The organism is Methylophilus sp. DMC14 (genome assembly GCF_056314085.1).
In genome coordinates this window covers 1-229,221 of sequence record NZ_JBQUZA010000003.1, presented here as the reverse complement: position 1 = coordinate 229,221, position 229,221 = coordinate 1, and the positions used below count along the sequence as shown (strand labels likewise).

At 52.5% G+C, this 229,221-nt stretch carries 228 protein-coding genes and 4 tRNA genes (1 of these 232 only partly in view); 102 read left to right on the top strand and 130 right to left on the bottom strand.

Features of this window, described 5'->3' with window-relative positions; translation table 11 throughout:
* The 6 genes in view from ribBA to ACT53C_RS08025 are tightly spaced (at most 25 nt apart) and all read left to right on the top strand, a layout consistent with a single transcriptional unit that may run on beyond the window.
* Positions 1-157, top strand: partial view of a bifunctional 3,4-dihydroxy-2-butanone-4-phosphate synthase/GTP cyclohydrolase II gene (gene ribBA / locus ACT53C_RS08050; protein WP_476145499.1) — the 3' portion only. It extends 950 nt beyond the left edge of the window; only the last 157 of its 1,107 coding nucleotides appear in the window; its start codon lies beyond the left edge, outside the window; its stop codon occupies positions 155-157.
* 25 nt (positions 158-182) lie between these two features.
* The gene (locus ACT53C_RS08045; protein WP_194748241.1) at positions 183-788 is read left to right on the top strand and encodes a YqgE/AlgH family protein; all 606 of its coding nucleotides are present in this window, start codon (positions 183-185) and stop codon (positions 786-788) included.
* Positions 781-1,284 carry a Holliday junction resolvase RuvX gene (gene ruvX / locus ACT53C_RS08040; RefSeq protein WP_194748242.1) on the top strand — a complete coding sequence of 168 codons (504 nt, stop codon included), beginning with the start codon at positions 781-783 and terminating at the stop codon, positions 1,282-1,284. The genes ACT53C_RS08045 and ruvX overlap by 8 nt, the downstream gene beginning before the upstream one ends.
* Before the next feature lie 12 nt (positions 1,285-1,296).
* Positions 1,297-1,830, top strand: a complete 534-nt coding sequence (gene pyrR, locus ACT53C_RS08035; protein WP_194748243.1) for a bifunctional pyr operon transcriptional regulator/uracil phosphoribosyltransferase PyrR — start codon at positions 1,297-1,299, stop codon at positions 1,828-1,830.
* Positions 1,823-2,779 carry an aspartate carbamoyltransferase catalytic subunit gene (locus tag ACT53C_RS08030; RefSeq protein ID WP_194748244.1) on the top strand — a complete coding sequence of 319 codons (957 nt, stop codon included), beginning with the start codon at positions 1,823-1,825 and terminating at the stop codon, positions 2,777-2,779. Before pyrR ends, ACT53C_RS08030 begins: the two co-directional genes overlap by 8 nt.
* Entirely contained in the window at positions 2,776-4,071 is a 1,296-nt protein-coding gene (locus ACT53C_RS08025) for a dihydroorotase (protein ID WP_476145498.1), read from the top strand. Before ACT53C_RS08030 ends, ACT53C_RS08025 begins: the two co-directional genes overlap by 4 nt.
* Positions 4,072-4,120: 49 nt before the next feature.
* On the opposite strand, the gene ACT53C_RS08020 is transcribed toward ACT53C_RS08025, so the two are convergent.
* Together ACT53C_RS08020 and ACT53C_RS08015 are read right to left on the bottom strand one after the other, a co-directional pair.
* Positions 4,121-5,284, bottom strand: a complete 1,164-nt coding sequence (locus ACT53C_RS08020) for a PilT/PilU family type 4a pilus ATPase (protein ID WP_476145497.1) — start codon at positions 5,282-5,284, stop codon at positions 4,121-4,123.
* A 9-nt stretch (positions 5,285-5,293) separates the two neighbouring features.
* A complete protein-coding gene (locus ACT53C_RS08015) occupies positions 5,294-6,337 on the bottom strand; it encodes a type IV pilus twitching motility protein PilT (protein WP_194748247.1) in 1,044 nt (347 codons plus the stop codon).
* Positions 6,338-6,403: 66 nt separating this feature from the next.
* Between ACT53C_RS08015 and ACT53C_RS08010 the strand changes: the two genes are divergently transcribed.
* The 3 genes from ACT53C_RS08010 to ACT53C_RS08000 are packed head-to-tail and all read left to right on the top strand — an operon-like array spanning position 6,404 to position 8,505.
* Positions 6,404-7,108 carry a YggS family pyridoxal phosphate-dependent enzyme gene (locus tag ACT53C_RS08010; RefSeq protein ID WP_476145496.1) on the top strand — a complete coding sequence of 235 codons (705 nt, stop codon included), beginning with the start codon at positions 6,404-6,406 and terminating at the stop codon, positions 7,106-7,108.
* Positions 7,109-7,126: 18 nt separating this feature from the next.
* On the top strand, positions 7,127-7,957 hold the full coding sequence (proC, locus tag ACT53C_RS08005) for a pyrroline-5-carboxylate reductase (protein ID WP_476145495.1): 831 nt from the start codon (positions 7,127-7,129) through the stop codon (positions 7,955-7,957).
* A gap of 11 nt (positions 7,958-7,968) precedes the next feature.
* The gene (locus tag ACT53C_RS08000) at positions 7,969-8,505 is read left to right on the top strand and encodes a YggT family protein (RefSeq protein ID WP_476145494.1); all 537 of its coding nucleotides are present in this window, start codon (positions 7,969-7,971) and stop codon (positions 8,503-8,505) included.
* Positions 8,506-8,576: 71 nt separating this feature from the next.
* Here ACT53C_RS08000 and rng read toward each other — a convergent pair whose 3' ends face one another.
* Both rng and ACT53C_RS07990 read right to left on the bottom strand, forming a co-directional pair.
* Positions 8,577-10,049, bottom strand: a complete 1,473-nt coding sequence (gene rng / locus ACT53C_RS07995; RefSeq protein WP_476145493.1) for a ribonuclease G — start codon at positions 10,047-10,049, stop codon at positions 8,577-8,579.
* A 40-nt stretch (positions 10,050-10,089) separates the two neighbouring features.
* On the bottom strand, positions 10,090-10,656 hold the full coding sequence (locus ACT53C_RS07990; RefSeq protein ID WP_476145623.1) for a Maf family protein: 567 nt from the start codon (positions 10,654-10,656) through the stop codon (positions 10,090-10,092).
* Between the two features lie 176 nt (positions 10,657-10,832).
* On the opposite strand from ACT53C_RS07990, the gene ACT53C_RS07985 reads away from it, so the two are divergent.
* Both ACT53C_RS07985 and ACT53C_RS07980 read left to right on the top strand, forming a co-directional pair.
* Positions 10,833-11,690: an ATP-binding protein gene (locus ACT53C_RS07985; RefSeq protein WP_476145492.1), complete on the top strand. Its 858-nt coding sequence runs from the start codon at positions 10,833-10,835 to the stop codon at positions 11,688-11,690.
* 3 nt (positions 11,691-11,693) lie between these two features.
* On the top strand, positions 11,694-12,653 hold the full coding sequence (locus ACT53C_RS07980; protein WP_476145491.1) for a Nudix family hydrolase: 960 nt from the start codon (positions 11,694-11,696) through the stop codon (positions 12,651-12,653).
* 68 nt (positions 12,654-12,721) lie between these two features.
* Here the strand turns inward: ACT53C_RS07980 and ACT53C_RS07975 are convergent, their stop codons facing one another.
* Positions 12,722-12,961 carry a phage integrase N-terminal SAM-like domain-containing protein gene (locus tag ACT53C_RS07975; protein ID WP_476145490.1) on the bottom strand — a complete coding sequence of 80 codons (240 nt, stop codon included), beginning with the start codon at positions 12,959-12,961 and terminating at the stop codon, positions 12,722-12,724.
* Positions 12,962-13,526: 565 nt separating this feature from the next.
* Here ACT53C_RS07975 and ACT53C_RS07970 point away from each other — a divergent pair.
* From ACT53C_RS07970 to ACT53C_RS07960, 3 genes are all read left to right on the top strand, one after another.
* Complete coding sequence (locus tag ACT53C_RS07970) at positions 13,527-14,153, top strand: hypothetical protein (RefSeq protein WP_476145489.1); 627 nt, start codon at positions 13,527-13,529, stop codon at positions 14,151-14,153.
* Between the two features lie 97 nt (positions 14,154-14,250).
* Positions 14,251-14,754: a hypothetical protein gene (locus ACT53C_RS07965; protein ID WP_476145488.1), complete on the top strand. Its 504-nt coding sequence runs from the start codon at positions 14,251-14,253 to the stop codon at positions 14,752-14,754.
* Between the two features lie 436 nt (positions 14,755-15,190).
* Positions 15,191-15,412, top strand: a complete 222-nt coding sequence (locus ACT53C_RS07960; protein ID WP_476145487.1) for a VF530 family protein — start codon at positions 15,191-15,193, stop codon at positions 15,410-15,412.
* A gap of 117 nt (positions 15,413-15,529) precedes the next feature.
* Here ACT53C_RS07960 and ACT53C_RS07955 read toward each other — a convergent pair whose 3' ends face one another.
* The 5 genes from ACT53C_RS07955 to ACT53C_RS07935 all read right to left on the bottom strand — a co-directional run bounded on the left by ACT53C_RS07955 (position 15,530) and on the right by ACT53C_RS07935 (position 18,511).
* A complete protein-coding gene (locus ACT53C_RS07955; protein WP_476145486.1) occupies positions 15,530-15,973 on the bottom strand; it encodes a copper chaperone PCu(A)C in 444 nt (147 codons plus the stop codon).
* Positions 15,974-15,992: 19 nt separating this feature from the next.
* Entirely contained in the window at positions 15,993-16,184 is a 192-nt protein-coding gene (locus tag ACT53C_RS07950) for a DNA gyrase inhibitor YacG (protein WP_194748258.1), read from the bottom strand.
* The gene (zapD, locus tag ACT53C_RS07945) at positions 16,181-16,954 is read right to left on the bottom strand and encodes a cell division protein ZapD (protein WP_275355925.1); all 774 of its coding nucleotides are present in this window, start codon (positions 16,952-16,954) and stop codon (positions 16,181-16,183) included. The genes ACT53C_RS07950 and zapD overlap by 4 nt, the downstream gene beginning before the upstream one ends.
* A 69-nt stretch (positions 16,955-17,023) precedes the next feature.
* Positions 17,024-17,626, bottom strand: coding sequence for a dephospho-CoA kinase (gene coaE / locus ACT53C_RS07940; protein WP_476145485.1), 603 nt, complete (start codon positions 17,624-17,626; stop codon positions 17,024-17,026).
* A gap of 12 nt (positions 17,627-17,638) precedes the next feature.
* Positions 17,639-18,511 (bottom strand): prepilin peptidase, encoded by an 873-nt coding sequence (locus ACT53C_RS07935; protein ID WP_476145484.1) that lies wholly within the window; start codon positions 18,509-18,511, stop codon positions 17,639-17,641.
* A 214-nt stretch (positions 18,512-18,725) separates the two neighbouring features.
* Between ACT53C_RS07935 and ACT53C_RS07930 the strand changes: the two genes are divergently transcribed.
* Positions 18,726-19,124, top strand: coding sequence for a hypothetical protein (locus ACT53C_RS07930; protein WP_194748262.1), 399 nt, complete (start codon positions 18,726-18,728; stop codon positions 19,122-19,124).
* Positions 19,125-19,187: 63 nt separating this feature from the next.
* On the opposite strand, the gene ACT53C_RS07925 is transcribed toward ACT53C_RS07930, so the two are convergent.
* The 7 genes from ACT53C_RS07925 to recA form a co-directional block, all read right to left on the bottom strand.
* Positions 19,188-20,117, bottom strand: a complete 930-nt coding sequence (locus ACT53C_RS07925) for a polyprenyl synthetase family protein (RefSeq protein ID WP_476145622.1) — start codon at positions 20,115-20,117, stop codon at positions 19,188-19,190.
* A gap of 215 nt (positions 20,118-20,332) precedes the next feature.
* Positions 20,333-20,409 (bottom strand) — tRNA-Arg (locus tag ACT53C_RS07920).
* A gap of 120 nt (positions 20,410-20,529) precedes the next feature.
* Positions 20,530-20,623: transfer RNA gene (locus ACT53C_RS07915), tRNA-Ser, on the bottom strand.
* A 157-nt stretch (positions 20,624-20,780) separates the two neighbouring features.
* On the bottom strand, positions 20,781-22,010 hold the full coding sequence (locus tag ACT53C_RS07910) for an aspartate kinase (RefSeq protein ID WP_194748263.1): 1,230 nt from the start codon (positions 22,008-22,010) through the stop codon (positions 20,781-20,783).
* Positions 22,011-22,035: 25 nt separating this feature from the next.
* Positions 22,036-24,672 carry an alanine--tRNA ligase gene (gene alaS, locus ACT53C_RS07905; protein WP_476145483.1) on the bottom strand — a complete coding sequence of 879 codons (2,637 nt, stop codon included), beginning with the start codon at positions 24,670-24,672 and terminating at the stop codon, positions 22,036-22,038.
* Positions 24,662-25,117 carry a recombination regulator RecX gene (gene recX / locus ACT53C_RS07900; RefSeq protein WP_476145482.1) on the bottom strand — a complete coding sequence of 152 codons (456 nt, stop codon included), beginning with the start codon at positions 25,115-25,117 and terminating at the stop codon, positions 24,662-24,664. The genes alaS and recX overlap by 11 nt, the downstream gene beginning before the upstream one ends.
* Positions 25,118-25,201: 84 nt before the next feature.
* Positions 25,202-26,230 carry a recombinase RecA gene (gene recA / locus ACT53C_RS07895; protein ID WP_275355935.1) on the bottom strand — a complete coding sequence of 343 codons (1,029 nt, stop codon included), beginning with the start codon at positions 26,228-26,230 and terminating at the stop codon, positions 25,202-25,204.
* Positions 26,231-26,476: 246 nt separating this feature from the next.
* On the opposite strand from recA, the gene ACT53C_RS07890 reads away from it, so the two are divergent.
* Complete coding sequence (locus tag ACT53C_RS07890) at positions 26,477-26,839, top strand: hypothetical protein (protein WP_194748267.1); 363 nt, start codon at positions 26,477-26,479, stop codon at positions 26,837-26,839.
* Positions 26,840-26,843: 4 nt separating this feature from the next.
* On the opposite strand, the gene ACT53C_RS07885 is transcribed toward ACT53C_RS07890, so the two are convergent.
* Genes ACT53C_RS07885 through mog form a run of 5 tightly spaced genes read right to left on the bottom strand, consistent with a single transcriptional unit; the run spans position 26,844 to position 29,756 of the window.
* Positions 26,844-27,344 (bottom strand): CinA family protein, encoded by a 501-nt coding sequence (locus ACT53C_RS07885; protein ID WP_379075343.1) that lies wholly within the window; start codon positions 27,342-27,344, stop codon positions 26,844-26,846.
* Positions 27,344-27,847, bottom strand: a complete 504-nt coding sequence (locus ACT53C_RS07880) for a phosphatidylglycerophosphatase A family protein (RefSeq protein ID WP_379076887.1) — start codon at positions 27,845-27,847, stop codon at positions 27,344-27,346. Before ACT53C_RS07880 ends, ACT53C_RS07885 begins: the two co-directional genes overlap by 1 nt.
* Complete coding sequence (thiL, locus tag ACT53C_RS07875) at positions 27,831-28,775, bottom strand: thiamine-phosphate kinase (protein WP_476145481.1); 945 nt, start codon at positions 28,773-28,775, stop codon at positions 27,831-27,833. The genes ACT53C_RS07880 and thiL overlap by 17 nt, the downstream gene beginning before the upstream one ends.
* Positions 28,768-29,124, bottom strand: a complete 357-nt coding sequence (locus ACT53C_RS07870) for a VanZ family protein (protein ID WP_379075337.1) — start codon at positions 29,122-29,124, stop codon at positions 28,768-28,770. Before ACT53C_RS07870 ends, thiL begins: the two co-directional genes overlap by 8 nt.
* Positions 29,125-29,150: 26 nt before the next feature.
* Entirely contained in the window at positions 29,151-29,756 is a 606-nt protein-coding gene (gene mog, locus ACT53C_RS07865) for a molybdopterin adenylyltransferase (RefSeq protein WP_379075334.1), read from the bottom strand.
* 150 nt (positions 29,757-29,906) lie between these two features.
* On the opposite strand from mog, the gene ACT53C_RS07860 reads away from it, so the two are divergent.
* Both ACT53C_RS07860 and ACT53C_RS07855 read left to right on the top strand, forming a co-directional pair.
* The gene (locus tag ACT53C_RS07860) at positions 29,907-30,632 is read left to right on the top strand and encodes a PDZ domain-containing protein (protein WP_379075331.1); all 726 of its coding nucleotides are present in this window, start codon (positions 29,907-29,909) and stop codon (positions 30,630-30,632) included.
* A gap of 51 nt (positions 30,633-30,683) precedes the next feature.
* On the top strand, positions 30,684-32,663 hold the full coding sequence (locus ACT53C_RS07855; protein WP_476145480.1) for a site-specific recombinase: 1,980 nt from the start codon (positions 30,684-30,686) through the stop codon (positions 32,661-32,663).
* 72 nt (positions 32,664-32,735) lie between these two features.
* Here the strand turns inward: ACT53C_RS07855 and ACT53C_RS07850 are convergent, their stop codons facing one another.
* Positions 32,736-32,990, bottom strand: a complete 255-nt coding sequence (locus ACT53C_RS07850) for a sulfurtransferase TusA family protein (protein ID WP_194748274.1) — start codon at positions 32,988-32,990, stop codon at positions 32,736-32,738.
* A gap of 70 nt (positions 32,991-33,060) precedes the next feature.
* Complete coding sequence (gene yjgA, locus ACT53C_RS07845) at positions 33,061-33,621, bottom strand: ribosome biogenesis factor YjgA (protein ID WP_275355949.1); 561 nt, start codon at positions 33,619-33,621, stop codon at positions 33,061-33,063.
* Between the two features lie 73 nt (positions 33,622-33,694).
* On the opposite strand from yjgA, the gene pmbA reads away from it, so the two are divergent.
* Positions 33,695-35,017: a metalloprotease PmbA gene (gene pmbA / locus ACT53C_RS07840; RefSeq protein WP_476145621.1), complete on the top strand. Its 1,323-nt coding sequence runs from the start codon at positions 33,695-33,697 to the stop codon at positions 35,015-35,017.
* Between the two features lie 96 nt (positions 35,018-35,113).
* Here the strand turns inward: pmbA and ACT53C_RS07835 are convergent, their stop codons facing one another.
* The 6 genes from ACT53C_RS07835 to panC all read right to left on the bottom strand — a co-directional run bounded on the left by ACT53C_RS07835 (position 35,114) and on the right by panC (position 40,084).
* Positions 35,114-36,175, bottom strand: a complete 1,062-nt coding sequence (locus ACT53C_RS07835; protein WP_476145479.1) for an MlaA family lipoprotein — start codon at positions 36,173-36,175, stop codon at positions 35,114-35,116.
* 245 nt (positions 36,176-36,420) lie between these two features.
* On the bottom strand, positions 36,421-37,854 hold the full coding sequence (locus tag ACT53C_RS07830) for a cryptochrome/photolyase family protein (RefSeq protein WP_476145478.1): 1,434 nt from the start codon (positions 37,852-37,854) through the stop codon (positions 36,421-36,423).
* A 2-nt stretch (positions 37,855-37,856) separates the two neighbouring features.
* Positions 37,857-38,324 carry a 23S rRNA (pseudouridine(1915)-N(3))-methyltransferase RlmH gene (gene rlmH, locus ACT53C_RS07825; RefSeq protein ID WP_476145477.1) on the bottom strand — a complete coding sequence of 156 codons (468 nt, stop codon included), beginning with the start codon at positions 38,322-38,324 and terminating at the stop codon, positions 37,857-37,859.
* A 32-nt stretch (positions 38,325-38,356) separates the two neighbouring features.
* Positions 38,357-38,728: a ribosome silencing factor gene (gene rsfS, locus ACT53C_RS07820; protein WP_275355952.1), complete on the bottom strand. Its 372-nt coding sequence runs from the start codon at positions 38,726-38,728 to the stop codon at positions 38,357-38,359.
* A gap of 14 nt (positions 38,729-38,742) precedes the next feature.
* Positions 38,743-39,123, bottom strand: coding sequence for an aspartate 1-decarboxylase (gene panD, locus ACT53C_RS07815; RefSeq protein WP_194748281.1), 381 nt, complete (start codon positions 39,121-39,123; stop codon positions 38,743-38,745).
* Positions 39,124-39,229: 106 nt separating this feature from the next.
* Entirely contained in the window at positions 39,230-40,084 is an 855-nt protein-coding gene (panC, locus tag ACT53C_RS07810) for a pantoate--beta-alanine ligase (RefSeq protein ID WP_476145476.1), read from the bottom strand.
* A 346-nt stretch (positions 40,085-40,430) separates the two neighbouring features.
* On the opposite strand from panC, the gene mscL reads away from it, so the two are divergent.
* Positions 40,431-40,850, top strand: a complete 420-nt coding sequence (mscL, locus tag ACT53C_RS07805) for a large conductance mechanosensitive channel protein MscL (protein ID WP_194748283.1) — start codon at positions 40,431-40,433, stop codon at positions 40,848-40,850.
* A gap of 79 nt (positions 40,851-40,929) precedes the next feature.
* On the opposite strand, the gene ACT53C_RS07800 is transcribed toward mscL, so the two are convergent.
* Both ACT53C_RS07800 and ACT53C_RS07795 read right to left on the bottom strand, forming a co-directional pair.
* A complete protein-coding gene (locus tag ACT53C_RS07800; protein WP_275355956.1) occupies positions 40,930-41,343 on the bottom strand; it encodes a hypothetical protein in 414 nt (137 codons plus the stop codon).
* An 87-nt stretch (positions 41,344-41,430) separates the two neighbouring features.
* Positions 41,431-42,291 (bottom strand): HlyC/CorC family transporter, encoded by an 861-nt coding sequence (locus tag ACT53C_RS07795; RefSeq protein ID WP_379075305.1) that lies wholly within the window; start codon positions 42,289-42,291, stop codon positions 41,431-41,433.
* A 165-nt stretch (positions 42,292-42,456) separates the two neighbouring features.
* Between ACT53C_RS07795 and ACT53C_RS07790 the strand changes: the two genes are divergently transcribed.
* Positions 42,457-46,125 (top strand): DUF748 domain-containing protein, encoded by a 3,669-nt coding sequence (locus ACT53C_RS07790; protein ID WP_476145475.1) that lies wholly within the window; start codon positions 42,457-42,459, stop codon positions 46,123-46,125.
* Between the two features lie 192 nt (positions 46,126-46,317).
* Here ACT53C_RS07790 and ACT53C_RS07785 read toward each other — a convergent pair whose 3' ends face one another.
* Genes ACT53C_RS07785 through ACT53C_RS07775 form a run of 3 tightly spaced genes read right to left on the bottom strand, consistent with a single transcriptional unit; the run spans position 46,318 to position 48,450 of the window.
* On the bottom strand, positions 46,318-46,959 hold the full coding sequence (locus ACT53C_RS07785) for a site-2 protease family protein (RefSeq protein WP_194748286.1): 642 nt from the start codon (positions 46,957-46,959) through the stop codon (positions 46,318-46,320).
* 21 nt (positions 46,960-46,980) lie between these two features.
* Positions 46,981-47,592: an L-threonylcarbamoyladenylate synthase gene (locus tag ACT53C_RS07780; protein WP_194748287.1), complete on the bottom strand. Its 612-nt coding sequence runs from the start codon at positions 47,590-47,592 to the stop codon at positions 46,981-46,983.
* Between the two features lie 6 nt (positions 47,593-47,598).
* Complete coding sequence (locus tag ACT53C_RS07775; RefSeq protein WP_338654893.1) at positions 47,599-48,450, bottom strand: 3',5'-nucleoside bisphosphate phosphatase; 852 nt, start codon at positions 48,448-48,450, stop codon at positions 47,599-47,601.
* 129 nt (positions 48,451-48,579) lie between these two features.
* Between ACT53C_RS07775 and ACT53C_RS07770 the strand changes: the two genes are divergently transcribed.
* The 14 genes from ACT53C_RS07770 to ACT53C_RS07705 all read left to right on the top strand — a co-directional run bounded on the left by ACT53C_RS07770 (position 48,580) and on the right by ACT53C_RS07705 (position 62,597).
* Positions 48,580-49,125 (top strand): septation protein A, encoded by a 546-nt coding sequence (locus tag ACT53C_RS07770; RefSeq protein WP_275355966.1) that lies wholly within the window; start codon positions 48,580-48,582, stop codon positions 49,123-49,125.
* Positions 49,126-49,175: 50 nt separating this feature from the next.
* Entirely contained in the window at positions 49,176-49,475 is a 300-nt protein-coding gene (locus ACT53C_RS07765; RefSeq protein WP_476145474.1) for a YciI family protein, read from the top strand.
* Positions 49,475-49,738: a BolA family protein gene (locus tag ACT53C_RS07760; protein ID WP_194748291.1), complete on the top strand. Its 264-nt coding sequence runs from the start codon at positions 49,475-49,477 to the stop codon at positions 49,736-49,738. Before ACT53C_RS07765 ends, ACT53C_RS07760 begins: the two co-directional genes overlap by 1 nt.
* Positions 49,739-49,795: 57 nt before the next feature.
* Positions 49,796-50,605 carry a peptidylprolyl isomerase gene (locus ACT53C_RS07755; RefSeq protein ID WP_194748292.1) on the top strand — a complete coding sequence of 270 codons (810 nt, stop codon included), beginning with the start codon at positions 49,796-49,798 and terminating at the stop codon, positions 50,603-50,605.
* Positions 50,606-50,770: 165 nt separating this feature from the next.
* Positions 50,771-51,019 (top strand): FeoA family protein, encoded by a 249-nt coding sequence (locus ACT53C_RS07750; RefSeq protein WP_194748293.1) that lies wholly within the window; start codon positions 50,771-50,773, stop codon positions 51,017-51,019.
* Positions 51,016-52,806: a ferrous iron transport protein B gene (feoB, locus tag ACT53C_RS07745; protein ID WP_476145473.1), complete on the top strand. Its 1,791-nt coding sequence runs from the start codon at positions 51,016-51,018 to the stop codon at positions 52,804-52,806. The genes ACT53C_RS07750 and feoB overlap by 4 nt, the downstream gene beginning before the upstream one ends.
* Positions 52,807-52,889: 83 nt before the next feature.
* On the top strand, positions 52,890-53,399 hold the full coding sequence (locus ACT53C_RS07740) for a PepSY domain-containing protein (protein ID WP_275355973.1): 510 nt from the start codon (positions 52,890-52,892) through the stop codon (positions 53,397-53,399).
* 143 nt (positions 53,400-53,542) lie between these two features.
* The gene (purL, locus tag ACT53C_RS07735) at positions 53,543-57,454 is read left to right on the top strand and encodes a phosphoribosylformylglycinamidine synthase (protein ID WP_476145472.1); all 3,912 of its coding nucleotides are present in this window, start codon (positions 53,543-53,545) and stop codon (positions 57,452-57,454) included.
* Between the two features lie 88 nt (positions 57,455-57,542).
* Positions 57,543-58,028 carry an ankyrin repeat domain-containing protein gene (locus ACT53C_RS07730; RefSeq protein WP_194748297.1) on the top strand — a complete coding sequence of 162 codons (486 nt, stop codon included), beginning with the start codon at positions 57,543-57,545 and terminating at the stop codon, positions 58,026-58,028.
* A 181-nt stretch (positions 58,029-58,209) separates the two neighbouring features.
* Entirely contained in the window at positions 58,210-58,560 is a 351-nt protein-coding gene (locus ACT53C_RS07725) for a c-type cytochrome (protein WP_476145471.1), read from the top strand.
* Entirely contained in the window at positions 58,560-59,852 is a 1,293-nt protein-coding gene (locus tag ACT53C_RS07720) for an FCSD flavin-binding domain-containing protein (RefSeq protein WP_476145470.1), read from the top strand. Before ACT53C_RS07725 ends, ACT53C_RS07720 begins: the two co-directional genes overlap by 1 nt.
* Complete coding sequence (locus tag ACT53C_RS07715; protein WP_476145469.1) at positions 59,849-61,063, top strand: PQQ-dependent sugar dehydrogenase; 1,215 nt, start codon at positions 59,849-59,851, stop codon at positions 61,061-61,063. The genes ACT53C_RS07720 and ACT53C_RS07715 overlap by 4 nt, the downstream gene beginning before the upstream one ends.
* A 55-nt stretch (positions 61,064-61,118) precedes the next feature.
* Positions 61,119-61,703: a hypothetical protein gene (locus ACT53C_RS07710; protein ID WP_476145468.1), complete on the top strand. Its 585-nt coding sequence runs from the start codon at positions 61,119-61,121 to the stop codon at positions 61,701-61,703.
* A gap of 9 nt (positions 61,704-61,712) precedes the next feature.
* Positions 61,713-62,597, top strand: coding sequence for an SMP-30/gluconolactonase/LRE family protein (locus tag ACT53C_RS07705; RefSeq protein WP_476145467.1), 885 nt, complete (start codon positions 61,713-61,715; stop codon positions 62,595-62,597).
* A 157-nt stretch (positions 62,598-62,754) separates the two neighbouring features.
* On the opposite strand, the gene ACT53C_RS07700 is transcribed toward ACT53C_RS07705, so the two are convergent.
* Positions 62,755-62,949, bottom strand: a complete 195-nt coding sequence (locus tag ACT53C_RS07700; protein WP_476145466.1) for a hypothetical protein — start codon at positions 62,947-62,949, stop codon at positions 62,755-62,757.
* Between the two features lie 199 nt (positions 62,950-63,148).
* On the opposite strand from ACT53C_RS07700, the gene ACT53C_RS07695 reads away from it, so the two are divergent.
* From ACT53C_RS07695 to ACT53C_RS07680, 4 genes are all read left to right on the top strand, one after another.
* Complete coding sequence (locus ACT53C_RS07695; RefSeq protein WP_476145465.1) at positions 63,149-63,829, top strand: response regulator; 681 nt, start codon at positions 63,149-63,151, stop codon at positions 63,827-63,829.
* 14 nt (positions 63,830-63,843) lie between these two features.
* Positions 63,844-65,310 (top strand): sensor histidine kinase, encoded by a 1,467-nt coding sequence (locus ACT53C_RS07690; protein WP_313986525.1) that lies wholly within the window; start codon positions 63,844-63,846, stop codon positions 65,308-65,310.
* On the top strand, positions 65,237-66,052 hold the full coding sequence (locus ACT53C_RS07685; RefSeq protein WP_476145464.1) for a ferritin-like domain-containing protein: 816 nt from the start codon (positions 65,237-65,239) through the stop codon (positions 66,050-66,052). Before ACT53C_RS07690 ends, ACT53C_RS07685 begins: the two co-directional genes overlap by 74 nt.
* Before the next feature lie 262 nt (positions 66,053-66,314).
* The gene (locus ACT53C_RS07680) at positions 66,315-67,028 is read left to right on the top strand and encodes an EAL domain-containing protein (protein WP_275355990.1); all 714 of its coding nucleotides are present in this window, start codon (positions 66,315-66,317) and stop codon (positions 67,026-67,028) included.
* An 89-nt stretch (positions 67,029-67,117) separates the two neighbouring features.
* On the opposite strand, the gene ACT53C_RS07675 is transcribed toward ACT53C_RS07680, so the two are convergent.
* From ACT53C_RS07675 to ACT53C_RS07665, 3 genes are all read right to left on the bottom strand, one after another.
* A complete protein-coding gene (locus ACT53C_RS07675) occupies positions 67,118-69,670 on the bottom strand; it encodes a YbcC family protein (RefSeq protein ID WP_476145463.1) in 2,553 nt (850 codons plus the stop codon).
* A gap of 36 nt (positions 69,671-69,706) precedes the next feature.
* Positions 69,707-71,242: an NADH-quinone oxidoreductase subunit L gene (locus tag ACT53C_RS07670; RefSeq protein ID WP_275355993.1), complete on the bottom strand. Its 1,536-nt coding sequence runs from the start codon at positions 71,240-71,242 to the stop codon at positions 69,707-69,709.
* 74 nt (positions 71,243-71,316) lie between these two features.
* Entirely contained in the window at positions 71,317-71,532 is a 216-nt protein-coding gene (locus tag ACT53C_RS07665; protein WP_275355995.1) for a hypothetical protein, read from the bottom strand.
* Between the two features lie 120 nt (positions 71,533-71,652).
* Between ACT53C_RS07665 and ACT53C_RS07660 the strand changes: the two genes are divergently transcribed.
* From ACT53C_RS07660 to groL, 3 genes are all read left to right on the top strand, one after another.
* Positions 71,653-72,546 (top strand): LysR family transcriptional regulator, encoded by an 894-nt coding sequence (locus ACT53C_RS07660; protein WP_194748309.1) that lies wholly within the window; start codon positions 71,653-71,655, stop codon positions 72,544-72,546.
* 151 nt (positions 72,547-72,697) lie between these two features.
* On the top strand, positions 72,698-73,015 hold the full coding sequence (locus ACT53C_RS07655) for a co-chaperone GroES (RefSeq protein WP_313986538.1): 318 nt from the start codon (positions 72,698-72,700) through the stop codon (positions 73,013-73,015).
* Positions 73,016-73,051: 36 nt separating this feature from the next.
* On the top strand, positions 73,052-74,671 hold the full coding sequence (groL, locus tag ACT53C_RS07650) for a chaperonin GroEL (protein WP_275355999.1): 1,620 nt from the start codon (positions 73,052-73,054) through the stop codon (positions 74,669-74,671).
* A 100-nt stretch (positions 74,672-74,771) separates the two neighbouring features.
* Here the strand turns inward: groL and infA are convergent, their stop codons facing one another.
* From infA to serB, 3 genes are all read right to left on the bottom strand, one after another.
* The gene (infA, locus tag ACT53C_RS07645; RefSeq protein WP_018985872.1) at positions 74,772-75,008 is read right to left on the bottom strand and encodes a translation initiation factor IF-1; all 237 of its coding nucleotides are present in this window, start codon (positions 75,006-75,008) and stop codon (positions 74,772-74,774) included.
* Between the two features lie 70 nt (positions 75,009-75,078).
* Positions 75,079-75,285 carry a cold-shock protein gene (locus tag ACT53C_RS07640; protein ID WP_194748312.1) on the bottom strand — a complete coding sequence of 69 codons (207 nt, stop codon included), beginning with the start codon at positions 75,283-75,285 and terminating at the stop codon, positions 75,079-75,081.
* Positions 75,286-75,674: 389 nt separating this feature from the next.
* On the bottom strand, positions 75,675-76,514 hold the full coding sequence (serB, locus tag ACT53C_RS07635; RefSeq protein ID WP_194748313.1) for a phosphoserine phosphatase SerB: 840 nt from the start codon (positions 76,512-76,514) through the stop codon (positions 75,675-75,677).
* Between the two features lie 160 nt (positions 76,515-76,674).
* On the opposite strand from serB, the gene ACT53C_RS07630 reads away from it, so the two are divergent.
* The 8 genes from ACT53C_RS07630 to ACT53C_RS07595 all read left to right on the top strand — a co-directional run bounded on the left by ACT53C_RS07630 (position 76,675) and on the right by ACT53C_RS07595 (position 83,763).
* Positions 76,675-77,445 (top strand): elongation factor-1 alpha, encoded by a 771-nt coding sequence (locus tag ACT53C_RS07630; protein WP_194748314.1) that lies wholly within the window; start codon positions 76,675-76,677, stop codon positions 77,443-77,445.
* A 140-nt stretch (positions 77,446-77,585) separates the two neighbouring features.
* On the top strand, positions 77,586-78,755 hold the full coding sequence (gene sucC, locus ACT53C_RS07625; RefSeq protein ID WP_194748315.1) for an ADP-forming succinate--CoA ligase subunit beta: 1,170 nt from the start codon (positions 77,586-77,588) through the stop codon (positions 78,753-78,755).
* Positions 78,756-78,757: 2 nt separating this feature from the next.
* Entirely contained in the window at positions 78,758-79,639 is an 882-nt protein-coding gene (sucD, locus tag ACT53C_RS07620; RefSeq protein ID WP_194748316.1) for a succinate--CoA ligase subunit alpha, read from the top strand.
* A 10-nt stretch (positions 79,640-79,649) separates the two neighbouring features.
* Entirely contained in the window at positions 79,650-80,672 is a 1,023-nt protein-coding gene (locus ACT53C_RS07615) for an ankyrin repeat domain-containing protein (RefSeq protein ID WP_476145462.1), read from the top strand.
* 30 nt (positions 80,673-80,702) lie between these two features.
* Positions 80,703-82,304 (top strand): NAD+ synthase, encoded by a 1,602-nt coding sequence (locus tag ACT53C_RS07610; RefSeq protein WP_476145461.1) that lies wholly within the window; start codon positions 80,703-80,705, stop codon positions 82,302-82,304.
* Between the two features lie 100 nt (positions 82,305-82,404).
* A complete protein-coding gene (locus ACT53C_RS07605; RefSeq protein ID WP_194748319.1) occupies positions 82,405-82,743 on the top strand; it encodes a P-II family nitrogen regulator in 339 nt (112 codons plus the stop codon).
* A gap of 56 nt (positions 82,744-82,799) precedes the next feature.
* Complete coding sequence (locus tag ACT53C_RS07600; protein WP_313986548.1) at positions 82,800-83,144, top strand: DMT family protein; 345 nt, start codon at positions 82,800-82,802, stop codon at positions 83,142-83,144.
* Positions 83,145-83,259: 115 nt separating this feature from the next.
* Positions 83,260-83,763 (top strand): FxDxF family PEP-CTERM protein, encoded by a 504-nt coding sequence (locus ACT53C_RS07595; RefSeq protein WP_476145460.1) that lies wholly within the window; start codon positions 83,260-83,262, stop codon positions 83,761-83,763.
* Between the two features lie 52 nt (positions 83,764-83,815).
* On the opposite strand, the gene kdsB is transcribed toward ACT53C_RS07595, so the two are convergent.
* The 9 genes from kdsB to ACT53C_RS07550 form a co-directional block, all read right to left on the bottom strand.
* Positions 83,816-84,562 carry a 3-deoxy-manno-octulosonate cytidylyltransferase gene (kdsB, locus tag ACT53C_RS07590; protein ID WP_476145459.1) on the bottom strand — a complete coding sequence of 249 codons (747 nt, stop codon included), beginning with the start codon at positions 84,560-84,562 and terminating at the stop codon, positions 83,816-83,818.
* A gap of 2 nt (positions 84,563-84,564) precedes the next feature.
* Positions 84,565-84,747, bottom strand: coding sequence for a Trm112 family protein (locus tag ACT53C_RS07585; protein WP_194748322.1), 183 nt, complete (start codon positions 84,745-84,747; stop codon positions 84,565-84,567).
* Positions 84,737-85,762, bottom strand: a complete 1,026-nt coding sequence (lpxK, locus tag ACT53C_RS07580) for a tetraacyldisaccharide 4'-kinase (protein ID WP_476145458.1) — start codon at positions 85,760-85,762, stop codon at positions 84,737-84,739. Before lpxK ends, ACT53C_RS07585 begins: the two co-directional genes overlap by 11 nt.
* On the bottom strand, positions 85,762-87,516 hold the full coding sequence (gene msbA / locus ACT53C_RS07575) for a lipid A export permease/ATP-binding protein MsbA (protein ID WP_476145457.1): 1,755 nt from the start codon (positions 87,514-87,516) through the stop codon (positions 85,762-85,764). Before msbA ends, lpxK begins: the two co-directional genes overlap by 1 nt.
* 95 nt (positions 87,517-87,611) lie before the next feature.
* On the bottom strand, positions 87,612-88,040 hold the full coding sequence (locus tag ACT53C_RS07570) for an ExbD/TolR family protein (RefSeq protein ID WP_194748325.1): 429 nt from the start codon (positions 88,038-88,040) through the stop codon (positions 87,612-87,614).
* A gap of 33 nt (positions 88,041-88,073) precedes the next feature.
* Entirely contained in the window at positions 88,074-88,679 is a 606-nt protein-coding gene (locus tag ACT53C_RS07565; RefSeq protein WP_194748326.1) for a MotA/TolQ/ExbB proton channel family protein, read from the bottom strand.
* A 129-nt stretch (positions 88,680-88,808) separates the two neighbouring features.
* Positions 88,809-91,217, bottom strand: coding sequence for a DNA internalization-related competence protein ComEC/Rec2 (locus ACT53C_RS07560; protein WP_476145456.1), 2,409 nt, complete (start codon positions 91,215-91,217; stop codon positions 88,809-88,811).
* A gap of 5 nt (positions 91,218-91,222) precedes the next feature.
* Positions 91,223-91,927: a lipoprotein-releasing ABC transporter ATP-binding protein LolD gene (gene lolD, locus ACT53C_RS07555; protein ID WP_194748328.1), complete on the bottom strand. Its 705-nt coding sequence runs from the start codon at positions 91,925-91,927 to the stop codon at positions 91,223-91,225.
* Positions 91,920-93,218 carry a lipoprotein-releasing ABC transporter permease subunit gene (locus ACT53C_RS07550; RefSeq protein ID WP_194748329.1) on the bottom strand — a complete coding sequence of 433 codons (1,299 nt, stop codon included), beginning with the start codon at positions 93,216-93,218 and terminating at the stop codon, positions 91,920-91,922. The genes lolD and ACT53C_RS07550 overlap by 8 nt, the downstream gene beginning before the upstream one ends.
* A gap of 226 nt (positions 93,219-93,444) precedes the next feature.
* On the opposite strand from ACT53C_RS07550, the gene ACT53C_RS07545 reads away from it, so the two are divergent.
* On the top strand, positions 93,445-93,648 hold the full coding sequence (locus ACT53C_RS07545; RefSeq protein WP_194748330.1) for a CsbD family protein: 204 nt from the start codon (positions 93,445-93,447) through the stop codon (positions 93,646-93,648).
* Positions 93,649-93,767: 119 nt separating this feature from the next.
* Here ACT53C_RS07545 and ppc read toward each other — a convergent pair whose 3' ends face one another.
* A complete protein-coding gene (gene ppc / locus ACT53C_RS07540; protein ID WP_476145455.1) occupies positions 93,768-96,548 on the bottom strand; it encodes a phosphoenolpyruvate carboxylase in 2,781 nt (926 codons plus the stop codon).
* Positions 96,549-96,871: 323 nt separating this feature from the next.
* Between ppc and ACT53C_RS07535 the strand changes: the two genes are divergently transcribed.
* Entirely contained in the window at positions 96,872-97,093 is a 222-nt protein-coding gene (locus ACT53C_RS07535) for a hypothetical protein (RefSeq protein ID WP_476145454.1), read from the top strand.
* 8 nt (positions 97,094-97,101) lie between these two features.
* Here the strand turns inward: ACT53C_RS07535 and ACT53C_RS07530 are convergent, their stop codons facing one another.
* Genes ACT53C_RS07530 through rsmD form a run of 5 tightly spaced genes read right to left on the bottom strand, consistent with a single transcriptional unit; the run spans position 97,102 to position 99,211 of the window.
* The gene (locus ACT53C_RS07530; RefSeq protein ID WP_476145453.1) at positions 97,102-97,356 is read right to left on the bottom strand and encodes a hypothetical protein; all 255 of its coding nucleotides are present in this window, start codon (positions 97,354-97,356) and stop codon (positions 97,102-97,104) included.
* A complete protein-coding gene (gene gloA / locus ACT53C_RS07525) occupies positions 97,349-97,756 on the bottom strand; it encodes a lactoylglutathione lyase (RefSeq protein WP_194748334.1) in 408 nt (135 codons plus the stop codon). The genes ACT53C_RS07530 and gloA overlap by 8 nt, the downstream gene beginning before the upstream one ends.
* 60 nt (positions 97,757-97,816) lie before the next feature.
* The gene (locus tag ACT53C_RS07520; protein ID WP_275356035.1) at positions 97,817-98,071 is read right to left on the bottom strand and encodes a YfhL family 4Fe-4S dicluster ferredoxin; all 255 of its coding nucleotides are present in this window, start codon (positions 98,069-98,071) and stop codon (positions 97,817-97,819) included.
* A gap of 34 nt (positions 98,072-98,105) precedes the next feature.
* Positions 98,106-98,594: a pantetheine-phosphate adenylyltransferase gene (gene coaD / locus ACT53C_RS07515; RefSeq protein ID WP_313986576.1), complete on the bottom strand. Its 489-nt coding sequence runs from the start codon at positions 98,592-98,594 to the stop codon at positions 98,106-98,108.
* Positions 98,595-98,650: 56 nt separating this feature from the next.
* Positions 98,651-99,211, bottom strand: a complete 561-nt coding sequence (rsmD, locus tag ACT53C_RS07510; protein ID WP_313986578.1) for a 16S rRNA (guanine(966)-N(2))-methyltransferase RsmD — start codon at positions 99,209-99,211, stop codon at positions 98,651-98,653.
* 136 nt (positions 99,212-99,347) lie between these two features.
* Here rsmD and ACT53C_RS07505 point away from each other — a divergent pair, with 136 nt between their 5' ends.
* On the top strand, positions 99,348-99,545 hold the full coding sequence (locus tag ACT53C_RS07505; RefSeq protein ID WP_194748338.1) for a PLDc N-terminal domain-containing protein: 198 nt from the start codon (positions 99,348-99,350) through the stop codon (positions 99,543-99,545).
* Between the two features lie 60 nt (positions 99,546-99,605).
* Here ACT53C_RS07505 and ACT53C_RS07500 read toward each other — a convergent pair whose 3' ends face one another.
* Both ACT53C_RS07500 and ACT53C_RS07495 read right to left on the bottom strand, forming a co-directional pair.
* Positions 99,606-100,931: a M16 family metallopeptidase gene (locus ACT53C_RS07500; RefSeq protein WP_476145452.1), complete on the bottom strand. Its 1,326-nt coding sequence runs from the start codon at positions 100,929-100,931 to the stop codon at positions 99,606-99,608.
* 32 nt (positions 100,932-100,963) lie between these two features.
* Positions 100,964-102,364, bottom strand: a complete 1,401-nt coding sequence (locus ACT53C_RS07495) for a M16 family metallopeptidase (RefSeq protein ID WP_476145451.1) — start codon at positions 102,362-102,364, stop codon at positions 100,964-100,966.
* Positions 102,365-102,538: 174 nt separating this feature from the next.
* On the opposite strand from ACT53C_RS07495, the gene ftsY reads away from it, so the two are divergent.
* Genes ftsY through ftsX form a run of 3 tightly spaced genes read left to right on the top strand, consistent with a single transcriptional unit; the run spans position 102,539 to position 105,106 of the window.
* On the top strand, positions 102,539-103,525 hold the full coding sequence (gene ftsY / locus ACT53C_RS07490; RefSeq protein ID WP_194748341.1) for a signal recognition particle-docking protein FtsY: 987 nt from the start codon (positions 102,539-102,541) through the stop codon (positions 103,523-103,525).
* 2 nt (positions 103,526-103,527) lie between these two features.
* On the top strand, positions 103,528-104,205 hold the full coding sequence (gene ftsE, locus ACT53C_RS07485; protein ID WP_194748342.1) for a cell division ATP-binding protein FtsE: 678 nt from the start codon (positions 103,528-103,530) through the stop codon (positions 104,203-104,205).
* Between the two features lie 10 nt (positions 104,206-104,215).
* Positions 104,216-105,106, top strand: a complete 891-nt coding sequence (gene ftsX, locus ACT53C_RS07480) for a permease-like cell division protein FtsX (protein ID WP_476145450.1) — start codon at positions 104,216-104,218, stop codon at positions 105,104-105,106.
* An 835-nt stretch (positions 105,107-105,941) separates the two neighbouring features.
* Here ftsX and ACT53C_RS07475 read toward each other — a convergent pair.
* Positions 105,942-107,588: an electron transfer flavoprotein-ubiquinone oxidoreductase gene (locus tag ACT53C_RS07475; protein WP_476145449.1), complete on the bottom strand. Its 1,647-nt coding sequence runs from the start codon at positions 107,586-107,588 to the stop codon at positions 105,942-105,944.
* A gap of 13 nt (positions 107,589-107,601) precedes the next feature.
* Complete coding sequence (locus tag ACT53C_RS07470) at positions 107,602-108,540, bottom strand: LysR family transcriptional regulator (protein WP_194748345.1); 939 nt, start codon at positions 108,538-108,540, stop codon at positions 107,602-107,604.
* A gap of 150 nt (positions 108,541-108,690) precedes the next feature.
* Here ACT53C_RS07470 and ACT53C_RS07465 point away from each other — a divergent pair, with 150 nt between their 5' ends.
* Genes ACT53C_RS07465 through ACT53C_RS07450 form a run of 4 tightly spaced genes read left to right on the top strand, consistent with a single transcriptional unit; the run spans position 108,691 to position 111,705 of the window.
* The gene (locus ACT53C_RS07465) at positions 108,691-109,443 is read left to right on the top strand and encodes an electron transfer flavoprotein subunit beta/FixA family protein (protein ID WP_194748346.1); all 753 of its coding nucleotides are present in this window, start codon (positions 108,691-108,693) and stop codon (positions 109,441-109,443) included.
* Positions 109,440-110,369, top strand: a complete 930-nt coding sequence (locus tag ACT53C_RS07460; protein ID WP_476145448.1) for an FAD-binding protein — start codon at positions 109,440-109,442, stop codon at positions 110,367-110,369. Before ACT53C_RS07465 ends, ACT53C_RS07460 begins: the two co-directional genes overlap by 4 nt.
* Positions 110,370-110,417: 48 nt before the next feature.
* Positions 110,418-111,197 (top strand): ferredoxin--NADP reductase, encoded by a 780-nt coding sequence (locus ACT53C_RS07455; RefSeq protein ID WP_194748348.1) that lies wholly within the window; start codon positions 110,418-110,420, stop codon positions 111,195-111,197.
* Positions 111,198-111,243: 46 nt separating this feature from the next.
* Complete coding sequence (locus tag ACT53C_RS07450; protein WP_476145447.1) at positions 111,244-111,705, top strand: GNAT family N-acetyltransferase; 462 nt, start codon at positions 111,244-111,246, stop codon at positions 111,703-111,705.
* Positions 111,706-111,717: 12 nt separating this feature from the next.
* Here ACT53C_RS07450 and ACT53C_RS07445 read toward each other — a convergent pair whose 3' ends face one another.
* The gene (locus ACT53C_RS07445; RefSeq protein ID WP_476145446.1) at positions 111,718-113,136 is read right to left on the bottom strand and encodes a DHA2 family efflux MFS transporter permease subunit; all 1,419 of its coding nucleotides are present in this window, start codon (positions 113,134-113,136) and stop codon (positions 111,718-111,720) included.
* Positions 113,137-113,399: 263 nt separating this feature from the next.
* On the opposite strand from ACT53C_RS07445, the gene ACT53C_RS07440 reads away from it, so the two are divergent.
* Together ACT53C_RS07440 and ACT53C_RS07435 are read left to right on the top strand one after the other, a co-directional pair.
* On the top strand, positions 113,400-114,050 hold the full coding sequence (locus ACT53C_RS07440; RefSeq protein ID WP_409934485.1) for a tetratricopeptide repeat protein: 651 nt from the start codon (positions 113,400-113,402) through the stop codon (positions 114,048-114,050).
* 35 nt (positions 114,051-114,085) lie between these two features.
* Positions 114,086-114,640 (top strand): outer membrane protein, encoded by a 555-nt coding sequence (locus ACT53C_RS07435; protein ID WP_476145445.1) that lies wholly within the window; start codon positions 114,086-114,088, stop codon positions 114,638-114,640.
* A gap of 47 nt (positions 114,641-114,687) precedes the next feature.
* Here ACT53C_RS07435 and ACT53C_RS07430 read toward each other — a convergent pair whose 3' ends face one another.
* Both ACT53C_RS07430 and ACT53C_RS07425 read right to left on the bottom strand, forming a co-directional pair.
* Positions 114,688-115,620, bottom strand: a complete 933-nt coding sequence (locus ACT53C_RS07430) for a response regulator (protein ID WP_476145444.1) — start codon at positions 115,618-115,620, stop codon at positions 114,688-114,690.
* Complete coding sequence (locus ACT53C_RS07425; protein ID WP_476145443.1) at positions 115,617-119,084, bottom strand: hybrid sensor histidine kinase/response regulator; 3,468 nt, start codon at positions 119,082-119,084, stop codon at positions 115,617-115,619. Before ACT53C_RS07425 ends, ACT53C_RS07430 begins: the two co-directional genes overlap by 4 nt.
* A gap of 349 nt (positions 119,085-119,433) precedes the next feature.
* On the opposite strand from ACT53C_RS07425, the gene ACT53C_RS07420 reads away from it, so the two are divergent.
* Positions 119,434-120,915 carry a type I restriction-modification system subunit M gene (locus ACT53C_RS07420; protein ID WP_476145442.1) on the top strand — a complete coding sequence of 494 codons (1,482 nt, stop codon included), beginning with the start codon at positions 119,434-119,436 and terminating at the stop codon, positions 120,913-120,915.
* Positions 120,912-122,105 (top strand): restriction endonuclease subunit S, encoded by a 1,194-nt coding sequence (locus ACT53C_RS07415; protein ID WP_476145441.1) that lies wholly within the window; start codon positions 120,912-120,914, stop codon positions 122,103-122,105. Before ACT53C_RS07420 ends, ACT53C_RS07415 begins: the two co-directional genes overlap by 4 nt.
* Positions 122,106-122,150: 45 nt before the next feature.
* Here ACT53C_RS07415 and ACT53C_RS07410 read toward each other — a convergent pair whose 3' ends face one another.
* Positions 122,151-122,441, bottom strand: coding sequence for a type II toxin-antitoxin system RelE/ParE family toxin (locus tag ACT53C_RS07410; protein ID WP_476145440.1), 291 nt, complete (start codon positions 122,439-122,441; stop codon positions 122,151-122,153).
* Between the two features lie 2 nt (positions 122,442-122,443).
* Complete coding sequence (locus tag ACT53C_RS07405; protein WP_476145439.1) at positions 122,444-122,686, bottom strand: type II toxin-antitoxin system ParD family antitoxin; 243 nt, start codon at positions 122,684-122,686, stop codon at positions 122,444-122,446.
* Positions 122,687-122,852: 166 nt separating this feature from the next.
* Between ACT53C_RS07405 and ACT53C_RS07400 the strand changes: the two genes are divergently transcribed.
* Positions 122,853-126,299, top strand: coding sequence for a DEAD/DEAH box helicase family protein (locus tag ACT53C_RS07400; RefSeq protein WP_476145438.1), 3,447 nt, complete (start codon positions 122,853-122,855; stop codon positions 126,297-126,299).
* Positions 126,300-126,318: 19 nt separating this feature from the next.
* Here the strand turns inward: ACT53C_RS07400 and ACT53C_RS07395 are convergent, their stop codons facing one another.
* Positions 126,319-127,566: a leucine-rich repeat-containing protein kinase family protein gene (locus ACT53C_RS07395; RefSeq protein WP_476145437.1), complete on the bottom strand. Its 1,248-nt coding sequence runs from the start codon at positions 127,564-127,566 to the stop codon at positions 126,319-126,321.
* Between the two features lie 190 nt (positions 127,567-127,756).
* On the opposite strand from ACT53C_RS07395, the gene ACT53C_RS07390 reads away from it, so the two are divergent.
* A complete protein-coding gene (locus tag ACT53C_RS07390; RefSeq protein ID WP_275356071.1) occupies positions 127,757-127,978 on the top strand; it encodes an antitoxin in 222 nt (73 codons plus the stop codon).
* Positions 127,979-127,988: 10 nt separating this feature from the next.
* On the opposite strand, the gene ACT53C_RS07385 is transcribed toward ACT53C_RS07390, so the two are convergent.
* The 16 genes from ACT53C_RS07385 to ACT53C_RS07310 form a co-directional block, all read right to left on the bottom strand.
* Positions 127,989-128,552, bottom strand: a complete 564-nt coding sequence (locus ACT53C_RS07385; protein ID WP_476145436.1) for a HupE/UreJ family protein — start codon at positions 128,550-128,552, stop codon at positions 127,989-127,991.
* A gap of 176 nt (positions 128,553-128,728) precedes the next feature.
* Positions 128,729-129,382, bottom strand: coding sequence for an urease accessory protein UreG (gene ureG / locus ACT53C_RS07380; RefSeq protein WP_194748484.1), 654 nt, complete (start codon positions 129,380-129,382; stop codon positions 128,729-128,731).
* A 29-nt stretch (positions 129,383-129,411) separates the two neighbouring features.
* On the bottom strand, positions 129,412-130,110 hold the full coding sequence (locus tag ACT53C_RS07375) for an urease accessory protein UreF (RefSeq protein WP_476145435.1): 699 nt from the start codon (positions 130,108-130,110) through the stop codon (positions 129,412-129,414).
* The gene (gene ureE / locus ACT53C_RS07370; protein ID WP_275356076.1) at positions 130,107-130,607 is read right to left on the bottom strand and encodes an urease accessory protein UreE; all 501 of its coding nucleotides are present in this window, start codon (positions 130,605-130,607) and stop codon (positions 130,107-130,109) included. The genes ACT53C_RS07375 and ureE overlap by 4 nt, the downstream gene beginning before the upstream one ends.
* A 174-nt stretch (positions 130,608-130,781) precedes the next feature.
* Complete coding sequence (gene ureC / locus ACT53C_RS07365) at positions 130,782-132,485, bottom strand: urease subunit alpha (RefSeq protein ID WP_476145434.1); 1,704 nt, start codon at positions 132,483-132,485, stop codon at positions 130,782-130,784.
* A gap of 9 nt (positions 132,486-132,494) precedes the next feature.
* A complete protein-coding gene (locus ACT53C_RS07360; RefSeq protein WP_275356077.1) occupies positions 132,495-132,803 on the bottom strand; it encodes an urease subunit beta in 309 nt (102 codons plus the stop codon).
* Positions 132,804-133,005: 202 nt separating this feature from the next.
* Positions 133,006-133,308 (bottom strand): urease subunit gamma, encoded by a 303-nt coding sequence (gene ureA, locus ACT53C_RS07355; protein WP_018985924.1) that lies wholly within the window; start codon positions 133,306-133,308, stop codon positions 133,006-133,008.
* A gap of 36 nt (positions 133,309-133,344) precedes the next feature.
* On the bottom strand, positions 133,345-134,211 hold the full coding sequence (locus tag ACT53C_RS07350) for an urease accessory protein UreD (protein ID WP_476145433.1): 867 nt from the start codon (positions 134,209-134,211) through the stop codon (positions 133,345-133,347).
* 130 nt (positions 134,212-134,341) lie between these two features.
* Positions 134,342-135,031, bottom strand: a complete 690-nt coding sequence (gene urtE / locus ACT53C_RS07345; protein WP_194748366.1) for an urea ABC transporter ATP-binding subunit UrtE — start codon at positions 135,029-135,031, stop codon at positions 134,342-134,344.
* 28 nt (positions 135,032-135,059) lie between these two features.
* Positions 135,060-135,803: an urea ABC transporter ATP-binding protein UrtD gene (gene urtD, locus ACT53C_RS07340; protein WP_194748367.1), complete on the bottom strand. Its 744-nt coding sequence runs from the start codon at positions 135,801-135,803 to the stop codon at positions 135,060-135,062.
* On the bottom strand, positions 135,800-137,089 hold the full coding sequence (gene urtC, locus ACT53C_RS07335; protein WP_476145432.1) for an urea ABC transporter permease subunit UrtC: 1,290 nt from the start codon (positions 137,087-137,089) through the stop codon (positions 135,800-135,802). Before urtC ends, urtD begins: the two co-directional genes overlap by 4 nt.
* Positions 137,090-137,201: 112 nt before the next feature.
* Positions 137,202-138,119 (bottom strand): urea ABC transporter permease subunit UrtB, encoded by a 918-nt coding sequence (gene urtB, locus ACT53C_RS07330; RefSeq protein ID WP_476145431.1) that lies wholly within the window; start codon positions 138,117-138,119, stop codon positions 137,202-137,204.
* Positions 138,120-138,249: 130 nt separating this feature from the next.
* Entirely contained in the window at positions 138,250-139,488 is a 1,239-nt protein-coding gene (urtA, locus tag ACT53C_RS07325; RefSeq protein WP_476145430.1) for an urea ABC transporter substrate-binding protein, read from the bottom strand.
* Between the two features lie 61 nt (positions 139,489-139,549).
* Complete coding sequence (locus ACT53C_RS07320; RefSeq protein WP_476145429.1) at positions 139,550-139,888, bottom strand: FmdB family zinc ribbon protein; 339 nt, start codon at positions 139,886-139,888, stop codon at positions 139,550-139,552.
* Between the two features lie 54 nt (positions 139,889-139,942).
* A complete protein-coding gene (fmdA, locus tag ACT53C_RS07315; protein WP_194748372.1) occupies positions 139,943-141,166 on the bottom strand; it encodes a formamidase in 1,224 nt (407 codons plus the stop codon).
* 41 nt (positions 141,167-141,207) lie between these two features.
* Positions 141,208-142,416: a porin gene (locus ACT53C_RS07310; RefSeq protein ID WP_476145428.1), complete on the bottom strand. Its 1,209-nt coding sequence runs from the start codon at positions 142,414-142,416 to the stop codon at positions 141,208-141,210.
* Positions 142,417-142,574: 158 nt separating this feature from the next.
* On the opposite strand from ACT53C_RS07310, the gene ACT53C_RS07305 reads away from it, so the two are divergent.
* From ACT53C_RS07305 to rpoH, 3 genes are all read left to right on the top strand, one after another.
* The gene (locus ACT53C_RS07305; RefSeq protein ID WP_476145427.1) at positions 142,575-143,201 is read left to right on the top strand and encodes a hypothetical protein; all 627 of its coding nucleotides are present in this window, start codon (positions 142,575-142,577) and stop codon (positions 143,199-143,201) included.
* A 317-nt stretch (positions 143,202-143,518) separates the two neighbouring features.
* A complete protein-coding gene (locus tag ACT53C_RS07300; protein ID WP_194748375.1) occupies positions 143,519-143,968 on the top strand; it encodes a hypothetical protein in 450 nt (149 codons plus the stop codon).
* A gap of 546 nt (positions 143,969-144,514) precedes the next feature.
* Entirely contained in the window at positions 144,515-145,369 is an 855-nt protein-coding gene (gene rpoH / locus ACT53C_RS07295) for an RNA polymerase sigma factor RpoH (protein ID WP_194748485.1), read from the top strand.
* Between the two features lie 88 nt (positions 145,370-145,457).
* On the opposite strand, the gene ACT53C_RS07290 is transcribed toward rpoH, so the two are convergent.
* Entirely contained in the window at positions 145,458-147,413 is a 1,956-nt protein-coding gene (locus tag ACT53C_RS07290; protein WP_476145426.1) for a dynamin family protein, read from the bottom strand.
* A 230-nt stretch (positions 147,414-147,643) separates the two neighbouring features.
* On the opposite strand from ACT53C_RS07290, the gene ACT53C_RS07285 reads away from it, so the two are divergent.
* The 7 genes from ACT53C_RS07285 (at position 147,644) to ACT53C_RS07255 (ending at position 154,604) form a co-directional block, all read left to right on the top strand.
* Positions 147,644-148,039, top strand: coding sequence for a gamma-butyrobetaine hydroxylase family protein (locus tag ACT53C_RS07285; RefSeq protein ID WP_194748377.1), 396 nt, complete (start codon positions 147,644-147,646; stop codon positions 148,037-148,039).
* Positions 148,023-148,790 (top strand): bifunctional demethylmenaquinone methyltransferase/2-methoxy-6-polyprenyl-1,4-benzoquinol methylase UbiE, encoded by a 768-nt coding sequence (gene ubiE / locus ACT53C_RS07280; RefSeq protein WP_476145425.1) that lies wholly within the window; start codon positions 148,023-148,025, stop codon positions 148,788-148,790. The genes ACT53C_RS07285 and ubiE overlap by 17 nt, the downstream gene beginning before the upstream one ends.
* Before the next feature lie 4 nt (positions 148,791-148,794).
* The gene (locus tag ACT53C_RS07275; protein WP_476145424.1) at positions 148,795-149,391 is read left to right on the top strand and encodes a ubiquinone biosynthesis accessory factor UbiJ; all 597 of its coding nucleotides are present in this window, start codon (positions 148,795-148,797) and stop codon (positions 149,389-149,391) included.
* Positions 149,391-150,938: a ubiquinone biosynthesis regulatory protein kinase UbiB gene (ubiB, locus tag ACT53C_RS07270; protein WP_194748380.1), complete on the top strand. Its 1,548-nt coding sequence runs from the start codon at positions 149,391-149,393 to the stop codon at positions 150,936-150,938. The genes ACT53C_RS07275 and ubiB overlap by 1 nt, the downstream gene beginning before the upstream one ends.
* A gap of 11 nt (positions 150,939-150,949) precedes the next feature.
* Positions 150,950-151,393 (top strand): DUF2147 domain-containing protein, encoded by a 444-nt coding sequence (locus ACT53C_RS07265; RefSeq protein WP_194748381.1) that lies wholly within the window; start codon positions 150,950-150,952, stop codon positions 151,391-151,393.
* Positions 151,394-151,530: 137 nt separating this feature from the next.
* Positions 151,531-152,997, top strand: coding sequence for a high affinity choline transporter 1 (locus ACT53C_RS07260; RefSeq protein ID WP_476145423.1), 1,467 nt, complete (start codon positions 151,531-151,533; stop codon positions 152,995-152,997).
* A 155-nt stretch (positions 152,998-153,152) separates the two neighbouring features.
* Positions 153,153-154,604, top strand: coding sequence for a sensor domain-containing diguanylate cyclase (locus tag ACT53C_RS07255; protein WP_476145422.1), 1,452 nt, complete (start codon positions 153,153-153,155; stop codon positions 154,602-154,604).
* Positions 154,605-154,614: 10 nt separating this feature from the next.
* Here the strand turns inward: ACT53C_RS07255 and mutM are convergent, their stop codons facing one another.
* From mutM to ACT53C_RS07230, 5 genes are read right to left on the bottom strand one after another with little or no spacing between them, the layout of a single operon-like run.
* Positions 154,615-155,469, bottom strand: coding sequence for a bifunctional DNA-formamidopyrimidine glycosylase/DNA-(apurinic or apyrimidinic site) lyase (gene mutM / locus ACT53C_RS07250; protein ID WP_476145421.1), 855 nt, complete (start codon positions 155,467-155,469; stop codon positions 154,615-154,617).
* A 1-nt stretch (position 155,470) separates the two neighbouring features.
* Positions 155,471-156,367, bottom strand: a complete 897-nt coding sequence (locus ACT53C_RS07245) for a DUF4340 domain-containing protein (RefSeq protein ID WP_476145420.1) — start codon at positions 156,365-156,367, stop codon at positions 155,471-155,473.
* A gap of 33 nt (positions 156,368-156,400) precedes the next feature.
* Positions 156,401-157,795: a GldG family protein gene (locus ACT53C_RS07240; protein ID WP_476145419.1), complete on the bottom strand. Its 1,395-nt coding sequence runs from the start codon at positions 157,793-157,795 to the stop codon at positions 156,401-156,403.
* Between the two features lie 30 nt (positions 157,796-157,825).
* Positions 157,826-158,569, bottom strand: coding sequence for an ABC transporter permease (locus tag ACT53C_RS07235; protein WP_194748387.1), 744 nt, complete (start codon positions 158,567-158,569; stop codon positions 157,826-157,828).
* A gap of 22 nt (positions 158,570-158,591) precedes the next feature.
* Positions 158,592-159,533 (bottom strand): ABC transporter ATP-binding protein, encoded by a 942-nt coding sequence (locus ACT53C_RS07230; protein WP_313986673.1) that lies wholly within the window; start codon positions 159,531-159,533, stop codon positions 158,592-158,594.
* Between the two features lie 284 nt (positions 159,534-159,817).
* On the opposite strand from ACT53C_RS07230, the gene ACT53C_RS07225 reads away from it, so the two are divergent.
* The 8 genes from ACT53C_RS07225 to pth all read left to right on the top strand — a co-directional run bounded on the left by ACT53C_RS07225 (position 159,818) and on the right by pth (position 167,187).
* Positions 159,818-161,524, top strand: a complete 1,707-nt coding sequence (locus tag ACT53C_RS07225) for a tetratricopeptide repeat protein (protein WP_476145418.1) — start codon at positions 159,818-159,820, stop codon at positions 161,522-161,524.
* 7 nt (positions 161,525-161,531) lie between these two features.
* Positions 161,532-162,158, top strand: a complete 627-nt coding sequence (gene lolB, locus ACT53C_RS07220) for a lipoprotein insertase outer membrane protein LolB (RefSeq protein WP_476145417.1) — start codon at positions 161,532-161,534, stop codon at positions 162,156-162,158.
* A gap of 115 nt (positions 162,159-162,273) precedes the next feature.
* Positions 162,274-163,707, top strand: coding sequence for a carbonic anhydrase (locus ACT53C_RS07215; RefSeq protein ID WP_476145416.1), 1,434 nt, complete (start codon positions 162,274-162,276; stop codon positions 163,705-163,707).
* A 38-nt stretch (positions 163,708-163,745) separates the two neighbouring features.
* Positions 163,746-164,648, top strand: a complete 903-nt coding sequence (gene ispE, locus ACT53C_RS07210) for a 4-(cytidine 5'-diphospho)-2-C-methyl-D-erythritol kinase (protein ID WP_476145415.1) — start codon at positions 163,746-163,748, stop codon at positions 164,646-164,648.
* Between the two features lie 12 nt (positions 164,649-164,660).
* Positions 164,661-164,737 (top strand) — tRNA-Gln (locus tag ACT53C_RS07205).
* A 124-nt stretch (positions 164,738-164,861) separates the two neighbouring features.
* Positions 164,862-165,797, top strand: a complete 936-nt coding sequence (locus ACT53C_RS07200; RefSeq protein WP_194748486.1) for a ribose-phosphate pyrophosphokinase — start codon at positions 164,862-164,864, stop codon at positions 165,795-165,797.
* Between the two features lie 112 nt (positions 165,798-165,909).
* Complete coding sequence (locus tag ACT53C_RS07195; protein ID WP_476145414.1) at positions 165,910-166,518, top strand: 50S ribosomal protein L25/general stress protein Ctc; 609 nt, start codon at positions 165,910-165,912, stop codon at positions 166,516-166,518.
* 96 nt (positions 166,519-166,614) lie between these two features.
* Entirely contained in the window at positions 166,615-167,187 is a 573-nt protein-coding gene (gene pth, locus ACT53C_RS07190) for an aminoacyl-tRNA hydrolase (RefSeq protein WP_476145413.1), read from the top strand.
* A 13-nt stretch (positions 167,188-167,200) separates the two neighbouring features.
* Here pth and ACT53C_RS07185 read toward each other — a convergent pair whose 3' ends face one another.
* Positions 167,201-169,975 carry a bifunctional diguanylate cyclase/phosphodiesterase gene (locus ACT53C_RS07185; protein ID WP_476145412.1) on the bottom strand — a complete coding sequence of 925 codons (2,775 nt, stop codon included), beginning with the start codon at positions 169,973-169,975 and terminating at the stop codon, positions 167,201-167,203.
* Positions 169,976-170,192: 217 nt separating this feature from the next.
* On the opposite strand from ACT53C_RS07185, the gene ychF reads away from it, so the two are divergent.
* Positions 170,193-171,278 carry a redox-regulated ATPase YchF gene (gene ychF / locus ACT53C_RS07180; protein ID WP_194748399.1) on the top strand — a complete coding sequence of 362 codons (1,086 nt, stop codon included), beginning with the start codon at positions 170,193-170,195 and terminating at the stop codon, positions 171,276-171,278.
* A gap of 53 nt (positions 171,279-171,331) precedes the next feature.
* Here the strand turns inward: ychF and ACT53C_RS07175 are convergent, their stop codons facing one another.
* Positions 171,332-171,943 (bottom strand): HD-GYP domain-containing protein, encoded by a 612-nt coding sequence (locus ACT53C_RS07175; RefSeq protein WP_476145411.1) that lies wholly within the window; start codon positions 171,941-171,943, stop codon positions 171,332-171,334.
* 164 nt (positions 171,944-172,107) lie between these two features.
* Here ACT53C_RS07175 and ACT53C_RS07170 point away from each other — a divergent pair.
* The 6 genes from ACT53C_RS07170 (at position 172,108) to ACT53C_RS07145 (ending at position 177,094) form a co-directional block, all read left to right on the top strand.
* Positions 172,108-172,184, top strand: a tRNA-Met gene (locus ACT53C_RS07170).
* Positions 172,185-172,468: 284 nt separating this feature from the next.
* Positions 172,469-172,795: a helix-turn-helix domain-containing protein gene (locus ACT53C_RS07165; RefSeq protein WP_476145410.1), complete on the top strand. Its 327-nt coding sequence runs from the start codon at positions 172,469-172,471 to the stop codon at positions 172,793-172,795.
* Complete coding sequence (locus tag ACT53C_RS07160; RefSeq protein ID WP_476145409.1) at positions 172,795-174,120, top strand: type II toxin-antitoxin system HipA family toxin; 1,326 nt, start codon at positions 172,795-172,797, stop codon at positions 174,118-174,120. Before ACT53C_RS07165 ends, ACT53C_RS07160 begins: the two co-directional genes overlap by 1 nt.
* 513 nt (positions 174,121-174,633) lie before the next feature.
* Positions 174,634-175,068 carry a GlcG/HbpS family heme-binding protein gene (locus ACT53C_RS07155; protein WP_476145408.1) on the top strand — a complete coding sequence of 145 codons (435 nt, stop codon included), beginning with the start codon at positions 174,634-174,636 and terminating at the stop codon, positions 175,066-175,068.
* Between the two features lie 205 nt (positions 175,069-175,273).
* Positions 175,274-175,960, top strand: coding sequence for a hypothetical protein (locus ACT53C_RS07150; RefSeq protein ID WP_476145407.1), 687 nt, complete (start codon positions 175,274-175,276; stop codon positions 175,958-175,960).
* 309 nt (positions 175,961-176,269) lie between these two features.
* Positions 176,270-177,094 carry a hypothetical protein gene (locus tag ACT53C_RS07145; protein WP_476145406.1) on the top strand — a complete coding sequence of 275 codons (825 nt, stop codon included), beginning with the start codon at positions 176,270-176,272 and terminating at the stop codon, positions 177,092-177,094.
* Positions 177,095-177,161: 67 nt separating this feature from the next.
* On the opposite strand, the gene ACT53C_RS07140 is transcribed toward ACT53C_RS07145, so the two are convergent.
* Positions 177,162-178,058, bottom strand: coding sequence for a LysR family transcriptional regulator (locus tag ACT53C_RS07140; RefSeq protein ID WP_476145405.1), 897 nt, complete (start codon positions 178,056-178,058; stop codon positions 177,162-177,164).
* A gap of 119 nt (positions 178,059-178,177) precedes the next feature.
* Here ACT53C_RS07140 and ACT53C_RS07135 point away from each other — a divergent pair, with 119 nt between their 5' ends.
* Positions 178,178-179,164, top strand: coding sequence for an MBL fold metallo-hydrolase (locus ACT53C_RS07135; RefSeq protein WP_476145404.1), 987 nt, complete (start codon positions 178,178-178,180; stop codon positions 179,162-179,164).
* A 220-nt stretch (positions 179,165-179,384) separates the two neighbouring features.
* Here the strand turns inward: ACT53C_RS07135 and ACT53C_RS07130 are convergent, their stop codons facing one another.
* Both ACT53C_RS07130 and ACT53C_RS07125 read right to left on the bottom strand, forming a co-directional pair.
* A complete protein-coding gene (locus ACT53C_RS07130) occupies positions 179,385-179,891 on the bottom strand; it encodes a hypothetical protein (RefSeq protein WP_476145403.1) in 507 nt (168 codons plus the stop codon).
* A gap of 196 nt (positions 179,892-180,087) precedes the next feature.
* Positions 180,088-180,897: an AraC family transcriptional regulator gene (locus ACT53C_RS07125; RefSeq protein ID WP_476145402.1), complete on the bottom strand. Its 810-nt coding sequence runs from the start codon at positions 180,895-180,897 to the stop codon at positions 180,088-180,090.
* Between the two features lie 104 nt (positions 180,898-181,001).
* Here ACT53C_RS07125 and ACT53C_RS07120 point away from each other — a divergent pair, with 104 nt between their 5' ends.
* Positions 181,002-181,535: a carboxymuconolactone decarboxylase family protein gene (locus ACT53C_RS07120; RefSeq protein ID WP_476145401.1), complete on the top strand. Its 534-nt coding sequence runs from the start codon at positions 181,002-181,004 to the stop codon at positions 181,533-181,535.
* Positions 181,536-181,601: 66 nt separating this feature from the next.
* Here ACT53C_RS07120 and pqqA (ACT53C_RS07115) read toward each other — a convergent pair whose 3' ends face one another.
* A complete protein-coding gene (gene pqqA, locus ACT53C_RS07115; protein ID WP_081624291.1) occupies positions 181,602-181,673 on the bottom strand; it encodes a pyrroloquinoline quinone precursor peptide PqqA in 72 nt (23 codons plus the stop codon).
* A gap of 257 nt (positions 181,674-181,930) precedes the next feature.
* Between pqqA (ACT53C_RS07115) and ACT53C_RS07110 the strand changes: the two genes are divergently transcribed.
* Positions 181,931-184,066, top strand: coding sequence for a TonB-dependent receptor (locus ACT53C_RS07110; protein ID WP_476145400.1), 2,136 nt, complete (start codon positions 181,931-181,933; stop codon positions 184,064-184,066).
* Positions 184,067-184,131: 65 nt separating this feature from the next.
* Here the strand turns inward: ACT53C_RS07110 and pqqA (ACT53C_RS07105) are convergent, their stop codons facing one another.
* The 3 genes from pqqA (ACT53C_RS07105) to ACT53C_RS07095 form a co-directional block, all read right to left on the bottom strand.
* A complete protein-coding gene (gene pqqA, locus ACT53C_RS07105) occupies positions 184,132-184,203 on the bottom strand; it encodes a pyrroloquinoline quinone precursor peptide PqqA (protein WP_081624291.1) in 72 nt (23 codons plus the stop codon).
* A gap of 133 nt (positions 184,204-184,336) precedes the next feature.
* Positions 184,337-185,203 (bottom strand): mechanosensitive ion channel family protein, encoded by an 867-nt coding sequence (locus tag ACT53C_RS07100; RefSeq protein ID WP_379075098.1) that lies wholly within the window; start codon positions 185,201-185,203, stop codon positions 184,337-184,339.
* 418 nt (positions 185,204-185,621) lie between these two features.
* Entirely contained in the window at positions 185,622-186,413 is a 792-nt protein-coding gene (locus ACT53C_RS07095; RefSeq protein ID WP_476145399.1) for an alpha/beta fold hydrolase, read from the bottom strand.
* Between the two features lie 161 nt (positions 186,414-186,574).
* On the opposite strand from ACT53C_RS07095, the gene ACT53C_RS07090 reads away from it, so the two are divergent.
* Positions 186,575-186,883: a BON domain-containing protein gene (locus ACT53C_RS07090; protein WP_194748498.1), complete on the top strand. Its 309-nt coding sequence runs from the start codon at positions 186,575-186,577 to the stop codon at positions 186,881-186,883.
* Between the two features lie 158 nt (positions 186,884-187,041).
* Here ACT53C_RS07090 and ACT53C_RS07085 read toward each other — a convergent pair whose 3' ends face one another.
* Both ACT53C_RS07085 and ACT53C_RS07080 read right to left on the bottom strand, forming a co-directional pair.
* A complete protein-coding gene (locus tag ACT53C_RS07085) occupies positions 187,042-187,344 on the bottom strand; it encodes a hypothetical protein (protein ID WP_313986739.1) in 303 nt (100 codons plus the stop codon).
* A gap of 125 nt (positions 187,345-187,469) precedes the next feature.
* The gene (locus tag ACT53C_RS07080; protein ID WP_194749081.1) at positions 187,470-188,054 is read right to left on the bottom strand and encodes a c-type cytochrome; all 585 of its coding nucleotides are present in this window, start codon (positions 188,052-188,054) and stop codon (positions 187,470-187,472) included.
* 456 nt (positions 188,055-188,510) lie between these two features.
* Here ACT53C_RS07080 and ACT53C_RS07075 point away from each other — a divergent pair, with 456 nt between their 5' ends.
* From ACT53C_RS07075 to ACT53C_RS07065, 3 genes are all read left to right on the top strand, one after another.
* The gene (locus tag ACT53C_RS07075) at positions 188,511-189,788 is read left to right on the top strand and encodes a class I SAM-dependent methyltransferase (protein WP_476145398.1); all 1,278 of its coding nucleotides are present in this window, start codon (positions 188,511-188,513) and stop codon (positions 189,786-189,788) included.
* 74 nt (positions 189,789-189,862) lie between these two features.
* Complete coding sequence (locus ACT53C_RS07070) at positions 189,863-191,269, top strand: PQQ-dependent sugar dehydrogenase (RefSeq protein WP_476145397.1); 1,407 nt, start codon at positions 189,863-189,865, stop codon at positions 191,267-191,269.
* Positions 191,270-191,504: 235 nt separating this feature from the next.
* Positions 191,505-192,212, top strand: a complete 708-nt coding sequence (locus ACT53C_RS07065; protein ID WP_476145396.1) for a LuxR C-terminal-related transcriptional regulator — start codon at positions 191,505-191,507, stop codon at positions 192,210-192,212.
* On the opposite strand, the gene ACT53C_RS07060 is transcribed toward ACT53C_RS07065, so the two are convergent.
* Positions 192,199-192,804: a Yip1 family protein gene (locus tag ACT53C_RS07060; RefSeq protein WP_476145395.1), complete on the bottom strand. Its 606-nt coding sequence runs from the start codon at positions 192,802-192,804 to the stop codon at positions 192,199-192,201. The two genes, ACT53C_RS07065 and ACT53C_RS07060, sit on opposite strands and share 14 nt — an antisense overlap.
* Positions 192,805-193,087: 283 nt before the next feature.
* Here ACT53C_RS07060 and ACT53C_RS07055 point away from each other — a divergent pair, with 283 nt between their 5' ends.
* A complete protein-coding gene (locus ACT53C_RS07055; RefSeq protein ID WP_476145394.1) occupies positions 193,088-193,555 on the top strand; it encodes a PA2169 family four-helix-bundle protein in 468 nt (155 codons plus the stop codon).
* A gap of 205 nt (positions 193,556-193,760) precedes the next feature.
* Here the strand turns inward: ACT53C_RS07055 and ACT53C_RS07050 are convergent, their stop codons facing one another.
* The gene (locus ACT53C_RS07050) at positions 193,761-193,997 is read right to left on the bottom strand and encodes a DUF2171 domain-containing protein (RefSeq protein ID WP_194748505.1); all 237 of its coding nucleotides are present in this window, start codon (positions 193,995-193,997) and stop codon (positions 193,761-193,763) included.
* 297 nt (positions 193,998-194,294) lie between these two features.
* On the opposite strand from ACT53C_RS07050, the gene ACT53C_RS07045 reads away from it, so the two are divergent.
* Positions 194,295-194,498, top strand: a complete 204-nt coding sequence (locus ACT53C_RS07045) for a hypothetical protein (RefSeq protein ID WP_476145393.1) — start codon at positions 194,295-194,297, stop codon at positions 194,496-194,498.
* A gap of 117 nt (positions 194,499-194,615) precedes the next feature.
* Here ACT53C_RS07045 and pqqA (ACT53C_RS07040) read toward each other — a convergent pair whose 3' ends face one another.
* From pqqA (ACT53C_RS07040) to ACT53C_RS07020, 5 genes are all read right to left on the bottom strand, one after another.
* Entirely contained in the window at positions 194,616-194,687 is a 72-nt protein-coding gene (pqqA, locus tag ACT53C_RS07040; RefSeq protein ID WP_081624291.1) for a pyrroloquinoline quinone precursor peptide PqqA, read from the bottom strand.
* A 138-nt stretch (positions 194,688-194,825) separates the two neighbouring features.
* The gene (gene nhaA, locus ACT53C_RS07035) at positions 194,826-195,983 is read right to left on the bottom strand and encodes a Na+/H+ antiporter NhaA (protein WP_476145392.1); all 1,158 of its coding nucleotides are present in this window, start codon (positions 195,981-195,983) and stop codon (positions 194,826-194,828) included.
* Positions 195,984-196,026: 43 nt separating this feature from the next.
* Positions 196,027-197,142 carry a phospholipase A gene (locus tag ACT53C_RS07030; RefSeq protein WP_194748508.1) on the bottom strand — a complete coding sequence of 372 codons (1,116 nt, stop codon included), beginning with the start codon at positions 197,140-197,142 and terminating at the stop codon, positions 196,027-196,029.
* A gap of 26 nt (positions 197,143-197,168) precedes the next feature.
* The gene (locus ACT53C_RS07025) at positions 197,169-198,209 is read right to left on the bottom strand and encodes an aldo/keto reductase (protein ID WP_476145391.1); all 1,041 of its coding nucleotides are present in this window, start codon (positions 198,207-198,209) and stop codon (positions 197,169-197,171) included.
* A complete protein-coding gene (locus tag ACT53C_RS07020; protein WP_476145390.1) occupies positions 198,209-198,766 on the bottom strand; it encodes a hypothetical protein in 558 nt (185 codons plus the stop codon). The genes ACT53C_RS07025 and ACT53C_RS07020 overlap by 1 nt, the downstream gene beginning before the upstream one ends.
* A 296-nt stretch (positions 198,767-199,062) precedes the next feature.
* Between ACT53C_RS07020 and ACT53C_RS07015 the strand changes: the two genes are divergently transcribed.
* Entirely contained in the window at positions 199,063-200,499 is a 1,437-nt protein-coding gene (locus ACT53C_RS07015) for a sensor domain-containing diguanylate cyclase (protein ID WP_476145389.1), read from the top strand.
* A gap of 394 nt (positions 200,500-200,893) precedes the next feature.
* Positions 200,894-201,751, top strand: a complete 858-nt coding sequence (locus ACT53C_RS07010; RefSeq protein ID WP_476145388.1) for a DUF6279 family lipoprotein — start codon at positions 200,894-200,896, stop codon at positions 201,749-201,751.
* A 470-nt stretch (positions 201,752-202,221) separates the two neighbouring features.
* Here the strand turns inward: ACT53C_RS07010 and ACT53C_RS07005 are convergent, their stop codons facing one another.
* From ACT53C_RS07005 to ACT53C_RS06895, 23 genes are all read right to left on the bottom strand, one after another.
* Complete coding sequence (locus tag ACT53C_RS07005) at positions 202,222-203,040, bottom strand: energy transducer TonB (RefSeq protein WP_476145387.1); 819 nt, start codon at positions 203,038-203,040, stop codon at positions 202,222-202,224.
* Between the two features lie 6 nt (positions 203,041-203,046).
* On the bottom strand, positions 203,047-203,460 hold the full coding sequence (locus ACT53C_RS07000; protein WP_194748521.1) for an ExbD/TolR family protein: 414 nt from the start codon (positions 203,458-203,460) through the stop codon (positions 203,047-203,049).
* A 4-nt stretch (positions 203,461-203,464) separates the two neighbouring features.
* Complete coding sequence (locus tag ACT53C_RS06995) at positions 203,465-204,103, bottom strand: MotA/TolQ/ExbB proton channel family protein (protein ID WP_476145386.1); 639 nt, start codon at positions 204,101-204,103, stop codon at positions 203,465-203,467.
* A 235-nt stretch (positions 204,104-204,338) separates the two neighbouring features.
* Positions 204,339-208,106, bottom strand: coding sequence for a TonB-dependent receptor domain-containing protein (locus ACT53C_RS06990; protein ID WP_476145385.1), 3,768 nt, complete (start codon positions 208,104-208,106; stop codon positions 204,339-204,341).
* Positions 208,107-208,265: 159 nt separating this feature from the next.
* A complete protein-coding gene (locus ACT53C_RS06985; RefSeq protein ID WP_476145384.1) occupies positions 208,266-209,243 on the bottom strand; it encodes a FecR domain-containing protein in 978 nt (325 codons plus the stop codon).
* Positions 209,233-209,757, bottom strand: coding sequence for a sigma-70 family RNA polymerase sigma factor (locus ACT53C_RS06980; protein WP_275356135.1), 525 nt, complete (start codon positions 209,755-209,757; stop codon positions 209,233-209,235). The genes ACT53C_RS06985 and ACT53C_RS06980 overlap by 11 nt, the downstream gene beginning before the upstream one ends.
* 169 nt (positions 209,758-209,926) lie before the next feature.
* Positions 209,927-210,415, bottom strand: coding sequence for a type II secretion system protein (locus tag ACT53C_RS06975; protein ID WP_476145383.1), 489 nt, complete (start codon positions 210,413-210,415; stop codon positions 209,927-209,929).
* The gene (locus tag ACT53C_RS06970) at positions 210,402-210,773 is read right to left on the bottom strand and encodes a type II secretion system protein (protein WP_194748526.1); all 372 of its coding nucleotides are present in this window, start codon (positions 210,771-210,773) and stop codon (positions 210,402-210,404) included. Before ACT53C_RS06970 ends, ACT53C_RS06975 begins: the two co-directional genes overlap by 14 nt.
* 3 nt (positions 210,774-210,776) lie before the next feature.
* Positions 210,777-211,283 (bottom strand): prepilin-type N-terminal cleavage/methylation domain-containing protein, encoded by a 507-nt coding sequence (locus ACT53C_RS06965; RefSeq protein WP_476145382.1) that lies wholly within the window; start codon positions 211,281-211,283, stop codon positions 210,777-210,779.
* A gap of 21 nt (positions 211,284-211,304) precedes the next feature.
* Positions 211,305-213,257, bottom strand: a complete 1,953-nt coding sequence (locus ACT53C_RS06960; RefSeq protein ID WP_476145381.1) for a type II and III secretion system protein — start codon at positions 213,255-213,257, stop codon at positions 211,305-211,307.
* Positions 213,258-213,265: 8 nt separating this feature from the next.
* Positions 213,266-213,835, bottom strand: a complete 570-nt coding sequence (locus tag ACT53C_RS06955; RefSeq protein WP_476145380.1) for a hypothetical protein — start codon at positions 213,833-213,835, stop codon at positions 213,266-213,268.
* Complete coding sequence (locus ACT53C_RS06950) at positions 213,832-214,434, bottom strand: hypothetical protein (RefSeq protein ID WP_476145379.1); 603 nt, start codon at positions 214,432-214,434, stop codon at positions 213,832-213,834. The genes ACT53C_RS06955 and ACT53C_RS06950 overlap by 4 nt, the downstream gene beginning before the upstream one ends.
* Complete coding sequence (locus ACT53C_RS06945; RefSeq protein ID WP_476145378.1) at positions 214,422-214,934, bottom strand: hypothetical protein; 513 nt, start codon at positions 214,932-214,934, stop codon at positions 214,422-214,424. The genes ACT53C_RS06950 and ACT53C_RS06945 overlap by 13 nt, the downstream gene beginning before the upstream one ends.
* A gap of 11 nt (positions 214,935-214,945) precedes the next feature.
* Positions 214,946-215,854 carry a hypothetical protein gene (locus ACT53C_RS06940; protein ID WP_476145377.1) on the bottom strand — a complete coding sequence of 303 codons (909 nt, stop codon included), beginning with the start codon at positions 215,852-215,854 and terminating at the stop codon, positions 214,946-214,948.
* Positions 215,835-217,544 carry a GspE/PulE family protein gene (locus ACT53C_RS06935; RefSeq protein WP_194748532.1) on the bottom strand — a complete coding sequence of 570 codons (1,710 nt, stop codon included), beginning with the start codon at positions 217,542-217,544 and terminating at the stop codon, positions 215,835-215,837. The genes ACT53C_RS06940 and ACT53C_RS06935 overlap by 20 nt, the downstream gene beginning before the upstream one ends.
* Before the next feature lie 143 nt (positions 217,545-217,687).
* Positions 217,688-218,881 (bottom strand): type II secretion system F family protein, encoded by a 1,194-nt coding sequence (locus tag ACT53C_RS06930; protein WP_275356143.1) that lies wholly within the window; start codon positions 218,879-218,881, stop codon positions 217,688-217,690.
* Positions 218,882-218,912: 31 nt separating this feature from the next.
* Positions 218,913-219,368 (bottom strand): type II secretion system major pseudopilin GspG, encoded by a 456-nt coding sequence (gene gspG / locus ACT53C_RS06925; protein ID WP_476145376.1) that lies wholly within the window; start codon positions 219,366-219,368, stop codon positions 218,913-218,915.
* A gap of 13 nt (positions 219,369-219,381) precedes the next feature.
* Entirely contained in the window at positions 219,382-220,674 is a 1,293-nt protein-coding gene (locus ACT53C_RS06920) for a TolC family outer membrane protein (RefSeq protein ID WP_379075007.1), read from the bottom strand.
* A gap of 233 nt (positions 220,675-220,907) precedes the next feature.
* Complete coding sequence (locus ACT53C_RS06915; protein ID WP_476145375.1) at positions 220,908-222,257, bottom strand: HlyD family type I secretion periplasmic adaptor subunit; 1,350 nt, start codon at positions 222,255-222,257, stop codon at positions 220,908-220,910.
* 2 nt (positions 222,258-222,259) lie between these two features.
* A complete protein-coding gene (locus ACT53C_RS06910) occupies positions 222,260-223,996 on the bottom strand; it encodes a type I secretion system permease/ATPase (protein WP_476145374.1) in 1,737 nt (578 codons plus the stop codon).
* On the bottom strand, positions 223,993-225,708 hold the full coding sequence (locus ACT53C_RS06905) for a type I secretion system permease/ATPase (protein WP_476145373.1): 1,716 nt from the start codon (positions 225,706-225,708) through the stop codon (positions 223,993-223,995). The genes ACT53C_RS06910 and ACT53C_RS06905 overlap by 4 nt, the downstream gene beginning before the upstream one ends.
* 66 nt (positions 225,709-225,774) lie before the next feature.
* Positions 225,775-227,940 carry a calcium-binding protein gene (locus tag ACT53C_RS06900; RefSeq protein ID WP_476145372.1) on the bottom strand — a complete coding sequence of 722 codons (2,166 nt, stop codon included), beginning with the start codon at positions 227,938-227,940 and terminating at the stop codon, positions 225,775-225,777.
* Between the two features lie 73 nt (positions 227,941-228,013).
* Entirely contained in the window at positions 228,014-228,964 is a 951-nt protein-coding gene (locus ACT53C_RS06895) for a hypothetical protein (protein ID WP_476145371.1), read from the bottom strand.
* Positions 228,965-229,221 lie beyond the last annotated feature (257 nt).

Sequence of the window (229,221 nt, the reverse complement as noted above, 5' to 3'; positions counted from 1 at the left end):
TCAGGAGTTGCGTAATTACGGTATCGGCTCACAAATCTTGCTCGACCTTGGCGTGAAAAAAATGCGCCTGATGGCTGCCCCGCGCAAAATGCCGAGCATGGATGGCTTTGGTTTTGAAATTACCGGATATTTGAGCGCTGAGGAAGCACATGCATGAAACGCAGCCATAAAGCCTATCCCCAATGAGTGAGCAACTGACTTTGAATGACCAGACAAGCCGTCTGGACCTGACCGGCCAAATCCTGATTGCCATGCCAGCCATGCAGGACCCCTACTTCAGCAAAAGCGTGATCCTGATCTGCAATCACGACGAAGATGGCGCCATGGGCATGATCCTCAACCATCCCTTGCAACTGAATGTGGGCGACCTGTTTGAACAGCTGGAGATGGAGTGCCATGTTGCGCAACAACAGGCGCGCCCGGTGCATTTTGGCGGGCCGGTTCAGGTAGAACGTGGCTTTGTCCTGCATGCGCCAGCCACTGAATTTAATACCACCATGGGCTTATCGGATAGGCTGGCCATGACCTCATCCAAGGATATCCTCGAAGCCGCCGCCCGTGATGAAGCGCCACAAGACATGTTTATTGCGCTCGGCTACACCGGCTGGGCAGCCGGTCAGCTGGAACAGGAAATCCAGGCCAACGCCTGGCTAACCTTGCCATTGGCAGATCACCACCAGCTGCACAAGTTGATTTTTAAATTACCCAGCGATGACAAGCTGTTCTGGGCCATGCAGCAATTAGGGGTGGACTTTGCCACCTTGTCCGAGGTTGCCGGGCATGCCTGATGCAACCAGGCTTGGCAAACAGCCACTGAACCAAAGCCATTTACCGATCACCCAGCGTCGCTATCCCGATATCACCGGCACCCTGCTGGCGTTTGATTTTGGTGAAAAACGCATCGGGGTGGCCGTCGGCGACACCCTGCTCAAACTGGCACACCCACTGCTGACCATAGAGGCTGAAGAAAACGCCGCCAAGTTCGCGCAAATTGAATCCTTGCTAAAAGAATGGCAACCGGCGCTGCTGGTGGTTGGGCTACCCATGTCCCTGGATGGCGAGGCCCATGCCATGACGGCCTTGGCGCAAAAGTTTGCCCAGCGTCTCGAGGGCCGCTTTAACTTGCCGGTGGTGATGGTGGATGAACGCCTGTCGTCGGCGGAGGCCTCACAATCCCTGCGCGAAGCAGGCATTCGTGGCCGTGCGCAAAAGCAGATGCTGGATCAAGTTGCCGCCCAAACTATATTACAATCTTATTTTGATGCTTATCATGCACGTAAGTAGCACAGGATACTCATGACTTTACCTGATCCCGAACAATTACTTGATCATCTGTACGCTCAACTCAAACCGCGTATTCAGGCGGAAACGGCTCTGGTTGGCATTTATACGGGCGGCGTCTGGCTCATGCAAAAACTGTTGCAGCGCTTGCAGGCCGAGCTGGGGCAAGACATTGTGCATGGCAAGCTGGATGCAGCCATGTATCGCGATGATTATGCGCAACGTGGCCTCAAAACCGCTGCGCAGCCCGCGCAAATTCCGTTTGATGTAAATGGCAAACACATCATCCTGATTGATGACATTTTTTATACTGGCCGCACCACACGTGCCGTCATGAATGAATTATTTGATTACGGCCGTCCGGCTTCGGTGCAATTGGCGGTACTGATTAACCGTGGTGGCGCCCAACTACCGATCCGCCCCGATATGACTGGCGCCGATCTGCCATTGCAGGCCAATCAATCGTTTGAACTGGCAATCAATACTCAGGGCAAACTGCACCTGAGCATTGCCACCTCGGCAGCGAATGGAGTGGATGCCAATGTATAACCCGCAACTAAACGCCCAGGGCCAGCTGCAACACTTGCTAAGCATCGAAGGTCTGCCCAAGCGCATCCTGACCGATATTCTGGACACCGCCGAAAACTTTGTCGGCGTTGCCGAACGCGAAGTGAAAAAAGTGCCGCTGCTGCGTGGCAAAACCGTCTGCAATATCTTTTTTGAAAACAGTACGCGTACACGTACCACGTTTGAAATTGCTGCCAAACGCCTGTCGGCCGATGTGCTCAACCTCAATGTCAGCACCTCGTCACAATCCAAAGGCGAGACCATCCTCGATACGGTGAACAACCTGATTGCAATGCATGCGGATATGTTTGTGGTCCGTCACCAGCAAAGCGGTGCCGCGCATTTTATTGCGCAACACGTGCCACCGCACATCAGCGTGATCAATGCCGGTGATGGCCGCCATGCGCACCCGACCCAAGGCTTGCTGGATGTATTCACTATCCGCAAATACAAGCCAGAGATGCACAACCTGCGCGTGGCGATTGTGGGCGACGTCTTGCATTCGCGCGTCGCCCGCAGTGAAATCCATGCGCTCACCACGCTGGGCGTCCCAGAAATCCGCGTCATCGCACCGCGCACCCTGTTGCCTGCCGATGTGGAAAAGCTGGGCGTGCAAGTGTTCCACAATATGGAGCAAGGCCTCAAAGACGTAGACGTCGTCATGATGTTACGCCTGCAAAACGAGCGCATGTCCGGCGCCTTGTTGCCCAGTTCACAGGAGTTTTTCCAGACCTTTGGTTTGACCCCTGAGCGCCTGGCACTGGCCAAGCCGGATGCCATTGTCATGCACCCAGGCCCGATGAACCGGGGCGTAGAAATTGATTCGGCAGTGGCGGACGGCAAACAGTCCGTGATCCTGCCACAGGTCACGTATGGGATTGCAGTACGCATGGCGGTGATGGCAATTCTTGGAGGAGGCAACGCCGCATGAATATCCTGATTACACAGGGCCGCTTGATGGATGCCAGCCAGCAGCTGGATCAGGTGCAAGATCTTTATATCAGCGCAGGCAAGATTGTTGGCATGGGTGCAGCGCCCCAAGGTTTCCAACCAGACCAGACATTGAATGCCGAAGGCAAATGGGTGTTACCTGGCCTGGTGGATTTGTGTGCGCGCCTGCGGGAACCGGGCAGCGAATACAAAGCAACCTTACTAAGTGAGTTACGCGCCGCCATGGCGGGTGGCGTCACCAGTCTGGCCTGCCCGCCAGACACTGACCCGGTACTGGACGAGCCTGGCCTGGTCGAGATGCTCAAGCACCGAGCAAAATCCCACGCCCTCGCCCATGTCTATCCACTGGGCGCAGTCACACGGCAGCTTGAAGGCCATTTACTCACAGAAATGTTCGCCCTGACCGCCGCCGGTTGTGTGGGCTTTTCACAGGCGGATACAGCGATTGTTGATACCCAGGTCTTGTGGCGGGCGTTTGAATATGCCGCAACCTTCGGCTATACGCTGTTCATGCGTGCCGAAGATCCGTACCTGGCAAAAAACGGGGTCGCCCATGATGGCGAAGTCGCCTCCAGACTGGGGCTCAAAGGCATCCCAGCGGCGGCAGAAAGCATTGCGCTGCAAACCATGTTGCGGATCGCCCAGGCCACAGGCGCCAAATTGCATATCGCCCGCGTATCCACGGCTGAATCGGTTGAGTTGATCAGGCAGGCCAAACAGACTGGCATGACGGTCACGGCGGATGTCAGCATCCAGCACCTGCACCTGACCGATATGGATATCGGCTTTTTTGACAGCATGGTACATCTGAAACCGCCTGCACGCACCCAACGCGACCGTGACGCGCTACGTGCTGGCTTGCTGGACGGTACGCTAGATGCAATTTGTTCAGATCATACGCCAGTAGATGATGACGCCAAAGCATTACCGTTTGCCGAGTCGCACCCTGGTGCCTCCGCGCTTGAGCTCTTGCTGCCACTGACCTTGAAATGGTCTGCGCAGGCCAAACTGGCCCCCTTGCAAGCCCTGACCAAAGTCACGCAAATCCCCGCGCGGATTCTGGGTGTTAATGCAGGCACTTTGCAAACGGGTGCCACGGCCGACGTGGTGATTTACGACCCGGAAATGGAATGGCGCGTAGATGGCCGCGCCCTGCTCAGCCAGGGCAAGAATACGCCATTTGTGAATCACAGCCTGACCGGCAAGGTCACTGCCACCATTACGCAAGGCAATCTGGTGTTTCAACAGGAAACCGTGCAGCTTGCAAGATGAATCTTGCAAGCATGCCGGATGGCTGCCCGGCATGCCTGTTGAATAACGTTTACAAAATATCCAGATCAGAAATTTTGCCGCGTTCCTGGTTTTCCGGATTAACGACTTTGCTGTTGAGTTTAAACTTGAGTCGCAAGTCGTTGACCGAGTCGGCATTACGCAAGGCGTCTTCGTAACTGATCTGGCTGGTTTCAAACAGGTCAAACAAGGCCTGATCAAAGGTCTGCATGCCCAGCTCTCGGGATTTGGCCATGACTTCTTTAATGCCGTGTACATCACCTTTATAAATCAGATCTGAAATCAGCGGTGAATGCAGCAGGACTTCGACGGCAGCCACCCGGCCCGAGCCATCCACTTTAGGAATCAACCGTTGTGAGGCAATACAGCGCAGGTTGAGCGACAAGTCCATCAGCAATTGCTGTCGGCGCTCTTCGGGGAAAAAATTGATAATGCGGTCCAGCGCCTGGTTGGTGCTGTTGGCGTGCAAGGTGGCCAGACACAAGTGACCGGTTTCAGAAAAGGCGATCGCGTAGTCCATGGTTTCACGGTCGCGGATTTCGCCGATCATGATCACATCCGGCGCCTGGCGTAGCGTATTTTTGAGGGCGGCGTGCCAGTTGTCCGTATCCACGCCCACTTCACGCTGAGTGACAATGCAGTTGCGGTGGCTATGCACAAACTCTACCGGGTCTTCAATGGTGATAATGTGCCCATAACTGCTTTCATTGCGGTGCCCCAGCATGGCGGCCATTGAGGTCGACTTACCTGATCCCGTGCCGCCAACAAAAATAATCAGGCCGCGCTTTGCCATCACCACATCCTTGAGTACGGGCGGCAAATTCAAGTCATCAAATTTGGGGATATTGGTATTGATCACCCGAATCACCAGACCTACGGCACTGCGCTGCACAAAGGCATTGACACGGAAACGGCCCACCGATGGCATGCTGATCGCAAAATTGCACTCCATGGTTTCTTTAAACTCTTGCGCTTGCTTGTCATTCATGACAGTACGCGCAATTTCGGCCGTTTGCTGGGTACTCAAAGTTTGTGAGGTAATGGGTGTGAGCTTGCCATCAATCTTCATGGCCGGCGGAAAGCCTGCGGTAATAAACAAATCCGAGGCTTTACGCGTGACCATGAGCTTCAACAGGTCATTAATAAATTTCTCGGTTTGCGCGTGATCGGCACCGGTCTGCATGCTGCTATCCATCTTTAATATTTATCCGATAATGCCATCACGGTTAGCCGCTTTGGTACGCGCCTCATCGGCGCTGATGACGTTGCGTCGCACCAGATCTTGCAGATTCTGGTCCAGCGTTTGCATGCCCACACTTTGGCCCGTCTGAATTGCCGAATACATCTGCGCGATCTTGTTTTCGCGGATCAGGTTACGGATGGCGGGGGTTCCGATCATGATTTCATGGGCAGCCACCCGGCCCTGCTCGTCTTTGGTTTTACACAGGGTTTGCGAGATCACAGCGCGCAAAGACTCTGAGAGCATGGAGCGCACCATTTCTTTTTCTGCCGCCGGGAACACATCGACCACCCGGTCTATGGTCTTGGCCGCAGAGCTGGTATGCAGGGTCCCAAATACCAGATGACCGGTTTCGGCCGCAGTCAGCGCCAGGCGGATCGTTTCCAGGTCACGCATTTCACCCACCAGAATCACATCCGGGTCTTCACGCAAGGCTGAACGCAGCGCATTTTCAAACGACATGGTATGCGGCCCGACTTCACGCTGGTTAATCAATGACTTTTTCGAGGTATGCACAAATTCGATCGGGTCTTCCACGGTCAGGATATGCGACATCTGGGATTCATTAATGTAATCAATCATCGCCGCCAGTGTGGTCGATTTACCGGAACCGGTCGGCCCGGTCACCAGCACAATGCCACGCGGCGTATCGGCCAGGTCCTTGAACACGCGTGGGGCGTTAAGCTCTTCCAGCGTCAACACCTTGCTAGGAATGGTACGGAATACCGCACCGGCGCCGCGCTGGTGGTTAAATGCATTGACCCGGAAACGCGCCAGGTCAGGGATCTCGAATGAAAAATCGCATTCCAGCTTTTCTTCATACACTTTGCGCTGGCTGTCATTCATGATGTCGTACAACATGCTATGTACTTCAGCATGATCCATGGCGGGCAAGTTGATTTTACGCACATCGCCATGCACGCGTATCATCGGTGGCAACCCGGCTGACAAATGCAAGTCTGAGGCTTTGTTTTTAACTGAAAACGCCAATAAATCTGAAATATCCACAATCCACTCCAGTGATTATTTATATAATGTTATTTTTTACCGCTACCCGGCACCGTGTTGCTTCCAATGACTGATATTGCTGACAATCTGGCACTCATCCGCCAACAACTGGCCCAGGCACGTGCAAGCTACCAAGCCACACAAACGGTCACCTTATGTGCGGTGAGTAAAGCACAACCTGCCTCAGCTCTCAGGGAGGCCTATCAGGCCGGTCAAACGGTGTTTGGTGAAAACTACCTGCAAGAAGCGCTCGCCAAACAACAGCAACTGCAGGACTGTGCGATAGCATGGCATTTTATTGGCCCGATTCAAAGCAACAAAACACAGCCAATTGCCTGTCATTTCGATTGGGTGCATTCGGTGGACCGCCTTAAAATTGCACAACGCTTGTCTGACGCGCGCCCTGCAGACATGGCGCCTTTGAATATTTGCGTGCAAGTCAATATTAGCCAGGAATCAAGCAAAAGTGGTGCCAGCGCTCAAGAGGTGCTGGATCTGGCTTTAAATATCAGGCAGTTACCGCGCTTGCATTTGCGTGGCCTGATGGCGATTCCGGCCCCCGTGGAAGATTTCGACCAGCAACGTGACCAATTTCGGCAGGTACGGGCCCTGTTTGATCACCTGAATGCGCATGACTTGCAGCTGGATACCCTCTCCATTGGCATGAGTGGTGACTTTGCCGCAGCCATTGCCGAAGGCGCGACGCTGGTGCGCATCGGCACGGCCATTTTTGGTGCCCGCCCGCGCAAATCCGATAACGACTCAGTTTAAAGAAGGAACTTGAATACCATGCAATCACTGTCAGCCACCCGCATCGCCTTTATTGGCGGCGGCAATATGGCACAAGCCCTGATGATAGGCCTGCAACAACGAGGCTTTGCCATGTCACACATTACCGTGATTGACCCAGACACCAGCAAGCATGCTTCGCTACAAGCCAAATTAGGCGTGCAAACCAGCGAGACGCTGTCGGCAGCCTCGCTGGCGGCTGAAGTTGTGGTGCTGGCGGTCAAACCACAGCAATTGCAGGCGGTGGCACACTCGCTGGCTCCCTACTTACAATCACAATTGGTGATCTCAGTTGCCGCCGGTATACGCACTGGCGACTTGTGCCGCTGGTTAGGCGGCTACCAAACGCTGATTCGCACCATGCCCAATACGCCTGCGCAAATTCAGGCGGGCATCACTGGCGCTTATGCCCTGCCAGCCGTCTCAGCGGGCCAGCGTGATATTGCCGACCAGTTGTTGCAAGCGGCGGGTGAAGTAGTTTGGCTAGAAGCTGAAGACCAGCTGGATGCGGTGACCGCGATTTCAGGCAGTGGTCCGGCTTATGTCTTTTTGATGATAGAAGCACTCACCGCGGCAGGGGTCGCTTTAGGACTCAGCGAAGCCCAGTCACAACAACTCAGCCTGGCCACATTCAAAGGCGCCAGCTTGCTCGCGGCCTCGAGCGCTACCCCCGTGGCGACGCTGCGTGAGCAAGTGACCTCCAAGGGCGGCACCACCGAACAAGGTCTGCTCAGTATGCGTGAGCACGATATTCATGGCATGATGCAACATGCCGCGGCACAAGCAGCGCGCCGCGCCAAAGAACTCGGCGATCAATTGGGAGCACAATAATGTTGCAAAACATGACAACTTTTTTACTGAATGCGGTATTTGGCATTCTGACTTTTTTACTGGTATTGCGTTTTTTAATGCAGTGGACCCGGACCTCGTTCCAGAATCCGCTGGGACAAATGGCCATGGCGCTGACTGACTTTATGGTGAAGCCGGCCCGCAAACTGATTCCCCCTGCCCGCCAGCTGGATTTATCAACCCTGTTGCTGGCCTGGCTGGTACAAGTAATTCTGTTCGCCTTGCTGACCTTGCTTGCAGCCGCCCCAGTGTCCCCGGTGTTTTGGTTCTGGCAGGCCTTTGTCGCCGTCCTGGGGCAAATGCTGGATGTGTTTTTTTACGCCATTTTGCTCATGGCCATTTTAAGCTGGATCAATCCATACAGCCCGATTTATGGCGTGCTGAACCAGTTATCAGCGCCTATCCTCAATCCGTTGCGTAATGTTTTGCCTTCGATTCAGGGATTCGATTTTTCCGCGCTGGTCGCCTTGCTGTTGTTGCAAATGATCAGCCGTATCGTGCTGCCGGGGTTGGCTGGCGGCATGCTGTGATACGCATACGCAGTGCTGCGCATCGCGGGGACGGCCTTACCTCTGGCCGTCCTCTCCAGAACAACAATTTTCTAGACCCAAACGATATCAAACTCTTCGCGGCCGTATTGCGTATCCGGGTGCAGCGACACCGGCCGTTTGATAAAGTCTGACAAATTGGCCAGGCTTTGTGACTCTTCATCGCCCAGCATATTGATCACCTCGGGCGAGGCCAGAATCTTGAACTCTTTGGCATTTTTAAACTGCTTGGACTCACGCAATAACTCACGCATGATTTCATAGCAAATGGTCTGGGCGGTCTTGAGCTCACCACGCCCCTGGCAAACCTGACACGATTCACACAGCAAATGCGCCAGGCTCTCGCGCGTCCGTTTGCGCGTGAGCTCCACCAGCCCAAGGGCAGAAAACCCGTTCACATTAATCCGCGCACGGTCCAGCGTCACAGCATTGCGCAGTTCTTCGAGCACTGCCGCACGCTGCGCATCTTCATCCATATCAATAAAGTCGATGATAATGATGCCGCCCAGATTACGCAGGCGTAGTTGACGGGCAATCGCTTGCGCCGCCTCCAGATTGGTTTTAAAAATGGTATCGGACAGGTTTTTACCACTGACAAAACTGCCCGTATTCACATCCACCGTGGTCAGTGCCTCGGTCTGGTCAAAGATCAGGTAGCCGCCCGATTTGAGCTCCACCTTACGTGCCAGCGCTTTCTCAATCTCGTTTTCAATGTCGTAAAACTCAAACAGCGAGCGTTCGCCTTTGTAGTGCGTCAGCGGTTTTACCGCATGCGAGACGTAGAGTTCGGCAAACTCTTTCAGCCGCTCAAACATCTCGCGCGAATCGACACGGATGCTGGTGGTTTCGGTACACACCACATCGCGCAAAATGCGTCGCGGCAAACTCAGGTCATAAAAAATCAGCGAGCGTTCACCGACCTTGGTGCTCTCGGTCTGGATTTTTTGCCACACTTTGCGCAAATACTCGATGTCGGCCAACAACTCCTGATCGGTGGCGTTTTCTGACATGGTGCGGATGATATAGCCACCTTCACGCGCTTCAGGCAACAAGCCAAGCAAACGATTGCGCAAAAACTCGCGTTCTTCTTCGTGATCAATACGCTGCGATACGCCGATATGTTTCTGGTAAGGCAGATAGACCAAAAAACGGCCGGCAATGCTGATTTCAGTGGTCAGGCGTGCGCCTTTGGTGCCTATCGCCTCTTTAATCACCTGGACGATAATCGACTGGCCTTCATGCAACACTTCCTGAATCGGGCGGTCGGTTTTCACCGCGCCCTCCTCGGTATGACATTCCATGATATCGGCCGCATGCAAAAAGGCCGCACGCGGCAGGCCGATCTCGACAAAGGCAGATTGCATGCCAGGCAACACGCGCACAACAGTGCCACGATAAATATTACCGACAATCCCCAGCGAAGAGGCGCGTTCAATGTGCAACTCCTGGACGATGCCCTGCTCCAGAATCGCCACGCGCGTTTCCTGCGGCGTGACGTTAATCAATACTTCCTGTGCCAACGACATAGTGCTTATCCAATCCCGAATCTGTTTTTTTGATAGCAGTTTACCATGCGTTCAGCAGCTGCGCCGTTTCATGCAGCGGCAAACCCATCACCCCGCTATAACTGCCCTCAATGCGCGCAATCCAAGCCCCGGCACGGCCCTGAATGCCATACGCCCCGGCCTTGTCCATGGGCTCCCCCGAAGCCACATAGTCTTGTAGCACCGCCAATGGCACAGGCATCATATGCACCCGCGTAGTATTCAACAAGCACTGCGCTTTACCCTCGTGCATCACCGCCACTGCCGTGTGTACCTCATGCAAGCTGCCACTTAGCCGCGTCAGCATGGCCAGCGCTTCCGCCGCATGCGCCGGCTTGCCCAATATTTCGTTGCCCAGCGCGACCGTGGTATCTGCCGCCAGAATCGGCAACCCGCGGTGACCATACTCTGCATGGATCGCTTGTGCCTTGGCTAGCGCCAGGCGCTGCACATAACGGGCAGGATCTTCACCCGGCCAACATGACTCATCAATATCCGCGGGCATGATGTCGCAGCTTATGCCCAATTGCGCCAGTAACTCGACGCGGCGTGGGCTACGCGAGGCCAAAATAATCTTGCGATTGTTCATCATTCTCTGTCTTTATCAAATGCAAGGCATGCAGCGCTGAGCACCAGCATGGGCAGCCAATCATTAAAACGCTATTATGGCTTATTCCAACCGCGGTTTAGCGAGACTTTGCAAGTTTCGCTAGCCCCGGCCGCTTTGTGTACAATACCCCCTCGTTTCACACTTGCAGCCTCGCCATGAATGCCATCGAACAGCTGATACAGCGCGCCGACCAACTGATTACAAGACTTGAGCACCTGTTGCCCACCCCACCTGCTGAGCCAGACTGGCAAGCCGTGGCCTGGCGCTGGGTCAAGCACAACGGACAAGGCCAGTTGCAGGCCGTCGGGCATCCACACCAGATTCTGCTGGACGATATCCGCTTTATTGACCGGCAAAAAAATGAGGTGGTACGCAATACACGCCAGTTTTTACAAGGCCTGCCCGCTAACCACGTGTTGCTGACAGGCGCACGCGGCACGGGTAAATCCTCGCTGGTAAAGGCCGTGCTCAACGCCTATGCCAGCGAAGGCTTGCGTCTGATCGAAGTCGAAAAGCAAGACCTCACAGACCTGCCGCAAATCACTCAATTGATCCGCCAACGCCCGGAAAAGTTTATTATTTTTTGCGATGACCTCACCTTTGAAGCGCATGATCTGGGTTACAAAGCCCTCAAAGTCATCCTAGATGGCTCGATTGAAAATGCCTCCTCCAACCTGCTGGTCTACGCCACCTCCAACCGCAAAAACCTGATGCCGGAATACATGGCGGACAACCAGCCTATTCTTGATCAAGGTGAAATCCGCCAAAACGACACCATCGATGAAAAAACCTCGTTGGCAGAGCGCTTTGGCCTATGGCTATCGTTTTACAGTTTTGATCAGGATGAATACCTGAATATTGCCGCCCACTGGCTACAAACTTTCGGCATTAAGATGGATGATGCCGCCCGTCACGCTGCCCTGCAGTTTTACCATACGCGCGGCGCCCGCAGCGGCCGTGTCGCCTATCAGTTTGCCAAAGACTACGCAGGCCAACTGCAACTGAAGTCCTGAGCCATGACAAAACTCGTCCAAGTCGCCGTCGCTATCCTGATCCGCCCCAATGGCGAATACCTGCTCGCCAGCCGTCCCAACGGCAAAGGCTGGGCAGGCTGGTGGGAATTCCCCGGCGGCAAAATCGAATCTGGCGAAACACCAGAAAATGCCTTGATCCGAGAATCGCAAGAGGAACTTGGCATTACCCCCACGCAAATACAACCGTGGATCAAACGCCGCTACGACTACCCGGCCACGCATGACGCCGAAGCCAAAACCGTGCTGCTGCACTTTTTCTTTGTGCATGCCTGGCAAGGCGAATTACAAGCGCGCGAAGGCCAGCAGTTTGCCTGGCAGCACCCACGCACACTCAACGTCAGCCCCGTGCTGCCTGCCAATGCGCCGATTATGCAAGCCCTCAGCCTGCCGTCTGTATATGCCATCAGCAATGTCCAGGAAATGGGTGAACACGCATTCTTGCAAGCGTTAAAGCAGCAGCTCGACCAAGGCCTGCAATTGCTGCAAATCCGCGAATCCCAGCTTGATGACGCAGCACTCGCCAAATTGAGCGAGGAAGTATTGCAGCTATGTGCGCCATACGACTGCCGCTGCCTGCTCAACGGCAACCCAGAACAAGCATTGCAAATCGGCTACCAAGGTGTGCATTTAAATAGCCAGCGCCTGATGGCCCTCGCACAAAAACCGGATAACTTATTAGTAGCTGCCTCTTGCCACAATCGAAGAGAGTTAGCGCAAGCACAATCACTACAACTAGACTTTGCACTGCTCTCCCCTGTGCTACCGACAAAAAGTCACCCTGAAGCAACTGGACTAGGCTGGGGGCAATTTGGTGAAATGTTAAATGGGCTTGAAATTCCAGTGTATGCACTGGGTGGGATGCACTTTGAACATGTATCGCAGGCGCTATCCTTTGGTGCGCGCGGCATTGCCATGCAACGTGAGATTTGGCAAAAAAGATAGATATTTAACAAGGCATGGCATCCAAAGTGCTAGAACACCCCGATACAAAACAACAAAGCAGACAAGACCTAACTTTGTGTACTGGCAGAAACATTACCCACAACCGCCAGGTGAGATAAAAAAGCTTCAACTTCTTTGCCACCTATCTCTTTGGGATGCCGCTTGTGATGAAACAAAATGTACCGCTTTGCCCATTGTAAATATTGCGTTTCCGTACGAATACTGTAATGATTAAGACGTATCTTTTCACGCATTAACGCTAGTAACTTTGGCGGGTGTGTTTCCTGTTGCAGTTCTGAACCAGTCATGTAAATTGACCAAGAAAAAACTAAGATAAACAATAATTTATTTGAGCAATCAACAAAAGTAAGCAAATGTTAATATTAAGTTATACACCGATTTCGGTGTCTACATTACGTTAGCAGTCAAGCATGCGAAAAACACCGAACCCTCGTGAACTATTGATAGCATTGTTATGCGGTTTGCCCGCGAGTTTTATGGTTGCTTGCGGCCTCCCATGGATGTTAGTAGCATCTCTTGCTATGTTGATTAGTTCGCCCACAATCTCTGCATTTTACGGCGTAGCATTTGTCGCAGCTTGCCTTCTCGCAATCGTTACGTATTGGCGCCTAGCACTGGTAACTGCACTTCAACGACCATACACCTTTGGTCCAATCTTTTGGCTAGCTACTCTGTGTGCGTTCTACGTTGTTGTTGAAGTTAGTGGCTGGTTCAGTGGTATCCAATCACTGTTGTTGCTAATCGGTCCTCCGGTAGGTTCCGCTATCTACTTTTCTATATTGCAGTGCAGAGGGTTCACCGGAGAAGAACATGCCTGCTAATAATTCATTATTCAAGCGTTAGAGCTACCCAATGGCAGATATTCCAATCCTCAGCGAAACGATCACGGCCGCAGGTGGAGTAGCTGCCGTCATCTCTGGTTTAGTGGCGGTGCTTGGAAAAATTTGGGTGGGACGTATCCTCGAACGAGAACGCGCAGATACAGACTCTGAGCTACAAAAGCTCACCTCATCACTTGAGGCGACAAACCGCGCATTTCAACTCGAATTGGATAAGGGGCTTCACGTCCACAAGATACAGTTTGAAAAAGAATTTGCTGTATACGAACTGATCTGGTCAAAGCTCGATGACGTCAAATCGGCTGCACTAGCCTTGCGACCGACGCTTGATTACGTTGATCCTAAGGAAAGTGACGAAGATCGTAAAAAACGCAGGCTTGAGAAATTTTCAAGTGCTGTCGCTGCATTCGGCGATCAAGTTAATAAAAGCCGACCTTTCTATGCCCAATCGGTGTATGTGATCATCGAGGAAATATGGAAGCTGGCGCATAAAGAAGCCAGTGAATACAAAAACCGAGATCCCTATTCTGATGGCTATTGGGAGCGTGCAACGAAAAACCAGGACACAATCCTTGCCGCAATTGATAAGTGCTGCAACACCATCCGGGAGCGAATACGCGATGTTCGAGTCGCTGATTAACTCTAACTTTACAGTCGAGAGGGAGCCACAAGCTGCGCTTGTGGCTCCCTCCGCTTCGCTCCGGCTGCCCCTCACTTCCACGTTAGCCCAGTACTGAATGACACAAAGAACAACCTCTAAGAACGAGCGCTTTAACAACCGCATGCACAGGTATGCAAGTCTTGAACGTTTAATGCTCATGCGCAATCTGAGCTATGGAGGTGCCGCAGCTAGCCTTGTTATTCTGTTAGGGTTAATTCAAATTGGCGCAAAAAACATTTTCCTTCAGGCTAGTACAGCATCCATTTCCGCATCACTTCCACTCTGGTTATTACTTGGTGTCATTTACGAGTTTTATATTTTCTTGGGTAAAGAGAGCTACCCCCATTACAGAAAGAAATCCACACTGAACTTCTTAGGCGTTATTCTGCTTTTCGCTGGGTTAGGGATGGTTGTCAGTATTGGTTTCATCCTTTGGTTTCTGCTACCCGAGGCCACGTACATTTTTGGCGCAGCTTCCTTAATAAGTCTAGTATTAGGTGGGCTGTTTCATTTTCTTTTGCAACGCTGGTGGTTTGGTCCAGACGGCCCAGAACCAGAAGAAAAGAACCACAGTGGCTAACCTATTCATCAAGCGGGACGCTGCGCCGACGCGCATCGCCCCTTATGTCAAACGCTACAAGGGCTTTCCCATTCTAAGCAATAGTCATCTGCAAGATTTTTGTGTGTTTTAAGTTTTTCAGCGCATAAATATCCTTTGCTGTAGCCAGTGTTAAGCGAGAAGGTGAAGGACTGCGGTACTACAACCGGTCATATTGGGCATGATTGGCCCGGACCCTGATGAAAGACGCACGCCGGGGCCTCATTCGTTAGTCGGGATTACCTTGCTCCCCCTAGAATTAATCAGGTACGCCCGGTGCGGGTCCAACCCGCTGCTTATCAACGCTGGCAGTTAAGCTGTGATGCAACCATTGCATTCAAAATAAGGATATTGAGGCTTTAAACATATAAAGTGCTACCATCGTACTATCGAATGACCTTGATATGGCTTTTATCAAATGAACACAGAACAACCGAACAATCCATTGCACGGCATCACGCTTGCAGAAGTGGTTGAGCAATTAGTGGCGCATTACGGTTGGGAGGCGCTGGCGACAAGGGTTAATATCAACTGTTTTAAAAATGAGCCTTCAGTTAAATCTAGCCTGAAGTTTTTGCGCAGAACGCCTTGGGCAAGGGCTGAGGTGGAGGCGTTGTTTTTGCGGACGTTTTCAAACTAAACGATTCTTACACCTGCCCGAGTTGGCAGTTTGTTACTGCCGATGTTCCCATGATAAAAAAGCCAGCAAACGCTGGCTTTTTTGCTGGTGATTCTGCCATATCGCAGATAAGTATGTTTAGGGCGCTGCCTTCACGGGCATGGTGACAAACTGATCGGTGATGTTGCCTTGTTTATCTTTAAAGCACAGCCTGAACTTGACCTGCTCACCGGCTTTAAACGGGGTGGGCAATTCAAACAGCATCAAATGCAATCCACCTGGCGCCAGCTTGACGGGCTTGCCCGCAGGGACAGGCAACGCTTCCATGCTGCGCATTTTCATGACACCGTTTTGCATGGTCATGCTGTGCATTTCTACGCTCTCTGCACGCTCGGTTTCAATGTAGACCAGAGTGACATCTTGCGGACTGGAGAGCGTGAGGTAGGCGGCGCCGACGGACTGGCCGGGATTGGAGGCGCGCACCCAGGCATCGGTGAGTTTGACTTCTGCATGTGCAAAGGCCGTGGAGGCTAACAGGCACAAGCTCGCGAGCAATTTCAGGCAGAGGTGTTTTGTTTGCATACTTAAATCCAGTCTCAGATTATTCTGGCTCGTATAAGTCTGGCGGCGTGCTATCGGGGATGCGAAATTTTTCCGAAGCCCAATCGCCCAGGTCCATCAGTTTGCAGCGTTCGCTACAAAAAGGCCGGAATGGATTTTTAGGGGAATACTCGGTGGTTTCTCCGCAGGCGGGACAGGCCACCTTGCGCGGTTTGACTACTGCTTGCGTCAATTGTGACTGGCTCCGGTAAAGTTGCAGACGATCATCTTGAACGGGATATCCTGTTCACAGCCTTTGGGGCGTTGCACGAAGTCCAGCTTTTGAAAGCGGATGTTGATCGCATATTTGTTGGCACTGACTTCCGGGAAGCATTCTTCATGGTCAATTTCAATGCGCAATAACTGGGCAGGTTTGTGTCCGGAAAGCTGTTGCTGATAGGCGCCATGGTGGGCAACCAGGGATAACACCTGACCACTGCCACGCAATAACTGCATAATCAGGCTGATGGCTTCATACATCGGCATCAAGCGGGATAACCACTGTGTAAAATCTTGCTTGCGGCGCTCTACACTCAGGTAGAGCCAGTGGCGGTATGAGGGCAAGTCAAACTCGCAGACGCCGCCTGGAATACTGGTCCGCTGCTTGACGCTCATGAGCCAGTCATTGTCGCGCAAGGTTTGGCCTAGCTTTTGATGATCGGCTCTCAAGGTAGTTGCGCAACGGTCCAGATTGTTTACGGTGCTTTCGAGCGCCTCTTGGTCGATATTGGGATTATGTTGCAGCAGGGAAAGCTGGACTTTATGACGGTCCAGCTCTTGCAGCAAATCTACCTTGAGATCACCACGATCAATGACATCCAACACTTGCAGCATGGAAATCAGCGCCACATGATGACTGACCTCGTGACCAATGGCAATGTGATGCAGCATCTTGTTGAACAGGTCTTCAAGACGAAGATAGGTTCTGATGCGCTCGTTAAATGGAAATTCGTAGCTCGACACGGCAGCCTTTTCTGTCAGCTGATACTTGAAAAGTATGCAATAAAAGTTTGATTATGAAACCCTTTTAACTCAGAGGCAAGTTTTAGAGAAATTTTTGTGAAATTGAAGCACTTTTTGCTGTAAATCGGCGAGTGTCAGCTGGTTTTCAATCACGGTATCCGCAATCGCCAGCCGCGCCTCTCGCGGACTTTGCGACGCCATGATGGCTTGTGCCATTTCGGCAGAGAGCTGACTGCGTTGCATGACCCGCTGCAATTGCGTCTCCTCATCGCAATCGATCACCAGTACATGATCTATCATGGACCAATCCTCGCGGCTCTCGACCAGTAATGGGATCGCCAGAATCACATACGGATGACTGGCATACTGGGCAATTTGCTGTACGGCCTCAGCACGGATCGCCGGGTGCATGATCTGATTCAGTTGTTCGAGGGCCTCTGGGTGCTCAAACACGTGCGCGCGCAGTGTTGCCCGGCTGAGACGTCCATCTGCCTCAAACATGTGGTCGCCAAAAGCCACCCTCACCGCTTGCATGGCCGGACTGCCGGGCTCACTCATTGCGTGCGCAATGTGGTCCAGATCCACCACAGGCACGCCTAAGGCAGAAAATGCTGCACACGCCTCGCTTTTACCACTGCCGATACCGCCGGTCACGGCCACCACTTTTGCCATGTGCTGCTCCCGTTAAGGCACTAAATAATAAGCGGCCAGAGTTTGCCCATAAAACAGGGCTGCGATGCCGCCCAGGGCTAAAAAAGGACCAAAAGGAATCGCAGTTTGTCGGGTTTTGCCTTTGAGCAGAATCAAGCCAATGCCGATCACACTGCCAACCACCGAGCTCAATAAAATGACCGCTGGCAACAGTTGCCAGCCGAACCAGGCACCGATCGCAGCCAGCAGCTTGAAATCACCGTACCCCATGCCCTCTTTACCAGTCACGAGTTTAAACAGCCAGTAGACCGCCCACAAGACCAGATAACCCGCCATGGCACCGATCACGGCTGACGAGAGATCGATAAACCCATCTTTAAGGTTAAGCAACAGCCCCAGCCACAACAGCGGCAGTGTAATGTCATCGGGCAACAGTTGCGTATCAAAATCAATAAAGGTCAATGCGACCAGCGCAAACACAAATGCCAGTGCAAACAAGGTCAAATGGCTATAGCCATATTGCACAGCCACCGCAACCGACAGACCGCCGGTCAGCAATTCAACAAATGGATAACGCATTGAAATCGGCGCATGACAGGCTTTACACCGTCCGCGTAAGAATAGATAGCTGATCACAGGAATATTCTCGAGTGCCGTAATCTGGTGTCCGCAATGCGGGCAGGCCGAACGCGGCACCACAAGATTGTATTTGGGTTGATCAGGCACCTCTTGCCCCTGTAAATCCAGGCAACTGGCCTGCCATTCACGCTCCATCATTTTGGGCAGACGATGAATCACTACATTGAGAAAGCTGCCAACCAGCAAACCAAAGACCAGACAGGTGGCTTGCAGGGCATGAGGCTGCGTGCGCAGCAGACTTAAAACAGGTTCAAGGATTTCGTGCATGATGCCGATAACAAAGATAAGGTTGCTGCATCATCTCATCGTTGATGCCCATAGGCAAGGCTGACAAAGTGCAAAACTGCTTTAAAAGCGCATTCTTCTGGCTTGAAAACTGTTTGCAAGTCACCATTTATGTGTAAGATGGTCATGACACAGCAACTTTAGTGGTTTGCGTCTGTGTGAAGTGGCATCTGTTATCTAGAGAAGGAAGTTGCCTATGTCTGATCAAATCAAATTTACATCGCCAACCGAAGTTGAGTTGAACGAGGTTGAGCATCCTGCCTGGGATGAGCCAGTGATTTGTCGAGTAGAAGTCGATTTACCTGGATGGCTCACCAAACTGACCGGACAATCACACTGGGAAGTCTACAGTGAAGAAGAAGAGGAAAACTGCGTAAGCTTTGCGATGCGCTCTTCGAATCATCATCGTTTGCAAAAAGCGATGGCGTCAGCAGAGAGCGACCTGCAGGCAGAGGTGACCTTGTATCACAACGGCTATGCCGTCGTCGATGTCAATGGAAAATCCTTGTTTGATGGCGCATTGACCCATGCGACCAACGACTGCGCGCGACTCAGCTACTACCACATGAGTGGCGAGCCTATCGCCCTGAATTAACCCGGTGTTTGGTTCAGCCGGTATTTTTTAAGTGTTGTCGCCTGCGTACAAGCAGGAAACACCTTAATGTTGCCGGTTGACCGAAAACTGGGCCAAATCCAGCAAAGCCTGTTTGGCGGGCGTCAGTGCAAAAACGGCCAGTGCTTCACAGGCCTGTTCTGCTTCTTTTTGCGCCACGGCCCGCACATAATCAAATGCCTTCACGGCATGCAAAATCTCCAGCACGGCATCTAGCTGGGTGACCTGCCCTTCTAACAAGGCCTGCTTGACCAAGTCCGCTTGCGCGGTTGGCGCTTGCTGGATGGCATACAACATCGGCAAGGTTACCTTTCCCTCGGCCAGGTCATTGCCCAGGGTTTTGCCAATTTTTTCGCTGTCACCAGTCAAATCCAGCACATCATCTATAAGCTGAAAGGCCGTGCCCAAGTGCATGCCATACTTGGCCAGTCCCTCTTCTTGCGCGACGCTGGCCTGACACTGCACCGCTCCCAGGCGGGTCGCCGCTTCAAACAGCTTGGCGGTTTTAAAATGAATGACCTGCAAGTAATCCTGCTCGCTAACACCAATATTGCGCACATTGAGCAACTGTAGCACTTCGCCTTCGGAAATCACATTGGTGGCATCGGCCAGGATTTCCATCACACGCATGTTTTGCAGCCTGACCATCATCTGAAAGGAACGTGAATACAGAAAATCGCCGACCAGCACGCTGGCAGGATTGCCATACACATGATTGGCGGTAGATTTGCCTCGACGCAGTTCAGAAGCATCAACCACATCATCATGCAATAAAGTGGCTGTATGAATAAATTCGACAATGGCTGCCAGAGCATGGTGGTCCGGTGTTACACGCCCGGCCAGATCAGCTGCCATCAACACCAATGTCGGACGCAAGCGTTTGCCACCACTATGAATGATGTATTCCGAAATTTGATTAATCAGCGGAACTTGGGATGACAAAGACTGGCGAATAACGGCATCCACCTGCTGCATATCGCCTGTAATCCGCGCCAAACAAGCCTGAAGAGACACTGAAACACCAATTAAATGAAAAGCTGAAGCATATCATACCGCCAACATCATCGCTATGTTCAGCGCGTATCAGCGATGTATCAACGCACTGATGAGCTTTAAGAAATGTAATGTTGGACGGGGATCACTAAAAGAAAAAAGCCCTGTTTCTCGGAAAGAAACAAGGCTTTTATTTTTGGCGCGCCCGGAGCGATTCGAACGCCCGACCCTTTGGTTCGTAGCCAAATACTCTATCCAACTGAGCTACGGGCGCCAAGGTTTGTTGCTTTGCAACAAAAACAGCATTATAACATAAGTTTCAGCTTTGTGGAGGGGTCCAAGTAACGATGACACCCTAATTTACCAAACCCTTGAATCGTTAAACCCAGGTATTTGGCGGTGAGCGAGGGATTCGAACCCTCGATACAGGTTTAAGCCCGTATGCTTCCTTAGCAGGGAAGTGCCTTCGACCACTCGGCCAGCTCACCTTATTAAAACAAAGACGCCTTAATAATACCAACACAGCTGATGCTGTTTTCTTTGCAGTATTGCTACTGCATTGAAGGGCGCCATACTACGTGAAAACCCTTCAAAAATCAACGCAAAAAAGAAGAATGTTTTATTTCTTTATTCGTGCGTTTGCGATTATGCGTTTTCCAGGCCAAACGCCTTATGTAACACGCGCACAGCCAGTTCCATATACTTCTCTTCGATCACCACTGCGATCTTGATTTCACTGGTAGAGATCATTTGAATATTGATGCCCTCTTCGGCCAATGTGCGGAACATCTGGCTGGCGATACCCACATGCGAACGCATGCCCACACCGACTACAGACACTTTTGCAATCTTGTCATCGCCAGTCACTTCACGTGCCTGGATATGGCCTTGAACCTTGTCGCGCAGAATTGTCAGCGCCTTGTTCATTTCGTTTTTGTGTACGGTGAACGTGAAGTCTGTCGTGCCGTCCGCGCCCACGTTCTGGATAATCATATCCACATCAATGTTGGCATCGGCGACAGGACCAAGAATCTGATAAGCAATCCCTGGCTTGTCAGGCACGCCTGCTACGGTAATTTTCGCCTCATCGCGGTTAAAAGCGATGCCGGAGATAATTGGATCTTCCATGTTTTCCTCATTTTCTTCGAATGTAATCAGCGTGCCGTCACCCTCTTCTTCAAAGCTGGAGAGCACACGTAACTTAACCTTGTATTTGCCAGCAAACTCAACCGAGCGGATTTGCAGTACTTTGGAGCCTTGCGAGGCCAGTTCAAGCATTTCTTCAAAGGTGATTTTTTCCAGCCGGCGCGCTTCTGGCACCACACGCGGGTCAGTGGTATACACACCATCCACATCGGTATAAATCTGGCATTCATCGGCCTTGAGCGCTGCTGCCAACGCTACACCTGTCGTATCGGAGCCGCCACGGCCCAGCGTGGTGATATTGCCATGGGCATCCACGCCCTGAAAACCGGCGACCACACAGACATAGCCGTCATCGAGGTCTTGTTTCAGGTTATGCTGGTCAATGTCCAGAATACGCGCTTTGGTAAACGCATCATCCGTGAGGATTTTCACCTGGGTGCCGGTATAGCTCTTGGCCTTGATGCCAAGCTCCATCAGCGCCAATGCGGTCATGCCTATGGTGACCTGCTCACCGGTAGACACCATCACATCCAGCTCGCGCGGGTCTGGATCCGGCATGATTTCCTTGGCCAGTGAAATCAGGCGATTGGTTTCACCTGACATGGCTGACACCACGACCACCACTTGATGGCCCATGGCCTTGTAACGTGCCACACGACGCGCCACATTGCGGATACGCTCGGGATTGGCGACTGAGGTGCCACCATATTTTTGTACGATTAATGCCATTATTTTGCTCTGTTAATCAATTGAGTTAATTTAGTTTAGCTTCTGCCCAGGCTTTGACGCTCGCCAGTGCCTGCGGCAGATTTGCGGGTTCAGTGCCGCCGGCCATGGCCATGTCTGGCTTGCCACCACCCTTACCACCCACCTGGCCTGCAACATGATTCACCAGTTCGCCCGCCTTGACTTTGCCAGTCAAGTCAGCAGTCACGCCCGCAGCCAGACTGACCTTGCCCTCTGCCACGCTCGCCAAAACAATGACGGCAGATTTGAGTTTATCCTTGAGTTTATCCATGGTCTCGCGCAAGGCATTAGCATCTGCACCGTCCAAGGCAGCAGCCAATACTTTAACGCCATTGACTTCCAGGGCTTGCGTCGCCAGATCGTCGCCTTGTGAAGAGGCGAGTTTGGACTTCAAGCGCGCCAACTCTTTTTCGAGCGACTTGACGTGATCCATCACTTGCGCAATTTTGGCTGGGACTTCATGCGCAGGGGCTTTGAGCTCACCTGCCACCTGATTAATCAGCGCTTGCTGGGATTGCACCAGCTTCAACGCGCCCTCGCCCGTGGTGGCTTCGACACGGCGTACGCCTGCCGCCACGCCACTCTCGGAGGTAATTTTAAACAGTCCAATATCGCCAGTGCGGCTGACATGGGTACCGCCACACAACTCGCGCGAAGATCCGATATCCAGCACGCGTACTTCATCGCCATATTTCTCGCCAAACAGCATCATGGCGCCCGTTTTTTGCGCAGACTCAATATCCATCAAGCGCGCTTGTGTCGCCGCATTGGCCAAAATCTCGGCATTGACCAACGCTTCTACCCTGTCAATCTCGGCATCAGTCATCGGCGCATTATGCACAAAGTCAAAACGGGTTTTTTCCGTATCGACCAGGCTGCCTTTTTGCTGCACATGCTCACCCAGCACTTCACGCAAGGCCTTATGCATCAGATGCGTTGCCGAGTGATTACGCATGGTGCTGGCGCGCGCCTGCAGATTGACTTTAGCCGCCAACGCATCTCCCACAGACAAAGACCCGGTTTTGAGTACGCCATGATGGCCGAACACGGCTGCCTGAATTTTTTGTGTATCTTCTACGGCAAAAATACCGTTGGCAGACTTGAGCTCTCCGCTATCGCCAATCTGGCCACCGGATTCAGCATAGAACGGTGTATGGTCCAGCACGACCACACCCAAATCGCCTTCATTCAGCGTTTGTACAGCACTGCCGTCTTTATATAACGCCAGGACTTTGGCAGCGGTTTCCAGCTTGTCATAACCGTGGAATGTGGTCGCAGCGCCATCATATTCAAGATTGAGCGCCATTTTGAACTTGCCCGCCGCGCGCGCTTGTTCTTTTTGGCGCGCCATGGCCGCATCAAAGCCAGCGGTATCCACCGTCACGCCACGTTCGCGGCAGATGTCGGCGGTGAGGTCCAGCGGGAAACCAAAGGTATCGTGCAGTTTGAAGGCGAGATCGCCGTTGAACACGGCAGGCTTGGTCGCCAGTTCGGCTTCCAGAATCTGCATGCCGTTCTCTATCGTTTCGAAGAAACGGTCTTCCTCCTGCTTGAGCACCTCGGCCACTCGCGCCTGGTTGCTGGTCAACTCCGGGTAAGCCTCACCCATTTCAGCCACCAAATCTGGCACCAGCCTATGGAAGAAAGCAGCACGACAACCCAGTTTGTATCCATGACGAATCGCACGGCGAATAATGCGGCGCAACACATAGCCACGGCCTTCATTGCCTGGGATCACGCCATCGGCAATCAGGAAGCTACAGGCGCGGATATGGTCAGCCAGCACGTTGAGAGAAGGACTGTCCAAGTCAGCGGTGTTGGTTTCGCGCGCTGCGGCTTTGATTAATGCTTGGAACAAATCAATTTCGTAGTTGGCATGCACGCCTTGCAACACGGCAGAAATACGCTCCAAGCCCATGCCGGTATCGACCGATGGCTTAGGCAACGGATGCATCACCCCCGCTTCATCGCGGTTGAACTGCATGAAGACGTTATTCCAAATTTCGATAAAGCGGTCTCCATCTTCATCGGGCGAGCCTGGAGGGCCGCCTGGAATATGCGCACCGTGGTCATAAAAAATTTCGGTACAGGGGCCGCAAGGACCGGTGTCGCCCATCATCCAAAAGTTATCTGAGGCATAACGCGCACCTTTGTTGTCCCCAATACGGACAATCTTGTCAGCAGGGACGCCCACCTCTTTGTTCCAGATATCGTAGGCTTCATCATCCTCCGCATACACGGTGACCATCAGGCGTTCTTTGGGTAAAGCGTAGACTTCAGTCAACAGCTCCCAGGCAAAGGTAATGGCATCGCGCTTGAAGTAATCCCCAAAACTGAAGTTACCCAGCATCTCGAAGAAGGTATGGTGACGCGCGGTATAGCCCACATTCTCAAGATCGTTGTGCTTACCACCGGCGCGTACACATTTTTGTGCGGTCGCCGCACGCGTATAGGCACGCTTGTCAAAGCCGAGGAACACGTCTTTAAACTGGTTCATACCTGCGTTGGTAAACAGCAAGGTGGGGTCACCATGCGGCACCAGTGAACTGGAAGCTACCACTTGGTGGCCTTTGGAAGCAAAGAAATCCAGGAAGGCCTGGCGGATTTGTTTGCTGGAAGGTTTTTGCCCGTACTTAACTGTCATCTTCTGCGTGTCTATTCAAAATGTGTTTAATTACATCAAACGTAAAACCCCGACTCTGTAAGAAGCGGGCCTGTTTTGCCCATTCCTCGCGTGTTGTCGGGGCCGCTTTAAATTTTTTGCGCCAGACTTCGCTGGCACGTGCAACTTCATTGTCCTGCAGGCCTGCAACCGCTTCTGCAATCAACGTATCGTCTACCCCTTTTTCACGTAACTCGTTGGCGACACGCGCACTGCCAAATTTGGCTTTACGGGCATGGACCAATTGCTCGGTGAATCTGGCATCACTCAACCAGCCGCGCTGTTTAAAATCTTCCAACAAAGCCGGGAGGTCATCTGCTTCTTCGGCATAGGCCTTGAGCTTTTGCCCCAACTCCGCGTATGAATACTCGCGCTTGGCCAAGTATTCTAAAGCGCGTTGGCGTAAGGTTTTTTCCAGATTAGCCATTGAGTTTTTACGCGACAGTGCGTACAGCGCTCACAGAGAAAAACCAAACGTCAAAAGCACGCCTCACTCGGGCTCGCAAAAACCTTAATCATCCTCGCCGCGCGCTGAAGGCAGAATATCTGCCAGCACTTTGGCATTGGCGCGAATTTTCGCTTCAATTTCCGCTGCGATTTCTGGATGCTCACGCAAGAACTCTTTGGCATTTTCTTTGCCTTGGCCGATTTTTTCGCCGTTATAGCTAAACCATGCACCAGCTTTTTCCACCATTTTCAGATTGACGCCCAACTCAATAATCTCACCCAACCGCGAGATGCCTTCGCCATACATAATGTCAAACTCGGCTTGTTTAAATGGTGGCGCGACTTTGTTTTTAATTACTTTGACTTTGGTTTCGGAGCCAATGACTTCGTCACCTTTCTTGATCGCGCCTGTGCGGCGGATATCCAGTCGCACAGAGGCGTAGAATTTAAGCGCGTTACCGCCGGTGGTCGTTTCCGGGTTGCCAAACATGACACCAATTTTCATCCGAATCTGGTTAATGAAGATGACCAGCGTATTGGTACGTTTGATATTGCCGGTGAGTTTACGCAAGGCTTGTGACATCAAGCGCGCCTGCAAACCCATGTGGCTGTCGCCCATTTCCCCTTCAATCTCAGCGCGTGGCGTCAACGCTGCAACCGAGTCGACCACCACAATATCCACTGAGCCGGAACGCACCAGCATGTCGGCAATTTCCAAGGCTTGTTCGCCAGTATCGGGTTGCGAAATCAACAAATCAGGGACATTCACGCCTAATTTAGAGGCGTATTGCGGGTCTAGCGCATGCTCCGCATCAATAAAAGCAGCGGTGCCGCCTAATTTTTGCATTTCGGCAATCACTTGCAGGGTCAAGGTGGTTTTACCGGAAGACTCCGGGCCATAAATCTCCACAATTCGGCCGCGTGGCAATCCACCTACGCCAAGTGCGATATCCAGACCCAGTGAACCGGTGGAAACGACTTGCAGGTCTTCGCCGATATCAGCATCGCCCATGCGCATAATGGAACCTTTGCCGAACTGCTTTTCAATTTGAGAGAGTGCGGCGGCGAGCGCTTTGCTTTTGTTGTCATCCATGCTGATTACCTTCTTTTAGCGATAAAATGCGTTGCTTGCACAAACGCGATATAATCCAAACAATAACCTCTAATTATTTCATAAATCGACCATCAGTGAAATGGCGTTGCCATGAATAAATGCCCAGCCATTCTGGCCTGAGGCAATTGCGTAGCTGCATGCGTGAATGGTGCTGTCAACCGCGGCCCGGCAACTGCGTTAAATAGATCAGGGAGCATGCATTTGTTTTCCGCTAGAGGAGCATTTATGAAAGTCTTTAAACTGATTCTGACGTTGGCGCTGGCGAGTATCGCGGCAGTCAGCGCGCAAGCACAAGATAACTGGTCGGTGGGCGTGGTGGTAGGCAACCCTTACCCACCCGCTTACTACGCGCCGCCTGCCGTGGTTTATGCACCGCCGCCAGTGGTCATTTACCCACATCCACAAAGCCGTTACTACTATAGCCCCCCTGCAGTGACCTATTCCGCACCAGTACCGCCACCAGGTCCTGGGTTTATTCAGTTCTCTTATGGCAATGGTGGCTACGGCGGTTACAACTATGGCCCGCGCAACTACTATGGTGGCGGATGGGGACGTGGTCACCACCACCATCACCACCACGACGATTAATTGATCACACTTCTGACGTCACACTACGTAACAGGGCCGTCAATAAATAACTGGCGGCCTGTTCACGTATCTGCTGGCGATCGCCGGTAAAATATTGGGTGTGCACCAGCACATGAGGCGGCCCCGGCTGCCGGATAGCCCAGGCAAAACACACCATCCCCACCGGCTTGTAAGCAGACCCACCGCCCGGCCCGGCAATGCCAGTTACCGCACCACTGATATTGGCCAAACTGTGTTCTAACGCGCCGACGGCCATGGCCTGTGCCACCGCTTCGCTGACAGCACCATGTTCGTCTATCAATTCAGCCGGGACGCCCAACATGTCGGTTTTGGCAGCGTTGCTGTAGGTAACAAAACCGCGGTCAAACCAGGCTGAGCTTCCGGCAATTGCCGTTATCGATTGTGCAATCAGGCCACCAGTACAAGACTCGGCCAGCGCCAATTGCCACCCTCTGGCCTGCAAGGCAGGCCCCAGGCTTGCGCTGAGTTCCAGCAGGGATGGCATTACATTATCCCTTTTAACCATTGCAGTACCACTATTGCCATGAACGCGGCCAGCACATCATCCAGCATGACCCCCAGGCCGCCTTTCACGCGCTGATCCACCCAGCTGATCGGAAACGGCTTCCAGATATCAAACAGTCGAAACAGTGCAAATGCAGCCGCTCCCCAGCCGAACCCCGAGGGGACTGTGACCAAAACCGCAGCCATGGCCACAACTTCATCCCAGACAATCGCACCGTGGTCACTGACCCCGAGCGCACGTCCGGTAAACGCGCAGCACCAGACGCCCAGCAAGAAAAGTGCGGCCAAAGCAAGCCATTGCTGGGTTAAAGGTAAATGCATCAACAGCCAGTACAAGGGAAAGCCCAGCAGCGTGCCCACGGTACCCGGTGCTTTGGGTGACAAACCCGTGCCCAGACCCAAACTCAGACAATGCAGCGGGTGTGACCACAGCAGCCGCCAACTCGGTAACGATGACTGACTATGCTTAGCCAAAATGCTGATATCCTTTCTTTGCAATATCCAGAGCCACGTTGCCGTTCAGCACGGTTAAACCGGGGCTGGCAGTGGTTTTACCAATGCGACTCAGCGGCAGATTCAATTGCTGCGACAGGGCCAGCAGCGCCTCCCGGTGCTGGGGAGCGGCAGTAAAACATAATTCATAATCATCCCCGCCTGCCAGCACGGCTTGCTGAAGTACCTCTTCACCCACTGGCGTTTGCAGTCGTGGCAGCGGCAACGCGCGCCAATCCAGTTCAGCGCCAACTCTGGACGCCTGCAAAATATGCCCAAAATCGGCCAGCAAACCATCCGAAATATCGAGTGCAGCGCTTGCCATGCCACGCAAGGCCAAGCCCAGACGCACTCTTGGCTGCGGATGATGCATGGCAGTGGCGAGCATCGCAATATCATCGGCATGCAGAGGCAGATGCCCTAAACGGTTTTGTAGCCATAGTGCCGCCTGCCCTAAACAACCACTGACCCAGATATCCTCCCCCGCCCTGGCGCCATTACGTTGCAAGGCCTGGCCACGAGGCACTTCACCCAGGATGTTAATGGCGATATTGAGTGGGCCGCGGGTGGTATCGCCGCCGATCAAGGCAACCTCAAAGGCATCCGCACAGGCAAACAGGCCGTCACTGAATTGGCGTAACCACGGATGATCCACCCCGGGCAATGCGATGGACAGCGTGGCCCATTTAGGCTCAGCCCCCATCGCCGCCATATCACTGATATTCACTGCCATCGACTTCCAGCCAATGGCAAAGGGCTGTGCCTCGGCAAAAAAATGTGTGCCTGAAACCGACATATCGGCAGAAACCGCCAATTGATAGCCTGGACGCACGCTAACCAGCGCAGCGTCATCCCCTACTCCCAGATCAACCGCTGCTTGCCTGGTGAAATATTGGGCAATCAGATCAAATTCAGCCACGGCGATGCTGCCACCAGCGCAGACACAAGATGACAACGCCCCATGCCAGCAAGATACCCACGCTATCAGCCAGCCAGTCATAGACGCTGGGCTGACGGGTCACGGTGAGCAGACCCTGTAGCACCTCCATGAGACCGCCATAAATCAACAAGCCGAGCATCAGCCATTGTTGCCGGGCGGGATAGGCCAATCCTGCCCAAAAAGTGACACCGCCAAACGCGACGATGTGCTGTAACTTGTCCAGATAAGGAAAGCGCTGCTCGGCAGGCGCCATTTCTATCAGCAACAGGTAAGTCAGTAGTGCCAAGCAGGCAATAAAGATAATTTTGGCAATCAGAGAAAAACGCATGAGTATCCTGAATGAAGATGAAGAGATCAAGCCTGGGGCTTGAGCGCCGACTTGGGCCGGAACGCCTGAACCACGCGTGCATCTGTTTCCAGATAAGGCATGGGCGCATCAGGGGTCGCCAGCAAGTCCAGGCAATATGGCACCGCCGCAAAGATGCCTGGCACTATTGTTTTACCTTCGCCATCCTTGAGGCCTTCCAGCGTTTCCTGAATAGACTTTGGTTGCCCGGGCAAATTGATAATCAGGCATTGCTTACGGATCACTGCCACTTGCCGCGACAAAATCGCCGTAGGCACAAACCTCAGACTGATCTGGCGCATTTGTTCGCCAAAGCCCGGCATCTCACGATCAGCGACCGATAAGGTCGCTTCAGGTGTGACATCTCGCATGGCCGGACCCGTGCCACCGGTAGTCAAAATCAGGTGGCAGGCTTCTTCATCCACCAATTGCCTGAGCGTCTCGACAATGGTGGCCTGCTCATCGGCAATCAGCCTGGGGATGACGTGGTAAGGCGAAGTGAGCGCCTGTTGCAACCACGCGGTCAGCGATGGAATGCCCTTATCCTCATAAATGCCCTGTGAAGCGCGATCACTGATGGAAACAAGTCCAACACGCGTGAATTGTTGTTGCATAACGTGGTCTATCAGAAGTTGGTCTGTGTTAATGTACCAATACATCATAACATTACAATGTGACAATCGATCATGGAGAACGAGATGAACCAAGCGCATGCAAGCAGGCATTCCCCCCCCTTAAAACGTCCGCTCATCCTAGGCGGACTCATGTGGTTGTCCATGTGTTTGGCCCTCGCCTGTATGCTCACGAGTCAACGCGTCTCTGCCGAAGAAAACCCCTACGTCACACATTACCAGGCACAAAACCAGGGGAACCTGCACTCCTTGCAAGCCAATCCTGAGCCGCAGTTGCTCAGTGGCGTGCGCCGGGATGACGACAACATCAGAATGCTCGAAGATGGTTATGACTTGATGGGCTTTAGCAGTTTTGAAGCTGGGGAAGTCCCGCCAGAACTGGCACTAGACCATGGCCGCAGCCTCCAAGCCGATAGCATTCTGGTCTATGTGAAAAAAGCGGGCAACACTTCGCCAGCCTCCAAGATGGAGATGATCAAGGAAGCCGTGAAAAAAGGTCAGTCGCTGACTGAAAAAGACATGGCTGCCAGCCCGGGCAAATATCGTTATTACGCAAGTTTCTGGGCAAAACTGCCGCCTCCTTTACTAGGCATCCATGTGATCAAACTGGTGCAAAAACAATCTGGTGGTGAGAGTGAACGCATGCCTACCCCCGGCGTGCGCGTGATTGCCGTAATTCATGGCTCGTCTGCCGAAAAAGCAGGCCTGCAACGCGGCGATCAGCTACTCAGCATCAACCAGGAAAAAGTAGAAGATGCAGCCACGCTCTCCACCCTCGTGCGCAAATACCGCGGCAAAGCGGTTAAGTTAGAGATGGAACGTCAAAGTGAACCCCTCTCGCTAGAGGCGCAGCTCTAAACGTTTGGCGTGTTATCCTTGCCAAATCAAGCATCCAAGAAAGCGCTTTACATGTTTCAACCGATTTTTGACCACCAGGCCGCACGCGAAGCGGCCGGTGATATTGACGATATTCAGTTTATTCGAGCGTTGTTCGACAATATCCGGCCCAAGGACTCTTCGGATATTGAAAGTGCGAGCAATGCCTTGCAGGCCTTGTGCTTCCTGCTGCAACAGCATCCACAGTTTGCCTTGTTATTGCGCAACAGCGTACTGAGACTGCTCAACGAAAAGAGCGTGATATCGCTGTATTCAGACCACGGCATTCAATCAGACCTCGGCTTTTTTACCGAAATTTATCGTCGGCTTTCGCATAAAATCCTGCCAGACGTACCGGACCCTAAATATCTCAAGGATATCTTTGGCCAGATCTTTCATCAAAACGATGATGCTGACTGGGTCACCGGCATGCCCGACCAGGTCTGGCGAGACTTTATGCAGACATTGGACATCAGCCGAGGCGACTGGCAATTGCAGCAAAACTGCATCCAGGAGCTCAAGGATGCCCTGCAAGTGCTGTCTTTCAGGCTCTCGGCGTCTGGCTTGGACCCCGAGCTGATTTTGCAGCATGAGGATCTCGAATCAAACAGCTCGCCCTTTATCACGCAAAATATTGAAATTCAAAAGTTTTTGGCGCTGGGCAGCATCCAGGCTGAAGATGTGCAACATCTCTACAGTGTGCTCAAGCGTTGCGAGCAACTGACCTATGAAATCCGCAAGGCGAATGCCAAAACCGGCACCAGCATCTCGCTCACGGCGCTGATGCAAAGAATTTTGCAACAGATTCAGCGCATGCAACTGGTGGTAGACATTCTGCATGGGCTCATTCTCAAGCATGATGTGAGCCAGGCAATCACCAGCTTGCTGAAACAGCTGGTGGATGCCGAATGCAAGAAAAATAACCTGTCGGATTACTGGCGCCAAAATACGGAATTGCTGGCCTTGCGCGTCACTGAAAATGCCAGCCATACCGGCGAGCATTACATTGCGCAACATCGCGGTGAATATTTCAAGCTCATGGGCTCAGCCATGGGCGCGGGCCTCATCATTGCCTTTATGGCGATGTTTAAAATCATGATTGCCAGCTATCACCTGCCACCGCTGACCGAGGCCATTTTGTTTAGCCTCAATTATGGCCTGGGCTTTGTCCTCATTCACCTGTTGCACTTCACGGTGGCCACCAAGCAGCCTGCGATGACCGCTGCGACCATTGCTTCAACCATAGATGACCATGGCCATGACAGCAAAAACATCCACAATCTGATCAATATTGTGGCACAAACCACGAGCAGCCAGACGATTGCGATTTTAGGCAACGTGGTGGTGGTGATTCCGGTGGCCATACTGATTGACTGGCTGTTTATGCAAAGCACTGGCCATCACTTTATTGGCAGCGAAAAAGCACATAGCCTGCTGGACAACAACAACCCGCTGATCAGCCTGACCGCACTTTATGCGGCAGTCGCCGGGGTATGTTTGTTTTTGTCAGGCCTGATTGCCGGCTACCACGACAACCTGGCCGCCTACAACCGGATTCCAGAACGCCTGCAACATTTGGGCTGGTTGCAGTCCTTGCTGGGCAAAGAACGTCTGGGGCGCATTACCGACTATATTCGTCATAACCTGGGCGCACTGGCGGGGAATTTTTACTTTGGTTGCCTGTTGGGATTTGCCTCAGGGCTGGGGGTCATGCTGGGATTGCCGCTCGATATCCGTCACGTGACCTTTGTTGCGGCTTTTGCCGGTTACTCGTTCCCGGCGCTTGATTTTCAGGTCAGCCAATACATTGTGGGCACCACCATTCTGGGGATTGCCCTGGTCGGCACCATCAACCTCATTACCAGTTTCGGCCTGGCAATCTACGTTGCAATGAAGTCACGAAAAGTGCGCTATCGCCACTGGAAGGCTTTTTGGCTGGAATTGTTAAGTGCACTGTATCGCCAGCCAGGCAAGTTCTTGTTACCCCCTAAGAAAACCAATACAGATCATTAAACGCACGGCTCGCGCCGTGTGTTGGAGCGGGTCAGACGAAGCCCGGAGCCCAAGGCCACACCCGCTCAGTGACTAGTCAGCCGCCAGAGTGGTTTCTTTCTGGATCAAAAAGTGAAAGACACCGCCTTCTTTGTGCACAGACAACAACTTGACCGGGTGATGATTAATCACGTTGCGGATATTCTGTTCGCTGCCTGCAGAGGTCGTTTTCACGGACAACACCTGACCGGGCAACAACTCCTCCAGTTTTTCGATGGTTTTCAGCATGGGCAACGGACTGTCCAGGCCCATCAGGTCGAGTTCGATATCTATTGGTGTGGTGTGCATACTTGTCCCCCCTTTTCAAAAGCTGCTGATGTCAGCATGATCAAGCTGTGTTGGCGACCGCCAATCACGTTCAATCTTCATCCAACTCGTCTTCCTCAGTACCCGCTATCGCCTGCAAGTCATCCTCTACCGCTACACCTTCCATCAATTCGCGGATTATTTTAAATAATTCGCGGCTGCTTTTAGGCGGCTTGCCGGCAGCATGCTCCTTATTCGCATTACGGATCAAGGTACGCATTTGCTGCACAGGGGTCTGCGGATATTCAGCAATAAATAATTCGATGGCCTTGCTGTCTTCGAGCAAGCGTGACCGCCACCGTTCCATTTGGTGAAAGCGGGCATTTTCCTCCTGATGCTTGCCTTCCCACTTTTGCAATTGTTCAACAATCGGGGCCAAATCTGTTTCACGCATCAGGCGCCCAATATATTGCATTTGACGACGGATGGCACCATTCGAGGTAATGCGCTTGGCTTCGGCAATCGCATCCATCAGGGATTCTTCCAGCGCCAGTTTTTTCAATTTATCCTTGGGGAGCGCCACCAGTTGTCGGCCAATGTCCTGCGCGGCATCCGCCTCAGCCTTGAGGCGGGTTTTACTGGGTTGGGAATCATCAAAGGTTTCAGATGTCATGTTAAAAGCAATCTCTGCCAAATCACGGTATGATAACAGCTTTAACCGCCAAGCTAAAAACAAGCCAGCCAGCATGCAAGCAGACCAACTACAACAAATCGCCCAAGACATTATTCGTTTGACACAAACAGCCGGTGCCAGCAGTGCCGAAACCGAAGTCAGTTTTGGCATGGGTCAGAGTGTGTCTGTGCGCCAGGGCGAGACTGAGAATATTGAGTACAACCGCGATAAGGGCTGCTCGGTCACGGTCTATTTTGGTCAGCAAAAAGGCTATGCCAGCACCTCAGACCTGAGTCCGCAAGCCTTGCGTGATACGGTCGAAGCGGCCTGCAATATCGCCAAGTATACGGCGCAGGACCCCTTCTGTGGTCTGGCTGACGCTGACTTGATGGCAACCTCGTTTCCTGACCTGTCTCTGCATCATCCCTGGCAAGTCGATGTCGATGCAGCGCTGGCGCTGGCCAAACGTTGCGAAAGCGCGGCACTGGCAGTAGATCACAGAATCAGTAACAGTGAGGGAGCCAGTGTCTACACGCAAAGCGGCGCCTTCGCCTATGCCAACAGTCACGGGTTTATCGGGGGCTATGCCAGTTCACGTCATAGTATCAGTTGCTCGGTGATTGCCGAGGCCGATGGCCTGATGCAACGCGACTACTGGTATAGCAGTGCCCGCGATGCACTAGACCTGGCCAGCCCTGAACAGGTGGGCCAGATCGCTGGTGAACGCACCGCCAGGCGACTGGGTGCGCGCCCGATCAAAACCGGGCAATACCCGGTACTGTTTGAAGCACCGCTGGCCAGTGGCCTGATTGGTACCCTCATGAGTGCCATTTCTGGTGGCAACCTGTATCGAAAATCCTCTTTCCTGCTTGATAGCCTGGGCCAAACCATCGCCAGCCCGTTGTTACAGATTGAAGATCATCCATTTCTGCTCAAAGGGGCGGCCAGCAGTGCCTTTGATAGCGAAGGCGTCGCTTGTCAAACCAGAACAGTGGTCGAGAATGGCGTCCTGCAAGGCTATTTATTGGGCAGCTACTCCGCCCGCAAACTGGGGCTCAAAACGACAGGCAATGCCGGTGGCGCGCACAATATTCTGATCAGATCCACTGGTCAGTCCTTTGAACAGCTGCTGCAAACACTGGGCACGGGGCTGCTGGTGACGGAGTTACTGGGGCATGGCCTGAATATGGTGACTGGCGACTACTCACGCGGTGCGTCTGGCTATTGGGTTGAGAACGGCGTCATTGTGCACCCGGTCGAAGAAATCACCATCGCCAGCAACATGAAAGACATGCTAAAAAGTATCGTCGCCATTGGTAACGACGTGATTCCCAACAGTTCCAAACTGACGGGCTCGATCTTGATAGAGCGCATGACCGTCGCCTCATCCGAATAAACTTGTTCGCTCAACCCAATTCCCATCAGTAAACAAGTTGTCACCAATAAAAAAGGCTTTGCAAATGCAAAGCCTTTTTTATATTTCCAGACAGGATTACTGTGGTGCAGTCTCAGCCGGTAATGCCATCAGCGTTTCATCTATGGCAGCCACGACCTCTGCCGCCTCTTTTTCAACCACAGGCATTTCGTCGCCAGTTTCGCTCGTTTGCTCGAGTAATGGCGGCAAAACTTCTTCAGTTTGCGCAGTCGCCTCAAAAGCTAAGGCATCCACCTCATCCAATGTCGTTGCAGCGATCGATTCTACGGCTTGATTCTCAGACACGACAACCGCGGCCATATTGCCGGGTTCAGACTGATCCACAGAGGTAACTGACTGCAGCAATACGGTTTCGCCATTGTTAGAGGAAGACGCCGCCGGTTTGGCAGGCACATCTTCGTCCGCGGGCTCAAAGCCGTCCTGCAGCAACTCCTGAGGCACCAAGCCATCCTGAATCAAGCTGGCACGGCGCTGTAAATAAGCGTCGCGCATAAAGGCGTAAGGATCAATCGACGCATTATCGACCAGGTCAGTCGCATCAAGCAATTGTGTACGCTTGTCCAGCAACTGTACCGCACGCACCTGATAGTAAGTACGCGTCTGGCCAATGTTGTGCAAATATTGAATCGGATCAGAAGTCACGGTATCAATTGCCAACCCGCTGGCATCCCGCACCGTACTGGGGCCCAAAATTGGCAGCACCAGATAGGCGCCCGACCCCATACCCCAATAGCCCAGGGTTTGACCAAAATCTTCCTGATGTTTGGGAATATTGTCCATACTGGCCACATCAATCAACCCAGCCACGCCAAAGGTTGTATTGATCACAAAGCGGCCGGCATCGTTAAAGGCCTGGGCAAACTTCAATTGCAACAGATCATTGACCACAGTGGTCAAGGTGCCCAGGTTACTAAAGAAGTTGCTGATGCCGGTACGTACCGGCGAAGGGGCGATGGCTTTGTAGGCTTTTGCCACTGGCTTCATCGCATAGCGGTCCGCAACATCATTAAATTTGTAGATGCCGCGGTTAAATCCCTCCAGCGGATCTTTATTGGTTGTTGCACAGCCGGACACACTTGCCAGTGTTGCAATCAGTACTATCGCTCTTAATTTTTTCATATTCGTCATTATTTCAGAAGCTGTTCAGGCGTATTAAATTTTTTGTATCCCCAACACTGCATGTTTTTTATCTTGCAATAGCATTTAATCACCAAGCAATGCTTATTCTTAACGGAATCACTTTTTAAAAACTAAAGCGCGTTTGACAAAGATATCTGAGATACAGCCACCAACTGGCTGTGTTTTGCCTTGATCCAGACTCTGCCCCAATCCCGATTAAAATGTTCTTCATTCTACCTCAAATGTCATTCGGGCTTCACATTATTTTTGTATAGGCGCAACGCCAGTTCCCGCTGTATTGCGTGATCTACAACAGGGTGAGGATAAGTCAATGCAACACCTTGATTAAACAAGCTTTGCTTGTGATATTTCGCTGTCCATGGCGCATGAATTTGGTCATCATTCAGGGAGGCCAATTCTGGTACATATTTGCGGATAAATTTGCCTTGTGGATCAAACTTTTCAGATTGCGACTGCGGGTTGAATATCCTGAAATACGGCTGCGCATCGCAACCGGTAGAAGCCGCCCACTGCCAGCCACCGTTGTTGGCCGCGAAATCAAAATCGATCAGCTTTTGTGCGAAATATTGCTCACCCCATCGCCAGTCGATGAGCAAATCCTTGACCAGAAAACTGGCGACAATCATGCGTAACCGGTTATGCATATAGCCGGTCTGGTTCAACTGCCGCATGGCCGCATCCACGATCGGGAAACCGGTCTGGCCGGCACACCAGGCCTCAAACCAGGGCTGGTGATTGGGGAAAGCCAACCCCTCATATTCAGCCTTAAAAGCCGCGCCCTGCTGCAAGTCTGGCCGATGATACAAAACCTGGAAATAAAAATCGCGCCAGATGAGCTCATTGAGCCAGATGGCCGCGCCTTCATTGCCGGTCTGCGTCAATTGCCAGGCCGCATGCGCCAATTGGCGGATTGAAATGGTGCCGAAACGCAAATGTACAGACAGGTAAGACACGCCCTTGATGGCAGGATAATTACGCGCATCGTGATATTGGCTGATCCGCTGCAGAAAGTCATCAAACAGCTGCTGCGCACCAGCCATTCCGGTCGGCAAACGCATGGCTTTCAGATTAGTCTCCTCAAACCCCAGTGAGGTCAAAGTGGGCATCGCTTGCGGCGGCAGTGGTGCCAGTTGACCGAGATACTTGTCAGTTGGATACGCTTGCAGATAAAAAGGGCTGAGTTTTGCCAGGTGGGCATTCTTGTAGGGCGTAAAAACACCATACGGCTTACCAGCCTGTGTCATGATCTCGTCTTGTTCAAACAAGACCTGATCTTTAAACAAAAACAGTGACTGACCTAAAGCCGCCAGGGATTGTCTGACGGCCTCATCACGCGCAATCGCGGTGGGCTCATAATCACGATTTGCATAGACGGCAGAGACTTTCAGGCGTGCTGCCAAGGCAGGAATCTCTTCTCTGGCAGCGCCATGCAACACAATCAGATCCGCACCTCTTGCTTGCAGCGCCTGCTTAAGTTCACGTACGCTCTCCCAGATAAACTCGACCCGGCGATCGACTTTATCGGTCAGGGCATCCAGGATTTCAGTATCAAAAACAAATGCGAGATAGACTTGCGCATGTTGTTTGAGTGCGTGGTAGAGGGCAGCATGATCATGGTCGCGCAAATCGCGACGCAGCCAGACCAGGGCATTGGACATTCTTATTCTCGGTGGTAAGGATGATTGCTTAGAACCGTATGCGCACGATAAAGTTGCTCGGTCAGCATCACTCTGACCATGCCATGCGGCATCGTGAGCTTGGATAGGCTGAATAACCATTGCGCCTGACTTTTCAATTGCGGATGCAAGCCGTCAGCGCCGCCTATGACCAAAGCCACATCACGCCCCATTTCCTGCCAGGATTTGAGTTTATCGGCCAGTTGCAAGGTGGTGACAGCCTGCCCGCGCTCATCCAGTGCCACCAGATAGTCTTTACCGACCACGTCGAGAATGCGCTTGGCTTCCGCTTCTTGGACCACTTCACTGTTTTTGCCCGAAGCGCGCTTGTCAGGTTTGATTTCAATGATGCGCGTCTCAAGTTCGCGCGGCATGCGCTTAAGGTATTCCGCGCAGGCAGACTCCACCCAGTCGGGCATTTTGTGGCCGACCGAGATGATATTGAGTTTCATGCGGGATAATAAAGAATGACCTTGCGTCAGAATCAGGCGGCCGAGGCGGCGCGGCGCGACTGTGATTCGCTCCACAGCTGCTCGATATTGTAATAGGCACGTGTAGCAGGCACCATCACATGCACGACAATGTCGCCCAAGTCGACCAGCACCCATTCGCCTTCTTTTTCGCCTTCAATACCACGCGCATCCATGCCTTTTTCTTTGAGCTTTTCGCGCACATTGTCTGCAATGGCTTTGCATTGGCGGGTGGAATTGCCGCTGGCGACGATCATGTAACTGGTCATGGCGGTCATGTCGCGCACGTCCATCACCGTGATATCAAAGGCTTTGATGTCTTCCAGCGCGTCAACAACGGCCAGTTTCATGTCTTCAAGAGACATTAATGAAGTATTTGGTTGCATAGAGGGTTTCAAATTCAGGCAGCTTGCGCTGGAATATGGTTTTTCTGTTGGACGATGCGGTTCTGCGCATCGACATAAACCAGTTGTGGATGGTAATTTGCCAATTCAGCTTCTGTATATTGCGAGTAGCTGGCAATAATAATCAAGTCGTCAGGATCGGCTTTGTGGGCCGCCGCGCCATTGACAGAGATCACGCCGGAATGGCGCTCAGCACGAATCGCATAGGTGGTAAAACGCTCACCATTGTTGATGTTGTAAATCTGGATTTGCTCATACTCATGAATATTGGCCGCTTCCAGCAAGGCCTCATCAATCGCACAGCTGCCTTCATAGTGCAACTCGCTATGCGTCACACGTACCCGATGCAGCTTTGATTTCAACATGGTTCTTTGCATTGCGTTCCTTAACTCGAACACCCGCTCGCGCGGAAAAGGACGTAATTATAAAGTTATCAAGGGCTTAGCGCAAAATAAATTTATGGTTAGAAGTGGCGCATTTGGTCTACAGACTCACTTCGCAATTATCAATCAGGCGCGTACCACCAAGCCTGGCAGCCGCCAGAATCACCCAGGCCTGGTCATTCGCATCGGGCAAGGTCAGGTCTATTTGCCTGCGAATGTCTACATAATCGACCTGCCAGCCTTGCTGGTTTAACCCAGCCACCGCCTGTGCACACAAGCTTGCATAATCCCGCTGGCCTGCCAGCAACGCCTGTTTAATGTGCTGCAGTTGCTGATAAAGTTGCGCTGCCTGTGTTTTTTCTGTGGCAGAAAGATAGCCATTGCGAGAACTCATGGCCAGGCCAGAAGGCTCGCGCACAGTCTCGCCCGCCAAAATCTCGACGTTAAAATTGAGTTGCCGCACCAGCGCGCGGATCACCATCAATTGCTGGTAATCTTTTTTGCCGAACACGGCCACCTGCGGCTGCACCATATTAAACAGCTTGGCGACCACCGTTGCCACGCCGACAAAATGCCCGGGCCGGCTGGCCCCGCATAATTCATTGGCCAGTGCGGGCGGTTGTATCACAACGGCTTGCCGCAAATCCTGCCCATCAAAATCCGGGTACATTTCAGTGACGGTAGGCGCAAATACCACGTCCGCCCCTACCGCTTCCAACTGTTCACAGTCGGCCGCCAAGGTACGTGGATAGCTGCCAAAATCTTCGTTCACCCCAAACTGCAAGGGATTGACAAAGATACTCACCACCACAATCTCCGCGAGCTGCTTGGCCTGCGTCACTAATTGGCAATGTCCTGCATGCAAATTGCCCATTGTCGGGACAAAGCCCACCTTTGCTTGCGGATGACGGGCTAAAAAGGCGCGCAACTCGCGCACACTGTGACACACTTGCATCAATCATTCATCCAACAAAAACACAATTCCGGCAATATATCACAGGCCTCTCGCACCAGCGGCCCATCACCTGGCGTTTAACCCAAGCATTGACAAGCACATCCCTCATTGCCTATAGTCGCTTTAGGGCACTTCTATAAATTCAATTTGCGAGCCTGCGTTTCACGCAGGGCCTCTTGAAACCACTAACATCGTCATACGGTGTTGTTTATAAAAAAAATTTCCTGCCCTCGCAACCAGAGACTGCATCTCCTTTTTTTAATCGCACCTCGTCTTGCTTTGCGACTTGAATTTATAAAAGTGCCCTTTACAATCTTAATCTTTAATAACAATGGTGGGAGAAGTCATGAGCGTCATTTCAGAATTCAAGCAGTTCGCCCTTAAAGGCAATGTCATGGACCTGGCAGTCGGTGTCATTATTGGTGGGGCCTTTGGCAAAATTGTGGCCTCGCTGGTAGATGATGTCATCATGCCCGTGGTCGGCAAGATTTTTGGCGGCTTTGATTTTAGCAATTTATATGTGCCCCTTAACGGCCAATCGGCTGACCTGGCATTGGCAGAAGCCAAAAAACTGGGTGCAGTGCTGGCCTACGGCAACTTTCTGACCATCGTGCTCAACTTTATTATCCTGGCATTTATTATTTTCCAGATGGTGAAATTCATGAACCGCCTGAAAACCGCGGATGAACCGGCCCCTGCCGCACCTGCGCCGACCCCGGAAGATATTGTGCTACTGCGCGAAATCCGTGATAGCCTGAAAAAATAATCAATTAAATCAGGGTTATCGGGGTTAAAAACACAAAGGGCGCCTGAGCGCCCTTTGTGTTTGATACCGCAATAAAGAATTAAATGCCTGCCGGATTGGGATTGGGCACTTCGTAGGTTTGACCACTGCTGGCGTCAGACCCATCATTATTCAAAAACACCACCACGCTGACCTGGTCTTCCACAATATCCAGCTCGGTCGTTGGGTAGTAAGCCCCCTTCGCATCCTTGTTGATGTTGTGATAATGCCAGATGGAGGCAACCACCCGTCCACTGTCCTTGAGTTTCACATCTTCTGCGCGGGCAGGTTCGCCCAGCAATGCAATCAATTCGGCCCGGCTCATCTTGCCGACTTTATCCACAAAGGCCTGCTCGTCTTCTGGAATCGCTCCCGTCGTAGCGGTCCCCGGCGTCGCCCCTGCCCATAATGCACTGCTCACTGATAACAATCCAACTGCCAACACCCCGTGCAACCAAGTTTGTGCTCTCATCATCACTCTCCTTATGTTCAAACACTCAGGCAATCAAAACGATCATTAGGTTCCATTTGCAGCCGCATAGGCTGGCGGCGGCGCTGTGGCCTAGACCGACTCAATAGGATAGGCTTCTTCTGGCAATAGCTCTACCAATAACACATGTACACGACGGCTGTCAGCATGCACCACGGTCACACTCAGATTTTGAATGCGGATATGCTCGCCGCGCTTGGGCAAATGACCAAAATGGTTGACCACCAGCCCACCCACAGTTGAAAACTCTTCGTCACTAAAGGTGGTGCCAATGGCTTCATTAAACTCTGGGATTTCAGTCAAGGCTTTGACACGGTATTTACCCGGCGCTTGCTGGATAATATTGCCCTCACCTTCGTCATCATCATATTCGTCTTCAATATCCCCAACAATCTGCTCCAGCACGTCTTCAATGGTCACCATGCCCGCCACACCGCCGTACTCATCCACCACAATGGCAATATGATTGCGGTTGCTGCGAAACTCCTTGAGCAATACATTCAGGCGCTTGGATTCGGGGATAAACACGGCCGGACGCAACATGTCGCGCAGTTCAAAAGACTCATTTGCATAGTAACGAAGCAGGTCTTTGGCCAGCAGGATGCCGATCACATCATTCTTGTTGTCTTCAATCACGGGGAAGCGGGAGTGTGCCGTTTCAATCACAAACGGCAGGAAACTGTCTGGCGGTTGAGCGATATCAATCACATCCATTTGCGAACGCGGAATCATGATGTCGCGCACTTGCATTTCACTGACTTGCAAAACACCTTCGATCATGGCCAGTGAATCGCCATCCATCAGGTGGTTTTCATAAGCGCCATGCAGCAATTCAACAAGCTGCTCTCGATCTTCTGGCTCACGCAGCAGAAAATGACTTAATCGTTCTAAAAGAGAGGGTTTATGAGATAACTTATCCGGCTCCGAAGCCATATTTACTGCTGAAAACAGCATCCTGTATAACGAGATGACTTAAGCATACATGAAAACAGATGACCATGTCACCTTCACCTCACCAGCCCTCTGATTTGGCGCAAGATTTGCCCAGGCCAGTCGCGATCACGCTATAAACATTTAAATTCTGCTAAATTATCGCCTATGCTCAATCGCTTGCGTTCCTATTCTTCTCGTTTTCGCCTGTCTCATTCGGGCCGACTGGCGCAAATCGCATTATCAGTACCGTTGAGGATCGTCGCCGGACTGGTGGTTTTTTACCTGCTGTTTGCCTGGCTGGCTGTGAACCCGCTGGCCAAATGGCTGTTGCCCTGGGTTGCCGAAACACAGCTGGCCAGCAAAGCTAGCGTCGACAAGGTCACGTTTGACCCCTTCAGCCTGACCACCACCATCGAAAAACTCTCACTGACTGATCAGCAAGGCGCGCCCCTGGCTGCGTTTGACCGACTGGTAGTCGATCTTGACGCCAGCGGGCTGTTTAAATGGGCATGGAAGCTCAAGCAGATCCAGTTGACAGGCCCGCATGTGAATGTGATGGTCTCCAAACAAGGTAAACTCAACTGGGCAGACCTGATCGCCAAACTCAATGAAAATCCCTCGCCGCCAGATCAGGACCTGCCCCGAGTCATCATTGAAAAAATCATCCTGAGCCAGGGCAATATTGAATACCTGGATGCACAGCACGACCAGCCTTTGCGCGCCTCCCTCAAGCCGCTGGATTTTGAACTGGAAGGCTTTTCTACCCTGCCCCAAGACCGCGGCGACTACCTGATCGCGGCAAAACTGCCCTATCAGGGCGGCACCGTGAAGTGGAAAGGTAATTTCGGCGTCAATCCCCTCGCATCGCAAGGGCAACTGGCGATTGAGGCGTTACAAATTGCCAAGGTGATGCAGTGGGTCAACACAGCGGCGCTGCCCGTTAAAGTTGAGACCGGCGCTTTTTCTGGTCAGTTGAACTATGCATTTTCCATGCATCAGCAACAACCAAAACTGCAGCTCAGTGATGTCCAGCTACGGATTGAGGACTTGGGGGCGACAATGGCGCCAGCGGACAAACTTACCTGGGCCTCATTCACGGTTACCACCAAACAGCTGACGCTACTCCCTGCTGCGCAACTCAGCCTGCAGGGTCATGGTATCGACATGACCCTGAATCAGCTCAAGCTACAAAAGCCGCAAGCGGTCGTCTCAATGGCCAGCAGCCAGCTGTCACTGCCCAGTCTCAGTTTCACGCTGGATAAACAAGCACAGCTTCAGTTTGAAAATCTGGATGTTCATCTGCAACAGGCGCAGGTACAGCATGGCCAGCAAACCTTGCTCAGCCTGCCCGAACTGGCACTGGAACACGCCAGTTTCAACCTGGCTGACCGTCATGCGAAGATCGGGCTCATCCATCTCAATCAGGGACAATTATCCGCCACGCAGCTGGCCTCTGGTTTGCTGGATTGGCAACAGAGCTTCGAACCAATCGTCGCAAAAAATACGTCAACCACCCAACCCACAGCCGAGCAAACAGCTCAAACAACTGAAAGCAAGCCGTTCCATTTGAGCATTGACGAAATAGCCCTCGCGCACTGGCACCTGACCTATACCAGCCACCAGTTTGCCAAACCGCTGCAGGCAACGGTAGGCGACATGAATCTGCAATTGGCCTTGGATCATGCTGAAGACCTGACGCTCAGCAACATGCAACTGGATGCCAGCCAACTCGCGCTGCAATCGGATAAACAAACGCTGGCACAACTCGGCAAGCTATCGGTAGGCAAAGTACATCTGGCGCTGGCGCAACAAAAAGCCGAGGTCGCGGCGATCCAGTTAAGTGGTCTGAAAACCTCGGTGATTCGCCAGACCGACCAGCGCTTGAACTGGCAAACCCTGCTCGCAACACCCCCGGCAGAAGCCCCCAAGAATACGGCGACTTCACCCACCGCGACAACGCAGAAAACTGCATGGACCTATAGTCTCAAACAGCTAACCCTGCAGCAGGCTGAGGTGCATATTGAGGATCAATCGACCTCAAGCCCCATGATCCTGGATGTGACCGATGGTCAACTCTCGCTGACTGACTTGACCCAGAATCTGACACGCTGGCTTCCGGTCAAGGCTGGCTTCAAGGTCAAACAAGGCGGTCAATGGAATCTGCAAGGCAAGATCGCGGCGGCCCCGTTTAAAGCAGACCTGCAAACACAGCTCAGTCAGTTATCTTTAAAACCCTTTGCGCCCTACCTAGCACAAGTCGCCTTACTCAAACTGGAAGATGGCGCAGTCGGTTTAGAAGGCAGGTTACAACAATCCACGCAAGGCTCAACCCGCTTTGATGGCGGCTTCACCGTCAACCAGCTCTCAATTATTGAGGAAGAAAGCCAGCAACCATTCTTGCGCTGGCAAACCTTACAGGCAGACGGCGTGTCGCTATCGCTGGCACCGAACAAATTGCAAATCGACACCTTGAGTGTGAGCCAACCGCAGACCAAGTTTATGATTGCTGCCGATCGCAGCCTGAACGTAAGCAAGCTCATGCGTACTGCGCCCGCTTCTGACCATCCGCCTGCAAGCAATCCAACAACATCGACCAGTACAAGCGCAGCCCCCACGGTGGCAAACGCAAGTAAACAGAGTGATTTTCCGGTCAATATAGACAGTGTGCGAATCAACAATGCCGAACTGGACTTTGCCGACTTGTCATTGCCACAACCGTTTGGCACGCATATTAACAATCTGGGCGGGGTGATTAACGGCATCTCGAGCAATCCTGCCTCCACAGCCCAGGTGGAGATGGATGGCAAGGTGGATGACTATGGCGCTGCCCGCATCCGTGGCAGCTTGCAGCCATTTAACACCGGCGAATTTACCGACCTTAAACTGGCGTTCACCAATCTGGAAATGAACCGGCTAACCCCCTATTCCGGCAAATTTGCCGGGCGCAAGATCACCTCAGGCAAGCTGTCTGTCGATCTCGAATACAAGATCAAGCAGCGCAAGCTGGCCGGAGAAAACAAATTCGTTATTCACAAACTGACCTTGGGCGAGCGCGTAGACAGTAAGGATGCCACCAACCTGCCCCTGGATCTGGCGATTGCCATTCTTGAAGACAGCAATGGCGTCATTGACCTCGACCTGCCAGTCAGTGGCAGCCTGGATGACCCCAAGTTCAGCATAGGCGGGATTGTCTGGAAAGCCTTTACCAACATTCTGACCAAAATCGTGACAGCGCCATTTAGCGCCTTGGGTAAGCTGTTTGGCAGCAGTGAAAAGCTGGAGGCCATTGTGTTTGATCCCGGTACGGCGGCTTTATCCCCGCCTGAGCAGGAAAAACTGCAAGCAGTGAGCAGCGCACTTAACAAACGCCAGCAATTAAAGCTGGGGGTGGTGCCGGCTTACGATATCGCTGCAGATACACGCGCCCTGCAGGAAAGCAGCCTGCGTAAGCAAGTGGCTGCGGAAATGGGCATCGTCCTGAAGGCAGACCAGACACCGGGACCGATAGACCTCAACAACCCCAAGGTGCAATCTGCGCTCAAGGCCTTGCATGACCGCTTAACCAACAAAGGCCTGCTAAAGCGGCTTGCTTCAAAGCTGGAAAAAACACCGACCGGATTTTACGAACAGGCACAAGAGACCTTGACGACCAGTATCCCGGTTTCAGAAGCGGACTTACAGGCCTTAGCCAAATCAAGGGCAAACGCAATTCAGCAGCAATTGCTGGCCGCGGGCCTGAGCCAGGATCGCATCGCCCTCACGCCGCCAGTGGCCGCAAAAGCAGAGCGCGCTTTGGTACCAACCAAGCTAACGCTGGACGCGATCAAGCATTAATGTGAGCGGTGTCATGACGGCTGAAACGTTGAATTTACTCCCAAAGCGAGTCGATTTGGCTATTGTGCCCTCTGAGTCCAATGTGGCTTAAAAATATAGCCAAGATTAATGATCAATACCTGATTTAACTCAGGCTTGAAAGGCAGAGGCAGCGACTCAAGCCGCAACGAATCAACCAAGTTGGGCTCGCTGTTAGAACACCAACACAGTGAGCAAATGCTGAAAAAAGCGCAGTACCGGCGACAGCACTATCCCCAAAATACCGGTAAACAGGAGTGCAATCAGTATCAGCATGCCGTAACGCTCGAGCTGGGCAAATTTGATGGCCGCGGACATGGGCAATAAGCTCACTGCAATGCGGCCACCGTCCAGCGGTGGCAGTGGAAACAGGTTAAGCACCAGCAACACCAGATTGATTTGTACGCCCGCAAGACTCATTTGCGACACGTATGCCTGGGCTGCGTCTGGAAATTGTCCCACTCTCGCCAACACCAAGCCCCAAAGCAATGCCATGACAAAATTGGAAGCGGGGCCAGCCAGAGCCACCCATAACATATCCTGCTTGGGACGGCGTAACTGGCCAAAATTCACTGGGACCGGTTTTGCCCAGCCAAACAGGATACCGCCAAATATAATGCTGATGGCTGGCAATAAAATGGTGCCGATAGGGTCAATATGTTTAAAGGGATTAAGCGTAATCCTGCCCATGCGCTCGGCGGTCAAGTCGCCAAAATATTTGGCAGCGTAACCATGGGCAGCTTCATGCACGGTAATCGCAAACAGGATAGGCAGTGCGTAGGCAGCAATTTTTTGTACGACGGTCAGTTCTTCCATGCAAATAGCTTTCAGACAACATTAAGGCCAGGGTGCGACACCTGCCCGGACCAGCGACGGCGGATCTTCGGTCAAATCCAGCACCGTGGTGGGCCCCACGTGCACGATATCACTGTCAATCACCGCATCAATCTGGTGTTCCAGCGCTTCCCGAATCTCCCATCCGACCGAGAGGGGCGCCTCGTCACCGGGTAATTGCAAGGTCATGCTCAGCATGGGCGAATCCAGCGCTTCCAGCAAGGTTTGCGTGACAATATGCTTGGGCACGCGCAAACCGATGGTGCTACGTTTGGGGTGATGCAGGCGGCGCGGCACCTCTCTGCTAGCCTCAAGCAAAAAGGTATAAGCGCCAGGGGTCAAGGCTTTCAGTAGCCGAAACTGGCTATTGTTCACTTTGGCATAGGTGCCAATCTCGGCCAAGTCACGGCAGATCAGCGTAAAGGGGTGATCATCATCCACACCACGCAACCGGCGGATGCGTGTTTGCGCGTCCTTGAACTCCATCAGGCACACCAAGGCGTAACTGGAGTCAGTCGGACAAGCCAGAATACCGCCCTGCTTCAACAGCTGTACCGCTTGTTGAATCAACCGCGCCTGCGGGTTTTGCGCATGAATAATAAAGTACTGGGCCATCAAGCACTACTGCAGCAGACTGGCCTCGGGCCAATCCTGCCAGAGGGGGACACAATTGGCCGGTAAGGCGGGCAAGCGGCCCATTTCCATGAACGAAAGTCCCGGGCCATGATAGTCAGAGCCTTGAGATGCCTTCAAGTCAAAGCGATGGGCCAGTTTTGCGAACTGATCGAACTGCGGCGGCTGATGGCTACCAGTCACGACTTCTATAGCCTGTCCGCCGTAGCCCCTGAACTCGTGCAATAGCAAATGCATATTGACGAAGCCCAGGTCATAACGGCCAGGGTGTGCCAGCACGGCGACACCGCCAGCCTGGCGAATCAAGGTCACTGCTTGTTCCAGACTCATCCACTCATGGTTGACGAACCCTGGCTTGCCTTTGACCATATATTTTTTAAAGACAGACTTGATGTTTTTAGCATGCCCTTGCTTGACAATAAACTGGGCAAAATGACTGCGTGTCATCACACTATTGCCCGCAATCTGCCTGGCACCTTCGTAGGCGCCAGCGATACCAGCCTTAGCCAGGCCTTCGGCCATTTGCCGGGCACGCGTATCGCGCGCTGCATGTACTTGCTGAAAGGTGGTGATTAATTGCGGGTCGCTCGCATCAATGCGCAAGCCAACGATATGCAAGGTCCGCTTTTTCCAGGTCACCGAGATTTCGACACCATTCACCAGTGTAATGCCATGCTGCTCAGCGGCAATCCGTGCGCGCGCCAGGCCGCCGACCTCGTCATGGTCCGTCAGCGCCAGCACACGCACGCCTTTGCTCGCGGCGTGGGCAACCAGCTCCTCTGGCGAGAGCAGGCCATCTGAGAGCGTGGAGTGGCAATGCAAATCTATCGGAACGGACATATTGAATGAGAGAGACTACGCTGTTGTGCGGGGACAGGATTGTCTACATATAAACTTTACTTTATGACAAGAATCATAGCAAAATAGTGCCCTCACAGATAGCAAGAATTCAGCGTACTGAAGCCAAGCATGCAAATCATCACCGATTTACTCCCCGTCATCCTGTTCTTTATCGCTTATAAAAAAGCAGGCATCTTTGCAGCCACCGCGGTCGCCATGATCAGTACGCTGTTGCTGATCGGCGTGATCTGGCTTAAACGCGGCAAAATAGACAAGATGCTGGCCATTAATGGTGCGGTGATTACCGTTCTCGGTGGCATCACCTTGTTGTTGCATGACAAAACTTACATCATGTGGAAGCCGACTGCCATCTATTGGATCGGGGCACTGGCCCTGCTTTTCAGTCGCTATGCCTTCAAGCGCAACCTGATTGAGCGCATGCTGGGCAAAATGATGTCGCCGCCTGCTGCCACCTGGGACAAGCTAAACCTCTACTGGATTGCCTTTTTAATCGGCATGGGCATATTGAACCTCTACGTTGCCTTTCACTACAGCGAAGACGACTGGGTCAACTTCAAGTTGTTTGGGGCAACCAGCCTTATGTTTATCTTTATGATCGTGCAAGTCTTTGCGCTAAGAGCGCATTGGGTTGAACAAAATCAGCCACCCGCCTGACTAAACATTTAGCCAGACTTTATCGACTGCCGCAGCGAAAGAATGCCACCATGCTTTACATGATTTACGCACAGGACACCCCGAACAGCTTGCCATTGCGGCTGCAACATCGCCCGCCGCATCTGGCCAGATTGCAACAATTGCAAAACGAGGGCCGCCTGGTTTTAGCAGGCCCGTTGCCAGCCATAGACAGCGTAAACCCTGGTGAAGCGGGCTTTAGTGGTAGCCTGATTGTCGCTGAATTTGACTCATTACAGGCGGCCACAGACTGGGCCAATGACGATCCGTTTATGCATGCAGGCGTCTATGGCCAAGTGACCGTCAAACCGTTTAGAAAGACTTTGCCGTGATGCTGCGCGCTGAAATAGAGCAGCGGTTGCAAAGCCTGACACCGGAACACATCGAGATTCAGGATGACAGTGATTTGCACCGGGGACATGCAGGAAATACTGGCGGCGGACACTTTACCATCACGGTAAAAAGCTCGCTATTTTCAGGAAAATCACAGATAATGCGCCATCGCATGGTATATCAATGTTTGCAAGATTTAATGCCTCATCGCATCCACGCGCTGAGTATTACGGCCTTATCGACCGATGAGTCATTTATTTGAAACAATCCTGTTTTTTAATATCGCACCTAATTCAAAACGTTATTTTAAGGATATTGCATGAAATTTTTGAAAGTATTGTTGGCAATTGCTTGCTTAAGCGCAATGCCACATGTGTATGCGGCGGATGCCGACGCGGTAGCCACCGTCAATGGCAAACCGATCAAGAAATCCTGGGTAGAGTTTATCCTCAAGGATGCTGAAGCGCGTACAGGCCAAAAAGCCAACGATGGCATGAAAGCAGCCGTGGTGAATGAACTGGTTGGCTCTGAGTTGGCCTATCAGGAAGCGCAAAAAGCCGGTATTGATAAATTGCCTGACTTTGTGGTCAGTGAAGAATTGGCTCGTCGCAAGTTACTAGTGAATGCTTTCCTGGGAGATTTCATCAAGAAAAATCCTGTGACCGATGCCGAGAAAAAAGAAGCTTACGAGCAATACAAAAAAGAACTGGGTGACAAAGAGTACAACGCCCGCCACATCTTGGTGAAAACAGAAGCCGAAGCCAAAGCCATTATTGCTGACCTGAAAAAAGGGACTGACTTTGCCAAAGTGGCCAAGGAAAAATCTTTGGACCCAGGTTCCAAAGACAAAGGGGGCGATCTGGGCTGGTTCTCACCAGCTGGCATGGTCAAGCCTTTTGCTGAAGCCTTGGTTGCCCTGAAAAAAGGTGAAACCACACCTGAGCCAGTGCAGTCACAGTTTGGCTGGCATGTGATCAAGCTGGTAGACACCCGTGCACTGCAAGCACCGGCCTATGATAAAGTTCAGGAAGGTATTGAGCGTACCATTCAACAACGTAAGCTCGAAAAATACATGTTGAGCCTCAAAGACAAAGCCAAAATTGACGTGAGCGGCCTTGAGAAAAAATAAGCCGGATTCGTTTTGAGCCTGCAAAAAGCCAGCCGTTGCTGGCTTTTTTGTTGGCTGTGATGGATACCGCGATTGAACGCGCAACTTGAGAAAAGATCGAATGAACAATTTCTTTCATTGTCATTCTAAGCTACAATCAAGAATTATTCTCATTTGAACGCAACCATGCATCTAGACGCACTGAAACCAGGGCAGACTGCCATCGTAGACCGCATTCATGCAGAGCAAGCACTGGCCCAACGCCTGAATGCCCTTGGATTTCGTAGCGGTAAGCGCATAGAGGTGATCAGACAGGCCTCGTTTAATGGGCCGTTACATGTCCGTATCGGCTCCACGGATGTGATCATTCGTCTGCACGATGCCAGTGCCATTCATTTACACCCCGTTGACCTGTTAGACTCCCCTGCCGTATGAAACGTGTCGCCTTACTTGGGATGCCGAATACCGGCAAATCCACCCTGTTTAACCGCCTGAGTGGTGCGTCTGCGCGCGTCGGCAACTGGCCTGGCATCACGGTCGACCTGATGAGTGCCAAGCTGCTGCTGGGGGGACATATTGCCGAGCTCATCGATTTACCCGGCCTGTATGATTTGCACGGCTTTTCTGATGATGAACACGTGGTCAGGCATTTCCTGAGCCATCACCAGATTGACCTGGTGCTGATTATCCTCAACAGTGCGCAAATCGACCGACAGCTTTCACTGGCCTTGCAAATCCGCGCCTTGGGCTTGCCTGCAGTCCTGTTGCTCAATATGGAGGATGAGGCCAAACGGGCCGGCATCACCATCAACACCCAGGCCATGAGCAAACAGTTAGGCATGCCGGTGCGTACCATTAGCGCCAAGTACGGGCAAGGCTGCCCAGAAGCGCTACAGCTGGCGGCAGAGACCATGCTGCAGCACCCTAATCTGACCTCGCCTGACAGTATTGCCCGCAAGCTCGAACTCGAAAATGCCATTGAGCAGGAAATGCACCAGATTATCGATCAGAGCGTGCAGTTTCCTATTCAACTGAACCACACACTCACCGACCGCCTGGATAAGATATTGCTCCATCCCTGGTTTGGGCTGCCGCTGTTTTTGCTGTCCGTATTTTTGCTGTTCCAGTTTATTTTCAGCGTAGGCGCACCCTTGCAAGAAGGCATGGGCTGGCTGTTTGACACGCTGCGTAGCCAGGCGCTGGAACCAGCTTTGGCCTTCTTGCCGGGCTGGCTCAACGGGCTGTTGCTGGACGGCTTGTATACCGGGTTTAGTACGGTGGCCGCTTTTGTACCCATCATTGTGCTATTTTTCCTGGTCATGAGCATGGTGGAAGACAGCGGCTATCTCTCACGCGCGGCTTTTCTGATGGATACGCTGATGGCCAAAATGGGGCTGGATGGCCGCGGCTTTGTCATGATGCTGATGGGGTTTGGCTGCAATGTGCCCGCACTCATGGGCACTCGCGTCATGCGCAGCCGCCCCATGCGTTTACTGACCATGCTGACGATACCGCTGTCACTGTGCTCAGCCAGACTACAGGTATTTTTATTTATCATCGCCATTCTGTTCCCGCCGTCACAAGCCGCACTGGTCTTGTTTTCGCTGTATCTGGTCAGTTTTGCCACCATTTTTATCACGGCGGTCCTATTCAAACGCAGCTTTCAAAGCCGCGAGCCCTTTGTGCTTGAGCTGCCGCCTTATCGCTTCCCTACCCCGCAACAAATCTGGATGCGCGGCTGGCAAGAGGTGAAACATTTTCTGGCACGTGCCACCAAATTTATTGTGATTGGTGTGGTGCTGGTCTGGCTACTCACGCATTTACCTTTTTCTGCCACGCCAGCCAGCCCTGAAACCTGGGCCGGGAGCATAGGTCGCTTTTTCGCGCCCGTGCTGGACCCCATTGGCATTGACACCCAACTGGCGATTGCCCTGATTTTTGGTTTTGTTGCCAAGGAAATCGTGGTCGGCTCGCTGGCCGTGATTTATGGCCTGCAAGGGGATGCGCTCAGCCAACAAATTGCAAGCAATATCGACTGGGTACAAGGCATGAGCTTTATGCTGTTTACACTGATTTATACGCCCTGCCTGTCGACCATCGCCACACTTAAATCGGAAAGTAAAAGCAGCGGTTTTATGTGGCTGTCTTTGGCGTGGTCCCTGATGCTGGCATGGCTGGTCAGCTTTGGCTTTTACCAAACGGCTCGTGCACTTGGCTATTGAAATTTATTGATTTCAAACAGAAACAGGAAAATATAATCTATGTTAAAGTGAATCTTCCACTTAAAAATAAGGAGACTCTACCCATGAACAAGTCTTTAGTGATTGCAGCCGTTGCCGCTTTATTCAGCCTGTCTGCACAGGCTAACAACCACAGCCATAATGGCCCGATGGAAAAATGCATGAAAGCCGCATTGGCCAAACATCCGGGCAAAGTCGTCTCACTGGAAGCCGAGATTGAAAAAGGCCGTGGTGCCATTTATGAGTTCGACATTGTCGGCACAGATGGCAAAGAATGGGAAGTAGAATGTGAAGCCAAAACTGGCAAGGTATTTGAAGAAGAAGTGGATGTTGACCCTAACAGCGACGAATTCAAATCCAAAGCCAAAGTGACGATGGAACAAGCCAAGAAAACTGCGCTGGACAAATATCCAGGTGACGTGGAAAGCATCGAATATGAGCTGGAAAACGGCAACCCTGTCTACGAATTTGATATCAAGCAAGCCAACGGCAAGGAAATCGAAGTCGAAGTCGATGCAGTGACCGGCAAAATTGGTGAAACCGAAGAAGAAGTCTACGAAATCGGCAAAGACTAATTTTTCATCGTCCCCGCAGTCAGTCAAACAGCAACCGCATGGTTGCTGTTTTTATTTGGGCAGGCGCTTAGGCGCATTCGATATCAGACGCGCTTTCTGTTAAAATGGCGGTTTGAATTTTCATTGAAAAATCCAACCGCCTCATGTCTAGTCAAGCGCAATTCCTTAGCCTGCGCGGCAGCGCCGCCCTCTCTCAATTCCGTCTCGATAAACTGTATCGCGCCCTCAAAGCCAGCGCACCGAATATCGCCCATATTTACACCGAATTCGTGCACTTTGCGTTTAGCGAGTCCGCCTTGAGCGTGAGCGAGCAAGACACCCTGCGCCAGATTCTGACTTACGGACCGCACACGGATATCGAGTCCCCGACAGGCGAATTGCTGCTGGTGATTCCGAGGATAGGCACGATTTCGCCCTGGGCCTCACGCGCGACGGATATTGCACATAACTGTGGCCTGGGTCATCTGCTGCGTCTGGAGCGCGGCATTGCCTATTACGTGACAACTGCGAACGGCCAGGCATTGACCGAAGCCGAGAAGCAAGCCTTGCGCACCGCCATCCAGGACCGCATGACAGAAACGGTGGTCTACCAGCTGGCGGATGCAGAAAAACTCTACCACCATGCCGACCCTAAACCTTTATCCAGTGTGGATATTTTAGCTGGCGGCAAAGCGGCGCTTGAAGCTGCCAATAGCGAGATGGGTTTAGCCTTGTCGCCAGACGAGGTGGATTACCTGCTGGAAAACTACCGCAAAATGGGCCGCAACCCGACCGATGTCGAGCTCATGATGTTTGCGCAAGCGAACTCCGAGCATTGCCGCCACAAGATTTTCAATGCCGACTGGGTGATTGATGGCGTACAGCAAGAGCTGTCGCTGTTCAACATGATCCGCAACACGCACAAACTCAATCCTGGCAACACCGTGGTTGCCTACTCTGACAACAGCTCGATTGTACAAGGCCAGAAAACCAAGCGTTTTTATCCGGCAGCCGATCACAGCTACCAGTTTGTCGAAGACGACATGCATTACCTGATGAAGGTGGAAACGCATAACCACCCCACTGCCATTTCACCCTTTGCCGGGGCTGCGACTGGGGCAGGCGGTGAAATCCGTGATGAAGGCGCCACCGGCATAGGCTCTAAGCCGAAAGCAGGCTTGACCGGCTTCTCGGTCTCCAACCTGAACCTGCCTGACTTTAAACAGCCTTGGGAAACCAATTACGGCAAACCTAGCCGTATCGCCAGCCCGTTGCAAATCATGATAGACGGTCCTTTAGGCGGGGCTGCTTATAACAACGAATTTGGCCGCCCCAATATTGCCGGTTACTTCCGTACCTTTGAACTCGAAACGCCTGCTGCCGATGGCAAGCGCGAAATGCGTGGGTATCACAAGCCGATCATGCTGGCGGGTGGGGTCGGCAATATCTCTGACAGCCACAGTCATAAAAACAGCATTCCCCCCGGCTCAGCCCTGATTCAGCTGGGCGGCCCGGCCATGTTGATTGGCCTGGGTGGTGGCGCGGCCTCCAGTATGGATACCGGCGCCAACACGGAAAACCTGGACTTTGACTCTGTGCAACGCGGCAACCCGGAGTTGCAACGCCGTGCGCAAGAGGTGATTGATCGTTGCTGGCAAATGGGCGATAACAACCCGATTTTGAGCATACACGACGTGGGTGCCGGTGGTATTTCCAACGCCTTCCCTGAGCTGGTCAATGATGCCAAAGTCGGCGCCGTGTTCCAGTTGCGTGACGTGCATAATGAAGAGCCTGGCATGAGTCCGCGCGAACTGTGGAGCAACGAAGCGCAAGAGCGCTATGTGCTCGCCGTCACGCAAGACCAGTTGCCCTTATTTGAAGCAATTTGTGAGCGCGAACGTTGTCCGTTTGCCGTCGTCGGCGTCACCACGGAAGAACGTCATCTGACGGTGGAAGACCGTCATTTTGACAACAAGCCGGTGGATATGGACCTATCTGTGCTGCTGGGCAAACCCCCCAAAATGCTGCGTGATGTCAAATCCGTGAATAAGACGCTGCCAGCGTTTGATACCGGCAACGTGGTATTGCATGATGCCGTGTCGCGTGTACTGCGCTTACCAGGTGTGGCAGATAAAACCTTCCTGATTACCATTGGTGACCGTAGCGTGACCGGCCTCATCGCCCGCGATCAAATGGTCGGCCCGTGGCAAGTGCCCGTCAGCAACGTGGCGGTGACCTGTGCCGGCTTTGAAACCAATATCGGCGAAGCATTTGCTATCGGTGAAAAGGCGCCCTTGGCGCTGATCGATGCACCGGCTTCCGGCCGCATGGCCATTGGTGAAGCCATCACCAACATTGCCGCTGCTGCAATCAGTGACATTGGTAACCTCAAGCTGTCCGCTAACTGGATGGCGCCTGCCGGTCATGCCGGTGAAGATGCTGCGCTGTATGCCACCGTGAAAACCGTGGGCATGGAATTATGTCCGGCGCTCGGCATCAGCATCCCGGTCGGCAAAGACTCCATGAGTATGAAAACGGTCTGGCAAGATCAAGGTGAAAACAAAGCAGTCACAGCCCCCATCTCACTGGTAATTTCTGCCTTTGCCAACACGCCAGATGTGCGTAAAACCCTGACGCCGCAACTGCGCACTGATCTCGGCGACAGTCAGCTGATCCTGATCGACCTGGGCAATGGCAAAAACCGCATGGGCGGCTCGGCTTTGGCTCAAGTCTATCAACAGTTAGGCAACAGCGTGCCCGATGTCGACCAACCGGCACAACTGAAAGCATTTTTTGCCGCGATCCAGCAACTGAATCACGAAGGCAAACTACTGGCTTATCATGACCGCTCAGATGGTGGCCTGTTTGTCACACTGGCAGAAATGGCGTTTGCCGGTCATTGTGGCCTCAATCTTGACCTCAGCGCCCTGGCTGGCGACAACATTGCCCTGCTGTTTAACGAAGAATTGGGGGCGGTACTGCAAGTGCGCGCCAGCGATACGGCAACCATCGTCCAGCAATTGCAACAGCAGTTGGGTGACTGTGTGCACGCCATCGGCCACGTCACTGCCGGCCAGGACATTGTCATCGCGCTTAAACAGGCACGCTACCAGGCATCACGCATCGACCTGCACCGCATGTGGTCTGAAACCACTTACCGCATGCAGAGCCTGCGTGATAACCCGGCCTGTGCCCAGCAGGAATATGACCGCATCCTGAATGCCGACGATGCCGGTTTGCATGCGCAGCTGACTTTTGACCTCAACGACAATATTGCGGCACCATATATCAACACCGGCAAACGCCCCAACATGGCGATTTTGCGTGAGCAAGGTGTCAACGGCCAGACCGAAATGGCGGCTGCGTTTGACCGCGCAGGTTTTAACAGCGTCGATGTGCATATGAGCGACATCATCAGCGGCCGTGTGGCACTCAAGGATTTCGCAGGCTTGGTGGCTTGCGGTGGCTTCTCTTATGGGGACGTACTTGGTGCAGGCGAAGGCTGGGCCAAGTCCATCCTGTTCAACGCGCGGGCACGCGATGAATTTAGCGCCTTCTTTAACCGTGCAGACACCTTTGCACTGGGCGTCTGTAATGGTTGCCAGATGATGAGCAACCTGCACAGCATTATTCCAGGCGCCGCGCACTGGCCGCACTTTGTGCGCAACAAGTCCGAACAGTTTGAAGCACGCGTTGCCCTGGTCGAGATTCTGAGCTCGCCGTCTATCTTCTTTGACGGCATGGCAGGCAGCCGCATGCCGATTGCTGTGGCACATGGCGAAGGGTTTACGGAATTTACTGATGCGGGCGCGGTCACAAGTGTGCTACAACAGCAACTGGCAACCGTGCGTTATGTGGACCATGCTGCGCAAGCGACCGAAGTTTACCCGTTTAACCCGAATGGTTCGCCTCAGGGCTTGACCGGGTTTACTACGCAAGATGGTCGTTTCAGCATCATGATGCCACATCCTGAACGTGTGTTTAGAGCGGTACAGCATTCCTGGCGGCCAGATGGCTGGCAGGAAGATGGTCCCTGGATGCGCATGTTTAGAAACGCACGCAAGTTTGTAGGTTAAGCGGAGTCGACCGGCCCTTACCGGCGACTTCACGAGGCCCAAAAAGTGGTTATTTTTAAAAAATGAAAATCAGGTGTTTGGAGAGATTATGAAATCAATTAAGTTTTTACTGGCCTTGTGTTCACTGTCATTTGCCTTGCAAGCGTTTGCATTGACCGATGATGAATATATGGAGTTTACCGAGGCGCTGACGGGTGGCAATATCAAAGTCGTGAAAAAGTTTGTCGAAGCTGACCCTTCATTGGTCAACCAGAAGTTCTTTGCCTGGGAACCCCTGCAAATGTCCGCATCCAAAGGCAAGCTGGATGTGGTGAAATACCTGGTTTCCAAAGGGGCGGATCTGAACTATGTGCATCCGGCCAGCCGCAATACTGCATTTCATATGGCCGCATTTATTGGCGATACTGAAACCATGAAATATCTGGCCTCTGCAGGCGCAGATGTAAACAAGAAACTCAAAGGCGATGTTTCGCTAATTCGTTACTTCAGAGAAGAAAATAACCAGAAAATGGTAGATTTACTGACCCAGTTAGGCACCAAAGATGATGGCTGCCAGGAAGAAAAATGCTTCTAATCCTCGAACTGGCGAGGGGGTGTTGATAAAAACGGTCATGAGTTTCATGGCCGTTTTTTTGTTTCGGGTCATGCGGCAGTATCGGCGATCGCGGCACCCGCTGTGTAACCGCAGTCACTCACATCGCCATGACCATTCAGAATAATGTGGGCTCAAACTCATCATGTGTGACGGGGGTTACATGAAGTCATTATCCAGCAGTGTGTTATTTATTTATCTTGCCTGCGCCAGCCTCGGCGCGCATGCGCAAGACCCGCAGGCGATCCGAACGCTGGCAGCATCTTGTGCCGCCTGCCATGGCCCGGCCGGCAACAGCCTGGGCGGCACAGCGACACTGGCTGCGCTCAATCAAGCCTATTTTATCCAGCGCATGCAGGGCTTTAAAGACGGCTCGGTCAGCGCGACGGTGATGCACCATCATGCCAAAGGACTCACAACAGAAGAGATTGCGGACTTGGCGGCCTATTTTGCAAAACAACCCAGACAGACGCCTCCCGCCTTGCCCAAGCAATCTTTTTTGGGGAGACAGTAATGACCGCCGCATTTGAACAAGCACCCATGGCCACCAATGGCCGCAGACAATTTATGCGTTCCATCGTCTATGGCGGTCTGGCCTTTTATGGTCTGCCTGCGTTTGCACGCGCGAGCAAACCACCGCTTGGCCATGTCGTCGTGGTTGGTGCAGGCTTTGCAGGGCTCACGGCCGCCAAATATTTACGCGACTGGAGCATGGGCAATCTTAAAGTCACTGTGATCGAACCGAATCCACAGTTTATTTCCTGCCCGCAAAGCAATCTGGTCTTGGGTGGCAGCCGCACACTGGACGATTTGAGTTTTAGCTATGCGTTGTCACGCAAGCAGCATGGCATCGACTGGGTACAAGACACGGTCACCAGTGTTGATCTGGCCAACAAGCAAGTACAGCTGACGCGCGGTCATCTGCATTATGACCGCCTGATTCTGGCCCCCGGCGTTGATTTCAATTACGCAAGCATCACCGGCATGACCACGCCAGTGACCGACATCCCTCATGCCTGGAAAGCCGGCCTGCAAACTTTGCAATTACGGCAGCAACTGGAGCAGATGCCGGATGGCGGCATATTTGTGATGACCATCCCACCCGGCCCTTATCGCTGCCCGCCCGGCCCCTATGAGCGCGCTTGCCAGGTGGCGCATTACTTCAAACAACACAAACCGCGTAGCAAAGTCGTTATTCTGGATGCCAATGCCGACATCGTGTCGAAAAAAGGCTTGTTTTTGCAGAGTTTTCAGGGGGTGTATAAAGACCTGATTGAGTACCACAACAACAGTACCATTCTGCAGCTGGATCCGGTGAGCAAAACAGTCAAAACCGACTTTGAATCGGTCAAGGCCGATGTCCTGAATGTCATCCCGCCGCAGCTGGCAGGCAAGGTTGCGCAAGTGGCCGGGCTGGTCAATGTGGATCAGCGCTGGTGTGAGGTAGACTTTGTCACCTATGCCTCTTCGCTGCAACCGGACGTGCATATTATCGGTGACAGTATTTCTGCTGGCTTGCCCAAATCCGCCCATATGGCGACCTCACATGCAAAGGTGTGTGCCGCAGCCATCATCGCCATGCAAAGCGGTCACGCGCCCAATCCACTACCGGTGTTTGCCAATACCTGCTACAGCTTTGTGGATGACCAGCAGGCCATGCATGTCGCCAATGTTTATCGTTATGACCCTGTTAAGAAAAGCATGGTGTCTGCAGAGGGCGGCGGCGTTTCAGCCAAGGCCAGCGTGCAGGAAGGGGAATATGCCCAGGCCTGGGCGCAGAATATCTGGGCAGATACGCTGACATGATGACTGCCACGCTCAGTGCTGTCAGAGAACAGCGGTCACTGTTGGCTGGCCTGATGCTGATTAGCCTGGGCATTGCAACCGGTTTGCATACTGCCACCGCGCAACCTCTGGCGACAGACGCCCTGCGCAATCTAAAGGCGCCTGCCGGACTGCAAATTGAGCGCTTTAGTGATGTGAGCGCCTGGGGCATGCCTCGCATGCTGGCGCTGGATCCGCAAGGTCAGTTACTGGTGAGTCTGGCGGACACTGGCCGTATTCTGAGGCTAGACCAAGCGGGTCATGCCGAGGTGATTGCACAAGGACTCAATGCTCCGCAAGGCCTCACCCTGCTAGGAAAAGACCTGCTGGTTGCGGAGCAAACCGGCGTGGTGAAATTGCCCTGGCAAGACAGCCATTGGGGGCCGCCACAACCTTTTATCCGCAACTTGCCCAGTGGCGGCCACGCCCTCAAAACGGTCAAGGTGTCGCCAGATGGCTATGTCTTTGTCAACGTGGGCTCCAGCTGTAATGTCTGTGTGGAAGACAACCCGCTACGCGCAACATTACTGCGCTTTACCGCAGATGGCCGCCCTGCCGGTGCGCTAGTCACGGTGGGCTGGCATGCCCAAAGCGCGGTCTGGGCGACTGGACTGCGTAACACGCAGGGGTTCACCTGGCATCCACAAACAGGCGCGCTGTTTGCCACTAACAATGGTGCCGACAATCGCAGCAGCCATGCTCATGGCGCCGTTGATGATGACCTGCCACCTGAGCACTTGAACCGGATTGAAGGCGGCCAATCTTATGGCTGGCCCTATTGCTGGGGCGATCCGGCACAGGCGGGCAAGCTTTTTGCAGACCCAAATATGCCAGGCGCCGCAGGAACCTGCCAACAATCGCAGGCGCCCGCCCTGCTACTCCCCGCCCACAGCACACCGATAGGCATCACTTTTTTGCAGCACAGCAAGCTTCCCGCAGAAATGCGTGAGGATGCCATTGTCGCGCTGCACGGTTCATGGAACCGCAAACAGCCCAGCGGCTACGCCTTGCTGCGTGTACAATTCAGGAACCAACAACCTGTCGCAACCGTCCCATTCATTGAGGGTTGGCTGCAAGACAATCAGGCTTGGGGCCGACCGGTAGACGTGATCGTCGGCACGGATGGCTGGCTGTATGTGAGTGATGACCTGACCGGCTGGATTTACCGTATCCGTGAGAAAACGCTGCAATAAAAGATTTATGCCACAGACCCGTTCTGGTCTGGGTGAATTGTTTGAGGAGATTGAAATGAAACGTCTTTTAACGTACTTAAGCGGCGCCCTGTGCCTGGCTTTGACGCCTGTTACCCAGGCCGGTGCCCAGCCTTCATTGGTCATTCAGGTGCCAGAGTCTTTTTACCAGCATCCGGTGCGTTTGCTCAACCCCTATTTAGTTTACTGGCACAATCGCGCTGAAATTGCAGAGTCGGTTGGCTTGAACAGCTTTCAGGCACAACATTACACCACATCCAGCTGCCAAGCCGAAGCACAAGGCCAGGCATTGGTCGTGATCGAACCCAATATGTTTTATAACCCGCAAACTGGCGTGTTTTACAGCGAGATCACGGCCAGAGTTTATAACACCCCGGCTGCGGATAGCGCGCTAGGCAAACCACTGATGACGGTGAAAGGCGAAGGCCAGTCGCGTGGCTGGCTGACCTACAATGTAGAGAACTTTGCCCGCCAGTCCTACCAGCAGGCATTTGAGCAAGTGATCCAGAAAATCCAGCAAAACCCGGCTTATGAGCTCTCTGTCGTAGCCGCGCCCGTTCAAACCTACCAAGCCTTGTGCAACAGCATTGATACGCTGTCACAACCTAAAGCCCTGTTCTAGAAAGAAAATATGCAATCATTTATCTCGAACACACCGTCATGGATGCAATGGCTGTTGGCCAGCAGCCTAACCCTGACCAGCCTAACCAGCCATGCGCAACCTCTGGAGCCGGTTAAAGGTCTGCTGACGCCCGAGTCCGTCGTACAAGCGGCCGATGGCAAAATTTATGTGTCAGAAATCAATGGCTTTGGCCAGGATGGCGACGGGCAAATCCGTGTACTGGACCATGGCCAATCCTCCATTCTGGTACAAGGGCTGGATGATCCCAAAGGCTTGGTCATTATTGGCAATGATTTGTATATTGCTGACAAAACCCGTGTACTGCGTGTTGCACTGAACCAGCCAGGCGCAACCGCTGAGGTATTTTTGTCTGCCAACGAGTTCACCCAGCCGCCGCAATTTCTGAATGACCTGGCGGCGGATGCCAATGGCAATCTGTATATCAGCGATAGCGGCGACATTTTGGGCACAGGAAAAGGTGGTGCCGTTTACAAAGTGACCCCGCAACGCCAGGTGACCCTGCTGCTGGATGGCAAGATTGATGAGCGCATTTTGGCGCCAAATGGTTTGCTGGCCGATGCCAAAGGCGAACACTTGCTGTTGGTCGACTTTACCTCGGGGGTGCTATACAGCTACGACCTGGCAGGCAAATCACTGCAAGAGGTGGCACGCGGATTTGGCGGCGGCGATGGCCTGGTCAGGCAGGCCAATGGTACGATTTATGTCAGCGACTGGAAGTCCGGCAAGATTTTCAAGGTGGATGCACAACATAAAGTCACCTTGATCAAACAAGGTTACCAATCTGCAGCCGACATCGCGCTTAGCCAGGATGACCATCATCTGCTGGTTCCGGATATGAAAGCAGGCGTACTGGATATTCTGCCTTTGCGCTAATCAGCAGGGATGCCAGGCCATGGCCTGGCATTTTTGTGGCTTGCAACAGGCAAAAAAAAACCACGCAGAGCGTGGTTAAAGTGAGAGGATACACACGAAACCGCTGATTGCCTAAACGTCGCTGCAGGGAATTCAGCGCGCTTAGGCAACTTCACAGTTACTTGGTTTGCGCAGTTTTTTTGTCAATCTCCTTTTGGGAACTGACCGCTGGCTGCGCACCAGCGTGTTTGGCGACTTTCAGATGCCTTTGCATTTCTACCTGATCATGTGGTGAGGGATTTGTCCCCGCCCACACGGGCATCGAAAGTAAATATCCTGACATTCCTATGATCAGTAACATGCGTTTTTCCATGATCACTCCTTATAAGGTTCCACCCCGTTGATCCTTAGTATTTCTTGGTCAGCGTCTTGACTTCTGCGCTGTCAACGATTCACACGATACGCCTCGGGCCTTACAGCTAACTTACGCGCGCCTTGCACCAAGCTTACAACCATTCAATCCAGCTTGCATTGAGGTAAACTGAGCGTATTCAAACCAGCAGGTGAAAGCAATGCGTCTATTAATAGTGGAAGATGATTTGGTGATTGCAAACGGTCTGGTACGTGCATTGACGCAAGCGGAATATGCCGTGGACCATGTGACAGACGGCAAGCAAGCCTTACGGGCGATTAATGATGATGTATATGATTTGGTAATTCTGGATTTAGGCTTGCCCACCATGGACGGGATGACGATATTGTCGCACCTGCGCCAGCAAGCCAACCCGATTGCCGTCCTCATTTTAACGGCACGAGAAGATGTTGCGACACGTGTACAAGCACTCGATGTCGGCGCCGATGACTTTCTCACCAAGCCGTTCCATCTTGAAGAACTCGAAGCGCGGGTGCGTGCCCTGATCCGCCGCAGCAAGCTGGGCAATAACCTGCCACTGCAATGCGGCAACTTGAAACTGGATGTCGCCAACAAACTGGCGACCATCAATGACCAACCAGTCACCCTGTCTGCACGCGAACTGCATTTGCTAGAAACCTTGATGATGCGCATGGGTAAAATCATTGCCAAAGAGCAAATCATGGAATCGTTATGCAACTGGGATGAAACACTGGGCGATAATGCCATTGAAGTGTATATCCATCGTCTGCGCAAAAAAATTGAGCCCAGTGGCGCCAATATCCGCACAGTGCGTGGCTTGGGCTATATGCTGGAAGCCGAACAACATGCGCAGTCCTAAAGGGTGAGCAGACCATGATGCCCCCGCTTTCACTCAAAAGCCAGCTACGCTTGTGGCTGTTACTGCCCATGCTGGTTGTGCTGGGCGTTTCTGCCGCCTTGTCTTACTCGCGCGCCCTGCTCTACGCCACACAGGCCTACGACCAGGCCTTGTTGCGGACCGTGCTCGCGCTGGCAGATGAGGTGATTATTGACAGCCACAATCAAGTCAAAATTGAGATCCCCGAGGTCGCCAGCCATTTGCTCAGCTATAACGAAGGCGATCACATTTACATCAAGATCAGCGACCCCAAGGGTAAACTGGTGTTTGGCGAAGCGCATTTACCCTTACCCAAGCAACTGCCTGCAGGCAACCAGCAGGTTTACTATAACAGCCACTACAAGGGCGAAGCGATCCGCGCCGTAACCTTTGGCCTGCCAGAGAGCGAGGCGGCCAATGCGCGCAACATTCTGATCAGCATGGCCGAGACCACGGGCAAACGGGACGCCATGGTGGCCGAAATGGTCGAAGAAATGCTGTTGCCGCAAGTGCTTATGATGTTGTTGGCTGCCATTGTGATTGAATTGGGTATTTATTTTGCCCTCAAACCCTTGCAAGACCTCAGGGAATCTTTGCACCAACGCTCTTACCGTGACCTGAGCGCGCTGGATACGCAAGCGACGCCAAACGAACTGCAACCCTTGCTGCAAGCGATGAATGCGCTGCTCGCACGGGTCAAGGCAGGCTTGCAACAGCAGCAGCAATTTATTGCCGATGCCTCTCACCAGTTGCGCACACCGATTGCCGGGCTGCAAACCCAGGCTGAACTGGCCTTGCGCAGCCAGCCGCCTGAGGCCATTCAAGAGCCGCTTAATTACATGCTGCGCAGCACCACCCGCTTGTCACACCTGATACAGCGGCTACTGACCATGGCCAGAACCGATGCCGCTGTTTCGCAACTGCAATTTCAGCCGGTGTCACTCACCAAAATCATTTCAGATGAATGTGCGCGCTGGATTGGGCCAGCCAGTAACAAACAGTTAGAGCTCGATGTCATGATTGAAACCCAGCAGGATCAGGTGCTGGGCGATGCGCTCATGCTCTCTGAACTCTTAAACAACCTGCTGGAAAACGCCATTCAATACACCCCCAAACAAGGCCTGTTGCAGATCCGATTATCGCAAGCGGGAAAATTTCTGGTGCTGGAAGTGGCAGACAGTGGCATTGGCATTCCTGCCGATCAAACCACCCTGGTTTTTGAGCGTTTTCACCGGCTGGACCCGAATCAGGGCAATGGCTGCGGCCTGGGGCTCGCTATCGTGGCCGAAATTGCCGAACATCATAACGCCAGCATCACAGTCACTCCGGGGCTGGCACATCCTGTCAGTGGTCACATTGGCAGCCAATTCACGGTAAAATTCGAACGCTATGACGAACGACTGCCTGAGAACCCGCGCCCTGCAAACCCTGACCCTAAGGGACCCGCAACAAAAATGTCTTGAGGTCGCTGCCCTGTGGCAAGCCTGCCTCACTGGCGCGCTGAAAATCCGGCCACAGCAGGCATTATCCGCAGACGACCAGAGTATTCCCGGCCGGCCTGAGCGCCCGGCCTTAGTGGCACCGGCCAAAGTGCAGCGCCGAGCCATGAACACGGCCGAAGGCCGCGCCGCCTTAATTCATGCATTGGCGCATATCGAATTTAATGCCATCAACCTGGCGCTGGATGCGGTCTGGCGCTTTGCCGACATGCCTGAAGCGTATTACCGCGACTGGCTGCAAGTGGCCAAAGAAGAGGCTTATCATTTTTCGCTACTGCGCCAACATCTGCAGCAGCTGGGCTTTGATTACGGCGACTTTGATGGTCACAACAGCCTGTGGGAGATGGTCGAAAAAACCCAGGCCGATGTCCTGGCCCGCATGGCGCTCGTTCCACGCACCATGGAAGCCCGTGGCCTGGATGCCACCCCACCGCTCAAGCAAAAACTGTTACAAGCTGGCGACCAGGCCGCCGCCGCCATCCTCGATATTATCCTGCGCGATGAAATCGGCCATGTCGCCATCGGCAACCGCTGGTTTGGCTATTTGTGTGATCAACGCCAGCTCGACCTGGTGGATACCTTTGAACAATTGCGCCAACAATACCATGCGCCTAAACTGCGCCCACCCTTCAATCTTGCAGCACGCAAGCTTGCCGGCTTCACCGATATTGAGCTCGCCTATTTGAATGGGGATTGCAGTGCGTAGGAATTATCGTGAGTGGATCAACACAGCATACATGAACATGCTTTGTTGAATTATATGAGCATCAAATATAATGCTTTTCAACTGATCAAGCTGCAACGGTGCGTATTACTATCCCTAAAGTATTAAATTTATTTTTGAGTTTCATCGCCTAGCTGGCATGACCGCATCCCATAAGGTAGCAAGAAGCTGGTGACTGCGTACAGGAGAACCCTAAATGCAATGTGGAAAATGTAATCCTCAACACCTGGGGATAGACTTTTCAATGGCGTTTCAACCCATTATTGCCTTCGAGCACAAACAGATTTGGGGATATGAAACACTGGTACGTGGCCTGGAAAACCAGCCAGCGGCGTTCATTCTGGATCAAATTGACGCCTCCAGTATTCATAGCTTTGATCAAACCATCCGCTCAAAAGCCATCAGGCTCGCCAATCAGTTACATTTTGACCAGATTCTGTCCATCAATTTTTTACCAAACGCAGTCTACAACCCTGAAAACTGTATTCAATCCACGCTCGCCGTGTGTGATGAACTCGGTTTTGATAAAAAGCGCATCATGTTTGAGGTGACCGAGGCAGAGAAAATCACCGATCATGCGCATTTAAAAAACATTTTTACCGAATACAAAAAACATCAATTTCTGACCGCGATTGATGATTTTGGCGCGGGTTATTCTGGCCTGAACTTACTGGCTGAATGGCAGCCAGACATTATCAAGCTGGACATGAACCTGATCCGCGACATAGATCAGAATAAAACCAAACAACTGATTGTGAAAAGCATCCTGGATGTGTGTCGCGGACTCAATATCGAGGTGATTTCAGAGGGCGTCGAGACCCGCGCTGAACTCACGGTACTGGTCGATTTTGGCATTGACCTGTTTCAAGGCTATTATTTTGCCAAGCCCTTATTTGAAGGGCTGCCAACCGTGGCTGAAGACTGTTTTAGCCTGGCTCGCTCACCTGACCCAAGATAGCTAAAAAATCACTCACTTGCCAGCATGCATCCATGACCGGTCTTTAGTAAACGACCTCAGGCATGCATACTGACAAGATGAAAACTGACTCAAACGGGCTGCGTCATTTCAGCAAAATCCAGTGCCTGCCATTGCCCGGCAACATACCGCCAACGTTGCCCCTCCTCTTCACACCACAGGTGTAACCAGCCATGGTTGACCAGGTGGCTAATGACCGCATGCCTGCCGATAATCTGGTCAATCTGTCTGCGGCTTGCCACAATGACCACCGTCAAGCGGAGCGGTTCATGCATCCACTGCTGGCCATCATGCAATGACTGTTTGGAGAGACCGATTCTGAGGTCACCGCCATTGCCCTCAAACACGCCGATGCGGCCACCGACGACGTTGTGTAACAGCTTGTTTCCGCTCCCAAGCTTGACTGGCTCACAGGTCGAGGCATGGTACTGCCAGTTAATCCAGTGCGTCACCAGCATGGGGGCCGTCATCAGTTGCTCCAATAACGCCCCTTCAATATCCGCCGCCGCATCATACTCATGCAAAAATGCCCGCCCGGCCAAATTCAAATGTCTGGTACGCGCCCGGGGAGCCAGAACAAATGCCGCATTGTTGGCCAAGCCCCATTCCGGCCGGGTCTGCGCAGCGTCATTGGCACGCTGGCGAAAAGCTTTGAACAAACGACCGGCATCGATGGCTTTTGTTGACTGCATTGAGGTAGAGGCTAACTGTGCCCGTACAACTTCACCGGCAGCGGTAAACAGCTCAGCCGCTTGCTGCCAGCGAGTGTGCGTTGCGGCTGGCAGCAGATCAAGATCAAAGCCTTGCAACGCTTGTGTGGTAGTGTTGTGCAAGGCGGCAACAAACCAGGTTTCGGCGGGGATCGCCATGCCCATACTTGCCAGCTGCGCCCTCACCTCGACATCATTGAGCACAGCGGCCAAGGCACGCGTGTTTACCTCGCCAGACTGTCCGCAACATGCGCCGCAATCGAGGCTGGAGGCATGTGCATTGTTTTTGCTCTGGCTGGCATGCCCCACCAGTAATACCAGCGGCGCCAATCCGCTGGTCAGGCCTAAACTGTTGAGTACCCGCGCAGCAAGCTCGGCTTTTTCGACCACGCTCACAGCTTGTAACTGAGGCCGGGTCAATGCGCGGTATTTTTTCGGCAAGCCATGTTGATCAAGCGAACTGCGGGCATGCAATTGCGGCTTGATCATGGCTAACAAGGGTTTCAAAAACAGTGGGCCCGCGCTCTCTACCAGCGAAAAGGCCGCTCCAGGATATTTGCTCAGTCGGCTGACCTGGCCAGACAGCATAAAATTGCTGAGCCGCTTTTGGCCGACTTTTAGCTGTAGCGCTTTGCTACCGGCCTGTGCCACTTCGCTTATCGCCTCTGAACCGACAAGGACTTGATCACGGACAGTTAAGCTAGGGGCCAGCAGACCTGGCAACTGTGGACGCTGATAGTCGGAAGCAAAAGGCTGATAGGCAATCGGCAAGCCAAAAAAGCCCGCCGCGCCCAGCGTTTGTATATTGGGTGACAATGATTCTATTGCCCGCCGGATCGGTTCACTGCGCACATCAATACAAAATGCGGCCTGAATCAGTGGCGTGGGTGTCGGTGTTGCAGCCTCCGGCATCTGGCTCAGTTGTTGCGCCAGCTGGCGCTGATAACCGATTTCCAGTGCCAGTTGCCAGACCTCATCCACTTGCAATGCCTGTTCTGCAGCTTGAATTTTTTCAGCCACATGCTGCCATTTTTGCTGGATGACCCTAATGGCGCTGTTGGTTGCATTGAGACCTTTACATTGCATTAAAATCACGCCCCATGCCAACCGAATCGCCAGCAAATCACGCAAGCTGTCATCACTCTGGCCTTGTAATCTGGCTTGCCAATCCAGATAAGCACACCAGGATGCCCAGCCATTCACCGTGAGCAATACCGCCTCAAAATAATCGGCCAGCACGGCCTCATCCAGGCCTAGCGCCTCGACCACCCAGCGCTCAGCCTGTTGGCGATTGCGTGGCAAATAATCCAGAAACTGATGGATGTTGGGCAAGCCCATCAACACACCGATGCCATGGTCATGCACGATCATGTCACGCCAGAACTGGTACAAGCCACCTGCACGCTCAGGCTGCCAGTCTGACTGGTCCCGGTCAAAATACGCGGCACAAGTCTGGCTGACCTGATGCGTAATCGCATCGCGCCAGGTCAAGCGCTGAAACCGCTGGGCATCGTCATCGAGCACATCAATCAATAGCGGTAATTGGGTAATGGCAAGCGGCGCCGATAGCTGGGCCACTGCCTCTGCAATAGTGGTCTGCCTGAGCCCGAGTTGTGTTATGGCCTGGGTTAAGTCCTGTGCAGACATGCGTCCTTGCTGCCAGGCATGTAACAGATGACCTCTGGCCGGAAACACTTGCAGATCGCCTAGCACAGCCATGCGTGCCGCTACAGTCCTCACTGGCAAGTGGACTCTTTTCCAATGCGGGTTGACTGCAATCGACTGATCCAGCGGCCAGGTAGGCGCAATACTGTCGCACGCACGCTGGCAGGCCTGGTCTATCACCTGCTCACGGATAGACTGTGTTTGCCCATGGTGACGCCCTGGGAATACTTGGTCTTCAATAAAAAACATCTTTTGGTTCCTTATCCATTCATTTCAGAAGCGCGCCTAGTCATTGGCATGCGTGCTTTTGCCCCAACTAACCGGCCATAAACGCAAGACCCATCGCGTGTAAAACTCATCCAGATAAAACCCGGCATAGACTGAGCGATGCAGCACAGCCAACCGCGCAGGCATCTGCTGGATCATGGTCGTGGCAAGGTACAGCATGAGCATGGCCAGCACACTTATCCATCCGCCCGTAGGGGAAGGCTGATCGTGTATCCCGAGGGGAAGCAGGTGAAATACCACACTAACGGCGGTCAACCCCATGGCAAGCACACTGCCAAATAGCAAGGCTTGCAGTTGCAGGCGCAGAGTCACTGCCTGCCCGACCTGCTGCCACAACACTGGAGCCCAGGCCAGCGCCAGTATCAGGCTCCACCAGGCTGGCCACAGCTGGGTCCCCGAGACCGCCTGTACCCCGAACACAATCAACATGGTCAACACCGGGGCAAGCAACATGCTCAACTTGGCAAAGGCCGCTTTACCCGCCATCTGCTGCAAGCGTGTGTGTGTGACAATGTCGGCGGCGGACAAAAAGGCATAAGCCTTGTAAATCGAGTGTCCGATCAGGTGCAGCGCCGCAAAGGTGTATAGCCCCAGCGCGCATTCCACTATCATGAAGCCCATTTGTGCCACGGTGGACCATGCCAGCCTGACCTTGATACTGACCCGGGTAAACATGACCAGCGAGGCAAACAGGCATGTCACCAGCCCAACCGCTAACAATACATGTCTGGCCAGTGTTGCCTGTTCGAACAAGGGGGCAAAGCGGATCAAAACATAACCAGACAGGTTCACCACACCGGCATGTAACAAGGCAGAAACAGGCGTCGGTGCTTCCATCACCTGGATTAACCAGCCATGCACCGGCAGTAATGCCGTTTTTAAAATGACCACAGCCACCAGCAGCATGGCACACCAGCTACTGAGCTGCGACAAGCCATGCATGCTGACATGTGAAAGAAAGACTGAAATCTGTACGCTTCCGGTTTCAACATAGGCGATCATGGCCGTCAGCAGCAACAGACTATCCGCCAACACATCCGCCACGGTCTTTTTGTGCGAAGCCAACAGTGCAAACGGACGGTCTGCATAAAAACACAGCAAGTGCTTTAAACACACGCCAATGGCTGACCATGCCGCGACAAACAACAACCAGTGATCAGCAATCAGCAGCACATGCACACTGGCAAGGACCAGGCTTAAAGCGGTGACAAAGCTTTTCTGATTGGCCTCACCTTCGAGGTATCTGGCAGAAAAATGTCCGATCACCCACCCCAGCAATTGCACCAAACAAGCCATCAGCGCCTGCAGAGGGGACACAGCAATGCCAAACGCACTGAAAAAATTGCCAGGCAACGACTGGACATGCAGACACACGACTGCGGCGGATATACCCGCCGCCACAAGCGCCACGCTGAGCAGATGCTTAAACAGTTGCCAGCCACGGTCATGTTGCCACGGTAGTACTCCACTCAGCAGCCCAGCCAGCCACATAATGGCTCCGGGTACCAGTGCAAAATAAATGACAACGTCCATTAACACGGCCTTTCATGACCAAAAAATACATTGATAAAACAGAACATAAAACACACTTTAATAGAAGATAAAGATTAACCGGAGGTAGGCCCATCAATCGCTACAGATTGTTGGGTGACCACCTCTTGCACCGACGCGCTTGTCGTCGGCTCACCCTCTATTGGCGCCCAGACTTCAGGCAGTAATTCAATTAGAATTTCGCCCTGGGTAACCACCTCCTCACCATTTATTTCTACGTTCTTGGGATAAACCGTCACTGTTCGACCATCAATTTCAAGCCGCTTCATCATCACCATTTCACCTATCTAACTATATTAAAAAACCAAATAGCGGGTGATGCAGATTTTGACGGATGATTTTAATTAGGTAAAATATATAAATATTAATTTTATGTTCTATTTTATTTATATATGGCGAGACTCAATTATCATCACTTGCAATATTTTTGGCATATCGTGAAAGTGGGTAGCTTGACCAAGGCAGCAGAAAAATTGCATATCTCGCAATCCGCGCTGTCTTCACAGATCAGGCAACTGGAAGAAAGCCTGGACTGCGCATTGTTTTTAAGACAAGGGCGTAAACTGGTGTTGACGGAGTTCGGTAATTTGGCGTTTTCCTATGCAGATTCGATTTTTACCAAAGGCATAGAACTCGAAAACCTGCTGAGAAAAGGTATTGCGTCTGAGAGTCAAACGTTGCGGATTGGTGTGCTCTCTACCATGTCCAGAAACTTCATCGAGAGCTTTGTGGAGCCATTACTGAATCACTCGGAGATCAAACTCGAAATTTCTGCCAGCGGGCAAACCAACTTGCTCAATGCGCTTTCGAATCACCAGATAGACCTGGCGCTCACCAATATCGAGGTGAGAGGCAATACTGACCAGTTATGGGAGTGTATTCTGCTAGATCGGCAACCCATCAGTGTGATCGGCCCGGCAGAGATTGAGATCAAACACGGATTTTCGGCCAAATATGCGGAGTACAACTGGATTTTGCCCAATCAGGACAGCCCGATTCGGGCGGCCTTTGATGGCTTGTGCGCCTTGCATCACCTAGAACCTCACATCGTGGCCGAAGCGAATGACATGGCGATGTTGCGGCTGTTAGCGCGCGACAGCCGGGCACTCACCGTCATGCCGGAGGTGGTGGTTAAAGACGAGTTAAAAAATGGTGTGCTCAAATCCTTCACGCAACTGGAAGGGATTTTTGAGAATTTCTATGCAGTCACGATCAAAAAACATTTCCGCAAGTTTGAAATCAGCCAATTGGTGAATCAGTTTCTAGTCAAAAAAAGAGCGCTCTAGCCCTCTTGAAATTTTTTTGCGCATCCCTATTTTCACGGTATCAGCAACTCTGCTGATACCTTTTCGCCACTGGAGGCATGATTGCCAGTTGCGTCTGCAAACGTCTCCAGTGGTGGTTTTTGTTGAACTTATTCGCTAAGGAGAATTGAACATGAATATTCGTCCCCTGTATGACCGCGTCATAGTCAAGCGAGTCGAACAACAACGTACGACCGCTTCCGGCATTGTGATACCAGACACAGCTGCAGAAAAACCCGAGCAAGGCGAAGTCATCGCTGTCGGGAGCGGCAAGTCCCTTCAAGACGGCAGCCTGAGAGCCCTGGCAGTGAAGGTCGGTGACCATGTCTTATTTGGCAAATATGCCGGACAAACAGTCAAACTCAATGGCGAAGAGGTATTAGTCATGCGCGAAGAAGACATTCTCGGTGTGATTGAACCCGCCTCTGCCGATCTCAAAAAAGTCGCTTAATCACTTTGTTGCTAAGAGAGAAAGGAGAATTGAACAATGGCAGCTAAAGATGTGAAGTTTCATGACCACGCCCGTCAAAAAATTGTAAAAGGCGTGAATATCCTGGCCGATGCGGTCAAGGTCACCCTGGGCCCCAAAGGCCGCAATGTGGTGCTGGAACGCAGTTTTGGCGCCCCGGTGATTACCAAAGATGGTGTTTCGGTCGCCAAAGAAATCGAGTTGCAAGACAAGTTGGAGAATATGGGCGCGCAAATGGTGAAACAAGTCGCGTCTAAAACCGCGGATGTCGCAGGTGACGGTACGACTACCGCCACCGTACTGGCGCAGGCGATAGTGCAAGAAGGCATGAAGTCGGTCGCCTCAGGCATGAACCCGATGGACCTCAAACGCGGCATAGATAAAGCGGTGGCTGCGTTGGTGGATGAGCTCAAAGTCATGTCTAAAGCCATCACCACCAATAGAGAGATTGCCCAGGTAGGCTCTATTTCTGCCAACTCGGATACCGCCATTGGACAGATCATCGCCGATGCTATGGAAAAAGTTGGCAAGGAGGGGGTGATTACGGTAGAAGAAGGCAAGTCACTGCAAAATGAGTTGGATGTGGTGGAAGGCATGCAATTTGACCGCGGCTACATCAGCCCCTATTTTGTGAACAATCCGGACAAACAGGTGGCGGCGCTGGATGAGCCGATGATTTTGTTGTATGACAAGAAAATCAGCAATATCCGCGACTTGTTGCCGACGCTGGAAAACGTAGCCAAAACCAACAAGCCTTTGCTGATCATTGCCGAGGACGTGGAAGGCGAAGCGCTGGCGACACTGGTCGTCAACAGCATGCGTGGCATCCTCAAAGTAGCTGCCGTCAAAGCGCCAGGCTTTGGTGATCGTCGCAAAGCCATGCTAGAAGACATTGCCATCCTGACCGGGGCCACCGTCGTCTCAGAAGAAACCGGCATGCAACTGGAGAAAGTCAGCATCGAGCATTTGGGCCGTGCAAAACGGGTTGAGATACACAAAGAAAACACCGTTATCATTGATGGCGCTGGCGACCAAGCCAAGATTAAAGCCCGTGTGCAGTCTATTCAAACCCAAATTCAGGAGACCACTTCTGACTACGACAAGGAAAAACTGCAAGAGCGCGTGGCCAAGCTGGCCGGTGGTGTCGCCGTGATTAAAATCGGTGCGGCCACCGAAGTCGAAATGAAAGAGAAAAAAGACCGTGTCGATGACGCCCTGCATGCCACCCGCGCTGCGGTGGAAGAAGGCATCGTCCCTGGCGGCGGTGTGGCTTTACTGCGGGCTCGCAGCCGTATCGGTGCCCTCAAGGGGGATAATGATGATCAGGATGCTGGTATCCGCATCGTGTTGCGCGCAATCGAAGAGCCCTTGCGCGCGATTGTGAAAAATGCCGGAGAAGAGCCTTCTGTGGTCATCACCAAAGTGCTTGAGGCAACGGGTAACACCGGCTACAACGCCGCGACAGGTGAATATGTGGATATGGTGGAAACCGGTGTGGTCGACCCCACCAAAGTGACTCGCACCGCGCTGCAAAATGCCGCCTCGATTGCCGGGCTGATTTTGACCACCGATGCGACCGTGGCCGAATTGCCCAAAGAGGACAAAAAAACGCCTGCGATGCCTGAGATGGACTACTAAGCGCGATCAGCGTGATGCCATCAACGATAAAAGCCCCGCAAGGGGCTTTTTTTCTAGCTGAGCAAGATCAACTGCACGCCGAAAAGAGCGGCAGGTGGACTCAAGCAGGTCTTCTGGGCGGCAGATGTCTGAACGTAATGCGTCCCTTGCCCATGTCGTACGGCGACATTTCGATGGTGATTTTATCGCCCGCCAAAATACGTATTTTGTGCTTGCGCATTTTGCCGCCGGTGTAGGCAGTCAACTGATGCCCATTGTCCAGCGTCACGCGATAACGCGCATCCGGCAACACTTCAGTCACTGCGCCCTGCATTTCAATCAATTCTTCTTTAGCCATGCGATTCCTTTTTCAATAATGAAAAAAGCCCGAAACCGGGCTTTTTACTGCGCCACTTGGTCAGGCGTGACTATGCAATCACCTGAATCGCAGAAGCTTGCTTGCCTTTAGGGCCAGTCGTTTCGTTGTATGAAACGCGCTGGTTATCCGCCAAGCTTTTAAAACCTGCTGATTGAATCTCGGAAAAGTGAGCGAACAAATCATCGCCACCCTGATCTGGAGTAATAAAACCAAACCCTTTTGCATCGTTAAACCATTTGACAATACCTGTAGCCATATCTAAATCCTTTGTAAAAAATGAAAGGGAAACCCCTTGGAGGGCGAGGCACAAGTAAGCGGGATTAACGAGAGAACCAGAAGATACCACCAGAGAAAACAACAATGCTTGAACGTCGCGTGCAACCACTATGCGCTTTATGCACCACAATAGCAAATGTTATTTTCAAAAAAACCAAAATAAATCAAATATTTATTTAAGCATCTACCCCGAAAAGCATTCAATACGCGACAAATCGAATCATCAAAAAACTCAAGGAATCGCCTGTGGGCGAGCGCAGGCCTCATTCTGCTAAATAAAAAGCGCCCAAGCCACCCTTGAACGCTTTATGTAGGTGGCGATGACTCGATAGCAGAATTCTGGAATCATTGAGCAACCGTGCAGATGAATTAGACCGATAGCAAGCTCGCTACGCCATCCAGCCCCACCACATTGAGCGCATACATGGCTTGCTGTTGCACCACTGGTTTGGCGTGATAAGCCACGCCCACCGCGGCAACCGCCATCATTTTGAGGTCGTTGGCACCGTCACCAATGGCAATCGTTTGTGCGGCCGACAGGCCCAACTGATCACGCAGTTTAGTGAGCTCATCAGCTTTGCGCTGGGCATCGACGATCTCACCCAGGACTTGGCCGGTGAGTTTGCCGTCTATGATTTCCAGCGTGTTGGAGACGGCGTAATCGAGCCCCAAGGTCTGTTGGACGTGGTTGGCAAAAAAGGTAAAGCCGCCAGAAACGACCATGGTTTTGATGCCATGTTGCTTGCAGGTATTGATCCAGGCTTGCGCGCCGGGATTAAAACGAAGGCGCTCATCAATCACGCGTTGCAATGCCGTCGCTGGCAGGCCTTTGAGCAAGGCCACACGTTTACGCAGGCTGGCAGAAAAATCCAGTTCGCCACGCATGGCGGCTTCGGTGATCTCGGCGACCTGCGGTTTGAGGTTCATCATGTCGGCAATTTCATCAATGCATTCAATGGAGATCAGGGTGGAGTCCATATCCATGACGCACAAGCCCATGTGTTGCAGCCTATGAGTGTCTTGCACCAGCGCGCAGTCTATCTGCTGACTGGCGCAAAAAGCCTTCACTTCCAAATAATCCGCTTCTGGCACCGGCAAATAGTAGGCATGTTCGCCCACTTGCATAAACTGCGCATGCCCGCCCACCAGGCCATGAAGATGGGAAAGATGAGCCATGGTGATGGCCGGCCCTTGAACCACTAAACGCATGATCACTACCGTCGATTAAAAGACTGGATTATAGCAGTTGCCCGTGCATCGCATTGATAAGCGTGCTTTTTTGGGAGTATTTCTGTTTTTGGATTGCCCCCGGCAATGATATGCTTGGCAAAAATTAAAACTGGTTAAACTCAACACCCTAGGGATTACAATGAAACAAGACGCACAAACGCTGCCATGGCTGAACCTGCCTAACCTGCCCTTACCGCTTAAAGCCCTGTTTATTGGTTATCTGCTCGTGATTGGCGTCGGCCTGTGTATGGCTGGCCTGCAAATCATGCTCACGCACGGCATGGCCGATGGCAAATTCGGCTTGTCCGTGAACGATATTGTCTACAGTTATTACGGTGACCGCAGTGGCACCAAACTGGCGAGCAAGCTTAATGGCTCCATGTCTGACAAAGCACCCCTGGAGGTCCGCCAGGACATTATCAAATGGGCGCAACAAGGCGCGCCACAAGACCAGTGGGAATCACACTTCAAGCAGGTGTTTGCGCAGCATTGCGTCATGTGCCACAGCAACATCCCCGGCATCCCCAACTTTAACAACTATGATGAAGTTAAGGCGCGCGCAGAGGTGAATGAGGGCGCAACGATCAGCGGCCTGACGCGGGTGTCGCATATACACCTGTTTGGCATCAGTTTCATTTTCTTTTTTATCGGCCTGATTTTCAGTTTTGCCGTGAATGTGCCTAAACCTGCCAAAATCATTGCCATCGCCTTCCCGTTTGCTTTTCTGATTATGGACGTGATGTCGTGGTGGCTGACCAAGTTGTCACCACACTTTGCCTGGTTAACGATTATCGGTGGCATTGGCTACAGCCTGGCCTCCAGTTACATGTGGGTGATCAGCATGTATCAAATGCTGGTACTGTCCCGCAATGGCAAAGTCTACGGCAATGCCTGGGCGCAGGACTTATAAACGACGACGCATTGGTTAACGCTATCGCGTTAAATACGTTTAAAAACCGCACAGTTGTGCGGTTTTTTTATTTGCAGTCTAGCCTTGATAGGGTATTTGCGCGAAAATAGATGCTTAACTATCAAAACCTCTGAATTTTCATGAATCTGCACGAATACCAAGCCAAACAACTCCTGCAAAAATATGGTTTGGCCACACCGGCTGGCCTGGTCGTTCAATCCGAAGAAGCCGCTGCGGCAGCCACCAAAGAACTGGGCGGTGAAGCCTGGGTGGTCAAGGCCCAGGTGCATGCCGGCGGTCGCGGCAAAGCGGGTGGCGTCAAAGTGGTTAAATCTGCATTAGAAGCGCAAACCGTGGCAGGTAGCCTGCTTGGCAAGCATTTGGTGACTTACCAGAATGCGCCGGATGGCCAACCCGTGCATCAGGTGCTGGTGGAGCAAACCCTGCCGATTGCACGTGAGCTTTATCTTTCGATGCTGGTAGACCGCACGCTCGAACGCGTGGTTATGGTCGCTTCCAGCGCAGGCGGCATGGATATTGAAGAGATTGCGGCCACCCAGCCAGAAAAAATCCTGCAGGAAGTCTGTGACCCGCTCAATGGACTGGTGGACTTTCAGGCGCGCAACCTGGCGTTTGGCTTGGGCCTGAGTGGTGACCAGATTGGCGCGTTTACAAAGCTAGCCAAAGGCCTGTACAAATTGTTTAAAGACAATGACTTGTCACTGCTCGAAATTAACCCGCTGATTGTAACCGCTGAAGGAAAACTGGTGGCGCTGGATTGCAAAATGACGGTAGATGACAACGCACTTTACCGTCAAAAACCGTTTGCAGAGATCCGTGACTGGTCACAAGACGATGCCAAAGAAGCGGAGGCCCATCATAGCGGCCTCAATTACATTGCCTTAAATGGCAACATTGGTTGCATGGTGAACGGCGCTGGCCTGGCCATGGCGACCATGGACTTGATCAAGCTGCATGGCGGCATGCCTGCCAATTTTCTGGATGTCGGCGGCGGCGCCACGGCTGAGACCGTGACCAAGGCCTTCAAAATCATCCTGGCTGACGCTAATGTGAAAGCGATTCTGGTCAATATTTTTGGCGGCATCATGCGTTGCGACATCATTGCCACCGGCATTATCACCGCAGTCAGAGAGGTGGGCATGACCATTCCGGTCGTGGTGCGGCTGGAAGGGACCAATGTCGAATTGGGCAAGCAGATGCTGCGTGAGAGTGGCCTGAATATTATTTCTGCAGAAGGGCTGACCGATGCCGCCCAGCAAGCAGTCAACGCAGTGAACAAGGGTGTGTAGTCATGGCAATTTTAGTCAATAAAGATACCAAAGTATTGTGCCAGGGCTTTACCGGCAAACAAGGGACATTTCATTCCGAACAAGCGCTGGCTTATGGCACCAAAATGGTGGGTGGCGTGACGCCAGGCAAAGGGGGCCAGCGTCATCTGGAGCTACCCGTATTCAATACCATGCGCGAAGCCGTGAAGGAAACCGAGGCCAATGCCAGCGTGATTTACGTGCCGCCGCCTTTTGCCGCTGACTCCATCCTTGAAGCCGCAGACGCAGGCATTGAGCTCATTGTCTGTATCACCGAAGGCATTCCGGCTCTAGACATGCTCAATGTCAAAGCGGCGCTGCGCGCTAATGGCACCAAACTGATCGGCCCAAACTGCCCAGGCGTGATCACACCTGACGAATGCAAAATCGGCATTATGCCGGGCAGCATTCACAAACGTGGCAAGGTCGGCGTCGTGTCACGCTCTGGCACCCTGACTTACGAGGCTGTCCATCAGACCACGGCCCTGGGCTTGGGCCAGACCACCTGTGTCGGCATTGGTGGCGACCCGATCAAAGGCTTGAACTTTATTGAATGCCTAGAACTCTTTCAGAAAGACGCGGAAACAGAGGCGATCATCATGGTTGGTGAAATCGGTGGCAGTGATGAAGAGGCTGCGGCTGACTACATCAAACACCATGTCACCAAACCGGTCGCTGCTTATATTGCCGGCTTAACCGCCCCCAAAGGCAAACGTATGGGCCATGCCGGGGCGATTATTTCCGGTGGCTCTGGCCGTGCAGAAGACAAGATTGCTGCCCTGGAATCCGCTGGCTGTGTTGTTGCAGCCTCCCCTGCTGGTCTGGGTGAGGCCGTCCTCGCGGCCATTCAACGCGCAAACGCATAAAGGAACTGGCATGTATCGTTGCTTACAGGCTCACCATCGCTGGACAGGCATCATTGTTGGCAGCATGCTGCTGATTGGCCTCACCTGGCCTGGCCTGTCTGCGGAGGCCGCCAGCAAAAAACCGATGGCCGAGGACAGCGCGCCTTTTCGTGATGATGAAGTGTCTTACCTGCTCATTGCCGCCGCCAAAGGCGACCTGGCCACGGTCAAAGCCTTGTTAAAAAGCGGCGCCAACCCGAATGTCACCGATGGCGACAAACTGACGCCCATCATGTATGCCGCCCGTAAAAACCAGGCGGAAGTGATCCGCGAGTTGTTAGCCGGTGGCGCCGACATCAATGCCAAAGACCAGGGTGGCTGGACAGCACTCATGTTTGCGGCCAAGAAAAATAATCTGGATGCCGCCAAAATGCTGATGGAAAAAGGTGCCGATGTTAAAGCGCGTGACCCGGCCGGCTGGAGCGCCCTCGGCCTAGCGGCCACCTCCGGCTACAGCGAACTGGTGGGCCTGATTATCGCGCGTGGTTTTGATGCTAATGTACGGTCCTCGGATGGGAAAACTGTGCTCATGTATGCCGCCAAAAGCGGTGACGTGCCCACCATTACCACGGTGTTAACCAAAGGCGCTGACGCCAATCTCAAAGACAAGCTGGGCACCACAGCGCTCATGATCGCCGCCCGAGAGGGCCATGCCGCCGCCGTGACCTATTTGGCAGAACATGGTGCCAAAGTGGATGAGGAAGATGAACATGGCTGGACAGCACTGACCTGGGCGGTGAAGAAAAATCAGCTTGAAGCAGCCAAAACACTGCTTGAGCATGAAGCAGATGCCAACCAGAAAGACAGCGAAGGCACGCCCTTGCTGCACCTGGCGGTGAGCAACAATGCGCCGGAAATGGCGCGCTTGCTGCTTGAACATGAGGCCAATGTCAAAACACGTGATCAATACGGTTTGACCGCTTATGTCTATGCCCTCAAAGGCCAAAACCCGGCCATGGTAGAACTGATCAAAGCTGCGGGTGGCAAGTATTAAGCCCTGGAGCCCATCCTGAATGAAAAGCAGATGAAACTTGCAATTGCTCAAATGAACTGCATGGTCGGTGCCATGCAGCAAAATGCGGAACACATTCTGGCGCAAGCCAAAGAGGCTTATCAAGCAGGTGCACGCCTCTTGCTAACGCCGGAACTGGCGTTATGCGGCTACCCTCCAGAAGATTTGCTGTTCAGGCAGGATTTTTATCACGCCAACATGCAGGCACTCAGTTGGCTGGTGCAGCACCTGCCTCACGACATGGCAGTCATTGTTGGACATCCTGATGAAGTGGCAGGCAAACGCTATAACGCGGCTTCGGTGATCCATTCTGGCAGGATACAGGCGACCTATCATAAACATCACTTGCCCAACTACAGCGTCTTTGATGAAGAGCGCTATTTTGAGGCGGGTCAATTGCCTGTGGTGTTTGAATGGCATGGCGTACGCTATGGCGTGCTGATCTGTGCGGATAGCTGGGAGTCAGGCCCTGCCCTGCAGGCCCTGCAAGCTTCCGCACAAGTGCTGCTGACGATCAATGCCTCACCTTACCATCTGCACAAACAACAGACTCGTTACCAGGTATTGCGCGACCGCATCCGCGAAACCGGGCTACCCATGGTCTATGCCAACATGGTCGGCGGCCAGGACGAACTGGTGTTTGATGGCGCGTCTTTTAGCATGAACCGGTTGGGAGAACTGGTGCAGGAGCTGCCCATGTTTGAAGCCGGGCTGGCTTACCTGACCATAGACGGCACGACCCCCTTGGCCACCGATATTACGGCGCCGTTGAGCACCGAAGCCGCCGTATATAAAGCGCTGGTACTGGGTCTGCGTGACTATGTGAATAAAAACAAATTCCCCGGCGTGGTGCTGGGTCTGTCTGGTGGCATAGATTCCGCGCTCACACTCGCCATCGCCGTGGATGCGCTGGGTAAAACTCGCGTCAAAGCAGTGATGATGCCCTCTGAATTTACCGCCGGCATCAGCCTGGCAGATGCCGCTGAAATGGCACAACTGGTTGAGGTTGAGTACAGCGTATTACCCATCAAACCGCTATTTGAAGGATTTTGTGCGACCTTGTCTGAGGAGTTTTCCGGCAAGTCTTTTGATACCACTGAAGAAAACCTGCAGGCCCGCATCCGTGGCATGCTACTGATGGCCATCAGTAACAAGTTTGGCAGCCTGGTGCTCACCACCGGCAACAAATCAGAAACCGCTGTCGGCTACAGCACCTTGTACGGTGATATGGCGGGTGGCTTTGCCTTGATCAAGGATGTACCCAAAACCCTGGTTTACAAACTGGCAACCTACCGCAATGGCCTGAGCCGGGTGATCCCTGAACGGATTATCACACGTGCCCCTAGCGCCGAGCTCAGAGAAAACCAGACCGACCAGGACAGCTTACCGCCCTATGAGGTCTTGGATGCCATCATGGAAGCCTACGTCGAAAAAGACCTGAGCATCGCACGTATCATCGAAATGGGGTATACCGCCAGTGATGTGCAGCGCGTCACCCGCCTGATTGATCGCAATGAATACAAGCGGCGGCAAGCGGCAGTGGGTGTCAGGATTACAGAGCGCGGCTTTGGCAAGGACCGTCGCTACCCGATCACCTGTAACCTGTCATTTTAAGTGCGCGACACGCGAGGCCTTGTGAGGCATGCACAGGACATTTGTATAAAAAGCACTGCTTGCGTAAAATGCCATTGAGAGATTTATCCACGGAGCACATATGAAAAAAGTAGAAGCCGTTATTAAGCCTTTTAAACTGGACGAAGTGCGTGAGGCGTTATCTGCGATTGGCGTCAATGGACTGACAGTTACTGAAGTCAAGGGATTTGGTCGCCAGAAAGGTCACACCGAGTTATATCGTGGCGCAGAATATGTCGTCGACTTTCTGCCAAAAATCAAAATTGAAGTGATTCTAGGTTCAGACATGGTAGAAAGTGCGATCGAAGCCATTATCAAGGCCGCCCATACCGGTAAAATCGGTGATGGCAAGATTTTTGTCTCTTCCGTCGAACAAGTGATCCGTATCCGTACTGGTGAAACTGGCGAAGCCGCCATTTAAACTTTTTTCAATGATCCGGTGACTTTCCCAAGTCACCTTTTCTTGCCTGATGTTGCATGTCTTTCACACTGATTAAAACCATCCTGCTTCTTTCCACAGCCAACTTGTTCATGTTGTTTGCCTGGTATGGTCACCTGAAAGACTTGCATCAAAAACCGCTCTGGATTGCCATTCTGGTCAGTTGGGGCATCGCCCTGATTGAATATTGTTTTCAGGTACCCGCCAACCGGATTGGCTTTACCCAACTCAACCTGGCGCAACTCAAAATTCTGCAAGAAGTCATCACACTGGTGATATTCGTCCCGTTTGCCGTCATGTACATGCAGCAGCCACTCAAGTGGGATTACCTGTGGGCAGGCTTATGCATGATGGGGGCAGTCTACTTTATTTTCCGTACTTGACTCCGTTTTTAAACGCCCGATAGTCCGATGACCCTAACGGGCTATATGCTTGCACGATTGATATTGTCATAATCACTTCCAGAAATTGTTAATCACTTCATTAGGGGATACGAATATGTTAAAAAATATCTTGGTTGCAACATCATTACTGGTGAGCACTTCAGCGTTTGCCACTGCCACAACCACCACATTCAGCGGCACTGATTTGGCAGGATCTAGCCTGGCAAAAACAGCTAAAGTGAATATTTCTTATACTGCTGGTAGCTTTGACTTGACCGGGATTCTGGATCCTAGAGGCCTGAAGTTCCTGAACGATCATAACAGCGGTTTGTATCAAGGCATCACTGTTATCAGCGATGCTGACCATACCTTCCAGTACGCTCCGATTATCACTCCGATCAGCCAATTTGATTTGACAAGATACAGCTTCAGCGTATCCAACTTGGCAGCAGGCAGCTACACCTTGCAATTTAACCTGATCGGTGGTGGCCGTTACGAAGGTAGCTATACCATCAACCCAATTACTGTGCCTGTTCCAGAACCAGAAACCTACGGCATGATGTTCGCTGGCTTGGCCATGATGGGTCTGATTGCCTTCCGCCGTCAGAAAAACAGCTAATTTATCAGCTAACGCAAAATAAAAAGCCTCACTTAAGTGAGGCTTTTTATTTTTAGCCGTTGCTAGCAAAAATCTGCCTGACTGCCGCCAGGTCTTCGGGCGTATCCACGCCGCTGGCAGGCGCGTGATCAGTCACGCTAACGGCGATCTGGTAACCATGATACAGCACGCGCAATTGTTCAAGACTTTCAATGCTTTCCAGCGTGGTGACTGGCAAGCTGGCATATTGCTTTAAAAAGCTGACACGATAGGCATAAATGCCAATGTGGCGATATGCAGTGAGGGTCTGCTGGCGATCTGTCTTGTCCCGTGCAAATGGAATCGCCGCGCGACTAAAGTACAGCGCGCGCTGCTTGGCATTGAATACCACCTTAACCACATTCGGATTTGTGAAAACCGTCTCGTCATGAATGGCATGGCAAGCGGTAGACATCACCGCCTGTTCATCATTGGCCAAGGTCTGGGCCACCTCGTTGATCAGCACCGGATCAATCAAAGGCTCATCGCCCTGCACATTGACGACGATGGTCTCGTCCGGCCATTGCATGGTTTGCACCACTTCAGCAATGCGGTCTGTGCCAGAAACATGATCGGCCCGCGTCATCACTGCAGTGATCTGGTGCTGCGCGACAGCTTGCAGAATTTGCGCATGATCGGTAGCCACGACCACCTGATTGGCCAGGCTTTTGGCTGCCTGCTCAGCCACGCGAACCACCATGGGTTTACCGGCAAGATCAAGCAAGGGTTTGCCCGGTAGCCGTGTACTGGCAAAACGGGCTGGAACAACAACTTTAAACATGGTTATTCAGCGTATTCGTGCTCTTCCAGGCGACGGGCTTCGTCTTCGAGCATGACCGGGATGCCATCGCGTACCGGATAAGCCAGGCGAGCGCCTTTGGACACCAGCTCCTGCTTTTGTTTGTCATACACCAGCGGTCCTTTGGTCACCGGACACACCAGAATTTCCAAGAGTTTAGGATTCATGCCTATTTCCTTTGCATTGTTGCAAACGTCTGATGACGTTTTCCGTCAGGGAAGGATGATCACCAAGCGGCGTGATTTGCGCACTGACTGGCAAATACCAGGCGTTGGTTAATCCCAGATGCTGACATTTTACGGCATCTTTTTCTGTCATCAGTATGGTTTTTTGTTTAAACGGCAGGAAGTCTTCCTTGCGGTAAGCATGGTGGTCGGCAAAGGCGACGGTTTCACAGGTAATACCCAGATTGGAGACGGTATTAAAAAACCGTTGTGGGTGACCGATGCCGGCAATTGCAACCAATGCCCGCTGCTGCAACTCGGCATTCGACAGATACGTATTCAGGTCTGTGACTGAGGTCCAGCGGCCCACTTCCAGGCCAACGACATAATGCGCCACAGGCCAGGGGCCGGCAGGGACCTGACCACTTTCTACGATGATATCCACGGTTTGCAAACGGCGCAATCGCTCACGCAATGGCCCGGCAGGGAGTAAGTGACCATTGCCGATACCGAGTGGCCGCTGCACAACGGCAATTTCGATATCCCGCTGAAGCGCATAGTGCTGCAAGCCATCATCACACAGAATCACATTGACTTCAGGATGCGCCTGCAGCAAGGCTAGACCGCCTGCCACACGGTTGGCATCGACCCAGATCGGACAGCCAGTACGCCCGGCAATCAACACCGGCTCATCGCCCAGTGACTGCGGCAGGCTGTCAGGCGTCACCTCGCCGGTGTTTTGTCCGCCATAGCCGCGGCTCAAAATCCCGGGACGGTAGCCTGCGGCAAGTAACTGCTGCGCCAGATAAATCACCACCGGCGTTTTACCGACCCCACCTACAGAGAGATTGCCGACCACCACCACCGGCACAGGCAAGGCCTGGCTGCTTAACAACCCCACCTGGTAACACAGGCGCCGCAAGCCAGACAATACCGCAAACAGCATGGACAACGGCAGCAGCAAGGCTTGCGCCCACCCCATCCCCTGCCACTGTTTTTCAAACCAATGCCGCAACATCAGTCGTCTTGAAACTGCTTGTGATACAGCCGGCTGTAATACCCGCTTTGTGCCAGCAGGCTGGTATGCGATCCAGTTTCGATGATTCTGCCCTGATCCATGACCAAAATCCGGTCTGCGTTCTCTACGGTACTCAAGCGGTGCGCAATCACGATCGTCGTGCGGTTTTGCATTAAGCGATCCAGCGCCATCTGTACATGTAGCTCGGACTCACCGTCCAAGGCAGACGTCGCCTCATCCAGCAGTAACACCGGCGCATCTTTTAAAATGGCACGTGCAATCGCCAGACGCTGGCGCTGCCCGCCGGACAAACGGACACCCCGGTCACCGATTTCGCTTTGCAGGCCTTGCGGCATGTGCTCGATAAACTCCCAGGCATTAGCCGCTTTGGCAGCGGCAATGACCTCTTCCTCAGTCGCCTCGCGCAAGGCACCATAGGCAATATTGTTGTAAATGGTGTCGTTAAACAAGACGATATCCTGGCTGACCAGTGAAAACTGTTCGCGCAAGTTCTCCAGGCCATACTCGCGGATATCCACGCCATCCAGCAAAATGCTGCCTTCTTGCAGCCCATAGAAGCGTGGCAGCAAATTGACCAGTGTGGTTTTGCCACTGCCGGAACGACCAACCAGCGCCACTTTCTCGCCAGCGCGTATCGTGGCATTAATGTGGTCCAGCGCGTTGTGTTTGGCCTGCGGATAACGCAAGGTCACGTCTTTAAATACCAGATCGCCCTGCGCGCGGCCAATCCGATGATGGCCATGATCCTCTTCGGATGCCAAATCCAGCACCTCAAAAATACTCTGCGCCGCCGCCAGGCCCACTTGCAAGTCCTCGTTAGCGGAGGTGATGTGTTTGATCGGTGCAATTAGCATCATCAATGCGCCGATAAACGCGGCAAACTCGCCTACCGTAAATTGTCCCAGGGCATAATAGACCACCAGCCCTAAAGCCAGCGCCGACAACACCTCAATCACAAAGCTGTTCAGCCCCGAGATACGCGCACTGCGCAATTCGAGCTGGCGGTTTTTACCGACCACATCGCCAAAGCGCGTGTTCTCAAAACTTTGTGCGCCAAAAATTTTGACAATACGCTGCGCGGCAATCGCCTCTTCCGCTGTTTTGGTAATCTCGCCAACGGCTTGCTGTACCCGTTTGGCATTTGCGCGCAGCTTGGGCGTAGTCTTGGATAAATACAGCCCCATCAGCGGCGTCACCAGCGCAAATACCAGGGTCAGTTTCCAGTCCAGATACAGCATGTAAGCAATCAGGCCTATCACAGTCAGGATATCCCGTACTACGTTATGGGCCGAACGCGTGACGACAATCGATAGCCGCTCGGCGTCATAGGTCATCTTGGACACCAGCGAGCCATTGGAATGCATGTCAAAAAAACTGACCGGCAACAACATCAGCTTGGCAAAAACCTGTTTACGCATCACTTCGACCACCAGCCTGGTTACAGCTCGCAAGCAGTAAATCGAGAAGAATGAAGCCACGGCCCGAACGACCATCAAGCCGACCAGCATCAGCGGCAAAGTAAATGCTTCCTGCACCGAATGCTGGACAAAGCCTTCATCGGTGACTTTTTTAATCAGGGCCAGAAAAGCGGTGTTACTGAGCGACAACACGGTGGTTGCCACCATGGAGACCAGAAAATAAAACTTGTAACGCCAGGCATATAAAAACAGGCGCTTGTATAACAATTTGGGATTGACGATTTTAGGTAAATCGACTTTTTGTTTGCGGGCCATGCGGGTTCTCTGATTACTTAAAAACAAGCAAGCCCGTCGGTCACAACGGGCTTGCCTGGCACTAAACGGGACAGCTCACAAACAGCCACCACACATTAGTGGCTGTTTACCTGTGTGGCAAAGGTGATGTGCGTGTAATTCGCCATCCGGGAGGCTTCCATAATATTCACCACAGACTGGTGCGAGGCCTTGCCATCGGCATTAATGATAATGGTCGGCTCTTTGTCTGCCGGACCGGCCTTGCCTGCTTCGATCAAGGCGGCTGACAAATCAGACACCACGGCACCATTCGCTTCTTTGCCATTCACCAGGCAACGGCCGCTGGCATCGACCTCCACGGTAATAGTCAATGGTTTTTCTTGAGGGGCATTGGCATCCGCGGTCGGCAAGTTAATCTGCAACTCACTGGTACGTGAAAAGGTTGCACTCACGATCAGGAAAATAATAATCACCAGCAACACGTCAATCAACGGAATAAAGTTGATTTCTAGCTCTTCGTCGCGGCTACCACGTTTAAAGTTCATGAGACTGCCTTTTTTTATCCTGTCGCAAAATGCTTATCCGCGGTCGCCGTGGATGATTTCTACCAGTTTAACGGCTTGCTGCTCCATATCCACCAGAAAACCGTCCACTTTGCTCTTGAAATAACGATAGGCAATCATCGAAGGAACGGCCACCACAATCCCGGCCGCCGTGTTGTACAAGGCCACCGAAATGCCTCGCGCAAACTGTGCCACATCGTGACCACTGTTCGTGAATGAGCCAAACAGCTCGACCATACCGATCACCGTCCCCAGCAGCCCCAGCAAAGGCGCTACAGTGGCAATGGTCCCCAGGGTGGGCAGGTATTGTTCCAGCTTGTGTGCAACCGCACGGCCGGTTTCTTCAATCGCTTCTTTGGTAACCTCACGGGAGTGCCCCATATTCGCCAACGCACTGGCAAAAACGCGACCAAGTAAAGAGTGTGCTTCGAGACGGCTTAAGGTTTCACGTGTCACGCCGCCCTGCTTTAACCAATTTTGCACTTCAGGCAATAACTGGTCCGGCGTGACAACTGAAGCTCTCAAGGCCCAGAATCGCTCGACAATAATGGCAAACGAGATCACAGAAGCGATAACCAGAGGCCAGATTGGCCAACCGGCCGCTAAAATAATTTCCCACACAGTGATGACTCCAATGGTTTTTTTAAACTTCCGCTACTTTAGCGTTAACCTGCCCTGAGGGCAAGTTTTGTGCGGTATCTAAGCGGTTACAAAACCGCTTTTGCGCAATGTGGGCGATCGCAGAGGCAGTCAATCCCAATAATGCGGCTCAACCTGGCGCCAGGTTAAGACCGTTGGGTGATTGCCCTGTGTAAAATCCAGCATTACCGCGCCATGCTGATCTGAGCGATAGCGTTGACTGTCTATCGCTTCGTAGCGTGATAACACCGCCTGCTTGGGGTGGCCGAACCGGTTAAGATAGCCCACCGTGGCAATCGCGATGCTGGGTTTTACCGCCTGGACAAACGCAGGACTGGAGGAGGTTTTGCTGCCATGATGCGGCATGGTCATCACCGTAGAAGCCAGATTTTTCCCAGACTGCTCCAGCAACCGTTGCTCACCATATTGTTCGATATCCCCTGTCAATAACAGACTGCCATGCGCAGAGATCACCTGAATCACACAGCTTTTATCGTTATCTTTAAGAGGAATCTCTGGTTGCGCCAAAGGATAAAGCACCTTGAAACTGACCTGGTCCCATTGCCAATGCTGTCCGGCCTGGCAAGCAAGATGTGGCATGCTTGCCGCCTGCGGAATCGCCTGCAGTTGCTCAAAAAAAGCCGCGTCTGTGCCGAGTGAGCTTAACAAGTGTGTGGCTGGCACGCCAGCCAGCACCGAGGCCATGCCACCGACATGATCATTATCGTCATGCGAGACCACCGCCAAATCCAGCCGGGACAGGCCCAAGTGGCGCAAATAAGGCAGCACAATCCGTTGACCGGCATCACTGTCTTCATGATAGACCGGCCCCGCATCGTAGAGCATGGCATGGCTAGCCGTTTGCACCAGCACACTCAAGCCCTGGCCGATATCCAGCACAGTGACGCGCATGTCCCCTGGCTTGAGCACTGACGGGGCAGGCAAGCATAAAGGCAACCAGAGTAGCAGCCCAAACCAGCGTAATGGCCAGCCTTTGGGTAACAGCAACACCAGCATGCCTAACATTGCCAGCAGCCAGGCAGACAGTGACGGTGTAGGCAGATACCAGACTGCCCAGGATAACTGGCTGAACCAATGTAATAGCCAGGCCAGTCCCTGCCACAGCTGTGCTGCCAGCATTAACAAGGCATCCACCGGCAACATAGCGCCGGCAATCGCCAGTGGCACCACGCCCAGGCTAACCAGTGGAATCGCCAGAGCATTGGCAAACGGAGACACCAGAGATACCTGGTTAAACAAGAGGATCAAGATAGGCACAAAGGCCAGCGTAATCATGCTCTGTGTATGCACCGCGGCCCGCCAGGCACTCGGTGGACGCAAGCGTCCGCCCATGCCAAAGGCGAGCAAGGCCACTGCGCCAAAAGACAACCAGAACCCCGGCGCCAGTACCGCCCAGGGATCCAGCACGACGACCACCCAGAGTGCCACACTGAGTATCCAGGAAAATGGGAATTGGCGGCGCAGACTGAGCATGCCTAGCATGGTCAGCAACATCCATAAGGTACGCTGTGTCGGAATGGAAAATCCGGCCAGGGCGGAATAAACCACCGCCACTAACGCCCCACCCACCCGGGCCGCCAGTGTGGAAGGCACATATAGCGCCCAGCGCGGTTGCTGCCGCCACACCCAGCCCGTCAATAAATAACCGAGGCCAGCCAGCATCGTAATATGCAGGCCAGAAATACTGATTAAATGATTAATCCCGGTATCGACAAACAATTGCCAGTCCGCACGCGAGATCTGGCTATCATCACCGATAACCAAAGCGCGCAGGACGCCACTGGCCGGGCTGTGTCCAAGCACCTGCTGGATTCGCTCACCCACCAGCGCTCGCCAGTGCGCAACCATGGCAGCGGGTTGCCAGACCATGGCTTGCAGCTTGCGCATCGGTGCTTTGGAGACTATAGAACCCGCTGCGCCAATCTGGTTGGCCAGGCACCAGGCAGCATAATCAAAACCATGCGGATTGCGCGTGGCATGGGGACGTTTGAGCTTGACGGTGAATTGCCAGCGCTCTCCTGCTTGTAATAATGGTAAAGCATTGCGCGACGTGGCCGGGGCATGACGATATGACTGCTCGTAGAGATGCAAGCGCAGCCTGGGGGGCAACGGACAATGTGCGTTGAAGGTGCGCTCAACGGCAACATCCACATGCTGGCCTCGTGCATCGCGCGCTGGCACGCTCACAATCACAGCTTGAATCTTGAGTGGCTGTTGTTCACACGCCTGAGGCAGCGCCGTTTGCAAGCGCCAGGCCGCGCGCGCCTGCGCCCAGGCAAAGCCGATGGCAGCCACGAGCAAAATACAGCCAAGCCGACGGCAAAAAAGGCGAACCGCTGAGGTTAGCCTGACACCCCCGATATGGCGACTGTTCGCCAGTAGCGCGACCAGTCCCAAGGCTGCTAGCCAGCCCAGCCAAACCGGGAGCGACCATAATTGCGCTTGTTGCTGAAACAGCCAGACACCGAATAATAATCCCAGTGTGGCGCCCGGCAACATGACGGCTACTCGTCAGCCAGTCCTTGCGCGTCTGGCAACAGGGGTTGCAAGCGCCCATCCTGCAAACGATATTGCTGATGCATGCGTGACGCCAGCGACAGATCATGGGTGACGACCACTAGCGCAGTGCCCTGTTGCGCCTGGATCTGCAACAGCAACTCAAACACTTGTTGTGCCGTTTGCCGGTCCAGGTTGCCGGTTGGTTCATCGGCCAATATGCAGCGTGGCTGCGTGACTAATGCACGGGCCAGGGCCGCGCGCTGACGCTCCCCGCCTGACAACTCACCAGGGGTATGTTGCAGACGATGCGCCAGACCGACCTGCGTCAGATAATGTGCAGCCTGTTCTAGCGCTTGTGCCCGTGGCATGCGACGAATCAGTAGCGGCATGGCTACATTTTCCAGCGCACTGAACTCGGGCAGCAAGTGATGAAACTGATAGACAAAGCCCAGATACTGGTTACGCATGGCACTTTTTTCAGCTTCGGAGAGCCTGGTTAACGGCTTGCCCAACCACTGCACCTCGCCATGTGTAGGCGCGTCCAGACCGCCCAGCAAATGCAACAAGGTACTTTTACCACTGCCCGAAGCGCCAACAATCGCCACATGATCACCTGCCGCCAGTTGCAAGTCGACCCCGGTCAGCACCGAGGTATCCAGCGCTTCATAACGCTTGGCCAAGCCCTGGCACTGCAATACCCAATTACTCATAACGCAAGGCCTCCGCCGGATTCATACTCGCCGCACGGGCACTGGGATACAAGGTCGCGACCAGACTGAGCAGGATAGACAGGCCCACAATCGCCGACACATCCGACCACATCAGCTTGGAAGGCAAATCACTGATGTAATACACGTCTTTGGACAAAAACTGCACATTGAAAGTATGTTCAATCCAGGGCACCACAGTCTCGATATTGAGGGCCAGCAACACGCCCAGCACCGCCCCCGACAAGGTGCCGATAATGCCTATCATCGCACCTTGCACCACAAACATTTTGCGTATGCTTTGCGGGGTTGCGCCCATGGTGCGCAGGATGGCAATATCCGCACGTTTGTCAGTTACCGCCATCACCAGCGTAGAGACAATATTAAATGCTGCCACCGCCACGATCAGCGCCAAAATAATAAACATCACTCGTTTTTCGAGCTGGATCGCCTTAAAGAAATTGGCATGTTGCTGGGTCCAGTCAGTAACGTAATAGTTGGGTCCCAGTGCCTGTATCAGCTCGCGGCTGACGCGATCGGCCATAAACAAGTCATCCAGCTTGAGGCGCAAGCCAGAAACCTGATCGCCCAGCCGGTAGAGCTTGGCCGCATCGTCCAAATGAATCAAGGCCAGGCCCGCATCATACTCATACATGCCAACCTGAAAAATCCCGGCCACAGTAAATTGCTTGATGCGTGGCACCAGTCCCGCCGGAGTCACCTGCCCTTGCGGCGCCATCAACACCACCTTGTCGCCAACACGCACGCCTAGCGCCAGCGCCAGGTCTGCCCCCAATACAATATTGAATTGGCCTGGCTGCAAATCGGTCAGCTTGCCAATTTTCATCTGGGTTGCCAGGTCAGAGACTTTGCCTTCCTGTGAAGGTAACACGCCACGAATCAGCAAGCCCTGCACCGCTTCGTCATGCGTCAACATGCCTTGCGCCATGATGTAAGGCGCCACACCGGTGATGGGGCTGGCAACCGCCTTGGCCGGAATCTGTTCTATCTGCTGCTGCAAATGCTGCCAGTCCGGCAAACCGGCTTCAAAGCTACGCACTTCAATATGTGAAGCCACGCCTAAAATGCGCTTTCTGAGCTCATCCTGAAAGCCGTTCATGACCGACAACACGACAATCAGGGCCATCACACCGAGGGCAATGCCTATCATGCTGGTGAGGGAGATAAACGAAATAAAGTGATTGTTGCGTTTGGCGCGTGTATAGCGCCAGCCTATCCAAAACTCATAAGGCAGGCGCCGCGCGAGCGCGCTGAAAAAGGTGTCATTCTTCATGGCCGCATCTTAACAGCTTTTAATGGCATCGCGATACCTGCCCACATTGAAAGCGCAACTCAACCCAGGCGCCCCTCAACAGTTTGTCAGCCAAATCCGACCCAAAAATGCGGGCATGGCCGACTGAACCCGGGCAAGCTTGCCTTTAAGATGCACTCAGGTCGATGGCATGTACATCGACTGACACAACGATCTAAATCAAGAATGTAATCATAGGAGACTCGAGATGAACAAAGACATTTTCGAAGGCAACTGGAAGCAGCTTAAAGGCAAAGTCAAAGAACAATGGGGAAAACTGACCAATGATGACTTGGATGTGATCGAAGGCAAACGCGACCAGGTCGCAGGCAAAATCCAGGAACGCTATGGCATCACCAAGGATGAAGCCGAGAAACAGCTCAAAGCCTGGGAAGACAAACACCGCCACTAAGGCCTGTGCCATACCCACTTAGCATGATGTAACGCTTGGCGTTTTAGCATCATTGTCTAAGCAGTGACGCCCCGCAGGACAAGCCCAGCTTGTCCTGCGTTGTATCTGCCTACCAGGCCTTAACCTGTATTGCGCAAACTGGTAGCAATGCCATTAATGGTCAGCGGAATGGCCCACTTGAGTTTTTCATCAGTTTCGCCATTGCGGTAACGCTGTATCATTTCTACCTGCAAGTGATTAAGCGGATCCAGATAGGGCAAGCGGTCGCGGATGGATTTGGCGATCACCGGCTGAGTGGCCAGACGTTGCGTGGTGCCCAGCAGCAGATTGACCGCGTCGGTGGTCAGTTTGTGTTCGTGCGCAATGCGGCTGAAAATTTCTTCGCGCAAGGCCTTGTCAGCCAGCAAATGGGCATAATGGCGCGCCACGATTAGGTCGGTTTTGGCCAGCACCATATCGACGTTGTTGATCAGGGTATTAAACAACGGCCAGTGTGCCTGCATCTCCAGCAACATTTCCAGACGTGCCTGCTTCAAGGCTGGGTCGTGCGCTAAAAACTGATGAATGGCACTACCCAGACCATACCAGCCTGGCAGCAGCAAGCGGCACTGCCCCCATGAGAATCCCCACGGAATCGCCCTTAAATCCTCAATCCGTCGCGTCGATTTGCGCGCAGCGGGCCGGCTGCCCAGATTTAGTCCGGCAATTTCCTCAATCGGCGTGGTATTGAAAAAGTAATCGGCAAAGCCCGGGGTTTCATAAACCAGGCTACGGTAGCTGGTCATCGCGGTGGCTGAGAGGGCTTCCATCACGCTTTCAAACGCACGCCGTTTGGCGGGCTCCAGCTGGTCGGCCGGGAACAAAGTAGCATCCAGCGTCGCCGCAATCAGGGTTTCCAGATGCTGGCGGCCGACCACCGGGTCTGCATAACGCGTGGAGATGATTTCGCCCTGTTCGGTCAGGCGAATCTGGCCATCGACGGTGCCGATGGGTTGCGCCATGATGGCCTGATAGGTCGGGCCGCCGCCACGGCCAACCGTGCCGCCACGGCCATGGAACAGGCGCAACTTGACGTTGGCCTGGTTAAACAGTTCCACCAGCGAAATTTCCGCTTTATACAACTCCCAGTTCGAGGTCAAAAAACCGCCATCCTTGTTGCTGTCCGAATAGCCCAGCATGACTTCCTGCTCATTGCCCTGGAAACGGATCACATGCCGGATGCCGATCAGGCTCAGCCATTTGCCCATGATCATGGGCGCGTCGCGCAAGTCGGCAATGGTTTCAAACAGTGGCACGATATTCAGATCGACCTGAATATTGGCCGAGCCCCACACGCCGCGCAACAAGCCAGCCTCACGTTGCAGCAAGGCCACTTCCAGCAGGTCAGACAAGGTTTCAGTGTGCGAAATAATATACTGGCGTACCGCATGCTCACCAAAGCGCTCGCGCACCTCGCGTACGGCTTCCAGCACGCCGATTTCCTTGTGCACCAGCTCGGAATATTGCTGGAAAGGCGAAAACAGCAGTCGCGGTTGCTTCAGTTCTTCGAGCAAAAGGCCGATTTTCTCTTCCTCGTTAAAACTGGCGTAGTCAAAATCGTAGCCCGCCTTATGTAACAGCTCGCTAATCACCGCTTCATGCACGTCAGAGGACTGGCGGATATCGACGGTGGCCAAATGAAACCCAAACGTGACGATGGCTTTAATCAGCTTGCCCAGCCGCGGATAAATCAAGGCCTCGCCATGGTGACGGCGCAAAGAATCGGCAATAGTCTGCAAGGCGTGCAGCAATGCCTCAGGATCTTCGTAAGGCTCGTTGCCGACTTCTTCCGGCAAACGCCAGCTGGCATCGGGTAGCAAATGGCTGGCGGTCACCAGCAAACGGTCATGCACGCCATTGAGCGCGAGCCGGTAGGGTTCATCCAGCCGATGCGATGACTGGTCGCGCGAAGCTTTCGCCAAGGCCAACACTGCCTCATCCACACCAACCACGCGCGTGGACACAGCCAGCTCGCGCTTGAGCGCGGCCAGCTCTTGCAGATAGAACTTGAACAAGGTGGTGGCCTGCAGGCGCACACTATCGCGCAAGGTGGTGCCATTCACAAACGGGTTGCCGTCACGGTCGCCACCAATCCAGCTACCCATGCGCAAAATACCTGGCAAGTCCATGCCGGGCAGCCAATCTGCCAGGTCGCGCTCGATATCCTGCAGGATTTCAGGGATCACATGTAAGAAGGTACTTTCGTAATAGGTCAGTGCGTTTTCAATCTCATTGAGTACACTGAGCTTGGAGTAGCGCATCATGCGGGTTTGCCACAAGGCCGACACCGCGCCTTGCAACAATAGCTTGTTGCGCGCCAGTTGGCGCTCAGACACCATGTGCCCACGCTGTCCCAGCAACTCCGCAATCAGTTGCTCAATGTCTAGCACACTTTTACGCTGCACCTCGGTCGGATGCGCAGTCAGCACTGGTGATATCAGGGCGTCTTGCAACAGTTGCTGGATTTTTTGCGGCGCGATGCCAGAGGCCTTGATTTGTGCCAGCGTGTGCGACAGCATGCCAGGCGCAGGTGTATTTTGCTGGCAATGACCGAGTTCCTGTCCGTAAAGATCTTCGGCCAAATTCACCAGATGTTTGAAATAAGCCAGTGCACGCACCACGCGCACCGTATGCTCCAGACTCAGGTCAGCGAGCAACTGCTCAAGATCTAACGAAGCCTGCTGGTCATGATTCTGGTGAAAACGCAAAGCGGCTTGCCGGATGGCGGCAATTTTCTGCGCAACCGCTTCGCCCTCCACCTCCAGAATGGCCTGATCAAGTAAATCACCTAACAACTGAATATTGTTGGACAGCCGCATTTCCGCAGTTAGCATGGCGTCGGCTGCAAGTTTTTTTATCATGATGCCTCTCCTCTAGCTTAGGTTATCCCTAGCAACAAGCAGGCCATCTAAAAAAAAGATTTTTTTACTTTAAAATCAGAGCATTGGAAGAAACGAAACTCAAGCCGGTCAGACGATGCTGTTCCCATGCACTGCCAACAGGCAAACCGGTGCACCGATTTGGGCCTCGAATCACATGGGCAACAGTCGCGTTTAACCCAGACTTTCCATTAGGCCCTGAAACGGCAAGGCCGCACAGTTTGATGGATGTTTTGCGGAAATTTGCACTAGCAAAGACGCCACGACTATGCATCACACTCGATTTCCTGAGGCATAATAGACAGATGAAATGCATCAATCTCGATCATTGGATGGCACAAATCCTGTCCGTCTGGCAGTCGTTGGCCGCGCAGAGCGTTTGGCTGCAGGATGGCTTTTTGCTGCTGATGTGCCTGATCATCGGCTTGCTACTATTCCTGTTTGGGACCGTGATCGGCTTGTTTACGCAATCACTGTGGGGCATTTTTACGGCGGGTCGCCAGGGCAGCGACGAAGAGCACAAGTAAAATAAGCGCTATTCTGGCGTCAGCCAGCGGGCAATCGCGTCGAGCTCTGCCGCGCTGTCGCTGTCAAAATCTGCATACTGATGACCGCCGGTTCTGGCATACCAGTATTCACTATTCCAACGGTCACCTTCTATTTTATGCAATACCGCATGTATCCAGTTGGCAGTGGGGTCACTGTACGCCTGCGCAATCTGATGTGCGCCATGCCAGTCTCCGGCTTGCGCCAGCTTCACTGCCTGCAATAACAATGTCCGGTTAGACATGCTTGGGATATTCAATCGTCCCTTTCTGGATAAATTCGATTTTATAGCCGTCCGGGTCTTCGATAAAGGCAATGACGATGGTGCCGTGTTTCATCGGCCCCGCCTCGCGCACCACTTTGCCGCCCTTGGCCTTGACCAGCTCACAGGCTTGATAGGCATCGTCCACCTCAATCGCCATATGACCATAGGCGGTGCCCATGTCATAAGTGGTTTTGCCGTAGTTGTAGGTGAGCTCCAGCACGGTGTGGTCGTACTCGTTACCATAGCCGACAAACGCCAGTGTAAACTCGCCGTCAGGATAATCCTGGGTACGGATTAACTTCATGCCCAGTACGCCAGTATAAAAGTCGATGGAACGTTGCATATCGCCCACGCGCAACATGGTATGTAAAATCCGCATTGATATCTCCTTGATCTCTGATTTTTTTAATCTGTTGTGGACGTAACCGGTCCACTCGGCTTAACCCCGCGTGGCAACAATGCGCTGATATTTCTCCAGCAATTGCTCCTTGGTTTCGCGCCGCTCAGGGTCTAGCGGAATGCAGCTGATCGGGCAGACCTGCTGACATTGCGGTTTATCGTAATGGCCGACGCATTCGGTACACAAGTCGGGGTTGATTTCATAAATTTCTGCGCCTTGCGAGATGGCTTCATTCGGACACACGGGCTCGCACACATCGCAGTTAATACATTCATCGGTAATAAATAAAGCCATGATTTTCTTTATATCGCTACAGAGGCGCCATCACTCAGGTGATCGCCAGTTTTTGCTTGATTGCCCGTTCGACGCCAGGTGAGACAAACTGGTTCACATCGCCTCCCAGGCGCGCCACTTCACGCACCAGGCTGGAGGAAATAAACATGAACTCTTCCGCCGGGGTCATGAACAGGGTTTCCAGTTTGGGATAGAGCTTGCGGTTCATGCCCGCCAACTGAAACTCATATTCAAAATCACTGGCCGCACGCAGGCCACGGATCACCATCTGCCCGCCCTGCGCCTGCACAAACTGCATGAGCAAACCGTCAAAGCCGACCACACGGATGTTATCGCCTGCAAACACCGACTCTGCCAGCGCAACCCGCTCTTGCAGGCTGAACAAGGTTTGTTTGCTGGTGCTGCCAGCCACCGCCACAATCACCTGGTCAAACAGCTTGGCCGCCCTGCGCACAATATCCTCATGCCCCAGGGTGATGGGATCAAAGGTGCCTGGATAGACGGCAATTCTGGTTTTACTCATCGCTTGCTTCCGTAATCGTCGTTGTGTCGTTGCTGGCTGCCGCTGACTTGATTGCCTTAATCCGTGCCAGCAGCCGCATCGGCTGACGCGGGTTGCAGCAGGTGAAAATAGACCTGACCCGCTTTGCCCGATTTGACCACCTGCCAGCATGCATCGGATTTTAACGCATATTCGGCCTCAACATATAGCCAGCCTTCAGGCGCCAAATGTCTGGGCAGCACGGGCAACAATTGCGCCAGCCAGTCCTGGCGATACGGCGGGTCACAAAAAATCACGTCAAACGGCTGTTGATTGCTGCTCAGAAAAGTTCTGGCATCCATTTGCTGGATGCGGGCCTGGGTCGCCTCCAGCAAACGCTGGTTCTGGCACAAAGCCGCATAAGGCGCTTTGGCCAATTCGAGCATGGTGACCGCTTTGGCATTGCGAGACAGCGCTTCAAACCCCAAGGCGCCGGTCCCCGCAAACAAATCCAGGCAGGTTTTGCCTGTCAAGTCCTGGCCCAGCCAGTTAAAGACGGTTTGCCGCACGCGGTCTGGCGTCGGGCGTAGCCCTTCGGCATCGGGAAACTTGAGCACACGGCTACGCCATTTCCCGGCATTCAATCGTACCTGATTCATGAGCGGTGGTTGATTCGAATAAATAAAGCAGCATTATCCCAGATTTTGCACCCCGACTACCCATGGCCTGCGCTAAACCGAGGGTGCACCCAAGTCATCGTGTTATGATTTCGTTAATTCATCAAGGAATATTGCTATGGAGTTCTTATTTGGCTTTGGTCTGCTGGGCGGCGTGATCGCGCTGGCGCTGTCACTGTTTTGGGTATGGATGCTGATTGATTGCCTGGCCAATCAAAGTGAAGACAAGCTGGTATGGTTTCTGGTGATTTTCTTTTTAAACCTGCTGGGGGCCTTTTTATACTACTGGCTGGCGAGAAAAAAGCGCATGGCTTAATCTGATCCCGCTCACCGCATCAGACAGAAAAGCAAAAGCCGGCAAACTGCCGGCTTTTTGTTATTCCGCTCCAACGATCACGGTGGCAAAATGCTCAGGATGGATGCGGCGCTTGAACGCATCATTCACCTGTTGCACAGTGACGGCTGTGACCTTGTCATTAAAGCTATCCAGGTAATCCAGCGGCAACTTGTAAAAGCCGATCATGTTCAGGTACTCGAGAATCTTGCTATTACTGTCTATACGCATGGGAAAACCACCAATCAGGTTATCCTTGGCCGCAGCCAGTTCCTTTTCTGTTACGCCTTGATCGACAAATTTCTGTACGGTGGCCATCACCAGCTTGAGCGCTTCTTCACTTTGCTCTTTTTTGGTTTGCAGCCCGATCTGGAACGGTCCCAACTGGCTCATGGGCATAAAGTAGCTATACACGCTATACGCCAGACCGCGTTTTTCACGGACTTCCTCGGTCAGACGTGACACAAAACCACCGCCGCCCAAAATATAGTTACCCACATACAGCGCAAAGAAATCCGCATCGCCGCGCTTATTGCCAGGCTGGCCAACCAGGATGTGTGCCTGCATGGCAGGATGCGGCACTTTTTTCAGTTTAGGCGCAGACAACGCTGGCACGGCGGGGATATCGGCCACCGCAGGTCCTGCTGGCAGACCAGCACTCAGACGCTGCGCAATCTGCCGGGCCTGATCCGGGGTCAGATCCCCCATCAGGGCGATCACGGCAGACTTTGCCGTATAGTGGCTTTGATAAAACTGCCGCAACTGGCTCACCGTCAGCGATGGCACCGTACCCACTTCACCGTTTTGATCCAGGCTGTAAGGATGCATGCCGTACACCGCCTGCATAAAGGCTTTTTGCGCAATGCTATCCGGCTCCGTTTCGGCCTCTTGCAACGCGGCCACAATACGGGTTTGCTCACGGCTCACGACGGCTTCAGGAAAATCCGGCTGGTGTAACACCAGCGTAAACGCGTCCAGTGCGGCCTGCTGTTCGCTGGTCAAAGTACGTAACTTGAAGCTGGCGCGGTCTGCATCAAAACTGCCCCCCAACACCGCGCCCACATCGGCAAAGCGGTTAGTCAGCGTTTCCTCTGCCAACCCGCCCGCGGCCATACCCATCACATGATGGGTTAACGCGGCGGCGCCACTGCTTTCTGGCTGGTCATAAGCGCTGCCTGCACGAAAATTGATGCTGACATCCATCATGGGCAAGGCATGATTTTCAACAAAATAGACTTCGCTGCCCTCCGCGGTGGTCCAGTGCTGAATATTCAGTGCGGCGCACGCCAGGCTGGCATAGCCTTGCAGCAGGCTGATCAACAAGACCGTGTTGAATACCCGGTGTTTAAATAAAGTAACGACTTTCATGAAATTCCCAAATCAAACGTTCGAAGAACGGATTAATGTTGATGCGGCCGACCGGCGGGCTTCTGGTTAGGATCCATCGGTTGTGGGTCCAGGCTGACCAGCGTCATTTGGTCTGCGACCAGATATTTTTTGGCCACGGCCTGCACTTGTTCAGAGGTGACCGCCTGCACGCGTGAGGCATTGGTTTGCAGCAAGGATAAAGGGTAATGCATGGTTTCCAGCTGGCCGATCTGCATGGCCTGATAAAACATGGAGTCACGTTTGTAGACATCGGCGGCAATGACCGCGGCTTTCACTCGATGCAGCTCAGCCGGCGTGACGCCGTTGTTTTTGACTTCTTCAATTTGTGCCCAGATCGCCTTGATCAGCGCCTCTTGCGAGACGCCTTCACTTGGCGAGGCCGCCACCTCAAATGTCGAGGTTTGACCGCGGTTGGTACTGTCATACCCCGTGTCAATTTCAAGCGCAATCGCCTGCTCACGCACCAGTTTCTGGTTGAGGCGTGACGCATCATTGCCACTCAGAATGCTGGACAACACTTCAAGCGCATAAGGCTCCCAGTCCTGCTCGCTGTAAGCCGCCGCATTTTTGAGCGCGGGCGCGTGAAACCCCATCACAAAAAAGGGCAGCTTGGCTGGCGCCTTCACAATGGCCCGGCGCTCACCAATCTGGGCGGGCTCCACCTGCGGCTTACGCACAGGTAAAGGCTTGGCAGCCAGTTTGCCAAAGTTTTTTTCAGCCAGCGCAAACACCTCCTGCGCCTTGACGTCACCGACCACCACCACTGTGGCATTATTCGGCGCATACCAGGTGCGGTACCACTCACGGGCATCATCAGCAGTCATATTTTCAAGATCATTCATAAAGCCGACCACCGGGCGGCCATAAGGATGGGCACGATAGACCGAAGATTCAAATTGTTCGTTGACACGTGATTGCGGCTTGTCTTCAGTACGCCAGCGGCGTTCCTCTTTCACCACCTCAATCTCTTTGGCAAACTCGGCATCGGTAATCTGCAAATGGGCCATGCGGTCTGCTTCCAGCGTAAAGGCCAGCGGCAAGCGTGATTTTTCCAGCTGCTGGAAATAACAGGTGTAATCTTTGCTGGTAAAGGCATTTTCTTTACCGCCCGCAGCCGCAATCTGGCGGGAAAACTGCCCGGCCGGAACTTTTTGCGTGCCTTTAAACATCATGTGTTCCAGCACATGGGCAACCCCGGTTTTGCCATTGACTTCATCCAGCGAACCGGCGCGATACCAGACTTGCGAAACAACGACGGGCGCTCGATGGTCTTCCTGCACAATGACTTTGAGTCCGTTTTTAAGGGTTTTCTGCGCAATCTCTGCCTGTGCTTGCGCGGCATGAGCGCTCATCAGCAGGACCAGGCACAGCCCCAATCGTGGCAAGCGCGCAAAAGAATAAGATTTTTTCATGTCTGACTTTATGAATGATGAATAGGTTGTTTTTAGCTTGATGTGTATCGCCTTGCATGTGACCGACACAGCGCGGACTAAGTTCGGAGGCCTGGCGACTCAAGTGCTCAGCTTGACGTGGCGGGAAACGTCGATTCGGCTTAAAATAGTCATATTACAGAGTTTTAGATTGCCATGTTTAATCCTTTCGCCAAAAAATCCGAACCAGCGACGCCTGCCCAACCTGAACCGACCAGCCTGAGCTGGGCGCAGCGTCTCAAAAACGGGCTGGCCAAAACCCGTCAGCAGCTGGGCGGGCAGTTAAGCGCCTTGTTTGGCGGTGGCAAGATTGATGAAGACATTTACGAAGAACTAGAAACTATCCTGCTAACTTCGGATGTCGGCGTCAGTGCCACCCAGCACCTGCTCGAACAACTGCGCAGCCGTGTCAAAAAGCATGATCTGCAAGACACCATTGCACTGAAACAGGCGTTGAAAGACACGCTGCTTGACCTGCTGACGCCCTTGCAAGTGCCGCTAGAGGTCAAGGATCACCAGCCATTTGTGATGATGATGGTCGGCGTGAATGGCGCTGGCAAAACCACCACTATTGGCAAACTGGCCAAGTATTTGCAGGCCCAGGGCAAAAGCGTGCTGATTGCCGCAGGGGATACGTTTAGGGCCGCTGCCCGAGAACAGTTGCAGGTGTGGGGCGAGCGCAACGATGTGCACGTCATTGCCTCAGAGAGTGGCGACCCGGCGGCAGTGATTTACGATGCGGTGAACTCGGCCATGGCCAGAAAAATCGACGTGGTCATCGCCGATACCGCAGGCCGCTTGCCCACGCAATTGCACCTGATGGATGAGATTAAAAAAGTGCAGCGTGTCATCGACAAAGCCTTGCCTGGTGCGCCACACGAAATTTTGCTGGTGCTGGATGCCAACACCGGCCAGAACGCAGTCAACCAGTTAAAAGCCTTTAACGAGGCGCTCGGTGTCACTGGCCTGGCCTTAACCAAGCTGGATGGCACCGCCAAAGGCGGCGTCATTGCCGCGATTGCGCACCTGAGCCAGCAATCGGCAAGTAAGATTCCGGTGCGTTTTATTGGCGTGGGGGAAAGTATTGATGACCTGCGCCCGTTTGACGCCCATGACTTTATCGACGCCTTGATTGATGACTAGCCATGATTGTGTTTAAAAACGTCAGCATGCGCTACCCCAATAGCGCACACCTGTTCCGCCAGGTCAGCTTCAATATAGACAAAGGCGATTTCGTGCTCGTCACCGGCCACTCTGGCGCAGGCAAAAGCACCCTGCTTAAATTGATGGCGGGCATTGAAGCGCCTTCTAGCGGCCAGATTCTGATTAATCAGCAGGATATCGGCAAACTGCATCCCAATGCCGTGCCCTATTTGCGTCGCCGCTTTGGCCTGGTGTTTCAGGACCACAAACTGCTCTACGACCGCAACAGCTTTGACAACGTGGCCTTGCCGCTCAGCATTCAGGGCATCACCGGCGAAGAGGCTGCTCGCCGCGTGCGGGCTGCGCTGGATAAAGTCGGCTTGCTCAATAAAGAAAAAGCCATGCCGATCACCTTGTCCGGCGGCGAGCAACAACGGCTCGCCATTGCGCGCGCCGTGGTCAGCCGCCCCTCGATTGTGATTGCCGATGAACCGACCGGCGGCCTTGATCAGACGGCCTCGCTTGAAATCATGCAGTTACTCAAAGCCTTTAATGAAGTGGGCGTGACCGTGGTGATTGCCATGCACGATGTCGCCCAAGTCAGCAGCATCGCTTACCGTACACTGCATATCGACCATCAAACCATTAGCACCCTGCCTGCACAGACGGCCATGTTATGAGAATGAGTGCATGAAAAACTGGCTTAACCAACACACGCTGGCCTTAGACCTGGTCTTGCAGCGTTTAAAAAATCACTGGCTCAATACACTGATTATCTGCATGGTGATCGGTATTACCGTCACCCTGCCCGGCCTGCTGTTTGTCGCGCTGGATAACTTGCAGGACATGTCTGGCGCCATCAAGCAGGATGCGCAAATCAGCGTCTTTTTCAAACCGGCGACCCCCAGCAACCTGATTCAACGCCTGATCAACGATACACAAGGCCTGCCACAGGTCAAAGAAGTGCGTTATGTGTCCAAAGAAGATGCTATCGAGCAACTGTCCCAGCAGTTTTCGCAAAAAAACTTGCTAGTCGATTTGCCGCAAAATCCGCTGCCCGATGCCGTGTTCATTACCTTGACGGATACACAGCCTGCCACCGTCAAACCGGTACAAACCCTGCTGCAAACCCGGCCAGAAGTCGATGAAATCGTCATTGATAGCGTGTGGATAGAACGCCTGCATTCCATGCTGCAGCTGGGCAAACGCATTGCCATTATTTTTGCCAGTCTGCTCGGCATTGCCATGATTACCGTCATCAGCAACACTGTGCGCATGCAGGTTCTCACGCATGAAGCCGAAATTGAAGTCAGCCGCCTGATCGGCGCCACGCACAGCTTTATCCGGCGCCCGTTTTTGTATATGGGCGGCGCCTATGGCCTGGGCGGTGGCCTGATAGCTGTCGTGCTCTTATTTGCCATTGTCTGGAACCTGCGGCAGCCGGTGCAATTGCTGGCTAATAACTATCAAAGCCATTTTCAGTTGGCTTTTCATCTGGTTCATGTGGGTGGGCTGATCTTGCTGTGTACTACTGCAATTGGGTGGATTGCCGCATTTATTGCGCTGACGCAGAAGAAATAGCACGTTCATTGTGTTGATCACATTACACGCCGACAGGGCCATTTTCTAGAATAATTAAAAAATTCTCTTCTTGGCTCAGTTGCTTTTGTTTAGTGACACAGATTGTTAGAGTCGCTATTAAAGCGCTGACAGGATTAATGAATCATTCATTTCGCCCCTAGGCGAGTTACTTTTCTTTGCTTGCAGCTTGCACAAAGATAAAGTAACCAAAAGAAAGTGCACCCCACCTTCCGCTTGTTTCCTGCGTTGCTCAGTTTAGGACTTTCGTCCGTTGCTTTGCCGGACTTAGGCATAAGCGCTCGCAGAACTCATCCTAGCTGCCTGCACACATCGCAGGCCACCGCGGGATTCGAACAGCCGCTCGCTTCATCTTATTTGGTCTGAGCTACTCGGCGCGGCAGATGGGGACCCCGAAAACCATGCGAGTAACAGCATCATTGGATTTAACAAAAGAATGATTTTTTTGAACGGTTCAAACTTTACCAGTGTGAGTTAGATGAGATGAGTCCCATCCCATCACGCTGAGTAGCACAGACGAAGTGGGGGATGTCGGCCATCGGCTGTTCGAGTTCCGCAACAAGCCACGAAGTGTGTGGCTTGTCAGGGCGAGTTTCGATGGCCGCCCACTTTGTCGAGCAACGCAAGGGAGCCGTAGGCCGTGATGGCTGGGTGTCCTCCTCTTTGGTTACTTTCTGGGGGACAAGCACCAGAAAGTAACTCGCCGAGAGGCGAAAAAAACGTTACTAGATGAGTTTACCTATCCTATCCGACCCTAGCCCACTTGATGTCGTATAAGCCATCCAAGGATCCATTCAGGTAAGGTAGCTTCGCTTAATTACTGCGAAACATAATTCGGCCCACTGCCCCCTTCCGGCGGTACCCAATTAATATTCTGCGTTGGGTCTTTTATGTCACAGGTTTTGCAATGGATGCAATTCTGCGCGTTGATCTGCAAGGCCTTTTCTCCGGCCTGCTCCACAAACTCATACACCCCCGCCGGGCAATAGCGCTGTTCTGGGCCGGCATATTTCGGCAGATTCACACGCACGGCCCTATCCGCAACGCCGAGTTTCAAATGGCACGGTTGCTGGTGATCGTGCGAAATATTGCATAAGCTGACCGAGCTCAGTTTATCAAAGGTCAACACGCCATCCGGTTTGGCATACACAGGCGGACGGCTATTGGCAGCCTCGGCCAAAGTCGCATGGTCTGCGCTGCCATGCTTGAGCGTCCACGGCAAGGTCACGCCCCAACTGGACAGCCACATTTCGGCGCCACCCAATACGGTGCCGCCCCAGGTGCCAAAGCGGGACAAATAAGGCTTGACGTTACGCACCGCAGACAATTCTTGCCAGATCCAGGAGGCGCGCAGTTTTTGCGGATAAGCACTCAACACTTCCGGGCTGCCTTGTGCGATGGCATCAAACACGGCTTCCGCCGCCAGCATGCCGGACTTCATGGCGTAATGCGTGCCCTTGATTTTGGGCACATTGACCAGCCCTGCACTGCAGCCCAGCAAGGCTCCGCCGGGGAAGGCCATTTCCGGCAAGGACTGTATCCCGCCCTCTGAAATGGCACGCGCCCCATAGCTCAAGCGTTTACCGTCTTGCAGCAAGGCCTTGAGCTTGGGATGGGTTTTATAGGTCTGGAACACGTCAAAGGGGGACAAATACGGATTGCGGTAATCCAGATGCACCACATAGCCCACGGACACCAGGTTTTCGCCATGGTGATAAATAAAGCCACCGCCACCGGTGCTGGCATCCAGTGGCCAGCCCAAGGTATGCTCGATCAGGCCTTTTTGATGCAACTCGGGTTTGACACGCCAAACCTCTTTAAAGCCGATGCCGTATTTGGCCGGGCTGGACGTTGCCCGCAAGCCATAACGGGCTTCAAGCTGCTTGGTCAGTGAGCCACGTGTCCCCTCGGCCACCAGCGTGTATTTGGCGCGGATTTCGATGCCTGGGGTGTAGTTGGCGGTGGGATTGCCTTGCTTGTCCAGGCCCATATCGCCGGTAATCACGCCAGTCATGCGGCCTTGATCGTCATAACTGGGGGATTGTGCAGAGAACCCGGTATAGATTTCTACGCCCAGTGCTTCTGCCTGCGTCGCCAGCCAGCGGCAGACTTCGCCCAGACTGATGATGTAATTGCCATGGTTGCGCATCAAGGGCGGCAGTGACCACTCCGGCATGGCCCAGGCATTTTCTTCACCCAGCACCACAAAGGTATCTTTATCGACGGCGGTATTAAGCGGCGCGCCCAAGGCCTGCCAGTCAGGGAACAACTCCTGCAGGGCTTTCGGGTCCAGCACGGCACCAGAGAAAATATGGCTACCGACTTCGGCGCCTTTTTCCAGGACACACACGCCCAGCTCCTGGCCTTGCGCCTGCGCCAGTTGTTTGAGACGGATGGCTGCGGACAAGCCCGCCGGGCCTGCCCCCACAATCAGCACATCGTACTCCATAACATCTCTTTCCATCTTTGCTCCTTCGTCAGGCAATGGCCGGGATATCGATCAGGTCGCTACGCGTCGCCCCTTGGGTAAACGCCTGGCAGAACGCCAGAAACTGTCGAATGCCACCGGTCTGGTATTTTTGCCTGTGCCATAAAAAATAAAAATTGCGGTGAAATTGCAAGCCGTGGTTCTCAATCGGCACCAGGCTGCCGCGCCTGAATGCATCCTTGAGGGCCAGCCGCGAAATACAGCCAATGCCAAGGCCGGATTCTACCGCGCGCTTGATCGCCTCGGTATGTTCCAGCTCCAGCGTAATATTGAGTTTTGAATAATCCTGTTTAAAGGCGCGGTCAAAGGTCTCGCGCGTGCCTGAGCCCTTCTCGCGCACGATCCAGGGCTGTAGCAGTAAATCCGCTTTGTGGATGGGTTTGCCGCTTTGTGCCCACAGTGCCAACGGATGCGTGGGCGCAGCAAAAATGACCAGCTCATCGGCAATCCAGGGCGCCACCGCAATATCGGGATGATTGCACTCTCCTTCTATCATACCCAAATCCAGGGTGTGGTTGGCAATCTGCTCGACGATGGTTCGCGTATTCTGCACCTGCAACTGGATGTGGCTTTGTGGATACTGCTGCAAGAACTTGGCCACCAGCAAGGTCACCAGATAATTGCCCACGGTCAGCGTCGCGCCAATCTTGAGGTGGCCGTAGCCCTGCTGCCCCTGCAGCATGCGCTCGATTTCACGCGCGCGGTCCAGCAATTCGACCGCCTTGGGTAACAGCTGCTGGCCCGCTTCATTGATGCGCAAAGACTTGCCGACCCGGTCAAACAACTGGATATCAAACTGCTTTTCCAGCTCGATCAGGGCGGTGCTGGCGGCTGATTGCGACAAGGCCAACTGGTCGCAGGCACGGGAGACGCTGCCGGTGCGGCTAATCGCGACAAAGATTTCCAGTTGCCTGAGGGTGTATTTCATGGAGGGGGCTGCGTGGCCGAGAGTTGCGCCGCGTCAAAATCAATCTACAGAATAGATATATAATATTATAATAATCAATTTAATAAATATTACAAGCTGGCTTAAAATGCCCGGTTACGAGTAAACACCCCCAACAAAGGCAAACGTTTTATGAAAGCATTGGTAGCGATCAAACGGGTCGTTGATTATAACATTCAAGTCCGCGTCAAAGCGGACGGTTCGGATGTGGATATCGAGGGCGTCAAAATGGGAGTCAATCCATTTGATGAAAACGCCATCGAAGAAGCCATCCGCCTCAAAGAAAAAGGCATTGTCACAGAAATCGTTGCCGTCACCATTGGTGCCGCGACGCATCAGGATATCTTGCGCCATGCCCTGGCCATGGGGGTGGACCGTGTGACGCTGGTTGAAACAGCAAACAGCCTGGCACCGCTGGCCGTCGCCAAGGTGCTCAAAGCCGTGGTCGAGCGTGAACAGCCTGCATTGATCCTGCTGGGCAAGCAAGCCATTGATGATGATGCCGGCCAGACCGGCCAAATGCTGGCGGCCCTGCTCAACCTGCCACAAGCTACGTATGCCTCTCAGATCACCATTGCCGAAAATCAGGCGACCGTGGTGCGCGAGATTGATGGCGGCACGCAAACCTTGTCCGTGAGCCTGCCAGCTGTGATTACTGCTGACCTGCGCCTGAACGAGCCGCGCTACGTCAAACTGCCCAACCTCATGATGGCCAGAAAAAAACCCATTGAGACCCTCCCGCTTGATTCGCTCAATCTGTCACTCACCCATAGTGTGCAACAACTGAAGGTCGCCGCCCCACCAGAGCGTCCAGCCGGCGTGATGGTGAAAGACGTGAATGAATTATTGAGCAAACTGCGTACGCACGAGGGACTGCTGCCATGAGAACATTGATTATTGCCGAACACGACGGCCAACATTTAAACGAACAAGTGGCACGCGCCGTGACTGCGGCCCAACACTGGCAGCAACCAGTGGATGTATTGATTGCTGCTGCACAAGCTGACGGCCTGGCCGCACAAGCCGCCGCTTTGCAAGGCGTCAGCACCGTGCTGGTTGCGGCCGATGCCGCCCTGCAACACCCGACCGCTGAACATCTGGCTGCGCTGGTTGTGCCGCTGGCGGCCAATTACAGCGTGGTGCTGGCTGCGCACAGCGCCTTCAGCAAAAACGTCTTGCCACGTGTCGCCGCCCTGCTCGACGTCAACATGCTGTCTGACGTGCTCGAGATCGTGAATAGCAACACCTATGTGCGTGGCATTTACGCCGGTAACGTGCTGGCAACGGTACAAAGCAGTGATGCCAAACAAGTACTCACCGTGCGTGCCAGCAAGTTCTCTGCCGCTGCGACTGGCGCCAATGCTGCCATTCAATCGGTGACTGCGCCAGCTGCACCAGAAGGCAGCCGCTGGGTGGCAGAAGCCTTTAACAAATCCGAGCGCCCCCCATTGGCCGCCGCTAAAGTGGTGGTCTCTGGTGGCCGTGCGCTGGGCAGTGCGGATGCATTTAAAGACGTGCTGGCCCCGCTGGCAGACAAACTGCATGCCGCCATTGGCGCCAGCCGTGCGGCGGTCGATTCTGGCTATGCCCCCAACGACCTGCAAGTCGGCCAAACCGGTGTAGTGGTCGCCCCAGAGCTGTACATCGCCGTTGGTATTTCCGGCGCCATCCAGCATGCCTATGGCATGAAAGACAGTAAAGTGGTGGTCGCCATCAATCAGGATCCAGAAGCGCAAATCTTCAAGATTGCCGACTACGGCCTGGTGGCAGATTTGTTTGAAGCCGTGCCGCAATTGACGGCTGCGTTATAATTAAGTGTTTACCAATTAACCTTTTGAATTCAGAAACCTGTTCATCTCATGAGTAAAAAATATTCCACCGAAACGGTGTTGAGCGTGCATCACTGGAATGACACGCTGTTCAGTTTCAAAACCACCCGTGATCCTGGCTTGCGCTTTGAAAACGGCCAGTTTGTCATGATAGGCCTGGAAGTCGATGGCCTGCCATTGACCCGTGCCTACAGTATTGCCAGCCCCAACTACGAAGAGCATCTGGAGTTTTTCAGCATCAAGGTGCCCAATGGCCCACTGACCTCACGCCTGCAACACCTGAAAGTGGGCGACCCGCTACTGGTGAGCCGCAAGCCAACCGGTACGCTGATCACCTCAGACCTCAAGCCAGGCAAACACCTGTATTTCTTCTCGACTGGCACGGGCTTAGCGCCGTTCATGAGTCTGATTCAGGACATCGAAGTCTATGACCGCTTTGAAAAAGTCATCCTGATTCACGGTGTGCGTTACGTCAATGAACTGGCCTACGAAGACTTCATCACCAAAGAACTGCCGAATAACGAGTTTTTTGGCGAAGAAGTGCGCAATAAACTGATCTACTACCCCACCGTTACACGCGAGCCATTTAAAAACATGGGCCGCCTGACAGACCTGGTGGAAAATGGCAAACTGTTTACCGATATTGGCTTGCCGCCATTGAATCCGGAAACGGACCGCGCCATGATCTGCGGTAGCCCGGCCATGCTGGTCGACACGGCCGCCATGCTGGACAAACGTGGTTTCAAAGTCTCGCCGCGCATCGGCGAACTGGGTGATTACGTGATTGAAAAAGCCTTTGTTGAAAAATAAGGGTTAAGGCACATTGCATGTTCGGCTGTCATGAAAGCACACGCGCATGACAGCCCATGCCACCCTTCAGTTTGAACCTGCCACCCTGGCTGACCTGCCCGCCTTGTGCGCGCTGCTCGCGCAACTATTTGCCCAGGAACACGAATTCTCCCCTGACCACGCTGCCCAGCAGCAAGGCTTGAGCCACATTCTGCAACACCCTGACATCGGCCATATTTTAGTAGCACGGCAACAAGGGCAAGTGATTGCGATGGTAAGTCTGCTGTTTACGATTTCGACCGCATTAGGCGGCCGCGTGGCATTGCTTGAAGATATGGTGGTCGATCAGACCTGTCGCGGCTTAGGCATTGGCTCGCAATTGCTGACTTTTGCGATTGCGCACGCGCGCCAGCAGGCGATCCAGCGCTTGACCCTGCTCACCGACCAGGATAATCAGGCTGGCCAGCACCTTTATAGAAAACATGGTTTTCAACCGTCAGGCATGCAAGTCTGGCGACTGATCCTGTAAAGGTTTATGTCGTTAGCGCTTGCGGTCCTGCATGCCCAGCGCCACCATGATCGCCAACACAATCACGGCAGATAGCAGCAGAAAGCCCTGTGCATAGGCCTCGAAAATACCCGGCGGCAGCTGTCCATAAATACGCTCGCGCCACTCCATAAATACCGCCATCATGGCCACCCCCATCACGCCGCCTAACTGGCGGGCATAACTGACCACCACCGAAGACTGGCCCAAATGCTGCGGCTCCATTTCATGCAAGGTGGCCAGATTTAATGCCGGCAAAATCAGGCCAAGACCGATGCGGCCCACAATGGTCGCCGCAACAATTTCCCAGTAGCGCACCTGATCGGCGGCCACGGCAAATACGATAAAAGATGCGCCGAAAATGACCAGGCCAGCCAGCGTAATCCGCCGTGGAGACAGTTGATCAGCCATCCGGCCAGCGATCGGGATGGTCAACACCAGGGCAATGCCTGAAGGCAACAGCAACACCCCAGCCTCTGTGGCCGAAAAAGCCATGGCATTTTGTAAAAATACCGGGATCAGATAAGTGGAGGCATACAGGCCAAAGCCATAGGCAAAGGCCACCAAGGTGCCGCGGCTAAAGGTGGGCCGCTGGAACAGATGCAATTGTATGATGGCATGCGGTAATTGCCGGGCATGCCGCATATAACAAAGCAGCGACCCTACCGTGAGCAAGGCCTGCCCCCAGGTCCACGGCGCAAACAGCCCACTGTGATGCAAGCTGGAGACAAACTCAATCAAGCCGATGGTCGCCGCCGACAACCAGCCCAGACCCGCCCAGTCAAACGCATTGACCGGCTGCTGCCTGGGCGCAGGCAACCACCTCCAGGCACACAGCAGGGCGATCAGCGCAAACGGCACGCCAAGCAGAAAAATCGCCTGCCAACCAAACTGATCCAGCAACCAGCCACTGATGGAGGGTGCGATGGCAGGCGTAAATGCAATGCCGACGATCAGGATCCCAGAGGCGCGTCCCTGAATGTCTGGCGGGAACAGACGCATGAGTGCCATCACCCCCAGCGGTTGCAACACGCCTGCAGCCAGGCCTTGCAGCAGGCGCGCAATCACCACCTGCACAAAGCTGTGCGCATAAAAACCTGCCACACTGGCCGCCACCAACAGCCACAGCGTCCACATAAACACGCGCCGCAAACCAAAGCGCTGCAACCACCAGGCGGCAGGCAACATGCCTATGGTCATCGCCGCCAAAAACGCCGTCATGGCCCACTGCACATGATCCTGGCCCAAATGAAACGTGCGCGTCAACGCCGGCACCGCCACGTTAAAGCTGGACGTGCATAACACCCCCGCTATCGTGCCGACGCCAATGATCAATAACACCATCCATTTGTAGCGCTCCCCATACCGCTGGGACAAAGCTTCAAAAGAATGTGGCAACAGGTGCAGGGACATGGGGTGGATAGTTTGAGTGGGCTAACAAGAAAGAGGACCTTAGCATGCATTTTTTGCAGTGTCACGCTGTCCGACCCTGCAAAAAAAGCAGAGTTCGCGCGCCCTAGCTTACAACCAGCTTTCAAGCGATCAAGGGCAAAATAGCAACTGTTTGATTTTTATACCTATTCAATCAGCGGCCCAGGCCAGCGCAGACTGGCATCGTTTTTGCAAAAATGGGACGACTCAATTGCATTTGATTCAATAATTTACGAGGAGTGATTGTGAAACGCTGGATGATCTATACCTGCCTGGCATTGCTGACCAGTGCTGCTTTTGCCGATGAAATGTTAGACAACGAACTGGCCACGCTGCAGCATGCCTGGGCCAAAGCGACCTATCAAACTAGCAAAGACCAGCAAGAACCCGCCTTCAAAGCCCTGACCGAGCAAGCCCATCAACTCACGACCCAGCATCCTGACGCCAATGAAGCGATGATCTGGGAGGCGATCGTGTTAAGCGGTTACGCCAAGAGCATGGGGCCACTGCATCCGGTGAATGCCTTGAAAGCGGCTGAACAAGCCCGCGACCTGTTGCTGGCCAGCATCAAAACCAACCCGCAAGCGCTGCATGGCTCCGCATATACCACACTGGGCTCGCTCTACTTCCGCGTTCCTGGCTGGCCGATTGGCTTTGGTGACAAGAAAAAAGGCCGCGAGTATCTGGAGAAAGCCCTGCAACTGAACCCGACCGGCATAGACAGCAACTATTTCTATGCAGACTTTTTACGTGCCCAGGGCGACTATAGTCAGGCCGTGACCTACTACCAGAAAGCCCTGCAAGCCCCTGCCCGCCCCGGCCGTGAAGATGCCGATGCTGGCCGCAAGCAGGAGATTGAAGAAGGCCTGCGCCTGGCACAAAGCAAACTGAAATAACCGTATTTGAAATAACGTCACTTGGAGAAGCACTGATGCGTCAATCTGTTTTCAATCTGTTGGTCAGCAGCCTATTGCTGACAGCCCCTCTGCTTGGGCATGCCGAGGGCTTTTATGGCGGCTTTAATGTCGGTGTAGCAAACGACAAACTCAAAACCCCTAATGGGGTAGACAAGGATAACCAGGCGATTGCTGGTGTCGTCGGCGGCTATCGATTCAATCAGTATATTGCCGTCGAAGGCCAATATACCGGGATAGGTAAGGTGACGGATAACGTCAGTGGCAGCGCCAAGGCCGATGCCCTCAGCTTGACGGCTGTGGGCAGCATACCCCTCAATGAATCCTTTGATTTTTATGGCAAACTCGGTGTCGCCGCCACCAAAAGCAAGGTCTCCTCTGGCTTGAGCGCCTATAACGATGCCACACACACCGGGGCCACCTATGGCCTGGGTGCGGAATATCACTACGATAAAACCTTGTCCATGCGCGTAGGCTGGGATCACTACCGAGCAGAAGTGGATGTGACTGGTGGCGGCAGTAAAGGCTTTGATACCAACGTCGGCACGGTGGGTCTCATCTACAACTTCTAACATTGAACCGACATGCGGCTGGCAACGATGACTCGCCTGCCAGCTCGCTAAAATTTGATTTTTGAGGCGACCAGAGAAGCAGCAGCGGTTCTGGTTTCTACGCCCAGCTTCTGAAACACATGCTCAAGATGTTTGTTGATCGTGCGCGGGCTGGTGCCTAAAATCTCGCCCACATCCTTGTTGGTTTTGCCTTTCACCGTCCAGTACAACACCTCGGATTCACGCTTGGTGAGTTGAAACAGCTTGCCCAAGGATTCGATCTGTGCCTCGTCCGAATACTCACGCAACACCACCACCCATTGCTCTTCACTGGTATTGGCCACCGTCAGGCTCAGACGGGCATTGCCCTGATTCACATTCAGCGTCTGCATGGACTGGCCTTCGGAGAACTGTTGCACACAGTTTTCCAGCCATTGGTAAATCATGGGCGGCAAAGTTTGCACCGTATGATAGGCTTCTTTGGCAGCCCATTCGGCAAAGTAGTGCTCCAGATATTGTTTGGCCAGCGGGGTTTGCCATATCAGGCGCTTGTCGCCGGGCAAGATGGCAATGGTCGCCTGACCAAACGCATCCAGCGCCGAGGTGGCCTGATGCATTCTGGTGGCATTTTGCACATGCGCCTTGAGGCGGGCCAACACTTCTGCCGGCCTGACCGGCTTGGTGACATAATCCACACCACCGGCATCAAACGCCATAGTCACATGCTCCACTTCGGTTAAGCCAGTCATAAAGATGACCGGGATATGCTGGGTTTCTGCTGCGGCTTTAATCCGACGGCAGGTGGCAAAGCCGTCCATTCCGGGCATCATGGCATCCATGAAAATCACTTGCGGCTGCATCAGGTGTGCAATTTGCAAGGCCATCTCGCCAGAGTTGGCCACCAGCACCTGATAACCTGACTCATCCAGCGCGTCGTGCAGATAGGCCAGGTTCTCTGGCACATCATCCACAATTAGCACGGTATGGCTGGGACTGGTCATTTGGCATACTCCTCAATCAAGCGCAGCAGTTTAGCAAAATCAAAGCGTTCCATGGCCTGTTGCAGTGCGTAAATAAATGTTTGATGTTGCGGATGCTCGCGGCTCAGTGTGGCCAGCACCTCGCGCACGCCTTTGACATAGCCCATGCGGGCAAACTGCACCAGGTTATCCAGCAACACCTGCGGAATCGCTTCCGCAGGCGTGGCCGTAATCTCATCTCCCGCTTGCGGCGCCAGCACAGGGGCGGCTAACGCCGGTGCGGGGCCCTGGCTATCCTCATAACGCCAGGTCAGGTTTAACTGATGGCCTATCCAGTCCAGCACCTCTTCGAGGTTCACCGGCTTCACAAAAAAGTCGCGCGCCGGAATCTTGGCCTGATTATCCAGGTTACGATCATAGGCATTGGCCGACACAATCGCAATCGGCAGCTGTGCGTGATGCACCTGACGAATGATATAGGCGGCCTCCCAGCCATCCATGACCGGCATCGCCAAGTCCATTAAGATGGCATCCGCCTTAAGCATCTGGTATTGATTGACGCAGGCCTGACCATTGGCGGCTTCATGCACAATAAAACCCAGTGGTTGCAAGGTGTGTCGCAATAACTCGCGGTCGACTTCTTCATTATCGACCACCAGTATGGTTCTGGCCGGGCCTTCGTAGCCCAGCCGCTGTCGTACAGCCTTTTTAGAGAGATGTGCGGTTTCACGGATCTGCGGCAAAAACAGCCGGATTTCAAAACGCGTCCCCTGCCCGAGCACACTGTCGAACTGCATTTCGCCGCCCATCAACTGCGTCAACAATTTGCTGATGGTCAGGCCCAGGCCGGTGCCACCTATGCCAACCACATCGGCCGCACTACCGCGCTCAAACGGCTCAAAGATTTTTTCCACCTCATTGGGCGCGATGCCAGGCCCGGTATCTTGAATATCAATTTGTGCAATCTCACGCGCATAACTGACCCGGAACGTGACGCTGCCCTGCCTGGTGAACTTGACAGCATTACCGACGATATTGACCAAAATCTGCATCAGGCGCTTGTGGTCTGCCCGCACGTACTCGGGCAGGTTGCCTTGCTTTTCAAAAACAAACGCCAGGCCTTTGTTTTGCGCCTGAATCTCAAACATGCTGACAATCTGGTCGATAAACTCGGGGAAATGCAGCGGTTTGACATCAAAGGTCATTTTGCCGCTTTCAATGCGCGCAATATCCAGCGTACTCTCAATCAGCGACAACAAGTGCTCACCACCGCGGCTGATGGTTTTAATCGCCTGCTTGCGGTGCTCGGGGATGCTGGCATCGTTAGTGAGCAACTGTGCATAGCCCAGAATACTGTTCAACGGCGTGCGCAACTCATGACTGATACCGGTAATGTAACGGCTCTTGGCCTGGTTGGCTTCTTCCGCCAGTCGGCGCGCCTTTTGTAACTGGGCATCGGTTTTTTTGTGCGACTCGATCTCTTCAAGCAACAAACCGGTTTGCCGGTTGGACTCTTCCTGTGCCACCCGGCGGCTGGCCGAGGTCAGCACCAGCCACCAGGCGACAATGCCGCCCAAAAACAGCAAGGCGACAAAAATCTTCAAATAGCCCAACCTGAAGTGACGCATCAACTCAGGATATTCGCGGCCGATGGTCAAGGCATCATGCAGGTAAATCAGGCCTATGGTGGCACCAAACAGCACCACCGCAATCACCATCAACAACAGAAAATGCGCCACGCCACCATTCAGGTGCGGCCACAAGCGTTGTGGCAAAAAGCGTTTATTTAACGCCTCCCACTGCGCACTGAGCCGCGCTTGCGGCTTGCACGCGTCATGGCAGCGCGCATCGAGGCAACAGCATAACGAGCAAATCGCCCCGCCATACGCCGGACAATGCGCCATGTCATTCATTTCATATTCACGCTCGCAAATCACGCAGCGCTGGGTCTTGGTCGGCTGCAAATACTTGGGCCGCGGTCTAGCCAGGTAATACTTGCCCTGGGTCCACCAGGCAATCAACGGTGACATCACCAGCGCAGTGATCAACGAAATAAACGTAGAGAATGACTGCGCCAGCACGCCCATCGCCCCGGTATACGCCGCAATCGACACCGCCGAGGCAATAAACATGGCGCCCACGCCCACCGGGTTAATGTCATACAAATAAGCCCGCCTGAACTCAATGCCCTTAGGGCTCAACCCCAGCGGTTTATTGATCACCAGATCCGCCACCACCGCCGCAATCCAGGCAATCGCCACATTGGCATACAGGCCCAGAATCTCTTCCAGCGCCTGAAACACATTGAGCTCCATCAGCACAATGGCAATCATCACGTTAAACGCCACCCACACAATACGGCCAGGGTGGCTATGCGTCAGCCGGGCAAAAAAGTTAGACCACGCCAGCGAGCCAGCATAGGCATTGGTCATATTCACCTTGAGCTGCGACACGCAGACAAACAGCGCCGTCACCGCCAACGCCACATGGTGGTTGCTAAACACATGCTCAAAGCCAATCCAGTACATATGCGTCGGATTCACCGCCGAACTTAAAGGCATATCGCGGTTAAACACCAGGTAAGCCAGCAAGGCCCCCGCCAGCATTTTGAGCATGCCCAGCACCACCCAGCCCGGCCCCGCCATCAGCACGCCCAGATTCCAGCGCCAGTAGTTTTCTTTATTGCGCATCGGCATAAAGCGCAAAAAGTCCACCTGCTCGCCAATCTGCGGGATCAACGCCACGCCCACCGCCGTCGCCGCACCAAACATCACCCAGTTAAAATGCCCGCCCTCAGGCGAGATCCCGGCAAAGTGACTGAGCCGGTCAATCACACCCGGATCCATCTTGAAAATCGCAAAAAATGGCAGCAGCATCAGCGCAATCCACAGCGGCTGCGTGATCATCTGAATGCGGCTGATTAAGGTGACCCCATGCGTCACCAGCGGAATCACAATCAACGCACTGACCAGATAACCCAGATAAAGCGGCAAATGAAAATACAATTCGAGCGCATAGCCCATAATCGCCGCTTCCAGCGAAAACAGGATAAAGGTGAACGAGGCATAAATAAACGACGAGATGGTCGAGCCGATATAGCCAAAGCCCGCGCCGCGCGTCAGCAGGTCCATATCCAGGCCATACTTGGCGGCGTAATAACTGATCGGCAACCCGGTTAAAAAGATAATCAGCCCCACCGCCATAATCGCCCACAAGGCGTTCTGAAAACCGTAGTTGATGGTAATGGTGCCGCCAATCGCCTCCAGCACCAAAAACGAAATCGCCCCCAGCGCCGTATTAGAGACCCGCAGAATAGACCACTTACGAAACGCCCGCGGCGTATAGCGCAAGGCATAATCCTCAATGGTTTCATTCGCCACCCAACTGTTATAGTCGCGACGAATTTTCACGATCCGCTGAATCGGCTCAGCGCGTGTAGAGGTTTCTGGTTCGGTGGTAAATCCGGTTACGGACGGGTTAGACAATCAACAATCCTTAGTATCAATAGCCAAGCGGGGAACAAGGCCAGCTTTCCCCGAGCATATACTAGGAGAGTTCGCTCATGCAATCACTACGTTAATTGACGTAGAGCGCAGGCGGCAGCGATGACCTGACCGGTGAACTTACCATATCGCTGATGCAGATCAGCGCCCTCAACGACTAAAGTGCTGTGTCAATTACCAAACGGATGAGCAATCTGATGCCATCCTGCCTATGCTAAAATCGGTCGGGTTCTTTGAACACAGCCAATTTGGACACAAAAAGTCATCGATTATTTATGCCAAATGACTTGTACTCCAGCGCAAAACATAACATCACAACAATAGGTAAAAGATGGTCACGGGTGAATTAAAAAGCCAAGTCGATAAGATTTGGGAGACGTTTTGGACAGGTGGTATCAGCAACCCGCTGACCGTGATTGAGCAATTTACTTTTTTGCTGTTTTTACGTCGCTTGGATGAAAACCAGCTACTGGCTGAAAGAAAAGCCAATATGCTCAGTACACCAATCAAATCACCCCTCTACACGCCAGAGCAAGAGCGTTTCCGCTGGCATTCGTTTGTCAACAAAGATCCGGAGACGATGTTCGACCTGTTCACCAAACCGCAGGTGGATGCTGACAACCTCACTGTGTTTGAGCATATGAAAACCTTGGGTAGCGAGGCAGGCGTGTTTGCGCACTACATGAAGGGCGCGACCTTTATGATCCCCACGCCTAAGCTGCTCGACCAGGTAGTGCAGATGATCGCTAAAATCCAGATGGATGACCGCGACACCAAGGGCGATTTATACGAATACCTGCTCTCAAAAACCGCCACCGCTGGCACCAACGGCCAATTCCGCACCCCGCGCCACATTATCAAGATGATGGTCGAGATGATGCAACCCACGCAAGAAGACACCATTTGCGATCCGGCCTGTGGCACGGCGGGCTTTTTGGTGGCAGCGGGTGAGTACGTACATGAGCATCACCCAGATTGGTTTAACGACGCACAATTTCTGCAACACTACCAAGAAAGCATGTTCACCGGCATGGAGTTTGACGCCACCATGCTGCGTATTGCCGCCATGAACCTGCAACTGCATGGCATAGACCACCCGCAACTGATTGCCCGCGATGCTTTGAGTGAGGCGAATGCAGACAGCCGCGATCAATTTAGCTTAATCCTCGCCAACCCGCCATTTAAAGGCTCGCTAGATTACGATGGCGTAGAAAGCTCACTGCTGACGACGGTTAAAACCAAAAAAACCGAGCTGCTGTTTTTAGGGCTGATTTTGCGCATGCTAAAAGTGGGTGGCCGTTGCGCGGTGATCGTGCCCGATGGTGTGCTGTTTGGCTCATCTAACGCCCATGTGCAAATCCGCAAAACGATTATTGCAGGGCATAAATTAGAAGCTGTGATTTCCATGCCCAGCGGCGTCTTTAAACCCTATGCCGGCGTGAGCACCGCGGTGCTGGTGTTTACCAAAACCAACCACGGTGGCACAGATCATGTGTGGTTTTATGACATGCAAGCCGATGGCTACAGCCTCGACGACAAGCGTAGCCCCGTTAAAGACAACGACACTGCCGATATTATTGCCCGCTACCAAAACCGCCAAAACGAGACCAATCGCAGTCGAACCGAACAAAGCTTTTTAGTGCCACTGGCTGAGATAGAGCAAAACAACTGGGATTTAAGCATTAACCGCTACAAACAAGTGGTGTACGAGCAAGTGCAACATGATAGCCCTGCGGAGATTATTGCTGAAATTGAGCGCTTGGATGCAGAGCGAGCACAGGTGTTGGCGGTGTTGAAGGAGTTGTTGGCGTGAATTCTAGAATTGAACACGTGCCTCTAAATAGAGTATGTGAAATTGGCAATGGCTATGCATTTAAAAGTGAAGAGTTTTTAACCTCTGGCATACCTTTACTACGAATTTCAAATATAGAAAATGAGCGAGTTTCTTTCGATGGAAATACCGTCTATTTAGATGAAAGTAAATTAAGCAAACACAAAAACTTTATTGTAAAAAATGGGGATGTCGTAATTGCCCTTTCTGGAGCTACAACTGGTAAATATGGTATTTACTTATCAGAAGAACCTTGTTTGCTTAACCAACGTATAGGAATTATCCGTAGTTGTAAGTCGGAAAAGTTAGATTCAAAATACTTCTATTTTTATTTAAGTATCTTGCAATCAAAAATTTTTAGTGAAGCTCAAGGAGCTGCGCAGCCAAACATTAGCACTAAAGATATTGGCGAGATGGAAATTCCTCTACCATCATTGGGCGAGCAACAAAAAATTTCAGCGATTTTAGATGCGGCGGATAGCCTTAGACAAAAAGACCAACAATTGGTCGAGCGTTACACCGCGCTCAGCCAATCACTGTTTTTGGAAATGTTTGGTGATCCGGTAACGAATCCGATGGGCTGGGCAAAAGCGGAGTTAGGTTCACTGGCGAAAATTTCTTCTGGTAGTACGCCTAGCAGAGATATACCTGAAAACTATTTGGGAAATATTCCATGGGTAAAAACTGGTGAAGTTAATGGTGCAAGGATTACACACACATCAGAGTCAATTAGTGAAGAAGCTTTGGCAAATTCAAGCTGTAAACTATACCCCTCAGGTTCTTTAATTATTGCAATGTATGGTCAAGGTAAAACAAGAGGTCAGGTTGGTATACTTGGAATTGAAGCGGCTACCAATCAAGCTTGTGCTGTAATACCTCCATCAAGCAAAATGAATTATGATTTTCTATTCACTTTACTAAAGCTATCGTACGAAGATTTACGAAACTTGGGGCGTGGGGGAAATCAACCTAACTTAAACAGTGGCTTAATTAAAGCTTACTGTGTTATTTCACCACCAATTACGTTACAAATTCAATTCGCCGAACGCATCCAACTCATCGAAGCCCAAAAACAACAGGCACAACTCAGTTTAGAAAAATCCGAGGCTTTGTTTAATAGCCTGTTACAGCGGACATTTACAGGTGAACTCACTGTGAAGATGGCGGCTTAACACAGCGTTATTCCCGTGCAAACGCGAGATACTTTGGTAACAGCTTTATAAATACTGCGGCGCATCCATACGTGCATGCAAAATACGTATCACGGCAATGCCATCAGCCGTGACGCGAAAATAAATGACATGTTTTTCTATCACTTGGCGGCGATAACCTACACGGATATGGTCGCAAGCGGGAGCGGTGTTTGGTGTTTGTGCCAGGGTTTGAAAAGCGCTGACTAAGGTATCGAAATACAACTCCGCTTGTTCAACGCCCCAGTTTTGTTGGGTATATCGCCAGATGCTTTCCAGGTCTTTTTCAGCCGCTGGGCTTAGGCGATACTTAGCCATGGTTAACCATTAGCGAGCATGCGTTGTTTAAAGCCGGCGGCGTCAAACGGTTGCGGCTCGCCACTGTTTTCGCCTTCAATCAGGGCTTTTCTGAGTGTTTCAATTTGGGCGCTGCGCTCTTGCTCTTTGCGGATCAGGTCGCGGATATATTCGCTGTCGTTAGTGTAATGGCCGTTTTCAATTTGTGCTTTAATCCAGCTATCTTGCTGGTCAGTCACGGTGATGGTTTTGCGTACGGTTGCCATAAATTGAGCCTTTAAGAATGTCGCGCTGAACACGATTGATGTGGTAATAGTATGAAAATATCATACACATGGCAAGCGATGCGTTGCCTTGCTGGCAGGAAGCGTTAAAGTATCGGTATGATGTAGGAATCTATTGATGTATAAGCTTAAATAACAACCTTCATATATGAGCAATTTCAGCTTTCTACTTGCAGATTTCCCTGCCCTGCATGCCGATGCGGTAGAGGCTGAACAGCTGACGTTACTCTCGCCCAAAGCAGCTGCGATTTTTTGCCGTAGCACCTTGGAAAACGCCATTAACTGGCTTTACGACCACGACCCCAAACTTACCCGCCCGTTTAAGTCTGAGCTCAGCGCGTTGATGCATGCGCATTGCTTTGCTAGCCAGTTTAACCAGACCATGCTGGGTGAACTGCACCTGATACGCAAAACCGGTAACGTAGCCGCACATGGCAGCAAGGTGAGCCAGCAGGATGCCTTGGCGTCACTCAAATATCTGTATCGATTTTTGCGTTATGTAGCCACATATTACGGCAAGCAAGCACCATCTCCACAGGCGTTTGATGAGCATTTAATTCCGACAGGTGCTGCAAAGCCAGAAAGTGCTGAACAGATTGCCGCCTTGCAGCAACAACTAGCGGCCAAAGACCAGGCAGCACGTGAGGCTGAGCAGGCCAGACAACAGCAGGCAGAAGAAAACGCACAGTTAAAAGCGCAACTGGAGCAACAACAAGCCGAAGTTGCGGCACGCAAACAGGCGCGCGAAAAAACCATCGACTTTGAACAAACCGTTCCGCTATTGGTGAGCGAGGCAGAAACCCGCCGCCGCTATATTGATTTATCCCTTAAAGAATGTGGCTGGGACAACCTGCAAGAAGGCCACGAGTTAGAGTTTGAGGTGACTGGTATGCCCGCCAGTACCAATCGCACTGGCATTGGTTATGTGGATTATGTGTTGTGGGGCGATGATGGCTTGCCGCTGGCGGTGATTGAAGCCAAAAAAACCATGGCAGATGCACGTAAGGGCAAGCATCAAGCCGAGCTGTATGCCAATTGTCTGCAAGCGATGACAGGGCAACGGCCGATTATTTTTTACAGCAATGGCTTTGAAACGCACATTTGGGATGACCAGTTTTACCCAGAACGAGAGGTGCAGGGCTTTTATAGCAAAGAAGAATTACAGCTACTGATTGCCCGCCGCCAGAGCCGAATCGATTTGCGTAGTTTTAAAGTGAATACCGAGATTGCCGGGCGCGCTTATCAACTGGAGGCCATGCAGCGGATTGCGGAAAATTTTGTCACCACGAATGGCCAAGGTGAGTTGCGCGGTCGCGCGCGGCAGAGCTTGTTGGTGATGGCGACTGGCAGTGGCAAAACTCGCACGGCGGCGGCGCTGGTGGATATGCTCACCAAATGTAATTGGGCGAAGCGCGTGCTGTTTTTGGCGGACAGAAACGCCTTGGTCACTCAGGCCAAAAATGCCTTTAATGAATACCTGCCCAATTTAAGCGCGATAGAACTGACTAAAGAAAAAGAAGACAACGGCACACGGCTGGTGTTTTCAACTTACCCAACCATCATGAACCGCATTGACCATGTGCAGGAAGGCGAGCGCTTTTATGGTGTGGGGCATTTTGACCTGATTATTGTGGATGAGGCACACCGTTCGGTGTACCAGAAGTATCGGGCGATTTTTGCCTATTTTGATGCCTTGCTGGTGGGCTTAACCGCTACGCCTAAAACGGATATCGACCATAACACGTATGGCTTGTTTGGCATTGAGGACGATAACCCGACTTTTGCTTATGAGCTGGATAGCGCCGTGCGCGATGGCTTTTTGGTGCCTCCCAAGGCTATGTCTGTACCTCTCAAGTTTATCCGCACAGGTGTGAAGTACCATGAACTCTCAGACCGTGAAAAAGCCGAGTATGAAGAAAAGTTTGGTGACCCGACCACCGGTGAAGTGCCAGACGAGATTGATAGTGCTGCCCTGAATAACTGGCTGTTTAACACTGACACGGTGGATAAAGTGCTAGATCACGTGATGACCGATGGCATTAAAGTGCAGGGTGGTGAAAAGCTGGGCAAGACCATTATTTTTGCCAAAAACCATACACATGCCGTATTTATTGAAAAGCGGTTTAATAAAAACTACCCAGAATACGCAGGCAAGTTTTTGCGGGTGATTGATAACTACGAAAGCAAAGCGCAAAGCCTGCTGGAGACGTTTGTAGATAAATACGAAGAAAAAGACCCACAAATTGCTGTCTCGGTGGATATGATGGATACGGGCGTGGATGCGCCGCGTGTGGTGAATCTGGTGTTCTTTAAGCAGGTGAAATCTGCCACCAAGTTTTGGCAGATGATAGGCCGAGGAACACGCTTATGCCCAGATTTGTTTGGGGTGGGCCATGACAAAACTGAGTTTGTGATTTTTGATTATTGCCAGAATTTTGAGTTTTTTGGCGTGAACCCCGATGGCGTAAAAACGAAGGCGATTAAGAGCCTGACGCAACAGATCTTTGAGGCCAAATTAGAATTAGCCATGCTGGTGCGCGAGGATGCCGAAAGTAGCGAAGAAGAACGTGCACTAGCTGAAAGTTATATTACTGAGCTGCAGCAAACCACTGCCACTTTGGATAAAAGCCGCTTTGTGGTGAGAGCCAAACTCCGCTATGTGGTTGAATACAGCGAAAAAGCGCGTTGGCAAAATCTCTCAAAAAGCGATTTGTTAGATATCAACACACACCTTTCGGCGCTAGCTTTACCAGCCAAAGAAGATGACGAACTGGCCAAACGATTTGACCTGCTGATTTTAAATTATCAGTTGGCGCTAATGACGGCGGCGTATAGCACGGACCGATTTATTAAACAGATTAGCGGCACAGCCAAGGCTTTGTTGAAAAAACAAAATATCCCGGCGGTCGCTAAACAAGTGCATTTGCTCAACGAACTGCAAGTGGAGCAATTTTGGAAAACTATCAATATCAATCGTTTGGAAAATGTACGCGTTGCCCTGCGCGATTTGATTAAGTATTTAGATAAAGAAAATCAGCAAATTGTAGAAACCAACTTTGAAGATGAGATCGATTTCATAGGCGTTAAACAACACGACTTAATACCAGCCTATGGCCGACTACAAAGCTATAAAGATCGCGTGGAATCGTATGTGCGTGATCACAGCAATCACTTGGTGATCCAAAAGCTTAAGACCAATAAGCCGATTACAGAAACAGAAGTGAATGCACTGGAAACTATCTTGTTTGATGGTGCGACCGTTGGCACCAAGCAAGACTACATTGAAACCTACGGCGATAAGCCATTGGGTGTTTTTATCCGCAGTATCGTTGGCCTGGATGTGAATGCTGCGCAAGAAGTGTTTGCCGAGTTTATTCAGGCTGGAAACCTGAAAGCGGACCAAATGACGTTTATCAATAACATCATCAACTACCTCAATAAAAACGGTGTGATTGAGAAATCGATGCTGTTTGAACCGCCCTTTACCAATATCCATCAAGATGGATTGATTGGTGTTTTTGATGAGGCTGATGCGAAAAAAGTGATTCAGTTGGTGGGTATGGTGAATGAAAATGCGCTTGTAAGCGTGGGATAATTCACAGCTTCAGCAACCACTATCCCTGCATTACCAAACCATCACTATTACGCACAACCGCTGCCAACTCCTCTGCCAACACCGCTAGTGCCCTGGCTTCCAGTTTAAGTATTTTTTGCGTAAGTGCCGGGTTATCTACAGGTAAAAAAGAAGCGCCGCCCAAATCACTTAACACCACTTTTTCAGGCCCCCACAAAATATTATGTGCATATAAATCGCCGTGCATGAGGCCACGGGCGTGCAGGTGTGCTGCGGCTTGCGTGATGCCTTTTAAAATAAATTCGGCTTGTTGCGGCGTGAGTGTTAAGTCATCCGCGTAGACATCGCGCGTGCAGCTTTCATAGCTGGGGGGCTTTGCCAGCACTTTTAAATCGGCGTCCAACAGGGGCATGACCAAGCCATCAATGCCTTGCGGGTGATTGTGTATTACGCCTTTAACGCCGACTAAATTGGGGTGCTCACCTGTCAGCATATTGGCGTGCATTTCACAGCGTGGCAGGCCGTCGCTGGTGAGGCCACTCTTGAAGAGTTTTACTGCCACAGACTCTTGCACGTTTTTATTTTGCATTACCGCCTGGTAGGTAACGCCAGAGGCACCTTCACCTAACACATGTTGCAGCGTGAGGGTTTGCCAATCGATATGCTGTATATGATGTTGGCTGATTAACGCTTGCTCAATGGCGTTGCAAAAGGGGTTGCCGGCATAGGCGAGCCAGGTGAGTTTGGGTAGGTCGAATAAAAAATCGGGCAAGGTCTCAAACTGGTTGGCAGAAATCCGCAATAACTCTAAGGCGTGACAATTTGCCAGGCTGGCGGGCAAGCTGCTGAGCTGGTTACCTGCCAGCATGAGTTTTTGCAGCTTGCTGCACTCGCCCAATGCATCTGGCACCCTACTTAATGCGTTATCGGTGACGATAAACCAGCGTAAGGTGTGGGTGGGGATGGCGGCTTCCGGGATGTGTTTGATCTGGTTGGCTTTAAAACCAATCATGCTTAGGTTCTCGCATTGCCCCAACACCTCTGGTAGGTGCGTAAACTGGTTGTTTGAGCAAAAAAGAATGCGCAGTTTTTTCAGGCGGCTTAAATCACTAGGCAAGTCAGTGAGCGCATTGCCGGACAAGTCCAGGATTTCCAGGCTATCGGCTACGTCAAAAATCTCAGCGGGGAACTGCGTTAACTGCGCACTTAATTTGAGCTGTTTAGCCCCTTGAAGTTTGCCTGCCTTGAGTTGAGCGAGAGTGTCGTCGGGCGCTGGGGTGGGTGTCATCACAATGCATGTATTTTATGGATGCGCTATGTTACTTCAATTACTTTGCAGATTTTCATCTCGGCCAGGAGATTCAGCGGCGACAAAAAACCTAGACTAGTCTCTTACAACCAGAGGTTGCATTATCTCCACCCGCTTTTAAAATACATACAATCTCTTGTACACAGTTAAATTAACGAGGGGAACGTTTATGCAAACCTTAAAAACGCGTGTTTTTAATAATGGGAATAGCCAGGCCGTGCACATTCCACGAGCTTTCCAATTAGATGTTCAACAAGTTGAAATAAGCCGTGCAGACAATGGTGATCTGGTGATACACCCCATCAAACCTAACAGAGGGGATAGGCTGATGGAAGCGCTAAATCAATTTGACGACGACTTTATTCGTGCGCTTGCAGATATTAGCGCGTAATCAACCTGTTTTAAGCCAACATCCACACAGCGCCCAAGCCCAGCATCAAGCCGCCGAGTAATTGCGTGGCTTTTTGCAGTTGCGGATTGGTCTGGCGACCCAACACCCAGCCCAAGCCATGCAGCACAGCGGTAGCCAGCACCATGCCCGCCAGGCCTGACCACTGGTTGCCAATTTCCATGCCATGCAAATAGCCATGTGCAGCTGCAGCGATGCTGACAACACCGATTTGCACGGCGCTGTTCACTTTTAAATCGCTAACCAGTAACAAGCCCATGACTATCACACTGGCCGCCACCAGGGTTTCAGCCAATGCAACCGGCAGCGAGGCCATGGCGAATGAAGCAGAGGCTGCCATCACAGTCACAAACAGCACAGGCAACTGCCAACCTTGTGCGGCCGGACGGCGTGCGGCCCAGATCCCCAGCGCGAACATCACCAGCAGATGATCCCAACCACTGAATGGATGCATAAAGCCAGCGGCAAAGCCAGACTCCAGGCCGTGGCCTGGGTGAGCAACCGCGGTGGTTGAAGCTGCGAGCGCACCTAAAAATAAAAGAATACTTTTTTTCATTGAATCTTCTCCAAACGAATTACATTGCGATGAGTCTGTCTTGCACCCACCATTTTCACTTCGATTTCAACCCTAAAATTGGCAATGCGCGTTTGTGGCAAGGCGTATCGGCGCAGACAGTACACAGGAGTACGGCAAGCTGATACAACACCGCCACGGACGCGTAGTGCCAATTTTCAAAGCATGAGGCCTTGTTTTTCGATGAATCTTACAATTTCTTCCAACCCCTGCCCCGTCTTCAAATTACTGAAAATAAACGGTTTCTCGCCGCGCATTTTTTTGGCGTCGCGATCCATCACCTCTAGCGAGGCGCCCACCATGGGCGCCAGGTCTATCTTGTTGATTACCAGCAGGTCGGATTTGGTAATGCCGGGGCCACCTTTGCGCGGGATTTTTTCACCGGCGGCGACATCAATCACGTAAATGGTGAGGTCGGACAATTCTGGGCTGAAGGTGGCGGCCAGGTTATCGCCACCACTTTCGACAAACACGATATCCAGCGTCTGAAAACGTTTGCTGAGTTGCATCACCGCTTCGAGGTTCATGGAGGCGTCTTCACGGATGGCCGTATGTGGGCAACCGCCGGTTTCGACGCCAATGATGCGTTCTGGCACCAGCGCTTCGTTGCGGGTTAAAAATTCGGCATCTTCTTTGGTGTAAATATCGTTGGTGACCACGGCAATGTTATATACCTCGCGCAAACGCTGGCACAGCGCCAGGGTCAGCGCGGTTTTGCCGGAGCCCACCGGGCCACCAATGCCCACGCGCAACGGCTCTTTGAACTCGGTGACTTCAGGCATGGGGCTATCAAATTGGGTATGTATTTTCATCATGGGTTAAACGCTCTTTAACAAACAGGTTATGACCTGAACAAACGGCTGTACTGGGTCTCGTGCAAACAGCCCGCGATACTCAGCAATGGATTAAAGTTACTCATCTCTTCATCTGGCAGGGCCATGGCGCTGGCGACCACTTGCGGCAGCTGTTCGCCCAGCGCCAGTAAAATGGTCTGCCCGGCCACTTGGCCCAGCGGCACGGTTTTCATCGCGGCGCTGGCCTGATTTTCACACCAGCCCCAGGCGTAGCCATGCAGCATGTGCTCTGGCGCAATCTGCCAGTGTTGGGCGATAGCGGCATACATGGTGGGGAATGCCGGGCTCGTCAGGGTGTTGAGTTTTGCCACCAACGCAGGTGGCGTGTCTTTGAGCTCGGACAGCAGGCGACGCAGTGAATAGCCCATTTGCCGCGTTTCAGCATAGCCTTCGGCGGTATCGCGGCCCGCCTGGTAAAAATCATCCCACGCCTGCACTTGCGCCAGGTCATCGGCTTGCCAGGCTTGATACAAGCGGTAGAGTACCGGCAACTCGAAACGCGCCTGATACACCTGCAAGCTATCGCTTATCCAGGCTTGTGCGGTCGGCACATCCTTGACCTGGCCGGATTCAATCGCCCACTCCAGCCCCTGCGAGTAACAATAGGCGCCCACAGGGAGCAGCGGGCTGGCCAGCTGCAGCAAGCGGCTGAGGGCCAGACTCGCGTTTAACGGGCTGACACTCATTCGCTGCCCTGCCCGCTTTTCACGCGTGGGCGCAACGCTTGCAAACTATCCTCATCATGCCCATGCCGGTGACCGCCGCCATAGGCCCCGGCCTCCGGCTCAAACGGCGCCTGGACTTCACTCACTTGCATGCCTAAGCCAAGCAGCATGTCTCGCAACACGTAATCTTGCTCCAGCCGTAGCCAGCCATCGCCAATTTGCAGTGGCACATGGCGGTTTCCCAGATGATAGGCGGCGCGCATCAAGTCGCGCGGCGTCGGTGCAATGACGTTATACACCGGCTCCTGCGCCGCCACGATCTGCACCACCACACTGCCGTCTTCAGACTGGATCAAATCGCCCCCGCGCAGAATCAGGCCGCGCGATAAAAACAGCGCAGCCTCACGGCCAGAAGCCAAGGTCACGCGCAAACGGCTTTTCTGGCGCTGGTCAAACGGCAGCTCCAGCGTGTCGTCAATATGCCCACTGAGGGCGATGCGTTCGGTTAAATGGATCATGTTTAAATACTTTATCGTTGCCGCAAATCAGCAAAAAAGTCATTCTTGCTTATCCGCCGATGAACGCAGATAAACGCCGATGTTACTTCAAAGCCCGAATGATTTTTTAGCTTTTATCGGCGTGCACCTGCGTTCATCGGCGGTTAAAGTGCCTTGTTCTATATTCACCTGAAACTAGAACAGGAAATAGCGTTGTGCCATCGGCAGCACCTCTGCCGGTTCACACACCAGCGGCATCCCGTCTGCCAGCACTTCATAGGTTTCCGGGTCCACGTCTATCTTGGGCATCCAGGTGTTATGCACCATGTCCGCCTTTTTGACGTCGCGCGTGCCTTTGACCGCCACCAATGGTTTTTGCAAACCAAGCGCCTTAATTTCGGGGTTCTCCAGCGCGGCTTGCGAGACAAAGATCAGGGCGGTTTTGAGGCCGCCGCCATAGGCACCAAACATAGGGCGGTAATGCACTGGCTGAGGCGTCGGGATGGAGGCATTCGGATCGCCCATCGCAGCCGCGGCAATCATGCCTCCCTTGATAATGGTAAATGGCTTCACGCCAAAGAAGGCGGGTTTCCACACCACCAGGTCAGCCAGTTTGCCGACCTCGACCGAGCCGACCACATGACTGATACCATGTGTCAGCGCCGGGTTAATGGTGTATTTGGCGATATAGCGTTTGACGCGGAAGTTGTCGTTGCCCGCCGCATCCTCAGCCAATGGCCCGCGCTGGATTTTCATTTTGTGCGCAGTTTGCCAGGTGCGGATAATCACTTCACCGACACGGCCCATGGCTTGCGAGTCGGATGACATCATGGAAAATGCGCCCAGGTCATGAAAAATATCTTCGGCGGCGATGGTCTCACGGCGGATACGACTTTCGGCAAAGGCAATATCCTCGGCAATCGCCGGGTCCAGATGGTGACACACCATGAGCATATCCAGATGCTCATCTATGGTGTTGACGGTAAATGGCCGCGTCGGGTTGGTCGAAGACGGCAACACGTTGGGCTGGCTAGCCGCTTTGATAATATCTGGCGCATGGCCACCACCCGCGCCTTCGGTATGGAAGGTATGGATGGTGCGGCCCTTGAACGCGCCTATGGTGGTCTCAACAAAGCCGGACTCATTCAGGGTATCGGAGTGGATCGCAACCTGGATATCCATTTCATCCGCCACACTGAGGCAGTTATCAATCGCGGCGGGCGTAGTGCCCCAGTCTTCATGCAACTTGAGGCCAATGACCCCTGCGCGCACCTGCTCTCTGAGCGGTTCAGGCAGGCTGGCATTGCCCTTGCCTAAAAAGCCCAGGTTCATGGGGAAAGCATCGGCTGACTGCAACATACGGTGAATGTGCCAGGGGCCGGGCGTACAGGTAGTCGCAAAGGTGCCGGTCGCAGGCCCGGTGCCGCCGCCTATCATGGTGGTGACGCCAGACATCAGGGCTTCTTCAATCTGTTGCGGGCAAATAAAGTGGATATGGGTATCAATGCCGCCGGCCGTGATGATCATGCCTTCGCCGGCAATCACCTCGGTGCCCGCACCTATGGCAATGGTCACCCCAGGTTGGATATCCGGGTTACCGGCTTTACCGATGGCAGAAATATAACCGCCCTTGATGCCGATGTCGGCCTTGACGATGCCCCAGTGGTCGATAATCAGCGCGTTGGTGATGACGGTATCTGCCACTTCGGCGGCCAGCCCCTGGCCTTGGCCCATGCCGTCACGGATGACTTTGCCGCCACCAAACTTGACCTCTTCACCATAAATGGTGAAATCCTGTTCGACTTCTACCCACAGCTCGGTGTCGGCCAGCCTGACCTTGTCCCCCACGGTGGGGCCAAACATTTCCGCGTATGCGCGTTTATCCATTTTCACTGTCATTGCTACTCCCTACTTTAAGGCGCCCATTACGCGGCCAGCAAAGCCATACACTTTGCGCGCACCCGCCAGTTTGACCAATTGCACGGTACGGGTCTGCCCCGGCTCAAACCGCACCGCAGTGCCCGCCGCAATATTCAGGCGATAACCATAGGCCAGCGCACGATCAAACGACAAGGCATCGTTGGTTTCATAAAAATGGTAATGCGACCCGACCTGTATCGGCCGGTCGCCTGTATTGGCCACATCCAGCGTGACCGTTTCACGCCCAACATTTAATTCGATGTCGCCTGCTGCGACCTGCATTTCGCCGGGAATCATATGCTTTCCTCGTTTTTAATATGCATTCTTAATACCTTTTTTTTACCGCCGATACACGCAGATAAACGCCGATATTTTGTGCATCCGGTTTCGACAGGGTGTTTACACAAACCCACCACTCCAAAACCAGTGCTGGCCAAAGATGATATTGATTTTATCGGCGTGCATCGGCGCTTATCGGCGGTTTAATTTTTTGTATCTATTAGGGAATCGGATGATGCACCGTCACCAGCTTGGTACCGTCTGGGAAGGTGGCTTCGATTTGTATATCCGGGATCATTTCCGGCACGCCTTCCATCACCTCATCGCGGTTCAATAGCGTGGTGCCGTAGCTCATCAGCTCGGCCACCGTTTTACCGTCACGCGCGCCCTCCATAATCGCTGCGGAAATAAACGCCACCGCCTCAGGATAATTCAGCTTCAAGCCACGCGCCTTGCGCCGTTCAGCCAGCAAGGCCGCGGTAAATATCAATAACTTGTCTTTTTCTCTGGGAGTTAATTCCATAGGATTGTTCTCTGACTATATTTTTGTGCACGCAGCTTATGTATTCCAAATCCGCGGTCTGACTGCGTCTTTTTGATAATACCATGGCCGCAGTAACTGCCAGCACTGCTCAAAATACTGCCTGGCCTGCTGTGAAGCCTGGCCAACATAACGGATACATAACACCTCTGGCAAGGCGGTCACGCCAGTGTTGGCATCAGGCAAGGCAATCTCGCGACAAGCTTGCAGCACTTCTGCGGGCACGACCCCGGCACACACCAGAAAAGTACCGAACACCACCGACCCACCCAGGCCAACAGGGCTGCTTTTTAAGCGGTCATTGGCGTGCATGCGGGCGCGTTCATTCCAGATCAAGCGGCCATCGCGACGGATGCGCTGATTGAGCTGATAGGCGCCGGTCTGCCAGCGTTCCTGCTGCGCCTGACGGCCCAAACAGACGATGTCCCACGCCGCAAGGGTAGCATCGCCCGCCAGATCAATCTCGGCATGAAAACCAACTTCAGCGGCATCAAACAGGATATTTTCTTGCGGCAGCCACTCGAGGCCGCTGCCGGACGCCAGCTGAAAATGCAGCGTTTGTGTAGCCATCGTGCCATTGGCCTTATACCACTTGCCAGCGCCGGGGGTAGTTAACAAGGCGTTTGCGCCCTCCCCCACGTGGACTTGCAAATGCAGCGCATCGCCCCCCGCCACCCCGCCAGGCGGATGCACAATGACTGCATGACAGACAGCTTCGCCTTCTGGATGCAGGCTTTTTTGCACCACCAACGGGCCTTTATGTAAGCGGTGTGCCAGGTAAGAACGCGCTTCACGCTTGGCAAAGCCAAGCTCTAATCGGGCTTGCCAGTGTTTTGTTGCGATCGTTTGCGCTAGCGATGGTGGCGTATGCTTTAAATCATCCATAACGGCATCATGCCACAGACAAATCAGGAATATTACTTTTTAATGCTTGCCACAGAGGACAAAGCGCACAGAGGAACTGCAAATTCGTTTTGCTCTGTGGACGCCGTATCCTCTGTGGCTAAAAAAGCACTTATACAGACAAATAACTTTTTACCTTAGCTGCATCCACGTTGTCGCGGGTATCTTCATGGATAAAGCGGCCTTTATCAATGACGATAATGCGGTCTGCCACTTCCATGGTGAAGCTCAACACCTGCTCGGAGACGATGATGGTGATTTCACGCATTTTGCGGATTTCGTTGAGCACCTTGGCGATGTCCTTGATGATGGACGGTTGAATCCCTTCGGTCGGCTCATCCAGCAGTAATACTTTTGGATTGGTCACCAGCGCGCGGGCAATCGCCAATTGCTGCTGCTGACCACCGGACAGGTTACCGCCCTTGCGTTTACGCATTTCATGCAACACCGGGAACAGCGCAAAAATATCATCCGGGATCTCGCCTGAAGCTGACTTCTCGAGACCGGTTTCGATGTTTTCCTGCACGGTCATATTAGGAAAAATCCAGCGGCCTTGTGGCACATAGGCCAAGCCTTTCATGACGCGTTCATGGGTGGCTGAGCCTTGCAGATCGACCCCATCGACGGTGGCTTTACTGGCTTTGCTTGGCAAAATGCCCATCAGCGATTTGAACAGCGTGGTTTTGCCCATGCCGTTGCGCCCCATGATGGCCAGTGTTTCGTTTTTGTTGGCTTTGAAATTCAGGCCATGAATGACCTGACTTTGGCCATAACTCACCTGCAAATTTTCAATTTCAAACATGCTGTGCTCCTTGAATGGCCTAATCCAATTAATGTCCTAAATACACTTCAATGACTTTTTCGTCTGCCTGGACTTTCTCCATCGGCCCTTCGGCGAGGATTTTGCCCTGATGCAGCACAGTCACCTTGTGCGCAATTTTCTTCACAAACTCCATATCGTGCTCGATCACAATCACCGAGCGGTTCTGGCAGATGCGGTTGAGCAAATCGGCGGTCTGGTCGCGCTCCTTGGCGCTCATGCCTGCCACGGGTTCATCCAGCATCAACAGCTCAGGCTCTTGCATGAGCAACATGCCGATTTCCAGCCATTGTTTCTGTCCGTGACTGAGCAAGGCAGATTCCATCTCAAGAAACTCGGTCAACATGATGTCTGCCGCCACTTTGCGTACACGGTCTTCCACCTCTTGTGTCCGTTTGAAGGTCAGGCTGCCAAACACGCCGCGGCCTTTGGGGTAAGACACTTCCAGGTTTTGGTAAACCGTGAGGTTTTCATAAATGGACGGGTTCTGAAACTTACGGCCGACGCCGGAGCGCACAATTTCGTGCTCGGACAGCTTGGTTAACTCAGTGTTTTTAAACTTGATTGAACCGGCTGTGGATTTGGTTTTACCGCAAATCAGGTCGAGCACCGTGGTCTTGCCGGCGCCGTTAGGGCCCACCAGCACACGCAATTCGTTTTTGTCGATATACATGGTGAGGCTATCCACCGCTTTAAAGCCATCGAAGGAGACGGTCAGGTCTTCTACTGCCAAGACGAAGTCGGTATTACTCATGCTTCTGCTCCTCTCATTTTGTTGCTTTCGATTGCGGACGGCTGATCAGTGCTGGCCGCCGCTTTCTTACGTGATGTTTTCTTGACGCCCGCTTCGGTAGAGGTTACGGCGCCCGTGGTTGAAGATTCGGTAAGTACTGCTTGTGCTTCTACCTCAGAAGTACTTACCTCAGGCTTTTTTGCGTCAGCCTTGTCTTTGAACCAGCCATATTTGGTCGCCAGGTTGTCCCAGATACCAGCCAGGCCATTCGGGAAGAACATCACCACAGAGATAAACAGGCCACCCATGAGGAACAACCACAACTCTGGATAGGTTTCTGAAAACACGGTTTTACCATAGTTAACCAGCAAGGTGCCATATACGGCGCCAATCAGCGAGGCACGCCCACCCACGGCACAGAAAATCACCATTTCAATCGAAGGCACAATGCCGACAAAGGACGGTGACATAAAGCCCACTTGCAAGGTAAACATTGCACCACCAACAGCAGACATCATCGCCGCCAGGCAGAAGATAAAGATTTTAAAGTTGGAAACGTCGTAACCAGAGAAGCGTACCCGCTCTTCTTTATCTCGCATGGCCAGCAACAACATGCCGAACTTGCTGCTCATGATGTATTTGGACAGGAAGATCGCTCCAAACAGTAACAGGCCGTTTGCAAAATACAGGATATATTTGGCAGAGTCGGTACGGATATCCCAGCCCAGCATGGTACGCAGGTCTGTCATCCCGTTCACACCACCGGTATACCCTTGCTGACCAACAATCAGAATACTCAGGATCAGCGCAATCGCTTGCGTGATGATGGAGAAATACACCCCACCCACACGACGCTTGAACATGGCGTAGCCAATGATATAGGCAAACAATGCAGGGATCGTCAGGACAGCTAAGATGGTGAAGGGTAAGCTTTTGAACGGCTCCCAGAACCATGGCAAGGCCGTCAGCTGGTTCCAGTCCATAAAGTCAGGGATACCTGGCGTAGACTGGATTTTCGTGCTGAGCGGATCAGAAGCTTCCAGTTTAAGGAACATGGCCATCGCATACCCGCCGAGACCGAAAAATATCCCCTGACCTAAACTCAAGATACCACCATGGCCCCACAACATGACTAAACCCACGGCAACAAACGCGTAAGTCAGGTATTTACCAATCAGGTTAAGACGGAAAATATCTACGCTTAAAGGCAGCACAATGAAGATGACAGCGGCAAGTACTGCCAGGCCCACCACTCCCTCCTTACCACCCAGTACAGGACTGGCTTTCATTTTTTCCCATAATGTCATCAAAAATCTCCTCTATTGATGCGTTGATTCTAGTGCGACAGATATAAAGTACTAATACGTCTATTTACTTATGGCAACGCGTGAGAAGCATGCTCACACGTTGCCGTATCTGTTATTTACGCAGTTTGGAGGCAAACAAACCTTCAGGTTTCATCATCAAGATCGTGACGATGGCGAGCAGCGTGGACACTTTGCCCATGGAGCTGGTCATAAAGAACTGCAGGATAGATTGCGCCTGGGCAATGCCGAAGGCTGAGGCAATCGTCCCCACAATGCTGGCTGCACCGCCAAACACCACCACCATAAAGCTGTCTACGATGTAGAGCGTACCCGTGGTTGGACCGGTAGAAGCAATCGTGGTAAACGCAGCGCCTGCGATACCAGCAATGCCGCACCCCAAAGCAAAGGTCACACGGTCGACTTTTGCAGTGTTAATGCCTACTGCACCCGCCATGGTACGGTTCTGCACGGTGGCACGCACACGTAGGCCCCAGCGTGATTTATACATAAACATATACACACCAAAGGTCACCAGCGCAGCCAGGGCCATCACAAAGACACCGTTGATCGGGATATCAATATCTGGCGTCGGCTTGAAAGAGCCCAGCATCCACTCAGGCAACTCGGCACTCACCTCTTTGGCGCCAAAGGTGGAGCGGAAAATCTGCTGCATGACCAGGCTTAGCCCCCAGGTCGCCAGCAAGGTATCCAGTGGGCGCTTGTACAGGTGCCGAATCATGCCGTATTCAACAACATAGCCGACCGCGAATGCCAGCCCGAACGCAATGAGGATGGCAAACAAAAAATAGTAATTGGTGAAGCCGTAAGTGGCAGCCACCTTGGATAGCATGACTGTGGTATAGGCTCCAATGGTCATAAACTCACCATGCGCCATGTTAATCACACCCATCTGCCCGAAAATAATCGCGAGACCCAGTGCCATGAGTAGCAACACTGTAAACATGCTCAGGCCGGAAAAGCCTTGCATCACCACAATATTGCCTATATCTGCCATCGAATAACCAAACATATCGGTCTCCTTAAAATGCAACTTCTCAAAATTGCTGACTGCTTGAAATTGTTTACAACTTGAATGCTTTTTGCGCCAAACGGTAGCCGGATTGACCGGCTACCGCTTAAGCATTTACGACAGGACTAGCTTATTGATAGCCTTTTGGAAATGGATCAGGTTTGATGTAATCAGAGGTGTATACCACTTTGGCCTGGCCATCTTTACCCCACTGACCAATACGCAGTTTGGTGGTCAGGTGGTGGTTGGCTTCCACAGTAACAGGGCCTTCTGGTGCATCTTTGAAAGTGTAGCCTGGCAATGCTGCTTGCACTTTGTCTACATCGAAGCTACCTGCGCGCTCAACGGCTGCCTTGTACAACCATGGGCCCAGGTAAGCCGCTTGTGTCACGTCGCCGATCACAGACTTCTCACCCCAGCGTTTTTTGAACGCCTCTACAAATTTCTTGTTAGCCTCATTGTCTTGAGACTGGAAGTATTTCATCGCAGAGTAGAAACCAGCCAGGTTTTCACCACCGATACCCAACACTTCGTCTTCGGTCACGGAGATGGTCAACATGGTTTGTTTGCTAGAGTTCAAACCGGCAGCGTTCAATTGTTTGAACCATGCCACGTTACTACCGCCCACAACCGCTGCGTAGATCACGTCAGGTTTTTTCAGTTTGATTTTGTTGATCACAGAACCGAACTGGGTATCGCCCAAGGCAATGTACTCTTCACCCACCACTGTGCCATGCAAGTGTTGCTCGATGTGCTTACGGGCAATTTTCATCGATGTACGTGGCCAGATGTAGTCAGAACCAATCAGGTAGAATGTTTTCGCTTTTTTCTCTTTAGCGATCCAGTCCAACCCTGCCAGAATTTGTTGTGTCGCTTCTTGACCGGTGTAGAACACGTTTTTGGATTGCTCCAGACCTTCGTAGAAAGTTGGGTAGAACAGCAAGCCGTTGTCTTTTTCAAACACTGGCAAAGCCGCTTTACGTGAAGCTGACGTCCAGCAACCCATCACAGCAGCCACTTTGTCTTTTTCCAGCAATTTCTTCGCTTTTTCTGCGAAAGTTGGCCAGTCAGATGCACCGTCTTCCTGAATCACTTCAATTTTGCGGCCCAAGATACCGCCCATGGCGTTGATCTGTTCGATCGCCAGCTTTTCAGCCTGGATAGAACCGGTTTCACTAATCGCCATCGTGCCGGTGGCAGAGTGCAGAATACCTACTTTTACTGTGGAGTCAGTCACTGCCAAGCCAGTCGTATTCACTTTTGCAGTCGGATAATCCGCTGCAAATGCATGACCGCTGATAAGGCCTGCGGCCATCATGGCACCGACCAATGCGCCCTTCATAAAACCGCGTCTGTTTGAGGTACTCATTACTTCTTCTCCTTTATGGATAAATCAATAAAATCAATAATTAAGGGATTGATGTCGCTGATTAATGCCCGACCATCCACGGCCGTGCCGTTTTCTTGGTCTGCATTTGCAAGCCCGGTTTACCTGTATCCTGGTTGACCGGCGGCTTGGTTTTACACGTGTGTGATCCGGTACAGCCACAGCTGGAACGTCTGGCTGTACGCGGCTCGTTGGCAGATTTCTCGTTACGTTCATGCGCAGACCGTTGCGTTTTGTCCATGATGGCCAGTTTGGGCACAGATAAAATCCGTGGACTCTCTGCCCCACAACAATCGCAGTAGGCAGGCAAACTCGACTCACTCATTTTGCGTAGCGCAGTAAACACACCACAACTGTCACATTCATATTCGTAAAGAGGCATCTTGGTTTCCTATCAAGTCTGATCAAATAAACTGCACGCGATCAACACTCATTGTTATGTGCAAGTGGACACATCTATGCCTGGCGGCACCATGATCTTCGGTCCATCCGCGTTAGGTCGGATATCAAACTCAAAAATCTCGGTCGGGACCCACAAGGTGGCACAAGCGTTAGGGATATCGACGATGCCGCTGATATGCCCCTCTACCGGCGCAGTCCCCAGGATAGATACCGCTTGTTCGCCGCTGTAACCAAATTTTTTCAGGTACTCAATCGCGTTGAGGCAGGCCTGGCGGTAGGCAATATGCACATCCAGGTAATGTTGCTTGCCTGCTTCGTCAACCGAAATGCCTTCAAAAATCATGTAATCACGGTAAGTCGGTGTGATCGGGCTGGGCTGGAACACAGGGTTTTTAATCCCGTATTTCTTCACACCATCCTTGATCAGGCCAACCTTGATATCGAGGTAACCGGCCATTTCAATCGCACCGCAGAAAGTGATTTCACCGTCGCCTTGTGAGAAGTGCAGGTCACCCATGGAGAGACCGCCATCCTTCACATAGACCGGGAAGTACACCCTTGAGCCTTTGGTCAGGTTCTTGATATCGCAGTTACCGCCGTGATCACGTGGTGGCACGGTACGCGCGCCTTCGGCTGCTGCTTTTTTGGCAGCGTCGCCACTCAAACGGCCCATGACGGCAGATTGTGAAGTCGGAGGGCAAGCCAGTGGCGGGACACGATCCGGATCTGTTGCAATCAGGTCGCCTTCACGCTTGTTCCAGGTTTCGAGCAGTTCTTTGGATGGCAGGCAACCAATCAGACCCGGGTGCATAATGCCGGCATAACGCACCTTAGGCACATGACGGGAAGTGGTATACACGCCGTGGAAATCCCAGATGGTTTTGCTCGCTTCAGGGAAGTGGTCGGTCAGAAAGCCCCCACCATTTTCCTTGGCAAACAAACCGTTAAAGCCCCATTGATACTCATCAAAAGTACCCACATCCAGAATATCCACCACCATCAAGTCACCCGGCTCAGCACCTTCCACGCCAATCGGGCCACTCAGGTAGTGCACCTGGGTCAGGTCTACGTCACGCACATCATTGGCGCTATCGTTATTACCGATCTGACCACCGGTCCAGTCCATACACTCAACACGGAACTCATCCCCTGGCTTGACCATGGCAATCATCGGCAGGTCGGGGTGCCAGCGGTTATGAATCTGACCATCCTGCTCCCATGGTTTTTTATCCAAATCCAACTTCACTATTGTTTTCATTACGCTCATCTCCTTTGTGGGAAAGGGTTATAAGGTGTTGATTAAAACTGCATCTGCAGAGCGACTTTGATATCGTTAGAACTGGTATGCCCTGTCGCTGTTGGGGTTTCTTGATGGCCATAAAACGCTGAGACCATTGCGTTATAAGGGGCAATCACGTAGTTAGAGCCAATTTCGAAACGTTTGGTATCTGCTGAGCTTGATGTATTGGTGGTTACATTCGTGGTTGCGTTATACCCAGTCAAACCATCCGCATTGAAGCGCTGATAACGCATAACGGGCATAAATTGTCCCCAACCCACTTTATCCTGGAACAAATAACCCAGCGAGCCATAGTAAGCATGGCCTTGCTCGGCCAAAAAGACTCTACCAGTATCATAGTAGTAGTAAGCGCCCTCAACCGACAAAGTACCTGGACCGACATCTTTTTTCTCTAACAGAAAATCGATGTTGTAGGTCTTGTAATCTCCCGTTACGCCAAGCGCGTTAACGGCGCCATCTTTCTTGAATTTTCCTGCAACACCAATTGCCAAAATATCTTTGGCGCCATAGTAATTACCTGTACCGTAGTAACCAGGTTCAGCATCCCAAAAATCAACTTGGACGCGACCCGCATACATAAGATTTTTATTAGAAGCGCCGCCAGGTGCAGTTTGTGCGCCTACGCCACTAAAACGGAAGATGTTATCGCCGTTAAATGCACCAAAAGAGACAGCCACATGATCATCCATAAAGCTGGTGATTGCAGCGACACCATCATCACGGCCAATCACACCACCGTTCCAACCATAACGTGAGGCAATGCTTGCCCAATAACCGCCACCACTGGAGTAGTAAGGACCTGCCATGTTTGCACGGTCACTTGGTGACAGGAAGCGACCTGCCCAGATAGAAACTTCAGGTGTTAACTGAAACTGTACGTTAGCATCAATGATTTCCATGTTACTGCCAGCATCCGTTTTTCCACCGCCGCCAGCACCAGATTTCTCTGTAGTCAACATCCCTTTGATATACTTGTTCAGGGATGCATTCACATACAGACGAGTACTATTCAATTGAAAATCATGCGATCTATCACTGTTTGCAGCGGCATTCGATTGGGACAGGTAGCTTGAAATAAAACCAAAACCCACGCTAACGTATTTATCTTCACCAAAGCTAATTGTTGCACCCGCATTTGCCAGTTGTGCACCCAGGCCACAAGCCATTGCTACCGCAGTATGCAAGGCACATTTTTTCAAGTTCATCATCTAAGTTCCCTTTCTCGTTAAATTCAAATCACAGTTGATCAAAACTTGCGCTCAGCTTAACGAGAGGGGGGTGTAGGACAAATACGTCAATTTGCGTAGTGGCGAGGGCGTGAAAAGCCCGCTAGACTGCGCATAACAAATCACGAACAGGACTCGCAATGCGTCTTTTAACTTACCTATTCATGACCGCTGTATTGGCAGGATGCGGCCAGATTTCTTACAAGCAAGGCGGCAACCAGCAGGACATCGAAAGGGCGCATCAAGCCTGCCGTGGCAGCGGCGATCAGCTCTCGGCATGCCTGGCCGAGCATGGCTGGAAAAAACCCAAGCTAGATGCATTTGATCCTTTATTTGCAACCATAGAGGCTTCGGATAACCGCGGTGGCATGCAAAGCAAGCCCAGTCCTTTTATAGACTTATCCAAAGAGAATGCCGCGAAAGCGCAAGCTGCAGCTGTTGCAAAAAAACCACAAGCGAGCCCGGCAGCAACCAGTGCTGCCTCGGCCCCAGCCAGCTCGGCACCGTTAACGCCAGCGGACGACGCAGCTGAATCAGCCCCTGCTGCGCCACACAGCACCGTGAATGACGGTCCCGATGTAGCGTATTCGATCAATTCATGGTGGAAAATGGGGGCTTTCCCCAACCAGCTATCTCGTGACCAAGCCAGCTGTGAGAAAAAGCTGGGAGAAAACTACCTGCCTGATTACAAGACACAGACTTTTAAACGTGCGTTTGTCTCCTGTATGCATGACTTGGGCTGGATGGCCGTACGCAATGTGAAGTAATAAATTGCTTGCCAGTCGCCGTCCGTCAATCGGATGGCGTCATTGGCAGACACGCGAGGCTGTCAATGGAGACCACTTTACACACGCGCCAAGACAGAAGTATCACAAGCCAGAAATTAACAAGCTATTGATTTAACCATCTCATCCTGCCCAGGTGCCCTGACCTGAGCCTGTTGATCCGCCCCAGGCAATGACTGTCAGCACCCTCTGACAACGCTATCAGAATAATAAGACTGCTCTGCGGGGCATAGCCTTTCTAAAATCCGCCTATGCAAATCAATCTGCATTTTTCTGAAACAGACAGAAAGAAGGTAACCATGCTCAGAATACTCATGGCAGGTGCATTATGTTGGACAATTGCCTTGGCCACGACCGCAGAAGCCGGTGTCGCGGTCAGCGTGGGGCAACCCGGCTTTTACGGCCAGATAGTCCTTGGTGATGCTTATCCAGTGCCGCAAGTGGTCTACCCGCAACCCGTGATTATCCAGCCACCACCGGTGGCCGTGGTGCAGCCCCCTATGTATCTGCATGTACCGCCCGGCCATATGAAGCGCTGGGCACGCTATTGCGGCGGCTATGGCGCTTGTGGTCGTCAGGTCTATTTTGTACAGGATGGCTGGTATCAGAATGTTTATGTGCCACATTACCGGGCACATCCTGGTCCACCTGGGCCTGGTCCCGGTTGGGATCACTGGCATGATGGCCCACCAGGGCCAGGAGGCAGACCTGGCGGCCCGGGACGTGGCCATGGTCACGGCAGGGATTAATCTGAAACCATTCAATACCGTGAGCCTGATGACAGATCGGATACTGTAAGCACAGTGTCAGCCAAACCGATTATGATGCTTTATCCTTTATCAGGCTCAGCACATTGCTGTGCCGCGATGAAGGATAAAGCACGCATGCGTAATAAGCGGCGATGCCCCACCCAACATCACAACGGATTGCAGTGACTGGTTTCAAGCGGTAACTATTAAAGGTTCAGCTTCATGCAACCGGTTCTGCGCCATGTGTTGCATAGGATCCAATAAGTTGCACAACATATTTACCCCACTGCCCCATGCCCTTGCTAACGTCAGTATTGCCTGCCCGCCATATGAATATCCCCCCATTATCCCGATCTCCCTGCCAACGCCTTACGGCAGTGATTGATCCTCCAAAATTGAGGTTGAATTCCGGGTTTTATTCTGATTTTCGAGCCGGATTTACTTTATAAAATGCGATAGCCAGTTGGAACTTTGCCAGAGACTAGCACTCTCATGCATTGAGTGCTAAAATTGTTTTAAATCTCTTTTGATACCAAGGAGTTTGTTATCAACGCTTTTACATTACCTGTCGTTGCATCGGCAGACAGCCTGGATAAATACCTGCAGACCATCAAGCAGTTTCCGGTGCTGACCGCTGAAGAAGAATACGGTTATGCGACCCGCCTGAAACAAAGCGGGGACCTTGAGGCTGCACGTGCGCTGATTGTGTCGCACTTGCGTCTGGTCGCCAGCATTGCCCGTGGTTACAGTGGTTATGGCCTGCCCCAATCAGACCTGATCCAAGAGGGTAATATTGGCTTGATGAAAGCAGTCAAACGCTTTGATCCCGATCGCGGTGTGCGTCTGGTTTCTTTTGCCATGCACTGGATCAAGGCTGAAATTCATGAGTATATTGTGCGGAACTGGCGCTTGGTCAAGACCGCCACCACCAAAGCGCAACGCAAGCTGTTCTTTAACTTGCGCAGCATGAAAAATGGGTTTGAGACCTTAAGTCAGGAAGATGTTCAACGCATTGCGACTGAACTCAATGTGAAACCAGAAGACGTGACCGAGATGGAATACCGCCTCAATGGTCAGGAAATCTCTCTGGATGCGCAAGTGGACGAGGATGGCGAAGAAGTGTACAGCCCAATCGCTTTTCTGGAGGATGAAGGTCCTGAACCTTCTACCTTGCTGGAAAACCTACAAACTGAGCACATGCAGACAGAAGGCCTGAGCATGGCTTTGCAGCAGCTGGATGAGCGTAGTCGTCGTGTACTGCAAGCCCGCTGGCTGACCGAGGGCAATACGGCGACCTTGCATGATCTGGCCGCAGAATTTAGTGTTTCGGCTGAACGTATCCGCCAGATTGAGCAAAAGGCGATGCAAAAGATCAAAACCTATATGCTGGAAAGCAAATAAAAAAACGGGTGCCAGTCACCCGTTTTTTTATGTTCGTGCTTCAAGAGGTCTTACCTCTTCACCCGAAAATCTTGTCCTCAATCACCGCTTAGGCAGCTTTCACGACGACCTCTTCATGCATCAACGCAGTCATGGCTTTGGCATGCAAATGATCCAGATCAGCCAACTGCTGGCGAATAGAGAGTTCCACCTGCTCCAGGTCCGCAATACGCTCTTCCAGGGTATCGGTGGCCTGATAAATACGTTTGATACTTTCGACCCGGCGCTTGAGTTGCACATGATGCTCACGCATCTGGCTTTCCATAGGCGCCATCACGGCTTTCAGCCAGCTTTCCGTATCGCGGTTAGCGGCTTCATACTCGATAATGACATGGCTGGCCAGGGTCTCAAAGAATTTACTGGTCAGCGTCAGCTTTTCATGCGCAATCATGTTAAAGGTGGTATTGAACTGATCGCGGTAAATCGCTTCGAGTTTATTCAGGGCCTTGAGGTAACGTGAAGTGGAAAATGGGGGGGGCGACTTTTGCAACAGGCCATGTTCTTTGGAGAATTTTTCATACATGGCTTCCATCATTTTCTTGATCTCAAGCACATGCACGTCTGCATCCATCATCCGGCGCTTGAGGTCACTGAAAAAGTCATCCATGGCCTGACGCATGGTTTTGGTAAATGCGGCTTTCATCATGGTCTCACGCGTTTCACGCACCTTGTTCTTGAGTGCTGGCATGCCGAGATGGTGAAATAACTGGTTGGATTGCACGGAAAACACACTACGCAAAGCCTGGTAGCGTTGCAAGCCGACTTCAAAATTGACCTTATCCTGTTTGACCTTGCGCATCATCTGCGCAATAACGTCTTCATTTTTACCTTGCAGGCAACGCAACTCGTCCGACTGGTCTAGCACGCTTTGCAGTCGGGTTTCCAGGGTCACCCGCGTTTGCTGCATCATGTCGTCAATCTCACCCTGCAGGCTCTCGCGCACAATTTCCTGTTTGGCCGGGATCAACTCATCCGAGAGATTTTTCTCCAGCTGCAACAAGCGGCTCTTTTGCAGCAAGGCCACATCACCTTTGACCTTGGCCAGCAAGCCTTTTTGGGCAGAGGTTGGCAAGATCTGGTCGCGCGACAAGCCCAATAACTCAGCAGTATGTTGCAATTGACGATAAAGCTCTGCCTCCACCTCATCATCTGTCTTGAGCGGATCCCACAAGCCATCAATCTTGTTGAGCACCGCCATGCGGCCTTTTTGCTTCCAGCGTGCGCCACTGATATAACGGCGCCAGACTTCCATCTCGGATTTGGTAACCCCGGTATCCGCGCCGAGAATAAACAGCACGGCATGCGCATTCGGCAGCATGCTCATGGTTAACTCAGGCTCGGCACCGATGGCATTGAGGCCGGGCGTATCAAGGATTACCAAGCCCTGCTTGAGCAAGGGATGCGGGAAATTAATCATGGCATAGCGCCAGCATGGAATCTCCATCAGGCCATCTGCGCCGATCAACATGGCATCGTCAGAATTGTCAGGATGATACAAGCCTAGCGACTGCGCCTCTTGCACTGTCACGCGACGGGTACGACTAACCTCCTTGAAGGCTTCAACCATGCTGTCGCGCGAATGAGCATCGAACTCCACCACAGACCAGGCTTGCGGCATGCGGCGATATTCAGTAATGGAAATCTGGTGGGTATTGGTTTCAATCGGTAGCAGTGACAGGCTAACGGGCTTGCCAGTGTCATAACGCAGTTCGGTGGGACACATGGTGGTACGGCCTGCACCGGATGGCAACAACCGGTGACCATACCCTGAAAAGAAAATGGCATTGATGAGCTCTGACTTGCCGCGCGAGAACTCTGCAACAAAAGCGACATTCAGCTTGTCTTCACGCAAGCGGTTGAGTTGCTGCTGTATGCGCTCATCTAACGGCACATCACTGAGCTGCTTGTCCGCAATCCAGCGTCGATACTCTCCCAGTACATCAGCAATCGATTGACGCCAGCGTGTGTACAAATCAAATTGTTGTGCCAGTCGGTTATTTTCCATAGGACCTGCTGCAATTTTATTAAGGTGACCTACTTGTTGTTATTTTTCTATAATCTAACATGAATTGTTAAAAGATCAAATAAATCATGCAAGTACAGCTATTAATTCACAAATAAAATGAATTATCAACCCTAACATGAAACATTTGCTTGCCATGCGGTAGATGCGTGCATCTGCTATCATGCGCAATATTCAAGTTAACGGCCCCAAACACGGTTTTCTTCAATCATATGAGCGGTCTACATCCTGATTGCCCCATCCCTACCCTGATCCAACTGCATCAGGGCTCGCGCTTGCTGGAAATTCATTTCGATAACCAGACGGAATGCATGCTGTCATGCGAATTTTTACGTGTCTACTCGCCCTCTGCCGAGGTCCGCGGGCATGGCGCAGGCCAGGAAGTGCTGCAACTGGACAAGCAGGATGTGAACATCAGCGCCATTGAACCGGTTGGCCGCTATGCAATCAAACTGATCTTTGATGATGGTCATGATACCGGGCTGTATTCATGGGATTATCTGTATTATCTGGCACAACATTATGAAAGCCTGTGGCAAGACTACATCGCCAAACTCACCATGGCAGGCCATACGCGCAAGGAACCCAAACATGCAATCCAACACTGAACAGCAAAAAACCACCCACTTTGGCTTTGAAACCGTCGATGAACGGGAAAAACAGAAAAAAGTGGGCGAAGTCTTTCATTCGGTGGCGCAAAAATACGACATCATGAATGACGTCATGTCTGCGGGCATGCATCGGCTGTGGAAACGCTTTGCCGTGGATGTCAGCGGCGTTGGGCAGGGTGACAAAGTACTCGATATTGCCGGCGGCAGTGGCGACCTGTCGCGCCTGTTTGCCAAAAAAGTGGCGACCCAGTCTCCCAGCAATCCCGGCACGGTCATTTTGACCGACATTAACGCCTCCATGCTGGGCGTGGGCCGAGACCGCATGATTGATGCCGGCCTGACCATTCCGGCCACGCAGTGCAATGCCGAAGGACTGCCGTTTGCTGATGAAACCTTTGACTGTGTCATTGTGGCGTTTGGCCTGCGCAACATGACACATAAAGACGTTGCGCTCAGAGAAATGCAACGTGTGCTCAAGCGTGGCGGACGCCTGCTTGTGCTTGAGTTTTCCAAGGTTTGGCAACCACTGGAGAAACTTTACGACACCTACTCTTTCAAACTGCTGCCTAAGTTTGGTAAATGGATCGCCAACGATGAGCCCAGCTATCGCTATCTGGCAGAAAGCATCCGCATGCACCCTGACCAGGAAACCTTGAAACAGATGATGCATGCAGCAGGCTTTGAAAAAGTCGATTACTACAACCTGACTGCAGGCGTAGTCGCGCTGCACAAAGGCATCAAACTCTAACCCCATGTTCAAGCCCTTGATTCAATTCGTGCTGCAGCACTTGATGCAGCAAAACCGCTGGACCGCTCCCAGGTTACAGCCGTATGCGCACAGTCATCTTTGTCTAGACTTTAAAGTGGCCCGCGTCATGCTGACAGTGTTAAGCAATGGTGAGCTGGCAGTTGCAGGCGATACCGCCACAGCAGATGCCACCATTCACTTGCCGCCCAGCCTGGCCATGCGGCTACTGAGGCAAGATCCGCAGGCGCATAGCCTGATTAAAATTGATGGCGACAGTGCGCTAGGCATGGAAATCGGCAAGATTCTGGCGGCCATCCGCTGGGATGTCGAAGAAGACTTGAGTAAAGTGGTCGGCGATGTGGCGGCTTTTGAAGTCGTCCAACTCGGTCAGCAAACCATGCAGCGCTTGCAGGGCCAGGCCAAAAACCTGGGAGAAATGCTGGTGGAATACTGGCAAGAAGAGCAGCCGTTACTGGCAAAAAAAGCCCGCATCACGCAATTTAACCAGGCCGTCGACCAGCTCAGGGAAGACACAGACCGCTTGCAGCAACGCGTAGAAAAACTGTTAGCTGCCAACGCCCCCGCAGAAAGTCAGCCCTGATGCACTGGATACGCTTTTTTCACATTATCGGCATGCTGATCTGGTATCGGCTGGATATTTTCTTTGTCCGTGACAATCAACCAGGTCTGGGCTCGCGACTGCTCAACGGGTTGTTATTCTGGCGCCATGCGCCGGAGAAACGGGCCGTCCGCTTGCGCTTGGCCCTTGAAAAACTCGGCCCGATTTTCGTCAAGTTTGGCCAGATGCTGTCTACACGCCGCGACTTGCTGCCACCGGATGTGGCCGATGAACTGACCAAACTGCAGGATCAGGTACCGCCATTTGCCTACGCTGAAGTGGAGCGTATTATTGAGCAGGCCTTTGATGCCCCGCTAACGACGGTCTATGCCGAGTTTAACGCAGTTCCGGTCGCGAGCGCTTCGGTGGCCCAAGTGCACTTTGCCAAACTGCATAGTGGCGAACAGGTAGCTGTTAAAGTGTTGCGTCCCAATATTGCCGCCATTATTCATAGGGACATCGCGTTACTCCGCACGCTGGCCTGGTGGGTCAAAAAACTCTCCCGTGAGGGGCGCCGTCTCAAGCCGGATGAAATGGTGGATGAATTTGCCCGCCACACCGAGCACGAGCTGGACCTGACCCTGGAAGCTGCACAGTGCGCACAGCTTGGCCGCAATTTCAGTGACCGCCGCCTGCTGGTACCTACGGTTTACTGGGACTATTCTCGCAAGCAAGTGATGACCATGCAGCGTATGTTTGGCACGCCTGTCCGCGAAACCGCCACGTTGCAGGCCTATGGCATCAACCTGACCCAATTGGCACACGAAGGCGTAGAGGTATTTTTTACCCAGGTATTCCGTGATGGTTTTTTTCATGCCGACATGCATCCTGGCAATATCCAGGTGGTGACAGAGGGGCCGGATAAAGGCAAATTCATTGCCCTGGATTTTGGCATCATGGGTAGCCTCACGCCTACCGACCAGTATTATCTAGCGCGGAACTTCCTCGCTTTTTTCAACCGTGACTACCGGGATGTAGCAGTGGCGCATATTGAGTCTGGCTGGGTGCCGGCAGATACCAATGTAGAAGCGCTTGAAACAGCCGTGCGCGCCATTTGCGAGCCGATCTTTGAAAAGCCACTCAAGGAAATTTCATTTGGCCGCACCCTGCTCAGCCTGTTTCAGATGTCACGCCGCTTTGGCGTGAATATTCAGCCGCAACTGATTATGTTGCAAAAAACCCTGCTCAATATTGAAGGCCTGGGCCGTGAACTGGACCCGAATATCGACTTGTGGCAAAGCGCCAAACCATTTCTCAAACGCTGGATGAGCGAGCAGATCGGCTGGCGCAGCCTGCTTAAATCTGCAAAACGTGAGCTCCCCTATGTACTTGCCCATGCTGCAGAAATGCCGCGCCTGCTGGAGCAATATCTGCGCAATCAAAGCGAACTGGCCAAACAGCAAACCCATATTGATACCTTGCTAAACAGCCAGCACAAGCAAGCCACCTGGCAAAAATGGGCGACGATGGCCATTCTCGTGCTGGTATTGCTACAATTTGCCAGCTTGTTTTTACTGTTCACTCACTAAAGGAGTACTTGATGGCATCCCCCAAGAAGCTACTTGTTGCAGTATTGATGATGTTACCCATGGCCTTGCAGGCGGCCGACTTGAGCGGTCTATGGCAAACGACGGACGATAAAACCGGCAAACCTCGCTCACTGGTTCGCATTGCCGAATCCGGCGGGGAATACCATGCCGTTGTCGAAAAAGGCTTGCTAGCCACAGACACCGGCGATGCGGTGTGTGACAAATGTACCGACGAGCGTAGAGGGCAAAAAATCATAGGCATGACCATCGCCAAACACCTCAAAGCCGGTAGCAAGCCCCATGTGTATGAAAATGGCGAGATTCTGGACCCGGAAAACGGCAAAACCTACCAATGTAAAATGACATTGAGCCCTAATGGCAACGAACTGGAGGTGCGTGGCTTTATCGGGATTTCACTGATTGGCCGTTCGCAAACCTGGAAACGGGTGGAATAGTGGCAACCAAACGTGCAGATTTGTAAAAAAGGCCTGATTTTCAGGCCTTTTTTACTACAGCCAGATTGAGAACCCCTGTGTAGGCCAGGTTTTGTTTTAAAATCGGCGTTTTGCAACTGACTCAAGGGAAACGGACTGTGCTGATCTGGTTTGTGGTGGCGTACTTACTTGTCTCTATCGGGATAGGCCTGTTCGCTGCCAGGAATGTACATAGCACCAAGGATTATGCAGTCGCTGGCCGCCACTTGCCCTTGCCGGTGGTGACCGCCACCGTATTTGCCACCTGGTTTGGCGCAGAAGCGGTCTTTGGCGTGTCCGCCACCTTTGTGCGTGAGGGCTTGACCGGAGTGGCCGCAGACCCGTTTGGCTCCAGCATGTGCCTGATTCTGGCCGGGATTTTTTTCTCCAGCCGCCTGTATAAACTCAACATTCTGACCTTGGGCGACTTTTACCGCATGCGCTACAACCGTAGCGTAGAGGTGCTGACCACCCTGGCCATCGTCGTCTCCTACATGGGCTGGGTAGCGGCACAGATCAAAGCCCTGGGCCTGATCTTTAACCTGATCAGTCATGGCGCCATTTCAGAGCAGGCAGGCATGATACTGGGGACGGCCATTGTCCTCACCTACACCACACTCGGCGGGATGTTGTCTGTGGCTATCCTCGATTTTGTACAGATGATCGTGGTCATTGGCGGCCTGCTGTTTATCGCTTATCTGGTTTCCGGCCAGACCGGCGGCATTGCGCCAGTCATTGCCCATGCGCGTGACGCGGGCAAGCTGCATTTTTTCCCGCAAAGCACAGACTGGAGCGTATGGCTGACCTTTATGGGGGGCTGGCTGACCATGATGCTGGGCTCTATCCCGCAACAAGATGTGTTTCAACGCATCACCTCCGCAAAAACCGGAAAAATCGCCTTGTGGGGCTCGCTACTGGGTGCCAGCATTTATTTCTGCTTCACCTTTGTGCCCATGTTTATTGCCTATGCCGCAACACTGATAGACCCGGCGACTTTTGGCACCTTGGTCGCCACTGACTCGCAACGCGTGCTGCCGACACTGGTGTTAACGCATACCCCCCTGCTGGCGCAGGCCATCTTCTTTGGGGCAGTGCTGTCTGCCATCATGAGCTGCTCTTCTGCCACCTTGCTCGCCCCATCAGTCAGCTTTGCCGAAAACGTGGTCAAGGGCTTTATGCCACAGATGAGCGATCATCACTTCTTGCGCGTCATGCGCTTGTGCCTGGTCGGCTTTGCGGCCATGGTGTTGTTTTATGCCCTTAACTCTGAGCTGTCTATTTTTGGCATGGTAGAAAGCGCGTACAAGGTGACGCTGGCCGGTGCCTTTGTACCACTGCTGTTTGGTGCGTTTTGGAAGCGTGCCACCAGCCAGGGGGCGCTGGCTGCCATTTTACTGGGCATTACCAGCTGGATCCTGATAGAGGTGATGGTCAAGGACAGCCTGATTCCGGCACAATTGATCGGTCTCATGGTCAGTACCGTCGCCATGGTCATCGGCTCCCTGTTACCACAAAAACTGGGCGGCACGCCTGCCCCTGCCGCTGGCTACTTACATGAACATGCTGCCAAATCCCATCCGCACTAGCCTCGCCAGGCACCATGGTGAATCATTCATGCCAATTGTATGAATACGGCATTAAAAAGCGGACTATTCAGCCGAACAGCAGAATGGGGATTTTGTGATAATCCACAGTTAACTCAGCCTTTGGCTGTTCAAGCATCTTCAGGTCATTGGTCGTTATGGTCGTAAACAAGCGTTTCTATACCGTTATTCTCAGCGCGATCGTGCTGGCGGGGTTTGTGGCGACCAGCCTGATCGGCTATTTCGTGGCCAAGGACTCGCTGACTGAGCGCTTGGAGCAGGAAATGCTGCCGCTGACCAGCGACAATATCTACTCTGAAATCCAGCGCGACCTGCTGCAACCCTTGCTGATCTCTTCGCTGATGGCGAATGACGTATTTGTGTTTGACTGGGTCAATGATGGTGAGCAGGATGCCAGCAAAATGACCAGTTACCTGGCACAAATCCAGAAAAAATATAACACCATCACGGCATTCTTTGTCTCTGACAGTTCGCTGAACTACTACCACCCCACCGGCGTGATCAAGCGGGTTTCAAGAAGTAATCCGGACGACAGCTGGTATTTCACGGCCAAAGATTCACCGCATCCTTATGTCATCAACATTGACCGCGATACCGCTGATCACAAACGCCTCAGCATTTTCGTCAATTACCGTATCGAAGATAAATCCGGCAAATTTATTGGCGTGATCGGTGTCGGCCTGTCGTTGCAAACGGTGGTCGAACTGATAGAAAACTACCAGAAACGCTATGGGCGCGAAATTTATTTCGTCAATCGCCAGGGCGAGGTAATGCTGCAAAGCAGCCATTACCACTCCGAGTTACACTTGCAAAACAAGTCTGGCCTGGACAAAGCGTTTTTGAAAGTGCTGACCTCGCCCAGCGCATCATTCTCATTCAAAGCCAACAATGGCAGCATGCTTTATCTGAATAGCCGTCTGGTGCCGGAGTTTGACTGGTATCTGATTGTGGAGCAAATGAACGACCCAAGCTCCGAGCGTATTGAAACCGCGTTTATGATTAACCTGGTCGTGGCGCTGGTGATTAGTGCTATTGTGTTGTTCCTCGCGCATGTCGCAGTACGCGGTTACCACGACAAACTGGAGACCATGGCCACGCAGGATAAACTGACCGGGGTCACCAGTCGCCAGGTATTTGAGTTTTACTTCAAGCAGGCCGTGGCCCGCCGTAAGCGCCGCGATGAAGCCTTGTCACTGGTTCTGATTGATATTGACCTGTTCAAGCAGGTGAATGACACCTATGGCCACGAAGCAGGTGACCGTGTGCTGTCTCGTGTGGCACAACTGATCAAATCGCATGTGCGCGAAGAGGATGTGGTGTGCCGTTGGGGCGGTGAGGAATTTTTACTGTTGCTGTCGGGATGCAATATGCAGCATGCGCGCGACATCACCGAGTTGATCCGTTCCGCGGTGGCCGGATTGCAGTTTCACTTTAGCAACCAGGTGGTACATATCACGGTGAGTGCTGGCGTGGCCGAGATGCACAATGATGAAACGCTGGGACAAGTGGTTGAACGGGCTGACCATCATTTGTATGCCGCCAAACGCGCCGGGCGCAACTGCATCCGGCCAGATACGGATGAAGCCTAAGGCTGCTTGATCAAGGCTTTATCAAGCCTAGATCCGCTGGTCTGGGCTGACAATGCGCACAATAGAACGTTGAACGTTGCCCAAGGCGGATATTCTGAATCGGGCGGGCGCATATACGGCAGGGCTCTCCGGTGCGTCCATAGACCGTATAGGTCTGCTGGAAATAGCCTGGATTGCCGTCTGCGCCAAAAAAATCGCGCAAACTACTGCCCCCCGCCGCGAGTGCCGACTGCAACGTCGCCTTGATTTCTTGTACCAGCAAGGCACACTGCGCCTCGGTCAACGCCTTGGCAGGCGTTTCGGGATGAATCCGGGCTCGGAAGAGTGATTCACTCGCATAAATATTGCCGACCCCCACCACCAGATGTCCATCCATGATAGTGGTCTTGATCGGCGCATTGCGCGTGCGTAATTGCTGGTAGAGATATTGGACGTTAAATCCAGCCTCAAGCGGCTCCGGTCCGAGACGGTTCAGCAGCGCATGTTGCAGTGGATCCTGCCCCAGCCACAACACGGCACCAAATCGGCGCGGATCACGCAAACGGATCACCCGGCCATCGGTAAAACGGATATCAAAGTGATCATGTTTTTCTGCGGGGAAATCGCGCTCAAGCAAGCACAGGCGGCCAGACATGCCCAAGTGTAATAACAACACGCCCGCGGTCGCATCGGTGCCGATCTCGGCAAGAATATATTTTGCCCGGCGGGTCAGCTTGAGCAAGCGCTGCCCTTGCAGGTGCTGCGGCAAGTCGGCAGGAATCGGCCAGCGCAAGCCATGATGCCGTATGGTGACCTGTTCAATCAACGCGCCCTCTACCGGCAACAAGCCGCGGCGCGTGACCTCAACCTCGGGTAATTCAGGCATGCTACTTCTGGAGATTGATGGGCGGGTTCACCATGGTAAAGCCCGTGTCGTTACTAAAGTGATAAATAATGCCTTCATCTGGACGTGCCAGTTGGTACTCCGGGGATTCCTGCACTTTTTCAAAGTGGATTTTCTTGCCATCCCGCAGCAACACCTCAAAAGAAGGATAAGTTTGCTTGCGGTCTGGGGTGTAAAATTCGACCGAGACCGCCTGCGCCTGCACCCAGCTAAAATCCATCCACTCATTCAACTCATTTTGCGTGGGTTTGGCCTTGGGGTCATTCACCGCCCATTTGCCGTCAGTCGCCAACTGCACTTTCAAGGCATTTGCTTCCCACTGCTCCAGATGCGCCAGGTCAAAGCCAGCCAACTGTTTGCGCTCAGCGGGTGCCAAAGGCATTTTATCGACCATCTCAATCGGTTGTGTAGACGCGGCCTCGCTATACTGACCAGACAGCAAATACACCTGTCCGGCATAGCCCACATACTGTTCCTCGGTTACCGGATTATAGGTGCCAAAACTAAAAACTTGGTCGCCTTTGGCGCCGGACAGCGTCAGCTTCAACATGGGCTGATCCAGACCATATTTAGACGCATCCTGTAGTGGCAACCTGGTGGCCGTGGTAGCGGCGATAATCGAAATGATGCGCTGCACCGAGGCCTGGTCGGCACGCGCCGCATAGGGTTTACGCATCATCCAGTAGCCATTCTGCTTTTCAAAGACCGTGGGCGCTTTGGCCGGAAACTCAGCTTTGACGGCATCAAAATCTGCCATCTTGAGCGTGGAGACTTCAAACTTGGCCGCGGGCGCCTGCGCTTGCGGTTGCAAATGCAAAAACACCGCAATGCCCACTACCACCGCCAGTAACAACAGATTCAATAACCATCTTTTTTTCATGACTGACCTACTCCACCCTCAGCTCACCAGGCATTAAGCCTTGCGGCGTCTCCACCACAAGAACAAACCTGCCACAAACAACCCGACCGGAATGAAATACTGGAAGGCATGAAAGACGCTCCAAGCCACCAGCCGACCCTGGTCGGTGGCGGGAATCGTGACATTGATATCCTTGAGCGGCATCGGCTGAATGGTGATCAAACGGTCATCGCCTGCCAGCCAGTTGATAATATTGATGCCCAAATCAAGGTTACCGCCGTTGGTGATAAAAGTATTGGCCAGGAAGTTGGCATTGCCTATCACCACGACGCGCTGGCCTTTTTTGCCATATTGGCGCTCTAACGCCACGCCCACATTGATAGGACCGGCTTTATCCTTGCCTTGATCAAAGCGCACCTTGAGGTTCTGTGCTCCGGCAGGAATCTTGCCTGACTCCAGCCAGCCATTCGGCGCCACATCAATCAGGCGGCCGACTTTCCAGCCCAGATCATCCGAGGCCTGGCCATCGACTTCATGCGCTTCCGGGAACACGGTACGCAGCATAAAGTTGCGGGTGATCGGATGATCGCCATACAGGCTGGCAAACGCCATTTTCGGATCGGCACCATACTGCTCGGCAGCGCGGTCAACCACAATACCGGCAGACACTTTGATGCCCAGATAGTCAGCCACTTCTTGCAAGCCATGCAGATTATCGTCATCCAGCAGCCACAACACGTTACCGCCTGCCTCAATATACGCCTTGATTTTTTTGGCCTCTACCGCAGAAATATCCACTTGCGGTGCCGCAATCACCAGCATGGCGCCATTGGCGGGCACGTCCTGGGCAATAGTCAGATCTGGGTTGGCAAACTTGAAGCCTTTGCTTTCCAGTTGCTTGCCAAACTCGCCCAGATCATGATTCTTGACGCCTTGCAACAGGCGCTCACCATGACCATCCAGATACATGACCGGCTGGTTGTTGGTACGCGACAGGCGCACCAGCAAATTGGTCATTTCCTGCTCGGCAAACGGTGGCGTGATATGTTCACTGCGCTTGTTGTATTCGACGATGGTTTCACCGTCAACTTTTACCCCGGCCTCCTGCGCCATCTTGGGCTCTTCAGACGGGTTGATAAACTTGATGAATACATTTTTCTTTTCGCGCTGGTAGCGTGCAACAAAATCCAGCATGCCTTTACGGAAAGTGTCACCGTTGTTGGCGTCATCATTGGTGGCAAACACGGTGATATTGATGTCGCCATCCATCTGCTTGAGCACATTGACACTGCCCTGGGTCAGGATGTTGCGGTTGGCCTGGGTAATATCCTTGGCCCAGCGGTATTGGCTGGACAAGTAGCCCAACATCACCACCAGCGCCAGAAACACCAGCACAAACATCCAGTTTTGTGCCAGCAGCTGCCATCTAAACTTACTGTTAATTTTCATAGTGCTTTCAAACTCGACAACAACGCGGGCTTAGCCGCGCAAACGATCTGCATCCAGACGACGAATCGTCAGGGTAATAAAGGTAAGGATAAACAAGCCAAAATAGGCCAGGTCAGCCGTATCAATCAAGCCACCGGCAAATGACTGAAAGTGACGCATCAACGAAAACTTGAGCATGGTGCTGGTCGGGTCGCCGGCAAAAAAGCGGTCCAGAATCATGAGCACAAACAAGGCAATAAAACTCAAAATGCCGGCAATGATCGGCTGTGCCGTCAAGCTGGAGAAATACAGGCCCAGCGCGGCAAAGCTGGAGACCAGCAGCAACAGCCCCAGCGAATTTGCAAAAATATAGCCAAAATCAATATCTGACCAGATATTCAAGGTTGTCAGCATCACGCCGATGTAAACCACCAGAATGCTCAGGAACACCACCAGGCCTAAAAACTTGCCCATCACAATTTCGCTGATGGACAACGGCGCGCTGAACAAAAATGGCAGTGTCTGGCTGCGGCGCTCCTCTGAAATCAGGCGCATGGAAAGCAAAGGCACGGCAAATAACATAATGAAGGAGGCCAGGCCGTAGACAGTTTGCCCAACAAACTGTGTGACCCCAATCCGCTCAGCCGGACGGATGGAGCCGGACATGACTTCAAAGTAGTTATTCACGCCATTCAGGTAGTAGGTGCCAAACGAAAACGTCAGCAGGGCCAGAATAATCCACCCCATGGGCGAGGCGAACATACTCTTGAGTTCTTTTCTTGCAATATTCAACATACTTTATGCTCTCTAAATCGACTTAAGCTGCTTTTGCAACGTCTGCCTCGTGATAAGTCAATTGTACAAACACATCCTCAAGGCTGGTTTGATCGGGCGCAATGTGGAACAGGCCCCAGCCTTGCTGCACAGCCGCCTGCACAATCGCTTCGTGCGGCTGGCTGCCTTCATGAAAACGGATACGCCACATACCCTCGGCAGGCTCAACTTCGGCCACGCCTGCAATTGCAGCCAATTGTGCTACTGGCGGCGGGTTACGCAGGCCAACCAGCAATTTGTTACCAATACGCTGCTGCTTGAGCACATCAATGCCGCCATTAAACACCAGCTTGCCCTTGTCAATAATTTGCACGTGGTCACAGACCATTTCCACTTCGGGCAAAATATGGGTAGAGACGATGACGCTGTGCGCCTGGCCGATTTCCTTGATCAAGGCGCGGATATCACGAATCTGGATCGGATCCAGGCCCACGGTCGGCTCGTCCAGAATCACTACCATGGGGTTATGAATAATGGCCTGGGCAATGCCTACGCGTTGCTGATAGCCGTTGGACAGGTTTTCGATCAAGCGTTTGCTCATGTGGGTCAGGCCACAACGCTCTTTGGCATGTTCCACCGCTTTTTTAATGTGTTTGCCAGAGACGTTGTGCAGTCTGGCTGCAATGGTCAGGTATTCGTCTACCGTAAACTCTTTATATAAGGGGCGCATTTCCGGCAGGTATCCGATCAAGGCTTTTGCCTCTTTGGGCTGCTCTATCATGTCGATGCCGCAGATTTTGACGCTGCCTGCACTCGGCGCGAGGTTGCCCGTCAACATTTTCATCGTGGTGGACTTGCCGGCGCCATTTGGCCCCAAAAAGCCCAGCACCTGGCCTTGCTGCAGGCTGAACGTCACATCACTGACGGCGGCACGTCCGCCATACAAACGGGTCAATTCAATTGCTTCAACTGTCAAATTTGCCATGATTTCTTCACATACCTCGCGACTGGGAAAGATGCTTTCAAGCCTGACTTTACAGCGCCAGACCGCAAATCCCTAGACAAATATTTCACCAAAAAGTTATAGTGCTGTAGACGACGCTTTCACCTGTGTTTAAACGCCGATTACAATTTAGTTACAAATCGCACATTATGGATGAACTTGCAGCAACTGTCACGGACTAAACTAAAATTCCAGACGGATTAAGCGCCCCTTCTGCCCCAGTGACGACATCATTCATGCAACCTCTTTTTAAACAGGAATCCAGTATGCCTCTTACCCGCCGCCTCAACTTGAAAACCCCGTCATTACGCCGTCCGACACTGGCATTATGGCTGGCGTTGATGAGCAGCCCGGCCTGGTCTGCCAGCGGCACCCCCACCATTACCACCCCCACCGCAGAGTTTGTCTACAAATACCTGCTCGGTGAAGTGGCCGCGCAGCGTGGCGAATTTGTACTGGCCGGGCAGCTGTTTCTGGATTTGGCCAAACAAACGCGCGACCCTTTGCTCGCCGAGCGCGCCACGCAGGCGGCGACCATTGCCCGCACACCGCAGTTGGCATTGCCCTCTGCCGAATTATGGTCTGAGCTGGCCCCGGATTCTATCCCGGCAGCCCAAACCGCCAGCCAGTTGCTGATTGCCAATGGCAACCTCGAAAAAGCGATTCCACAGATCCAGAAAGTGCTGGCCAATGACAATATTCGCGCCAATGCCTTTATGGAGCTCAACAGCCTGATGGTGCGTATCACTGACAAAACCAGCGTGCTCAAAACCATACAACAGCTGGCCAAGCCTTATCCCAAGCTCGCTGAAGCCCACTTTGCCATTTCGCAAGCCGCTTACTTTGCGCACGACGAGAGCCTCATGAAAGCTGAGCTCAAAGAAGCGTCCAAGCTGCGCCCAGGTTGGGAACCGCCCGCGCAGATTTACGGGCAAATGCTGATGGAAAAAGATGTCCAGAAAGGCATGGCATTTTACCGCGACTTTTTAAAGACCTATCCTGAGTCCGATCAGATCCGCTTATCGTTAGCGCGCGCCTTGCTCTTGCAAAAAAACACCACCGAAGCCAAGGTAGAGTTCACCAAGCTGCTCGAACGCCACCAGAACAATCCTGACATGAACGTGATTGTGGGCCTGCTGGCACTGGACGCCAAAGAATACACTTTCGCCGATCGTTATCTGGAACACGCGCTCGAAGTCGGCTTCAAGGAGCCGAACAAGGTCTACTTTAACCTGGGCCGCTCAGCCATCGAGCAAAAAGACGATGCACGCGCTTTGCAATGGTTTGACAAAATCACCGATGGCGAACAATACCTGGCCGCACGGATGGCCGCCGCCGGCATTATTGCCCGCCGCGACGGTGTCGATGCTGCGATTACCATGCTGGACAATGTGGATGGCCTGACGCCTGAACAACAGGCGCTGGTGATTCAAAACCAGGCACTCATGCTGAGCCAGGCCAAACGAGGCGATGAAGCCTACACCCTGCTTGAAAAAGCCGCCAAAACCTTCCCGGAAAGCCCCGAGTTGCAGTACGACTTCGCCTTAAGCGCCGAGCGTAAGGGTAAATATGACATCATGGAAGACACGCTGACCCGGGTCATTAAAATGAAGCCAGACTTTGCCGCTGCCTACAATGCGCTAGGCTATTCCTATGCAGACCGCAATATCAAGCTGATCGAAGCGAAGAGCCTGATTGAAACCGCCACCAAACTCTCCCCGGAGGATCATTACATCATGGACAGTCTGGGCTGGGTCTATTTCCGTTTGGGCGACTTGTCGCGTGCCACCGAAGAGCTACGCCGTGCCTATGCCATTCAGCAAGATCCTGAAATTGCGGCCCACCTGGCCGAAGTGCTTTGGAAACAAGGCCAGCGTGAAGAAGCACAACGCATTCTGGATCAAGCCTTGTCGGCCAACCCCGGCAACGAGATTCTGGTCGCAGTCGCGCAAAAACTGAAATCCGCCCTATAGTGTTTGTATGCCGTCTACACCTGTGCTAGCGAGGCTGGCCCAAGCTTTTGCCATCTGGTTATTACTGAGTCTGCTGGCCGGCTGTGCCAGCCAGGCCATCGCCCCTACTCAAACCAGCGTGCCACCCGCCGCCCAGCACAGGTTTGCCACACTGCAAGCCGTGCAATCCTTTGACGTGGAGGCGAAGCTGGCCGTGCAATATGCGGGCAAGGGCTACACTGCCAGGCTGGAATGGCAACACAGCCCGGCACTGGATACCCTGCGGATTTTTAGCCCGCTCGGCCAGCAAGTCGCCCTCATCGAGCGCAGTGCGCACAGCGTCACCCTCACCGACCAAAGTGGCAACACGCATCAGGCGGCGGATGTTTCCAACCTGACAGCGCAGTTGTTAGGCTGGCGCCTGCCTTTGACCGGGTTAAGCCAATGGATTTTGGGGGCTCCGCACATCAATAGTCCGTTTCAGGCCAGCTATCTTGCGCAGGGTGAGCCTGCCCGCCTCATGCAGGACCAATGGCAAATCGATTACGACGATTACCGTGAGGCTCAATTGCAAAGCGTGCAGTCATCCCTACCGCACATCACTCGCTTGCAGCAGCAAGATGTCCGGCTAAAGCTGGTCATTCAACACTGGTAAGCTAACCACGCAGCAATGACGGCGCGGATTCACGCCGCGATTGACAGGCAAACCGACAAGCGCCCTTAACAGCTTTCGCGTTAAAGATTCAGGCCATGCCGTCGATAATGCCAGTATGCGCTGCAATCTGTTTACCCCTCTCTCGTTTCGAATCTGGCTGCTGGCCTGCCTGTGGCTGGGCCTGAGCTTGCCTGGGTACAGCGTGGCCGCACAATGGCTGTCGATCAAAAAAACGGACGATAGCCAACTCATGATAGACAAGCAGTCCCTGCTCGAAGAAAAACCCTATGTCAAAGCCTGGATCAAGGTCGATTACCGCCAACCTCAAAAAAACATAGAGTCTGTAGACCGCGTTTACACCCATGCAAAAGCGCTCTGGTACTTTGATTGCGACAAGCGCAAGGCAGCGACCATCCAGGTGTTCCAGTACGAAGGGGAAGAGTTGGTCTACTCTGCGGGCATTACTGCCAAGCAGGCAGATTTTATTGAGCCCTTGCCGGATTCCGAGGTAGAGATCACGCAGCAGTACGTCTGCAAGTGGCAGAACAAAGAGAAGCAACGCGCTGAAGCGGCAGCCAAACGTGCAGCCAATCCGGTCATGCCTGCCGTTGCCAGCAGCAAAGACAAGCCCGCTGCACCTGATAGCGTGGCCGAGCCTGCCCCTGCACCAGATGCAGCACCTGCAAAAACTGCCGACAAAAAGGCTGACGGCAAGCCGGCTAAAGACGCAACGGCTACAGAAGCCAATGCGACCAAATCCAAGGAAACCACTGCCAAGTCCAAAGAGGACGCTGCGAAAACGGGCAAGCCTGAAAAAGCAGAAGCAGCAGCTGATCATCAGAAACCTAAAGACAAGAACAAAACCGGTGCCGCGGATGACAAATCCTGGGCCTACAGTGGTGAGCACGGTCCAGACAAATGGGGTAGTCTGAATCCTGAATTTGCCGTCTGTAATGCAGGTAGCCAGCAATCGCCTATCCACGTGGATAATACGATCACAGCCGCCCTCAAACCGATCAAGCGACTGCAAAAATTCCCGATCAAGAATATTGCACTCAAGGACCACAGCCTGGTATTGGATGCGGGCAGCGGCAACATGATGGTGCTAGACCAGAAACCCTACCAGCTCAAATATATTAGTGTGCACATGCCTGGCGAACACCAGGTCAAACAGAAGTCCTATGCCGCCGAGATGCAAATGGTGCATGAAGACAAAGCCGGACACCGTGTGATTATTGCCATCATGATAGAAGAAGGCAACGCCCATGCTGGTATAGAGAAGCTGTTAGGCAGCCTGCCCAAAGACAAAGAGCAAAGCAAACCGCTGACCATCCGTGTCACACCGGCCGACCTGATGCCCGTCAAGCCTGCCTACTACCGCTACAGTGGCTCGCTGACAGCCCCGCCCTGTACTGAAGGCGTGCAATGGGTAATCATGAAAGAAGCGCTCAAGGTTTCCAAGTTCCAGTTGGCCAGCCTGCAACAAGCCATCGGTGCGCCCAACCAGCGCCCGCTACAGGACAGCCAAGGCCGCATGGTCCTTGAATAAGCCTCCCAAGCAGGCGGGCATGCTTTACAATAGCGGCCATGCATACCTTGAGCTACCCTGCCCCCTGCAAAATCAACCTGTTTTTGCACATTACTGGTCGCCTCAGCAATGGCTACCATACCCTGCAAAGCCTGTTTTTACTGCTAGACCATGGCGACACCTTGCACATCCGCCCACGTCAGGACGGGCAAATTCTCCACATGAATCCGCTGGCTGGCGTCCCGGCCGAACAAGACCTTAGCATCCGTGCTGCCCGCCATTTACAGCAAGTCAGCGGCTGCACTCTGGGCGCCGACATTGGCTGTGATAAACGTACGCCCATGGGCGGTGGATTAGGCGGCGGCAGCTCGGATGCGGCCACCGTCCTCATGGCACTCAACCAGCTATGGCAGTTAGGCTACACCCGGCAGCAGTTGATGCAGATTGGCGTTAGCCTGGGTGCAGATGTGCCCGTGTTTATCTTTGGCCAACCCGCCTGGGCCGAGGGTATCGGCGAACAATTATCTGCGGTTTCACTGCCGCCTCCGCTGCTCGACCAATATTACGTGGTACTCACGCCGCAGGTGGCCGTGCCCACCGCACAAATTTTTGCACATCAAGCATTGACAAGAGACTCGAAACCATTGAGAATAGCGGACTTTTCAAACGGCGCTAATTCCAGCGCGTTCTGGCAGCAAGCCAGAAACGATATGGAAGCGGTTGTTTGTATGCTTTATCCTCAAGTTGGCGAAACGCTGGCCTGGTTAAAACAATACGGCGATGCCCGTATGAGTGGTTCCGGCGCTTCAGTGTTTGTGGCCGTGGATAGTGCAGAAAAAGCGGAGCAGTTAATTGCAAATAGACCAGAAAACACTTCTGGTTTTTGGGCAAAAGGGTTAGAATACCATCCGCTTTTTGCTTCGGTCACTGACGGTGACCAAGCCACACAACAAGTGTGTTAAAGACAAGTTTTTTGGGGAGTCGCCAAGCTGGTTAAGGCACCGGATTTTGATTCCGGCATGCGAAGGTTCGAATCCTTCCTCCTCAGCCAAACATAAGCGTGTAGATTTTACGATTTACACGCTTAAATTTTTTATAGCGCCCAGCCAAGCGCATGGGCGCAGGTTTCAAGACATCGTCATCGCAAAAAGGGTACAACGTTGAGTAACGCCAACATGATGGTATTTACCGGCAACGCCAATCCGGTACTGGCACAAGAAGTGGCTCAGCATTTGGGCATTGAATTGGGGCGTGCCGATGTTGGCCGCTTTTCTGACGGTGAAATCATGCTGGAACTGCTGGAAAACGTGCGTGGCCGCGACGTGTTTGTGCTGCAATCCACGAGCTACCCGACCAATGACAGCCTGATGGAAGTCATGGTCATGGTGGATGCACTGCGCCGCTCATCCGCTGGCCGCATTACCGCTGCCATTCCTTATTTGGGTTATTCACGCCAGGACAGACGCCCACGCTCTGCCCGTGTTGCCATTACGGCCAAAGTAGTGGCCAACATGCTGACCAGTGTCGGTGTGAACCGTTTGCTGACGATGGATTTGCACTCTGATCAGATTCAGGGCTTCTTTGATATCCCGGTAGACAATATTTATGCTACGCCGATTTTGCTCGATGACCTGGTCACGCTGAATCACGAAAACCTGGTCGTGGTTTCACCAGACGTGGGTGGTGTGGTGCGTGCGCGTGCTGCGGCCAAACAGCTGAATGCGGATTTGGCAATTATCGACAAACGCCGCCCCAAGGCCAATGTGGCCAAGGTCATGAACATTATCGGCGAGGTTGAAGGCCGCACCTGCGTCATCATGGATGACATGGTGGACACCGCCAACACCTTGTGTGAAGCTGCCGCTGCCTTGAAAGATCGCGGGGCGACCAAGGTGGTGGCTTATGCCACCCACCCGGTCTTGTCCGGGGGCGCGGGTCAGCGCATTTCTGCTTCAGCACTGGATGAGCTGGTCGTTACCAACACCATCGCTCTGAATGCAGAGGCGCAAGCCTGCAGCAAAATCCGCCAACTGAGTGCGGCGCCATTGCTGGCAGAAACCATCAAACGGATTAGCCAGGAAGAATCTGTGTCTTCCCTGTTTATGGATTAACCGTCTATAAACTATTTTTCTTGATACATGAATTAAGTTTTTGTGCTGCAAGCTGGTCGCGGCTTGCAGTTTTTAGTGCAGTACCGCCTTCGGGCGTTTTTAGGAGTCTCATATGAGTATCGAAATTAAAGCCGTCAAACGTGACGTTAAAGGTACGGGTGCGAGCCGCCGCCTGCGTCGCGCTGGCAACGTGCCTGGTGTTGTTTATGGTGGCGATCAAGCTGCTATGTCTATCGAGTTGGACCACAAAGAATTGTTCATGCAATTCCGTCACGAAGCGTTCCACGCTTCCATCCTGAGCCTGGTGCTGGATGGCAAAGCTGAAAGCGTTTTGTTGCGTGACTACCAACTGCACCCAGTACGCAATACCATTCAGCACATCGATTTCCAGCGCGTATCCGCGACTGAGAAAATCCACGTGAAAGTGCCATTCCACTTTGTGAACGAAGAAGTGGCTCCTGGTGTTAAAACAGGCGGCGGCAGCATTTCACACATCCAGACTGAAGCTGACGTTAGCTGCCTGGCTAAAGATTTGCCAGAGTTTATCGAAGTGGACCTGGGCAACCTGGAAGCGGGTCACGCCATCCACCTGTCAGAAATTAAACTGCCAAAAGGCATTGAGTTTGTACAACTGGCTCACGGTGATGACGCGGCTGTGGTTTCCATTGCCAAACCACGTGGTGGTAGCGACGAAGCAGCAGAAGAAACCCCTGCTGCTTAAGTGGCTCAGGCGGTTATCCGCTACAATGAACGCGCACAGTCATGTGCGCGTTTTTTTTGGTGCGTATCGCACCCTACATTTGCTTAGCGTGTGAATATGAGTGGAATAAAACTGATTGCAGGCCTTGGTAACCCTGGCGATAAATACACCATGACCCGCCACAATGCGGGCTTCTGGTTTGTAGACCTGCTGGCACAACAATCCGGTAGCCGCCTGACGGCCGAGGCCAAACTGTTTGGTATCGCCGGCAAATGGCAACCGCATGGCGACAAATGGTTACTGAAACCAACCACGTTTATGAACGCCAGCGGCAAAGCTGTCGCCGCCATCGCCCATTACTACAAGATTTCCCCGGCCGAAATTCTGATCGTGCATGACGAACTGGATTTGCCGCCTGGCCAGGCCAAGCTCAAGTTCGGCGGCGGTCATGGCGGTCACAATGGCTTGCGCGATATTCATGCTGCGCTAGGCACGCCGGATTACTGGCGTTTACGTCTGGGGATCGGCCACCCAGGCGACAAGGCAGAAGTCGTCAATTTTGTATTAAAAGCCGCCGGCAAGGATGAGCAGCAAGCCATCGATGACAGCCTGATTAAAGCCAGTGGCATCAGCGAATTGTTGGCGCAAGGCCAGTTTGAAAAAGCCATGCTGCAGTTGCACAGCAAATAACTCTGACGCCAATCTATGGATGGCGTGTAGAAATGACGGTTTGGCGTTGCCATGCCTGATACCAGGCCACAAAATCCTCAGTGCGCAGTGGCGGTGAGAAATAATAGCCCTGGCCAAAATCACAGCCCATCTCCTGCAAGATGCGTAACTGGCGCAGGTTTTCGATGCCCTCGGCAATCACCTGCATGCCCAGGCTGTGGGCCATGACGATAATGGCCTGGCACAAGGCACCATCTTGACTCGAAACCCCCAATTCACGCACAAATGAACGGTCAATCTTGACGTAATCAATCGAGAATTTTTTCAGGTAGGACAACGCAGAATAGCCGGTACCAAAATCATCGAGAGCCACTTGCACCCCCGCTTGCCGGTATTGCGCCAACCGCTCACTGACGTGCGTGTTGGCATCCAGCAGCAAGCGCTCGGTAATCTCAATCACCACCATGCCATTGAATTCAGGGTGCTGCCCCATCTCTGACAACCAGTCCTCCTGCTTGCGATGATCCGGCGCAAATTGCACAGGCGACTTGTTAATCGCCATCTGAAACTGCGGATGCAAGGACAGTCGCCAGGATTTGCATTGCGCAATGGCGGTTTTAAATACCCATTCCCCAATCGGCGCAATCAGCAGGTTATCTTCGGCAATGCCAATAAACTCCATGGGCGGAATCAGTCCCTTGACCGGATGCTGCCAGCGCAACAACGCCTCGGCCTTGACCACCTGGTTGGTTTGCAAATTCACCACAGGCTGGTACTCAAGAAAAAACTCCTGGTTGGTGATCGCCTGGCGCAAGTCGTGCGACAAGCGCATGCGGTTTTCAGCGTGCTGCTGCATGCGTGGCGTAAAGTAGGTAAAGCAGTTGCCGCCTTTTTGCTTGGACGCATACATGGCCTGATCCACCCGCTTCATCAGATCTTCTTTATTGCTGGCATCATCCGGAAAAATGGCAATCCCCAGACTGGAAGACACATAAGCCAGCGTATCATCCAGCTGAAACGGTTGCGACAAGGTCTGCAATACACGCTGCGCCAGGGCCTCAACATAGCCCGCAGTGGCATCGCCGAGCATGAGCACAAACTCATCGCCGCCCAGACGAGCGACCAGATCCTTGTTGCCGACGCAGGCCGACAAGCGTTTACCCGCCTGCATCAGCAAACGGTCGCCCTGATCATGCCCCTGTGTATCATTGACCTCTTTGAACCGGTCCAAATCGAGAAAGATAATGGCCAACTTCTGGCTGCTGCTTTTAATCGTTAACAGCGCCTGCTCCAGGCGCTCGAAAAACATGCGCCGATTAGGCAAGCCAGTCAGCGTATCCACATTGGCAAACTGCCAGACCACCTCTTCTGATTGCTTGATCTTGGAGATATCGGCCAGCGTGCCCAGAATCCGTGTCGGCTTGCCCGCCTCGTCACGCATTAATACCATGCCCCGGTCAAACACCCACTTCCAACTGCCATCCTTGCAGAGCATGCGGTATTCAATCGCATACTGCTCACGTTCGCCATCCAGCACCTGCTGCTGCAGGGCTTGTACGGACTCGATATCTTCCGGATGAATCCGCTGTTGCCAGGTGGCCGGGTTATGCGCCAGTTCATGCGGCGCAAAACCAAACATTCTTTTCCAGTGATCAGAAAACACGACACGGGAGTCAGTCACATTCCAGTCCCAGACACCATCGCCGGTGCTTTCCATCGCAAACTTCCAGCGCTGCTCACTACTGGTCAAGGCCTGGCTATATTTTTCAACGGTTTCACGTGCACGGCTGCGCACCATGGATAAATAGGCGAGACCCGCCAGCAACACGCTGGTCAACACGCCCATCACGGCGACCTGATTGGCCTCGCGCAAATCAGTGACCGCCTCAAAGGCCGGGGTAGACCGCGCGCGCATACTCCACAAATGGCCATGCATATTCATGGTTTGTGCGGCGCTAAAGCGGGCGGCACGCTCATGGGGATGTGCCTCCTCCCGGCTCGGGCTATGGTAAAGCGGTTTCTGCCCCTCTTTGCCATTCAAATCAAACACATCAAAATGCACTTGCCGCAGCTCGACCACCTGCAAGGCCTCAGCCAAAAAGGCGTGGACATCAAAGCGCAAAAATACCCAGCCGTTCAACATGCGACGGCGATCCGTCTCAGAAATCTCATCCGGCCGCCCGTGGTACACCGGCGCATGCAAGAAATACGGATGCCCCATCTGCGGACTACCCGTAGACTGGCCCGACATCACGATTTGCTGAGTTTCGCTGGCTTGCAGCAAATCAGCACGCAGCCGCGCATCCAGAAAGGTATTCTTAAGCAAAATTTCCTGATTCTGGTCATTCCGCGGCTCAATATACAGCACCGGCGCCAGCTCATCATCGCCCTGCACAAACTCAAGCCTGGCGAGCAGGCTTTTCACTGGCGTTTCCAGGTCTTTAAACGTCTCTGGATAATTGAGGTGGATGTACTTGATAAAGCCTATTGCATTCAAGCTGCCGTACTGGTCACTTTGCGTGTAATCATTGACATACTCGCGGAATTCTTTGGAAGAAACAAACTGCGAAGAAAGATAAAGATGCTCAACCCCGGTCAACACCTCGCGGTAAGCGTCCATACGGTGCTGGACAGCCTCGGTCGCTGACAACACCGCCTGCCGGAACTTGACCGCCTGCAAGGCTTCCGCATGTTCACGAGCATTCATCCACAGCAAAACAGTCAGCTGCAAGCCGCAGGCCAAAATCACCAGGGCCAGCCAGCGCGAGGTCAGCAGTTGCTGCCATGATGCAATTCGAATACGAAACATCTATCCTCCTTCGTCAGGAAGTCGCATGACACACACCAGCATCCCCCGGTCATGCGATGAATTTATTTTTGAGTTTAAAAGTTAATCCTGTTCAGGATTTAAGTCAAATCAAGATTGTTTCTAGCTCTATCTTGTGACTAACGGTAAAATATTGGTTTTATTGACTCTTTGCCGCAACGTCACACTGCGGCAATTCTCACGCTAAGGTTCATCCATTATGAAATGCGGTATTGTCGGCCTGCCTAATGTAGGCAAATCCACCCTGTTTAACGCCATCACCAAAGCGGGCATCGCCGCAGAGAACTATCCCTTCTGTACGATTGAGCCTAACGTCGGCATCGTAGAAGTCCCCGACCAGCGCATGCAACCACTGATCGACATCGTCAAACCACAAAAAACTCAACCTGCCATCGTCGAGTTTGTGGACATTGCCGGCTTGGTCGCAGGTGCCTCCAAAGGCGAAGGTCTGGGCAACAAGTTCCTCGCCAATATTCGTGAAACCGACGCCATTGCCCACGTGGTACGCTGCTTTGAAGACGGCAACGTGATTCACGTCGCAGGCAAGGTTGACCCACTCGCCGACATTGAAGTGATCAACACCGAGCTGGCGCTAGCCGACATGGAAACCGTTGAAAAAACCATGCAGCGCGAAGGCAAAAAAGCCAAGAGCGGCGACAAAGACGCTATTGCCCTGATCAAAGTGCTGGATAAAGTGCTGCCCTGTCTCAATGAAGCCAAAGCGGTGCGCACCCTCAATCTGGATGCCGAAGAACTCAATCTGCTCAAACCGTTGTGTCTGATTACCGTCAAACCCGTGATGTACATCACCAACGTGACCGAAGACGGCTTTGAAAACAACCCGCATTTAGACAAAGTGCTTGCCTTGGCCAAAACCGAAAAAGCCCCCGTTGTTACCATCTGCGCCAAAATTGAAGGCGAAATCGCTGAGCTGGACGATGCCGATAAACTCGAATTCTTACAAGAACTCGGCCAGGAAGAGCCCGGCCTCAACCGCGTCATTCGCGCCGCCTATGACCTGCTGGGCCTGCAAACCTATTTCACCGCTGGCGTACAAGAAGTGCGCGCCTGGACTGTGAAAAAAGGCGCGACCGCACCACAAGCCGCTGGCGTCATCCACACCGATTTTGAGCGTGGCTTTATCCGCGCCGAAGTGATTGCCTACAATGATTACGTGCAATACAAAGGCGAAAAAGGCGCACAAGAAGCCGGTAAAATGCGCCTCGAAGGCAAAGAGTACATTGTGCAAGACGGCGACGTCATGCACTTCAGATTCAACGTCTAACCCAGCATCAGGCAAAAAATCAAAGGCTGGAGATTTCCAGCCTTTTTTATGCCTCACGACGCCTTGAACTCGGCATAGCGTGGATCATGAATCACCTTAACAAACCGCTGGAACAAATCGGGATCCAACTTGCTGCCAGACTCACTCTCCATAATGCGCAAAATTTCATCATGTGGCCGCGCCTCCTGATACACGCGCCGCACCGCCATTGCATCATAGTTATCCACCACCGTCACAATGCGTGACAATAACGGGATCGCCTCTCCAGCCAAACGATCAGGATAACCGCTACCATCAAACCACTCATGGTGATGACGCACGACTTGCGCAACCTTATTCGCCTCATTATGCGCATAAGCTGCAATCAGATTGGCCCCCACCTCAGGGTGCACCTGCATGATGGCCCGGTCATCAGCATCCAGCCGGGTTGGCTTCATCAACACCGCATCTGGCACCACAATCTTGCCAATATCATGCAAACAAGCCCCCAGCTCCAACGCATCCAGCTCTTGGCTGGTTAAGCCAATATCCAGCCCTATCCCTCTCGAAAGCGCCATTACCCGGTCACTATGCAAACGTGTATAAGCATCGCGCAGTCGCAACGCATCGGCAAATACCTTGCTCAAATGCAATACGCCGCTATGCTTGCTTGCAGGCTCGCTCATCCTTTTCCCGGTCTTTTAATAGGTTTAAGTTTTAGCATACTCCCAAAACTAAACGGATGAAAACCCTACCACCCCGCAATTCAAGAAAATGCGTAGTAAAAAAGGTCACAAAGGAATGTTGTCGTGCCCTGATACAACTGCTATAATCGCGGTCTTTCAAATCTGGTGATGTAGCTCAGCTGGTTAGAGCACAGGATTCATAATCCTGGGGTCGAGGGTTCAAGTCCCTCTTTCACCACCAATACCTAAGCGGCTTCCAGAGATGGAGGCCGTTTTCATTTATACTATTCATGGCATTAGTAGCCACGTAGTAGCCAATACCTCTCCAATACTACTTTAAGCGACTCCGCAAATTGATTGGTAAGTATCAACCTTTATTTTGTTACTGTACAAACCCAATCATAATATTATACAAATATAATATCATTAATTTATTATATTAATGTAATAAAATCCAAAAAACCCATGCTTAGTACATTTATATAATTTATTGATTTTATTACTCCTATGTAATAGGATGGTGCAATGAAAACGACGATCACTTCCGGACAACAGCTTAAAGCGCATATCAAGTCTTTAAGAAAAAGAAGAAATTGGACGCAACAAATGCTTGCGACCAAGCTGGGGTTATCACAATCCAGGATTGTCCAGATTGAGAGAAATCCCAACCTGGTCAGCTTTGATCAGCTTTTGCACCTATTCAATATATTAGGCGTATCAATGTCACTTGAATTGAATAGTGATGATGATCAGAGTTACGAAAGTACTGACTCAACCAACAAAAACTCTGAGACAGCAGATCTAAGAGACTCTCAAAAGCAAGCCACCGAGTCTAAACAGGCAAAATGGTAATGCAAGCATTAAATGTCTGGATGAATGGCCAGTTAGTTGGCACTTGGGCACAGGGGAATCGTCGGTCAAGCAAATTTCAATATGATGCTAATTGGATAAAGTCTGCATACGCCAGACCGCTTTCAAACGCTTTACCCATGAGCACTGTTGACAACATCATCACCGGGCAAGAAGTCACTAATTACTTTGACAACCTTCTGCCTGACTCCGTTGATATTAGAAAACGGATTCAATTCAGTTTTAAAACGCAATCCACTGAAGCCTTTAATCTATTAGAGGCGATAGGACGAGACTGTGTTGGCGCAGTGCAACTACTGCACATCGGCGAAACGCCTGCCGCATTTGATGAAATACACGGCCTACCGTTAACCCACACAGATATATCCCAAATACTGATCGCAGCCTCCTCTGGAAGAACACTTGGACAAAGTTTTGATGAGGAGTCTTTCAGAATTTCAATCGCTGGGGCGCAAGAAAAAACAGCGTTACTTCGGGTGAAAGAACAATGGCTGCGCCCTCTTGGGGCAACACCAACCACACATATATTGAAACTCCCACTCGGACTCATTGGTGGTGAGCAGCGTTTTGATATGACCGACTCAATTGAAAATGAGTGGTTGTGCGCGCAGATCTTAAAAAAACTGGGATTTAATATCGCCAATACAGAGATTGGCCACTTTGATGGGACCAAAGCACTGGTGGTGGAGCGCTTTGACAGAAAATGGGTGGATGATGGCAAATGGATCGCCAGAATCCCGCAAGAAGACTTCTGTCAGGTATTTGGACTCCCCGGCGAAATGAAGTATGAAGATCATGGCGGCCCGTCAATCGAAAAGATTATGAGTCACTTAACGGCAAGTGCGCGCGCACAAGAGGACAGGCTACACTTCATCAAAACACAATTTGTGTTTTGGTTACTGGCAGCAACAGATGGACATGCCAAAAACTTCTCCGTGGCTATACAACCAGGCGGAGCATTTCAACTCACCCCGCTATATGATGTTTTATCTGCGTGGCCAATTATTGGAAATGCGCGAAATCAACTGCCCTACAAAAAAGCCAAACTTGCGATGGCGATTAGAACTAAAAACGCACATTATAAGATCAGTGAGATTTACCCTCGCCACTGGAAGGAGTTTTGTGCCAAGTTAGGCGTTCCAGAAGCTTTTGATGAAATGTATAGAATTGCTTCAAACATCGTTCCCGCAATTGAAGAAATTGAAAAATCGCTGCCAGAAGAGTTTCCGATGCAATTAATCGAGAGTATAAAACGGGGAGTCACTGAGCATGCCACTCGCTTCTTAAGCATGGAGGAAGCCATTTAAGGTGGAGTGAGTTTAGGATACACGGCATAAGTGGCTGCGCGAGCAAATTGCTGCGTTGCGCGGTGCTCAAACACTCGCCTATCTCTATGATATGCCTCGTATTTTCCGCGCCGTGCGCCTTGCACTTTATCTCGCTCGCTCACTTATTCCGTGTATCCTTTATTGATAACTGGGATTATTCAAGTCACGTTAAACGATCTAAAAATCGTTAACGAATAGTTATAACACTCTATGTTAGAATTCAAAAAGTGATTGTTACCATAGAGATAGGGTAACTTTTGGGGTATGTAAGATTTATTTAACCAACAATAGTGTTTTAAATCATTGCATTACAAATGGTGTTTAGTGGTCTCTTTCCCACCAAATAAAAACGGCTTCCAGAAATGGGAGCCGTTTTTATTTGTGCGCGAAGCTCTGCAAAGCACGTGATTTCAAGCGCATGCAAAGTTAAATGAATTTAAACCTGTGGGCATAGTCACATTGATACCAATCAATTACCCATAAGGAAAACACATGCACGTAAGCTTTGAAGTCGCACAAGAAATCATTGAAAAAGCAGTTGAAAAATCCAAACAAATCGGCGTCAAGATGTGTATCGCCGTACTGGACTCTGGTGGCAACCTGAAAAGCTTTACTCGAATGGATGATGCTTGGGTCGGCAGTATTGATATCGCCATCAAAAAAGCGAAAACCGCCTGTTACTTCGCCATGCCCTCAGGCGAAATCGGCAAACTCTCAGTGCCTGGTTCGCCTTTATACGGTATCGAGCACTCCAACGATGGCTTGATCACTTTCCCAGGTGGATTACCGATTGTGGATGAGGATGGGATGCTCATTGGAGCAATTGGCGTCAGCGGGGATACGGTTGAAAATGATCATTTAGTTGCACAGGCTGGTGTGAATGTAGCTGGTGTCTGTGATGTGCCTAAGCATCCTTGGCGGACATAGTAATCATGCTAATTACAGCTTAATGAACGGGTGAGAGCACAGAACTCATAATCCGTTAGTGCTGTGTTCGACTCGCAGAGGGGCCACCATTTATAAAAGGACTCAAGGTTAACGCCTTGGGTCTTTTTGTTTTCTAGCGACTTGTTGATGACTTCGATTTAGTGCATTGTTTGACAAACAAATTTTGATATCCGAGAGATACGTGATGCAAAAAGAAAATTTACATAAAGCAATAATAGAAGCTCATATAAATTACAGGTATAAAGTGGGCTCAATACCAAGTTCTATGATGCTGTTAATGGAGGTTGGTCGGGCATCAAAGTTAGATATAGGGCTAAGTAATCAACTTAAAGACTTGGACAGCAGGCTTACAAAGTATTCAATGAATCATATTGATTATTTTGCTAGCCTTTTATTTATCTCCCTCATATCTGCATTTGAGGCTTTTTTGGTGGATATATTGAAGGCAGTAATCGTAACTTATCCTACAAAGGTTGGATCAACCCAATTTAAATTGACGGAAATTATTAACTTAACGAAAGACGAATTGATTTTGTCAGCGGTTGAAGATTATCTTAATAAGATAATGTACAAAAGGCCCCTCGAATATCTTAGTGATATATCTAATATATTATCAATCGATAGCTCATTATTAGAAAAACAGTGGTTAGTATATATAGAGGCCAAAGCAAGAAGGGATCTTGGCGTTCACAACTCATGGAAAATCAATGAGGTTTATATAAGAAAGATTGTCGAAGTGGGCCTAGCTCCGCCGAGTGATAGCCAAGCTATTTTGAATCCCGATGCTGAGTATCTTTTGAAAACAATATATGCATGTTCAGATCTCTTGGAGTTGATATTTAAGCAGATTGAGGAGAAGTTTTGTTTTTGATTTATTCCGTTTTTCATGAGTCATTGAGAAATCTCTACTGGAAAACTACAAATAGCTCCCCCCGGTTTGGAGTCTAAAAACACTGCTTATAACCGCACGCCTTGAGACATACCCAAGCAATCAGGGGCTGGCTGATAGACAGTAATCCCAATGGAAATTATTCGCCGATATGTTGGCTTGTGCTGCGAGTTGCGATATATCAAGGCGGTAGTCTCTAGCGTTGATATTCAGAGTCGATTGAGTTGGCAGTACAAAATGAGACTTTAGGTTAACCCCTTAGGTCTTTTCTGGTTTGTGGTATTACTATTTATGAAGATAGAATCAAATATCAAAGTTGATATGAAAGTTAGTATGTCCAGCAGACTTCTAATTGTTATTTTCCTAAATCTGTTTATAGCTTCTGGGCATGCTTATGATGAAAATTTAAGTCCACTTTCTCAATTAAAAGCCATTTATAAACTTTCAGCTAGCTTGACTGAGTCCATCAGTCGGTCTGAATTTGAGCGGGCAACCAGTAAACCTAATGGGCATTTAGCTCAATGCATTGATATTCCATTAACCGCTCCTGATGAAGATGATTGGGATTGGGTCATAAAGAAGTCAGATGCACAGTTTTTGACTATTGGACACTGTGGTACAACTGATGACGTCTTTCATATACGTGCATATGCAAAAAAGAATGGAGATACTCTATACCTTCTTGCTCATGAGTCGGGTATTCATGGACAGACTTGGGACTTTGAGGCGTACATTTCATCTAAAACCAATAAAAAAATGACTCCTGTAAAACCAGAAAAACTGGGATTGATTGCGCCAAAAGAAAACGAGTTCTTGCCACGTAAACTTCAATTTCCTAAGTCTGATAATTTTGGAACTACTATCTCATTGGATGAAAATGGGGTGCTACCTGCATTCCCTTGGACTTGGCAGAATCCGAAATGGGATGACAGAAAACCTACCTATGATATTTACTTTAAATGGAATGGTTCCACTTTTATTAAACATAAGGTGAAAGCTCAGCCTTATGAAGAACCTGGCCCTTATTTCTCTCCGGATATTGAAGGTGTTCGACCTCTTAATATCTCTGGAGGATTGACACCAGGAGGAACTAAGGTGATTGTTGTTCCTGAGTGACCTAGCTTTTATAAAATTTTGTCGCGAGTCTGTGTAGATACCGAACTCACCTATCCAAATAATTCAGCTACACACTCACAAACTGTTGCCTTAACCAAACCATCGCCTCATCCTCTTGAGACTTTACATGCCACGCCATACCTAACTCAAAAGGCGGGATGGCGAATGGCAGCTCGATCAAATCCAATGTGTCTTGGTATTTTTCGAGTAGCTGCTTAGGTAAGGTTGCAACACAATCGCTATTGGTGAGCACCAAGGCAATCTGGTTATAACTGGGCACTGAGGCGACAATGTTGCGGGTTTGAGACTGCTCGGATAACAAGTGATCAATTGAGCTGGATAAGTCACCTTTTGCAGATACGATGACATGGGATAACTGGCAATACTCATTGAGTGTCGGTTTTTTTGTGCCTCTCGCATGTCCTTTTTTCTGCGCCATGATAAAGCTGTCTTTCATTAAATACCGTACTTTGAGGCTGTCTGGCATTTTGTTGATATCGCCAATGTATAGATCAATATGACCTTTCTCCAGGTCTTCTTTCACATTCACGCCAAACACTGACACGAATGAAATTTGCAGCCCTGGATTATTAAAGGAAAGCACTTTTTTTAAGACTGGCAGGCCGAGAATGGTGAACACACTATCGTTGGTGGCAATGGTGAATTTGCGACGGGAGGTGAGTGGGTCAAAACTGGACTTGAAATTAACGGCAAATTTAAGCTCGTTAATCGATGCCCGTAATTTATGCTGAAGGTTTAAAGCCCGCTCAGTCAGCACCATACCGCGCCCTACTTCAGCAGGGACTAGCAACGGATCCTCAAACAACACTCGCAGCCTGGCTAATTGCGTAGAGAGCGCGGGCTGGCTGATATTGAGCCTTTGCGCCGCCTTGGTGACATTTTTTTCTTCCAGAAGAATATCCAGCGAAATCAATAAAGGCAGGTCGGCTCTTTTTATATCCATAATATTTATACATCCAATACAAATATTCAATTTTAAATAATCATTAATTATACGTATTCTGATGGCACTTTAAATACAAAAGGAGAGTATGGATGAGCAATGTGCAAAGCAGAAAAAGAATGGCATTCAAGAAGACGGTGTTAGCCATTGGCTTATTGTTACAGTGCCTGGCTTATGCCAACACTTCTGTTGCCGGGGCTGAATTAGCAACGGCTTCAGTGGTTAAATATCACGCTGAAACTGGTTACTACACCTTCAAATTAAGTACGTATGAAATCACGGTAATTTCAGATGGCACGGTGCCACAAGACTTACATGTATTGCTAAAAGGTGCGCCCCAGCAAACGGTGGATGGCTTGTTAAACCAGGTGCATTTACATAACCCGGTTGAGGCATCCATCAATGTGTTTTTAATCAACACCGGCAAGAAATTAATCCTGGTGGATACAGGCGCGGGCGACTTCTTTGGCAAGGGGTTTGGCGGCAAGTTTAGTGAGCGCTTAAACAAGTTAGGCTTGAAACCGGAAGATATTTCTGACATATTGATTACCCATATCCATACCGACCATACAGGCGGACTGGTGCATGCGGGTAAAGCGGTTTTCCCCAATGCGAATATCTACGTGGGTAAAGCCGATATAGATTTTTTTCTAGATGCTAAAAATCAAAACGGGGTGAGTGGCTATGACAAAGCCTATTTTCAGCAGGCACAAACTGCGATGCAGCCATATGTGGCGTCAGGCCACGTAAAACCGCTTAGCGGCGAACAAAAGATCCTGGCCGATTTTACTGCCTACCCGACACCCGGCCATACGCCAGGACATTACTACTACAGGTTGGAAAGCCAGGGCCAGTCGATTACATTCATTGGGGATTCCGTGCATGTGGAAGCGGTGCAGTTTCCTCATCCTGACATCACGATTACTTACGATGTTGATCAGCCAGCCGCTGCCAAACAACGCCAAGCACAGTTTGAGCAATTAACAAAAAACAACGCCATGATTGCTGCCCCGCACTTGCCATACCCAGGGATTGGTTATATTAACGCGCAACAAACAGGGTTTGCGTTTATCCGGGCAGAATTTCATGACCGGGATGGACTGTGATTAAAGGGCATTACGCTGCAAAAGGCCATTATGCCGGCGGCTTTTCCTGACCGCAGTTAGAAGCACCTCAATATCGCTGAACAGGCTGGTAAGTATGAGTCACGCATATCAATGAAGTTAAATTTGCCCCCATATGAGAATACGCTTGATTCAATAAATAAAGGACTTCCAAGGTGAGTCACCGTTTGGAAGCCTTTTTCACTTTATCCAATGGCTAAATTTAGATGCCACTAGCGACTGGCGTATTCCACTCACTTTGGAACCGGCGGGTATCTTCATCACTTCTTGAGTTTAAGCCAATGAGGATTCCCCCATTTTTAACATCTGTTTCGTATTCCTTTAAAGTATCCTCAGGGATCCCCCAGCCAATCAAAGCACCGACTAAGCCAGCAGTCACCCCACCAGCGCCCGCACCGGCGACACCAGCCGCTAAAGGCCCGGCGATAACGAGCCCCAAGCCTGGCAGGGTGAGCACGGTCCCTGCGGCGGCAATAGCTGCTGCGATCGCACCGGCCGTTGCACCTAGTGCGCCGCCAACAGCAGCGCCCTCGGCCGCTTTGCTACCTACTTCGGTTTCTAAGGTGGCATGTTTACCGTAATAACGCTCACGTGTTTCCTCAGACATAATCACATTAATATCACTCGTACTGTAGCCCGCTTGCGTAGCGGAGAGATATGCGCGCTCTGCACTCTCCTGGTCTCTAAATAAACCTGTCACTGTAGCCATGGTCATCTCCAAAATTGTTTTTTATACGGACACACAGTATAAGAAAGCGGGGCTGCAGTGAAGAGTGCGATTGCGCTGATATGAATGTAAGATAATGACATCGAGTGCTGAGGGCGCCTGCTTAAGGGAGCTGAATCTCATGGAATACCATTTTTCAATCCATCAAAATACGTGATCTCCCCGTTGCGCGACTTGATCAATGCCACTCGGCAGGCGTCGTGCCCAACCGTTTTGCAAACACCCGGCTAAAGGCAGCCACACTCTGATAACCCACCTGAGGGGCGATGCTTTTGAGTGACTTGCCTTGCCGGATCAGATTTTGTGCAATCGAGAGCCGCCAGTCGGTGAGGTATTCCAATGGCGGGATGCCAACGGTGGTTTTGAAATTGGCAGCAAACCGGGCACGTGACATGCCCGCTGTATCGGCCAGGGTTTCGAGGGTCCAGGGGTAAGCGGGTTGTTCGTGCATGGCTTTGACAGCTTGCGACAGGCGCGCATCGGCCAGTGCGGAAAAAATGCTTTGTTGGAGTTGGCCATGTTGAATGACGTGGCGCAAAATCTGGATCAGGAAATATTCTGCCAGCCTATCCAGTGCGGGTTGCCGCCCCAAGTCTTGCGCAAAGGCTTCATGAAACAGCAGTTGTAAGGTCGGCGCAATTTGTAGCATGTCGCTTAAAGGCACGATCACATATTCAGGCAAGGCGGTGGCTAGCGGGCTGCGTACGTTTGCGCCCAAATTAATCATGGCACACACCAATTCACACGGCTCACCCTCTACAGGGTTGAGCACGTGACTGCTAGGCTTGGGTAAGAACACCACGCTCGGTTGGTCTATACGCGCGAGAGGTTTATCGCGAAACATCAGGTCTAGCTTTCCCGCCCGCAACAAATGAATATGCCCCACCGCTCCAGTCCCATCAAAGTTCACGACCTGACAAAGATCACCGGTGAAAAACACCTGGGCCGAGAGTGAGATTTGATTCAATAGTGGCAACAACGGGTCCAAACGAGACTCCTGATCAACATAATGAGACCTTTAATAATCATGAGTATTGCATGATATCTCCAACGCACCAAGCGTTCCAATTTACTAAACTAAGGAGACTTATCATGGCCCGTATTCAACCAATTAACCGTCAAACCGCCAGTGCAGAGATCAATGCCACATTAGATGCTGTACAAGCCAAATTGGGTAAAGTGCCTAATTTGTATGCCACCGTTGCCCAAGCACCCGCGGTGTTAACGGCCCAACTGGCTTTTGGCGAAGCGCTCAGCCATGGCCGCTTAACGGCAAAACAGCGTGAAGCGCTGGCGCTCGCTATCGGCCAGGCTAACAGCTGCCAATATTGCCTGTCAGCACATAGTTTGGTGGCCCGCGGCACCGGCCTGAATGCAGAAGCGATTCAGGCTGCCCGTCGGGGCGAGGCCGCCGACCCAGTGACTGACGGTTTACTGAAATTGGCGGTTAAGATCGTAAACCAACGCGGGGTCTTGTCGGATTCGGATATCGCGGCAGCCTATGCAGCCGGCGTGGATGACGGCTTGCTACTGGAGGTGATTGCGCATGTGGCTTTAAACACCCTGACAAATTACACCAATCATATTGTGCAAACTGAAATCGATTTTCCAGTCGTCACTGTTTAACCCTGCCCCAGCAAACAAAAAGCCCGACATCTCGTCGGGCTTTTGTCATTTTAGCCTCAGCTAAAATTATTTGTTCATTACGTACATGGTTACTTCAAAGCCAAAACGCATTTCAGTCGCTGCTGGTTTAGTCCACATGGTAGATCTCCTAGATAAAGTTAACAATCAATCAAACGTGTAGCCAGTATGCCTGCCCGCCAGCCTTTTGTTGAGCGCGCTTTTACGCGAATGCAACTCATGATTTTCACCAGCCTGATGTTAACAGAAGCAAATTCTTTGCTGCATCCTTCAAATTATTAATGAAAATCGTTATCATTACCATTAACAGAAGTTGAGCCTAGACTCAACCGCACGCCTCTCTGCCTGGCAGAGCTTTTTATCCAATGGGAGTTTTCATGTATTACCACTCATCGACGTTACGGCCGATTGCGCTGGCTTTGCTTTTGGCCAGTGCAACCCAGGCGACATACGCGCAAGCAGCTGACGCTGCAAAAAATGATACCGAGTCTGACACTTTGCCCGAGGTCTCGGTCAAGGAAAAGAAAAGCAGCCGAACTGACTACCAGCCCCTGGTGAATACTACAGCGACCAAAATTGCTGCACCGCTGCGGGATATTCCGCAAACAGTCGATGTGGTCCCTGCGCAAATCATTCAGGACCAGGCCGCGCACTCGTTACAGGATGTATTGAAGAACGTGCCTGGCGTCTCGCTGAATCTGGGTGACGGCCAGCGCGACCAGTTTGTGATTCGTGGTTTTGATGCGATGGGTGACATGTATATTGATGGTATGCGTGATGACGCGCTGTATTACCGCGACCTGTCAAATATTGAGCGCGTGGAAGTGCTCAAGGGGCCAGCCGCAGTATTGTATGGACGTGGCTCTTCTGGCGGCTTGATTAACCGTATCACAAAAAAACCTGGCGAGACCATCCGCACCATTAAACTCAACGGCGGCTCTTACAAACAGCGCCGCGGCGAGTTTGATGTCGGCGACAAACTGGGGGATTCAGCCGCCTTCAGGATCAACGGCGCCGTAGAGGATTCCGGCAGCTTTAGAAACCAGGGCTTTCTGGAGCGGCAAAACCTTGCCCCTTCCTTGCACTTGCAACTGGGAGAAGATACCAGCTTGTTGTTGCAGGTAGAAAAACTGCATGACCGCCGAGTGACCGACTTCGGGATCCCGGCTTATCGGGGCAAGCCGCTCAACATTGATCCAGACACCTACTATGGCTCACGCAATGCCCGCGATGATGATTACACCGATTCGGACGTGTTGTCTGGCCGCGCGGTGTTGAAACACCAAATTAATGATCAATGGACCGTGCGCAATATGTTTGGCGCCTATCATTACGAAATGGATCGCAACAACACGCTGGTTTCGGCAGTGAATGATAACTTGCGCACGGCGACCCTGACGCACAACCAGTTATGGCGCCAGGACGATGGCTGGTTCAACCAGTTTGAAGTACTGCAAAAAGCCGAATGGGCTGGCATGCAGCATCAATTACTCTACGGTCTGGAAGTAGGCGAGCAACGCAAAACCATGAAGCGCTGGGCATGGAGCAACCCGACGGTGACCGTCTCCCTGTTTGATCCGGTATTACCCAGCCTGTCACAGTTTGGCGTGCGCGGCAGCAATCCCAACCTCAGTAACCAGACCATCCTGCAAGTGACTGGCGTCTATGTGCAGGACATGATTACGCTTTCCGAGCACTGGAAAGCGCTGGTCGGCAGCCGCCATGACCGCTTCGCGCAAAAGGTTGAAGACCGCTTGTCTACGGTGAGCCCCGAGCGCACAGATCATACCTGGAGCCCGCGTGCTGGCCTGGTCTACCAACCCACGGATTGGCAGTCTTACTATATTTCATTGAGTCGCTCTTTCCAGCCCTCTGGCGAAACCTTGAGCTTCTCGCAGCAGCAAAGCCAGCTAGCCCCGGAAGAGACCAATAATATTGAAATCGGCAGCAAAACCGATTTTTTCAATGGCAAATTGTCTACCACCGCCGCCCTGTTTCATCTTGAGCGCGAAAACATCAAAGGGACTAATCCAGTCAACAATGCCTTGATAGGCGTGGGGACACAATTAACAGAAGGACTGGAGTTGACCATGACGGGTGAACTTGCGCCACGCTGGCAAGTGTTTGCTGGCTACGCCTATTTGGATGCGCGCATCACTGACTCAGTAGCGATACAAAACGGCGTTGCCTTACAAGGCAAACGGGCAGCCCTCACCCCAAAAAACAGCGCCAACTTGTGGGTAATGCATCAACTCAATGAAGGCTGGAGTGTGGGCGGTGGCCTGAATTATGTCGGTAATCGCTATGCGTCGAATGACAATCTGGTGGCCCTCGGTAGTTATATGACGGCAGATACAGCAGCCATTTATCATAGCTCACGTTACGACCTTGCGTTCAATCTGAAAAACCTGACCGATAAGCGTTACTATGCTTCTGGCCACGGTACCAGCAATAACCTCAATGGTCCTGGTGCGCCGCGCCGCGCAGAAGTCACACTGACCATGCATTTCTAATGCCTGTGCCCCAAACAAAAAGCCCGACATCGAGTCGGGCTTTTGTCATTTTAGCCTAGCTAAAATTATTTGTTCATTACGTACATAGTCACTTCAAAGCCAAAACGCATTTCAGTCGCTGCTGGTTTAGTCCACATGGTAGATCTCCTAAAAAGTTAACACTCAAACGTGTGACTAGTATGAGCGCCTGCTTGAAAATTGTTGAGCGCAGTTTTACGCGAATTCGGCTCATGATTTTCATCAGGATTGCGCTCTTAAGCGGTATGCAGTTTAAGTCGACTGGGGTTCTGGCAGCGTGGCCAAATGCAGCGTTTGAGTTGGAAAAGCCACTTCAGCCCCAAGCGCCGAAATGACTTCCCCCACTTTGAGCAACACGTCCTGTTTTACATGGTGATACTCTTCCCAAACCCTGGTGCGGGTAAAAGCATAGATCATGATATCCAATGAAGACTTGTTGAAAGTGACAAAATTCACGATCAGGGTTTGAGACTGATCAATCTCTGGGTGATGTTGCAACATGTCTCGAATTGCACTGACAATCCCAGCCATTTTATCAAGGTCAGCATATCGAATCCCTATGGTTTCACGGATACGGCGGTGACTCATGCGCGATGGGTTCTCAACCGCAATGGTCGTAAATAACATATTGGGGATATAAATCGGGTTTTTATTGAAGCGGCGAATCCGTGTATGTCGCCAGCTGATCATTTCAACGGTGCCTTCAATGTCCTTGTCAGGCGAGCGTATCCAGTCTCCGACACTAAACGGACGGTCAAGATAAATGGTCAATCCGCCAAAAAAGTTCGCCAAAATATCTTTTGCTGCAAAACCAATGGCGATGCCGCCGATACCCCCGGCAGCCAATAATCCAGAAATACTTATCCCTATGGTCTGCAAAAAGGTGATCAGTGTAATCACCACGACCAGCAGATAACCTAGCTTACAAAGTGCATCGATGGTCGTTTGATCAACCTGACTGTCACTGCGCGTGTCGCGGGTCATGAACTGCTGACGAAACTCACTGATCGTACGCCAGAAAAACCAACTCACAACCAGCAAAAAGCCAATATCCCGCACCAGCGAAATCATCTCCAGCCACTCTTCAGGATGATGGGCTTTGGCATATAGCTTAGCCATGTAGGCCAACCCTAATAACCAGATGAGCGCTGGTAACGGGCGGCTCGCACCATAAACAAGTGCATCATCCAGATAACTGCGGCTGTATTCGGCAACGCGTTTCAGTCTATGCAGTAGTAGGCTAGAAACGCCATGAAGCACTGCTGTGATCGCAAATATGACCAGAAGCCGTATGTATAACGGCTCACGTAACATCGAAACAACCCATACCTCATGCCACCACTGCACTACTCAATCCCCAATACATTAATGCCAATGCATTTTAGAGCAATTTTCATAAATGCCCAATGGATTACTGACTACATAGATTAAATGTGATTGGAGGCGCAAAAGCGGAGACGGCGTCGCTTCTGGCGGTTAATCGTCCCCAGCATCGCAAGCGGCACGCCGTTTTTACCGATGCACAATCATACGCATACTAGGCTAAAAATGCGTCGACAGCCTGGATAAATAATTGCGGCTGTTCTGCATGCACCCAATGATCGGTGGGCAGGCTGACAAAGCGGGCTTGAGTGAAGTGCTGGCTAATTGTGTGCATGTCTTGCGCATTGACATAATCACTCCGCTCCCCGCGAATAAACAGACTAGGCATCGTCAGGCCAGTGGCCACTGGCGGCAAAAGTGCTGACTGCAGTTGCCCATAATTGGCTTTGAGGGCCGCGAGATTGAGCCGCCACTGCAAGCGACCATCCACCTTATGCAGATTGGTGAGCAAGAACTGGCGCACCATCAGGTTGGGGATAGCGGGAGCGAGCGCTTTATCCACGTCACCGCGGGACGCACATTGGTGCAAGTCTACCGCCAGCATGGCGTCTATGAGCGGCGTGTGCACGTCGGCATAAGCGCGCATGGCCATATCCACCACCATCAGCTTACTCACGCGTTGCGGCCATTGCATGGCAAACTGCATGGCCACCTTGCCGCCCAGTGAATGACCCAGTACATGCACTTTTGCCAGGTTCAAATGCTCACACACCGCCAGCACATCCGCTGCCATTTCGGCATAGGTTTGCGACTCATGGTGAGGTGAGCGGCCATGGTTACGTAAATCGACACTGATCACCGAGCGCTTCTGGGCGAAATACCTGGCAATACTGCCCCAATTGTCGGCGGAACCAAACAGACCATGGAGCAATAACAAAGGTGTGCCTGAGTGTTCATTGGACGCGTTCAAGACTTGATGATGTAGCAACGGAAAAGTAGTGGTCATGGTAAAAAAGATTTCAACGGTGAGTGAAGCGCTAAAGCGCTATCTTATCGTACTTACAAACTTCGTCAGTCAACTCCTACGGCAGGATCAGAATCCGGTGTATGGCTGGCCCTGCGCATTTTTTGAATAATGAGGGCTCGATGATTTTGAAAGGACTGCACATGAAAACGACATTGAAATCCATTTTGCTGGTAAGTGCTTTATTGTTGCCGATGGCAAGTTTTGCCGCGGATGGCGACTCCATTGGTACCAAGGTAGAAGACACCGTGATCACGGCCAAAGTAAAGGCGGCCTTGGCCAAGGACAAAGCCGTGAGTGCCACCGATATCAAAGTTGAAACCGACAGCAATGGCCTGGTGCAATTATCTGGCGTGGCTAAAACTAAGGCCGAAGCAGATAAAGCAGTGCAATTGGCTAAAAATGTCAAAGGTGTGACTGCTGTGAAAGACGATATTGTGGTCGCACAATAAGTCCCCACGCTACGATCTTCTCTCCGTTGCCCCTGTGCCAGCCATGGCCAGGGGCATTTTTTATGCCGCGCAACCCACGTACGAAGATAGGCTCGGGGCCGCACGGGTCTGTTGCTACCGACACTCAATATGCAGCAAGGGGCTTAAGCCCGTGATCGTTACTTGACGTCGGTGCCACCCTGTTTCGGATCCTGCTGAAAGCGTTTGCTTTTTTCCATATTGCCAGGCTTGGAAGACTGGGCATTTTGCGGCTGGCTGGCGGTGTCTTTGGTGTTGGGCGGCAGATTATTATTATCTTGCTGCGGCTCCAGATAGTTACCGTTTTTGGTGGTATCCGGCACCTGGTTTTTTTGTTTTTGCGCCGGAGGCACGGCATCGGGAGAGACATGATCCGCAGCCAGGCTGGGCACACTGCTAGCCACCAACAGGGCTGCGATCAAAAAAGAAAGGGGATTGTTCATAGGGGCATCCTTATCAAAGAAGAAGAAGAAGAAGAAAACCTGTCTGGTCAGACAGGCATGCTTCTATGCTAAGGATGCACGGGCAGGCTGTATGTCAGCCTAGCGACCTCAAATTTGTAGGATTATCACGAAGCGGCGTCTTCATTGCCGGTCAGTTGGCCGTGGCTACGGATCCAGGCAATCACTTTAAGTAACTCATCCGGGGTGATGCCGTTATTAGGGTCTGAAGGGTCCATCAAGCCTTTGCCTTTGGCCCCCATGCCGCCATTGGTGCCATGCCACACGGTTTCAAACATGCCTTTATTGGTGGCGTCTTTGGCATAGTTATAGTTGGGGCCGGTGAGCGCAGGGCCCACTTGCCCACCCGCTTCCGGGCCATGGCATTGGGTGCAAGAATATAGTTGGAAGATTTTTTTACCTGCTGCAATCGCATCTTCTTTACCGACATAAGGGTTCTTACCTGTCGCTAAAAATTCTTTGGCGGCTGGCGTATCAAACAATTCGGGCTTGATTTCTAATGGCGAGCCATCCTGAGTGGTGACAAACTTGATCGTTTCAGTGCTTGCAGCCGCCTCGGTTTTAGCAGAGGGATCGCCGGAAGCCGTGGTTTGCTTGTCGCAGGCAGCTAGGCCGGTGACTAACACCAGCAAGGCCAGACTTGTTTTAGCACGCAATGTTGCATTCGGGCTTGCTTGAGGCAAGGTAGCCATTGGACGATTTTCCAGGCCAGTTTTTAATCTCATGATGGTCTCCTCAATGGTAAGGGTGATTGGAAAAATGAATGTGTGAATGATTATGGAGAAAAGCGAAACCAGTGCCCATGTCACAACGGCGCAATTTATTGTAGGAGTTGTCGGACAGGAAAACGGGCAACATTCAGGGGCGTCACGGTATTGAGTTAAGCATGACAGAACGAGGCATTCCGCCCGCAAAAGACACCCCGCCTACACTGTCAGACAGGTCTGACATGACAATCAGTCATGTGCCTATATTGGCTGCTTGGGCGCTTTTCTTACACTTCAGGCCTGAAGACACATTCAAACCACCTGCTTTTTTACTGCGGCGGCGACGCGAAAGTTCATCGACATGTTCATTTGACGCAACGCAGCAGTCAAAGCGGGGCTTTATTTTTTGACGGAAACACGGACAACTGTGAGGAGTCACCCATGTACAACCGCCCTATCAATGTGCTGCCTCTAGAGGCACGCCCACTGGATGCCCTGACGCTGGAGCAGTTTTGGCATTGGCCTCAGGCCAGGCAACAAGAAGAACAACAGGCCTTGACCCAGGCCCAATTACTACTGAATCAGCTATTTGAAAACTATACAGATGCGTTTGCCCTGCGTTTATGGAATGACCAGTTGATTTATGTGGGCGAGCAATCACCGGCATTTACGCTGTCACTGTCTGCAGAACTGGTACGTGATCCTCACTTGTTGACCACACCCGTCCCCTGGATGACTGCGTATATAGACGGTCACATCCAGGTCGTGGGCGACTTTCACGCTGCGCTGCAATGCCTGGAATACTTCCAGTCTCTGCCTATCCCCTTGGCCACCACACTTGCGCGTGCATTACGTGCCCTGGCACCATTACCCCCTAGCCACGGCGCTGTACCAAAGTCTGGTCTGTTGCCGCTCAACTACAATGCGCCAGCTGAGTTTTATCGCCATTGGCTGGATGAACGTATGCTGCATTCCTGCGCCTATTTTTGTGGCCAAACGCGTGAGCTCGGGCAGGCGCAACAAAACCAGCTGGAACTGATTTGCCTGAAGCTGCGTTTGCAACACGGTGACCATTTGCTCGACCTCAGTGGCGGCTGGGGCGGACTGGCCTGCTGGGCGGCCAAGCATTACGGGGTCTTTGTGCATGCTTATATCCAGAACCCTGCCCAATATGCCTATGCCAGCCAGCTGATCCAAAGCGAACAGCTCACCCATCTGGTGACACTGATCCCTGGCAACTATCGCGCTGTGGCGGCACAAGGCCAGTACGACAAAGCCGTCTGTATCGGGGTCGCCGAACACGTAGGTGAACCGCATTTGCCAGCGTTCTTGAATACAGTCCATGCCGCGCTGACACCGGGCGGCTTGTTTTTGAGCCATGGCATGACCAACGAGCGCGCAGCCTGGCAGCCTGAGGACCCAGCCCATACGCTGGTAAATCAGCAGTTGTTCCCGCAAGGCAAGCTGGCCACCTTTCCACAGCTGCTGCAGTGTATGGATGCCGCCCAGTTTGAGGTGTTTAACATTGAGGGGCTGCGCCAGCATTTTGTTCAGACCCTGCGCCACTGGCTGAGTGGACTGGCGTCGCAACACCAGGACATCACCCGCACCTTGGGCGAACGCAGTTACCGTGCCTGGCGACTGTATCTGACCGCCAGCCTGATCCAGTTTGAACAGGGACTCACCGGCATTCACCAGATTGTGGCGACCCGGCGCTAGCTGCCATCTGGCAGGCTATGCCATGAAAATCAGTCTGGCAAAGACCAGAAACAGATGATAGAGAGGAGTACACGATGCATACCGCCACAGACCGTCCGCCCCGTTTTCAACTGTCCCTGATCAGCGGTTGCCTGCTGGGACTGAGTGCCTGTTCGCCACCGGCCCAACTGCCTGAGTCGGCCAGCTATGGGCCAGCACCAGACCTGTCCTCCTATCATGCCAGCTGGCTTCCCACCGTCCATGTGGCAAAAGCGGTTGGCTGGCCGCAAGGTGAAAAACCAGCCTCTGCGCCAGGCACCCAAGTGGTTGCGTTTGCCAGCGACCTGCATCACCCGCGCTGGCTGTATGAGTTGCCTAATGGCGATATTCTGGTGGCAGAAACCAATCACCCACCTAACAAAGAAGGGTTCAGCCTCAAAAGCTGGATTGCCAGCCTGTTTATGAAAGACGGCGGCGCAGGGGCTGAGAGCATGAACCGCATCATGCTGCTGCGCGACAATGACGGCGATGGCGTGGCAGAAGAACGACATGTCTTTATCAAAGACCTGCATTCGCCGTTTGGCATGGCCCTGATTGGGGACACCTTTTATGTGGCCAACGCTGATGCCTTGATCAAATTCCCTTATAAGCCAGGCCAGACTGAAATCACCGCCGTCCCCACCAAAGTCACCGACCTGCCCGCAGAACGCAATCATCATTGGACCAAAAATATTTTGCCCGCGCCAGATGGCAGCAAACTCTATGTTAGCGTCGGCTCCAACAGCAATGTCGGTGAAAACGGCATGGATGAAGAAAAAGAGCGGGCGGCTATTTGGGAGGTCGATGCAGTCTCTGGCCAGCATCACATCTATGCTTCCGGCTTGCGCAATCCGAATGGCATGGTCTGGGAACCGCATACTGGCGACTTATGGGTCGTGGTCAATGAGCGAGACGAACTCGGCAGTGACCTGGTGCCGGATTACATGACCTCGGTCAAACAGAATGGCTTTTATGGCTGGCCCTACAGCTACTACGGCCAACATGTAGATGAGCGGGTACAACCGCCCCGCCCTGAGCTGGTTGCCACAGCGATCCCTCCTGATTATGCACTGGGCACACACACGGCTTCACTGGGCCTATTCCCGGCCAAAGGCAATCAGCTGCCCGAGAAATTTCAAAACGGCATGTTTGTCGGCCAGCATGGCTCCTGGAACCGTCAGCCTTACAACGGCTATAAAGTCATTTTTGTGCCGTTTGAAGCAGGCAAACCCGCCGGACAACCCATTGATGTACTGACCGAGTTTTTGAATGCAGACGGGCAGGCACGGGGGCGTCCCGTCGGTGTGATTGTTGATAAAAAAGGCCAGTTGCTGGTGGCAGATGATGTCGGCAATGTGATCTGGAATGTCAAAGGCAGCCACAAAACTGCCCGACATACCGACTCGAATGGGTCTGCGGGCGCAGCTGCAACGGCTGGTGCGCAGACGGTGGTAGAAGACTGAGCTGCGCCGTTGCCCAATGACCAGCCGCCCTAGTGATGCAATAGATCAACATGGTCCAGAGTGACGCCAGCCAAGCTGGCACCATGGCAAGACCGCGCAGCGTCTATCGCCCAGCCCCAACGGCTTAAGGCCTTAGCCGCACGCTATTAAAAACATTAAAAAATAATTGAAAGGCGTTTTAAGCCCCGGTATTCGCATGCCGGTTTTGATCACACTGAAACGAGACGAGACCGCCATGAAAAAATTATTACTGGTTTATGGTCATGCCCTGAGCCATCACGCATTACACACCCTGTTACAAAATGACCTGCGCCTGCAGCTGCTTTACGAAGTGCCCACGGTGCGCGAAGCGATTCGCCTGATCCATCAGCAACCGCTAGATGCGATTATTCTGGACATTTCGGCCCCCAACCAAAATGGTCTTGAAGTTTTGTGCGATCTCAAACATGCCGCCCCGGGGCTGCCGATTCTGGTGATCAATGGCTGTGAGCGGCCTGACCGCATGATTCATTTTATCCGTCTGGGCTGTCATGGCTATCTGCCTTATACCACGCAAAGTTCGCAGGTGATTCCAGCCATCCGCAGCATTGCGCGCGGAAAATCCTGCCTGATGCCGCGCCACCACCAACTGTTGACGGAGTCACAACCCATGCGGCATGAGCAGTTATCGTTGCGGGAGTTACAGGTCTTGTTCAAACTGATCAAAGGCCAACCGGTCAATGCCGTGGCAGACGAGCTTGCCATCGCGCCGGGCTCTGTCAGTGTCTTCCGCGCCAAAATCTTGCGCAAAATGGGGGTGACCAATAATGCGGCGTTGATCCGCTATGCGCTGACGCATGGCCTGATCCCGGCCCCGACCACGTTGAGCCGCCAAACCTGTCGGCACCCTGACCAGGGGAGGAAAATGATAGCCGCTGCCGACCGCTTGGCTACAGTTTTTTGACGGAAAATTGGAGTTGTTCAATGGTTTCCCACGAAATCAACGAGCCGATCAGAATCACGCCAAAGCCCAGCCCGGCGGTGCAGATAATGGCCAGGGTGAGTGAGAACAGTGCCCCGCGCTCACGGATACCAAACACATAGCGCACACCGCGGTAGACCAGCGCAACGGCAATCAGCGCCGCCACCCCATGCACCAGCCCATTAACGCTCAGGCTGGGGACCAGGTAAAACAGCGAAGTCAGCCACAGCGGGGTTGTCGCCAGCGTGATTAACAACAGCGCATCCCGGAAGCCAGGCTTCACACCCACCATCTGCGCCAGATGCTGTGTAATCCATGCCATCACCAGCACCAGCAGCAATTGCAGAAACAACAACTCGACGCTCACCATCAGCAAGCGGTTACCTGGTAATTGGTCAAAAAACAATTTGGGCACCTGATGATCCAGCCGCAAGTACATCGTGATACAAGGGATCAAGGACAGTGGCAATATATAAAATATCAGCAACTGCGTGACACCGGGTTTGGGCATCGCGAGCACCTTGGGCTGCTCACTACGCGGTGTCACATAGTCGAATAAACGGATGGGATTCATCATCATCTCCTGTTAAAGAACGATGCGCCATTATGCAAGCAGGACAGCCGCATCCATACCCGCAACAGGCTGATCTGACTGTCAGAATTTACGTTGGCCGACGGAAACATAAGCAGCCCCTTGGCGTGGCCAGGTGGGAGAAATGGGCCTATCTGCCCAGATAAGCGGGCCTATAGATAGCCATTCTTACACCAGCTTGCGCATTCATCCGATGGGGGACCAGGCTGTGCTGTCGCATACTCAGATCTCCTCACCATCAACAACCGCTTTTGGAGACTGAGACATGACAGACAGAGACGATTTCATTGCTACCCTGAACGATTTGATTGAGGTATCCCGCGATGGCGAAGAAGGGTTTCGCGCATCGGCTGAGAATGTCGATCATCCCCAACTCAAGGCTTTTTTCATGCGGCGCTCGCAAGAGGTGGCGGCCAGCGTACAAGAGTTGCAAGGGCTGGTGCGCTCGCAGGGGGGCGAACCCGCCGCCTCAACCAGCTTGGGCGGCGCGCTGCACAGACACTGGATAGATCTTAAAACAGCCCTCACCAGCAACAATACGCTGTCGGTGCTTAATGAAACCGAACGCGGCGAGGATGTGGCGCTGAAGGCTTACCAAGAAGCCGCTGAAATGGATTTGCCAACCCATATCCGTGCTGTGGTTGTTCGTCAGCTCGAAGGCGCCAAACGCAATCATGACGAGGTGAAGAAATTGCGGGATGCCGCGCAGGCAGAGGCCGATGCGCATTCTTAAACCAGGCCAGAAAGTCACCGACACCCTGCACTGGCGCACCATGATAGCGAAGACCTGCTCAACGCAGGTCTTTGTTTTGGCTGTGCGCGCTGCTCAGAAGCGGATTTTTAGCGATGTTTCACGCCCAACACATTGAGCTCACGGGCAAGTCCAGGCAAGCGCCGTCCACGTGTGCACATCGCCTAAGCCTTGATGCAGGGCAAACTCAGGATGATGCCTCAGTGGCCCAGTCTGTGGTCACCTGCGCCAGCGTCCGGTTAATTTTCACGATACCGCCCTCAGTCGAAATCACCCAGCTCACCGGGATAAAGTGATGCACGCCAGACGTGTCTTGTTTAAGTTTGATCAGGTCGTCGCTGACCATATGATCAACCACAGCGACATGCTCGGACTGGGCGGTGGTGACGGGCATATCGGGTTTAATTTCACGGGCATCTATCATGTCTGTCTCCTCTCAACGGTGATGGTTCATGCAGTGACCTTAAGCGGAGAGTGTGGCGGGCGAGGGTTCCCCTCACTATCAAAGCAAGACTGAGTTTGCTGTAAGAATTGTGAGCCCCGATAACGCTGGTCAGCAGGCATGGGTCAGAAAAACTCACAGCGAAAGTCACAGGTAAAATCACACGAGCGTCTGGCCGGGCAGCGCGATACTTTGCTGATATTCGTACTGACACGTTCTATGTGTCTCAACCGCATGCAGACGGCCTATGGTCTGTAGCATGTTAATCAAGGAGTGAGTATGGCCATTTTTTATATCAGCGCCTGGCAAGGCGCACCCGATGCCAGTGAGCGCGTATGGGGGACCAATGTATTGGCGCTGAGTGTAGAAGAAGCCTACCGACTTGGCCGTAGCCGCCTGGCAGCAGAACAGCCTGACTGGGACTTGACGAAACTGACCCTTCTGGCTGAAGGCGATAGCGTCACAAAATCCATAGAGATTTAACCGCCGCAATAGCGGTTGTATTGCGCGTTGCTTTTTAGCCTGACCACAACAAAACGTCGGCCCAAAACAAAACACCCGGTTAACACCGGGTGTTTTGCAATAAAACCTTGGTCAGAATTATTTGTTCATGACATACATGGTGACTTCAAAGCCAAAACGCATTTCAGTCGCTGCTGGTTTAGTCCACATAATAAATCTCCTTGAGTGATTAAGAGAGGCAACGGGCATCTCGTTAAGGATCACTATACGCCGCAGGGCAAGAAATCACTTGCGTAGCTGGCTTAAAAACCACTCATGATTTTACTGAGAACCTCCTGCTGCCAAAAATCAGCGCGGGCTGCGACCCAGCGTCCACTTCAGCCATCCCCAGCCAAGGAGTCCAGACAGCAGCGAACCGGTCAAAATCGCCATTTTGGACAGATTAATCGCCTCGTCCATGCCGTCAAAAGCCAGATTGGTAATAAAAATGGACATGGTAAAACCGATACCACCCAACATACCAGCGCCCAGAATGTGCGCCCAGCGCAAAGGCGGATGTAACTTGCACAGCCCGAAAACCACGGAGAGCCACACTGCCAGCATAATGCCCACCGGCTTGCCCACAATCAACCCAGCCATAATGCCCAGGCTGTTGCTGTGTGTAAACACCGATTGCACACTGTCCGCTGCCAAATGAACACCGGTATTGGCAAAGGCAAAAACCGGCAGAATGAAGAACGCAACGGGCAAGTGCAAGGCATGTTCCAGCCGTTGCGAAAGCGAATCCTCGTCTTCGGCCAGTTGCTGAAAGGGAATGGCAAACGCGAGCGCAATCCCCGCCAGCGTCGCATGCACGCCTGATTTCAGGGTCAGCCACCACATAAATGCCCCGCCGAGCAGGTATGGCAGCATAGACAGCACACGCAAGCGATTCAACGCAAACAGCAAGGCAAGCACAGTGAGCGCGGCCAGCAAGTGCGGGAGCGAGATTGAGGCGGTGTAAAACACGGCGATCATGATGGCTGCGCCAAGATCGTCAATGACGGCAAAAGCCACTAAAAACACTTTTAACGGCGCCGGCACACGGTTGCCTAAAATGGAGAGCATGCCCAGGGCAAACGCAATATCGGTGGCCATCGGGATACCAACGCCGGACTGGTAAGCCGTGCCATGATTCAACTGCCAAAAGATCAAGGCAGGGGCGATCATGCCGCCCAGGGCGGCAATCGTCGGTAACAGCGCGTTGTTGACGCTGGAAAGCTCGCCTACATATAACTCGCGCTTGAGCTCCAAGCCAATTAGCAGGAAGAACACGGCCATCAAGCCATCATTCACCCACTCTTCCAGGCTGAGCCCCAAGCCGTGCAGATGCCAGAACGCATGATAGTGGCTGGCAAACACACTATTGGCGATCAGCAGTGCCAGCACGGTAGCCAGCATTAGCAAGACACTGCTGGCCTGCTCCGAGTCTAAAAAGCGTTGAAAGGTTTTGGTGATCAGTAACATAATTCAATAACCCTAATTGGACTTGGCCGTCAGCTGCGGCGAGCTATTCGCCAATGGCAAAGCCGATGCCAAACATGTTTTGTGCCTGGTTGTAGTCCAGGAGCGAGACGCCATAGCCACTGGCCAGCATGGCATAAAACTTCACGCTCTCGTTTTTAAACGGCTTGTATTGCACATCGGTGCGGATATAGCCCTTGTTGTCACTGCGCATGTTGTTACGCAAAGTCACGCTGGCGGCCAGCGTATGGGGTTCATTGTCCCAGTGCAAGGTCACATCGCCATAGCCCATATACTTGCTGATATCCGGGTTGTCATCGTCTGACTTGTTCTCGGGGATGCGCCACCATGGCCTGACCAGCAGGCTATATTGTTCATTCAATTGCCAGCCCCCTTGCAGGTAGAACCGGTTCCAGCTGCGCGACAACGGTTGTGAGCGGCCATTCGACTCATGCACCAGGCCCAGATTGAGCATATTAGGCATGGCGGTCCACAGCCCTCCCTCTGCCGGCTTGTTGAGCCCCAGCGACAAAATCAGCTCGGGCGAATAGTTATGATCGCGCATGGGCCGAGACTGTGCCTCGTTGTAAACCTGCCAGAACGATTGCTGGGTATAAGCGCCCCATAAGCGCGCGCTCTGCACCCACTGATTTTTGGGCAGCCAGTCTGACATATTCATCAGCTGGGTTTTCAGGCTGATCTGAAAATGCAGGTCGTTGTGTCCGAGGTCACGGTTTTGCGTGTTGGGGCGTGACGGCGAAACCGGGACCTCGTTAGGGTTGCTCGAATAGCTGGTGACAATGTAATTGAGCTGGTGCGTTTCAAGGTCGGTAAAATGCAACTCATCCTGGCTATTCAAATGCCATTTGCGTGACAGGTAGCCGGTGTCAGCACTCACGCTTTTGACCAGTGCTTCCTGGCTGGGGGCCAAGATAGGCGCCACCACATGGCTGGGCGCGAATTGCTCGGCCACTTTATCAAAGCACACCAGTCGCCGGCCAGCATCGTCTGCAAACTCGGTTTGGCAAGTACGCAAAGCGGATTGCATGTCGTTCACCAGGGCTGCCTGTGCTTGACCTGCCAGCAGCAGGCCACTCACCAGTAGCGCATTCAACAGCCGCTCATGTCGCCACTGGCTGCGCAGTCTGCGAAAAAATAGCATATGGATTCCCTTCTATTGCGCCCAACTTAAGGGGCTGGATTCATCATGACGAGATGTTGTTGCTCGATGGCCGCCAGCACCTCTTCGCTCAGGTGGACCTGATAAGCCGCCACATTTTCTTGTAACTGTGCCAGGCTGGTCGCGCCGATAATGGTGGTGCCAACAAACCAGCGGTGATAGACAAAACTCAAGGCCAGCTGTACCGGCGTCAGGCCATGGCTACGGGCCAACTCGGCATAGGCTTTGGCCGCCGCCGGCACCGCGGGCTTTTTATAGCGCTTGGCATAGCCCTCAAACAAAGTCACGCGGCCGGGCGTGGCCGGATCATCGACATACTTGGCCGTGAGGTGCCCAAAGGCCAAGGGCGAGTAGGCAGCCAGCGCGACCCCTTCCCGGTAAAGCACTTCGGTCATGCCAAACTCCATACCGCGGTTCATGAGGTTATAGCAATTTTGCAGCACGGCAATGCGCGGCAAGCCCTGCAACTCCATCAATCCCCACGGTTGCTCGTTACTGAGGCCGATTGCACGGATTTTGCCTTCTTTAACCAACTCATCCAGCACTTCCAGCTGGGTCTGGATAGGAACCCAGTCAATCGCCTGGCCTTCTACATCCCGTTCGGCGCGAGGGTCAAACTGATATTGGCCGAACATGGGCACATTGCGTTCGGGCCAGTGCAGATAGAGCACATCCAGATAATCGGTTTGCAGGCGCTGCAAACTGTCATGCACCGCCTGGCGGATATTGGCACGGTCCATGCCGCTCGGGCCACCACGGATCCAGTACATGCCGCGGCGGGGTCCGGCCACCTTGCTGGCCAGCACAAACCGGTCACGCGGCTGTTTTTTGATCCAGTGCCCCAGCATGGTTTCGGTACGCGTCACCGTTTCTGCACGGGGCGGCACCGGGTACATTTCTGCCGTATCAATAAAATTAATGCCATTTGCCAGCGCATAATCCAGCTGGTGTTCTGCATCCTGTTGGGTGTTCTGGTCACCATAAGTCATGGTGCCCAAGGTGATTCTGGAGACGCGAATACCGCTGTCTCCCAGCGTAATTTGATCCATCAATGTAATACCTGTTTTTCTACCGGGATGTCCATTACGATACTCGAAACGGGCTGAGGTTCCTTGGCTGGCACGGATGGCAGTGTCCAGCCAGCCTCTTTGCTGGCCAACAGCAACATGCGGCTGATCGCCAGCACCAGCTCATGGTTCACATTGATATTCACGTTGATGCCATTGGCGCACACCAGTTGCACATGATTGAGTTGATCGTTGACCGAGACAAAACGCGTTTCCACCGCCAGCAGGGTTTGCTCGGTGACCACACTTTTGGGCGCCTGATAGGCCGTCTCAAAGTCCAGATCATCCAGGGCCTCTACGGCTTCCGCCTCTTGTACAAACTGCTGGGTGGCTTCCGGCAGGCTTTGCTCAGACAAGGGCAACGGACCAGACACCGGCAAATGCGCCTCCTGGTTAAATACCTTGAAAATCTGTCTGGCGACCCGGTAGGTAATCCAGACCTGGATCTCCTGCTCGTCACTGACCGCCGCACGCATAAGCAGGCGGTCTTGATGCTGATCATAAGAAAGATTGATTTGCTGGATGGATTGCGGTTGCATGATGGCTGAATGAATAACGGAATAGTTATTAGCATACCGTGTTGATCCGCAACTGCCTACCTCTACACATGCGGCGGGAGGTGAATGACCAGCATTTAATCGTGCAGGTTTGGCAGCTGTATATCACCAGCCAGCGGGCCCACCAATTAATTCCTTCGATAATAATTAAGAACAGTCATCAAAAAATCAGGCATTTCAGCAAATGCATCTACGTTAATAAGTGTATGATTTGTGTGAGAACCTATTTACCAAGCTTGTGACCAACTTAATGTATGATTTGATGGAGTACCGTTCACTTGTTAAACCATAATCAGGAGCTAGAACGTCTGGCGGCAGTTGAAAGCTATCACATTCTTGACACTCCGCCCGAAGCTGACTTTGATCAGTTGGTCGCCCTGGCCTCGACCTTATTCTCTGCGCCGATTGCAAGCGTCACCGTTATGGCGCAAGACAGGCTATGGTTTAAATCGGCCATGGGGCTGGATGTCTGCGAGGCCCCGCGTGAGGATGTGTTTTGCCAACTGACGGTGGAACATAAAACCCGCCTTGTGATTGAAGACACGCGACTTCATCCGCTGTTTAAAGAAAATCCGCTGGTCACTCATGAGCCACACATCCTTGCCTATGCCGGGATTCCGCTGATGAATGCCGAAGGCTATGTGATCGGCACGTTTTGCGTCATGGACCATGTGCCACGCCAATTCAGCGAGGCCAACCTGACCTTGCTGACCATGCTGGCTAACCAGGCAATGAAACTCATGGAGTTGAGGCGGGAGATCATCCAGCGCACCAAGCTCAGTGAGCAGCTACAGGCGTTTTACGAACAGCAAACCAAAAACCAGGAGCTTTGGAAACAGGCCATGGACGCGGTCGGCGACGGGGTCTGGGATTACGATCTAGCCACCGGGCATTACTTCTTTGGACCCAACTGGCGCAAAATGCTGGGCTACGAAAATGCCTCCATGTCCCCGCGTCTCGACACATTGGTTTCAATGCTGCATGACGAGGACAAAGCACACTTCAGCGACCATTTGCAGGCCTATTTGACCGGCCAACAGTCTACATACAAAATCGAATACCGTATCCGCTGCAAAAATGGCGATTACAAATGGGTTCTCTCACGCGGCATGATTGTAGAGCGTACCGACGATGGCAACCCCAAACGCATGATAGGTACGCATACCGATATCTCACAATCCAAGCTGCTTGAACAATCCATCTGGCAGCAAGCGCATACCGATAACCTGACCGGCCTGCCCAACCGGCGCCTGTTTCTGGACCGCCTGCAACAAGCCATTTACAGCAGCCAGCGCGAACAGAAAAAATTTGCGCTCTTCTTTATGGACCTGGACGGATTTAAAGCCGTCAATGATGTTTACGGCCATCTGGCTGGCGACCAGTTACTCACTGAAATTGCCAGCCGCATTCAGAAGATTTCCCGCCAAGCCGACACCTTTGCCCGTTTCGCCGGAGATGAGTTTGCCATCCTGGCCGCCAATATTCGGGATAGCGAAGACATGGCACAACACGCCAGAAAAATCCTGCAAGCCGTGCAAGAACCCGTGCACCTCAATGGCCAGGCCGTATCGGTGTCTATCAGTATCGGCATCGCCATCTTCCCGGATCACGGCTGTTCGGTAGACACCTTGATACGCCATGCAGACCAGGCGATGTACGAAGCCAAACAGTCAGGAAAAAATGCCTGGGCGATTTATCAATCTCATCGCGAATAATCGCCCCGCACTCAGTTAAAAGCCAACCTCTATCACCGTGGGAGTTTAGCCCCAGCCCTTGTCTGCTCTAGCAGACACATGCGCTTTTGGATAGGCGATGCTTCACTTAAGCCTCTATTCTCCATGTAATAACAGCAGTAACACGGGCCGCTCGAATATACATAGTCATTGAAGAGTGATGTTATCAATTAAAATTCGTATCGCACATTAAGCCATACAGCCCTTGGTGCTCCAGGAGCCAAGAAAATTAAAGCCAATCAGTCATTACTGTTACATGTCGATGGGGTCAGGGTAAAAGTGAGATTTCTTAACTTTTTACTCTGACCCCAAGTATCCACGCTAATACAAGTAGCCAGTATCGCAAACTTAGTCCGGCAATCCTGGTCGTAGAAACATGCGAATCATCAAAAAAACTTTAATCCTCACCCTCGCTCTTTTACTCATGAGTTGTAGCCTGGTCAAGACCGCCTACAACAATGCACCTGCACTCATCGCATGGCGGCTGGATGATTATTTTGATTTTAATGCAGCGCAAAAAGCCAAACTCAAACCCGCCCTGCGGGACTTGCATGCCTGGCATCGTAACAATGAGCTACCGCGGTATGTGTCGTTGCTGGATGAGATTCACGATGACCTCAGCCATGATGTGAGCGCACAAACGGCCTGCCAGCACATTGAATCCATCAAATCAAATGTGCAGATGCTACAAACAAAAGTCATCCCTATCATCGTCGAAGTCGCCGACACGCTGAGTGAAAAACAACTACAGCATTTCGAGAAAAAACTGGAAAAACGCAACCAGGAATGGAAAGAGGAATGGTGGCAGGAAACGTTAGAAGAACAGCGAGAAGTGAGGTTAGAGAAATCCACGGATTTTGCTGAAAAAGTCTATGGCGACTTGAACGAAAAACAAATAACCCTTTTAAAACAAGCCATTGCCAAGAGTGACATTGATCCGGCTATCATCTATGCCGAAATTTTGCGGCGCGACGAAGATGCGTTGACTATCCTCAAGGCATTAAGAGATCCCGCCTTGCCAAACGAAGAAAAATCGCAACTGGTCCGCGCAGGCTTTGAACGTATGCAAAACAGCCCGAATCCGGCTTACCAAACTCATATTGATAAAGTCACGCAGCAAACCTGTGAAACCATCGCGAGCCTACATGCCAGTACAACCGCTAAACAACGCCATCATGCGCAGCAATGGGTGGAGGATTACAAGATGCAATTTACCCAGTTGCAGAGCAAATGATTTTGAGTAATTTAAAGCGGATAGACTTAAGATCAATGGTCTTCGGTAGCGTACAAAGTAAAAGTACCGTGTACTTTTTAGTCTCACATCCCCGCTCAGCAGCGTGGCCACCTCGCCATAAAAACCAACCTCCGAGCTTTTAACCGAAGGCATACTCCCCTTAAAAACTTCTTCAAATGTTTGTAGCTTGGCTTGGGCATGCGGGCTGATCAATAGCACCATCACCAGCAACATTGTTTTAATTGTGTTTGATATCACTATGCTTCTCCCAAAGCTTATGTTTATTTCATTAAACGGTCACCAGCGCTACCATGATTGATCACCATTGATTCCTCTCAATATTCACATAAAAAAAGACCCTGTACCCACCGGAGGAAAGTGGCAGGCACAGGGGTTGGAGAGCAGACATACCTGTTAGCGAAAGTGAGGGATAAACTTTCTGAGCATGCCTGACTTCATGAAACCGCGTGTTACTCCAGCTTAAACGAGACCGGTATTGTTATTTTGAAGCTCTTCTTTTTCAGGCTGTCTTTGACACCGAGTTGCGCAATGGCCTTTTTCACCATGCGCATGGCTTCTTCATCGAGGGGGACATGTTTACTGCTATCAGCAACCGTCACATTGACCAACTCACCACGCACAAACTGCGCAACCACCGTGGCCTCGCCTTCGAGGTGACGGCGGATGGCAATGGCTGGATATTGTTTGCTTTTATTCACCAGTGAGCGCAGTTGTTCGCCATAATCCCCCCAGGCATCGCTATCACTCGCACTGAGCTCATCAGACTCGGTTGATGCAGCAGCGGTGGCGACTGCGGCAGCGCTGGGCTTGGCATCTTTAGCGGTGTTTTCAGCGCTTGAGTTTGTCGCATGCGGCGCACTCTCGGCCGTATTGTTGGGCGCAGGCGGCGCCGGGCTTGGCTCAACCTTGGCGGGCGGCTGTACAAGCTGCTCTTGCACGCGGTAATCTGCGTCATGGCTATTAGGCGCTGCCAATACCGGCTTGGGTGTCTCTACAGGCGTCACAGGCTTTACCATCGGCTTGGGTTCAGCCTTGGGTGGCTCAGCAGGCTTGGGTGTCTCCACGGGCGGTGACACCTGTTGCACGGCTGGGGCTGGCGCTTTGGTCGAAAAAAACTCAATTTCCATGCGCTCGGGGATGGCAGGCAACTGAATCTGGCTCAATGTTGGATACAGCAACACCACGACCAGATGCAACCCCAGCGACAGCACAACGGCCTGCCAAAGCAGTGAGTCATGCTGAGCTTGAGGATAAATCAGGGTGGTCATGGCGCGTTACTTTCGTGACTCAGGCGACATCACAAAACTGAACTTACTGATGCCCGCGCGCTGGATCGCGGCCAGCACTTTGGCCACCACGCCATACTGCGCATGCTCATCGGCATAAATCTCCACCGCCGGGTCATGCTTCTGCTTGAGCACACCAAGCTCTTTGGTCAAGGTGTCTAGCGGCATGTTTTGCTGGTCCAAAAACACCTCCCCGGCATCGGTCACGCTAATGTGTGCGGTTTTAGGCACAGTCACCGCCACCTCGGCACTGGCCTGCGGCAATTTGACCTTCACCGCGTTCATCAGCAATGGCGCCGTCACAATAAACACCGTCAGCAACACCAGCATCACATCGACCAGCGGCGTCACATTGATTTCGCTGACCAAATCTTCGCTCTCACCATCACTAAACATCGCCATGGCATTAACCCTCTACGCCAGATTGTGTCAGCAAGGACTGAAAACGGCTCGCCACTTGCTCCATATCGGCCCTGTGCACTTTTTGCTTGCGCATAAAATAGTTGTAGGCCAACACCGCAGGCACCGCCGTAGCAATGCCAATCGCCGTCGCAATCAACGCCTCACCAATCGGCCCGGCCACCACATCCAACCCGGCAGAGCCCGTCGCTGTGATCGTCTTGAGCGCATTCATAATGCCCCATACTGTGCCAAACAAGCCGATAAACGGGGCGGTAGAACCAATGCTAGCCAACACCGCCACGCCGCCATCCATGCGTTTTTGCTCCAGATAAGCCTGTTGCTTGAGCGAGAGCAAAATCACCTCCTGGCGCTCGTTGCGGCGCAACACCGAATTCGCCATTACCTCATTCATCGCCCGCATCCCCGCATCACACAAGCGTGCAAAGCTGCTGTTACTGTGCGAAATAATGCGCGGCAACTCATAAATGGTTTTCACCTGCTGCCACTCAGACAAAAAACTGTTGGACTCACTGCGCAACTTGAACCACACCCAGCTTTTGACGATGATGATGGACCACACCAGCACCGAGAGCGCACCCAACAAATACAACACGATATCAACAATATCAGGCACCAAATCCACAGCTCGCTCCAAAAATAGACTTATCAATAAAAACTGCTCAAATGCAAATTACCGGATCAAGGCCAAGCGCAACCCAAAATTACTACCGCAAAAACCAATCGGGAAAATTCCATACACACAACGGGAATTTTTCACATTTACACCCTCTTACTTGTTTAATCGCTGGCGACGCAAAAAGCCTGACGTCGTTAACATAACTTTACCTAATAGCCATTAAATCTATTAACTTGAGGGGTTAATCGGGGGAGAAATGCCAGTTGAGACTAAACCACACTCCGCGTGGCGCACCTAGTGCTAAGAAGTTGGTACTTAACCAATCGCCTGAGTTGTGGTTATATCCATCGGGACCTTTTGCCCCATAAATGGATGGCGAAAAAGGATTTCTGCCCAAGCGACCAGCTGAAAAATATTCCTTATCAAACAGATTGTTAACAATCAGCGACGCTGTCCATTCCTTGTTAATTTTGTAGCTGGTGAAAAAATTGAAAGTGGCATAACCGGAGATTTTTCCTGGGTTAGAGGCGGGTTGACGTTTGATCTGTTGATAAGCACCTGTAGGGTCACCATTTGCATCATAAGTAGGTACGGACACCTCAATCGCCTGCCCTTTCTGATGCTCATTATTTTCATTACCTCGCAGAAACGACCCTGAATGAGCGATAGCGTTAAGACCAACCTGCCAATCCGATGTGAGCTCGTAACTCAGTGTTGCATTCATGTTGTGCAAGGGAATGCCGGGCATACGAGACCCTGGCTTAACCCGAATACGTCCCACATCATCCTCCGGGTCGTTGTAAATGCATGTGCCAGCACTATTACAATATTGGCCGTTAACCGACCTCACCGCACTACTGTTGTCATCCGCAGCCATATCGAACGCACTTTGAAATGTGGCATCAGTCAGAGCATAGTTAAGTCTGAATGTTGTTTTTCCAAAGTCAGCATTAATCCCAGCTTCAATTCCTTGTCGGCGAGTTTGTCCGATAGTGTCAAAAAAATTCCGGTTTCCAGGATAGGTGACCATATAAATATCGTCTTTAAGATCAGTGCGATAGAACCCCAGATTCCAATCAATGTTTTTTGCACCTAGTACGGCAGCGAAGCTTCCCCTCATCCCAATGTCATAGGTTGTTGCTTTAATCTGCGGGAGATGAGGATCGCCTGAGAGCGTAGTGGGTAAAGAGCAAGAGCGATTTTCAGCGATGCTTTTTTCTATTAGCTTTCTCGTACCATTTGGCAAAGGACCATAATCGATAAGAGTATGGTCAAAGGCGCAACCCAACTCAATCACACTTGGAGTTCTTGTACCTTGAGCCACATTACCAAAAAAGTTCAAATCTTCTCTAGCCTGCCAACTGGCCCCTAATGATGGGTTTAAAGAATAATAGCTATGCTTTTCACTCTCAGGCGGTGATAAAACCCCAGCTAAATCCGGTATTTTGTATCCTGTTTGTGGGCGCACCCCATTGTTGGCGACAGCATAAGTATCAGGGGTCGCGTAGAAGTTAGAAATATCGTTAAACTGGTCACCCAACCTTCTAGATGCAAGCGTGATGCTAGTATGAGTTTCGTTATAGCGCACAGCACCACTTAAGTGCAGCGTATCGATAGGGCTCCATGTTTCGCTGGCATAAATGCTTTTAGTAGTGCTTGTACCACTAAAATCGTTATTACTTACACCTAATATTTTTGCAGCATACTCATCTCGAATTTGGTCGGGTGCTAAGTAGGCTTTGCGCGTTGAATCAAGCATGCCTAATTTTTGCTGATTAGCATACTCGGCGTCAGAACTATCAATTGAAGCGCCGATCATGAACTTGTGCTGTGGAAGGTTCCAGTTGAACTGTATAGACCCGCCATCTGTAAGCTGCGTAATCTTGCCATCATTAAAAACTGCTGTTGGAGTTCCTTCCACAACTCCAGACCCTTGACCATTGTTCTGATACAAACCGTCCACAGTAATGATTTGGCCGGTGACAGGATCTTTTTCAGCCAAAATTGCGCGATTACTACTTCCTGCAGCATTACTTAGCTGAGTTTTACTGCAGTTCTCAGCATTATCTGGCTTCAAAAAAACAACAGCATGCTTTGTATAGTTACCATCAGTATCGACTATCAAATCTCCGTTACTATCTACATCATAGTAATAAGCAACAAAAGTATTCGGATTAATGTCTGAATTATTATTGGGAGTCCCCCCTGTCTGATAGGCACCAAGCTCAGCAAATTCGGAGTTAAAGTTAACTCCGTTAAATAGAAACAAAGGCTCTCCATTGGGCGCGGTTTTAGTCGATACGATATCTCCGCTAGTTTTCCCGGCTAATGAATAGTTTGATACATCGAAGTTTTGCCAAAATTTAAAGTTATTAAGTGCTGCTTTTGCGAAATAATCAGGCAACTCAATATTGTATGATTTGCTTACCGGATCAGGGGTTATTGGATTGGGGTTCCCGGTAAAAGGGTCAATAGTGTAACCATTGAGCAAGTTATAATCTGGGGCACCCGCTCCAGCTTTATTAAAGTAATAATCATTCAAGAAATCATTAGTAAAAAATCCTGCCGAATCCATTGCAGCGTTAGGAATATTCAAAACAAAATAATTAGGCAATCCATACTTATTTGGTGCTCCAAACACAGTAACGCCGTTTGCGTCTTTGTAAGCTGAGTTCTGATAAACGCACGTGTACTCTTCGCCTGCTTTCAGGTTTCTATTTTTGACTTTGCTTCCAAACTGCGTATAAGCATCAGCTCCTCTATGAATACGCTCACTATCCCGGCGATACAATTGACCTGTGACGGTAAAGCTATCATTTACGAAGTAACTGCCAGACAATTGAAATTGCTGTAATTTATTTCTGGTTGTATCCTCTGCCGTATAAGAACCATTACGATCTTGGGCATACATTTCACTAGGATACAACCCATTACCCACAAGCTTTGTTTGAACGAGAAGTGTACTAAAATTCAAATCAAGCTTATCTCCCCTATAACTCGCTTTGGTAAACAACTGATTGACTCTACTTGGAGAGTTTTCTCTCCACCCATCCTCCAAAAAGAAATTACCAGCAGCAAACAAACCGACAGTTCCGTTATTCCAGCCTCCTTCAAGTTGAAGCTGTTTACGACCAAAAGAGCCTGAGAGCACTTGCGTATCTACACCTGCATTGTTAAAGCCATCCTTAGTTTTCATGGAGAAGGCCCCGCCTAAGGTATTTAAACCAAAAATAGGGTTTGACCCAGGAAAAACATCTACGCTCGCCAAGGCATTCATGGGAATCATGTCCCAGTTCACCACATCGCCAAAGGGCTCATTGACTCGAATCCCGTCAATAAAAACGCTCAAACCTTGCGGGGTGCCAATCTGCGGGCCCGCGGTGAACCCACGATAAGTCACATCCATCTGGAATGGGTTGCCTTGGTAATCGTTGACATTTACCGATTGAAGCTTCCTGTTCATCAGATCAGTAATACTCAAAGCATGTGATTCTTTAATCTCTTTAGCAGAAATACTCTGTACGTTACCTGGGATTTCTTCTTTGGTAAGACCTAAACCAGGCAACGGACCTACCTCATAAAAGCGCTTGGCGCGAACCTCAATGCCTTCCAGTTTGAGTGCTTTATCTTCTTTTTCTGGTGCGCCGGGGATAGGTTTGGCTTTGGGTGCAGCGCGGCGGAGTTGGTAGCGACCAGATTTGTCTTGCACGACTTCTAGGCCGCTGTCTTTGAGCAAAGCTTCAAAGCCTTCTTGCACGCCGTATTGGCCTTTGAGCGCGGGGCTGCGTTTGCCTTGGGTGAGGATGGGGTCAAAGCCGAGCAGGATGCCGGATTCAGCGGCGTAGTCGGGCAAGGTGTCGCTTAAGTCTCCGGCCGGGATTTGATAGCTCTTTTTAGGCAGGCTGACATTGAGTGTTTCTGCCTGTGCATGCCAGGCAGAGAGCGCCAGGCTCACGCCTAGCGCTAGCCAATGGGGTGTTGTGTATCCTGATAGGGTTTTATTTTTCATGTGGGTAAGCACTTTCTGCATACGCATAATCTGTGTGATTACTGCTATGCCGAACGAGAAATAAAAACCGGAAGATAAAATTGCGTTTTTTTAAAAAAACCTGCAAAGATCGCTTGAGAAAACACGTTGTGAAGCGGTCCTCCACGACGGCATTGCGGGCTAGGCAGGACTGAGGGTGGTCCAGAAGCGTGTGAAACGCTCGACTTTGACGGGCAGGGTTTGCTCCAGGGTTTGCAAAATGGCGGGGATATCGTTGAGCGGGAACGAGCCGGAGATTTGCAAGTCGGCCACGGCCGGGTCGCAGCGTAAGACGCCGGACTGGTAGCGTGAAAGTTCTGCGGCAAAGTCTTGCAGGCGCATGGCATAGACGACGATGAGGCCATTGACCCAAGCCATTTCGGTGGCTTTGAGTTTGGTTTTGGCATAGACCTGATTGGCGGAGAAGACCACAGACTCACGGGCGTTGACGCGCACCGGGGATTGTTTGCGGCCAAGGGCACGCACATCGACCATGCCATCAAAGACACTCACTTTGGTGTAGTCGCGTTGCTGCTGTTGCCACTCGCGCACACTAAAGCGTGTGCCCAGCGCAGTGGCCATGCCTTGCTTGGTCACCACGCTGAATGGGCGGTAAATGCGCAGGTTTTCGTGGGCGGTTTCAACCAGAATTTCGCCACGCACCAGCTCAACAATCCGGTCAGTATTGCTATAGACCACGTTAATCGCAGAGTGGGTATTGAGGTGCACCAGCGTGCCATCTTCGAGCGTTAACTGGCGGCGTTCGCCGACCTCGGTGCTGATGTCGGCCAGCATGCCGCGCCAGGGTTGTTCGCGGTAGGCATAATAGCCACTACCGCTGACCATGAGCAGCAGAATGAGTTGCTTGAGCAGGCGTCTGCGCTCAGCCGAAGGCGGAGCCTGCAGCGTGGCGAGTGCCAGCGCACCGGGCACTTTGCCAAAATAAAGCTGTACGCGCTCAATTTGTTGCCAGGCACGGCTGTGTTCTTCATCGGCTTCCAGCCAGGTTTGCCAGGCACGTTTGGCTTTTTCATCCATCTCGCCTGAGAGCCAACGCGCATACCAGTCGCTGGCTTGCTGCATGGCCGGGGTGACTTGTTGTGCGAGTTCAGGCCGCATGCGGAGGCTCTTGCAACAGCGTCATGCATTGCAGCATGGCGGTAGAAACATAACTGCCTACGGTGCGCACCGAGACGCCCAGACGCTCGGAAATTTGCGGATAGCTGGCACCTTCGAGCTGGGCCAGCAAAAACGCGGTGCGGGTTTTGTGCGGCAAGCCATCGAGCATGATATCGAGCCTTACCAGCAGCTCGAGCATGATGGCGCGTGTTTCTGGCGAGCCGACTTCAGCCGGGGCCATGTAGGCCAGTGCTTCGAGGTAGGCGCGCTCAAGATCCCGGCGGCGCACATGATCTACCATCAGGCCATGCGCAACCCGGCTCAGGTAGGCACGCGGCTCGTTTAATACTGGCAGCTCGTGTTTGAGCAACAGATTGACAAAGGTGTCTTGCGTTAGGTCTGCCGCCCAGTTGGGGCAACCCAGGCGCTTTTGTATCCAGGCACGCAACCAGGCATGGTGCTCAAGGTAGAGCCCACGAATCAAGCCTTGCGGGTTGGATAACTGACTGGACATGGCAACTCTCTTATCGGTGTTTAGGTCTATGAGTGGCAATATTAATGCCAGCCAGCTAACAAATTGAATTGATTGGTTTTTTCAATAATTCCCGGTTGTAAAACTGGCTGCATGCAACCAAATAAAATCGTTTACAACCACCAGTTAAGTCAACTTCAGCACTAAAAGCTTAAAGCGCATTACGAACACTGATGGGTTGTGGCAGATACACAAAATACCATTCGCCGTAATAGCGCTTGTCATTGAGATGCTGCAACTCGCCGCGATAGCCTTTGCTTTTAAAAGGCACTTTGTCCGACAGGCTGTATATGCCCATAATGCCGCCACTCGGCGCTTCGACGATGCCCCAGCCTTCGCGCTGCGTAATCGGGTCCTGATACGGTTTGCGCAGATGCCGGCGCGGGGACGGGAAGCGCTCATCGTTGTACAAAGCCTCCAGCGTCGGTGGAAAAGTTTTAATCACACCCGGCGTCTGGTTGTAATAACGGCCGATGGCATCGCGGTAGGCCAGGCCGACTTTAATCAACTCCTGCTCACGCTCGCGCATTACCTGCGTCTGCCAGCGCGTGGCAGCCTCCGACAAGATCAGGCCGCTCAGCATGATCAGCATAAACATGCCGATCAGGATAAAGCCCTGCGCTCGCCTACCACAAGGCATACGGGGTCCCATCCTCTGCCAGCAGTGCCGAGCCGCTATGCACATCAAACACACTGCCCTGCTCGTCGATATTGGGCGGCAGTGTAATCACCCAGGTATCGGCACGCTCGGTGATCGGGTCGGGTGGCACAGACTTGAGGTATTGGCGCTCGACCAGCTCGTCCAGCGTTTCCGGGTAACGGTTTTTGTCGTTATAAAACTTGTCGATGGCGTCACGCATGGTGACCAGGTCATGACGCAAAGTGGTCTCTTTGGCGCGCTGCAACATGTGCATAAAGCGTGGCGACACGATGGTCAGCAACATGGCCAGAATCGCCAACACCACCAACATCTCGATCAAGGTAAATCCACGTTTCATTGCCTACCACTCACTGTAAGGTTGCTGGTTGATGCCAATGGCTGTTGAACGTGACGAAACGTCGTAGACATCTTTGGCCATGTCGTCGATGGCACCATCATAGGCACGGATGCGCCAGGTATCGGCATTACTGAGCTGTTGGTCAGTGGCAAACGGGTCGCGCGGGATGCGGCGTAAAAAAAACATTTTTTTCTTTTTGGTATCCTGGGCATTTTCGACGCCGGTGACGAGGATAGCCAGGTTCGGCGGATAGCCACTGCTCTCTGTGGTTTTTTTAATCAGCCCCTGGTCCACTGCATCTTTATAGGCATCAATGGCGTCGCGTATTTGCCACAAGGCGCGCTTGAGTTCGCGCTCTTTTTCGCGCTTGCCGTTGAGTTGCACCACCGGACTGGCCGCCGTCACCAGCAGCGCCAGCAATACCAGCGTCACCAGCAGCTCGACCAGGGTGAAGCCCTTGCTGCGTTTGGCGTAGGCGGGATTGGCAGAAAACAGTCGCAACGCAAACATGGTCAACCTATCTCAATGCCATCAGGGCTGCACCGCGCCACCATCGGTGCTGTTCATCATCTGGTTGGCAAAGCCGCTGTCATTACGCACATTGCTGCTTTGCGTGCTTTGTGGTGTCACCACGGGCGCAGCGGGAGGGGTGGTGTCTACCGCTTGCACCGTACGCGCGCCGCCAGCCCCGACCGGATTCGCCGTCGCCGCCACCCCGGATGGAATCAGGCTGTACACGGCATTGGCTGGGCTCAGGTTGTGCATGATGCGCGGCGTGATGAGCAGCACAATTTCGTTTTTACGCTTGTCCTGGTTGTTGTTGCTGAACAGCCTGCCGATCAAGGGCAAATTGGCCAGGCCAGGCACTTTACGCTGGGTGCGCTGCTCATCATCGCGGAACAGGCCCGCCAGGATTTGGGTTTCGTTATTGCGCAATTGCAGGGTGGTATTGGCGTTGCGGCTACCAATGGTGTAAGCCAGCACGCCGGAACTGGTGGTGACCTGGTCAGTAATATTGCTGACCTCCATGCCGACCTTGATGCTGACCTGGTCCTGCATCTGAATCACGGGCTCCACATCGAGCTTGATGCCAACCTCGATATAATTCACGTTCTGGCTGACAAAGCCTTGTGCACTGGCGACACTGGTCAGCACCGGGATCTTGTCACCGACATGAATCTTGGCACGGTCACGGTTCTTGACACGGATTTTGGGGCTGGCCAACAAATTGGTGTCAGTATCCTGATGCAACAAATTCAGCACCACGGCCGGATCGTTGATGGAAAACACGCCCAGTTTGCCGTTAAAGTTGCGCAGCTCGGTCAGCGTTAATTTGCCCGCCTGTGGCTGCGTGCCACTCGTGCTGCCTGCAGCATTGCCCTGCACACCCACCCCAATCTGGCTGGGATACTGGATGCCCAGGTTTTCCAGGTTACGGCGGTTGATCTCCATCACTTCCACCTCCAGCATGACTTCCGGCTCATTGAGGTCTTGCGAGGCAATCAGTTTTTCGGCCACCTTGATGCGGTCCAGGGTGTCACGGATCACCAGCGTATTGAGCTTTTCATCCATATACACATCGCTGGCGCGCAGCACGGTTTTTATCATATTGAGCGCGCGCTTGGCATCCATGTGCGTCAGGTAAAAACTGCGCACAAACAGCTCTTCATATTGCGCCGCACGCGATTGCGGGTAAATCAGCAAGGTATTGCTGTTGAGGATTTTTTTGCCTAGCTGGTGGCTGGTCAGGATCACCTCCAGCGCCTGTTCAATCGGTGTATCCCGCAGCAGCACATTGACGCGGATGCCATCACTGAGCTCCTGATCAAACGAGAAATTCAAATCACCGGCCTTACCCAGATATTCAAACGCCTGCTTGATCGGAGCGTTTTTAAGCTCCAGTGTCACCTTCTTTTTGAGCGATGACTGTAACGGCCGCACCACACTGCTACGCTCGTTTTTCTTTTGTTCCAGCTGCTCAAATAACTGACGCGCTTCCGGCTGCGCGGGTTGCTCGGCCAACACGGTGCGCAAGCCAAACTCGGCGCCGGCCCAATCCTCGGCCGCAATCGCGCTTTTAACCTGCATTAATTGCTGGTCGTGCTGGCGGGCTTGCGTGACTTTTTGCAAGCCGTCACTGGCCGAGCGGTTATTCGGTGCTGCTTGCAAAACCTGTTCATAGCCCGTCATGGCGGCATCGTATTGTTTGGCCTGCAACAAGCTATCGGCTTCCTGCAATTGCTTTTGCAGCTTTTTCTCCTGCAGCAAACTGAGCCAGTTTTTATATTGCGGCTGGCGTGGGTTTGCCTCTACCAGTGGCTGCAACAGCCGGATCGCTTCGTCATCCTGGCCGCGCGCTGCGTAGAGCCGCGCTTGCTCCAAGGCCGCATCGCCATTTTTTTCAGCCGCTGGCCAGTGACCGCAACTGAGCAATAATAGCGGGCTGCCGAGTAGCCACATCCAACGCCAGCCTGTTTGTTTCATCTGTTTGCTCAAAGCATTCCCCCATTTTCCAGCATCATTTCAAAGCGCTCTCCGGCATGTTGCAGCACCAGCCTGTGCTGATCCAGCCGCGTGACCCGCCACCCCTCGGCAAACCGGTCACCTTCACGCACCACATATTGTTGTTGTCCATCACTTAAAAACACCTGCCAGCGGCCTTCTTGCAGCAGACGGCCGGCATAGGTATACGGGTTGACCGGCCCAGCTGCGGCTAACGCCTCTGCAGGCACTGCTGGCGGCGGGAGTGCCGCAAACAGGTTGACTACCGGTTCATCCATTTTTGCTTCATCGCTAGTCGGCGTATCCATCTTTGCCTTATCTCGCCCCGGGATGTCTGCATTCAACGCAGGCAGCAAGCCCGTGGCGGGTTGCGCATCGGTCAGCGCGGCATGTAATGCAGGCAGCGCCTGTGACAAAGGTTTGCGCTGCTTGGCCGCCCCAACTGGCATGGCAGTCGCAGTGACCGACGTGGGCGCGGTCTCGGTGTCAGACTGGCTCACCCACCAGCAGGCAACCAAGGTCATGGCAAGCGCAGCCAATAAGCCGATTTGCCGGTTCATGCTGGCCTCCGTTTGCGCGTATACAGATTGAATTCAATATAGGCCTCCAGCCCGGCTTGCTGCACATCGGTGCGTTGCAGCTTACATTGCGCCAGCGCCAGGCTGGGGTAGCGTTGCAAAACCAGCGCCAGAAAATGCCGCAGTTGCACATAATCGCCACTCAAGGGCAGCTTGATGCGCTGCACATATAAATCACTTTGCGCAGTCGCGCCGGATTGAAACTCGGCGCGCTCAAACACCATGCCCATGGCATCGGCCAGGGCCAGAATCTCGGCACTGACGCGGTCGGCGTCTTCTTCACTCGGCCATTGTGCCAACACTGGCATGGGCTGCGGTAAGGTCTGATTGGCTGAGGACGTGGACGGCCTGGCCATTTGCGTCTGGGGGCCATGCCCGGCCGCTGGTGCACGCAATCGCTGTTGCCAATCTTGCTGCAGCCACCAGGCTTGTGCCAGCATCATCGCCACTGCCAGCGTCAATGCCAGCAGGCCGAGTAACCAGGGTTGACGCCAAGGACTGTGCTGCCAGGCAAACTGCAGGCGTGCCCACACGCGGCTCAGAGCCTCGCTACCATTACGCCCAGAATTTAAAATTGCCATGCGGCCTCCAGTTGCAAGCTAGTCATGCGCTCGCCATTGACCTCGGTGCTTTCGCTGCTATTGAGTTTGACGGCCGCCAGGGAGGCTTGCTGACGCAAACGCTCAACCAGGGCCCAGCCCTGCTGGCGTTTGTGTGCGAGCACCGTCATCCTGACCAGTTTGCGCTTGGCATCGGGCACCAACTGCATCCAGTAAAGTTCCGCCTGTTGCGCGCGTTCTAGGTCATGCAGCAAAGGCAACCACGGCGTGGCAATCTGCGCCTGCGCCTGCGTCAACTCGGCCTGCAAGGCCGGGCTGATAGGCGCAAGCTGCACCACCGGGGCTGGGCGGCTGGCAGACTGCCTGGCCAGCCACTGCTGCTGCAAGGCCTGATTTTGCTGGTTAAGGTGCTGATAAAGCGGTACCAGCACCAGCAATAGCAACAGCAAGATCAGGCCGAGCGCACAAGCGACCGGGCCAGGCAGCCGACCGGCGGCATGATTAAAGTCCAAAACTGGCATGGCGGCACGCATCAGGCCAGACTCCACATCGGCTGTCCCGCTGGCTCAGTCGTGGGTAAAACAATGACTTTAAACGGCGAGAAATCTTCTGGGCGCAGACCTGCGAGTGCGGTCTGGGCCAGATAAACCGGCAACTGCGTCCGCTCAGGATGCAGGGCCTGCTCGCGCAATAACACCTGGCGCAAGGTATGCCGCCAATCGCTGTCAGGGGAATGGCGATCTACGGGCAACGTGCGGATCTGCTGCCAGGCACCGTGTTGCAGGCAAGCCAGTGTCAGGCTGGTTGACTCACGGCAGACGATCCAGCCAGCCGCTTCACTGCCCTGCTTTCGCATCCACGCCAGGCTTTGGTTAGCCGAAAGTTGCCAGGCTGGCAGCAGTTGGCCGATAGGCAATCCTGCCGCATCAAACTCGCGATGTAACTGTGTCAGCAAGTCCTCGGCAATCGCATTGATCAGGAACGGCTTGCCATAGCCCGGGCACTGGCTGCGTAGCTGCGATGGCTGCGTCTGAGACCCAAACGCCTGCTGCAACCCATGGGCAAAATAGGCTTGCTGATCCGCACGGCTACGGATCTGGTCCTGCCAGGGCAAGGCCAGCCAGCGCACAAACTGATTAGAGAGCACGACCACCACATGCCAGCGTTGCCCGGCATAGGTTGATAACACCAGGCGCAAGGTCTCCCACAGTTGGACAGATGGGGATGCAGCATGGGCATCACTGTGATCATCCACCGCATGCACCGTGTGTTGCAGGCATGGCGCAGCGCCACCTAATCGTCCGCGCTGCGAGCACTCAAAGGCGACAATGCGGTCATGCGTGATCACTATGCGCAATTCTGGCGCAGTGTAGGCTTGCCACCAGCGGCGGCTGGCGGCGGCATGGCAATCGACGCCGGGCTCAGGCCAATGATGTAACACGGTTAATCTCCTGCAAGGTGGTTTCGCCCGCGGCCACCAGGGCCAGCCCGGATTCACGCATGGAACGGGTGCCGGTGGTGGCTGCCAGTGCCTTGATCTGGCTGATGGGGGCTTTGGATACGATGAGCTCGCGCATGCGGTCATCAAACAACAATAATTCAGCAATGCCCTTGCGGCCCTTGTAACCGCTGCCGTGACACTGACCACAGCCCTGGCCTTTTTTAAACTGGTAATGGCTGGCGGTCGCCGGTGTGAGGCCAGATTTAGTCAGCAAGGCGGCATCAGGGTGGTCGTCCACCTTGCAATACGGGCAAATCACACGGATCAGGCGCTGCGCCAGAATCACATTGACCGCCGAGACAAAGCTGTAGGCATCGACCCCCATATTGGTAAAGCGGCCAATGACATCAAACACATTATTGGCATGCACCGTGGTCAGCACCAAATGCCCGGTCAGCGCTGATTGCACGGCAATTTGGGCGGTTTCGCCATCGCGGATTTCGCCCACCATGATTTTGTCCGGGTCATGCCGCAAAATGGAGCGCAAGCCACGGGCAAAGGTCAGGCCTTTTTTCTCATTGACCGGAATTTGCAAAACACCGGGCAGCTGGTATTCCACCGGATCTTCAATGGTGATGATCTTGTCCTGGCCCTGATTGATCTCGGAGATCATGCCGTAAAGCGTGGTGGTTTTACCGCTGCCGGTGGGCCCGGTCACTAGCAACATGCCATACGGCGCCTCGGCCTGGGCGCGGATTTGCGCCAGCAAGGCCGGGGCAAATCCAAGGACTTCCAGGCTGATGCCCTGCGCCTCGCTGAGAGCTTTGCGGTCTAGCACCCGCAACACCGCATCCTCGCCCAGCACACTGGGCATGATGGAGACACGCAGGTCGATGTCGCGGCCCAGCGCATGCACCTTGCAGCGTCCATCTTGCGGAATACGGCGCTCCGCAATATCGAGCTCGGACATGACCTTGATGCGCGAAATGGCCTGCTCGGCCTGCATCACGCCATTCAAACCGCCGACTTCGGTGAGCACGCCGTCAATGCGGTATTTGACACGCAAGCCTTGCAGCGTTGATTCGAGATGGATATCACTGGCCCCGGCCTTGAGCGCGTCGTACAAGGTAGAGCGTACAAAACGCACCACCGGGCTGCTGTCTTCGCTGATGGATTTGAGCGAGAGTTCTTCCACCGGCGCCTCTTCTTCATGGCTGGTGGCATCGCCCGCATGCACCTGATCCATCGCCCGCATTTGCGCCTCGTGAAACTGCAAACAGGCCGCAATATCATTGCGATGCGCCAGTGACCACTGCACCGGTTGCCGCACCAGATGCTGCAAGCGCACCTGCAAGGCCTCGTCAAACGGGTCGGCCATCAGCATGTGCAAAGACTGATCCTCCGCTTGCATCAGGATCACGTGCCAGGCATTGGCGTCATTGAGGCCCAAGGTGTCAAACATGGGCTGCATGGCATGCATGGCCAGCGCGGTCTTGACCGGATAGTGCAGCCAGCGGCCCAAGGCCTCGACAAAGGCATCGGCGGCCAAGCCACTCAGTGATTCCAGCACCTCGACCAGCGGCCGGCCGCTTTGCGCGGCCAATAGTCGTGCCTGCTGCAGCAAGTCGCCGGACAACACGGGGGCCTCGCCCAGGGGCTGCTCCAACATGGATAAATCCTGCATATTCATTTTAAGCTTGCATCCCGTCTACAACCTCTATCCTCTGACACGCCTACTAAACCGCACCTCTTTTTTGGGGGCTCATTATTCAATCGAAATTTTTCATTTATGGTGCTGATTATTCAATCGCGACCCTTCATTTGCGGCGCTCATTATTCAATCGCGCCGGCCAACTCAAAAATCGGCATATACATCAACACCACCACCAGCCCGACAATGAGGCCGATGATGACCATCAGTGCCGGTTCCAGCAGCTTGCTCAACCACTCGACGCGGCGCGCGGTATCCTCGTCATAAAACACCCCAATGCGCCCCAGCATCTCGTCCAGCTGGCCGCTACGCTCACCCACGCGCAACATGCGGTTGGCGATGGAAGTGGTCAAACCATGCACCTCCATGGCACCAGACAGCGGCTTGCCTTCACGCACGTCAGCGATCACCTGCTGCAAGGCGCGTTGCATCTCTAGCGGTAACAAAGACTGCACCATGCCCAGGGCCGTCAACAAGGGAATTCCTCCCTGTAACAACATCCCCAGCGTGCGGTAAAAGCGGGCCAGTTGATAAATGCGCAAGGCCTCGCCCAAACTCGGGATCTGCCAGATTTTTTTCATGATCCAGGCCTGGCAAGCCGGACGCGAAAACACTAACCACAGCATCGCGATACCACTGATGGTACTCAATAACACCAGCTCGCCATGCCCTTGCAGCAACTGCCCCCAGCGCAGCAGCATCTGGCTGGCCCAGGGCAGCTTGTCGCCACCACTTTCATAAATCGTGCTAAAGCGCGGCACCACATAGCCCAGCAGAAACAGCACCACCAGCCCACCGACCACGATGAGCAATACCGGATAAATCGACGCTGAAATGATTTTTTTGCGGATGGCATCGACCTGGGCCTGATAAGCAACATGGCGTTTGAGCGCCTGCGCCATATCGCCGGTGCGCTCGCTGGCACGGATCAAGGCGACATACAAAGGGCTGAAGACCGCGGGTTGCAAAGCCAGCGCCTGCGACAACGGCAAACCCTCATACAAGGCTGTCCGTAAAGCGGTTAGCACGGCTCTTGAGGTCTCTTGCTGCTCTTTCTCGGCCAGTCCCTCAATCGCCTCTATCAAACTCAGGCCAGACTCCAGCAGCGCCAGCAACTCCTGGCTAAACAAGCTGAGCTGAAAGCTGCTCTTTTTGATCGGCCATTGCGGAAGCGCCCATGCCCGACGCGGCTGGCGCACCTGCAAGACGCCATAGCCACGCGCCTGCGCCTGCTGACGTGCCGCCTGCGGGTCGGCCGCCTCCAGCGACATCCAGCTGACCTCGCTGCCCTGCAATACCTTGAGCTCAAACTTCATGACGATATGCCTGCTCTACAGGATGGCTGCTTTACCAGTTACCCACATCGCTATCGGCGTCCTGGCCACCCGCCGCGCCATCGCTGCCCAAGGTCCAGACATCGTAATCGCCATGCTCGCCGGGCGCGCGGTATAGGTAAGGCCGCCCCCAAGGATCAGCGGGTACGCCTTTGGCCAGATAAGGCCCCTGCCACTTGGTCTCGCCACTCGGTGCCTGATTCAATGCCGCCAGCCCTTGCTCAGTCGATGGGTAATGCCCGGTATCCAGCCGGTAGGTGTCCAAGGCACGTGCCAAGGCCTCGATTTGTGCTTTGGCGGTTTTGGTTTCAGACTTGCCGATCTGTGCAAAGTACTTGGGGCCGACATAGCCAGCCAGCAGACCGATAATCACCATCACAACCAGCAGTTCCAGCAAGGTAAACCCCCGGTGTGTGTTTGGCGCAAGTGTGGCCACTGGACGGATTGCAGATTGATTTTTTTTGGACATGATTTACCCCCGACTACTTGGTCATAAACAATTGGCTCACGCGATTGAGCGTGTCCAGTGACAACAAACCACTGCTGAACTGCAAGTTCACCCAGTCACTAATCAGGCTGTAATAGGCCTTGGTCAGTGCCAGCTGGTTGTTAAACAGCTTTTGCTGGGCTTCAAGCACCTCGTGGTTGGTTTTAAATCCGGCCAAAAATCCTTTTTGCGTGCCATCCAGGGCCACCCTGGCCGACTGCACCGCCTGCTGGTAGGCAGTGACGGATTGTTGTTGTGCGTGCAGACTCTGGTAGTACTTGCGGACATTGAACTCCACCTCGCGCAACTTGGCGGTCATGGTTTCTTCACTGGCGGTCAGGCGGCTGGCACTCTGGCGCACATTGGCACTCACATACCCGCCCGCGAACAGCGGCACATTCATTTGCAAGGCCAGCGTGGTCGTGTCAAAACGCGAGCCCAAGGTGTTATTGCTGTCGTTCTGGCTGTAAGAGCGCACACCGACCAAATCCAGCGTCGGATAATGCCCGGCCTGTTTTTTCTCGACATCCTTCTTGGCAACCTCAATATTCTGGTAGGCCGCCGCCAGCTCAGGGTGGTGTTGCCGGGCCAGCGCCAGCCAGGTTTCCAGCGGGTGCTCAGCCGGGCTGAGCTGATTCAAGCCATCGACCAGCAGCTCGGCAGACAAGACATGCGTGCTGCCTGTCAGAATCTGCAGGCTTTGCTGACTGGCCTGCAAGTCATTATTGGCTTGCAAGTGCTCCACTTTAGCCACATCCAGATTGGACTGCGCCTCACTCACCTCGACCACGGTGCCACTGCCGCGCGTATAACGCTGTTCTGCCTGTTGCAATTGCTGGCTGACCGCCTCCAGCTTGCGGGCCTGCACCGTTACGCGGTCTTGCGCGTACAGCGTCTCCAGATAAACCGACACCAGCTTGAGGATCAGCTTTGCGGTTTCCTGCTCCAGCAATGACTCCTGCGCACTCACATAAGATTTGGCGCCGCCGTACATGGCGAGCGTCTCTTTGTTGTACAGCGGTTGCCTGACCGAGAGGCTGTAATTTTCGAGCGAATAATCAAGCTCACTATTGACGGCCCCCAGCGTGGTTTGCGTCGTACGATCCGTATTGCCGCGCCCCTTGAGCAAGCCCAGTTGTACCTTGGGATAAAACATTGCGCGCGCCTTGGTCAACTCTTCACGCTCGGCCTCGGTATTGGCCAGCGCAGCCCGGTAGTCTGCATTATGGGTCGCCGCCAGTTGATACAGGCTGTTGAGGTCGGCCTCGGCGATGACTATCCCTGGCAACGATAAGCCTGCAAGGAGGCAGACCAGTCTTAAAATCCGGAATAGACGCAAAAATATAAATAGAGAGACATATAAAGCAACCGCCATTGGAAAATACGTTATCAGTGAGTGAGCAGGATAAAGTGCAAGGCGCACGGAGCGGACGAGCCGAGACAGTACAAATAGTACGGCGAGGTTAGGAGTACCGCGTAACGCAGCAATTTGCCTGCGCAGCCACTGAGAACGTGTTTCCATTATTCTTCTTTCATTGAAGCGGCTAACCGCTTGCTCAGCGGATGCATCAGATAATTCCACAGCGTGCGTTCCCCGGTCTTGATCACTACCTGCACCGGCATGCCCGGCTGTAACTGGCGGCCTTGCAAGGCTTGCACGCCTTTGTCCGTCAGCTTGACGCGGGCCAGATAATAACTCTGGCTACCTTCAGGCGTAGCGGCCGGTTTGCTCAGCAGGTCTTTGGAAAGGGATTTGAGCTGGCCCTCTGCCAGCAGTTGCGGACTGTTGGCAAAGGTAGAGAAGCGGATATCGGCCGCCTGGCCAACATGAATTTTGTCGATCAGGTGCGGAGGAATCTGTGCGTCCACAATCAGCGCTTCGCCCGAGGGCACAATATCCATGAGTTTTTGCCCAGGCTGGATCACGGCGCCCACGGTGTGTACCTGCAAGCCCACCACCTGACCTGAGGCTGGCGCACGGATTTCAGTCCGCCCCAGTTCTTCGCGCAGTGCACGGACTTTTTGGGCGTCGGCCTCGACTTGCAATTTGACTTGCGCCATTTCTGCATCAATGTCTTTTTTCTCCAGCTGTTTGCGCTGATAAATTTGCTGTTGCAGCTCAAGAATGGCCCGCTGCGCGCGTAACAGATTGGCCTGAGTATTGGCCCGGTCGCCATACAGGGCCGCCACACGTTGCTCCAGGTCATTTTGCTGGTTGCGTGGCGCATAGCCCTCGGCCGCCAGGGCGCGCACGCCTTGCAGTTGCTCTTCGAGCAAGCGCAGTTGCGATTCGTGGCTGGTCAACACACCGCGATAGCCTTCTATCAGTGCCTGATAGCCGGCAATGGCCTCTTGCTTGGCCGCAATATCCGCCGCCAGCGCCGACACTTTGGCCAGCAGCAACTGGCTCTGGTTACGCATCTGTTGCTGAATCAGCGGGTCGGTCTGCTGGCTGATCAAATCCGGGTGAAAGTCAATCAGCGTGCGTTGCGTCTGCTCGGCACGCAAGCGGTCTTCCTGCGCACGTAAACCGGCATAACGGTGACGCACCTCTTCATACCGCGCCTTGCTGGCCTGCGCATCCAGCTTGAACAATACCTCGCCGGCATTCACTTCCTTGCCTTCGTGCACCAACAGTTCACTCACCATGCCGCCCGACAAATGCTGCACCACCTTGTGATTACTTTCCACGCTGATCACGCCTTCGGTCGGCACGCCCTCATCCAGTGGCGCCAGCGCGGCCCACAGCACAAACCCGGCCAGGCCCACCAGCAAAATCAGGGCGCCTTTGCGTGCAGGCCTTGCGTTATGCGCATAGTCTTCAATGGCATGGACATTGTCAGGGACAGGGCTGGTCGACATCAGCGACATGTTTACTCCGTAGTAGCCAGAGGACTGGCGGCTTGTAACTGGTTTAAATAGACGATGCCGGCATCACGCGGCCCGTGATGCAATACTTCGCCGCGCTTGAGCACCAGCAGGTCGTCGGTGATCTTGAGGATGCCGGAACGGTGAGAAATGACGACGATGGTCGTGTTAAGGGTTTTCAGCGCCTGCAATAGCTGCAGCAGCCTGGCTTCGCCAAACTCGTCCAGGCTGGCATTAGGCTCATCCAGCACCAGCAAGGCGGGCTCTTTGTAAATGGCGCGGGCCAGACCGAGCAGCTGCCGCTGGCCACCCGACAAGGGCAAGCCTTGCGCATCAAGCCGAGTATCGTAGCCTTGTGGCAAGCGCAAAATGGCCTCGTGCAAACCGACGCGCTGGCAAGCCTGCAAGATATGCGGCGTCTCAAGTGGCCCAAAACGCGCCACATTCTCGGCAATGGTGCCTTCAAGCAAAGACACTTGCTGCGGCAGATAACCAACGCTGGTGAGGGACTGCCGCACATTGGCAGGCGTCAGCAAGGTCTGGTTGACTTCATAGCGCCCGCGCTCGGCAAATACCGCCCCAACCAGCAACCGGGCCAAGGTACTTTTGCCTGCCCCGGAAGGCCCCATCACGCATAACAGGCGGCCCGGCAGAATGCTGACATCCACCGCCTGCAGCAACGGGCGGGCCCCATGACTGACCCCGACCTGCGTCAACTGCAAGGTATAGGGCCGCAACAGGGGCGCAGCGGCGACAGTTTCCATTGTTTGCGCCTCAGCCCCCGCTTTCATCGGCACACCTGTCATCATTTGCTGAAGCTCACCGGCGGCCGTCTTGGCTTGCAGCCACTGGCGCCAGCTTTGCACCATGACATCAAACGGTTGCAGCGCACGCGCAATCAGCACATTGGAAGCCACCATGGAACCGACACTGATCTCGCCTTCAATGGTCAACCACGCAGCGACAGCCAGCATCAGCGATTGCAGGCAGTAACGCACCCATTTGTTGAGAAACTGGCTGCGATCACTCTGGCGTTGCCAGTGGTCTTCGGTTTCGGCTTGCTGTGCCAGCAACTGTTGCCAATGCTGGCGCAAGGTCTGCATCATGCCCAGCACATGACTGGTCTGTGCGTGCTGAATTTTCTGTTGCAAGAAATGCTCGGTACGCTGGCGGGCGGCGTGGGTTTCCTGACCAGGCTGCGCCAATACATGCTGATGCCACCAGGCCACCAGGCACTGCACCAGGCAGAATGCAATTGCGGTCATACCCAGCAGCGGATGCAGGGCAAACAGGACGGCGATGTAAATCAGGCTCCAGGGAATATCCAGCAAGGCAAACAAGCCCTGCCCGGTCAGCCACTGCCTGACCGCCGTCAATTGCTGCAAGGCCTGTTGTGGCACACTGGACGCCGGGCGACCAGGATCAAAGGTGGCAGCAAACACCTGTTTGCCAAAGCGCAAGTCAAACTGCACCCCGGTCTTTACCGCATACAGGCTGCGCAACCAGTCAGCCCCCGCCATGAACACAAGCAAGCCGGCCGTCAGCAGCGTCATCGCCACCAGCGTCAGCGTATTACGGCTGAGCATAACCCGGTCATACAGTTGCAGCATGTACAGCGTGGGCACCAGCATCAGCACATTGGTTAAAAAACTCAGCCAGAACATCTGTAAAAATGCACCCTGAAAAGGCTGCATAAATGCCCACATCGGCGACTGCCGCCATCCGCCCGCCAAAGCCATCATAAACTCGCCACCTTGCCGGACTCCGGCTGAAAACTGGCCAGCACCTCGGCTGGTTTGCCAAAGCGGATCATCTGGCCCTGGCACATCACCAGCATGCAGTCGGCGATGCTTAAAATGTGTTGCAAATGGCTGATGATGACAAAGGTAGTGCCCTGTTGCTTCATGCGCGCAATCGCCTGCTGTAACAATCGCTCACTGGTGGTGTCGAGGTTGGCATTGGGCTCATCGAGCACCACAAAACGTGGCTTGCCATAAAAGGCGCGGGCCAGGCCAATCAACTGCCGCTCACCGCCAGACAGGTGCATGCCAGATGCGCCAATCAGGGTATTCAGCCCCTCTGGTAACTGCTGCACCCACTCGTTGAGGCCCAGCAGATCAAGTACCTCGGCCAGCGCGGCAGGGTCAGGCGTTTGAAAACGGCAAATATTATCTACGAGGCGGCCATCAAACACATCGACCTCTTGCGCCAGATATCCCAGCGAAGGGCCGAGCTGGTTTTTATCCCAACGGTAAATATCCACCCCATCCAGGCGTACCCGGCCAGTGGTGGGGGCCAGCAAGCCGACCAGCAACTTGGCCAGCGTGGTTTTACCTGACGCCGAGGCGCCAGCGACAATCAGCACCTGCCCCGGCGCAAGCTTAAACTGCACCTGGCGGATAAACGCCTCTGCAGGCGTTTTGCCTGCTTGCGGCATGGCATAACCCAGCTGGTCTACGCTCAACTCCCCCACCGGCAGCGGCAAGACCATGCCGGGCGCATTGGCTGGCGCGCCCGCCAGCAAACTGTCTATGCGTTGATACGCGGCCCAGGCTTGCTCATAGGTTTTCCAATGACCCACACATTGCACCAGCGGTGCGAGCACGCGGGCAGCCAGAATCGAGGCCACAATCATCATGGCCCCGCCGTTGTACAAATCACCTTCAATAAACAGGTAACAGGCCAGGCCCAGAATCAAGCTGGTTTGCAGGGTTTGCAGCCAGCGGGCAGCGGCAGCGCTTTTGCCCGCCAGCGCCGAGGCTTGCGCCTGCTGCCACAAAAAACCGTGCTGGTGTTGCAGCCACCGCTGCTGCATGGGCGCCAGCATGGCCATGGCATGCATGGCATCGCCATGACGGCTAATGCTGGCAAAATAACGGTGCGACTCGATTGCATGCTGGTTGGCCTGCGCCATCAGCGGGGCCACGCGAGACTGGTTATGCCAGGTCAAAATCAATTGTATGGTGAGCCCGGCCAGGGTAAGCAGACCCAGTGCCGGATGAATCCAGAACACGGCCGCTAAAAAAATCAGGCAGAACGGGGCATCTATCAGGCTCAAACAGGCAGAAGAATGTAACGCTTGCTTGAGGGTAGAGAAATCAGAAAATACCTGGCTGGCAGGGAATTCAGGCATGGACAACCTGCTCGCAAATACGCGTTCAAATACGCGTTGTTGCAACAGGGATTCAAATCTTTTGGCCGCTGACTGCAACAAGTTGCGGCGCTGCCACTCGAGCGCTTCCATCACCAGATAGGCAAAGGCCGCCATCACGGTGATCATCAGCAAGGTCGAAACATTACGGCTATTAATGACGCGGTCGTACACCTCCAGCATATACCAGGAAGGCACCAGAATCAGCAAATTGGTCACCACCCCAAACAACCATACCCGGCGCCACAACGGCCACAGGGCTGGCAATGCTTGCTTGATGGTTTCAGCTTGCGACAACTTCATCACGACTAAAGACTTTGATAGAGCGTATCGGCAGGCAGGTTTCCCTGCCCGCCTATCCGCCGCTACTTAAACGACAACAAAGTCCGACACAGACACTGTGCTGACACCAGTCAACACTGCAATGTCTACCTTGGCACCGCTACCATTACCATCCGCGTCATAGCTGAGGGTTTTAGTGGTGGTGTTGTAAATCAGGTAATCATTGGCGTCTTGCGCAGTGCCGGTGCTGTTCACACGCAACATGCTGCTGTTAAACCCTGCCAACTGGCTGTACTGATCCAGGTGCAACTCGATTTTGTCGGTGCCACGGGTAAAGTCAGTAATGGTGTCAACCCCGGTCAGGTTAAACGCCGTGTTGGTATAGGTTTGCACACTGGTAGATGAACCAGTCACGACTTGCTCGTAGACTTTGCCGAATACAAACGTATCCGCGCCGCCATTCCCTGTCAGCGTATCATTCCCGCCATTGCCAACAAACACATCATCCTGTGTCGTTCCAATAAAGGTTTGCTGGTTAGCATTGCCTTCAAAACGCAGACCATTGGTAGTCAAGCCAGAAGCATCTACCACCACATTGTTGATGGTGCCGCCGTTGTTACCCAGGGTGTTGGAGAGATCAGATACCGTGCCGTTGGCTTTGAAGTAGTAGTGATCATTGAGCAACTGCAAGGCAGTATTTTCAACATTCAAACGGCCAACCGTGCCGCCGACTTGTACCACTTCCATAGACTGGAAGTTGTCATCATTCAGCACCACAGTCCCATTGGCCTTGGTGTTTGCACCAATGCCTGTGGTAATGCGCAGCGTATCCACGCCTTCACCACCCACGATCACATCATGCTTGTCGCCAGTCGCAATCCACTCTTTGTTACCGTCATCTGCCTTAGAAGTTGTGCCTTGCACACCACTACCAAAACCGCCGATCACAAAAATGTCATCGCCCTCGCCACCGTCCAGGTAATCCGCACCGCCATGGCCGATCAACAGGTCATTACCGCCGTTACCGTAAACCGTGTCATCACCCAAACGCATGGTCGCGTAATCAACACCTTCACTACCCTGAACGATTTCATGCGCACCTGCAGACTCATTGCCGCCATCAATACGGGTATAGCTACCAGCTTCGCCTTCTGAAGCATCGTAGATAATATCCACGTTATGGAACAACTCAGCCACAGAGTAATCATCAAACTCCAATGCCGCGGCTTCATAAGTTACTGGCGTTGCACCAACAATCGTAGAAGCTGGCTCAAATGTCGTTTCTTCAAACTCCATTTCGAGCGTGACAGACTCGGTAGGACCACCGGCAACACCGTAAATGTGGGTTCCTGGGTTGAGGAAGCCAAGGCTGAGAGACTCACCATTATTTTCTAGCTGCTCTGCCTCAAGGGTGATATTGACACCACTCGCCAGTTCAATGCGCTCAATTCCAGTAAAATTAAGATTTTCGAACTCACCAGATTTAGTAAATTCAAGCGTATCAACTGCATTGTAACCAGCAATTGTCGTGGCAAAAGTGCTAATAGCTGATGATCCAGGACGAGTAACAATATTCAGGCGCACATCAGTTTCAATTTCTTCTGACATCTCCTGATCTTCAATTTCAACATACTCGCCAGTCACATTATCAAATACAGTTGACTCGCCATCTTCATCATCGTCATCTGCAGCGGAGACATCGGTATAACGTGCTTCCTCACCACTGTTATCAAGGCCAGACACACCGCCTTGAATAAGCGTTAGCCCTTCAAACTCGTCGCCGACACTGAATGTGTCATTTCCATCCCCACCGATTAAGACATCATCTGAAGTGACTATGTATAAATTGCCAGTTACTGATTCGTCACCAAAACTGCTTCCTTGTCCTTCAAGGTAGTCGGAACCCTCACCACCATAAAGAATATCATCACCGTCACCTGCATAAATAACGTCATTACCATCACCACCGGAGAGAATGTCATTGCCTGAGCCTGCATAAATATTGTCATTCCCAGACCCGCCATCGACGATATTATGTCCGTCGCCAGCATCAATCACATCATCACCAGACCCTCCAGAAATGATATCGTTACCATTCCCACCAAAAATAATGTCATTTCCTGCACCACCAGAAATGATATCGTTGCCATCACCGCCATCGATAATGTTATCTAGGCCATTTCCTATAACAATGTCATTACCTGTTGTTCCCACATATTCAATCTCGGTAGAGTTGAAAATTTTAGTAGCCATATAGCCTCCAAATAAAATTCTATGCGCTAAGGAGGGCATATCCCCCCTCAGGCTAAATCGTTAAATTAGTTTCTTAGTATGGATCGGTATGTGCTGGAGTAATTGAACCACCTGGAGGAACAAAACCTCTGACCTTAACCTCAATAAAAGGGTTAGCCGTCATACCATCACCAGCAAGCTCCTGGAACGTTTGGCGCAAGCGAATGGCTTCATCACTTACAGAAGTAGTAGGGTTTGCGGATGAACAAGTAGTCTTGACATAAAACATGCCAGAGGCAGCACTAGTAGAACCATCATCATCAAGGTAATTGACATCTGTTGTGAAATCCACCCAGTTAGTGTCAATATCGGCTAACTGCTGTGTGGAGGAAGCTGTACCTGGGAATGAGTTCAAACCATTAATTGATGGATTAGAACCTAAACCAGTCAGAGGTTGACTGGTATACCCTGATGATCGATGCTGAACTGCAGTGTAGGCGCGACCAACTCTATAAACGGGCTCAGAGATAGTTGGAATCGTAGAGTAGGCAACATCTACAGGTAAGCCAGCAAAACCACCCCTTGCAAAATCGTTGACTTCAAAATATTGGTTACCAGAGGCGCCAGTATTGTAGTCTGTATTGTTATTCACCACTTTTGCGCCATAAATGCATTCATAAGTTGATCCAGTTTGTTTACGCCACACGTACTCGGTAACAGTGCCTACAGTCTTATCAGTATTACCGGTGTAAGTATTATTCATCACAACACTGCGTGAAGCACTTGCAACTAAGGTGAACCCTGTCTCTGGGGAAGTGGGCTCAGATGCTGGAAAGACTGCACAAGTATTATTTGACGAAGTTGTTGGCTTAGTTGAAGTACCAGAACCAAAATTACCAGAGGTATTACAAACTGTGTAAGCACTAGTACCACCACTCACAGTAAAGCCAGTCGTCGGCAGATTGACGAAGCCAGTTGCCATGCTTAATTGACTGGCAAAACCAAAAATAGCCAAGACTGCGAGATTTAATTTCGTGTATTTCATGTAAACGCTCCTATGTATTACAATCAACAGGCATTTATGGCTGCCTGTGGCACCAATCATCCACAACTTGCTACAAGCCCTAGACAAACTTCTGGCGAGTTGCGGTGAGTCTCTTTGGATAGGCAGCCATAGATGCCTTGTCTCTATACATATTATTTATTAGGGTCAAATTGATAGGTCAAACTCACCCAAGCCCCTCTTGGTGCCCCCGGTGCAATAAAGTTAGTTGTTTGCCAATCACTAGAGTTATGGTTGTA

Excerpts from the sequence above, each read along its gene's own strand:
- ACT53C_RS07045 (WP_476145393.1), top strand. The coding sequence starts at position 194,295 with ATGGCCATTTTTTATATCAGCGCCTGGCAAGGCGCACCCGATGCCAGT.
- ACT53C_RS07235 (WP_194748387.1), bottom strand. The coding sequence starts at position 158,569 with ATGTTGAATATTGCAAGAAAAGAACTCAAGAGTATGTTCGCCTCGCCC.
- ACT53C_RS06935 (WP_194748532.1), bottom strand. The coding sequence starts at position 217,544 with ATGAATATGCAGGATTTATCCATGTTGGAGCAGCCCCTGGGCGAGGCC.
- ACT53C_RS07360 (WP_275356077.1), bottom strand. The coding sequence starts at position 132,803 with ATGATTCCCGGCGAAATGCAGGTCGCAGCAGGCGACATCGAATTAAAT.
- ACT53C_RS07720 (WP_476145470.1), top strand. The coding sequence starts at position 58,560 with ATGACCGCCGCATTTGAACAAGCACCCATGGCCACCAATGGCCGCAGA.
- ureA (WP_018985924.1), bottom strand. The coding sequence starts at position 133,308 with ATGGAATTAACTCCCAGAGAAAAAGACAAGTTATTGATATTTACCGCG.
- ACT53C_RS07770 (WP_275355966.1), top strand. The coding sequence starts at position 48,580 with ATGCAAATCATCACCGATTTACTCCCCGTCATCCTGTTCTTTATCGCT.
- ACT53C_RS07085 (WP_313986739.1), bottom strand. The coding sequence starts at position 187,344 with ATGAACAATCCCCTTTCTTTTTTGATCGCAGCCCTGTTGGTGGCTAGC.
- ACT53C_RS07500 (WP_476145452.1), bottom strand. The coding sequence starts at position 100,931 with ATGAAAGTCGTTACTTTATTTAAACACCGGGTATTCAACACGGTCTTG.
- ftsY (WP_194748341.1), top strand. The coding sequence starts at position 102,539 with ATGTTTAATCCTTTCGCCAAAAAATCCGAACCAGCGACGCCTGCCCAA.
- ACT53C_RS07090 (WP_194748498.1), top strand. The coding sequence starts at position 186,575 with ATGAAAACGACATTGAAATCCATTTTGCTGGTAAGTGCTTTATTGTTG.
- ACT53C_RS07890 (WP_194748267.1), top strand. The coding sequence starts at position 26,477 with ATGAAAGTCTTTAAACTGATTCTGACGTTGGCGCTGGCGAGTATCGCG.
- ACT53C_RS07640 (WP_194748312.1), bottom strand. The coding sequence starts at position 75,285 with ATGGCTACAGGTATTGTCAAATGGTTTAACGATGCAAAAGGGTTTGGT.
- ACT53C_RS07930 (WP_194748262.1), top strand. The coding sequence starts at position 18,726 with ATGTCTGATCAAATCAAATTTACATCGCCAACCGAAGTTGAGTTGAAC.
- ACT53C_RS07200 (WP_194748486.1), top strand. The coding sequence starts at position 164,862 with ATGATGGTATTTACCGGCAACGCCAATCCGGTACTGGCACAAGAAGTG.
- ACT53C_RS06970 (WP_194748526.1), bottom strand. The coding sequence starts at position 210,773 with ATGAAACGTGGATTTACCTTGATCGAGATGTTGGTGGTGTTGGCGATT.
- nhaA (WP_476145392.1), bottom strand. The coding sequence starts at position 195,983 with ATGTTACTGATCACCAAAACCTTTCAACGCTTTTTAGACTCGGAGCAG.
- ACT53C_RS07145 (WP_476145406.1), top strand. The coding sequence starts at position 176,270 with ATGAAGATAGAATCAAATATCAAAGTTGATATGAAAGTTAGTATGTCC.
- ACT53C_RS08025 (WP_476145498.1), top strand. The coding sequence starts at position 2,776 with ATGAATATCCTGATTACACAGGGCCGCTTGATGGATGCCAGCCAGCAG.
- ACT53C_RS07460 (WP_476145448.1), top strand. The coding sequence starts at position 109,440 with ATGAGAACATTGATTATTGCCGAACACGACGGCCAACATTTAAACGAA.
- ACT53C_RS07405 (WP_476145439.1), bottom strand. The coding sequence starts at position 122,686 with ATGGCAACCGTACGCAAAACCATCACCGTGACTGACCAGCAAGATAGC.
- ACT53C_RS07005 (WP_476145387.1), bottom strand. The coding sequence starts at position 203,040 with ATGACCACCCTGATTTATCCTCAAGCTCAGCATGACTCACTGCTTTGG.
- sucC (WP_194748315.1), top strand. The coding sequence starts at position 77,586 with ATGAATCTGCACGAATACCAAGCCAAACAACTCCTGCAAAAATATGGT.
- ACT53C_RS07970 (WP_476145489.1), top strand. The coding sequence starts at position 13,527 with ATGGCAGATATTCCAATCCTCAGCGAAACGATCACGGCCGCAGGTGGA.
- ureE (WP_275356076.1), bottom strand. The coding sequence starts at position 130,607 with ATGATCCATTTAACCGAACGCATCGCCCTCAGTGGGCATATTGACGAC.
- ACT53C_RS07630 (WP_194748314.1), top strand. The coding sequence starts at position 76,675 with ATGAAACAAGACGCACAAACGCTGCCATGGCTGAACCTGCCTAACCTG.
- ruvX (WP_194748242.1), top strand. The coding sequence starts at position 781 with ATGCCTGATGCAACCAGGCTTGGCAAACAGCCACTGAACCAAAGCCAT.
- ispE (WP_476145415.1), top strand. The coding sequence starts at position 163,746 with ATGCATACCTTGAGCTACCCTGCCCCCTGCAAAATCAACCTGTTTTTG.
- ACT53C_RS07070 (WP_476145397.1), top strand. The coding sequence starts at position 189,863 with ATGCATACCGCCACAGACCGTCCGCCCCGTTTTCAACTGTCCCTGATC.
- ACT53C_RS07855 (WP_476145480.1), top strand. The coding sequence starts at position 30,684 with ATGTTTCAACCGATTTTTGACCACCAGGCCGCACGCGAAGCGGCCGGT.
- ACT53C_RS07795 (WP_379075305.1), bottom strand. The coding sequence starts at position 42,291 with ATGGCTTCGGAGCCGGATAAGTTATCTCATAAACCCTCTCTTTTAGAA.
- ACT53C_RS07385 (WP_476145436.1), bottom strand. The coding sequence starts at position 128,552 with ATGAAAAAAAGTATTCTTTTATTTTTAGGTGCGCTCGCAGCTTCAACC.
- pth (WP_476145413.1), top strand. The coding sequence starts at position 166,615 with ATGAGTGGAATAAAACTGATTGCAGGCCTTGGTAACCCTGGCGATAAA.
- ACT53C_RS07020 (WP_476145390.1), bottom strand. The coding sequence starts at position 198,766 with ATGCAACCGCAATCCATCCAGCAAATCAATCTTTCTTATGATCAGCAT.
- rng (WP_476145493.1), bottom strand. The coding sequence starts at position 10,049 with ATGTCGTTGGCACAGGAAGTATTGATTAACGTCACGCCGCAGGAAACG.
- fmdA (WP_194748372.1), bottom strand. The coding sequence starts at position 141,166 with ATGAAAACAATAGTGAAGTTGGATTTGGATAAAAAACCATGGGAGCAG.
- ACT53C_RS07120 (WP_476145401.1), top strand. The coding sequence starts at position 181,002 with ATGGCCCGTATTCAACCAATTAACCGTCAAACCGCCAGTGCAGAGATC.
- mog (WP_379075334.1), bottom strand. The coding sequence starts at position 29,756 with ATGCAACAACAATTCACGCGTGTTGGACTTGTTTCCATCAGTGATCGC.
- ACT53C_RS07375 (WP_476145435.1), bottom strand. The coding sequence starts at position 130,110 with ATGAGTGTCAGCCCGTTAAACGCGAGTCTGGCCCTCAGCCGCTTGCTG.
- recA (WP_275355935.1), bottom strand. The coding sequence starts at position 26,230 with ATGGATGACAACAAAAGCAAAGCGCTCGCCGCCGCACTCTCTCAAATT.
- mscL (WP_194748283.1), top strand. The coding sequence starts at position 40,431 with ATGAGCGTCATTTCAGAATTCAAGCAGTTCGCCCTTAAAGGCAATGTC.
- ACT53C_RS07560 (WP_476145456.1), bottom strand. The coding sequence starts at position 91,217 with ATGTTGCCGGGCGCCACACTGGGATTATTATTCGGTGTCTGGCTGTTT.
- ACT53C_RS07975 (WP_476145490.1), bottom strand. The coding sequence starts at position 12,961 with ATGACTGGTTCAGAACTGCAACAGGAAACACACCCGCCAAAGTTACTA.
- ACT53C_RS07980 (WP_476145491.1), top strand. The coding sequence starts at position 11,694 with ATGACAAAACTCGTCCAAGTCGCCGTCGCTATCCTGATCCGCCCCAAT.
- ACT53C_RS07470 (WP_194748345.1), bottom strand. The coding sequence starts at position 108,540 with ATGAAATACACCCTCAGGCAACTGGAAATCTTTGTCGCGATTAGCCGC.
- ACT53C_RS07150 (WP_476145407.1), top strand. The coding sequence starts at position 175,274 with ATGCAAAAAGAAAATTTACATAAAGCAATAATAGAAGCTCATATAAAT.
- ACT53C_RS07725 (WP_476145471.1), top strand. The coding sequence starts at position 58,210 with ATGAAGTCATTATCCAGCAGTGTGTTATTTATTTATCTTGCCTGCGCC.
- urtB (WP_476145431.1), bottom strand. The coding sequence starts at position 138,119 with ATGTTTGGTTATTCGATGGCAGATATAGGCAATATTGTGGTGATGCAA.
- ACT53C_RS06990 (WP_476145385.1), bottom strand. The coding sequence starts at position 208,106 with ATGAAAAATAAAACCCTATCAGGATACACAACACCCCATTGGCTAGCG.
- ACT53C_RS07065 (WP_476145396.1), top strand. The coding sequence starts at position 191,505 with ATGAAAAAATTATTACTGGTTTATGGTCATGCCCTGAGCCATCACGCA.
- ACT53C_RS07195 (WP_476145414.1), top strand. The coding sequence starts at position 165,910 with ATGAGTATCGAAATTAAAGCCGTCAAACGTGACGTTAAAGGTACGGGT.
- ACT53C_RS07925 (WP_476145622.1), bottom strand. The coding sequence starts at position 20,117 with ATGCAGCAGGTGGATGCCGTTATTCGCCAGTCTTTGTCATCCCAAGTT.
- ACT53C_RS07870 (WP_379075337.1), bottom strand. The coding sequence starts at position 29,124 with ATGCGTTTTTCTCTGATTGCCAAAATTATCTTTATTGCCTGCTTGGCA.
- ACT53C_RS07990 (WP_476145623.1), bottom strand. The coding sequence starts at position 10,656 with ATGAACAATCGCAAGATTATTTTGGCCTCGCGTAGCCCACGCCGCGTC.
- ACT53C_RS08045 (WP_194748241.1), top strand. The coding sequence starts at position 183 with ATGAGTGAGCAACTGACTTTGAATGACCAGACAAGCCGTCTGGACCTG.
- ACT53C_RS07860 (WP_379075331.1), top strand. The coding sequence starts at position 29,907 with ATGTGGTTGTCCATGTGTTTGGCCCTCGCCTGTATGCTCACGAGTCAA.
- ACT53C_RS07705 (WP_476145467.1), top strand. The coding sequence starts at position 61,713 with ATGCAATCATTTATCTCGAACACACCGTCATGGATGCAATGGCTGTTG.
- ACT53C_RS08020 (WP_476145497.1), bottom strand. The coding sequence starts at position 5,284 with ATGGATAGCAGCATGCAGACCGGTGCCGATCACGCGCAAACCGAGAAA.
- ACT53C_RS08000 (WP_476145494.1), top strand. The coding sequence starts at position 7,969 with ATGACAACTTTTTTACTGAATGCGGTATTTGGCATTCTGACTTTTTTA.
- ACT53C_RS07740 (WP_275355973.1), top strand. The coding sequence starts at position 52,890 with ATGAACAAGTCTTTAGTGATTGCAGCCGTTGCCGCTTTATTCAGCCTG.
- ACT53C_RS07455 (WP_194748348.1), top strand. The coding sequence starts at position 110,418 with ATGAGTAAAAAATATTCCACCGAAACGGTGTTGAGCGTGCATCACTGG.
- ACT53C_RS07680 (WP_275355990.1), top strand. The coding sequence starts at position 66,315 with ATGGCGTTTCAACCCATTATTGCCTTCGAGCACAAACAGATTTGGGGA.
- ACT53C_RS06955 (WP_476145380.1), bottom strand. The coding sequence starts at position 213,835 with ATGAACCGGCAAATCGGCTTATTGGCTGCGCTTGCCATGACCTTGGTT.
- ACT53C_RS06930 (WP_275356143.1), bottom strand. The coding sequence starts at position 218,881 with ATGAAGTTTGAGCTCAAGGTATTGCAGGGCAGCGAGGTCAGCTGGATG.
- pmbA (WP_476145621.1), top strand. The coding sequence starts at position 33,695 with ATGCAAGCAGACCAACTACAACAAATCGCCCAAGACATTATTCGTTTG.
- ychF (WP_194748399.1), top strand. The coding sequence starts at position 170,193 with ATGAAATGCGGTATTGTCGGCCTGCCTAATGTAGGCAAATCCACCCTG.
- ACT53C_RS06980 (WP_275356135.1), bottom strand. The coding sequence starts at position 209,757 with ATGTCCAGTCAGTTATCCAACCCGCAAGGCTTGATTCGTGGGCTCTAC.
- ACT53C_RS07885 (WP_379075343.1), bottom strand. The coding sequence starts at position 27,344 with ATGCCATCCCTGCTGGAACTCAGCGCAAGCCTGGGGCCTGCCTTGCAG.
- ACT53C_RS07030 (WP_194748508.1), bottom strand. The coding sequence starts at position 197,142 with ATGCTATTTTTTCGCAGACTGCGCAGCCAGTGGCGACATGAGCGGCTG.
- ACT53C_RS07610 (WP_476145461.1), top strand. The coding sequence starts at position 80,703 with ATGAAACTTGCAATTGCTCAAATGAACTGCATGGTCGGTGCCATGCAG.
- ACT53C_RS07600 (WP_313986548.1), top strand. The coding sequence starts at position 82,800 with ATGTCTTTCACACTGATTAAAACCATCCTGCTTCTTTCCACAGCCAAC.
- ftsX (WP_476145450.1), top strand. The coding sequence starts at position 104,216 with ATGAAAAACTGGCTTAACCAACACACGCTGGCCTTAGACCTGGTCTTG.
- ACT53C_RS07350 (WP_476145433.1), bottom strand. The coding sequence starts at position 134,211 with ATGGATGATTTAAAGCATACGCCACCATCGCTAGCGCAAACGATCGCA.
- ACT53C_RS07835 (WP_476145479.1), bottom strand. The coding sequence starts at position 36,175 with ATGAAAAAATTAAGAGCGATAGTACTGATTGCAACACTGGCAAGTGTG.
- ACT53C_RS07495 (WP_476145451.1), bottom strand. The coding sequence starts at position 102,364 with ATGAAAAAATCTTATTCTTTTGCGCGCTTGCCACGATTGGGGCTGTGC.
- ACT53C_RS07140 (WP_476145405.1), bottom strand. The coding sequence starts at position 178,058 with ATGGATATAAAAAGAGCCGACCTGCCTTTATTGATTTCGCTGGATATT.
- panD (WP_194748281.1), bottom strand. The coding sequence starts at position 39,123 with ATGCAAAGAACCATGTTGAAATCAAAGCTGCATCGGGTACGTGTGACG.
- ACT53C_RS07730 (WP_194748297.1), top strand. The coding sequence starts at position 57,543 with ATGAAATCAATTAAGTTTTTACTGGCCTTGTGTTCACTGTCATTTGCC.
- ACT53C_RS08010 (WP_476145496.1), top strand. The coding sequence starts at position 6,404 with ATGACTGATATTGCTGACAATCTGGCACTCATCCGCCAACAACTGGCC.
- ACT53C_RS07670 (WP_275355993.1), bottom strand. The coding sequence starts at position 71,242 with ATGGACGTTGTCATTTATTTTGCACTGGTACCCGGAGCCATTATGTGG.
- ACT53C_RS07010 (WP_476145388.1), top strand. The coding sequence starts at position 200,894 with ATGCGAATCATCAAAAAAACTTTAATCCTCACCCTCGCTCTTTTACTC.
- ACT53C_RS07790 (WP_476145475.1), top strand. The coding sequence starts at position 42,457 with ATGCTCAATCGCTTGCGTTCCTATTCTTCTCGTTTTCGCCTGTCTCAT.
- ACT53C_RS06985 (WP_476145384.1), bottom strand. The coding sequence starts at position 209,243 with ATGCGGCCTGAACTCGCACAACAAGTCACCCCGGCCATGCAGCAAGCC.
- msbA (WP_476145457.1), bottom strand. The coding sequence starts at position 87,516 with ATGGCCCGCAAACAAAAAGTCGATTTACCTAAAATCGTCAATCCCAAA.
- ACT53C_RS07320 (WP_476145429.1), bottom strand. The coding sequence starts at position 139,888 with ATGCCTCTTTACGAATATGAATGTGACAGTTGTGGTGTGTTTACTGCG.
- ACT53C_RS07520 (WP_275356035.1), bottom strand. The coding sequence starts at position 98,071 with ATGGCTTTATTTATTACCGATGAATGTATTAACTGCGATGTGTGCGAG.
- rsmD (WP_313986578.1), bottom strand. The coding sequence starts at position 99,211 with ATGAATCAGGTACGATTGAATGCCGGGAAATGGCGTAGCCGTGTGCTC.
- ACT53C_RS07055 (WP_476145394.1), top strand. The coding sequence starts at position 193,088 with ATGACAGACAGAGACGATTTCATTGCTACCCTGAACGATTTGATTGAG.
- ACT53C_RS06965 (WP_476145382.1), bottom strand. The coding sequence starts at position 211,283 with ATGTTTGCGTTGCGACTGTTTTCTGCCAATCCCGCCTACGCCAAACGC.
- ACT53C_RS07750 (WP_194748293.1), top strand. The coding sequence starts at position 50,771 with ATGCATCTAGACGCACTGAAACCAGGGCAGACTGCCATCGTAGACCGC.
- ACT53C_RS06900 (WP_476145372.1), bottom strand. The coding sequence starts at position 227,940 with ATGGCTACTAAAATTTTCAACTCTACCGAGATTGAATATGTGGGAACA.
- groL (WP_275355999.1), top strand. The coding sequence starts at position 73,052 with ATGGCAGCTAAAGATGTGAAGTTTCATGACCACGCCCGTCAAAAAATT.
- sucD (WP_194748316.1), top strand. The coding sequence starts at position 78,758 with ATGGCAATTTTAGTCAATAAAGATACCAAAGTATTGTGCCAGGGCTTT.
- ACT53C_RS06975 (WP_476145383.1), bottom strand. The coding sequence starts at position 210,415 with ATGCCTTGTGGTAGGCGAGCGCAGGGCTTTATCCTGATCGGCATGTTT.
- infA (WP_018985872.1), bottom strand. The coding sequence starts at position 75,008 with ATGGCTAAAGAAGAATTGATTGAAATGCAGGGCGCAGTGACTGAAGTG.
- ACT53C_RS07390 (WP_275356071.1), top strand. The coding sequence starts at position 127,757 with ATGCAAACCTTAAAAACGCGTGTTTTTAATAATGGGAATAGCCAGGCC.
- ACT53C_RS07660 (WP_194748309.1), top strand. The coding sequence starts at position 71,653 with ATGGCGAGACTCAATTATCATCACTTGCAATATTTTTGGCATATCGTG.
- ACT53C_RS07675 (WP_476145463.1), bottom strand. The coding sequence starts at position 69,670 with ATGTTTTTTATTGAAGACCAAGTATTCCCAGGGCGTCACCATGGGCAA.
- ACT53C_RS07395 (WP_476145437.1), bottom strand. The coding sequence starts at position 127,566 with ATGACACCCACCCCAGCGCCCGACGACACTCTCGCTCAACTCAAGGCA.
- kdsB (WP_476145459.1), bottom strand. The coding sequence starts at position 84,562 with ATGTTTAAAGTTGTTGTTCCAGCCCGTTTTGCCAGTACACGGCTACCG.
- ACT53C_RS07585 (WP_194748322.1), bottom strand. The coding sequence starts at position 84,747 with ATGAATCCTAAACTCTTGGAAATTCTGGTGTGTCCGGTGACCAAAGGA.
- ACT53C_RS07080 (WP_194749081.1), bottom strand. The coding sequence starts at position 188,054 with ATGGCTACCTTGCCTCAAGCAAGCCCGAATGCAACATTGCGTGCTAAA.
- ACT53C_RS07545 (WP_194748330.1), top strand. The coding sequence starts at position 93,445 with ATGAACAAAGACATTTTCGAAGGCAACTGGAAGCAGCTTAAAGGCAAA.
- ACT53C_RS07535 (WP_476145454.1), top strand. The coding sequence starts at position 96,872 with ATGAAATGCATCAATCTCGATCATTGGATGGCACAAATCCTGTCCGTC.
- ACT53C_RS07310 (WP_476145428.1), bottom strand. The coding sequence starts at position 142,416 with ATGATGAACTTGAAAAAATGTGCCTTGCATACTGCGGTAGCAATGGCT.
- ACT53C_RS07275 (WP_476145424.1), top strand. The coding sequence starts at position 148,795 with ATGTTCAAGCCCTTGATTCAATTCGTGCTGCAGCACTTGATGCAGCAA.
- ACT53C_RS07955 (WP_476145486.1), bottom strand. The coding sequence starts at position 15,973 with ATGCAAACAAAACACCTCTGCCTGAAATTGCTCGCGAGCTTGTGCCTG.
- ACT53C_RS07285 (WP_194748377.1), top strand. The coding sequence starts at position 147,644 with ATGAGCGGTCTACATCCTGATTGCCCCATCCCTACCCTGATCCAACTG.
- ACT53C_RS07110 (WP_476145400.1), top strand. The coding sequence starts at position 181,931 with ATGTATTACCACTCATCGACGTTACGGCCGATTGCGCTGGCTTTGCTT.
- yjgA (WP_275355949.1), bottom strand. The coding sequence starts at position 33,621 with ATGACATCTGAAACCTTTGATGATTCCCAACCCAGTAAAACCCGCCTC.
- ACT53C_RS07595 (WP_476145460.1), top strand. The coding sequence starts at position 83,260 with ATGTTAAAAAATATCTTGGTTGCAACATCATTACTGGTGAGCACTTCA.
- ACT53C_RS06950 (WP_476145379.1), bottom strand. The coding sequence starts at position 214,434 with ATGGCAATTTTAAATTCTGGGCGTAATGGTAGCGAGGCTCTGAGCCGC.
- ACT53C_RS07505 (WP_194748338.1), top strand. The coding sequence starts at position 99,348 with ATGGAGTTCTTATTTGGCTTTGGTCTGCTGGGCGGCGTGATCGCGCTG.
- ACT53C_RS07960 (WP_476145487.1), top strand. The coding sequence starts at position 15,191 with ATGAACACAGAACAACCGAACAATCCATTGCACGGCATCACGCTTGCA.
- ACT53C_RS07985 (WP_476145492.1), top strand. The coding sequence starts at position 10,833 with ATGAATGCCATCGAACAGCTGATACAGCGCGCCGACCAACTGATTACA.
- ftsE (WP_194748342.1), top strand. The coding sequence starts at position 103,528 with ATGATTGTGTTTAAAAACGTCAGCATGCGCTACCCCAATAGCGCACAC.
- feoB (WP_476145473.1), top strand. The coding sequence starts at position 51,016 with ATGAAACGTGTCGCCTTACTTGGGATGCCGAATACCGGCAAATCCACC.
- ACT53C_RS07700 (WP_476145466.1), bottom strand. The coding sequence starts at position 62,949 with ATGGAAAAACGCATGTTACTGATCATAGGAATGTCAGGATATTTACTT.
- ACT53C_RS06960 (WP_476145381.1), bottom strand. The coding sequence starts at position 213,257 with ATGAAACAAACAGGCTGGCGTTGGATGTGGCTACTCGGCAGCCCGCTA.
- ACT53C_RS07965 (WP_476145488.1), top strand. The coding sequence starts at position 14,251 with ATGACACAAAGAACAACCTCTAAGAACGAGCGCTTTAACAACCGCATG.
- ACT53C_RS07290 (WP_476145426.1), bottom strand. The coding sequence starts at position 147,413 with ATGGAAAATAACCGACTGGCACAACAATTTGATTTGTACACACGCTGG.
- ACT53C_RS07155 (WP_476145408.1), top strand. The coding sequence starts at position 174,634 with ATGCACGTAAGCTTTGAAGTCGCACAAGAAATCATTGAAAAAGCAGTT.
- ACT53C_RS07570 (WP_194748325.1), bottom strand. The coding sequence starts at position 88,040 with ATGAACTTTAAACGTGGTAGCCGCGACGAAGAGCTAGAAATCAACTTT.
- ACT53C_RS07655 (WP_313986538.1), top strand. The coding sequence starts at position 72,698 with ATGAATATTCGTCCCCTGTATGACCGCGTCATAGTCAAGCGAGTCGAA.
- ACT53C_RS07530 (WP_476145453.1), bottom strand. The coding sequence starts at position 97,356 with ATGTCTAACCGGACATTGTTATTGCAGGCAGTGAAGCTGGCGCAAGCC.
- ACT53C_RS07800 (WP_275355956.1), bottom strand. The coding sequence starts at position 41,343 with ATGATGAGAGCACAAACTTGGTTGCACGGGGTGTTGGCAGTTGGATTG.
- ACT53C_RS07215 (WP_476145416.1), top strand. The coding sequence starts at position 162,274 with ATGCGCTGCAATCTGTTTACCCCTCTCTCGTTTCGAATCTGGCTGCTG.
- urtA (WP_476145430.1), bottom strand. The coding sequence starts at position 139,488 with ATGAGTACCTCAAACAGACGCGGTTTTATGAAGGGCGCATTGGTCGGT.
- ACT53C_RS07665 (WP_275355995.1), bottom strand. The coding sequence starts at position 71,532 with ATGATGAAGCGGCTTGAAATTGATGGTCGAACAGTGACGGTTTATCCC.
- ACT53C_RS07255 (WP_476145422.1), top strand. The coding sequence starts at position 153,153 with ATGGTCGTAAACAAGCGTTTCTATACCGTTATTCTCAGCGCGATCGTG.
- ubiE (WP_476145425.1), top strand. The coding sequence starts at position 148,023 with ATGCAATCCAACACTGAACAGCAAAAAACCACCCACTTTGGCTTTGAA.
- ACT53C_RS07025 (WP_476145391.1), bottom strand. The coding sequence starts at position 198,209 with ATGGATCAAATTACGCTGGGAGACAGCGGTATTCGCGTCTCCAGAATC.
- ACT53C_RS07060 (WP_476145395.1), bottom strand. The coding sequence starts at position 192,804 with ATGAATCCCATCCGTTTATTCGACTATGTGACACCGCGTAGTGAGCAG.
- ACT53C_RS07715 (WP_476145469.1), top strand. The coding sequence starts at position 59,849 with ATGATGACTGCCACGCTCAGTGCTGTCAGAGAACAGCGGTCACTGTTG.
- ACT53C_RS07175 (WP_476145411.1), bottom strand. The coding sequence starts at position 171,943 with ATGAGCGAGCCTGCAAGCAAGCATAGCGGCGTATTGCATTTGAGCAAG.
- ACT53C_RS07075 (WP_476145398.1), top strand. The coding sequence starts at position 188,511 with ATGTACAACCGCCCTATCAATGTGCTGCCTCTAGAGGCACGCCCACTG.
- ACT53C_RS07430 (WP_476145444.1), bottom strand. The coding sequence starts at position 115,620 with ATGACCAGTCCCAGCCATACCGTGCTAATTGTGGATGATGTGCCAGAG.
- ACT53C_RS07135 (WP_476145404.1), top strand. The coding sequence starts at position 178,178 with ATGGCATTCAAGAAGACGGTGTTAGCCATTGGCTTATTGTTACAGTGC.
- ACT53C_RS06905 (WP_476145373.1), bottom strand. The coding sequence starts at position 225,708 with ATGAAGTTGTCGCAAGCTGAAACCATCAAGCAAGCATTGCCAGCCCTG.
- ACT53C_RS07760 (WP_194748291.1), top strand. The coding sequence starts at position 49,475 with ATGCTGCGCGCTGAAATAGAGCAGCGGTTGCAAAGCCTGACACCGGAA.
- gspG (WP_476145376.1), bottom strand. The coding sequence starts at position 219,368 with ATGTCCAAAAAAAATCAATCTGCAATCCGTCCAGTGGCCACACTTGCG.
- ACT53C_RS07765 (WP_476145474.1), top strand. The coding sequence starts at position 49,176 with ATGCTTTACATGATTTACGCACAGGACACCCCGAACAGCTTGCCATTG.
- ACT53C_RS07185 (WP_476145412.1), bottom strand. The coding sequence starts at position 169,975 with ATGTTTCGTATTCGAATTGCATCATGGCAGCAACTGCTGACCTCGCGC.
- ACT53C_RS07160 (WP_476145409.1), top strand. The coding sequence starts at position 172,795 with ATGCAAGCATTAAATGTCTGGATGAATGGCCAGTTAGTTGGCACTTGG.
- alaS (WP_476145483.1), bottom strand. The coding sequence starts at position 24,672 with ATGACAGTTAAGTACGGGCAAAAACCTTCCAGCAAACAAATCCGCCAG.
- rsfS (WP_275355952.1), bottom strand. The coding sequence starts at position 38,728 with ATGCAACCAAATACTTCATTAATGTCTCTTGAAGACATGAAACTGGCC.
- ACT53C_RS07465 (WP_194748346.1), top strand. The coding sequence starts at position 108,691 with ATGAAAGCATTGGTAGCGATCAAACGGGTCGTTGATTATAACATTCAA.
- pyrR (WP_194748243.1), top strand. The coding sequence starts at position 1,297 with ATGACTTTACCTGATCCCGAACAATTACTTGATCATCTGTACGCTCAA.
- ACT53C_RS07435 (WP_476145445.1), top strand. The coding sequence starts at position 114,086 with ATGCGTCAATCTGTTTTCAATCTGTTGGTCAGCAGCCTATTGCTGACA.
- ACT53C_RS07410 (WP_476145440.1), bottom strand. The coding sequence starts at position 122,441 with ATGGCTAAGTATCGCCTAAGCCCAGCGGCTGAAAAAGACCTGGAAAGC.
- panC (WP_476145476.1), bottom strand. The coding sequence starts at position 40,084 with ATGCAAGTGTGTCACAGTGTGCGCGAGTTGCGCGCCTTTTTAGCCCGT.
- ACT53C_RS07710 (WP_476145468.1), top strand. The coding sequence starts at position 61,119 with ATGAAACGTCTTTTAACGTACTTAAGCGGCGCCCTGTGCCTGGCTTTG.
- coaE (WP_476145485.1), bottom strand. The coding sequence starts at position 17,626 with ATGGCAAAAGTGGTGGCCGTGACCGGCGGTATCGGCAGTGGTAAAAGC.
- rlmH (WP_476145477.1), bottom strand. The coding sequence starts at position 38,324 with ATGAAACTCAATATCATCTCGGTCGGCCACAAAATGCCCGACTGGGTG.
- ACT53C_RS07450 (WP_476145447.1), top strand. The coding sequence starts at position 111,244 with ATGACAGCCCATGCCACCCTTCAGTTTGAACCTGCCACCCTGGCTGAC.
- ACT53C_RS06910 (WP_476145374.1), bottom strand. The coding sequence starts at position 223,996 with ATGATGGCTTTGGCGGGCGGATGGCGGCAGTCGCCGATGTGGGCATTT.
- ACT53C_RS07475 (WP_476145449.1), bottom strand. The coding sequence starts at position 107,588 with ATGGAAAGAGATGTTATGGAGTACGATGTGCTGATTGTGGGGGCAGGC.
- ACT53C_RS07225 (WP_476145418.1), top strand. The coding sequence starts at position 159,818 with ATGCCTCTTACCCGCCGCCTCAACTTGAAAACCCCGTCATTACGCCGT.
- urtD (WP_194748367.1), bottom strand. The coding sequence starts at position 135,803 with ATGAGTAATACCGACTTCGTCTTGGCAGTAGAAGACCTGACCGTCTCC.
- urtE (WP_194748366.1), bottom strand. The coding sequence starts at position 135,031 with ATGTTTGAAATTGAAAATTTGCAGGTGAGTTATGGCCAAAGTCAGGTC.
- ACT53C_RS07775 (WP_338654893.1), bottom strand. The coding sequence starts at position 48,450 with ATGTCCGTTCCGATAGATTTGCATTGCCACTCCACGCTCTCAGATGGC.
- ureC (WP_476145434.1), bottom strand. The coding sequence starts at position 132,485 with ATGACAGTGAAAATGGATAAACGCGCATACGCGGAAATGTTTGGCCCC.
- ACT53C_RS07095 (WP_476145399.1), bottom strand. The coding sequence starts at position 186,413 with ATGACCACTACTTTTCCGTTGCTACATCATCAAGTCTTGAACGCGTCC.
- ACT53C_RS06915 (WP_476145375.1), bottom strand. The coding sequence starts at position 222,257 with ATGTCGCTGATGTCGACCAGCCCTGTCCCTGACAATGTCCATGCCATT.
- ACT53C_RS07780 (WP_194748287.1), bottom strand. The coding sequence starts at position 47,592 with ATGGCCCAGTACTTTATTATTCATGCGCAAAACCCGCAGGCGCGGTTG.
- ACT53C_RS07420 (WP_476145442.1), top strand. The coding sequence starts at position 119,434 with ATGGTCACGGGTGAATTAAAAAGCCAAGTCGATAAGATTTGGGAGACG.
- ppc (WP_476145455.1), bottom strand. The coding sequence starts at position 96,548 with ATGATAAAAAAACTTGCAGCCGACGCCATGCTAACTGCGGAAATGCGG.
- ACT53C_RS06945 (WP_476145378.1), bottom strand. The coding sequence starts at position 214,934 with ATGCCAGTTTTGGACTTTAATCATGCCGCCGGTCGGCTGCCTGGCCCG.
- ACT53C_RS06895 (WP_476145371.1), bottom strand. The coding sequence starts at position 228,964 with ATGAAATACACGAAATTAAATCTCGCAGTCTTGGCTATTTTTGGTTTT.
- ACT53C_RS07000 (WP_194748521.1), bottom strand. The coding sequence starts at position 203,460 with ATGGCGATGTTTAGTGATGGTGAGAGCGAAGATTTGGTCAGCGAAATC.
- ACT53C_RS07100 (WP_379075098.1), bottom strand. The coding sequence starts at position 185,203 with ATGGCTAAGCTATATGCCAAAGCCCATCATCCTGAAGAGTGGCTGGAG.
- ubiB (WP_194748380.1), top strand. The coding sequence starts at position 149,391 with ATGCACTGGATACGCTTTTTTCACATTATCGGCATGCTGATCTGGTAT.
- ACT53C_RS07130 (WP_476145403.1), bottom strand. The coding sequence starts at position 179,891 with ATGGCTACAGTGACAGGTTTATTTAGAGACCAGGAGAGTGCAGAGCGC.
- ACT53C_RS07615 (WP_476145462.1), top strand. The coding sequence starts at position 79,650 with ATGTATCGTTGCTTACAGGCTCACCATCGCTGGACAGGCATCATTGTT.
- ACT53C_RS07690 (WP_313986525.1), top strand. The coding sequence starts at position 63,844 with ATGATGCCCCCGCTTTCACTCAAAAGCCAGCTACGCTTGTGGCTGTTA.
- ACT53C_RS07305 (WP_476145427.1), top strand. The coding sequence starts at position 142,575 with ATGCGTCTTTTAACTTACCTATTCATGACCGCTGTATTGGCAGGATGC.
- lpxK (WP_476145458.1), bottom strand. The coding sequence starts at position 85,762 with ATGTTGCGGCATTGGTTTGAAAAACAGTGGCAGGGGATGGGGTGGGCG.
- lolB (WP_476145417.1), top strand. The coding sequence starts at position 161,532 with ATGCCGTCTACACCTGTGCTAGCGAGGCTGGCCCAAGCTTTTGCCATC.
- ACT53C_RS07935 (WP_476145484.1), bottom strand. The coding sequence starts at position 18,511 with ATGCACGAAATCCTTGAACCTGTTTTAAGTCTGCTGCGCACGCAGCCT.
- ACT53C_RS07400 (WP_476145438.1), top strand. The coding sequence starts at position 122,853 with ATGAGCAATTTCAGCTTTCTACTTGCAGATTTCCCTGCCCTGCATGCC.
- ACT53C_RS07300 (WP_194748375.1), top strand. The coding sequence starts at position 143,519 with ATGCTCAGAATACTCATGGCAGGTGCATTATGTTGGACAATTGCCTTG.
- ACT53C_RS07265 (WP_194748381.1), top strand. The coding sequence starts at position 150,950 with ATGGCATCCCCCAAGAAGCTACTTGTTGCAGTATTGATGATGTTACCC.
- ACT53C_RS07755 (WP_194748292.1), top strand. The coding sequence starts at position 49,796 with ATGAAATTTTTGAAAGTATTGTTGGCAATTGCTTGCTTAAGCGCAATG.
- ACT53C_RS07050 (WP_194748505.1), bottom strand. The coding sequence starts at position 193,997 with ATGATAGATGCCCGTGAAATTAAACCCGATATGCCCGTCACCACCGCC.
- ACT53C_RS07240 (WP_476145419.1), bottom strand. The coding sequence starts at position 157,795 with ATGAAAATTAACAGTAAGTTTAGATGGCAGCTGCTGGCACAAAACTGG.
- mutM (WP_476145421.1), bottom strand. The coding sequence starts at position 155,469 with ATGCCTGAATTACCCGAGGTTGAGGTCACGCGCCGCGGCTTGTTGCCG.
- ACT53C_RS07685 (WP_476145464.1), top strand. The coding sequence starts at position 65,237 with ATGACGAACGACTGCCTGAGAACCCGCGCCCTGCAAACCCTGACCCTA.
- purL (WP_476145472.1), top strand. The coding sequence starts at position 53,543 with ATGTCTAGTCAAGCGCAATTCCTTAGCCTGCGCGGCAGCGCCGCCCTC.
- proC (WP_476145495.1), top strand. The coding sequence starts at position 7,127 with ATGCAATCACTGTCAGCCACCCGCATCGCCTTTATTGGCGGCGGCAAT.
- ACT53C_RS07605 (WP_194748319.1), top strand. The coding sequence starts at position 82,405 with ATGAAAAAAGTAGAAGCCGTTATTAAGCCTTTTAAACTGGACGAAGTG.
- gloA (WP_194748334.1), bottom strand. The coding sequence starts at position 97,756 with ATGCGGATTTTACATACCATGTTGCGCGTGGGCGATATGCAACGTTCC.
- recX (WP_476145482.1), bottom strand. The coding sequence starts at position 25,117 with ATGGCTAATCTGGAAAAAACCTTACGCCAACGCGCTTTAGAATACTTG.
- lolD (WP_194748328.1), bottom strand. The coding sequence starts at position 91,927 with ATGAGTAATTGGGTATTGCAGTGCCAGGGCTTGGCCAAGCGTTATGAA.
- ACT53C_RS07695 (WP_476145465.1), top strand. The coding sequence starts at position 63,149 with ATGCGTCTATTAATAGTGGAAGATGATTTGGTGATTGCAAACGGTCTG.
- ACT53C_RS07245 (WP_476145420.1), bottom strand. The coding sequence starts at position 156,367 with ATGAAAAAAAGATGGTTATTGAATCTGTTGTTACTGGCGGTGGTAGTG.
- urtC (WP_476145432.1), bottom strand. The coding sequence starts at position 137,089 with ATGACATTATGGGAAAAAATGAAAGCCAGTCCTGTACTGGGTGGTAAG.
- ACT53C_RS07850 (WP_194748274.1), bottom strand. The coding sequence starts at position 32,990 with ATGCACACCACACCAATAGATATCGAACTCGACCTGATGGGCCTGGAC.
- ACT53C_RS07445 (WP_476145446.1), bottom strand. The coding sequence starts at position 113,136 with ATGTCCCTGCACCTGTTGCCACATTCTTTTGAAGCTTTGTCCCAGCGG.
- ACT53C_RS07165 (WP_476145410.1), top strand. The coding sequence starts at position 172,469 with ATGAAAACGACGATCACTTCCGGACAACAGCTTAAAGCGCATATCAAG.
- ACT53C_RS07830 (WP_476145478.1), bottom strand. The coding sequence starts at position 37,854 with ATGTCCAATGCCCTGGTCTGGCTGCGTCGCGATTTGCGCGACCATGAT.
- serB (WP_194748313.1), bottom strand. The coding sequence starts at position 76,514 with ATGCGTTTAGTGGTTCAAGGGCCGGCCATCACCATGGCTCATCTTTCC.
- coaD (WP_313986576.1), bottom strand. The coding sequence starts at position 98,594 with ATGAGTAAAACCAGAATTGCCGTCTATCCAGGCACCTTTGATCCCATC.
- ACT53C_RS07550 (WP_194748329.1), bottom strand. The coding sequence starts at position 93,218 with ATGAAGAATGACACCTTTTTCAGCGCGCTCGCGCGGCGCCTGCCTTAT.
- ACT53C_RS07910 (WP_194748263.1), bottom strand. The coding sequence starts at position 22,010 with ATGGCATTAATCGTACAAAAATATGGTGGCACCTCAGTCGCCAATCCC.
- ACT53C_RS08030 (WP_194748244.1), top strand. The coding sequence starts at position 1,823 with ATGTATAACCCGCAACTAAACGCCCAGGGCCAGCTGCAACACTTGCTA.
- ACT53C_RS07785 (WP_194748286.1), bottom strand. The coding sequence starts at position 46,959 with ATGGAAGAACTGACCGTCGTACAAAAAATTGCTGCCTACGCACTGCCT.
- ACT53C_RS07230 (WP_313986673.1), bottom strand. The coding sequence starts at position 159,533 with ATGGCAAATTTGACAGTTGAAGCAATTGAATTGACCCGTTTGTATGGC.
- ureG (WP_194748484.1), bottom strand. The coding sequence starts at position 129,382 with ATGAAAATACATACCCAATTTGATAGCCCCATGCCTGAAGTCACCGAG.